The organism is Mycobacterium sp. smrl_JER01 (assembly GCF_048513595.2).
In the GTDB taxonomy this organism is placed as follows: Bacteria; Actinomycetota; Actinomycetes; order Mycobacteriales; family Mycobacteriaceae; genus Mycobacterium.
The window spans coordinates 3720858-3951543 of the sequence record NZ_JBLXXK020000001.1 but is presented as its reverse complement, the minus strand read 5'-3'; the positions used below and the strand labels follow the sequence as shown (position 1 = coordinate 3951543).

Below are 230686 nucleotides of genomic sequence, written 5' to 3'. Positions count from 1 at the left end.
GTAGGGCCCCAACCTTGGGTGGCAGTGTGATATTCCCGACTCCGCACCGAAGCGTTCACGGTCTCGACATGGTGTCGGTGCTGCTGTCGACGGGCCGCACCCGCCGATGCCCGGCACAATGGGGGCATGGACAGTGATCGCGAACCCCGGCTGCACGCGCCGGTCTGGCGTGACCCGATGTCTGCGGGGTGGCGCGCGCATCGCGGGTTGCTACTGCTGCGTCTGCGCTGGCACGAGCGGCGGGCCGCGGCCACCGAGCGGCAGGACTGACCGCTAGCGCGGGTTCATACCCGCGGCGCGGTACGCGTCGTCGATCAGGGCCATGTTGGCGACCGCGTCGGCAGTGTCGAGCGGGACCGGGGCGCCGCGCAGGACATGCTCGGCGAACGCCTCCAACTGATACGAGTAGGACGGCCGGGTTCCGTGGTGTTCGACCGTGGTCCCGGCCTCGGTGCGCACGGTCAGCCGGTCGTCGTCGGCGGGCTTGATGAAGTTGTGCGCGAAAGCCTCTCCGCGCGTGCCGATCAACCGCAGGGTGAATGAATAGTCCTCGTCGACCATCGAATTGGTCGTCAACCCCGTCACTCCCGACGGGAACACCAGTTCCGCGTCGAATCGCTCGTCGACACCGGGGGTCCGTTGGACCGCCGTCGCCGACACGACCGTCGGCGTGCCGAATCGGCGCATGACATGCAATCCGTAGCAGCCGAGGTCCATCAGTGCCCCGCCGGCCAGCTCCAGTGACCACCGCGGGTCCTCCGGCTGGGGCGCCGGCATACCCATCCGGACTTCGATGCGGATGAGATCACCGAGTGTGCCGTCGCCGGCGAGCGTCAGCGCCCGCTGGTTGATCGGATGGAAGAGATAGTGGAAGCCCTCCATCACCGTGACGCCCGCGGCGTCCGCTGCGGCTGCGACCCGCGCCGCTTCCGCCCGGTCACGGGCGAAAGGCTTCTCGGTGAGGACCGGCTTCCCCGCCGCCACCGCAGCCAGGTTCCACGGGGCGTGCAGGCCGTTGGCGAGCGGGTTGTAGATCACGTCCACGTCGGGATCGGTCACCAGGTCCTGATACGACGCGACCACCCGCTCCACTGCGTACTTGTCGGCGAACATCTCGGCCCGCAACCGATCACGCGCTGCTACGGCGACGAGTCGGTGCCCCAATTCCTCGGCCGGCCTGACGATCGCCGATTCGGCGATGCGCGACGCGCCCAGAATCCCGATCCGCAGCGTCACGAGCTGACGCCGGCCGCCGCGTCCTGGAGGTAGGCGACGCTGGCGAGCACATCACCCAGCGGCCCGCTGCCGCCGGACCCGGTGCCGGGTTCGGCGTCGAGGATCTGATCCTGTTCCATCACATACCAGCCGTCGAAACCGTTGTCCTCCAGTGTTTTCACGATCCCGACGATGTCGACGTCACCGGCGCCGAGCGGAACGTACATGCCCGCGGCGACGGCCTGGGTGTAGGTCAGTTCGCCGGACTGCACCTTGGCGGCCAGCCCGGCGTCGACGTCCTTCAGGTGGGCGTGCCTGATCCGCTGGGGAACCTCCATGGTCAGCGCCAGCGGATCGGTTCCACCGATCAACAGGTGGCCGGTGTCCAGGCACAGCGGCACCGTGGAACCTGCCAGCACCCGGTCGACTTCGGCGCGGGTCTCCACCATGGTGCCCACGTGGGGGTGCAGGACAGCGGTCAGACCCCGCGCTGCCACCATCGCCGCCAACCGATCGAGGTTCGACAGCATTGTGGCCCATTGTGTCTCGTCGAGAACCGGCCGCTCGTCGTAGCCGTCCATACCGGTGGAAGCCGCCAGTACGACGACACCCGCCCCGGCGGCCACCAGTGACTCCAGCGGCCCGGCCAGGTCGTCGGCGGGATCGTGGTCGTCCCGGTACAGCACCACCGGAACGAACCCGCCGACACACTCAAGTCCGTGACCGCCGAGCAGTCGTACCAGTTCGACGGTGTCGGTGGGCAGAAAGCCCTCCGGTCCCAGTTCGGTTGCGGTCAGCCCCGCCTGGCGCATTTCGGTCAACACGCGCTCCGAACTCAACTGGTAGCCCCACCCGGGCACCTCACACACACCCCACGAAATGGGCGCACCTGCGATCTTCACTGTTTGACCTCCTCGATGGTGACCGGGACGCCCCGGCGCAGAGACTCGGTGGCGGCCTCCGCGATCCACGCGACCTCCACGGCGTCGGTGACGGTGGCGCCGCGGATCGGGCCGCCCTCAACGACTTTGACGAACGCGCTCAGCTCGGTGCGGAACGCTTCGGTGAACCGGTCCATGAAGAAGTGGTGCGGCTGGCCGGTGGGGAAATCAGTGACCGGGTCGGCGTTGCCGACCGGAACGCCCTGATCCCAGCCCGCGACGACGGTGTCGTCGAAGCCGTGCACCTCCAGCCGGCAGTCGTAGCCGCGACCGTTGTACCGCGCCGCGGACACCATCCCGAGCGCGCCGCCGTCGAAACGGACCACCACCGCCGCGGTGTCGACATCGCCGTACTCGGCGAACAACGGATCGCCCTGCACGCTGCCGGTGGCATAGACCTGCACCACATTCTGGCCGGTGATCCAGCGGATCACGTCGAAATCGTGCACCGCGCAGTCACGGAAGATGCCGCCGGAATTCTTGATGTAGTCCATCGGCGGGGGCGCGGGGTCCATCGTGGTGCTGCGGACGGTGTGCAGCGCACCCAGCGAGCCGCCGTCGACGGCCGCTTTGACCGCGGCGAACGCCGCGTCGAACCGGCGCTGATAGCCCACCTGCACAGGCACCCCCGAGCGGGCGATCGCCTCGGCGACCTTGGCGCTCTCGGCGGCGGTGGAGGCGATCGGCTTTTCGCAGAACGTGGGGAGGCCACGCTCGACCGCGGCCAGGGTCAACTCGGCGTGCGCCGGGGTGGCAGCGGCGACCACGACACCGTCGACACCGGAGGACAGCAGCTGGTGCACCGATTCTGCCGGGGTGGCGCCGTACTTTGCGGCAACCTCGCTCACCACTTCGGGTCGCTCGTCGGTGATCACGAGTCCGGACACGTCGGGCAGGTTGGTCAGCGTTTCGGCGTGGAACGCGCCGATCCGGCCGAGGCCGATGAGGCCGAGCGCGGTCATGGGGTTCTCCGTTCGTTCTGGGCGTCGAGCGCGATGTCGAGTTCTTCTGCGGTCAGGTTGTCGGCGAGTGCGGCCAGCACGATGTCGACCTGGCTGGGCGGAGCCAGGCTCCCGATCGGCTGGTCGCTGTCCAGATTGGTCGGGAACGCGTACCCCTCGGCGGTGGCGACCACGACGTTTTCGATGTCACGGTGCGGACGCCCGGCGTCCTGCATCGCACGCAGGGTCGGGTAGACGGCGCGCACCATGGCACTGCGGTCCAGCGCCTCCATCGCCCTCCCGAACGGCGAGCTGATCTGCATCAGGTTCGCGATGCGCCGGATGTCGACCGAAGTGTTTTCTCCCGCACCGTGATACAGCGCGGGGTTGAAGAACACCGCGTCACCTTTGGCCAACGGCAGCTGCACGTGGTGAGCGGCGAAGTAGTCCACGAACTCGGGACGGTTGAACGCGAGGTAACCCCCGGCGAAGCGCTGCGAATGGGGGAGCAGCATCGTCGGTCCACTCTCGATCGGCATGTCGCAGTGCGCGACGGCGCCCTGCAGGGTCAGCGTCGGGGAGCTGCGGTGGATGTGCGCCGGGTAGGCCGCAAGATGCCCCTCGGGAACGAAGCCCAGGTGGTAGTCGCGGTGCGGAACCTGGGCTGTGCCGCCGGGGTTGACGACGTTGACCTGGGAGGTCACCTGGTAGCGCGGACCCAGCCAGGCCTGGCACACCAGGGCGAGGGTGTCGTTGGCGTAGTAGTCGGCAAACACCGACGCGTCGTGCAGGGCAAGCTTCTGTGCGGCGTTCCAGATGCGATCGTTGGCGCCGGGCTTGCCGAAATGATCGCCGGCGGCGCGTCCGCCGGCGCGCTGGGCATCGATGATCGCGAAGAACGCGTCGTTGGCACGGTCGATCACAGCGGTGCCGAACGCCTCGGTGAGCACCACCACACCGGGACCGTCGGCGAGGGCCTTGATGAGTTCGGCCTGCACGCCCCGCCGGTCGGCGACACGGGCCAGCGCCGGTGCGGAGTAGATCAGCACGTCGGCGCGCACGTCGATGGCATGCGGATACTCGGCGACATCGGTCGGGCGTTCGACCTGCCGGCGGAATTCCTCCAGATCGACGTCGGATTCGGTCAGCCAGGGCCGGAAGTCTTCGGCCTGTGGGGTGTGGACGGGCAAGGCCATGGCAGTAGTCTTGCTGTGATCCGGACCGCAATCAACGGCAGAAATCCATCAAAAAACCCTCACGATGACGGATCTCGCCGACGGTGGTCGCGTCCGCCGCGCCGGGGCCGAGCAGCTCCAAAGAGGAGGGGACGACGTGCCGCACCGCTACAAGGTCCGCGAGATCGCCCAGCAGGCAGGGTTGAGTGAGGCGACCGTCGACCGGGTTCTGCACCGCCGCCCCGGCGTCCGGGAGAACACCGTCGCCGAGGTCAACCAGGCCATCGCCGACCTCGACAAGCAACGCGCCCAACTACGGCTCAACGGACGGCGATATCTGATCGATGTGGTCATGCAGACCCCGCAGCGCTTCTCGGACGCGTTCCGGGCCGCCGTGGAGGCCGAGCTGCCCGCGTTCGCCCCCGCGATGTTGCGCGCGCGGTTCCACCTCTGGGAATCGGGCTCCACCGCACAGATGGTGGACGCGCTCGACCGCATCCGCGGCAGCCACGGTGTGGTGCTCAAGGCCCAGGACGACCCCGAGGTGGCCGAGGCTGTCGACCGGCTCGTCGCCTCCGGGGTGCCCGTGGTGACCTACACGACCGACGTACCCGCGAGCTCCCGCTGCGCCTATGTGGGCATCGACAATCACGGCGCGGGGGTCACGGCCGCCTACCTGATGCAGCAGTGGCTCGGCGAGCGACCCTCGGATGTGTTGATCACCTTGAGCCGCACGGTGTTCCGCGGTGAGGGCGAGCGGGAGGTCGGGTTCCGGTCGGCGTTGCGCAGCTCCGGAAGGGCCATTGTCGAGGTCAGTGACAGCGACGGCATCGACGCCACCAACGAACGCCTGGTCCTCGACGCGTTGGAGGCCAACCCGCAGGTGCGGGCCGTCTATTCGGTCGGCGGGGGCAACGTCGCCACCGTCGCGGCGTTCGAGAAGATCGGCCGCGACTGTCACGTTTTCATCGCCCACGACCTCGACGCCGACAATCGTCGCCTGCTGCGGGACGGCCGGATATCGGCGGTGCTGCACAACGACCTGCGCGCCGACGCCCGCCTGGCGCTGCGACTGCTGCTGCAGGAGCGCGGTGCGTTGCCGGTGGAGCCGGTTCGTCCGGTGCCGATCCAGGTCGTGACACCCTTCAACGTGCCGGTGCACCACTGATCGCACCACTGCCGGTGCTTGCCTGCGCCTACCGAGCGGTAACCGATTCTAAGAAATCGGTGCCCACGGACACGGCGAAATGACGTGACGAACAACACACTTGTGTCTCAGTGTTGTGTCGCGCGAGGCGCTGAGCTGTGCGTTCTTCGGCCGGGTGGTCGAACGGGACGCGCGCGCCTGGTATAGGGCCACCTAAGAGAAGTGCAATAATCGGTACTGACAGTGACACCAAACTTTGGGTGAACGACCACCGGCGGCGCGTCGCGTCGGCTGCGACTCGGTGGGGTTCGCCAGATGTGACCCCGACAGCACCCGGGGAGAACACGGAAGGCAGGCGAGTGGGAGAGAACGGCCGAGTGGGAGAGAACGGCAACGTGGCCGCCAACGTCACCGGAGCGCCTCGGCAGAAGCTTGAGAAGGTTGTCATCCGGTTCGCCGGCGATTCCGGCGACGGCATGCAGCTCACCGGCGACAGGTTCACCTCCGAAGCCGCGTTGTTCGGCAATGACCTTGCCACCCAACCGAACTATCCGGCCGAGATCCGCGCGCCGCAGGGCACGCTGCCGGGGGTGTCGTCGTTCCAGATCCAGATCGCCGACTACGACATCCTCACCGCCGGTGACCGTCCCGACGTGCTTGTCGCGATGAACCCGGCGGCCTTGAAGGCCAACGTCTCCGATCTGCCCCGCGGGGGCCTGATCATCGCGAACTCCGACGAGTTCACCAAACGCAACCTCGCCAAGGTCGGCTATGCGGCCAACCCGTTGGAGAGCGACGAACTGTCCGACTACGTCGTGCAGGCGGTTCCGATGACCACGCTGACCCTCGGCGCCGTCGAGTCCATCGGCGCGACCAAGAAGGACGGCCAGCGGGCCAAGAACATGTTCGCCCTCGGGCTGTTGTCGTGGATGTACGGCCGCGAGCTGGAGCACAGCGAGGCCTTCATCCGGGAGAAGTTCGCCCGCAAACCCGACGTCGCCGAAGCCAACGTGCTGGCGCTCAAGGCCGGCTGGAACTACGGCGAGACCACCGAGGCATTCGGAACCACCTACGAGGTCTCACCGGCGAAACTCAAGACCGGTGAGTACCGCCAGATCTCCGGCAACACCGCCCTCGCCTACGGCCTGATCGCCGCCGGGCATCTGGCCGACCTGCAGATCGTGCTCGGCACCTACCCGATCACCCCGGCGTCGGACATCCTTCATGAGCTGTCCAAGCACAAGAACTTCAACGTCATGACGTTCCAGGCCGAGGACGAGATCGCCGGCATCGGTGCGGCCATCGGCGCCTCCTACGGTGGCGCGCTGGGCGTGACGAGCACGTCCGGGCCGGGTATCTCACTGAAATCGGAGGCGATCGGGCTGGCGGTGATGACCGAGCTGCCGCTGATCGTCATCGACGTCCAGCGCGGCGGACCCTCGACGGGTCTGCCCACCAAGACCGAACAGGCGGATCTGCTGCAGGCCATGTACGGCCGCAACGGCGAATCCCCGGTCGCGCTGCTGGCCCCACGCTCGCCGTCGGACTGCTTCGACATCGCGGTGGAAGCCGCACGTATCGCGATCGACTACCACACGCCGGTGATGATCCTGTCCGACGGCGCCATCGCCAACGGCTCGGAGCCGTGGCGGATCCCGGACGTGTCCACCTACCAGCCGATCGAGCACACCTTCGCCAAAGAGGGTGAGCCGTTCCAGCCTTACGCTCGCGATCCCGAGACGCTGGCCCGCCAGTTCGCGGTGCCCGGGACGCCGGGCCTGGCCCACCGGATCGGCGGTCTGGAATCGGCGAACGGCTCGGGCAACATCTCCTACGAGCCCAAGAACCACGATCTGATGGTGCGGCTGCGCAACGAGAAGATCGCCGGCATCGCGGTGCCCGATCTCGAGGTCGATGATCCCAGCGGTGCCGCAGAGCTGTTGATGCTCGGCTGGGGCAGCAGCTACGGCCCGATCGGCGAGGCGTGCCGGCGTGCGCGCCGCAACGGCATCAACGTCGCCCACGCGCAGCTGCGCCACCTCAATCCGTTCCCGGCCAACCTCGGCGAGGTGCTGAACCGATACGCCAAGGTTGTCGTGCCGGAGATGAACCTCGGTCAACTGGCGCTGCTGCTGCGGGGTAGGTACCTGGTCGACGTGCAGTCGGTGACCAAGGTGGAAGGGATGGCGTTCCTCGCCGACGAGGTGGAGGGCATCATCGACGCCGCGCTGGACGGAACGCTCGGCGACAAGGAAATCGAGAAGGCCAAGTTCGCCCGGTTGGCCGCGGCCACCATCGAGGCCCCGGCTACCGACGCGACTGGGGTGGGAGCGAACGCATGACCGACGAGCGCCTGCGTGAGGAGCCGAAATGACTGACCTGATCGGCAGCGATCTGGGATTGACGCCCGGCGGTCTGACCAAGACCAGCCTGGTTCCCAAGACCGACGAAGCACAGAAGGCCAAGGATTTCACCAGCGATCAGGAAGTGCGCTGGTGCCCGGGCTGCGGTGATTACGTCATCCTCAACACCATCCGCAACTTCCTGCCCGAGTTGGGGCTGCGGCGCGAGAACATCGCGTTCGTCAGCGGGATCGGCTGCTCCAGCCGGTTCCCCTACTACCTGGAGACCTACGGCTTCCACTCCATCCACGGTCGTGCGCCGACCATCGCGACGGGCCTTGCACTCGCCCGCGAGGATCTGTCGGTATGGGTGGTCACCGGGGACGGTGACGCGCTGTCCATCGGTGGCAACCACCTGATCCACGCACTGCGACGCAACATCAACATCACGATCCTGCTGTTCAACAACCGGATCTACGGTTTGACCAAGGGGCAGTACTCTCCGACATCGGAGACCGGCAAGGTCACCAAGTCGACACCCATGGGGTCGCTGGACTATCCGTTCAATCCGGTGTCGCTGGCGCTGGGTGCGGAAGCGACGTTCGTGGGCCGTGCTCTGGACTCCGACCGTAAGGGTCTGTCCGAGGTGCTTCGTGGCGCCGCGGCCCACCGCGGCGCGGCGTTGGTGGAGATCATGCAGGACTGCCCGATCTTCAACGACGGCTCCTTTGACGCGCTGCGCAAGGAAGGCGCCGAGGAGCGCTTGATCAACGTCACCCACGGCGAGCCGATCACCTTCGGCGCCGACGGCGAATATTGCGTGATCAAGTCCGGTTTCGGGCTTGAGGTGGCCAAGACCGCAGACGTGTCCGCCGACGAGATCGTCGTGCACGACGCGGCGCTGGCGGACCCTGCCTACGCGTTCGCGCTGTCGCGGTTGTCCGAGCAGAACCTCGACCACATGGTGATGGGTATTTTCCGTCAGGTCAGCAAGCCGACCTACGACGACGAGGCGCGCCAGCAGCTGGTGACCGCGCGCGAGAGCAGGGCACACGACACCGCCGCACTGCAGTCGCTGTTGCGCGGCAAGGACACCTGGACCGTCGACTAGAACGACTGGCTGACCCGGCGTAGGTAGCTGCGCTAACGTCACGGTGTGACGTCTTCGCTGCCCTTGGCTGCCGTCGTACTCGCCGGTGGCGCTTCCCGGCGGATGGGTCGGGACAAGGCCACCCTGTCCGTCGACGGTCCGTCGGGTTCGACGACGATGGTCGAGCGAGTGGTCTCGGTGGTCGGCACCCGGTGCGACCCCGTCTTCGTCGTCGCCGCGCCGGGGCAGCCGTTGCCCGATCTGGACGCGGTCGTGCTCCGCGACGAGGTGCGCGGGGTGGGACCGCTGTTGGCCACCGGACGCGGACTGCGGGCGGCCGCCGACGCGGGACGCGACCACGCCTTCGTCTGCGCGGTCGACATGCCGGCGTTGAACACTGAGGTCATCGACCTGCTGTCGGGGCCTGCCGAGCGGGTGGGCGCCGACGTGGTGCTGCTCTGGGACGGGCGTGATCACTATCTGGCCGGCATCTACCGCACCAGACTGCACACCGTGGTGGCCGATCTGCTGGCGGCAGGGGAGCGCAGCATGCGTGCGCTCGTCGACGCGGTCGACACGCAGCGCATCGTCATACCCGAGCTGCCGGCTCTGGCCAACGTCAACACCGCGGCCGATCTGGCCGCGATCGTGCCGCCCAGTTTGCGCTAGCAAATTCCATCCAATAATGGTCGAGATTCGACATTCATCGTCGCGCCACTCGACACACGAATTGCCATTCTTTGTAGTCGTGATAATTCACCGACGATATGACTCCTCACTGAAGGTCTGGCCTGTCGTACCGTGATCGAAGCCGTTGGGCATCAACGACATTCGACCGGTACGCAAATGAAAATCCGTCCTGGTGACCGCAATTCGTCGTGCGACAAAGGCCAGCTCTGCGCCCTCAGGACGTCAGTCGGCGACTGGCGGCCGGGCCGCCCGGTGCCGCCCCGGATCGCGCCGGCGGGTCCACGGCCGTCAAGCGATGTAAGTTATTGTCAGACAAAGGCATTCGTCAACGTGGGTGGTAGCGTCCGGCTGCTGACGCGTGTGACTCTGGCTAATCCATGCATCGAGATTCGGTTATTTTCAAGAGCTTTCGATGCACCGCTGATCGAGGTGGGCTGTATGGTCGCTCAGCGAAGCTGTTTGCCACTCTAGGTGTTTGAGAATCCCTGTGAGACAGCTCGTTCGAACCCTGCATCGCGCCAAACTTCGGGAAGAATGCCCGTTTGTCGTGGTCCAGGTCACAAAAGAGTGGTGATTTGAATCACTGCGCGGGGTTTGGCGCGGTGCCGCGCCGGGTGTGCAGAACCGCGGCATGACCAGCAAGGACGATGCCGCGTCGGCGTCGTGATCGTTCCGTGATCTGATCGCGACACGATCTCGATGGATATGACTTTGCGCGAATCGGTTTGTACGGTCCCTGAGAGCTTCTAACGGAGCAAATAACTCAAAACCACGAACCAGCGTGTGAGTGGGGCCTGGCCGGCTGAATCGGCCGCCGGGCCGCCGGGTACAGAATCCGGCGAGGTATGAGGTGACCTCCCCTGTCGTGCCCGACCGAGACGGCACGACCCAATCCACCGCCTGATCACAGGCACCACCCCCGTGCGGCACGGATGTGTCGATGCGGGGTGTATCGGCGCGCGCTCGGCGAAAGGACAAAAGTTGAAGAACATCCGCACCACGTTCGGGCTGGCCACCATCGCCGGGGCGCTCGCAATCGCTCCCGTGGCATTGGCCGGCACCGCGAATGCGGACGGCGTCAACTGGGACGCCGTGGCTGCCTGCGAATCGGGCGGCAACTGGTCGATCAACACCGGTAACGGCTACTACGGCGGGCTGCAGTTCACCATGGGCACCTGGCAGTCCAACGGCGGCTCCGGCTCGCCGCACCACGCCAGCCGTGAGGAGCAGATCCGCGTCGCCAACAACGTGCTGCAGACGCAGGGCATCGGCGCGTGGCCGACCTGCGGCGGACGCGGCTGATCGCCGACGAACGCGTACAAGAGGCGGTGCTGACCCCGGTCGGCGCCGCCTCTTGTCGTCCGATGTGCCGTTCGGTCGCCCCTCTGCGGCTGTCTTTCCGCCCGCTGGTGCTTGGTGTGCGGTGAACCGGACCCTGGAACCCCGCCTCTCTCAGAAGCCTCTTACGTCAGATAAGTAACTGCTAAAACTTTCGCCTCTGCGGTAACAGGTGATGTCTGTCACTCGACAGTTGAGATATCCGCATCGTGGAACGCTTCAACACTTCACCTGCGGGCCTTGAGTCATAACGGTCGGGGAAGGACCGCAGAGATGAACGTTCGTACCGCTGTCAGCAAGGGCCTGTGGGCCGCCGCGATCTCCGGAGCTCTGGCCGTCGTGCCGATGGCCCTGGATGGAACCACCGCGACGGCGCACGCCGATTCGGTCAACTGGGACGCCATCGCGCAGTGCGAGTCCGGCGGAAACTGGGCCATCAACACCGGCAACGGCCACTTCGGTGGGCTGCAGTTCAAGCAGACGACCTGGTCGGCCAACGGCGGAGCGGGCAATCCGGCCGCTGCCCCGCGTCACGAGCAGATCCGGGTCGCCGAGAACGTCCTGCGCACCCAGGGTCTCAAGGCCTGGCCGAAATGCGGTGCCAAGGGTATGGCCGCCCAGGTCTGGGGCAATCCGGGCCAGACGGCGCCGGTTCCCGCGGCCGTCCCGGCGACGACATCCGCACCGACATCGGCACCGACATCGGCGACGGCCAACGGTTGCGCGACCATGCCCACCTCGGCCTTCGGCGGCATTCTCGATTTGCGCAAGATGTGCACGGCCCTCTTCACCCCGCGCTCGGCGCGCTGACGGTCGGTCAGACCACGACATCCCTGACGGTCGGCCGGACGAACGACGAGCCGGCCGCGATCGAGGCCAGATGTGCGGTCACCGCCCGCTCCGGGATGAGCCCGGTGGCGCGGCTGGCCAGACCACTGAGCAGCGCCGGCCGCAGGTTGACGATTCGGCCGATCATCGCGGATTCGCGGACCAGTGGGCGCACCCGCCGTTTCCGGAACGTCCCGAAGCCGGCGAACGCCGTCGGGAGATCGGGGCTCAGCTCGACGAACCGGGCCAGAATCGCCGCGTCCTCGAGTCCCTGACATCCGCCCTGTCCCAGGTGCGGACGCATCGGATGCGCGGCGTCGCCGATGATCACTGCCGGGCCCTGTGACCAGCGCTTTGGTTGTGCACGGTCGTAGAGGTCGTTGCGCAGCAGCTCGGCCGGTTCGGTCGCGGCAACCAGCGCCGGTATCGGATCGGCCCAGCCGGCCAGTTTCGCCGTCAGGTAGGCGTGTTCGCCGCCGGGCGAGCGACCGCCCTCGCGGGCGCGCTCGGTGGCGAACCAATAGGTGTGATCAGGGCCCAGGGGCACATGGCCGACCTCGGTGCCCGCTCCCATGGTCTCGCCGGCCAGTTCGGGATCCAGCCGGTACGCCGCGACCCCCCGCCACGCCGTATAGCCGGCGTAGCGGCCGGGCAACGGACCGTTGAGGGTGCGCGCCACCAGCGAGCCGATGCCGTCCGCGCCGACCACCGCATCGGCGACGCGGGTCCGCCCGTCGGCGAGTGCGACGCCCACCGAGGACGTCCCGATCGACAGTCCGGTCGCCGACACCCCGGTCTCGACGATCCCCGGGGGCAGCGCGGCCAGCAGGATGTCGGTCAGCACGGATCGGTGGACCACCACCAGCGGCTCGCCCAGTGCGTCGACGATCCGCTGCGCGGACGGGCGTCGCAGCCACGCCCCGTCGCGCCAACGAATCGCTCCGCCGGTGACCCGGCCGCCGGCCCGTCTGACGGCGTCGCCCAGCCCGATGTCGTCGAGTGCGGCCAACGCATTCGGCCAGATGCTGATGCCGGCGCCGGCGGTGAGGTCGGTGCGTTGCTCGACCACCGTCACCTCGTGACCGCACCGGCGCAACGCGACGGCGGCCGCCAGACCGGCGATGCCGGCCCCGATCACGATCGTGTGCACCGGCATCCAGCGACTTTATCCGGGCACTCGTCAAACGGACGAGACAGACAGGTCACACGCACGAAACGCACCGCTGGTTTCCTGAACGGCAACACTGTCAACCGTAGGTGTACCGGAAGGTGTCATGAAACCTGCCCTCGAGCTCACCAGCGTGCCCGCGTGGGCGACCGTGGCGACCCGGCCGGCCGCCGACACCTCGGGAACGTCGTGGACGATCATCGCCTTCGGTGCCGCCGGAGCCGACGTGGCGCGGCAGTGGGCCGCCGAGATCGCATCCCGCCGCGGAGCGGCCGGCACCCGTGTGCACGAGGTCCCGATCGAGGGCGGGGACCGGCGCGCCGACGCGGCGTTGCAGAAAGACCTCGAGGGCGCGCGGGTCGGGTGGCGGCTGATGCTCGCAGGTCCTGCGGCGTCGTGTCTGCGACTGCGGGCCGCGGCGATGGCGGCCGGCATCGCCGACGACGAGCTCACGGTGGCCTCCACCGATGTCGTCACCCGAACCGTGCTGTGCGTGCACTGCGGCGCCGTCACCGTCGCCGACGTCGACCTCGAGGACATTTTGGCGTGCAGCGGATGCCATCGCAATCTTGTTGTCTATTACCATGTTTCACGTCGCAAAGGCGCGCACTTGGGTTTCATGTCCGACGCCGAGCATCAGGTGGTGTCATGACAACGCTGAAACTGACCGTCGCCGCGATCGACGACACGATCACCGGCATCCGCACGCTGACGCTGACCCGGGCCGGATCGGCACCGCTGCCGTCGTTCACCCCCGGCAGCCACCTCGTGGTCGAGTGTGGGGGGCGCGGCGGTCCGGTCAACGCCTACTCGCTGACCGGCGACGCGATCGCGCCCGCGGCATATGTGATCTCGGTACTGCGCGCCGACAAACCGCAGGACGCACCGAGCGGCTCCCGCTGGATCCACGACGAACTCGCGGTCGGGGACACGGTGCTCGCCCGCCCACCGCGCAGCGCGTTCGCACCGGTGCTGCGCGCGCGTCGGCACCTGCTGGTGGCGGCCGGAATCGGTATCACACCGATGATTTCGCATCTGCGCAGCGCCCGGTTGTGGGGGCGCGATGCGCGGCTGCTCTACCTGCACCGGGTCGGGCGCGGCGCCTACGTCGACGTGGTGCGCGAACTCACCGAGCACGCCTCGATCCACACCGATCGCGCGCCGTTCGTCGCCGAGCTGTCGGCGGCGCTGGCCGTTCAGCCGCTGGGTACCCACCTCTACATCTGCGGCCCCACCGCGTTCATCGACTTCGTGGTGACCACCGCCACCGAGTTGGGGTGGCCGGCCAGCCGGATTCACTTCGAACACTTCGGGTCCGCTGCACTGGACCCAGGTGAGCCCTTCACCGTGCGCCTGTCGTCCGCCGCCGAGGAGTTCACCGTCGAGTCGGGGGTCTCGCTGCTGGAGGCGCTGGAGAGTCGCGGCATCGACGTGCCCAACCTGTGCCGTCAAGGGGTGTGCGGGGAATGCCGGATCCCGGTGTCCGGTGGTGCCGTGACGCACCGTGACCTCTTTCTGTCCGAGGATGAGAAACGCGCCGGCGATTCGATGATGGCCTGTGTTTCGCGGGCCGAGAACCAAAGTCTGGAGTTGAACCTGTGATCTCGGCACCCGATCTGATCGAGACGTTCCCGTTCCCGTTCGCCACCGACGAGTACCGTTACAGCACCAACGTGGAGCCCGCGGGTGCACCGGTACACACCCCGGCCGGCCGTTGGGGCGAGAGAATCGTCGACGTCGACAGTGAGTACGAGTCCGAATTGCAGGAACGTGCAGCGGTTCTCGCCGCCGACCCGTCCCGGTACGCCGTCCTGCCGCACATGCGTCCCGCGTGCTGGGACGCGATGCTGACCCTGATGCAGGAGTTGGCCACCGCGTATCCGGACACCATGTCGCTGCAGCGTCGCGACCGGGGCTGGCGGTGGCGCAACGACCGTCTGGCAGTGCTGCAGGACTTCGTCTTCGGTGACGAGGCGACGCTGCCCGACGAACCGCTGGCCTACATCGCCGCCCAGGTTCAAGAGGACATCGTGCTGCTCGACCAGCGCGACGGCGACCTGTTCGGCGATGCCGGCGTGGTGACCTTCGCCGCCGACTGGTCCTTCGGTTTCGACGTCGGCATGACATTCCTGGAGATTCACGGACCGGTGCCGCGGCTGCGCCAGACCGGGGTCATCACCCGGGCCCGCGAGTTCCTGATGCGGCTGCAGCCCGGCCAGACCTATCGGCGCACCAACTGGACGCTGACCATCGGTCGGCGCCTCGACGTCTCGACCGAGCGATATCACGAGTGGGGGCCGGACCGGACGATGATCCAGGGGGTCTCGGACGAGGAGTTCGGACGGCTGGTACATCTGCGCGTCGAGGTGCAGCACCTGATCCGGTTGCCGGAATCCGGATCGATCTGCTTTCTGATCCGCACCTATATGCTCCCGTTCGCCGACCTGGCCACCGTCGAGCCGTGGCGGCGGCGCGCCGCAGCGGTGCTTGCCGAGTTGCCCGAGGACATGGCCGACTACAAGGGCATCATCGCCTACCGCGACCGCGCGGTGGCGTGGTTGCAGAGCGCGCGCTGACCCGGACACGACACAGCCCGGACACACGACAGCCCGGACAAACGACACAGCCCGGATCCTCTCGGATCCGGGCTGTGGCGTGTTCGGCGGGTCAGTAGGCCGGCGGCTCGCCTTCGGCGGCCGGTCCCTTCTCGACCGGGGTGTGTTCGATGATGGCTTTGTAGGCGTGGTTCTCGTGCTGGATCATCCGGACGAAGAATCCCACGAAAAGGACGAGTGCCAGGATGAACACCAGCCAGGTGCCCAGCGAGTTCCCGCCGAATGTGAAGACCACGCCGGGGACGTCGTAGCTGTCGATCGGACTGAACATCTATTTCACCTCCTCACCGGCGATGAGCACGGCGGTGCCGCTGGTGGAGCGCATCGCGGTGACCGGGATACCTTCGGGGTACGGCGTGGCCGGAACCTCGGACAGATCCAGCCCCTGATCTTCGACCTCCGGCGGAATTCTCAGTAGCCCGGCCTTTTTCAGACCCAGCGACAACAGGTAGGCGGGGATGAAGCCCAGTGCCGCGAAGACCAGGGCCCCGACCGCCTGTCCCCAGAAGGAGATGGACGGGTTGCCGTCGGTGTTGGGGTAGCCGGCCAGGAAGATCCCTGCCACCAGAACCGAATACAGTCCGATGCCGCCGTGCACGGAGACCGCGCCGACCACGTCGTCGATCTTGAACTTCTCCAGTAGCTTGCCGATGTAGGGGATCAGCGCACCGGCGCCCAGCGAGATGATGAACGTCAGTGCCGGGTGGTAGAGATCCAGGCCGGACGCTGCGCCGATGACACCGGCCAGCCCGCCCGAGATGGTCCAGAACGGTTCGCCCCGTGAGGTCAGGTAGGCGCCGATGATGCCGCCCGCCAACGCCATCAGCGTATTGAATGCGAAGGCCGACAACGTGGTCGGGCTGGCGTAGATCGTCGAGTAGCCGTCGGCGCCGTAGATCACACAACCCATCAGGAAGCCGAAGAACCCGGTGAAGATCAGGAACAGGCCGAGCATGGTGAGCGGCAGGTTGTGCGGCCGGATCGTGACCGCGGTGCCGTCGGGCAGGAACCGCCCGATGCGCGGACCGAGATTGATCAGGATTCCCAGCGCCGCGAAACCGGCGATCATGTGCACGCAGCCCGCCGCGCCGACATCGTGGAAGCCCAGTTTGGTCAGCATCCAGCCGGCACCGTGCCAGCCCCAGGACGCGCCGATGATCCACAGCACCGAGCCGACGAACACGGTCAGCACCAGGAATCCGCTGGTGCGGATCCGCTCCAGGACCGCCCCCGACATGATCGAACCGGTGGTGGCGGCGAACAGTGCGAACGCACCCCAGAAGATGCCGCTGGCGGCGTCGTCGGTGTTCGGGCCCATGTTGTCGCTCCAGGGCAGCGCCGCCATGGCCGCATCGTTGAACTCGATGAAGCCCGAGGGCATCGCGTTGTACAGGAACCAGCCGACGAAGTAGAACGACGCCACGATGGTGGCGAAGGCCAACAGGTTCTTCATCGCGGTGGCCAGCACGTTCTTCGATCGGGAGGCGCCGATCTCGTAGGCCAGGAAGCCGGCGTGGATGAGCATCATCAACGCAATGGACATCCAATAGAAGAACTCGTTGTTGACTGCGGCCATGGACGCAAGTGCGTCCTCGACTTCGGGTGTCAAGGGGGACCTCCGCCTGGTGTGGTGGGTGACGCCCGCGAACGTGAGTTTATTCGTAGTGTTCGCGAGGTACTGATGGTGTACGACGTGACGCTAACTCCGGGAATGTGTCCCACCGGTCAAGGTGTGTTAAATCCGCGTGAAGTCGTGTCCGGCAGTGTGTTACGAAGCCGGTATGGCATCTGAACCTGGACCCGGAGTCACAAACCCGGCGACCCCGACAACCCCGGCGACCCCGACAACCCCGGCGACCTTCCATCGCCTCGACGGGGACCTCGACACGTTTCTCGCGATGCCCCGGGTGGCGGGCCTCGCGGTCGCACCGGACGGATCCCGGGTGGTGACGACGGTGTCGCAGCTCAACGACGAGCGCACCGAGTTCGTCAGCGCGGTGTGGGAAATCGACCCCACCGGTGGCCGGCCGGCCCGGCGTCTGACTCACGGGGTCACCGGGGAATCCGCGCCGGAGTTCACCGCCGACGGCGATCTGCTCTTTCTGGCCGCCCGCCCGACCGGGGACCGAGACGCCACGGCGGCCAAATCGCTGTGGCGACTTCCCGCCGCGGCAGGTGAGGCCCATGAGGTGCTGGCTCTGCCCGGCGGCATCGAGGGCGTGGCATCGGCGGACTCCGGTGACACCGTGATCGTCACCTCGTCGATGCTTCCGTCGGCGGCCGACGCCGACGACGACACGCGGCTGCGGGCGGTCCGCACGGACGGCAAGGTCTCGGCGGTGCTGCACAGCGGCTATCCCGTGCGCCACTGGGACCACGACCTCGGTCCGCAGCAACCGCATCTGTTCGCGGTCGCCGGCGGTCGGGCGCGGGATCTGACTCCCGGCCCCGGAGCAGCGCTGCGGGAGGGACACTTCGACCTGAGCCCGGACGGCACGTTCCTGGTGACGACGTGGCAGCAGCCGACGGCGGGGGCGGCGCGGCGCACGGTCCTGGTCCGGATCGACACCGCGACCGGGCACCGGAGCATCCTCGCCGAGGACCCCGACGCCGACCTAGGATCCCCGGCGATCGCGCCCGACGGTGCGTCGGTGGCCTACACCCGCGAGACGATCTCGTCACCGCACCAGGCGCCTCGAATCACCCTGTGCCTGCTCCGATTCGGCGACCAGCCGGTCGAGCTGACCGCCGAATGGGACCGGTGGCCAACCTCGGTCGCCTGGTTGTCGGACGCAACGTCGGTGATCGTCACCGCCGACGACAACGGCCGCGGACCCGTCTTCGCGGTCGATGCGGGCTCCGGCACGGTGCGCGCCCTGGTGTCCGACGACTTCACCTACAGCGACGTGCGGCCCGCCCCCGGCGGTGTGCTGTTCGCCCTCCGCAGTTCCTATGCGGCACCGCAACATCCGGTCCGTATCGACGCCGACGGAACCGTCACCGCGCTGGACTGCGTTGCGCTGCCCGAACTTCCCGGCACGCTCACCGAGGTGGCCGCCGTCGCCGCCGACGGGCATCGGATCCGGTCCTGGATGGTTCTACCGCACAGTGCGGATCCGGCACCGTTGCTGCTGTGGGTGCACGGCGGCCCGCTGGCGAGCTGGAACGCCTGGCATTGGCGCTGGAACCCGTGGCTGATGGCTGCCCACGGTTACGCCGTCCTGCTGCCGGACCCGGCGCTGTCCACCGGCTACGGGCAGAGCTTCGTCCAACGGGGCTGGGGCGCCTGGGGATCGGCTCCCTACACGGATCTGCTGGCGATCACCGACGCGGCGTGCGCGCACTCCGCGGTGGATGCGTCGAGGACCGCGGCGATGGGCGGCTCGTTCGGCGGATACATGGCCAACTGGATCGCCGGGCACACCGACCGCTTCGCCGCGATCGTCACCCATGCCGGTTTGTGGGCGCTCGACCAGTTCGGGGCCACGACCGACGGCGCCTACTGGTGGGCCAGAGAGATGACCCCGGAGATGGCCCGCACCAACTCACCGCACCACTTCGTCTCCGACATCGCCACCCCGATGCTCGTCATCCACGGCGACAAGGACTACCGGGTGCCGATCGGCGAGGCGCTGCGGCTCTGGTACGACCTGCTCAGCCGGTCGGCACTGCCGGCGGCCGCCGACGGCACCACCGAGCACCGGTTCTTGTACTACCCATCGGAGAGCCACTGGGTGCTCAGCCCGCAGCACGCCAAGATCTGGTACCAGGTCGTACTCGCCTTCCTGTCTCGACATGTGCTCGGCCGGGATATCGAGTTGCCCGAAACGCTCGGGTAGCGTCGGCGAGCATGAGCGCTGACGCTTCTGCACCCGACCGCGAACACGACATCGTGCTCTACGGCGCCACCGGATTCGTCGGGAAACTGACCGCGCAGTATCTGGCGTCTGCGGGATCCGGTGCCCGGATCGCGCTGGCGGGCCGCTCGGCGGACCGCCTGCTGGCGGTGCGGGAATCGCTGGGGGAGCCCGCCCAGGACTGGCCGGTGCTGGTCGCCGACGCGTCGCAGCCCTCGACGCTCAACGCACTGGCCGCCGGCGCCCGGGTGGTGGTCACGACGGTGGGCCCGTATCTGCGCTACGGGATGCCGCTGGTGGCGGCGTGCGCGGCGGCCGGCACCGACTACGCCGACCTGACCGGTGAGACGTTGTTCGTACGCGAGAGCATCGACCTGCACCACAAGCAGGCAGCCGACACCGGCGCCCGCATCGTGCACGCGTGCGGGTTCGACTCGATACCGTCCGACCTGACGGTGTACGCGCTGTACCGGCAGGCCGAGCGCGACGGCGCCGGCCAGCTCGCGGACACCAACTTCGTGGTCCGCCGGTTCGCCGGCGGCGTGTCCGGCGGCACATTGGCATCGATGACCGAGCTGGCCCGCGAGGCGGCGCTGGACCCCGAAGCCCGGCGCCTGCTCAACGATCCCTACACCTTGACCCCGGACCGCGGCGCCGAGCCGGAACTCGGCGCGCAGCCCGACGCCCGGTGGCGTCGCGGTCGTGAGATCGCCCCCGAACTCGACGGGTACTGGGTCGGTGCGTTCGCGATGGCGCTGCCCAACACCCGTATCGTGCGGCGCAGCAATGCGTTGCTGGACTACGCGTACGGCCGGCGGTTCGAATACGCCGAGCAGATGAGCACCGGACGCTCGGTCGGCGCCCCGCTGGTCGCGGCCATGGCCACGGCCGGCAACGTCGCAACGGTGGGGCTCGGCAGCCGATTCCTCGACCGGGTGCCCCGCGGCGCGCTCGAGCGCATCCTGCCCAAGCCGGGCACCGGACCCAGCGAGCAGACCCGCGAGCGCGGGCACTACTCGGTGGAGACCTACACCACGACGTCCTCCGGGGCCCGTTACGTGGCGCGGATGTCCCAACAGGGTGACCCGGGATACAAGGCGACGTCGGTCCTGCTCGGCGAGAGCGGACTGGCGCTGGCGCTGGACCGGGACAAGCTCTCTGACCTGCGTGGCGTGCTGACCCCGGCGGCGGCCATGGGGGATGCGTTGCTGGCCCGCTTCCCGGGCGCCGGGGTCACCCTGGACGTGTCCCGGCTGAACTGACCGAACCGATCCCGGGCCGGGTCGAGCGGGTCTACTGTCGGTCCATGGCTGACCTTGACGAGCTCTACGCCGAGATTCCCACGCAGCAGCTCGCGGCCCGGCTCGGTGCCGACGAGTCCGAGGTGCGCAGCGCGGTCAAGACCCTGCTGCCGGTCCTCGTCGGTGGGCTGCAGCACAACGCGCAGGACCCCGGGACCGCGCCGAACATCGCGTCGGCGGCCAACAGCCACGCCGGGCTGCTCGACGGCGGGGTCGACGTCGACCAGGTGGACACGGCCGACGGCTCCAAGGTGGTCGCGAAGATCTTCGGCGGTAACGACACCTCGCAGGTGGCCAGTGCGCTGTCGGGCGGGGGCGCCGGCAACAGCGACCTGATCAACCGCTTGCTGCCGCTCCTGGCGCCGATCGTGCTGGCCTACATCGGCAAAGAGCTCACCGGCGGCCAGGGCCAGCCGCAGGCGCAGGGTGGCGAGAACGCAGGTCCGCTCGGCGACATCCTCGGCGGGATCCTCGGCGGCGGCCAGCGCGGCGGCGGCGACAACCCGCTGGGCAGCATTCTGGGCAGCGTGCTCGGCGGCGACAAGGGCGGTCCCCTCGGCGACATCCTGGGTGGGTTGCTGGGCGGGAAGAAATAGCGCGGCCCGTCGGGCGGCACGAAGCAGTTCGCGGCCGCTTCCTAGAATGGCGCGGTGACCTCCCAGCCTGCCGGCGACGCGCAGCCCGCCTCCCAGCTCGAAGCCCTGCCCAAGTCCTGGGATCCGGGAGCGGTCGAGGCCGACCTGTACGACGGGTGGGTTGCGGCGGGTTACTTCACCGCGGACCCAGAGAGCACCAAGCCTCCGTACTCGATCGTGCTGCCGCCGCCCAACGTGACCGGCAGCCTGCACATGGGGCATGCGCTCGATCACACCTTGATGGACGCGCTCACCCGGCGTAAACGCATGCAGGGCTACGAGGTGTTGTGGTTGCCCGGCATGGACCACGCCGGTATCGCCACTCAGTCGGTGGTCGAGAAACAACTGTCGGCCGACGGGAAGACCAAAGAGGACCTCGGCCGCGAGCGGTTCGTCGAGAAGGTGTGGGACTGGAAGCGCGAGTCCGGTGGCACCATCGGCGCCCAGATGCGGCGGCTCGGCGACGGGGTGGATTGGAGCCGCGACCGGTTCACCATGGACGAGGGCCTCTCGCGTGCGGTCCGCACGATCTTCAAGCGGTTGTTCGACGCCGGGTTGATCTATCAGGCCGAGCGGCTGGTGAACTGGTCGCCGGTGCTGCAGACCGCGATCTCCGACCTCGAGGTCAAGTACGAAGACGTCGAGGGCGAACTGATCTCGTTCCGGTACGGCTCGATGGACGACGACGAACCGCATATCGTGGTCGCCACCACGCGGCTGGAGACGATGCTCGCCGATACCGCCATCGCGGTGCACCCCGACGACGAGCGCTACCGCACGCTGGTGGGCACCACGCTGCCGCACCCGTTCCTGGAACGCGATATCGTCATCGTCGCCGACACCCATGTCGACCCGGAATTCGGTACCGGCGCAGTCAAAGTCACCCCGGCGCACGACCCCAACGACTTCGAGATCGGACTGCGGCATCAGCTGCCGATGCCCTCGATGCTCGACACCAAGGGCCGGGTCGCCGACACGGGCACCCGGTTCGACGGGATGGACCGCTTCCAGGCTCGGGTGGCGGTGCGCGAGGCGCTGGCCGAGCAGGGGCGCATCGTCGCCGAGAAGCGGCCCTATCTGCACAGCGTCGGTCATTCGGAGCGCAGCGGCGAACCCATCGAACCGCGGCTGAGCCTGCAATGGTGGGTCAAGGTGGAATCGCTGGCCAAGGCTGCCGGCGACGCGGTTCGCAACGGCCACACCGTGATTCACCCGGCCAGTCTGGAGCCGCGGTGGTTCGCCTGGGTCGACAACATGCACGACTGGTGTATCTCGCGTCAGCTGTGGTGGGGCCACCGCATCCCGATCTGGCACGGCCCCAACGGTGAGACCGTCTGCGTCGGTCCGGACGAGACGCCGCCGGAGGGTTGGGAGCAGGACCCCGACGTGCTCGACACCTGGTTCAGCTCGGCGCTGTGGCCTTTCTCCACGATGGGCTGGCCCGATCCCACACCCGAGTTGGCCAAGTTCTATCCGACCACGGTGCTGGTGACCGGCTACGACATCCTGTTCTTCTGGGTGGCGCGGATGATGATGTTCGGCACGTTCGTCGGGGAGGATCCGGCGATCACCGCAGGGGACGCCCGACCCAAGGTGGGTCCTCAGGTTCCCTTCGAGAATGTGTTCCTGCACGGCCTCATTCGCGATGAGTTCGGTCGCAAGATGAGCAAGTCCCGCGGCAACGGCATCGACCCGCTGGATTGGGTGGAGATGTTCGGTGCCGACGCGCTGCGCTTCACGCTGGCTCGCGGCGCGAGCCCGGGCGGTGACCTGTCCATCGGCGAGGACCACGCCCGCGCGTCGCGCAACTTCGCGACCAAACTGTTCAACGCGACCCGCTTCGCACTGCTGAACGGGGCCAGCCCGGCGCCGTTGCCGCCGTCGACCGAACTGACCGACGCCGACCGGTGGATCCTCGGCCGTCTCGAGGAGGTGCGGGTCGAGGTCGACGCGGCGTTGGACAACTACGAGTTCAGCCGCGCCTGCGAGGCGCTCTACCACTTCGCCTGGGACGAATTCTGTGATTGGTACGTTGAGCTCGCCAAAGTTCAACTGGGAGAGGGTATCTCGCATACCACGGCGGTACTGGCCGTCGTGCTCGACGTGTTGCTCAAACTGCTGCACCCGGTGATGCCGTTCGTCACCGAGGTGCTGTGGAAGGCGTTGACCGGAGGGGCCGGGGCGAGCGAAGCGACGGGGGAGAACGTGGAGTCGCTGGTCATCGCGGACTGGCCCGCCCCGACCGGTTTCCCGGTGGATCCGCCGGCCGTCCAGCGGGTGGCCGACATGCAGAAGCTCATCACCGAGGTGCGCAGGTTCCGCAGCGATCAAGGCCTGGCCGATCGGCAGCGGGTGCCCGCGCGGCTGTCGGAGATCACGGCCGCCGGCCTGCAGGCGCAGGTGCCCGCCGTCGCGGCGCTGGCCTGGCTGACCCCGCCGGGTGACGGCTTCGCGCCATCGGCCGCCGTGGAGGTGCGGTTGTCGACGGCCACCGTGGTCGTCGAGGTCGACACGTCGGGGACGGTGGACGTCGACGCCGAGCGTCGGCGGCTGGAGAAGGACCTCGCCGCCGCGCAGAAGGAATTGGCGGGGACCTCCGGAAAGCTGAGCAACGAGGCGTTCCTGGCCAAGGCGCCCGCCGACGTCGTCGACAAGATTCGGGCCCGCCGGCAGGTGGCCGGGGAAGAAGTCGAACGCATCACGGCCCGGCTGGCTGCCCTGCCGGCGGGCGGGTAGGGGCCCGCGTCATGTCATCGCCCGAGCCCACCCCCGACGAGGTCGCCGCGCTGTTGCAGGTCGAGCATCTGCTCGACCAGCGCTGGCCGGAGACCAAGATCGAGCCGAGCACCGCGCGGATCGCGGCGCTGATGGAGCTGCTCGGGTCGCCGCAGCGCGGATATCCCTGCATTCACATCGGCGGCACCAACGGCAAGACGTCGGTGGCCCGAATGGTGGATGCGCTGCTGACCGCGCTGCACCGGCGCACCGGGCGCACCACCAGTCCGCATCTGCAGTCGGCGGTGGAGCGTATCTCCATCGACGGCAGGCCCATCAGCCCGGCCGCCTACGTCGACACCTACCGGGAGGTCGAGCCGTTCGTCGAACTCGTCGACCGGCAGTCCGAGGCCGCCGGTGGACCGCGCATGAGCAAATTCGAGGTTGTCACGGCGATGGCGTTCGCGGCGTTCGCCGACGCGCCCATCGACGTCGCCGTCGTCGAGGTCGGACTGGGCGGCCGCTGGGACGCCACCAACGTGGTCGACGCACCGGTGGCGGTCATCACCCCCATCGGGCTGGACCACACCGACTATCTCGGTGACACCATCGCCGAGATCGCGGCCGAGAAGGCCGGCATCATCACCCGCCAAGCCGACGATCTGATTCCGACCGACACCGTTGTCGTGATGGCCCGCCAGGCGCCCGAGGCGATGGAAGTGCTGCTCGCGCAGGCGGTGCGCGCGGACGCGGCCGTGGCCCGCGAGGATTCCGAGTTCGCGGTGCTGGGCCGACAGATCGCGATCGGCGGGCAGCTACTCGAGTTGCAGGGTCTGGGGGGTGTCTACTCCGAGATCTTCCTGCCCCTGCACGGCGAACACCAAGCCCACAACGCGGTGCTGGCGCTGGCGGCTGTCGAAGCCTTCTTCGGTGCCGGCGCGCAACGACAGCTCGACGTCGACGCCGTACGCGCCGGTTTCGCCGCTGTCACATCCCCCGGACGGCTGGAACGTCTGCGTAGCGCGCCAACAGTTTTCGTCGACGCTGCACACAATCCGGGTGGGGCGGCCGCGCTGGCGGAGGCGTTGCGCGACGAGTTCGACTTCCGGTTTCTGGTGGGCGTCGTGTCGGTGATGGGGGACAAGGACGCCGACGGCATCCTGGCCGCACTCGAACCCGTCCTGGATCAGATCGTGGTCACCCACAACGGTTCACCGCGTGCCCTGGAGGTGACGGCGCTGACGGTCAAGGCCGAGGAGATCTTCGGTCCCGAACGCGTCATCACAGCCCAGACCCTGCCCGATGCGATCGAGACGGCCACCGCGCTGGTCGAGGACACCGGGACCGACGGCGATGCGGTGGGCCTGAGTGGTTCGGGCATCGTGATCACCGGTTCGGTCGTCACCGCCGGCGCGGCCCGGACCCTGTTCGGGAAGGACCCCGCGTGAGCAATCCGAACGCCGCCGGCGCGGCCGCTCCGGATCCGTGGAAGAGCTTCCGTGGGGTGATGGCCGGCACGCTGATCCTGGAGGCCATCGTGGTGCTGTTGGCGCTGCCGGTGGTGGGCGCGGTCGGGCCCGGTCTCACGGGCTGGTCGACTGCCTACGTCATCGGTTTCGCGGTGCTGTTGCTGCTGATGGCGGGGATCCAGGGTCGCCCGTGGGCGATCTGGGCCAACCTGGGCGTTCAGCTCGGCCTGATCGCGGGCTGGTTGCTGTATCCGGGCGTCGGCTTCATCGGCGTGCTGTTCTTGATGGTCTGGTTGCTGATCGCCTATCTGCGTGCAGAGGTGCTGCGCCGGCAGAAGCGAGGGCTCCTTCCGGGGCAGCGACCGGTCGACGACTAGTCTGTGACCCGTGACTGAGCGAACTCTCGTTTTGATCAAGCCCGACGGTGTGCAGCGCCGCCTCATCGGAGAGATCATCAGCCGGATCGAAGCCAAAGGGCTGACGGTCGCCGCACTGGAGCTGAAGAACGTCAGCGACGACCTCGCCCGCGCCCACTACGCCGAGCATGAGGGCAAACCCTTCTTCCCGTCGCTGCTCGAGTTCATCACCTCGGGCCCCGTGGTGGCGGCGATCTTGGAGGGTCCGCGTGCCGTGGCCGCGTTCCGCCAGCTGGCCGGTGGGACCGATCCGGTGGAGAAGGCGACACCGGGCACCATCCGTGGTGACCTGGGGTTGGAGACCCAATTCAACCTGGTGCACGGCTCCGATTCGCCGGACTCGGCCGTCCGCGAGATCGAGCTCTGGTTCCCCGGCCGCTAGCGGCCGACCCGCCCGAGCTAACCCCGCCTTTGCGGGGCACTCCCCGAGATGTGGGATAATGGTCGCGGGTGACCGGCCTTACAACCCGGGTCGGCCACCCGAATGAAGACTTAGACAGCGCGACCACCGTAAACCGCGGTGCGGCGCGGACCGTCCAGCCATCATTCAGACCGGCACCGAGATCGTTCCTCCGGGATCGCTCGGAGCAAGACCATAAGAAGTCCGGGAGTAGGTAGCCCGGGTACACAATCGGAAGCCCTCGCGTGGCCGCGTCGTACTCGACGCGCCCGGGGGCTTGAGGAGAATACGTGGCCGACAATGAGAATTTTCACGCATCGACCGACGACCTCGCAGACGAGCCTCAGCTCGTCGCCGAGCCGTCCAAGGGCGCGAAGGACGCGCCGACGCCCGAACGGCTGAGGGTCCACTCGCTGGCGCGGGTGCTCGGCACCACGAGCAGGCGGATCATCGACGCGCTGATCGAACTCGACGGTCGGGCGCGCAGCGCCCATTCGACAGTGGGCCGGGACGAGGCCGACAAGGTGCGGGAAGCGCTGGCCGCCACAGAGCTCGAGCCGCCGGCGACCTCCGTGCCCGAGGTGCCGCAGGCCCAGACGGACGCCGAAACACGCGAACCCGAGCAGCCGGCCCAGGCGCGGCACGAGGCCCCCGAGGTGGAGCCGACCGCCGAGGTCGAGCCGGCCGCCGAGGTCGAGCCGGCCGCCGAGCAAGAGCCGGAATCCCGGCTGATCCTGGAGACACCCACCGCGTCCGCGGCCGCCGAACCCGCCGACTACCTGCCGCTGTTCGTCGCGCCGCAGCCCGTGCGCTTCGACGACCACCTCGACGATGATGACGACAGCGACGACTCGGATTCCGATTCCGACGACGGCGACGACTCGGATTCCGACTCCGACGACGACCAGTCCGGCCGCCCCGCGGCCAAACGCCGTCGCCGCGGGCGGCGTGGACGAGGACGGGGTCGCGGTGAGCAGAACGGTGACGATGCGGCCACCGATTCCGACACGGACACCGATGCCGACAGTGACAAGGCCGAGTCCGACGACGACACCGACGACGACAGCGGTGACGACGACGGCTCCGGCGGTGACGGCGGCAGTCGTCGTCGGCGGCGTCGGCGGCGGCGCAAGTCCGGTTCCGACGTTGACAGCGAGAACGGCGGCTCGCCTGACGACCCGCCCAACACCGTCGTCCACGAGCGGGAGCCCCGGAAGTCGGCGAAGAGCGAGAAGACGTCGTCGGATTCCGAGATCCAGGGGATCAGCGGGTCGACCCGGCTGGAAGCCAAGCGGCAGCGCCGCCGGGACGGCCGCGACGCCGGTCGGCGCCGACCGCCGATCCTGAGCGAAGCGGAGTTCCTCGCCCGTCGCGAAGCGGTCGAGCGGATGATGGTGATCCGCGACAAGGTCCGCACCGAGCCCCCGCACGAAGGCGCCCGCTACACCCAGATCGCTGTTCTCGAAGATGGGGTGGTCGTCGAGCACTTCGTCACTTCGGCGGCGTCGGCCTCGCTGGTCGGCAACATCTACCTGGGCATCGTGCAGAATGTGTTGCCTTCGATGGAGGCGGCGTTCGTCGACATCGGCCGTGGCCGCAACGGTGTGCTCTATGCCGGTGAGGTCAACTGGGAAGCGGCCGGACTCGGCGGCGCGCAGCGCAAGATCGAGCAGGCCCTCAAGCCCGGCGACTACGTCGTGGTCCAGGTCAGCAAGGATCCGGTGGGGCACAAGGGCGCGCGCCTGACGACGCAGGTCTCGCTCGCCGGCCGCTACCTGGTGTACGTGCCAGGTGCGTCGTCGACCGGTATCAGCCGCAAACTCCCCGACACCGAGCGTCAGCGTCTCAAGGAGATCCTGCGCGAGGTCGTCCCGTCCGATGCGGGGGTGATCATCCGGACCGCCTCCGAGGGCGTGAAGGAGGACGACATCCGCTCCGACGTGGAGCGGCTGCAGCAGCGCTGGAGTGAGATCGAGTCCAAGGCCGCCGACGTCAGCGCCAAGAAGGCCGGCGCCGCGGTGGCGTTGTACGAGGAACCCGATGTGCTGGTCAAGGTGATTCGCGACCTGTTCAACGAGGATTTCTCCGGCCTGACCGTGTCCGGCGACGACGCCTGGAACACCATCCACGACTATGTGACCGCCGTGGCTCCCGAACTTCTTCCGCGGATGACCAAGTACGAGCCGGCGGGCTCCTCGGAGAACGGAACCGCCCCGGACGTGTTCGCGGTGCACCGTATCGACGAACAACTCGCCAAGGCCATGGACCGCAAGGTGTGGTTGCCTTCGGGGGGAACGCTGGTCATCGACCGCACCGAGGCGATGACGGTGGTGGACGTCAACACGGGCAAGTTCACCGGATCCGGCGGGAATCTCGAGCAGACGGTGACGCGGAACAACCTGGAGGCTGCCGAGGAGATCGTCCGTCAACTGCGGCTGCGCGATATCGGCGGCATCGTGGTCATCGACTTCATCGACATGGTGCTGGAATCGAATCGCGATCTGGTGCTGCGTCGGCTGACCGAGGCGCTCGCGCGGGACCGCACCCGCCACCAGGTGTCCGAGGTCACCTCACTGGGGCTGGTGCAGCTGACTCGTAAGAAGCTCGGCACCGGCCTGATCGAAGCGTTCTCCACCACCTGCACGCATTGCGCGGGCCGGGGCATCACGCTGCACGGTGACCCGGTTGATTCCGGCCCGCCGGCCAACGGTCGCAAGGCCGAGTCCGGCGGCGGACGCCGCAGCAAGCGCGGGAAGCGCGGTGGGCGGACCGAGCAGGAGGTGCACGTCCCCAAGGTGCCGGCGCACTCACCCGGCGACCACCCGATGTTCAAAGCGATGGCCGCCGCCAACGGCAAACCCGAAGACGAAGACGACGACGGCAACGCGGTCCCGCCCGAAGAAGTCGCCGAACTGGACGCCGACGCAGCGCTGGTGGCGACCGAGGAGGCCGACACCGAGGACGACGAGCTCGAGGACGACTTCGACGAGGATGACTCGGACGAGGATGACTCGGACGAGGAGGACGTGATCGATCTCGACTCAGACGACGAGGATGACTCGGACGACGAGGACGTGATCGATCTCGACTCGGACGACGAGGACTCGGACGACGAGGACTCGGACGACGAGGACTCGGACGACGAGGACTCAGACGACGAGGACTCAGACGACGAGGACTCGGACGACGAGGACTCAGATGACGAGGACGAAGGCTCAGCCGTGGGCTTCGGGGAGATGCCGGTCGTCACGGCCGCTCCGCGAGGACGGCAACGCAGGCGCGCCGCGGCGCGACCCGCTGGTCCGCCCGCTCAAGACTGAGCGGTTTGACCCTCTACCCGCTGGTCACGTACCCTTGACCAGTTGTCTCCAGGGCCTGCCTACGGCGGGCCGGAGACGGGATGAGATCCCGCAACCCAGACCGCACGCACACTCCGGGTGATGCGCGCCCGCACGCACAGCAGAGGAAGACCAAGCGATGGCAGCCAAAACAGCCACGTACGCGATCGTCAAGACCGGTGGCAAGCAGTACAAGGTCGCCGCCGGTGACATCGTCAAGGTGGAGAAGCTCGATGTGGAGCCCGGTGCCTCGGTGACGCTGCCGGTCGCGCTGGTCGTCGACGGGGCGAATGTGACCACCGACGCGAAGGCGTTGGAGAAGGTCGCGGTCACCGGAGAGGTCCTCGAGCACACCAAGGGGCCCAAGATCCGGATCCATAAGTTCAAGAACAAGACCGGTTATCACAAGCGCCAGGGGCATCGTCAGCAGCTGACGGTGCTCAAGGTCACCGGTATCAAGTAACGACGGGAGCGACAAGACATGGCACACAAGAAGGGCGCTTCCAGCTCACGCAACGGTCGCGACTCCGCCGCCCAGCGGCTCGGTGTCAAGCGGTTCGGCGGGCAGGTCGTCAAGGCCGGCGAGATCCTGGTTCGCCAGCGGGGTACTCACTTCCATCCCGGCACCAACGTCGGTCGCGGCGGTGACGACACACTGTTCGCCACGGCGCCCGGCGCGGTGGAGTTCGGCACCAAGCGTGGACGTAAGTTCGTCAACATCGTCCGCGTCACCCGCGCCGACGCCTGAGGTCCTTGACGTCGAAGTCGACGTTGTGCGCTGACGGCTCCCGGGCTCAGGCGCACCACACGTAGACCTCGTCATGGAAAGGATCGTCGATGCCCCGCTTCATAGACCGCGTTGTCATCCACGCGCGGGCGGGCAACGGCGGCAACGGCTGCGCCTCGGTCCATCGCGAGAAGTTCAAACCTCTCGGCGGTCCCGACGGCGGTAATGGCGGCCGTGGCGGCAGCATCGTGTTTGTCGTCGATCCGCAGGTCCACACGTTGCTCGACTTCCACTTCCACCCTCATGTGGTGGCACCGTCGGGTAAACAGGGCGCAGGCAGCAATCGCGACGGCGCCGCAGGCGCCGACCTCGAAGTGAAGGTTCCCGACGGCACCGTCGTGCTCGATGAACAGGGCCAGATCCTTGCCGACCTGGTCGGTGCAGGGACCCGGTTCGAGGCCGCCGCGGGCGGTCGTGGCGGCCTGGGAAACGCTGCGCTGGCGTCCCGGGCTCGCAAGGCTCCCGGCTTCGCGCTGCTCGGCGAGAAAGGTGAGGCCCGCGACCTCACCCTGGAACTGAAGACGGTCGCCGACGTCGGACTGGTCGGCTTTCCGTCGGCGGGGAAGTCGTCTCTGGTCTCTGCCATCTCCGCCGCCAAGCCGAAGATCGCCGACTACCCGTTCACCACGCTGGCTCCCAACCTCGGTGTGGTTTCCGCGGGTGAGCACACCTTCACGGTTGCCGATGTGCCCGGTCTGATCCCGGGCGCCTCCGAGGGGCGCGGGCTCGGACTGGACTTCCTGCGGCACATCGAACGTTGCGCCGTGCTGGTCCATGTCGTCGACTGCGCGACGCTGGAACCGGGTCGTGACCCGGTCTCCGACATCGAGGCGCTGGAAGCCGAGATCGCGGCCTACACACCGACCCTGCAAGGCGATTCGACGCTCGGCGATCTGGCCGAACGCCCACGGGCGGTGGTGCTGAACAAGATCGACGTTCCCGACGCGCGCGAGCTGGCCGATTTCGTCCGCGCCGAAGTCGCGGACAAGTTCGGTTGGCCGGTGTTCGAGATTTCGACTGTCAGCCGGGAGGGTCTGCGGCCCTTGACGTTCGCGCTCTGGGACATGGTGGCCGGATACCGGGCGGCGCAGCCGGCCGTGGTGCCGCGCCGTCCGGTGATCCGACCGATCCCGGTCGATGAGACGGCATTCTCCGTCGAATCCGACGGGCGGGGCGGCTTCGTCGTCAAGGGCACTCGTCCGCTGCGGTGGGTCGCGCAGACCAACTTCGACAACGACGAGGCCGTCGGCTACCTGGGGGACCGGCTGGCCCGGCTGGGCGTGGAGGACGAGCTGCTCAAACGCGGTGCCCGGCCCGGCTGCGCGGTGACCATCGGTGACATGACCTTCGACTGGGAACCGCAGACTCCCGCCGGTGTCGATGTCCCGCTGACCGGGCGGGGCACCGACATTCGGCTGGAACAGACCGACCGGGTCTCGGCCGACGAGCGCAAGGCCGCCCGCAGGGCGCGCCGCGAGCATGTCGATGAGGAGCTCGACGTCGAGTGAATTCCGTTCACCGGGAAGCTGTCCGAACCGCGCGCTCGGTTGTCGTCAAGATCGGTACCACGGCGCTCACCACCCCGGCCGGGGTGTTCGACGCCGGCCGACTGCAAAGTCTGGCCGACGCGATCGAAGCCAGGATGAAGGCCGGCTCCGATGTGGTGATCGTGTCCTCGGGCGCGATCGCGGCCGGTATCGAGCCGCTGGGTCTCACCAAGCGACCGACCGATCTGGCGACCAAGCAGGCCGCCGCCAGCGTGGGGCAGGTTGCACTGGTCAATTCGTGGAGTGCGGCGTTCGGCCGCTACCGCCGCACGGTCGGGCAGGTACTGCTCACCGCACACGACATCTCGATGCGGGTGCAGCACACCAACGCCCAGCGCACCCTGGACCGGTTACGTGCACTGCACGCGGTGGCGATCGTCAACGAGAACGACACGGTCGCAACCAACGAGATCAGATTCGGGGACAACGATCGGCTCTCGGCATTGGTGGCCCACCTTGTGGGGGCCGATGCGCTGATTCTGCTGTCCGACATCGACGGGCTCTACGACAGCGACCCGCGTAAGGGAAACGCGCGTTTCATCCCCGAGGTCGGCGGACCGGCCGATCTCCAAGGCGTTACCGCGGGCCGCGGCAGTCATCTGGGGACCGGTGGGATGGTCTCCAAACTGTCCTCGGCACTGCTCGCCGCCGACGCCGGTGTGCCGGTGTTGTTGGCCGCCGCATCCGAGGCGGCTGCGGCGCTCGACGGCGCGTCGGTGGGCACGGTGTTCGCGCCGCGCCACGGACGCATGTCGGCACGCCGATTCTGGGTCCGGTACGCCGCCGAGTCCTCAGGCGTGCTGACCCTGGATGCGGGTGCGGTCAAAGCCGTTGTGCGCCAACGTCGTTCCCTGCTGCCCGCCGGGATAACCGCAGTGTCGGGGCGGTTTTACGGCGGTGACGTCGTCGAACTGCGCGACCCGGACAACACGATGGTCGCGCGCGGCGTGGTGGCCTACGATGCCGCTGAACTCGCGACCATGCTCGGCCGGTCCACGTCGGACCTGCCTGCCGAGATGCGTCGGCCGGCCGTGCACGCCGACGACCTGGTGGCTGTCTGACGCGGGACCGGTACCGGTCTGCAACACACGGCAGGTGCGTTCGACCATCACCACCAGCGTGGGCGGTGGTCTCGGGAGATGCCCGTCAGCTGGTGACGGCCGAACCGACGGTGGAGAGCTCGTCGGCCAGCAGCGCCAGCATCGGCGAGCAGCCGTTGTCGATCTTGACGTCGGCGAGTTCGTCCCCCCGGGTCGGGCCTCGATTGATGATCGCGATCGGAGTCCGGGCGGCGGCCGCGTGTCGCACGAACCGGAATCCGGAGTACACGGTCAGCGACGAGCCGGCCACCAACAGTGCGTCCGCCCCGTCGACCAGTGAGTACGCCTGTTCCACACGGTCTTTCGGGACGCTTTCGCCGAAATACACGATGTCGGGCTTGAGCATCCCGCCGCAGCTCGGACAGTCCACCACCTGAAACGATGCGGTGTCGGACACCACGGCGTCGGCGTCGGGGGCGACCGCGATCCCCCCGACGGCCGCGGCGTGGTCGGCGAAACCGGGATTGGCCGCTTCGAGGAGCTCGGCAAGGTGAGCACGCGACATCGTGTGGCGGCAGTCCAGGCAGACCACCCGTGCGTAGGTGCCGTGCAGGTCGATGACCATGTCGCTACCGGCCTTGGAGTGCAGCAGGTCGACATTCTGGGTGATCACCCCCGACACCACCCCGGCCCGCTCCAGTGCCGCCACCGCACGGTGGCCGGCATTGGGGAGCGTGGCATCCATGTGCCGCCACCCGAGATGGTTGCGTGCCCAGTAACGCTGCCGGAAAGCCGGGTCGGACGTGAACTGGCGGATCGTCATCGGATTGCTCGGCGGTGAATCAGGGCCGCGGTAGTCGGGGATTCCGGAGTCCGTCGACATGCCCGCTCCGGTGAGTACCGCGACACGCCTGCCCTGCAGCAGGGCGACGAGTTCGGGTGCTTCCACCCCATCGAATGTAGGCGATCAACCCCCGTGGCTGTGTTCGAGCTGGTCAGGACGGTCGCCGTTGGTGGGATCCGCGGTGGCCCCGGCATGGTCGTCGATCCCCGCGTCGTCGATCTCGCCGTCGGTGTCGGTGTCGTCGATCTCGTCGTCGTCGGTGTCGGTGTCGATCTCGTCGTCGTCATCGATGTCGTCGTCGATGTCGTCATCGTGTTCGAAGGCCATGATCTCCACCACTTCGATGTGGCGCTCGGCCCGATGCTCGTCGGACAGCGGCACCGAGACCGTGAGAATGCCGCGGTCGTAGACGGCGTTCACATCGTCCTCGTCGGCGCCGTCGGGCAGGGCGACGCTGCGACTGAACGACCCGTAGGCGAACTCGGACCGTCCGCTGTGCTCGCCGGTGCGCGACCGCTGCGCGGTGATGGTGACCCGGCCGTCGCGCACCGTCACCTCGATGTCCTCTTCGGGATCGACGCCGGGAACCTCGGCCCGGATCTGGTACACGTCGTCGTACATTTCGTCCTCGATACGGATCGAACGGAAGTCGAACAGCGGCCGTAACGCCACGAAGGCCGGGACGTGGTCGAGCAGTTCGGCGAGGTCGGACAACAGCGGGAACGACGGGCGTTGGGTGGCAACCTTGTTCATGTGCCCACCTTGCGCGCCCCAGGGAAAATCGCGGGATCACCCACGGTGCGCGCCGGGAAACGACAGGCCAATACGCCCCCGGCGCACCATGGGGAACCCTCGGTAAGGCGTACGCGCCGAGGCCGCGTGGGTGGGGCTGTGCATATCCGTGACCGATGCGGGCAACAATGAGGCATGGATTTCTTCTCGGCGTATCAGCAGGGGTTCGTCCGTGTCGCAGCGTGCACACAACAGGTGGCTCTCGCCGATCCGGTCGCCAACGCCGAGTCCGTGCTGGAGGTGGCGCGCGAATGTGACGCCGACGGTGTGGCGCTGGCCGTCTTTCCCGAGTTGACGCTGTCGGGGTATTCGATCGAGGACATCCTGATGCAGGACGCGCTGCTGGACGCCGTGCACGAGGCGGTCCTGCGGGTCGCTGCCGGATCCGGCGATCTGATGACGGTGCTGGTCGTAGGGGCGCCGCTGCGTTTCGGGCATCGGATCTACAACACCGCCGTGGTCATCCACCGCGGCCGGGTGCTGGGCGTGGTGCCGAAGTCCTATCTGCCGACTTACCGGGAGTTCTACGAGCGACGCCAGATGGCGGCCGGCGACGATGTCCGTGGCACCGTGCGGATCGGGGACGTCGACGCGCCGTTCGGCGCGGACCTGTTGTTCGCCGCCACCGATCTGCCCGGGTTCGTGCTGCACGTCGAGATCTGCGAGGACATGTTCGTACCGATCCCGCCCAGCGCCGAAGCGGCGCTGGCCGGGGCAACGGTGCTGGCCAACCTGTCCGGCAGCCCCATCACGATCGGCCGAGCCGAGGACCGGACGCTGTTGGCCCGCTCGGCGTCGGCGCGGTGCCTGGCGGCCTACGTCTACGCCGCGGCCGGAGAGGGGGAGTCGACCACCGATTTGGCCTGGGACGGCCAGACGATGATCTGGGAGAACGGTGAGTGCCTGGCCGAGTCCGAACGATTCCCGGCCGGTGTCCGGCGCTCGGTTGCCGACGTCGATCTCGAACTGCTGCGTGCGGAACGATTGCGGATGGGAACCTTCGACGACAACCGCGTCCACCACGACATCGGCGCCGATCGGTACCGCCGCGTCGAGTTCCGGCTCGATCCACCGGCCGGCGACATCGGGCTGCGGCGGCACATCGAACGGTTCCCGTTCGTCCCGTCCGATCCCACCCGCCTCGAACAGGACTGCTACGAGGCCTACAACATTCAGGTCTCCGGTCTGGAGCAACGCCTACGGGCGATCGGCTCACCGAAGGTGGTCATCGGGGTGTCCGGCGGTCTGGACTCCACGCAGGCGCTCATCGTCGCCGCCCGCGCCATGGACCGGCTGGGCCGCCCGCGCAGCGACATCCTGGCGTTCACGCTGCCCGGCTTCGCGACCGGTGACCGCACCAAGGGCAACGCCGTCCGCCTCGGTGAGACCCTCGGTGTGACCTTCGCCGAAATCGACATCCGCGAGACGGCGCAGTTGATGCTCACCGAGCTCGAGCACCCCTTCGCGCGCGGGGAGAAGGTCTACGACGTCACGTTCGAGAACGTTCAGGCCGGCTTGCGCACCGATTACCTGTTCCGCCTGGCCAACCAGCGCGGCGGGATCGTGCTCGGCACCGGCGATCTCTCCGAGCTCGCGCTCGGCTGGTCCACCTACGGTGTGGGCGACCAGATGTCGCATTACAACGTCAACGGCGGGGTGCCCAAGACCCTGATCCAGCACCTGATCCGGTGGGTGATCTCCTCCGACCAGTTCGACTCGGCGGTCAACGAGGTGCTGCAGTCGGTGCTCGACACCGAGATCAGCCCCGAACTTGTCCCTGCCGGAGAGGACGAGGAGATCCAGAGCACCCAGGACAAGATCGGACCGTATGTGCTGCAGGATTTCTCACTGTTCCAGGTGCTGCGCTTCGGGTTCCGGCCCTCGAAGGTGGCCTTTCTGGCCTGGCATGCCTGGCACGACGCGTCGCATGGTGACTGGCCACCCGGATTTCCGGAAGACAAACGTCCGGTCTACTCGCTCAACGAGATTCGCCACTGGTTGCAGGTCTTCGCGCAACGGTTCTACTCGTTCTCACAGTTCAAGCGTTCGGCATTGCCGAACGGGCCCAAGGTGTCCCACGGCGGATCCCTGTCGCCGCGGGGGGACTGGCGGGCGCCCTCGGACATGTCGGCCCGTACCTGGCTTGACGAGATCGAGCGGTCGATCCCTACCGAGTAGCGGTGCCGACGCCGGGGACGAAGCGCCCGACGGTGGCCAGGTAGTCGCGGTATGTGGCGCCGTGCACGGCCCGCAGGTAGGGCTCCTCGATCGCGCGGACCTGCAGTTCGATCGTGACCACCAGGACCGCGAATCCGAGCACGGCTACCGCGTTGGGGGTTACCAGCATGACGCCGAAGGCGAAGATGATCATCGCGGTGAAGATTGGGTTGCGCACCCGCGCAAACACGCCGGTGCGCACCAGCGTCGTCTTCTCCGACGCGTCGACACCGATGCGCCAGGCATCGCCCATCTCCAGTTGCGCGTACACGGTTGCGCCTATCCCCGCGGCTGCGATGACGATCCCGGCCCCGTGGACCCAGGTGGCGGTCAGCAGTGGCTCGACCAGGCCGGCCCACTGCAACGCCGGCGCCGCCACGGCCACGACGATCGCGGCGAGGAACCCCACTCCGGCGAACCACTCGATCGAGCCGGGCCGCCCACTGATGCCCTTGAACCCGGTGGACCCGGTGCGGCGGCGCTGAACCCAGCTGCGCCAACCGAATCCGAGTGTGGCGAAGACGGCGAACAGCACGATCGCGATGACGGGCATCTCGGTTCCCTTCCCTGGTTTGTCAGCTGCAGCACGGGTCGCCGCGCCACGCGTTGACCCCTTCCCGTGCGGCCAGTGCCGCGATGCCGAGGGCCGCCACCGGATCCGCCCACGTCCATCCGGCGACAGCGTGCAGGACAAGGCCGATGAGCAGCACGGCCGACAGGTAGGCGCACAGCAGCGTCTGCTTGGAGTCGGCGACCGCGGAACGCGATCCGAGCTCGCGGCCCGCACGCCGTTGGGTGAAAGACAGCACCGGCATCACGATCAGGCTCAACGCGGCCACGACGATGCCCAGTGGTGTGGGTTGCGGATCGCGCACACCGAGCAGGGACAGCACGGCCTCGATCGCGACGTAAGCGGCCAACGCGAAGAACGAGAACGCGATGAGCCGCAGCGCAGCCTTCTCGCGGCGCTCCGGATCGTCGGCACTGAACTGCCAGGCCACCGCGGCTGCCGAGGACACCTCCACCAGCGAGTCCAGCCCGAACCCGATCAGGGCGGCCGACGACACCCGGGTGCCCTCGGCGAGCGCCACCACTGCCTCGATGAGGTTGTAGGTGATGGTCGCGGCAACCAGCAGCCGAATCCGGCGGGTCAGAACGCGGCGCCGCTGCGTGCCGGCCGGTGTCAACAGCACGCTTCTTCGTCGGCGGCCGGACAGCACGCCGGATCCACCTCCAGCACCAGGCCGACGAGATCGGTCAGGGCATGCGCGATCCGGGGGTCGGCGAGCTGGTAGCGGCTGCGCCGGCCCTCGGGGCTGACCGACACGAGTCCGCAACCTCGCAGGCAGGCCAGATGGTTGGACAGGATCTGTCGAGACACCCCGATGCTGTCGGCCAGCTCGGAGGGGTAGCCCGGGCCGTGGCGAAGCAGCAGCAGAATCTCGGCACGGGTCGAGTCGGAAAGCGCAAAGCCGAAACGGGAGAGCGCATCGCTGTCGAGGACGGTCGGCACGCCCCAACAGTACATCGATTGCTGTATTCAGAAAAGGCTGAACTATCCCGGCTCTCTGGCGGCTACGGTCTGCACCCGGTCGCCTCTCGATCAGGGAAGGTCGAGGACGTCCTCGACGGCCTCGCGGGTCGGGGCGCAGTCACCGGCGCCGGGAACCAGTGTCGCGAGCGCACCCGCAGCGCAGGCGCGCGACAACGCGTGGGCGACACCGCGTGGCCAGTGCGCCGCGAGCACCCCGGCGAAGACGTCACCCGCTCCGGTGGTGTCCACCGCCTCGACGGCCGGGGCCGCGACGTCGGTACGGGTCGCGCCGAAGTACGTTGCGCCGCGGGCTCCCCGGGTCACGATCAGGTGCGCCACCCGCGGCCGGTCCCCGTCGAGCCAGTCGCCCGCCTCGGTTTCGTTGACGACGACCGCGTCGACCAGTCCGGCCAGCACTGTGATCTCGCGCGGCGCCGGAGACGCGTTGAGCACCACAGTCGCCCCGGCCGATCGCGCCACCCGCGCCACCGTGATCGCTGTCTCGATCGGAATCTCCAGCGACAGCAGCACCACATCGCTGTCGGCGATCACCGCCTGCACACGCGGCGATGTCGCGCTCAGATGCGCGTTAGCCCCGGGAGCGACCACGATGCAGTTCTCCGCGTCTGCGTCGACCAGGATCGCGGCCGACCCGCTCGGCCCCGGCACGGTCTCGAGCCCGGCCAGACCGACGGAATTGGCGCTCAGATGTGCCCGCAGTTGCCCGGCCGCGGCGTCGGTGCCCAACGCCGCGACGAGCTGCACCTGAGCCCCGGCCCGCGCCGCCGCGACCGCTTGATTGCCGCCTTTGCCTCCCGGTGCCTGCGACAGCGAGGACGCCAGCACCGTCTCGCCGGGGCGGGGCAACGCCTGCACGGTGAAGGTGAGGTCGGCGTTCACGCTGCCTACCACGCACAGTCGCGTCGGCATAGCCGTCCACGCTAGTGCTTGCGCGCTCATTGTCGCCGGGTGTCGCCGGTGTCGCCGGGTGCCGCTCGACACGTGTCGAGCCGACCCGGCCGGTTCGATACCCTGGCCAGATGAGTGTGCAGGCCCCTTTCGTCCCCGACCTGCGGCAGCAGGTGCACGAGGCCGCGCGGCGGGCGCGCGTGGCGGCCAGGACGCTGGCCACGCTGAGCACCGACACCAAGAACCGCGCCCTGCGGGTCGCCGCCGACCACGTCCTGATGAACACACGGGCGATCCTGGAGGCCAATGAGGCCGACCTGGCCGTCGCGCGTGGCGCGGGGACCCCGGCGGCCATGCTCGACCGTCTCGCCCTGGACCCGGCGCGCGTCGAAGGCATCGCCGATGGCCTGCGGCAGGTGGCCGACCTGCCTGATCCGATCGGGGAGGTGCTCCGCGGCCGTACGCTGCCCAACGGGCTGCAACTGCGCCAACAGCGGGTTCCCCTCGGCGTCGTCGGGATCGTCTACGAGGGCCGTCCGAACGTCACCGTCGATGCGTTCGGCTTGACTCTGAAGTCCGGCAACGCGGTGCTGCTGCGTGGCAGCTCGTCGGCGGCGCGCTCGAACGCCGCGCTGGTCGGAGCATTACGCACGGCGCTGGCCACCGAAAATCTCGACGTCGAGGCCGTCCAGTTGCTGCCGAGCGAGGACCGGGCCAGCGTCACGCATCTGATCCAGGCTCGCGGTCTGGTCGACGTGGTGATCCCGCGCGGCGGCGCCGGCCTCATCGACGCGGTCGTCCGCGACGCCCAGGTCCCCACCATCGAGACCGGTGTCGGGAACTGCCATGTCTACGTTCACGAATCGGCCGACCTCGAGGTGGCCGAACGAATTGTTCTCAATGCCAAGACGCGGCGGCCCAGCGTGTGCAACGCCGCCGAATCACTGTTGGTCGACGCGTCGATCGCCGATGTCGCGGTGCCGCGGCTGACCGCTGCGTTGACCGCGGCGGGTGTCACGGTGCACGCCGACCCGTCCGAGAACGAGCTGCGCGCGGAATTCCTGTCGATGGACATCGCACTGGCGGTGGTGGACGGCCTGGACGCGGCGATCGCACACGTCAACGAGTACGGCACCGGCCACACCGAAGCCATCGTGACCACCGATCTGGCTGCGGCTCAACGGTTCAGCGAGCGGGTGGACGCCGCCGCGGTGATGGTCAACGCGTCGACGGCGTTCACCGACGGTGAGCAGTTCGGGTTCGGCGCCGAGATCGGCATCTCCACCCAGAAGCTGCATGCCCGTGGACCGATGGGGCTGCCAGAACTGACGTCCACCAAATGGATCGTGTGGGGTGACGGCCACACCCGCCCGGCCTGAACCGAGGAGAGTAATCCCGTGACCGTTCCCGCGCAGACCGTGCCGCTGTTCGCCGACATCGACGATGTCGGCAAGCGGCTCGCCGAAACCGGCTATCTGCCCGACACCGCCACCGCCACCGCGGTGTTCCTGGCCGACCGGCTCGGCAAACCGCTGCTGGTGGAGGGGCCTGCGGGTGTCGGCAAGACCGAGCTGGCCCGCGCGATCGCGCAGTCCACCGGTTCGGAGTTGGTGCGATTGCAGTGCTACGAGGGCGTTGACGAGTCCCGGGCACTCTACGAGTGGAACCATGCCAAGCAGATCCTGCGCATCCAGGCCGGCAACGCCGCCGCCGGCTCCGACGCCGGATCCTGGGATCGCACCAAAGACGATGTCTTCTCCGAAGAGTTCCTGCTGACCCGCCCGCTGCTCACCGCGATCCGGCGCACCGAGCCCACGGTGCTGCTGATCGACGAGACCGACAAGGCCGATATCGAGATCGAGGGTCTGCTGCTGGAAGTGCTCAGCGATTTCGCGGTGACGGTGCCCGAACTCGGCACCATCACCGCCGAGCGCCGCCCGCTGGTGGTGCTGACCTCCAACGCGACCCGCGAGCTGTCCGAGGCGCTCAAGCGTCGCTGCCTTTTCCTGCACATCGACTTTCCCGATCCCGATCTGGAACGCCGCATTCTGCTGTCCCGGGTTCCGGAGCTGCCCGAGCGCCTGGCCGAGGAACTGGTGCGCATCATCGGGGTGATGCGCTCGATGGCACTCAAGAAGCTGCCGTCGGTCGCCGAGACCATCGACTGGGGCCGGACCCTGCTGGCGCTGGGCTTGGACACCATCGACGACGAGGTCATCGCTGCGACCCTGGGTGTGGTGCTCAAGCACCAGTCCGATCAGGTCAAGGCCGCCGGGGAGCTGAGGCTCAACTGATGCCGCCGCGACGCACCCGCCCGGCGCAGCCGCTGGCTCCCCACGGGATTCCCGGCCATCTGGTCGAGTTCGTGGAAGCGCTACGGGGCCAGGGTATTTCGGTGGGTCCGTCCGAAACGGTCGACGCCGGTCAGGTGATGGCCACGCTCGGAGTGGCCGACCGTGCCGTGCTGCGTGAGGGGCTGGCCTGCGCGGTGTTGCGGCGCTCCGACCACCGTGACACCTACGACGCACTGTTCGATCTCTACTTCCCGGTGGCGCTGGGAGCCAGGACGGTGCTCGACGACGCGTCGGAGGCGGGGCGTGCGCCCGAGGACATCGACTCATTGCGTCGGGCCCTCGTCGACATGCTCAGCGGCGAGCGTGGTCCCGACGACGATGCCCAATCGGCCGCACTCGACGAGCGCCTGGCGGCGATGATCGCCCGGATCGTCGAGGCCTACGGCCGGTACGACTCCAGCCGGGGACCGTCGTACTCGTCCTACCAGGCGCTCAAGGCGATGAATCTGGACGATCTGGAAGGCCGGCTGCTGGCCGGACTGCTCGCCCGCTACGGCGAGGAACCGACCCCCACCCAGGAGCAGATCGCCAAGGCTCTCGCCGCCCAGCGCATCGCCCAGTTGCGCACCATGGTGGAGTCGGAGACCAAGCGGCGTACCGCCGAGCAACTGGGCCGCGACCACGTGCAGATGTACGGCGTCCCGCAGCTGGCCGAGAACGTGGAATTCCTGCGGGCCTCGGGGGAACAGCTCCGCCAGATGCGCCGGGTGGTCGGTCCGCTCGCACGGACGTTGGCCACCCGGCTGGCGGCTCGCAGGCGACGCTCGCGGGCCGGAGAGATCGACCTGCGCAAGACGCTACGCAAGTCGATGTCCACCGGTGGGGTGCCGATCGACGTGGTCCTCAAGAAACCGCACCCGGCCCGACCCGAGCTGGTGGTGCTCTGCGATGTATCCGGTTCGGTCGCCGGATTCAGCCATTTCACGCTGCTGTTGGTGCACGCGCTACGCCAGCAGTTCAGCAGGGTCCGCGTGTTCGCGTTCATCGACACCACCGATGAGGTCACCGACCTGTTCGGACCCGATGCGGATCTGGCCGTCGCCGTGCAGCGGATCACCCGTGAGGCGGCGGTGTACACCCGCGACGGACACTCCGACTACGGCCACGCGTTCGTGTCGTTCCTCGACAAGTTCCCGAACGTGCTCTCGCCCCGCAGCTCACTGCTGGTGCTCGGCGACGGCCGCAACAACTACCGCAATCCCGAGACCGACCTGCTCGCGCACATGGTCAACGCGAGCAGACATGCGCACTGGCTCAACCCGGAGCCGCGACATCTGTGGGGAAGCGGCGATTCCGCAGTGCCCCGGTATCGGGACGTCATCACCATGCACGAGTGCCGGTCGGCCAAACAGCTCGCCTCGGTGATCGACGCCCTGCTGCCGGTCTGACACCCGCGTCACGGCCGCCCGGGGGTCGGGTCGGGCCGGACGCGCGTCAACCGGTCCATGCGCCGACCTCAGTCGACTTACGTCGCTACGCTGCAGGGATGCCCGCAGGCACACCGCTGTATCTGACGATCGCCGCCGATGTTCGTGACCGGATCGCCGCCGAACAGCTGGGGCCGCACACCCTGTTGCCCTCCGAGCGGGAACTCGCCGAACTGCACGGAGTCAGCCGCATGACGGCCCGGCAGGCGCTGTCCCTGCTCGAGAGTGAAGGAGTCGTCTACCGCAAGCCGCCCCGCGGCACGTTCGTCGCCGAACCACGGGTCCGGTTTCATGTCGGGAGCTTCTCCGAGGAGGTCGCGCGGATGGGCCGGCGGCCTGCGGCGCAGCTGTTGTGGGCCGACCACCGGGTCGCCAGCCCCGCCGTCCGCAGCGCGCTCGACCTCGCCGAAGGCGCCGCGGTCCACGTCTTCCACCGGCTGCGCAGCGTCGACGACGTGCCGTTCGCGCTGGAGACGACCTACCTGCCCGCCGACCTCACCCCCGGCATCATCGACACGCCCCAGGACGGTTCGCTGTGGGCGGTACTGCGGACGCGCTACGGGGTGGAGCTGGCGCGCTCGACGGCGGTGCTGGAGTCGATCGTCCTCGATGACGCCACCAGCGTGCAGTTGGGGGTGCGGGCGGGATCGGCCGGGACCCTGTTGACGCGCAGCACCGAGGACTGCGCCGGCCGGTGTGTGGAGTACGGCAGGGACGTCTACCGGGCCGACCGCGCGGCGTTCGAGGTGTCGGAGTCCCTCACGACTCCTCGCCTGTCGGCGGTCTGAGCCGGCACTCCCGTAAGCTCGCTATTCGTGCACGCAGGCGGCCGACGGCGGAGAAGGCTGGGGGTGATGGGCGGGACCTTCGATCCCATCCACAACGGCCACCTCGTCGCGGCCAGTGAGGTCGCCGACCGGTTCGATCTCGACGAGGTGGTGTTCGTACCCACCGGCCAGCCCTGGCAGAAGCGCAGCAGGCCGGTCACCGCCGCCGAGGATCGCTACCTGATGACGGTGATCGCAACAGCTTCCAATCCGCGTTTCTCGGTGAGCCGGGTGGACATCGACCGCGGGGGTGCCACCTACACCAAGGACACCCTGCGGGATCTGGGTGCCCAGAACCCCGACGCCGACCTGTACTTCATCACCGGTGCCGACGCGCTCGCGTCGATCCTGTCGTGGCAGAACTGGGAGGAGATGTTCTCGATCGCCCGGTTCATCGGCGTCAGCAGGCCCGGATACGAGCTGGACGGCAAGCACATCTCGGCCGCCATGGCCGAACTTCCCGACGACGCGCTGCATCTGATCGAGGTGCCCGCGCTGGCCATCTCGTCGACGGATTGCCGCACGCGCGCCCAACAATCCCGCCCCATCTGGTATCTGGTCCCCGACGGTGTCGTGCAGTACGTCGCCAAACGTAACCTCTACCGAAGCCACAAACCCGTAGGTGAAGGAGACCGCCCCTGACCGCGTCAGCAGAAGCCATCCAGATGGCCACCATCGCCGCCCGGGCGGCGGCGGCCAAGCTCGCCGAAGACATCGTCGTGATCGACGTGTCCGGCCAACTCGTCATCACCGACTGTTTCGTCATCGCCTCCGGCGCCAACGACCGGCAGGTGAATGCGATCGTCGACGAGGTCGAGGAGAAGATGCGACTCGCCGGCTACAAACCGGCGCGGCGCGAGGGTACCCGCGAAGGCCGCTGGACCCTGCTCGACTACGTCGACATCGTGGTGCACATCCAACACCAGGACGAGCGCAACTTCTATGCGCTGGACCGACTTTGGCGTGACTGCCCGACGGTCCCGGTGGAGCTCGACGCTCCGGCCGATGACGCGGGAGGAGACGGGGAATGAGGGTCCGCCGCCTGGTCCTGCTGCGCCACGGCCAGACCGAGTACAACGCCGGCAGCCGGATGCAGGGCCAGCTGGACACCGACCTCAGCGATCTCGGTCGGGAGCAGGCCGTCGCGGCCGCCGAAGTGCTGGCCAAACGGCAGCCTTTGTTGATCGTGTCCTCGGATCTGCGCCGGGCGCTGGACACCGCTGTCGCGCTCGGTGACCGCAGTGGTCAGCCGGTGAGCATCGACACCCGGCTGCGCGAGACGCACCTGGGGGACTGGCAGGGGATGACCCACCTGGAGGTCGACGCGGTGGCGCCCGGTGCGCGGCTGGCCTGGCGCGACGATGCGCGCTGGGCACCGCACGGCGGGGAGAGCCGCACCGATGTCGCCGATCGCAGCCTGCCGCTGGTGCGGGAGCTGGTGGCCCAGCAGCCCGAGTGGGGCCTTGTCGGCTCCGAACGACCCGTGGTGCTGGTCGCCCATGGCGGGCTGATCGCTGCGCTGACCGCAGCGCTGCTCGGTCTGCCGGTCGACAACTGGCCGGTGCTCGGCGGTATGGGCAACGCGAGCTGGGTGCAGCTGGCCGGGCACACCCGCGCCGACGGCGATCCGGCCTCGTTCACCGACATCCGGTGGCGCCTGGATGTGTGGAACGCCTCGGCGCAGGTCGCCAACGATGTCCTCTGAGGCGGTCCCCGGGCGCCGCACGCTGCTGGTCTTCTGTGATTCGCTGTCGTATTACGGGCCGACCGGCGGGCTGCCGTCCGACGACCCGCGGATCTGGCCCAATATCGTTGCTGCACAATTAGATTGGGATGTCGAGCTGATCGGCCGGATCGGCTGGACGAGCCGCGATGTGTGGTGGGCGGCGACCCAGGATCCGCGCTCGTGGGCAGCGCTGCCCCGGGCGGGCGCGGTGATCTTCGCGACGTCGGGGATGGATTCGCTGCCCTCGCCGCTGCCGACCGCGTTGCGGGAGCTGATCCGCTATGTGCGGCCCCCGCGGCTGCGCCGGTGGGTGCGGGACGCCTACGGCTGGGTGCAACCGCGGCTCTCCCCGGTGTCGCGGGCCGCGCTACCACCGCATCTCACCGTCGAGTATCTGGAGATGACCCGCGCGGCAATCGATTTCAATCGTCCCGGTATCCCGGTGGTGGCTTCGCTGCCGTCGGTGCACATCGCCGCGACCTACGGGATGGCCCACCACGGCCGGGCCGGCACCGTTTCGGCGATCACCGGCTGGGCTGCCGAACATGGTGTGCCGTTGGTCGACCTCAAGTCCGCGGTGGGGGAGGAAGTGATGAGCGGCCGGGGCAATCCGGACGGTATCCACTGGAACTTCCCCGCTCATCATGCGGTCGCCGAACTGATGATCAAGGGGCTCGCCGAGGCGGGCGTCGACGTCGCCGCCTCGGGCGGCTAGCGGCCATGCCGGTCGTGGTGGTCAGCGACTCGTCGTCGCGGTTGGACGCCGAGGAGCGTAAGCGGTGGGACATCCGAGAGGTGCCACTGCACGTCCTGGTCGACGGTGTCGATCTGCGCGACGGCATCGACCCCATCGCCTACGACATCCATGACCGGCCCAAGGTGACGACGGCGGGAGCCACGCCTGCCGAACTGGTGCAGACATATCGCCAGGCGCTGGCCGACAGCGGCGGCGATGGTGTTGTGGCGGTGCATCTTTCGGCCGCCCTGTCCAGTACCTACAGCGCCGCCGCGACGGCTGCACGGGAGTTCGGTCCTGCCGTGCGGGTGGTGAATTCACGGTCGGCGGCGATGGGGGTCGGCTTCACCGCACTCGCCGCCGCGAAGTGCGCCCGGTCCGGTGGTGACCTCGACGCCGTCGAAGCCGCGGCCCGCTCGGCGCTGACCCAGTCGCACGTGTTCCTGGTGGTGCACCGGTTGGACAACCTGCGCCGCAGTGGGCGGATCCGCACCACCGCGTCGTGGCTGGGTACCGCGTTGGCTCTCAAGCCGCTGCTGTGTCTCGACGTCGACGGCCGACTGATCCTCGATCAGCGCATCCGCACCGTGAGCAAGGCGCACGCGGCGCTGGTGGACCGCGTCGCGGAGGTGGTCGGCGACCGGGGAGCCGACGTCGTCGTGCACCACGTCGACAACCATGACGCCGCCGACCAGCTCGGGGCGGCGCTGACCCAGCGGCTGCCGCAGATCTCCTCACTCACCGTGGCCGATATGGGGCCGTTGCTTTCGGTGCACGTCGGCGGCGGTGCGGTGGGGGTCGCCGTGCGAGTCGCGTCCTGACCGTCGGCCGGGACGGTCAGACCGACGAACGACCGGTGATCGGCGGTAGATCGGCCAGCGTCACAATCCCGGGTCGGGCCGCCACCACCGCGGGCACCGCGTTGGTCACCGGCATCGCCGTATAGATCATCCCCAGCCCCATGAAACCCGGTTCGGTCCAATCCCTGGGCGGCAGACAGTGCACCACGGTTCGCATGTTGGGCAGGCCGAACACCTGCACCACGTGACCGTGCTCCAGCGGTTTGGGCGGAGTCACATGCTCGCCCATGATCCAGTTGAAGCCCACGCTGACCACGTTGTGGTCGCCGACCCAGCCGCGGTGGTAGCCGTGTACGCCGGCCACGGTGCCCGCAGGAATCTGCATGAAACCAAGATCGCTGTCCCCGGTCGCGGCGGTGAACGTCACGTCGAAGGTGATGCGGTCCAGCGTGGCGCCGATGGCGTCGGCCATCATCGCCGCGGACTCGGCGAAGACCTCGCTTTCTCTGCGCACGCTCTCGGCCAGGCCCGGGGTGTCCGGGTCCTGCGAGAAGCCCATCGCCGTCTGGGTGCCTGCGGATTCGTAGGTCGAACAGTCGACCGACTCGGTGATGCGGATCTCGTCGACGCGTTCGCAGGCCCCGCTGAGCACCATCCCGACCAGGTTGCTCATGCCGGGATGCGCCCCGCTGCCGAAGATCGTGGAATTGCCTGCTTCGCAAGCCTTACGGATTCGATCCAGGTCCTCGGGTGACTGCTTGCCGCCGGTGATCCAGGCCGCGCTCGAACACACGTTGACCCCGGATTCCAGTAGCCGCACCAGGTCGTCGATGTCGGGCCACAGCGGGTTGTAGCAGCAGGCGTCCGGTGTGAGCGCCAGCAGTTCCTCGATGTCGGCGGTGGCTCGCACGCCGGTCGGCTGCACCAGGCCCGCGAGCTCGGCGGCGTCCACTCCGACCTTGTCGGCGCCATGCGCGAACACACCGACAAGCTCCATGTCGTCGCGGCCGATGATCGCGTGCAGCGACCGGCGACCGATGTTGCCGGTGGTCCACTGGATGACGCGCAGCGGTCGCTCGGTGGTGGTCGGTGGCATCTAGGGTGCTCCTCATCGCTTGTTCTGCGGCGCCGGGTGTCTGCAGTACAAGGGTGTCTGCAGTACAAGAAAGCAAGCTACTGCCTCTAGGGTGGCGGCATGGGCGACATGGCTGCGGTGGCCGTCGTGACCGGAGCCAGCCGGGGCGCCGGTCACGGCATCGCGACGGCGTTGGCGGCGCACGGATGGCGGGTGTACGGCACCGGTCGCACCATTGCCGCCGATCCCGGCTGGGGCATCGGCCTGCAGGTGGATCACCGCGATGACGACGCCGTCGGACGGCTGTTCGAACGCGTCGGTTCCGAGGCCGGCCGGCTCGATCTGCTCGTCAACAACGCCGCGGCCGTCTCCGATGAGCTGGTGAGTCCGAAACCGTTCTGGGAGAAGCCGCTCGGTCTGGCCGATATCCTCGACGTCGGGCTCCGCTCGGCCTACGTCGCGTCGTGGTACGCCGCGCCCCTGCTGACCGCGCAGCAACGGGGGCTTGTCGTCTTCACGTCTTCGCCGGGGTCGGTGTGCTACATGCACGGTCCGGCCTACGGCGCGCAGAAGTCGGGCGTGGACAAGATGGCCGCCGATATGGCGGTCGACTTCGGGGGCACCGGTGTCGCGGCGGTGTCGGTCTGGATGGGCATCCTGCTCACCGACAAGCTGCGGTCAGCGTTCGACGGCAATCCCGCGGCGCTGTCGGCCTTCGCCGAACAGGCCGAGACACCGGAGTTCACCGGCCACGTCGTCGACGCGCTCTACCGTGATCCCGAGCTCGGCGAGCTCAGCGGTCGCACCGTCATCGCGGCGGAACTGGCTGCCCGCTACGGCATCACCGACGAGGACGGCCGAATGCCGCCGTCACACCGCGCCATGCTGGGTGCGCCGAGAGAGCCCAGTACGGTCGTCGTGCGCTGAGGCGTCATGGACAGATCAGGCTCCAGAGCTGTTCGGAACCGGCCTGGATGGCCATCTCGGTGATCCGGGCGTCCCAGTGCCGGACCGATCCGAATTCCGATCGCCACGCCAGCGCTGCGCGGGTGAACTCGGGCAGGCGATGCTCGTCGGTGGTCCCGATGGCACCGAGCACCTGATGCGCGTTGCGTACGACCACGGTGGCCGCGTGCCCGGCGCAGGAGCGCGCCGCGGCTACCAGGAATTCCAACCGGGGTGAGGTCCAGTCGCTGGTGATGGCCACCGACAGGGCCGCCTCGGTCGCCGACCGGGCAAGTGCGGCTTCGGACGCGATGTCGGAGATCAGATGTTGGACGGCCTGGAACTTCGCCAGCGGCCTGCCGAACTGTTCACGCGAGCTTGCGTGGTCGATCGACAATTCCAGCGCGCGGTCCAGCGTCGCACACACCTGGATGGATCGGATCAGCGCCGATTTCAGCGACAGTTGCGCGAGCAGATCAGAGGTCACTGTGGTGCCCCGCAGCGCGGTGAGGTCGGCGCTGACGGTGTCTCTGGGTTCCCCGATCATGTTGGCCCCGGGTGTGATCGTGAGCGTGTCGGCGGCGAGATCGGCTGCCAGATGACCGTCGTCGTGCGGCCATGCCACGACCACCCGGTGCGCGTGCGAAGCCCACGGCACCGCCCGGGCCTGTCCGTGTTCATCGAGCAGGCACACGGTGCGCACCGCGCCGTCGTGGTCGATGCCGAGTGCCTCGAGCAGCCAGCCCGCCAGCAGATCGTTCTCCGCCAACGGGATTCGCACCGCGTGCCGGACCGCCGCCGCGAGCAGTTCGGCCGCTTCGTACCAGCCGGCGCCGCTTCCGCCGGCTTCTTCCGAGCCGGTGAGGCGTACCAGGCCCAACCCGTCCAGGCGGGCCCACAGGTCGGCATCGTGGCCGTGTTCGGCGAACACCGCATCCATCATCTCGGCCAGCGCCGGGTCGACCGTCTGCGTGCTCATCGGATCCCCAGCCCGCGTGCGATGACTCCACGCAGCACCTCGTTCGTTCCGCCGCGCAGGGTGAATCCGGGGCGCTGGTCCACCGCGGCGTTGGCCAGGTCGGTGAACCGCGCTCCCGCGGACTGCGCGACCGACAGGTGCGCGAACTCGGCGATGTCGCCCTCGGTCGTGGTTCCCAGAACCTTGACCACCGCCGCCGCCACGTCGGCGGGTTCGTCCCGCTCCAGCGCACCGGCCACCGCCGACGACATCTGGTGCAGTCCGGCGATCCGGGCCACCAGGCGGCCCAGCTCATCGGTGCGTGAAACATGTTGTGAGGCGACGGCGTGCGCGCAGGCATCGAGGAGAACGAACGTCGACAGGAAGCGTTCGGGGCCGCTGCGCTCGAAGCTCAACTCCGAGGTCACCTGCTGCCAGCCTGCCCCGATGGCGCCGAAGACCATGGCGTCCGGGACAAAGGTGCCGTCCAGGATCACCTCGTTGAAATGGTGCGCGCCGTTCATCGACACGATCGGCCGGATCTCCACCCCGGGGCCGCGCAGGTTCACGATGAACTGGCTCAGCCCGGCGTGACGGTGCTGCGGGTCGACGCGTTCGGTACGCGCCAGCGCGATGAAGGCGTGCGCGCGGTGTGCGCCAGACGTCCAGACCTTGGTGCCGGTCAACACCCAACCGCCGTCGACCCGGTCGGCGCGGGTGCGGACGCTGGCGAGGTCTGATCCCGAATCCGGCTCGCTCATCCCGATGCCGAAAAAGCACTCGCCACGGGCGATCCTGGGCAGGAATTCGTGCTTCTGCTGCTCGGTTCCGTACTTCAGCAGTGCCGGCACGATCTGGCGGTCGGCGATCCAGTGCGCCGCCACGGGTGCGCCGGCGGCCAGGAGTTCCTCGGTGACGACGAAACGTTCGAGGAACGAGCGGCCGTGCCCGCCGTAGGCGGCGGGCACGGTCATACCCAGCCATCCGCGTTCGGCGAGGGCTGCGGTGAAGTTCTCGTCCCACTCGCTCAGCCAGGCATCGGGTGCCGGCGTGAAAGCTCCGGCGGCGCGCTGCGAGGCGAGGAACGAGCGCACCTCGGCGCGCAGGGCGTCGGCCGACGGCGCCTCGGCGGTGAACGGCGGCACCAGGCGGGAAGCAGGCATCAACGACCCCTGTTCTCGGCGGAGTCGGGCTTCGCGGCGGCTCTGGTCTGCTCGGGCGGGTCGGTCTGCTCCGACGGGTCGGTCTGCTCGGACGTGTCGGTCTGCTCGGGCACGGCCTCGCCGGTCGGCGTGCTCGCGGGCTGCACCAAAGCGATACCGAGCGCGAGGAAGAACGCGGCCGTCAGGGTGCCGCCCAGATAGTGGTTCATCGGTCCGCCCGGGGAGATGAAGCTGCCGGGCGGGCCGATGATCGTGATCGTCTCGACCAGCTGCTCGACGGTGAAGACCGCTGCGGCCGTGCCTAGCCAACGGGGAAGGCGATCCTCGTTGGCAGTCAACAGGATTGGGACCGCGACCAAGATGTTGGCGATGGTGGCCACCGGTAGCCACATGGCCGCGATGTCGTCGATGGCTCGCGCGGTGCCGGCGGTCACCTGCCCGGGGCGAAGGGCGGGGCCCGCGACGAACCAGACCGCCACACACAGCTGCGCGGTCAGCAGCGACGAACCGATCGTGAACAGGTGCGCCGGCGGACCGGACAGTCGATCCCGAGCGAACGCGAGGACAACCACCAGAGCGAGGACCGAGGACGCCAGCAACAGGGCCTCGACGCGGGCGATGCCGGCGTCGGGCCCGGGGATGGCGGGAAGCACCAGCACGGCCGTTGCGTAGAGCACCGCGAACGCGACACCTGCGATCATCGGGGCTCGGCTGTTCATACGGCGCCATGCTAGCCACCACTGTCCCCAATACCGACTTCGTCCCCAGGCTGCACCCATCGCCGCGGCTTCGACGCGGTGCCGTCACCGGGCGCACTTACCGTCAGCGCATGTCCACCGAAATGCCCGCCGAGCGGTTGCGTCGGCGTCTGGGAGCCGCCGGTGAGGCCGACGCCGTTCAGTTCGCCGGCGCCGGCACCGCAGACAGGGACGGGGACGAGGACGAACCCTCCGACACACTGCTGTCCCGCTGGCTACCGTCTTCCCCGCCGAGCGGCGCGTCGGCCCTTTCGGCCAGGATCCGCGCCGACCCCGGCCGCGCCGGGGTGATCGCACTCGGTGCCGTCGGTCTGATCGCGGTGCTGGTCACCGTGGTGAGCCTGATCCGGGACAGTCCACCCGCAGTGGTGTCGGCCAAACTCCCGCCGGTCGAGATGGTGTCGTCGGCTGCCCCGAGTGCGGGTCCGGCGCCGCCGACCGAACCCGTGGTGATCAGCGTGGTCGGGCTGGTGCACACCCCGGGGTTGGTCACCCTGGAGCCGGGGGCGAGGATCGCCGATGCACTGGAGGCCGCCGGTGGAGCACTCGACGGTGCCGACGTGCTGGGGTTGAACATGGCCCGCCGCGTCGCCGACGGCGAGCAGATCGTGGTGGGCATCGCGGCGCCACCCGGGCAACCGGCCCAGCTGGGCAGCTCCGTGCTGTCCGAACCCGGACCGACCGGCGCCGAGGTCGGCGGTGGCACGGCCGAGGGCCGGCCGGGTCTGATCGATTTGAACACCGCCACCGTCGAACAGCTGGACACCCTCCCCGGCATCGGTCCGGTCACCGCCGCGGCAATCGTCGGCTGGCGCGACGCGAACGGCCGCTTCGCCAGCGTCGACCAGCTCGGTGACGTGGACGGTATCGGGCCCGCCCGCCTGGAGAAGCTGCGTCCACTGGTCCGGGTGTGACGGCTGTGGACCTGCGCCTGGTGCCGGCGGCGGCCACCAGCTGGGCGGTGACCGCCGCCGGGATTCTCTGGTTGCTGCCCGGTGCCGTTGTCGCGTCCGTGATCGCTGTGGTGTCGGCCGCGGTGGCCGGGTGGTGGGGTGCGCGTCGGCGTACTCCGACGGCGGGCGGGACCGCTGGCGGGCGCAATCCTGCGGCGACGGACCGGCCTATTGGTGGCGCCGGCGGTCACCGCGGCGCACCGACGTTGGGGCTGGCTGCGGTGGTGCTGGTCGGGGTCGCCTTCGCGCTGGCGATCACCCTGCGCGTCGATGCGCTCGGCGATCACCCGGTGACCGGGTACTTCGGTGCCGAGACCTCGGTGGTCGTCACGCCGACGGAGACACCGCGTGTCCTGCAGGGCGGTCGCACGATGATCCGCGGGACGCTGCTGACGCTCGACGGCGTTCCGTCGTCCGGGGATGTCCTCGTCTTCGCCTCCGGCGCCGACTATGCCGCTCTGACGGCGGGACAGCCCGCGCGGTTCCGGGCGCGGGTCAGTCCGCCGAAACGGCGTGATCTCACCGTTGCGGTGCTGTCCGCGCGCGGCGACCCCGCCCGCGGCGAGGCAGCACCCATCCATCAGGCGGCGCATCGGCTGCGGGGCCGTTTCGCCGATGCCGCTCGGCTCGCGCTGCCCCCCGATCAGGCAGCCATGGTGCCGGCCCTGGTGCTCGGTGACACCTCGTCGGTGTCGACCGAGGTGAACTCCGAGTTCCGCAAGTCCGGGCTGACGCACCTGACCGCGGTGTCCGGCGCGAACGTGACGATCGTGTGCGGGACGGTGTTGCTGTCGGCGGCGCTGATCGGGCCCAGGGTGGCGGTCGGATTGGCGGCCGTCACGCTCATCGGGTTCGTGGTGGTGGTGCAGCCGTCGCCGAGCGTGCTGCGGGCGGCTGTGATGGGGTCGATCACGCTGCTGGCCGTGCTGTCGCATCGCAGGAGGCAGGCGCTGCCGGCGCTGGCCGCCACGGTGATCGCGTTGATGATCGGCGCGCCCGAACTGGCCGTCGACATCGGCTTCGCGTTGTCGGTCGCGGCCACCGCGGCGCTCGTTGTCATCGCGCCGGGCTGGTCGAGACGGCTCGTGGCCCGGGGTTGGCCACGACCACTTGCGGACGCCGTGAGCGTGGCCATCGCCGCGCAGCTGGTCACGGCGCCGCTGATTGCCGGGGTCTCCGGTTCGGTGAGCCTGGTCGCGGTGGTGGCGAACCTGTTGGTGGCACCGGTCATCCCGCCGATCACCGTCATCGGCACCGCGGCTGCTGCGCTCAGCGCACTGTGGCCGGCGGGGGCACAACTGTTGATCCGCTTCACCGGTCCGGAGGTGTGGTGGTTGCTTGCAGTGGCGCGACGGACCGCGCAGCTGCCGGCCGCGGCGGTCACCGTACCGTCCGGTTTCGCCGGGGCGCTGACGGTGGCCGGCGTCGCGGTGCTGACGGCAGCGGTGTGGCATTGGGTGGTGTCCCCCCGACGTGACACGATCGTGCCGTGAGCGACGCGACGGGGCTGCACCTGGTGCTTGGCGACGAAGAGCTGCTGGTGGAGCGCGCAGTGGCCGAGGTGCTGGGCGCGGCACGGACCTCGGCGGGCACCTCGGATGTGCCCGTGGACCGCATGCGTGCCGGCGAGGTCAGCGTCAGCGAACTCGCCGAGCTGCTCAGCCCGTCGTTGTTCGCCGATGAACGGGTGGTGGTGTTGGAGTCGGCGGCCGAGGCCGGCAAGGACGCGGTGGCTCTGATTCAGCAGGCGGCCGCCGATCTGCCGCCCGGCACGGTGCTGGTGGTCGTGCACTCCGGTGGGGGTCGAGCCAAGGCGCTGGCCGACCACCTCAAGAAGCTGGGTGCCGAGGTGCACCCGTGTGCCCGCATCACCAAGCCCTCCGAGCGTGCCGACTTCGTCCGCAAGGAGTTCCGCGCCTTGCGGGTCAAGGTCGACGACGCGACGGTGACCGCCGTGCTCGATGCGGTCGGGTCCGATATCCGGGAGCTCGCATCGGCCTGCTCGCAACTCGTCGCCGACACCGGCGGCACCGTGGACGCCGTCGCGGTCCGCCGATATCACTCGGGAAAGGCCGAGGTGAAGGGTTTCGACATCGCCGACAAGGCCGTCGTCGGTGATGTCGCGGGCGCCGCGGAGGCGCTGCGCTGGGCGATGATGGCCGGTGAACCGCATGTGGTGCTCGCCGACGCGCTCGCCGAGGCCGTGCACACCATCGCGCGGGTGGGTCCGCTCTCGGGCGACCCGTACCGGTTGGCCGGTGAGCTCGGGATGCCGCCGTGGCGGGTGCAAAAGGCCCAGAAGCAGGCCCGGCGCTGGTCCCGAGATTCGGTGGCGCAGGCGGTACGGCTGGTCGCGGCGTTGAATGCCGACGTCAAGGGCGCCGCCGCGGATGCCGACTACGCGCTGGAGAGCGCGGTGCGCGCGGTGGCGGAGTTGGTCGCCGACTGAGCGCCCACCGGAAACGCACCGGCGATACCCAGGGCCCGGATAACTACAGGGCCCGGACGAATCCAGGGCCAGAGAACACAAAAATGCCGAGCGAGCTCAGGTGATCACCCGAGCCGGCTCGGCACGTCAGGGAGCCGGAGCTCAAATCTTGTTGAGAGCCTGGGCCAGCGCGGACTTGCGGTTGGCGGCCTGATTCTTGTGGATCACGCCCTTGCTCGCAGCCTTGTCCAGCTTGCGGCTGGTCGCGGCCAGCAGTTCGCCGGCCTTCTCCTTGTCGCCGGCCTCGACGGCCGCCCGGAATCCGCGAACCGCCGTGTGAAGCGACGACTTCACCGACTTGTTGCGCAGCCGGCGCCGCTCGTTGGTGCGGATCCGCTTCTCCTGCGACTTGATGTTGGCCACGCGTGTATGTCCTTCTAAAGCTCGACTGGGTTACTGGAGTCTGTGGGCGCCCGCCCTGGGGCAGCGACTGTTCAGGGTAGCAGCGAGGGGGTAAATGTCCCAAAGCGAGCGTCGTGGCCTGCCGAAACGGCCGCGATGCTGCAGCATGGCATGCGAACGCGCGCTACGTGCTTCTGGGAAAGGGTAGGGGACATCTTGGCGACCGAAACCGTACGTACCGCCCGTACCAACGGGAAACCAGCGAAGCGGCACGACGGGGTCTTCGGTGGATACAACAAGCTCGGGTCCTACAGCCAGGCCTTCGACGAGATGTTCGACGCCCACGGCAACGTCCGCGGTCCCTACAAGGGCATCCACAAGGAACTCGGGCCGTCCGACGTCACCGAGCTGGAGGCGCGCTCGGACGCGCTGGGACGTGCCTTCATCGACCAGGGCATCACCTTCTCGCTCTCGGGGCAGGAGCGGCCGTTTCCGCTCGACCTGGTGCCGCGGGTCATCTCGGCGGCCGAGTGGACCCGTCTGGAGCGCGGCATCCGGCAGCGGGTGCAGGCACTGGAGATGTATCTCGACGACATCTACGGCGAGCAGGAGATCCTGCGCGACGGGGTGATCCCGCGTCGCCTCGTCACGTCCTGCGAGCATTTTCACCGCGAAGCCGTCGGCATCGTCCCGCCCAACGGGGTACGCATCCACGTCGCGGGCATCGACCTCATCCGCGACGCGCAGGGCAACTTCCGGGTGCTCGAGGACAACCTTCGGTCACCGTCGGGGGTTTCCTACGTCATGGAGAACCGCCGCACGATGGCGCGCGTCTTCCCGAACCTGTTCGCCACCCATCGGGTGCGTGCCGTCGGCGACTACTCCTCGCACCTGCTGCGCGCACTGCGCAACGCCGCGGCCAACAACGTGGCCGACCCCACCGTGGTGGTGTTGACCCCCGGTGTCTACAACTCCGCGTATTTCGAGCACTCGCTGCTCGCCCGGCAGATGGGCGTCGAGCTGGTCGAGGGCCGCGACCTGTTCTGTCGCGACAATGCGGTCTACATGCGCACCACCGACGGTGAACGTCAGGTCGACGTGATCTACCGGCGCATCGACGACGACTTCCTGGATCCGATGCAGTTCAAGCCGGACTCGGTGCTGGGCGTGGCGGGAATCCTCAATGCCGCCCGCGCCGGCAATGTGGTCATCTCCAGCGCGGTCGGCAACGGCGTCGGTGACGACAAACTCGTCTACACCTACGTGCCGACGATCATCGAGTACTACCTGGGCGAGAAGCCGCTGCTGGCCAACGTCGACACCTTCCGGTGCTGGCTCGACGACGAGCGCGAGGAGGTCCTCGACCGGATCGACGAACTGGTGATCAAGCCGGTCGAGGGTTCGGGCGGGTACGGCATCGTGTTCGGCCCCGACGCCTCGGAAAAGGAACTGGCGACGATCAGCAAGAAGATCATCGCCGATCCGCGCGGCTGGATCGCCCAACCGGTCATGCAGCTGTCCACGGTGCCCACCCAGATCGGCGACAAGCTGGCCCCGCGCCACGTCGACCTGCGTCCGTTCGCGGTCAACGACGGCGACGAGGTGTGGGTGCTGCCCGGCGGTCTCACCCGGGTCGCGTTGCCCGAGGGGTCGCTGGTGGTGAACTCCAGCCAGGGCGGCGGATCCAAGGACACCTGGGTGCTGGCGTCGCGGACCTCGGCCGCCGACCGCGAACTCGGCGCCGCCGAGGTGGTGCGCTCGCTGCCCAAGGCCGCCACCAGCAAGAGTGCCGGTAAGAACGGCAAAGTCGAGAGCACTCAAGACCAGCAGCAACAGCAGCAGTAGGGGGCGGTTCGAATGTTGGCACGGAACGCGGAATCGCTGTACTGGATCGGCCGCTACGTCGAGCGCGCCGACGACACCGCGCGGATCCTCGACGTCACGGTGCACCAGCTGCTGGAGGACTCCAGCGTCGACCCCGACCAGGCGTCACGCACCCTGCTGCGGGTGCTGGGCATCGAGCCCCCCGACGAAGCGCTCGACGTATGGTCACTCACCGATATCGTGGCGTTCAGCCGGGAAACCGACGGCGCCTGCTCGATCGTCGAGGCGATCTCGGCGGCGCGTGAAAATGCCCGTGGTGCAAGGGAAGTCACGTCGAGCGAGATCTGGGAGTGTCTCAACACCACCTACAACGCGTTGGCCGAGCGAGAGCGTGCCGCCAAACGCCTCGGCCCGCACGAGTTCCTGTCCTACGTCGAGGGCAGGGCGGCGATGTTCGCCGGATTGGCCGATTCCACCCTGAGCCGCGACGACGGTTACCGCTTCATGTTGCTGGGCCGGGCTCTGGAACGGGTGGACATGACGGTGCGTCTGTTGCTCTCCCGGGTCGGGGACAGCGCGTCGTCGCCGGCATGGGTGACGCTGTTGCGGTCCGCCGGTGCCCACGACACCTATCTGCGCACCTACCGCGGCGTGCTCGACGCCGGTCGGGTGGTCGAGTTCATGTTGTTGGACCGGCTTTTCCCGCGATCGATCTTCTACTCGTTGCGGCTGGCCGAGCACAACCTCGACGAGTTGATGAACCGTCCGCACGACCGGCTGGGTGCCACCGCCGAGGCCCAGCGCCTGCTCGGCCGGGCCCGCAGCGAACTGGAGTTCCTGCAGCCCGGCGTGCTGCTCGACTCGCTGGAGCAGCGGTTGGCCGGGCTGCAGAAGACCTGCTTCGATGTCGGAGAGGCATTGGCGCTGCAGTACTTCCACTCTGCCCCGTGGGTGGCGTGGACGGATGCCGGGCGCAGCGCGCTGGTGATCGAAGAAGGGGAGATCTGACGGTGGGACCCGCGCGCGCCGATGAGCCCTCGGGCGCAGAACAGACGACCGAGAGGGGATTGTGATGTGGCGTATGCGTGTGGTGCATTCGACAGGTTATGCGTACAAGTCACCGGTCACTGCATCCTTCAACGAGGCGCGGCTGACCCCGCGCTCGGATTCGCGGCAGAACGTGATCCTCAACCGCGTGGAGACCGTGCCCGCCACGCGGTCCTACCGGTACGTGGATTACTGGGGGACCGCGGTGACCGCGTTCGACTTGCACGCCCCGCACACCGAACTCGAGGTCACCGCGTCCTCGGTGGTCGAAACCGACCGTTCCGAAGCGCCGCAGACGAAGGTGACCTGGGCTGATCTGGGCACCGAGGCGGTGATCGACAAGTACGACGAGGTGCTCGCCCCGACGCACTACGTGCCGGCGAGCAAGCGCATCGAACGGGTCGGCCGACGTATCGCCAAGTACCACGAACCCGCCGAAGCGGTCATCGAAGCCGCGCGGTGGGTGCACGGCGAGCTGAACTACGTCCCGGGCACCACCGGTGTGCACACCTCCGGGGTCGACGCGCTGCGCGAAGGCAAGGGTGTATGCCAGGATTTCGCGCACCTGACGTTGATGTTGTTGCGCGGCATGGGTATTCCGTCACGCTATGTGTCGGGATATCTGCACCCCAAACGCAACGCCAAGGTCGGTGACACCGTCGACGGCCAGAGTCACGCCTGGGTCCAGGCCTGGACCGGGGAGTGGTGGCACTACGACCCCACCAACGACGCCGAGATCAACGAGCAGTACATCAGCGTCGGCGTGGGGCGCGACTATTCCGACGTGACCCCGCTCAAAGGCATCTACTCGGGAGAGGGGTCGACCGACCTCGACGTGATCGTCGAGATCACCCGGCTGGCCTAGCTTTTCCGCGCGCACACGCCCGGGTGGACCTCGACCCGGTGCAGATCGTCGCCGATCTCGATCTGCCGGTCGAACACGGATGCGGCCAGGGCGCGCCAGTCCTCCTCCTGGCCGGGCTGGATGGCCGGCACGTAGTGGGTGAGGATCAGGATCCCGACGCCGGCGCGGGCCGCGGTCTCGGCCGCCTGCTCCACCGACGAGTGATAGTCGCAGATGTCGCGGAAACGCTGGATCGGCATCGCCTCGATCAGGTCCCGGCGGATCGCGGTGTGCACCAGCGCTCCCGCGCCGGCGGCGAGTTCGTCGAGTCCCCGGCACGGCACCGTGTCGCCGGCGAGCACCACCGAGGCGCCGGCGTGTTCGATGCGGAATCCGATCGTCGGTGCCACCGGCCGGTGATCGGTGGGGCCGATGCGGATCTGAACTTCGTCGCGCCCCCACACCACCCCGGAGGTGACCTCCTCGACCTCCACCGGCGGTGGGGTGGTCAGGTCGGCGTGATGGGCGATGCGGTAGCCGATGTCGAAACTGAACGCCTTGAGCGTGTTCTCCACCACCTCGGCGGTCCCCGGCGGCCCGATGATCGGCAGCGGCGCCAGATCGGGTGCGAAGTTCGACACCCACCGGGTGATCAGGACGTCGCCGAGGTCGGCGATGTGGTCGCTGTGCAGGTGCGTCAGCAGCAGCGCGGTGATGGTGTTGGCGCCGACCCCGACCGCGGCGGCGCGCTGCAGCACTCCCCGCCCGCAGTCGACGAGAAACGTCTGCCCGCCGGCACGCACCAGCGTCGCCGGCCCGGCCCGGTCCGGGTCGGGGATCGGACTTCCGGTACCGAGCAGCGTCACTTCGATCATGACGGCAGAAGTTACCCGCCGCACCGGTCCCTCGCCGTGTTAGCGAGGTAAACCGCTGCGGCGCAAGGTGATCGGGCCAGACAGTGGAGCGCGAAATGCTTACCCCGATCCGGCCCGCTGGGAACCGGCTGGGGGTAACCTGGAATGATCCAGGTCACCCAGGGAGATGTCGATGCGGATTTCCGACGTGCTACGCCACAAGGGTGCGACCGTGGCGACGATCACGCCCGAGACCTCGGTGGCCGGTCTGCTGACCGAACTGTCCGTGCGCAACATCGGCGCGATGGTGGTGGTGTCCCCGGACGGGTTGCTCGGCATCGTCTCCGAGCGCGACGTCGTGCGTAAGCTGCACGACGTGGGAGCGGACCTGCTGCAACGACCGGTGTCCGACATCATGACGACCCTGGTGGCGACGTGCACACCGGACGATTCGGTGGACAGCCTGAGCGCGTTGATGACCAACAACCGGGTTCGGCACGTACCGGTCGTGGTGGACGGACGGCTGGCCGGGATCGTGAGCATCGGCGACGTCGTCAAGAACCGGATGGAGGAGCTCGAACGCGAACACGAGCACCTGCAGGCCTACATCACCCAGGGCTGAGCGCCGGTGGACGCAATCGACGTCCGCGTCGCGCAGAAGGCGGACGTCCGGGAGCTGGCCGGTGTCCTCGGTCGCGCGTTCGTCGACGACCCGGTGATGGAATGGATGATGCCCGACGACGCCCGGCGCGCGAAGGCGTTGCCGCAGGTCTTCGGCGCGATGACGCGCCATCATTTCCTGGCCAACGACGCCGTGGAGGTGGCGCGCCGGTCCGGCGCGGTGGGCGCGGCGGCGCTGTGGGATCCACCGGGACGGTGGAAGCAGACGCAAGGTGAGGAACTCCGGATGATGCCGAGCTTCCTGCTCGCGATGGGCAGGCAGGTCGGACGGGGTCTGCAGGTGTCCGAGCTGATGAAGCAGCACCATCCGGAAGAGCCGCACTGGTATCTCGGGGTGATCGGCTCCGACCCGGACATGCGCGGTGCCGGCCTCGGATACGTACTGATGCGTTCGAGGCTGGACCGCTGCGACGCCGAGGGGGCGCCGGCCTACCTGGAGTCCACCAAGGAATCCAACGTGCCCTACTACCTGCGGTTCGGCTTCGAGGTGACCGGCGAGCTGACCATCCCGGGCGGCGGCCCGACGATGTGGCAGATGTGGCGCCGCCCCGCCTGAGGGCCCGTCACGCACTTCCCACCGGTTCCGGAACCCGGTCGGCCAGCGAGTTGTCGCTGAACGCGCCGCGGTAGCGCGCCGCCGGATGGGTGTCCGGCAGCCGATCCCCGCGCCCGAGCAGCTTGTGCCGCAACGTGCCGGACTTGTCGGTGCCGATGAGGCCCCGCTCGCGCAGCGTCGGGAACAGCCGGTCGGCCACTTCCCGGAACGACGACGGCAGCGTCGCGTGATAGACGTTGATGCCGTCGACGCCGGCCTCGCGCCATTCCTCCAGGCGGTCCGCGATCTCCGTCGGGGTGCCGACGACACGGTTCGCACCCTCCAGCGCCCAGGCCATGTCGCGGATCGTCGGCTCGTCGTCGCCGGAGATCTCGGCGGCCCAACGCGAGAAGCTCTGGATGCCGGTGAACTCCCCGAGCGCACTGATCGGGGTGTCCAGCGGCAGGTTGCCCGCGTCGATCCCGGCGTCACCGAGGGCGTGCAGGGCAACGCCCTCGACATCGAGATAACGCTTGAGTTCGTCGTTGCGTCGGACCGCCTCGGCGTGGGTGTCGCCGATCACGAAGGACAATCCCTGAGCGAAGGTGATGTCCTGCGGGTCGCGGCCGTTTGCGGCGGCCAGCGCCCGGGTCTCGCTGGTCAGCTTGTGCGCATCGGCAGGGGTCGGGCTGCTGATGTAGACGCCCTCGGCGTTTCGCGCCGAGAACAGCTGGCCGGCAGGGGAGGACCCCGCCTGGAACAGCACCGGGGTGCGCTGTGGTGACGGCGACGTGAAGTGGGGTCCCTCGACGCTGTAGCGCCGGCCGACATGGTTGATCTTGTGGATCTTCGACGGATCGGAGTGCACGCCGCGCTCCTTGTCCTGCACCAGCGCGTCGTCGTCCCAGGAGCCCTCCCACAGCTTGTACGTGACGTCGACGTACTCGTCGGCCCACGCGTAACGCTGATCGTGGGCCAGCGTGCCCTCGTGGCCGAAACTGCGAAACATGTTCGCGTTGAAGCTCGTCACGATGTTCCAGCCGAGCCGGCCGTCGGTGTAGTGGTCCAGCGAGGACATCCGCCGGGCGAAGTTGAACGGATGGTCCTGCACGATCGAGCTGGTGAACACGATGCCGAGATTCTCGGTGGCGGCGGCCAGTGCCGACGCCAGCACAGACGGGTCGTTCACCGGGACCTGGATCCCGCCCTCGACAGCCTTGCGCCAGTTGCCGTTCCACGGTGCCCGCAACCCGAACACGTCGGCGAAGAACAGCAGGTCGTAACCGGCCTTGTCGACCTCGGCGGCCAGCGACGTCCAGTGCCGCAGCGAGTTGAACCGGTGGTTCTGCGCGTCCGGCGCCCGCCACAACCCGTGCAGCACATGGGATGCGGTGTTCATCACGAACGCCGAGTAGTACAGCGGACGCTTTGTCACGAGTTCGATCCCGGCTCCGAGTCGTCCGACGCGCCGATCGGGCCCAGCGTGTCCCGGATCAGTGCGTTGTCGGTGGTCTCCAGGAACTCCGCGATCCTGGGATCTTTGAACGTCTCGATCAGCTTCTGCACGTTGGGGTCGTCGAGGTGCTTGTCGCTGACCACCAGACCGCCCTCGCTGCCCACCGGCGCCGGATGACGGTCGAGGATCTGCTCCTCGGTGAGGCCGGAGGCGTACACGTCGGAGATGTGCACGGTGACGGCGTCGACATCGGCGAGGCTGCGGGCGAGCTGCCCGATCGGCACCTGGACGAACTGATAGTTCTTGGGATTCGACTCGACGTCGGAAAGCTGCGGCAGACCCTTGAGGTCGTCCTTGCCCGGCTTGAGGGTGATCTGGCCGGCTTCGGCGAGATCGAGCAGCGCGATCGCCTGCCCGGCCGGATCGTCGCGCAGGGCGATCTTGGCGCCGTCGGGCAATTCGTCCCAGTTGTCGTACTTGTCCGAGTAGGTGGCCTGGTCCCAGGTGAATGTCGGTGCCGCAAGGGTCAGTTCGAAGCCGTTGGCCGCGATGGCGTCGTTGAGGAACGGCTGGTGTTCGAAGAAATTTCCTGCGACGTCGCCCGCGTCGACGGCACGGTTGATCTCGATGAGGTTGTCGATCTGCACCGGCTCGATGGTGATGCCGTGCTCTGGCGCGACGTTCTCGGCGATATAGGCCAGCAGATTCTCCGCGGCGATATCGGTGCTCCAGGTGGCGACCTCCAGCGTGGTGCCGAACTCCTTGTCCTGGTTGGCGAGTTGGGCGTAGGTCACGCCACCGGCGATGACGACGACGGCCGCCGCCGCGCCGGCGATCCACGGCCAGCGTCTGCGTTTCTTGATCTCGATGTCGACGGCGGGGTTGCTCTGCTCTGCCACGGGTCTTCCTTCTGATTGTTGGGTGCGGGGAGGGTTCAGCGGGTGAGCGCCCGGACGGCGCGGTCGCCGGTGAACTGGACGAGCTGAATGGTGATGATCAGCGCGATCACCGTCGCGATCATGATGTTGTCGTCGAATCGGTTGTAGCCGTAGGTGATTGCCAGGTGCCCGACACCGCCGGCGCCGATGGAGCCGGCGATGGCCGAGTATTCGATCATCGCGATGGTGTTGACGGTGAGCGCTCCGGCCAGCGCGGGCAACGCCTCGGAAAGCTGCACCGACCGGATCACCTGCACGTGCGACCCGCCGGACACCAGGCCCATGTCGGTCACATCGGATCGCACCTCGCGCAACGCATTCTGGACCAGCCGGGCGAAGAACGGGATGCCTGCCACCGTCATCGGGACGATCGCGGCCGCGATACCGATCGTGGTGCCGACCAGGAACCGGGTCACCGGGATGATGGCCGCCATCAGGATCAGGAACGGCAGCGACCGGCCGACGTTCACGACCGTGTTGAGCACCGTGAACACCCGCGGGTTCGGGAACAGCCCGAGGGTCGAGGTGTTGTGCAGGATGATCCCTGCCGGGGTGCCGATGAGCACGACGAGCACCATGGTGACCCCGACCATCACCCACGTTTCACCGTAGGCGGGCAACAGCAGGTCGGGAACCTTCAACCAGGGTGTGCTGAAGTCGTCGAGGGCCAGGTAATTCACGCCGCCGCCTCCGGGGATCTGGCAGCGACCTTCTCGACCGGGCGGACGTGCAGCCCGTGTTCGGTGAGGTATTCCACGAAACCGGAAGGGGCGGAGGGTGTGACAGCCAGGACCGCCCGGCCCACCGCCACCCCGCGGATGGATTCGACGCTGGCGCTGAGCACGCTGACCTGTGCGCCGGACAGGCCGGGCGCGGACTGGATCGAGGTCAGCCAGTCCAGCGGCACGCTGCGGGAGGCATGCGAGACCTCCCAGATCTCCCCGGCACCCTCCAGTGGCGCACTCGGCCGGTCCGGCAGCAGTTCGTGAGCCAGCTCGGAGGCCGGGTCGAGGATGATGTCCTCCACCGAACCGCTCTCGATGATGCGGCCGTCCTCGATCCGCGCCACCGAGTCGGCGATCTCCCGGACCACCTCCATTTCGTGGGTAATCAGGATGATGGACAGACCGAACTCGTCTCGCAAATGACTGAGCAGCCCCAGGATCGCCCTGGTGGTGGCCGGGTCCAGTCCGGACGTCGCCTCGTCGGACAGCAGGTTCGACGGGCCGAGCGCGAGCGCACGGGCGATCCCGACCCGCTGCTTTTGGCCGCCGGAGAGCTGGGCCGGGTAGAAGTCTGCGCGGTCGGCCAGGCCTACCCGGTCGAGCAGTTCGGCCACCCGCTTGCCGACCGAGCCCTCGGTGGCGTGCAGGTACTGCAGTGGCAGCGCGATGTTCTGGGCCACGGTCCGGCGCCGCAGCAGCGGTGCGGTCTGAAAGATCACGCCGACGCGCCGGCGGGCCGCGAGCAGTTCGTCACCGTCGAGTCGGGTGAAGTCCTCGCCGTCGACCCGGACCGTGCCGCTGGTCGGACGTTCCAGAAAGCTCACGCAGCGCGACAGCGTGCTCTTGCCTGCACCACTGGGACCGACGACGGCGAGGATCTCACCGCTGCCGACGGACAGGGAGATGTCGTCGAGGACGGTGCGGTCACCGAACCGCTTGGTCAGGTTCTCGATCTCGATCACGGGGAAGCTCTCTGAGTGGAAAGGGCCTGCGGTGACGCGCAACGAGCACGACGGCGTGCCGATGGCAGGGAAGCCGACAGGGCCGGCTGGGGAGGTGTTCAGACGACGGACCCAACCTAGGCAGGGGCGGGGAGCGCGGCCAGATTACCGATCTGCCTGATCCGAATGCCGGTCAGAACAGCGCCGACCGTCGCCGTTGACTCAGCGAGATCCCACCGCTTCGCAGCTGAAAGGCACTATCCAACAATGTCATTCGCAGACCGCGGCCGTACTGTCGGTCCGGGCCGGTGCCGTGCCCCCGGCTGCCGACGAGGTGGCCGGTGCGCCACGATAGCCAATTGAAGGACGAAACCGATTGGAGTGGAGCGGATTACATGAGCACACAACCGAATTTCGGGGTGATCACCGACGGGCTGAAGTTCCACTGGTATCTGCCCACCCACGGTGACACCGTGACGATCGCCGACAACCGCGGCAGTTCCGCGGCGCGGACGGCATCGCACCTGGAGCCGTCGCTGGAGAACCTGACCGCGCTGGTGCGCACGGCGGAGGATTACGGGTTCGAGGCTGCACTGACTCCCACCGGCTCGCACTGCGAGGACTCGTGGCTGGCCACTGCGGCGCTGGCTCAGCGCAGCCGTCGGCTCAAGTTCCTGGTGGCGTTCCGCCCAGGGGTTCTGTCCCCGACGCTGGCCGCACAACAGGTCAGCACATATCAGCGGTTCACCGGAGACCGGTTGGCGATCAACATCGTCACCGGCGGCGACGACGACGAGATGCGCCGCTACGGCGACGGCATCGACAAGTCCGCCAGGTACCGGCGGACCGCCGAGTTCCTCGCCGTGGTGCGCGGGGTGTGGGGTAGCCCCGAGTTCTCCTTCCGTGGTGAGTTCTACGACATCGACAAGGCTCGGTTGGCCTACCCGGTCGAGGCGGCGCCGATCATCTACTTCGGCGGTTCCTCGCCCGAGGCCATCGAGGTGGCCGCCGAGCACGCCGACGTCTATCTGACCTGGGGCGAACCGCCCGAGCAGGTCGCCGAGAAGATCGGGCGGGTCAGGGCAGCCGCGGCGCGGCGCGGGCGGACCCTGCGGTTCGGATTGCGCGTGCACACCGTGGCCCGGCCCACCGAGGAGCAGGCGTGGCAGCGCGCCGACGAGCTGATCGCCGGCCTGTCCGCCGACGAGGTGCGACGGGCGCACGAACGGTATCTGGCCAGCGGCTCGGAGGGGCAACGGCGGATGGCGGCGCTCACCACCGGCGAACTGGTCGATGCCCGCAGCCTGGAGGTGCACCCAGGTCTGTGGGCCGGCCCGAGCCTGCTGCGCGACGGCGCCGGGACCGCGGCGATCGGCAGCTACCAACAGGTGGCCGACGTGTTCGCCGAGTACACCCGCATCGGAATCAGCGAGTTCGTGCTGTCGGGGTATCCGCAGGCCGAGGAGATCCGCCACGTCGGCGAGGGTGTCCTGCCGCTGGTACGCCATCCGGCACCTGCCTGATCAGGACACGCCCGCCGGAGGCGGGAATCAGGTCCACCTCGCCGGAGGCGGGAATCAGGTCCACCTCGCCGGAGGCGGGAATCAGGTCCACCTCGCCGGAGGCGGGAATCAGGTCCACCTCGCCGGAGGCGGGAATCAGGTCCAGGAGTATTCGGCCCGCAATCGCATCGCCACCACGTCGAACACGTCGCGCCCCAGGATGGCGCCCTCGCGCCGGATACCCTCCTCGGGGACGTCGAGCACCCGGTCCAACCGGACGAAGCTGACCCGCCCCTCATGGTCCCAGGTGCCGCTGCCGATGCTGACCCAGTTCGGGTCGTCGCGGTGATGGTCCCGGCTGGACAGCATCAGTCCGAGCAGGATGTCGCGGTCCCGGCCGACCACCAGCACGGGTCGGTCCTTGCCCCGGTTCGGGTCGTCCTCGAAGACCACCCAGGTCCACACGATCTCACCGGGGTCGGCGCGGCCGTCCAGGTCCGGTGCGTAGGACACCCTGCGGGCGCGGTGTGCGGTGGGAACGAAACGATTGGAGACAGGCCTGCCGGCGGGCAATGCGGGGGCGGTGGCCTCGGCCGGGCCGGACAGCACGTCGCGCCCGATCCGGATGCCCTGCTGGATGCCGCGCTGGAGGGTGTCGGAGTTCTGCAGCTGACGGACGAGTTTGGGGGCCTCGTTGAACACCAGGTTCTCGGTGTTCTTCACCAGGAAGCGCTGAAACGCCTTCAAATACGATGACGATGACGCCATACCCGCCAAGCATAGGCGGTGCCCCGGCGGCCCGATCGTGGCTCGATTGGGCCGTGCAGGGCTGCGCTCGATACTCTGAACAGGCCGGTATCGGCCGTCAGACCCCGCTCACCAGGAGATTCCCATCAGCAGTTTCGCCGACAAGACCTTCACCGCGCCGGCGCAGATTCGGAACTTCTGCATCATCGCCCACATCGACCACGGCAAGTCCACCCTGGCCGACCGGATGTTGCAGCTCACCGGCGTGGTCGACGAGCGCTCCATGCGTGCGCAGTACCTGGACCGGATGGACATCGAGCGCGAACGCGGCATCACCATCAAGGCGCAGAACGTGCGGCTGCCGTGGGTGGTCGCCGACGGTGAAGCGGCCGGACAGTATGTGTTGCACCTGATCGACACCCCGGGCCACGTCGATTTCACCTACGAGGTGTCCCGAGCGCTGGAGGCCTGCGAGGGCGCCGTGCTGCTGGTCGACGCCGCGCAGGGCATCGAGGCGCAGACGCTGGCGAACCTGTACCTGGCGCTGGACCGCGATCTGACCATCATCCCGGTGCTCAACAAGATCGACCTGCCCGCCGCCGACCCGGACCGGTACGCCGGTGAGATCGCCCACATCATCGGGTGTGAACCCTCCGACGTGCTGCGGGTGTCGGGCAAGACCGGCGACGGGGTGGCCGATCTGCTCGACCACGTGGTGCGGCAGATCCCGCCGCCGCAGGGTGACTCCGATGCCCCCGCGCGCGCCATGATCTTCGACTCGGTCTACGACATCTATCGCGGCGTGGTGACCTACGTGCGCGTGGTCGACGGCAAGATCGTCCCGCGCGAGCGGATCAAGATGATGTCCACCGGCGCCACCCACGAACTCCTCGAGGTCGGCATCGTCTCGCCCGAGCCGAAGGCCTCCGACGGGCTGGGTGTCGGCGAGGTCGGCTACCTCATCACCGGTGTGAAAGATGTGCGCCAGTCCAAGGTCGGCGACACCGTCACGACTGCCCGCAACGGTGCCACGGAGGCGCTGACCGGGTACCGCGAGCCCAAGCCGATGGTCTACTCCGGGCTCTACCCGGTCGACGGGTCGGATTACCCGGTGCTGCGCGAGGCGCTGGACAAGCTGCAGCTCAACGATGCCGCTTTGACCTATGAGCCGGAAACCTCGGTGGCGCTCGGGTTCGGGTTCCGGTGCGGCTTCCTGGGTTTGCTGCACATGGAGATCACCCGGGAGCGGTTGGAGCGCGAGTTCAACCTCGACCTGATCTCGACGGCGCCCAACGTGGTCTACCGCGTCATCACAGAGGGGACCGCGCCCGGTGATCCGGGATTGACGGTGACCAACCCGTCGGACTGGCCCGAGGGCAAGATCCGGTCGGTGTTCGAGCCGGTCGTCAAGACCACGGTGATCGCGCCGAGTGAGTTCATCGGCACCATCATGGAGTTGTGCCAGTCCCGCCGCGGCGAACTCGGCGGGATGGACTATCTGTCACCCGAACGCGTCGAGCTGCGGTACACGATGCCGCTGGGCGAGATCATCTTCGACTTCTTCGACTCGCTGAAGTCACGCACCCGCGGGTACGCCAGCCTGGACTACGAGGAGGCCGGCGAGCAGGAGGCCGATCTGGTCAAGGTCGACATCCTGCTGCAGGGCGAGGCCGTCGACGCGTTCAGCGCCATCGTGCACAAGGACGGGGCGGCGGCCTACGGCAACAAGATGACCACCAAGCTCAAGGAGCTCATCCCACGCCAGCAGTTCGAGGTGCCCGTCCAGGCCGCGATCGGCTCGAGAATCATTGCCCGCGAGAACATCCGGGCGATCCGCAAGGATGTGCTGTCCAAGTGCTACGGCGGCGACATCACCCGTAAGCGCAAGCTGCTGGAGAAGCAGAAGGAGGGCAAGAAGCGGATGAAGACCATCGGACGCGTCGATGTCCCGCAGGAGGCGTTCGTGGCCGCACTGTCCACCGAGTCGGCCACGGACAAGCCGAAGAAGTAGACCACGGTGACCCGCGGGTGGTGGCGGACCGGCCCGGTCGTCCTCGGGCTGGCGGTCTCGCTGTGGACCGCCGGGTGCACGAGCACCGTGGACGGTACCGCGGTGCGCGCTGATTCCGCTGTCCGGCAATCGGATTCGCTGCTCACCGAGCAGGATCTGGACGAGATCCTGCTCGACACCGGAGAACTCGGCGATCTGCTGAGCAGCCCGAGCATCGAGGTCACCGACGAGATCGACGAGATGACCGACTCCTCCGCCGACGTGACCGCACCGGAGTGCGTCGGGGCGCTCTACAGTGCCGAGGAACCGGCTTACGCGGGCACCGGGTACACCGCCGTGCTCACCCGTCTGGCCAGCGAAGCGGGGGACGATTACCAGCACTGGGTGGAGGAGAGCGCCGTCATCGTGCCGACCGCCCAGGATGCCGAAATGTTCGTCGAGCGCTCCGCGCGGGAATGGGACCGGTGTGCGGGCACACCGGTCTCGATCAGCGACGGTGAGGACTGGTTCGACTGGGAGCTGAGCGGCGTCGTCCGTGACGGCGGCATCGTGAGCCAGGTGTCGACGGCGATGGACTCTGTCGAATGGCAGTGCGAGCACACGGTGGCGGCTGTCGCCAACGTGATCGTCGAAGCGTCGGTGTGTGCCGAGCGGGTCCGCGACGAGGCCACCACGGTGATCAACGCGATGATCGCGAAGGCTGCCGAGCGGTAGTTTCTCGTCGATCAGGTCGCACACCGGCCCGGGGCGTGCTATCGAAGGGGTATGTCGAAGGTGGCCCGGGCGGCAGGGATCGGGTGTGCATGTATCGCTGTGGCGGGCTGCGCCGCGGCGCCGATCGACGACCGACCCGTGGTGCGCATCGTCGAGGCGGCCCAGCCTTCGGCCGCGATCCCGCTCGCGCCGTTCCTACCCACGGCGGCGGAGTTGGCCACGCTCCTGGCCACCGGCCCCAACGCGCTGCTCGGCACGCCGGTGCAGGGCGATGCCGAGGTGTTGCTGCGCAGCATCGGCGACGCCGATGTGACTCCGGCCGAATGCGTCAGCGCCGCCTACCGCATGCAGGAGATCGTGTACGACGACAGCCCGGTGCAGTCGGTGGCCACCAACACCTGGGCCGGGGGCGGCTTCGACGGCCCTCCGGTGTCCGGCTTCTTCGGCGTCGTGCAGATGGCCGACCCGGGCGCCGCGCAGGAGTTCTTCGCCTCGCTGTCCGCCCAGTGGGGCCGCTGCAACGGGCAGACGGTGGCCCTGCAGTCCGCGCCCCACGGCGCCGACGAGATCAGCATGATCACTGGCGTCGCCTTCGACGAGCGGGTGCTCTCGGCCAGCGTGCTGCACACCTCGGGAGGAACGGAATCGCCCACGGGCATGCGGGCTGTCGGTCTGGCCGGCGACTGCATCGTGGAGGTCGAAGTCGTCGATCCCCGACCCTCCGGCGTCGCGCGGCCCGCCGTGGCCGTCGCGGACGCGATCCTGGACAAGATCTCCGCGGTGCGCTGACGGCACGGCGCCACCGGCGCGTCGGACCGGTCCGACAAGGACCGGGCCCAACCGCCTCGGTCCCGGGCTCACGATGGCGGACAATGGCAGGGTGAGGAGACGCGGCGCAGTTGAGCGCGGTCGCACGGCCGGCGCCGTGTTCGCGGTGTCGGTTCTGCTCGCTGCGTGTGTGAGCACCGTGGACGGTACCGCGGTGCGCGGTCGGGGCGCCGCTCCGCTCGACGTGCCGTTACTCGGCGAAGCGCAGCTGGACCGCGTTCTGCTCAGCATCGGCGAACTCAACACCATCGTCGGGTCCACCCGGATGACGGTCACCGGTGAGCTCGACGAGATGACCGACCACTCTGCCGAGGTATCGGATCCCGAATGTCTGGGGGCGGTGTACGGCGCCGAGGAGCCGGTCTACGCGGGCACCGGGTGGACCGCCGTCCGTGACCAGGTGGCCCGCGAACCCGGCGACGACAACGATCACTGGGTCGAACAGACCGCGGTGCTCTACCCGGCCGCCGAGAACGCGCAGTCGTTCTTCAGAGACTCTGCGACCACCTGGCAGGACTGTGCCGACGCCGCGATCACCGTCGGCGACGGCGCCTATCTGTGGGAGTTCGACGAGGTCGACGTCGGCGATGCGCTGATCAGCCAGATGACGACACAGCAGGGCGCCGACGGATGGGCCTGTCAGCATGCGCTGGCGGTGGTGTCCAATGTGACCGCCGAGGCATGGGCCTGCGGCTACAGCATCACCGACGAGGCCGCCGCCATCGCGACCGCGATGGTGCACAACGCCGCGTCGTAGCGGGTCCTTCATCAACTCTTCATTTGACGGGTGCCAGGTGATTCCCTACCCGGCATAGCTTTCCCCGGGTGACTGCACCGACGACGTCGACCCCTCCGGCACCGGTATCCGACGAATTCCTGGGCACCGACCGCAACTGGCACCTCACCTTCGGACTGATGCTCGCCGTCGCGTTCGGCGCTTTCACGTGGTGGTCGTTCGGCTACGTGGACAGCAGTGCCGACAAGACGATCCTGGTGGTGGCCACCGCGCTGGGCATGTTCATGGCCTTCAACATCGGCGGCAACGATGTCGCCAACTCGTTCGGCACCAGCGTCGGGGCAGGCACCCTGACGATGAAGCAGGCCCTGCTCGTCGCCGCGATATTCGAGGTCAGCGGCGCGGTCATCGCCGGTGGCGAGGTCACCGACACCATCCGCAGCGGCATCGTCGATCTGTCGATCGTGCAGATCTCACCGATGGACTTCGTGTTCATCATGATGGCGGCGTTGTTCGCCGCGGCGTTCTGGCTGTTGTTCGCCACCCGGATGGGTTATCCGGTGTCCACCACGCACTCGATCATCGGCGGCATCGTCGGCGCCGCGCTGATGCTGGGTTTCGTTACCGGGCAGGGAAATTCGGCACTGGACATGGTGCAGTGGGATCAGATCGGCCAGATCGCCGTGTCGTGGGTGTTGTCCCCGTTGCTCGGAGGGCTGGTGGCGTATCTGCTCTACGGCACCATCAAACGCCACATCCTGACCTACAACGAGGCCGCCGACGCGAAGTTGGTCGAGATACGCAAAGAGCGCATCGCGCATCGCAACAAGCACAAAGAGGCCTTCGAGCGGCTCAGCGAGATCCAGCAGATCGCCTACACCGGCGCCCTGGCCCGCGACGCGGTCGCGGCCAACCGCGGGGACTTCGACCCCGAGGAGCTGGAGAGCGAATACTACCGAGAGCTGCACGAGATCGACTCCAAGACGAAGTCGATCGACGCGTTCAAGGCACTGCAGACCTGGGTGCCGTTGCTGGCTGCATTCGGGGCGATGATCATCTCGGCGATGCTGCTGTTCAAGGGCCTCAAGAACATGCATCTGGGGCTCACCACGTTGAACAACTACTTCATCATGGGCATGGTCGGAGCTGCGGTCTGGATGGCTACGTTCATCTTCGCCAAAACCCTCAAGGGCGAGTCGCTGCCCCGCTCGACATTCCTGATGTTCAGCTGGATGCAGGTGTTCACCGCGTCGGGCTTCGCGTTCAGCCACGGCAGCAACGACATCGCCAACGCCATCGGGCCGTTCGCCGCGATCCTCGATGTGCTGCGCACCGGTGGCGTCGAGAGCAAGGCCGCGGTGCCGCCGGCGGCGATGCTGGCCTTCGGTGTCGCGTTGGTGGCCGGCTTGTGGTTCATCGGTCGCCGGGTGATCGCCACGGTCGGCAAGAACCTCACCGAGATGCACCCGGCGTCGGGCTTCTCGGCGGAGTTGTCGGCGGCCGCGGTGGTGATGGGCGCCAGCGTGCTGGGTCTCCCGGTGTCGAGCACCCACATCTTGATCGGCGCGGTGCTCGGTGTGGGCATCGTCAACCGAGCCACCAACTGGGGCCTGATGAAACCCATCGCGCTGGCCTGGGTGATCACCCTGCCGGCCGCGGCTCTGCTGGGTGCCGTGGGTGTGGTGGGCCTGCGGGCGGTGTTCTGACGGTGGGACCCGCCCCGGCGGCCTAGACCGGGGCGTTGCCCGCCTACACCGGGGCGTTGGCCGGCTGGAACACCCCGGAGCTGTCGGCCTCCTCCTCGGCGCGGATCACGTGCACCACGGCGTTGATCAAAGCCAGGTGGGTGAACGCCTGCGGGAAGTTGCCCAGGTGCCTGCCGGTGCGCGGTTCGATCTCCTCGGCGTAGAGATGCAGCGGGCTGGCGAACGACAGCAACCGCTCGCACAGATGCCGTGCCCGGTCGATCTCGCCGATCTCGACGAGCGCGGACACCAGCCAGAACGAGCAGATGGTGAACGTGCCTTCCTCGCCGGACAGGCCGTCGTCGGTCTCCTCGACCCGGTAGCGCAATACCAGGCCTTCCTCGGTGAGCTCCTCAGCGATGGCCAGCACAGTCGCGCGGATCCGCGGGTCGTCGGGCGGCAGGAACCGGGTGAGCACCGCCAACAACAGCGACGCGTCGAGCGCGGGGTGCCCGTAACGCTGGGTCAGCACGCCGCGCTCGTCGACGCCGTGTTCGAGGATGTCGGCTTTGATCTCTTCGGCGATCGTCCGCCACTGCTGGGCGTAGGACTTCTCGCCTTCCAGCTCGGCCAGCTTGGCGCCCCGGTCCAGCGCGACCCAGCACATGATCTTGCTGGAGGTGAAGTGCTGCGGTTCCCCGCGCACCTCCCAGATGCCGCGGTCGGGCTCGCGCCAGTGCTTGATCGCCTCCTCGACCTGTTCCTTGAGGACCGGCCACAACGTCTCCGGGATCTGCTCACGCGACTTGGTGTGCAGATAGACCGAGTCGAGCATGGTGCCCCAGATATCGTGCTGCATCTGGTTGTAGGCCCCGTTGCCGATGCGCACCGGGCGGGCGTTGTCATAGCCCGACAGGTGGGTCAGTTCCTCCTCGACCAGGCTGCGCTCACCTCCGACGCCGTACATCACCTGCAGCGGGTGCCGCTCGCCGTTGTTGGCGCCCGACACGTCGGCGATGAACGCGAAGAAATCGTCGGCCTCGCGGTCCAGGCCCAGCGTGTACAGCCCCCACAACGCGAACGTCGAATCCCGCACCCACGCGTAGCGGTAATCCCAGTTGCGTTCCCCGTGCGGCGTCTCCGGCAGCGACGTCGTCGGCGCGGCCAGCAGTGCGCCGGTCGGCGAGTACGTCAACCCCTTGAGGGTGAGCGCGCTGCGCTGCAGGTACGCCCGCCACGGGTGGTCGGGGAAGTCGCCAACGTTGATCCACTGGCGCCAGCATTCGCTGGTCTTCCACATCTTGTCGGCCGCCTCGTCGTAGTTCTGCGGCGCCGGATGCTTCGACCAGCTCAGCGCCACGAAGACGTTGTCGCCCTCCTTGAGTCGGGTCCGGGCCCGGGCCTCCCGGCCCTCCAGTCCGATGCGCAGGTTGGTGGTCAGGCGCAACGTCGGATGCGAATCCGGGTCCTTGGTGGCGCGTGCGATCGCCTCGCCGTAGGCCTGGGCGGAGTACTCCCAGTGCGCGCTGGTGCGGTGGTAGTCAAACGACGGCTCACAGCTCATCACCAGTTCGACGGTGCCGCTGACGCAGCGCACGGTGCGCAACAGGATGTGCTCGGCATCCCAGTCCATCGGGGTGCGACGGTGTGTCCGGGACCGGGTTTCCAGGTCGTGCCAGGGACCCATCACCAGCGCGTCGCGCACGATCACCCAGCCGGTGTGGGTCTGCCAGGTGGTCTCCAGGATCAGGCTTCCGGGTAGGTAGCGGCGCGCCGCGGGCACCGACACCCCGTAGGGGCCCAACCGGAAGTGACCGGCACCGCGGTCCAGGATCGCGCCGAAGACACTGGGGGAGTCTGGACGCGGCACGCACAGCCACTCGACCGAACCGGCCGATGAGATCAGGCACTGCGTCTCGCAATCGGAGAGAAACGCGTAGTCGGCGATGGGTGGGAACGGATTGCGCAGCGGGCCGGGGTTGGCGTAGGAGGCTGGGGTGGCCAGTGCAAACGCACCCGCTTCGCCGTTGGTGGTAACCCCGTCAGACGTCTCGGATTGCTGCAGCACCATTTGCTCATCATCGACTGCCGGACACCGTGGCGTCTACTCGAACACCCGGTGTTTCCTCCGGTTCCCGCCCGCATAGTCTGGCCTGATGGTCGGCTTCCTCAACTGGTGGGATTCAGTGGAGCTGTGGTTGACCGGGTTGCCGTTCGTTCTACAGACGGTGGTCGTGATGCCGGTGGTTCTCGCTGTGGCGTTCGTGATCGCGCTGGCGCTCGACCGGCTGCTGGGCGGCGGCATCCGGATCCTGCACCGGATCCGGCACGTCGACGAGGACGGAAAGGGCGGCGAATTATGAGCGGGATGCCCCGATCGCGGGTCACCCTGGCGCTGGTGGCGCTGATCCTGCTGGTCATCGTGATGTGGTTGCTCACCCGCTGACGTGCGGACCGGTCCGTACGGCCGACCCGTGGCAACTCTGTTACGCTTCGCGCCATGCAAACGGCGTCCGGCAACAAGAGCGGCCACATCGTGGCTCTCATTGCCGTGGGTCTGTGCGCCGTTGCCGATGTCTGTTGTTGTCGCTGATTCCCTGCCCGTTCGCGGCTCGGCGTCGGTGACGGCTGTGGCGTAGTGGGCCGCAGCACCCACTCCGCCTTCCCGGGAACGGCCGCCACCGATATCCGAAAACCCGGGAAGGCCCCCAATGCTCAAAATGACAAAACCAGCCAGGAGCTGGCGTAGCGCTGTCCTCAGGCGTTCACGCACCGTCGCCGCCCTCGCGCTGTCGGCCACCATGCTCGCCGCCTGCGGCGGCGGCGCCAGCGACGTGGTGGGCGGTGAAGGCGGCAACGCCGACGCCGACACCACGCTCACCCTGGTGGCGTTCGCGGTCCCCGAACCCGGATGGGCGAAGGTGGCTCCGGCGTTCGCGGCGACCGAGGAAGGCAAAGGTGTCGCGGTCACCGGCTCCTACGGCGCTTCCGGCGACCAGTCGCGCGCCGTCGAGTCCGGCAAGCCGGCCGACATCGTCAACTTCTCTGTCGAACCCGATATCACCCGGCTGGTGAAGGCCGGCAAGGTCGACGAGAACTGGGATGCAGGCCCGACCAAGGGCATCGCGTTCGGTTCGGTGGTGAGTTTCGCAGTCCGGCAGGGCAATCCGAAGAACATCCGCACCTGGGATGATCTGCTGCAACCCGGTGTCGAGGTCATCACGCCGAGCCCGCTGAGCTCGGGAGCCGCCAAATGGAATCTGCTCGCGCCCTATGCCTATGCGAGCAACGGCGGCCAGAATCCGGAGGCCGGCATCGAATTCGTCAACAAGCTGGTCACCGAGCATGTTCGGCTGCGTCCGGGTTCGGGCCGCGAGGCCACCGACGTGTTCCGGCAGGGCAGTGGTGACGTGCTGCTCGCCTACGAGAACGAGGCGCTCAACTTCGACCTGGAATACGTGAACCCGCCGCAGACGTTCAAGATCGAGAATCCGACGGCAGTCGTCAACACCAGCCGGCATCTCGACAAGGCGCAGGACTTCGTGAACTTCCAGTTCACTCCGGAGGCCCAGAAGTTGTGGGCCGAAGCCAACTTCCGTCCTGTCGACCCCGGTGTGCTCGCCGAGTACGCCGACAAGTTCCCGGCCCCCGAGAAGTTGTGGACCATCTCCGACCTCGGCGGCTGGGAGAACGTCGACACCGAGCTGTTCGACAAGGACAACGGCACCATCACCAAGATCTACAAGCAGGCCACTGGATGACCCCTCCGGTCGGTGGGATCGACCTCAACCCCGAGGCGATCCGGCCCGAACTCACCGGAGACGGTGACTCGGGCCGGCGCCCGGGTCTGCTCGCAGGTCGGCACGGCTCGACGTCGCTGCGGGTTGGCGCGGCCACCATGTGGCTGTCGTTGATCGTGCTGCTGCCGCTCGCCGCCATCCTGTGGCAGTCCGCCGGGGGCGGATTCGGGGCGTTCTGGTCGGCGGTTACCTCGCCGGCCGCGCTGGCCTCGTTCCGGGTGACGCTGACCATCTCGGTCGGCGTCACCGTCATCAACGGCGTCTTCGGCCTGTTGGTCGCGTGGGTGCTGACCCGGGACGACTTTCCGGGCAAGCGTCTGGTCGACGCCGTCATCGACCTCCCGTTCGCGTTGCCGACCATCGTCGCCAGCCTGGTGATGCTCGCCCTCTACGGTCCCGCCAGCCCGGTTGGTGTCCACCTGCAACACACCAAATGGGGTGTGGGTATCGCGCTGCTGTTCGTCACGCTGCCGTTCGTGGTGCGCTCGGTGCAACCGGTGCTGCTCGAACTCGACCGTGAGGTCGAGGAGGCGGCGGCGTCGCTGGGCGCCAACAATTTCACCATCCTGACCAAGGTGATACTGCCCGCCCTGCTGCCGGCGCTGCTGTCCGGTGCGGGGCTGGCGTTCTCCCGTGCCATCGGCGAGTTCGGCTCCGTGGTGCTCATCGGTGGGGCGGTGCCCGGGGAGACCGAGGTGTCCTCGCAGTGGATCCGCACTCTGATCGAGAACGACGACAAGGTCGGAGCAGCGGCGATATCGATTGTGCTGTTGGCGATCTCGTTCGTCATCCTGTTCATCCTGCGGGCCATCGGGGCCAGGGCCGCCCGGCGGGAGCAGCTGGCCAAGTGACGCTGTCGCCCCTCACCCGCCACCTGCTGCGCTGGATCGCCCTCGGCTACGTCACCGTGTTGGTGGTGGTGCCGGTCGGGTTGATCCTGTGGCGGACCTTCTCGCCCGGCATCGGCGAGTTCTTCGCCTCGGTCGGCACCCCGGCGGCGATCTCGGCGCTCAACCTGTCGTTGCTGGTCGTCGCGATCGTGGTGCCGCTCAATGTCCTGTTCGGGGTTCCGACGGCGTTGGTGCTGGCGCGCAACAGGTTCCGCGGTAAGAGCGCGTTGCAGGCGGTCATCGACCTGCCGTTCGCGGTGTCGCCGGTGGTCGTGGGCGTCGCGCTGATCCTGCTGTGGGGATCGGCCGGACTGTTCGGCTTCGTGGAGAACGACCTCGGCGTCCGCATCATCTTCGGTTTCCCGGGCATCGTGCTCGCGAGCATCTTCGTGACGGTCCCGTTCGTCATCCGCGAGGTCGAGCCGGTGCTGCACGAACTTGGCACCGATCAGGAGGAGGCGTCGGCGACCCTGGGAGCCCAGTGGTGGCAGACGTTCTGGCGGATCACGCTGCCGTCGATCCGCTGGGGCCTGACCTACGGCATCGTGTTGACCGTCGCGCGCACCCTGGGGGAGTTCGGTGCGGTGCTGATGGTGGCGGCCAACCTGCCCGGGTCGTCGCAGACGCTGACGCTGCTGGTCCACGACCGGTACACCCGTGGCGCCGAATACGGCGCCTACGCCATCTCGACCCTGTTGATGACCGTGGCGGTTCTGGTGCTCATCGCACAGGTCGTGCTCGACGCCCGCCGTACCCGGGCCGCAGAATAGGCCGTCAAGGAGCAGACTGACCATGACTCATGCGATCACCGTCACCGGCGCCAACAAGCACTACGGTGACTTCGCCGCGCTGGACAACATCGACTTCGTGGTGCCCGCGGGCTCGCTGACGGCATTGCTGGGGCCCAGCGGATCCGGCAAGTCGACGCTGCTGCGGGCCATCGCCGGCCTCGACGAACCCGACACCGGCACAATCACCATCAACGGCCGCGACGTCACGCGCATCCCCCCGCAGAAGCGCGGCATCGGCTTCGTGTTCCAGCACTACGCCGCGTTCAAACACCTGACCGTCCGTGACAACGTGGCGTTCGGCCTCAAGATCCGCAAGAAACCCAAGGCCGAGATCAAGGCGAAGGTCGATGATCTTCTGGAAGTGGTCGGGCTCGCCGGTTTTCAGGGTCGCTACCCCAATCAGCTCTCCGGCGGCCAGCGTCAGCGTATGGCCCTGGCCCGGGCGCTGGCCGTGGATCCGGAGGTGCTGCTCCTCGACGAGCCGTTCGGCGCGCTGGACGCCAAGGTGCGCGAGGATCTGCGGGCGTGGCTGCGCCGTCTGCACGACGACGTCCATGTGACCACCGTGCTGGTGACCCACGATCAGCAGGAGGCGCTCGACGTCGCCGACCGCATCGCGGTGCTCAACAAGGGCCGCATCGAACAGGTCGGCTCACCGACCGAGGTGTACGACACCCCGGCCAACGCGTTCGTGATGTCGTTCCTCGGCGCGGTGTCCTCGCTCAACGGTGTGCTGGTGCGTCCGCACGACATCCGGGTGGGCCGCAATCCAGAGATGGCGATCGCGACCAGTGACGACTCGGTGCAGGCCACCGGTGTCACCAGGGCGACGATCGACCGGATCGTCATGCTCGGCTTCGAGGTCCGCGTCGAGCTCATCAGCGCCGCGACGCACACCCCCTTCACCGCGCAGATCACCCGCGGCGACGCCGAGGCACTCGGGCTCAAAGAGGGCGACACCGTGTACGTGCGGGCCACCCGGGTACCGTCGCTTCCCGCCAGTCAGCCCGTTCCGGTGGCCTGAGATCAGGCCGTCCCGGTCGGGAGCAGTCGATACAACAGGTCGGTCAGTGTCAGCAACCCGAGGCCGGACGGTCCGTCGATCACCACCAGGTGATTGCGGGTCTCCCGCATGGTGCGCAGCGCCTCGTAGACCGGGGTGTCCTCCGGCACGGTCAGGATCGGCCGCATCAGATCGCGTGCGGTACCCGCACCCGACAGGCTGTCGCGGACGTGGACGACGCCGACCAGCGCGGAGCCGTCGCGAACCAGCAGCCGCAGGTGCCCGGTCGCTCGCGCCCGTTCCCGGACCTGAACGGTGGTGGCGTCGACGTCGACCTCGCTGTGCGCACCGTCGCGGCGCGCCAGCTGTCCGACGGTGAGCGCCTCCAGCTCCAACGCGCTGGCCAGGTTTGCGTGGTAGCGCTCGTCGAGCGTGCCGACGGTTGCCGAGTGCTCGACCAGCTGCCGCAGCGTGTCGGGGTCCTGGGAGTCGGCCAGTTCGTCCACCGGGGTCACCCCGACCCGGCGCAGACACCAGTTCGCCGCCTGGTTCAGCGCCCGCAGCAGCGGCCGCGTCAGGAACATGAAGCCGCGCATCGGCAGCGCGAGCAGCGTCGCCGACCGCTCCGGGTGGGCGATGGCCCACGACTTGGGCGCCATCTCACCGATCACCAGATGCAGAAACGTCACGATCAGCAGTGCCAGCACGAAGCCGCCCACGTCGGCCACCCACCCCGGGGCGCCCAGATCGCCGATCAGCGGTGTGATGGCATGGTGCACAGCGGGTTTGGTGAGCGCGCCGAGGAGCAGCGTGCACGCGGTGATGCCGAGCTGAGCCCCGGCCAGCAGCAGTGAGAGCTCACTGGCGCTGCGCAAAGCGGCCCGGGCGGTGGCGCTGGTGGCCGCCGCGTCCTCCAACCGGCTACGCCGGGCGGCGATCAGCGCGAATTCGACCGCGACGAAGAACGCGCTGAGGCTGATCAGCGCGGTGGTCACCGCGACCACCACCCACGGGTCACTCATCGCCGGCCTCCTCGGAGACGGTGACGAACACCGACGCCGGCACCCGCCGCTCGATCGAACGGACCTGGGCGGTCAGTAGCCGGGTGGGGGGTGCTCCGTCGCCGAGCAGATCAGCCGGTGCGGCGGGAAGCGCGATGACGACCTCGTCGCCGACCGCGGGCAGTCCGGCGGCGTGGGCGATCACCAGCCCGGCCACCGTCTCGTAGTCGCCGGGTGGCAGGGTCAGATCCAGGGTGCGCTCGGCCTCGTCGAGGGGCAGATCACCGGCGAGCAACCAGCCGTCACCGTCGATCACCACATCGGCCGCGGCGACGGCGTCGTGTTCGTCGTCGATCTCGCCGACCAGTTCCTCAGCCAGGTCCTCGATCGTCACGATGCCGGCGAACCCGCCGTATTCGTCGATGACGATCGCCATCTCGTCACCGGCCTGTTCCAGCTGGCGCACCACGTTCGGCAGCGGCATCGTCTCGGGCACAACGACGGTGGGCCGGCAGTGGGTTCCGGCGGTGTCGGTATCGGGCACGGCGTCGAGCAGATCGTGCAGCTGGATGACGCCGACGATGTCCTCGTGGTCGGGTGCGGTGACCGGATAGCGGGTGTGACCGGTCGCCATGCGCTGCAGCACCGCTGACACCGGTTCGTCGGCGGTGATGACGTCCACCCGCGAGCGGGGGATCATCGCATGTTCGGCGGTGCTGGTCGGGAAGTCCAGAATCCGGTCCAGCAACGCCGACAGCTCGCGGGGGATCTCCCCGGCGTCCCGCGACGCCGCGACGATGTGCTCGAGATCGCGCGGGGTGGCCGAATGCTCGACGTCGTGCACCGGTTCGATACGCAGCACGCGCAGCAGAAGGTTGGACGAGGCGTCGAACAGCCGGATCAGCCACCCGAACACCTTCAGGTACAGGGTGGTCGACAGGGCCAGCCAGCGCGCCAACGGTTCGGGTCGGGCGATCGCCAGGTTCTTCGGGAACAGCTCGCCGAACAGCATCTGCACCACGGTCGACACGGCGATGGCGAAGACGCCGCCCACCACGACGGCCAACGCGGTGGGGATACCGGCACCGCCGAGCAACACCTCCAGGCCGCGGCCGATCAGCGGTTCGGCGACATAGCCCACCAGCAGACCGGTGACGGTGATGCCGAGCTGGGCACCGGACAACATGAACGACGTGCGCCGGGTGACAGTCAGTGCGCGGGCCGAGGCGTTGTCACCGGCCTCGGCGCGCGCCTTAAGCCTGGACCTGTCCACCGCCATGTAGGCGAACTCCTGCGCGACGAAGTATCCGGTCAGCGCAGTGATCGCCAGAACGACAAGGAAACCGAGAAAGATACCGAGAACGGCGGTCAACATGTGACCGCCCCGGGTCTATGAGGTTGCATCGAGTCCTTGCTCGGGTGGGGGTGCCTCGCCTCGAGAGCACCGACTGAGAAAAGGGTACCGGCTCGGCAGAAGTGCTGCCGCGTGCTCCTACGCCGCCGTGTCCAACGTCAGCGCGGCGTCGAACCGGTCGAGCACCGTCTCGGCCACCTGCCGGTGCGCCCCGAGCGGCGCAGTCATCGGAATGCGTTGCGCCCGGGCGAATTCCGCGACCCGGTCGGTGATCCGGCCGGGCGCCAGGAACCAGGGGGCGATGACCAGCCGGGTGGCGCCGCGCTGACGAAGGTCATCGACGGCGTCGGCGAGTTTGGGCTGCGGTCCGGTCGCAAAGGCGGTCGCCGCGCACCAGCGCGTGGTGAGCGTCAGCTCGTCGGCGACCGTGGCGGTGCGGTCATTGGCTCCCTGGTGCGAGGATCCGACCGCGGTGACGATGACACCCACCTGCGGATCCAGCCGTGACACCCCGGCCTGTTCCAGGCGCTGCCGCAGCACATGCACCAGGCGGTCGTCCTCGCCGAGCACGTCGGCCTGCCGGACGTCGGCGCCCGATGTGACGATCATCTCCGGGATGTCGACCCGGGCGTGGTAGGCGTCGGCCAGCAGCAGCGGTGCGACGACCGCGCGTCGGCGACCCAGGGTGGCGAGCACGTCGCGCAGATTCGGGGAGTTCTGTTCGCAGAACGCGACGCGGGCGTCCAGATCGGGTCGCAGCCGTCGGACGCATTCGACGATCGCACCCACCGTGGCCGCCGACCTCGGGTCGGCGCTGCCGTGGGCGGTGACTATCAGCGTCACGAGGCGTGCAGACCGCATTCGGTCTTGGACTGGCCGGCCCAGCGTCCGCTGCGGGGATCGGCACCCGCCACCGGCTTGTTGGTGCACGGTGCGCAGCCGATCGACGGGTAGCCCTCGTCGACGAGCGGATTCACCAGAATGCCGTGCTCGTCGATGTAGGCCTGCATGTCCTCGTCACTCCACGCGGCCAGCGGGTTGATCTTGACCAATCCGAACGCTTTGTCCCAGCTGATCAACGGAGCGTTGGCTCGGGTCGGCGCCTCCACCCGCCGGATGCCGGTCACCCAGGCGCGGTAGCCGGCCAGCGCCTTCGACAGCGGCTCGACCTTGCGCAGCCGGCAGCACTCATTGGCGTTGCGCTCGAAGAGGTTCTTACCCAGCAGGGCATCCTGCTCGGCGACCGACTGCTGCGGCCGCACGTTCACCACATTGACGTCGTAGACCGCCTCGACGGCGTCGCGGGTGCCGATGGTCTCGACGAAGTGGTATCCCGTATCGAGGAAGAGCACGTCGACGCCGGGCCGCACCTGGGCGGCCAGGTCGACCAGCACGGCGTCCTGCATGTTGGATGCCACGATGTAGCCCGACCTGCCGTCCGGACCGCCGGCGGCGCCGCCGAAGTTCTCGTCGGTCCACTGCAGCAGATCCCGGGCCGAGGCGTTCTCGCCCAGTTCTGCGGCGCCGCGTTCGGCCAGCTGCTGCAGATCGGTCTCTGTTCTCGTCACTACCGTCACTTCATTCACCTCAAGTCCGCGTCGTCGGCGCGCAACGCCCAGGTAGCGAAACGCTCACCCTGCTCGCGTTGTTTCACGAAGTTGCGCACGACCCGCTCGATGTAATCGCCGAGCTCGGTGGCCAGCACCTTGTGCTGGCGCAGCTTGCGGCCGAAACCGCTGTCCAGGCCGAGGCTGCCGCCCAGGTGGACCTGGAAGCCCTCCTCGGGGCCGTTGCCCTCGTCGATCATCTGGCCCTTGAACCCGATGTCGGCGACCTGGATGCGGGCGCACGAGTTGGGGCAGCCGTTGATGTTGATCGTGACCGGAACGTCGAGCTGGGCGTTGATGTCGTGCAGCCGCTTCTCCAGCTCTGGCACCAGCACCTGGGACCGGCTGCGGGTCTCGGCGAAGGACAGCTTGCAGAACTCGATGCCGGTGCAGGCCATCAGATTGCGCCGCCAGTGCGACGGGGTCGACGGCAGACCCAGCGCGTCCAGCCCGGCGCGCAGCTCGTCGAGCTTGTCGTCCGGCACGTCGAGAATGATCAGCTTCTGGTACGGCGTGAACCGGATCCGGTCGCTGCCCACCGCCTCGGCCAGGTCGGCGACCTTGGACAGGATGGTGCCCGACACGCGGCCCGCGATCGGCGCGACGCCGACGGCGTTGAGGCCGTTCTTGAGCTTCTGCACCCCGACGTGGTCGATGGGCCTGGTCACCGGATCCGGCGCCGGTCCGTCGAGCAGTGGCCGTTTCAGGTACTCGGTTTCCAGGACCTCGCGGAACTTCTGCACGCCCCAGTCCTTGATCAGGAACTTCAGCCGGGCCTTCGAACGCAGTCGGCGGTAGCCGTAGTCACGGAAGACGCTGACCACGCCCTCCCACACATCGGGCACCTCGTCGAGCGGCACCCAGGCGCCCACCCGCTGGCCCAGCATCGGGTTGGTCGACAGCCCGCCGCCGACCCACAGGTCGAAACCGGGGCCGTGCTCGGGATGGTTCACCCCGATGAACGCGACGTCGTTGACCTCGTGCACGACGTCCTGAAGCCCGGAGATCGCGGTCTTGAACTTGCGCGGCAGGTTCGAGTACTCGGGCTTGCCGATGTAGCGCTTGACGATCTCGTCTATCGCCGGGGTGCCGTCGATGACCTCGTCGAGCGATTCACCGGCCAGCGGAGAGCCGAGCACCACACGCGGGCAGTCGCCGCAGGCCTCGGTGGTCTGCAGACCGACCTCGTCGAGCCGGCGCCAGATTTCTGGCATGTTCCGGACGTCGATCCAGTGGTACTGCACGTTCTGCCGGTCGGAGATGTCGGCGGTGTCCCTGGCGAATTCGGTCGAGATCTCGCCGAGGGTGCGCAGCGCCGCGGCGGTCAGCGCGCCACCGTCGGAGCGCACCCGCAGCATGAAGAACTCGTCTTCGAGCATGTCGGTGTTCTCGTCACCGGTCCAGGTGCCGTCGTACCCCGGCTTGCGCTGGGTGTAGAGCCCCCACCAGCGGAACCGGCCGCGCAGGTCGCCTTTGTCGATACTCTCGAAGCCCTGTTTGGCGTAGATGTTCTCGATCCGTGCCCGCACGTTGAGCGGGTTGTCGTCCTTCTTGGACTGTTCGTTGGGGTTGAGCGGCTCGCGGTAACCGAGCGCCCACTGGCCCTCCCCGCGGGGACGCTTGACGGGCTTCCCGCGTGCCGGCGAGCCGGCGGAGGTGTCAGGTGTTGTGGTCATGGGCTGGGCTCCTGGTCGGAGCCGGCGTTCAGATCACGCGTCTCACCGGTGGCTGTCCGGCGGCGCAAATCCGGCGGCCAGCTGATGGATGGAGAGGGGGCTGGGTCCTACAGATCCGCGGTCAGGGCAGACAGCAACAGGAACACACGCGCTTGAAGTCGACATGGCGGCGCGCCACCAGCGAAACCCGGCGTGGGAAGCTGTGGGCTGCAGTCACGTCGCCAATTGTGCCACGAACACCCACATCGGCCCTAACCGGGCGAGCATTGCGCTCACGGTGAGCGAAAGTCTGCTCTGCCACACTGGGCTGGTGGCGACACCCCCCGACGTAGCGCAGCGACCGCGGCTGCCCGACATCTCCGGGTCGGGAGATGAGTCCCACCCCTTCGGGATCTACATCCACGTGCCGTTCTGTGCGGTTCGCTGCGGGTATTGCGACTTCAACACCTACACCCCGGCCGAACTCGGCGGTGCCAACCCCGACGGCTGGCTGGCCGCGCTGCGGACGGAGTTGAGGTTGGCCGTCGCCACGCTCGGGTCGGCGCCCGAGGTGCAGACGGTGTTTGTCGGCGGAGGGACGCCGTCGCTGCTGGGGGCCGCCGGACTGGGCGCCGTGCTGGAGGCGATCCGGGACAACTTCGTGCTGGCGCGCGACGCCGAGGTCACCACCGAATGCAATCCGGAATCCACCTCGCCCCGGTTCTTCGCCGGGTTGCGGCGGGCCGGCTTCACCAGGATCTCGCTGGGCATGCAGTCCACCGCGCCGCATGTGCTGGCCGCTCTGGACCGGGTGCATTCACCGGGTCGGGCGGTCGACGCCGCGCGGGAAGCCCGTGCGGCGGGGTTCGATCACGTCAGCCTCGACCTCATCTACGGCACGCCGGGGGAGACCGACGACGATCTGATGGCGTCGGTCGACGCCGCGATCGGCGCACAGGTCGACCACGTCTCGGCCTACGCACTGATCGTCGAGGACGGTACCGCGCTGGCCCGCCGGGTGCGCCGCGGTGAGATCCCGGCGCCCGACGACGATGTGCACGCACGCCGCTACGAACTGGTCGACCGGCGCCTGTCCGAGGCCGGGTTCAGCTGGTACGAGGTGTCGAACTGGAGCCGCCCGGGCGGGGCGTGCAGGCATAACCTCGGCTACTGGGACGGCGGCCGGTGGTGGGGTGCCGGACCCGGCGCGCACAGCTACGTGGACTCAACCCGGTGGTGGAATGTCAAGCATCCCAACGCCTATGCCGCCGCACTGGAGAGTGCACAGCTGCCCGTGGCCGACTTCGAACAGTTGGACACCGCGACGATGCACGTCGAGGACGTCATGCTGCGGGTGCGGCTGCGCACCGGGCTGCCGACCGCGGCACTGTCCGGCCGGGAACGTCGGCGCGCCGAACGTGCCGTCGCCGACGGGTTGTTGAGCGGAGCAGGGGACCGGTTGGTGCTCACCGACCGGGGCCGGTTGCTCGCCGACGCGGTGGTGCGGGATCTGCTCGTCTGACCGGCGCACGCTCGCTACGTCCGCTGCGACGGCCATCCGCGGCCCGGCGGCGGGGGCTACAGCAGCGCGGCGGCCAACCTACGCCACTGTTCGCGCGGGAACTCGCGGGCATCGGCGGTGAGCACCTGCACGCACACGTGGTCCGCGCCGGCGTCGAGGTGGTCCTGCACCCGACTCCGGACCGCGTCCTCGTCGCCCCAGGCGATCAGTGCGTCGAACAGCCGATCGCTGACCGACGACAGGTCGTCCTCGGTGAAGCCGAGCCGCAACAGGTTGTTCGCATAGTTCGGCAGCGCCAGATAGGCACGCAGCCACTCGGTTCCGATCTGGCGGGCGTGGTCGCGGTCGTCGGTGAGCAACGCGGTCTGCTCCGGCAACAGCAACGGGTCGGGGCCGAGCAGCTCGCGGGCTTGGCGGGTGTGTTCGGGGGTGGACAGGTACGGGTGGGCTCCGCCGGCCCGCGTCGCGGACAGCTCCAGCATCTTGGGTCCGAGCGCGGCCAACACCCGGTTGCCCGGCGGCACCGGCTGCGGTGACGCGTCGATACCGTCGAGGAACGTCCTGGTGGCGGCCAGCGGTTTGCGGTAGAGCCCCGGTTCCTTGGAATCGATCAGCGGAGCGTGGCTGACCCCGATGCCGAGCAGGAACCGCTCGCCGTGCGTCTCGGTCAACGTCGCGTAGCGGGCGGCCACATCGGCGGGCTCGTGCATCCACAGGTTCAGGATTCCGGTGGCGATGACCGTCTTCTCGGTCGCCGAGAGCAGGTTGTCGACCGAGTCCAGCACCGGCCCGCCGACGTCGGGGATCCACAGCGCCGCGAAGCCGAGCCCGTCGAGCTCGGCGGCGGCTTCGGCCGCCTCGTCGGGGTTTCCGTAACGCAGTTGCGAACTCCACAGGCCGACGCCGGACAGTTTCATAACTCCACCTATACCGTGCCCGGTGCCGGGCCGGCGGTCCGGGTCGCCGCGGTGGCCGCCGGATCTCGGGGCACATCCCCCGGGTAACTCCCTGTGAGCAAACCCCCTGTGCCAGGATGTCCGGCATGCCGAAGTTCTGGTTAGGGAAGGCTACCCACACTGCATCGCCGGTCCTGGCGACGTGGAGCTGAACCTCTCGTCGCCCAGCGCGCCGATCGCCATCGTCGGCATCGGCTGCCGGCTGGCGGGCGATATCCGCACACCGGCGGATTTCTGGTCGTTCCTGCTCGCCGCGGGCAGCAATGTCACCGAGGTTCCACCGCACCGCTGGGAGCCCTACCTGCAGCGGGATCCGCGCAACGCCGCGGTGCTGCGCGAGACCACCCGGTGGGGGACCTTTCTCGACGATCTCCCCGGCTTCGACGCCGAGTTCTTCGGGGTGTCGCCGCGCGAAGCCGAACTGATGGACCCGCAGCAGCGCCTGGCGCTCGAAGTGTCCTGGGAGGCGCTCGATCACGCGGGCATCCCACCGCGCTCGCTGGCGGGCAGTGACACCGCGGTGTTGATGGGGGTGAACTCCGACGACTACGGCAAGCTCCTGATGGAGGACATCGCCGGGATCGAGGCGTGGACCGGCATCGGTACGTCGCTGTGCGGGGTGGCCAACCGGGTCTCGCATCTGCTCGATCTGCGCGGCCCCAGCGTCGCGCTCGATGCCGCGTGCGCGGCGTCGTTGGTGGCGGTGCACCAGGCCTGCCAGCTGTTGCGTGACGGCGAGTCGTCGCTGGTGCTCGCGGGCGGGGTCAGCGCGCTGATCGGTCCCGGCCTGACGCGGGTGCTCGACGTGGCGGGCGCGACCGCACCCGACGGTCGATGCAAGACCTTCGACGAGGCCGCCGACGGTTACGGACGCGGTGAGGGCGCCGGGGTGGTGGTGCTGAAACGGTGGACCGACGCCGTGCGCGACGGCGACCGGGTCCTTGCGGTGATTCGGGGTGGCGCGGTCGCCCAGGACGGCAGGACGGTGGGGATCATGTCCCCCAACGGGCAGGCCCAGGAAGCGCTGTTCCGCACCGCCTGCCGCGCCGCGGGAATCGAGCCGGGCAGCGTCGACTACCTGGAGGCGCACGGAACCGGCACCCCGACCGGGGATCCGGTGGAGATCGGCGCCCTGTCGGCCGTCTACGGCCGCGGCCGGTCCGGCAGGCCGTGTGCCATCGGGTCGGTCAAACCCAACACCGGACATCTCGAAGGGGGAGCCGGTGTCGTCGGTCTGATCAAGACCGCCCTGGCCCTGCACCACGAGCACCTGCCGCCCACCGCCGGCGTGCGCACCCTGACCACCGCCGTCGACTGGGACAACAGTGGCCTGCGGGTGCCCACCGAGGCAGAGCCGTGGCCGCGCGGGCCGCGGCCCCGCCGCGCCGCGGTGTGCAGTTACGGCTACGGCGGCACCCTGGCACACGTGCTCCTGGAGGAGGCGCCGCCGCTGCCTTCGGATCGTCAAAGCGGTTCGGCGCCTGCCGCTTTCCTCCCGATCTCGGCTCGCTCGGAGACCAGGCTCGCCGCCCAGGCCGCAGCGCTGGCCGGCCACCTCAGGTCGCAGGACGTCACGCTCGACGAGGCCGCCGCCACGCTGTGGACGCGGCGCACCCACGAACCGGTCAGGGCGGCGGTGCTCACCGACTCTGGCCACGCCGCCGGCGCCCCCGGCGCTCTGGACGCGTTGGATGCGCTGGCCGCCCAGCAGCGGGATCCGAATCTGGTGACGGGTTCGGTGGTTCCGGGCGCCGTCCACGGCGCGGTGTGGGTGTTCTCCGGCCACGGATCGCACTGGGCCGGCATGGGAGCTGAACTGATCGCCACCGAACCGGTGTTCGCCGCTGTCATCGACGATGTCGATCGCGTCTTCGGCAAGGAACTCGGATTCACCGCCCGGCACGCCCTGACCACCGCTGAGCTGGGCGGCACCGACCAGGTGCAGGCACTGACGTTCGCGATGCAGGTCGGTCTCGCGGCGGTGCTGCGCGAGCGTGGTGTGCAACCGGCCGCGGTGATCGGACACTCGGTCGGCGAGGTGGCCGCGTGCGTGGCCGCCGGGGTGTTCGACCTGAGCCACGGCGCGTCGATCGCGTGCTACCGGGCACGCGGGTTCCGGGCAGTGGCCGGTGCAGGGGCGATGGCGTTGGTGCGCTTGCCATTCGACGAGGTCGAGCGAAGACTCGGGGCCCGGACCGACGTGGTCGCGGCGATCAGCGCTTCGACGGAATCCACCGTGGTCTCGGGCACGGTGGCCGCGGTCGACGAGATCGTCGCCGGGTGGACCGCCGCCGGGGTGATGGTTCGTCGGGTCAACACCGATGTCGCGTTCCACAGCCCCGCGATGGACCCGCTCACCGGTGAGCTGGCCCGTCTGGTCGCGGCGTTACCGGCGCCGGGGCAGGCTCACGTGCCGCTCTACACCACGGCGCTGCTCGACCCCCGGTCGGATGCGGTGCGCGGTCCGGACTACTGGAGGGCCAACCTGCGCGGACAGGTCCGTTTCGCCGAAGCGGTACAGGCCGCAGGTCAGGACGGCCACCGGCTGTTCCTGGAGGTGTCCGCGCACCCGGTGGTGGCTCATTCGATCGTCGAGACACTGACCAGCCTCGGCATGGACGACCACGCTGTGGTGCCGGTGTTGCGGCGCGACCAGCCGCAGCGGCTTGCGGTGGGCGCCGCCGTCGCGGCGCTGTACTGCCACGGCGCGCCGGTCGCACACGGGGTCACGGCGTCCATGCCGTGGGCCGCCGATCTTCCGGGCGCACAGTGGCAGCACCGGCGGTTCTGGCGCACTCCCACGGCGCCCCCGAACACCCGGGCACTGCACGATCCGGCCTCGCACACGCTGCTCGGCGGAGTGGTGGACGTGACCGCGGCGGTGCCGGCCCGCGTCTGGCAGACCAGGCTCGACATGGACAACCGTCCATACCCGGGCGACCACCCGGTGCAGGGCACCGAGATCGTGCCCGCGGCAGTCCTTCTGAACACCTTCCTGACCGTGGCGGGTTCCGGAGTGAGCGAGGTCAGGCTGCGCACGCCGGTGCCGCCGGGCCGGGTCCGCGACATCCAGGTGGTTCTGCAGGACCGGTCGCTGCGGATATCGTCGCGGCTGGCCGACTCCGGGGAGGCCGACGAGAACCGCTGGCTCACCCACAGCAGCGCAGTGGTGGCCGGCGATCAGGACTTCGAGGACGAACTCAACCAGTTGGTGGCGGGCGGCATCGACGCGGCCGCCTGGGATCGCTGTACCGAGCGCCTGCCGTCCGGTCATGTCGTCGACACCCTGGCGGCACTCGGGGTGGCGGCGATGGGCTTCGGGTGGAAGATTCTCGAAATACGGCGTGGTGCAGGCGAATTACTGGTCCGTGTCAGCGCCGAAGCGGATGGCTCGGTACCGCGGACCTGGGCCGGCCTGCTCGATGCGGCGACGTCGGCGGCGTCTACCGTGTTCGACGGTTCGCCACGGCTGCGGATGCCCGCGCGCATCGAACGCGTGCACGTCTGTGGCGCACCGCCCGCGCTGGCTCTGCTGCATGTGCGTCTCCGGGAGAACACCACCACCGACGTGGCGATCGCCGATGAGTCGGGGGCGGTGCGCGCCTCCCTCACGGCGATGACGTTCGAAGAACTGGAGAGCACCGCGGGGGCCGATACGTCCCGGATGCTGCATCACGTCGCCTGGTATGCCACCGCGTTCCAGGACGACGACCGGCCCGCCGAGGTGGCAGTGGTGGGTACGGGACCCGGGGTCCATTCGGTGGCACGCGATCTGGTCGACGCCGGGGTGCCGCACAGCGTTCACGAGCGCGTGGCGCAGGTGCCCCCGGACACCGGTCAGCGCTCCGTGGTGCTGTTGCTGCCGCGCGACGATTCGGCCGAAGCCGCCGCCGAGCAGGTGTTGGATGCACTGAAACAGCTCAGTCACAATGGGTCTCAAGCTCGGCTCTGGGTGCTGACCCGCGATGTGCACGAGGGTGGCAATCTGGTCCACGCTCCGCTGTGGGGGCTGACGCGGGTCGCCGCTGCCGAGCATCCGCAGCTGTGGGGCGGTGTGCTCGACCTCGCCGGTGGGGCCGTGCCGGTCGGGGTGCTCGCGTCGCTGCCGGGCCACGGCGTCGTCGTCTTCCGCGACGGTCAGGCGATGACCGCGCGGCTGGCACCGGCACAGTTCGGTGGTGGGGTGCCGATGTCGTGCACACCGGGCGGTACGTATCTGATCACCGGAGGCACCGGCGCGCTCGGGCTGCGGATCGCGCAGCGCCTGGCCGATCTCGGGGCGCGGCGCGTGGTTCTGTTGTCCCGGTCCGGTATCCCACCGCGGCACCGGTGGGCCGAAGAATCGAGTGAGGCGATCCGCGCGGTGTCCGCGTTGGAGGAGCGCGGCGTGTCCGTGCACGTCGCCCCGATCGACATCGGCGCGGCCGATGCGGGTGATCGGCTGCGTGCGGTGCTCGCCGATCTGCCGCCGGTGCGGGGGGTGGTGCACGCTGCCGGGGTGGAAGCCGGTGCACTACTGCTGAACACCGCGGCAGCCGACCTGCGGGCGGCGATGCGGCCCAAGGTGTCGGGAACCTTGACCCTGCATGAGCTTTTCCCGCCCGCGCAGCTGGACTGGATGGTGCTGTTCTCCTCGTGTGGTTACCTCGCGGGATTCCCCGGGCAGGGCGCTTATGCATGCGCCAACGCCTTCCTCGATGCGGCCGCGCGACATCGGCGCAGTCTCGGCGACCGCACCGTCAGCGTCGCGTGGACCGCCTGGCGCGGTCTGGGCATGGGCTCGACGTCGGGTTTCGTCGCCGCGCAGCTGGAGGCACTCGGTATGGGTACGGTCGGGGCCGATGACGCGATGCGCGCCCTGGACTCCGCGATGCGCGGTGAGGAACCGAACGTGGTTGTGCTGCCGCTTCTTCCGGAGGCCGCCGGGGTGCCGATGCTGGCCGATGTCGCACCGGCCGGCGACGACGGCGCCGCTGACGACGCACCCGTAGGGCCCGGCGAAGCGGATCTCGGCGAGTGGGTGACACAACAGGTCGTCGAAGCAGTGGCCGACGAACTGGCGTTACCGGTATCGGACGTCGACCTTCGAATCCCGTTGGTGGAGGCCGGCGTCGACTCCATCATGACCGTTGCGCTGCGGCGTGCCCTGGAAAAGCGCACCGGGCTGTCGCTGCCTCCGACCCTGTTGTGGGAGCACCCGAGCGCCGCAGCCGTGATCGATCAACTTGTCGAACAGCTGGCTGCGCGACCCGAGAAGGCCGACGTGAGTCAGTGAGTAGGGTCCGGGGTTCCGTGTCATGGTCCCTGGTCGTCTTCGGGGAGTAGGTAGCGTTCGGGGTGGTGGTAGCCGTTGATGCGGTGTTGGCCGGTGTCGAGGTGTGGTGGTGGGTGCCATTCGGTGTGGTTTTTGGTGTTGCGAGTGGTGGTCCAGTCGGTCTTGTCGAGCATGCGGTGATCGGCGGGGCAGACGAAGGTGAGTTCGTCGATGTTGGTCTGGCCGTTGTGGACCCAGTCGCTGACGGCGTGGTGGACCTGGCACCAGTAGCCGGGTGCGCTGCAGCCTGGTCGGGTGCACCCGCGGTCGCGTGCGTGCAACACGATGCGTTGGGCGGTGTTGGCGAGTCGTTTGGTGCGGCCGAGGTAGAGGGATTGGCCGCTGTGTTGGTCGTAGACGTACAGGTAGTGGTGGGCGCGGGCGGCCATGCGGATCAGGTCGGGCATCGGTAGGAGGGATCCGCCGCCGGTGACGGCAACGCCTGCGGCCTTTTCCAGCTCCTGGAGAGTGGTGGTCACGATGACGGTGGTGGGGAGTCCGTTGTGATTGCCCAGTTCGCCGGATTCGAGGGCCCGGCGGCCCAGGGTGAGGAACGCGTCGTGGTTGCGTTGGGCGCAGGTGCGCGTGTCCTGGCCGTGTTGTTCTGCGGGTGGGTCGTGGTCGGCTGCCGGTGCGGGATCGAGGCGTTCGATGTCATCGCGCTGACGGTGTTCGCCTCGTTGGTTGCGGGCGGGTGGGCTGTGGCCGGGCGCGGCGGCGCTGGCGAAGATGGCTTGCCAGACGGCGATGGCTTCGGGGGTGAGGGTGCCGGAGATGGTGGCGGTGCCGTCGGGGCGTTGCCTACTGATTCTGATGCCGCGGTGGCGCTCTGGTTGTCGGTCCTCGGGGGGATCGCCGTCGGGGTTGATCATCAGTAGGAGCATGCCGGCGGCTTCGTCGAGGTTGTGTGGGTCCAGTCCCGCGCCGATGTCGGCGAGGTGGCGGTCGGCGTGGGCGCGGGTGTCGGGATCGACCCAGGATGGGAGCTTCTTGTGGAACTGCGCGATGACGGTGACATGTTCGTCGCTGAGGTCGCCCCTGGCTTGGGCGGCAGCGGTGGATTCCCAGAGCGGGGCCAACGGTTCTCCGGTCATGGACCGGCGTGGCCCAAGGGTTTTGGCGCGTTTGAGTCGTTGTTCGGCGTCGGCGCCGCTGCATCGTAGCGTGGTGGTGAGCACTTTCTTCCAGGTCGGTTCGCCGAGTCGGTAGGGCTGGGTTTCACCGATCAGTCGGGCCAGGATCTTGTGCTCCAGTGCCGGGGCACCGCGTTGCAGGGTGGTGAGTGCGCTCAACAGCTTGACCAGTTCACGATGGGACAACTCGTCAGCGGCTTTGGAGACGATCGCCAACTGATCGGCGACCACCCCGAGGGCCTCCGATACCATATCCATGATTCGAACACTAGTTCGAGGGTCTGACATCTGGTCGGTGCTGGGACAGCAGGGTGTAGCCGGGGTGGCCGGTGTGGCGGGTGTGGCGGGTGTGGCAGAGACTGCAGCGCAGGGCTCAGCAGCACGCGACTCCCGCGCTGGTCGACATCCTGTGTCGCTATCCTGCGCCGTCCGACGGTAAGAGCCGCGCGGCCCGGCTGATGATGATGGTGGATACCGCCCTGCGGGCGTCCCGGTGACGCGGCGATGGGCTGGGTCGGTCCGTCATCCGCTCGGTCACGAGGTCAACTGCGCAACCAACCGCTTCTTGTCGACTTTCCCGACCGCGGTCATCGGCAGCGACGGCACCGCAACCAGCACGTCGGGCCGCGCGTGGGTGGATGCACCACGCTCGTCGAGGAATGCGTTCACTTCGACGAGGGTCAGCGGTGCCCCACGGAAAATCACTGCCGCACAGATCTTCTCGCCGAGGAAATCGTCGGGAAGCGGCACGGCGGCCGCGGCGTGGATTGCCGGGTGGGTGTGCAGATGGTCTTCGAGATCTGTTGCCGACACCGTTTCGCCACCGCGGTGGATGACGTCCTTGATGCGGCCGGTCACCTCCACGTAGCCGGCTCGCGCGCCGTCGGCGAAGATCCGCACCCGGTCGCCGGTGCGATAGAAGCCGTCAGGGGAGAAGGATCGCGCGTTCGCGTCGTCGGCCCGGTAGTACCCGTTGAGGGTGTAGGGCCCCCGTACCAGCAGCTCACCTTCCTCACCGGGGGGCACCTCGTCGCCGTTCTCGTCGACCACACGCATCTCGTCATGCGGGGACATCGGCCTGCCCTGGGTGTACACCACCACGTCCTCGGGGTCGCCGGGCCGGGTGAAGTTCAGCATCCCCTCGGCCATCCCGAAGATTTGCGACATACCCGGTGTCAGCCGTTCGAGGACGAACCGGGCATCCTCGGGGCTCATCCGGGATCCGCCGACCTGCACGAACCGCAGCGACGTCGGAAGCACCGGCTCCCACTCGCAGGCCTGGGCCCAGAGCTTCGCCAACGCATTCACCAGCCCGGTCACCGTGATCCGGTACCGGTCGATCAGCGCGAACGCGTTCTCCGGGCTGGGGTCGGCGGTGAACACCGTCGGCGCGCCCACCGTCATTGATCCCAGCAGACCCGGACAGGCCAGCGGGAAATTGTGCCCGGCGGGCAGCGCGACCAGATAGGCGTCCGCACCGGTCAGGTGGCACGCCTGGGCGCACGCGGTGGCGTTGTAGACGTAGTCGTCATGGGTGCGGGCGATCAGCTTCGGCAGGCCCGTCGTGCCGCCCGAGACCAGCAGCAGCGCAGGCAACCCGGGATCGACGGGCGCGGGTGTCACCGGCGGGCCCTCGAAATCGCGGATCGACGACCACGCGGTGAACCGTCCCTTTGCGCCGTCGACGATCACATGGCGCAGCCCCGGGTGTTCGCCAACAAGTGTGGCCGCCATGTCGCGGTGGTCGAACCCGCCGGCCTGGTCGGGGACGATGAGCGCCACCGCGCCGCTGACCTCGGCGAAATGGCCGAGCTCTGCGGTGCGGTGGCCGATGAGGCACATCACCGGCACGGCGCGGGCGCGCAGCAGACCGAACAGCGCCACAGCGAACTGGCACGAGTTGGGCAGCTGCAACAACACCCGTTCACCTGGACCGATGCCGAGGTCGGCGAAGCCGGCGGCAGCCCGATCGGCCGCCGCATCCAGCTCCTCGAAGGTGTACCTGTGTCCGGAGTCGATGATCGCCGTTCGGTGGGGCCACGCTGTCGCCGCGTCGGTCAGGATCGAATCCAGTGACCGGCCGGTCCAGTAGCCCGCCTGTCGGTACACCTCGGCGCGGTCCGCGGGAAACGGTACGAAGCCGCGGGCCAGGTCATCGGCGCGTTCGGCGGCAAATCCAGTGCTCATCAGTCAGAAATCACCACTCGGGGTAGGAGTTTTCGGTGACCCGAATATAGGGTAGCCTCCACGAAGTTAGGGCAGCCTGCACTTAATTCTGAGGTGGGTCGAGGAGGTTCGGTGGGTTCGGCGACGACGACGGCGCAATCGGTCCGTGACGAGGTCGCCGAACTGCTGGGCGTCGACCCGGCCGGGCTTGACCCCGAGGCCGACCTGATCGCGTCCGGTCTCGATTCGATTCGCATGATGTCACTGTCGGGCCGCTGGCGCAGACAGGGCATCGATGTCGGTTTCGCCGCGCTGGCAGCCAACCCCACGGTGGCTGCGTGGACCGAGTTGGTCGCGGGTCGGGCCACGACGGCGATCGCCGGACGGGACGTGACGCCGGAGGCTGCGAAGCCCGTCGACACGGACACCTTCGCGCTGGCGCCGATTCAGCATGCGATGTGGGTGGGCCGCAACGACGATCAGCAGCTCGGCGGTGTCGCGGCACACCTCTACGTCGAGTTCGACGGGGCGGGCGTGGATCCCGAGCGACTGCGGGATGCCGCGGCCAAACTGGCGCTGCGGCATCCGATGCTGCGCGTGGAGATCCTGCCCGACGGAACCCAGCGCATCGGTGATCGCGGTCTGCCGGTCACGGTGTACGACCTTCGTGACCTGGACACCCCGGCCGCCGAACGACGGCTGGAAGAGATCAGGCAGCAGAAATCCCATCAGATGATGCACGACGAGGTGCTGCAGTTCTCGCTGTCGCTACTGGCCGGCGGCCGGACCCGGCTGCACGTCGACATGGACATGCAGGCCGCCGACGCCGTGAGCTACCGCAACTTCATGGCTGATCTCGCCGAGTTCTACAGCGGCGCAACGCTTCCCGAACTGAACTACACCTACCGCGAATACCGTGCGGCACTCACATCGACGACCGCGGCATCCGAAGAGGACCGCAGGTGGTGGGTCGAACGCATCCCCGAACTGCCCGAAGGGCCAGCCCTTCCGCTGGTGCCGAGGTCCGAGCAGGCGGATCCGAAACGGACCAGACGCCGTTGGCACATATTTGATGTCGCCACGCGCGACGCGCTGTTCGCGGCGGCGCACCGGCGCGGGATCACCCCGGCGATGGCGGTGGCGGGGTCCTACGCGGGCACCCTGGCCCGATGGGCGACCAACCGGCGTTTCCTGCTCAACCTGCCGATGTTCGGTCGCGAGCAGTTTCACCCCGACGTCGACAAACTCGTCGGCGATTTCACTTCGTCGCTGCTGCTCGACGTGGACCTCACCGCAGCCGATACTCCGGCCGCCCGCTGCCGGGTGCTGCAGCAGACCCTGCACGCGTCCGCCCGGCATTCCAGCTACTCGGGCCTGTCGGTGCTGCGCGACCTGACCCGTCACCATGGCACTCCGGTGCTGGCCCCGATTGTCTATACGAGTGCACTCGGTCTCGGGGATCTGTTCGCGGGCAAGGTGACCGAGCACTTCGGCAGCCCGGTGTGGACGATCTCGCAGGGACCGCAGGTCCTCCTCGATGCGCAGGCCACCCCGGTGGCCGAGGGGCTGATGATCAACTGGGACACTCGCGAGGACGCGTTCCGGCCCGGCGTCGCCGACGCGATGTTCGCTCACCACCTTGCCGAACTGCAACGCCTCGCCACCGACGAATCTTCCTGGGACGCTGTCGATGTCGCGGCGGTCACGCCCGAACAGCAGTCCGCGCGCGATGCTGTTCTCGTGACGGCCGCTGCGAGCGGAGAGGTACTGCACGACGGGTTCTTCCGCAACGCCGAGGCCCGCCCCGATGCGCCGGCGGTGTGGAGCCGGGCGGGAAACCTCAGTTACGGGCAGCTGCGGGAGCAGGTGCTTGCCGTTGCTGCGGCGCTGCGCGTCGCCGGCATCCGGCCCGGCGACGTCGTCGCGGTGATGGGACCGAAGAATTTCGAACAGATCGTCGCCCTGCTTGCCATCTCCACCGTCGGGGCGGTCTACGTTCCGGTGGGCGTGGACCATCCCACCGACCGGGCATCGCGCATGCTGGCCAACGCGCGGGTGCGGATGGCCCTGGTGTGCGGTGACGATCCGCCGACCACTCTGCCCGGCCTGACCGTCGCGGAGGCGTTACGGGTGGGTCGTCGGGAGAGCGGCTTTCGACGGGCGGTCGTCGACCCGACCGACCGGGCGTACATCCTGTTCACGTCAGGCTCGACCGGCGAGCCCAAAGGCGTCGAGATGACCCACGACGCCTCGATGAACACCATCGAGTTCATCAACGGTCACTTCGGCATCGACTCGGACGACCGGTGCCTGGCCCTGTCGTCGCTGGAATGCGACCTGTCCGTCCTCGACATCTTCGGCACGCTGGGCTCGGGGGGGTCGATCGTCGTCGTCGACGAGCACGAACGCCGCGACCCCGACGTGTGGGCACGCCTCATCGCCGAGCACGGCGTCACGGTGCTGCACTTCATGCCCGGTTGGTTGGAGATGCTCTCCGAGGTCGACGGCGACCTGTCGTCGGTGCGCGTGGTGCCCACCGGTGGCGACTGGGTCCGCCCGGAACTGGTCCGGACGCTGCGCGCACGGGCTCCGCACCTGCGGTTCGCCGGTCTCGGTGGCGCCACCGAGACCGCGACACACCACACGATCTGCGAGGTCATCGGGGACATCCCCGCAGAGTGGACCTCGATCCCGCTCGGTGTTCCGTTGCCCAACAACGTGTGCCGGGTCGTCGGCCCGGACGGCTTGGACTGTCCGGACTGGGTGCCCGGCGAGTTGTGGGTCGGGGGACGCGGTGTGGCCCGCGGCTACTGTGCACGCCCGGATCTGACCGCGCAGCGGTTCGTGCATCATCAGGGCCGCACCTGGTATCGCACCGGCGATCTGGTGCGCTACCGGCCCGGTGGCATCATCGAGTTCGTCGGCCGGGCCGACCACCGGATCAAGATCAGTGGGTACCGGGTCGAACTCGGCGAGGTCGAGTCGGCGTTGCGTCGCGTTGCGGGCGTCGACTCCGCGGTGGCGGCGATGGTGCCGGCCGACGGCGGCCGCGAGGTGCTCGCCGCGCTCATCAGCGGCGACGCCGGCCACCCGGTTCCCGACCCGCACAAGATCACCGAGGCGATGGCCGAACTCGTGCCGCCGCACATGATCCCGCAGATCCTCGTCTCCGCCGACCAGATCCCCTACACCCTCGGCGGCAAGATCGACCGCGCCGCGGTGGCGCGACAGCTCGGCGAGGCGGATGTCCGCGGCGGCTCCGGATTCCGGGCACCTGCGACTGCGCTGGAATCGGCGCTGTGCGCGATCATCGGTACGGTTCTGGGACGCGCCTCCGTCGGCGCCGACGACGACTTCTTCGCCTCCGGGGGCGATTCCGTGCTGGCCACCCAGGTGGTGGCACGCGTCCGAACCTGGCTCGACTCCCCGTCGGTCGCAGTCGCCGATATCTTCGCCGCGCGCAGCGCAGCGGCGCTCGCGCAACGGTTGATCGGCTACGAATCCGACGGCAACCGGCTGACCGAGGTGGCCGAGCTCTACCTGGAGGTCGCCGATATGGACGGTGCCGAGGTGCTTTCCGCGCTGGACACCGGGCGATGATCGGGGAACGGTTCCAGCTCGATCTCGTGCCATGGATCAAGAGGTTCCCCGGGGAGCCGGGGACCTCGACGATCGTGTTCCCGCATGCCGGCGGCGCCGCCGCGGCCTACCGAGGTTTCGCGTCGGCATTGTGCGCCAGAGGGGTCGACACCTTCCTGGTGCAGTACCCGCAGCGCGGAGAGCGGTTGGCCCATCCGGCGGCCGAGAGCATCACCGAACTTGCCGCCGACCTCCTGGCCGCCGCCGACTGGAACCGGCTCGGTCCGCTCCGGTTGTTCGGGCACTGTATGGGAGCGTTGGTGGGCTTCGAGTTCACCCGGTTGGCCGCACAGCGCGGCGTCACCGTCCGCGAATTGTGGGCGTCGGCCAGCCAGGCGCCCTCGACGGTGGAAGGTTCGCGTCCCGAGCCTGTCACAGACCGCGAACTGCTGGCCGACATCGTCGACCTCGGCGGCACCGACGCCCGGCTGCTCGCCGACGAGGATTTCCTCGAACTGCTGCTGCCCGCGGTCCGTGCCGACTACCGGGCGTTTCACCGGTACACCTGTGGCCGCGACGTCCGCATCGCGGCCGACATCCACGTCATCGGCGGCGATGCCGACCACCGGGCCGAGCAAGACCTGTTGCGGCAGTGGCAGCGGCACACCGACTCCGTGTTCACTTTCACGATGATGCCGGGTGGCCACTTCTATCTCGATGATCATCTCGACGAGGTCGCCGAGCTGGTGAGCTGCACATGACCGATGACCCCGTGGTCATCGTCGGGATGGCGGTCGAGGCGCCGGGCGGTGTGGACAGTGTCGACGACTTCTGGAACCTGCTCGCCGAGCAGCGCGAGGCGCTGTCCCCGTTCCCGGACGATCGGGGCTGGTCGCTGCATACGTTGCTGGCCGGATCGCGGCGCGAGGGTTTCGCACCGATCCACAATCTGGGTGGATTCCTGAGCACCGCAGGTTGTTTCGATCCGGAGTTCTTCGGCATCTCGCGCCGCGAGGCCGTCGCGATGGATCCGCAGCAACGCGTCGCGTTGCGGGTTTCATGGCGTGCGCTGGAAAGCGCGCTGATCAACCCCGACGACCTCGCCGGCCACGAAGTGGGTTGTTATGTCGGCGCCTCGGATATGCGGTATGGGCCCGCGATGGACGAGTTCTCGCACCACAGCGGACATCTGATCACCGGGACGTCGCTGGGCGTGATCTCCGGCCGCATCGCCTACACCCTGGGGGTGGTGGGTCCGGCCATGACGGTGGACACGTCGTGTTCGTCTGCACTGTCGGCGTTTCACCTGGCCGTACAGGCGCTGCGGTCCGGCGATTGTGACCTCGCGCTGGCCGGCGGGGTGTGCGTCATGGGGTCGCCCGGATATTTCGTGGAGTTCTCCACACAGCACGCGCTCTCCGATGACGGGCACTGCCGGCCCTACAGCGCGCACGCCAGCGGGACTGTGTGGGCCGAAGGCGCGGGCATGTTCGTCCTGCAAAAGAAGTCGGGCGCGCTACGGGACCGTCGCCGGATCCTGGGCGAGGTGTTGGCAAGCTGCGTGAACTCCGACGGTAGATCCGTCGGGCTCACCGCGCCCAGCAGGCAGGCCCAGTCGCGGTTGTTCGAGCGCGCGCTCACCGTCGCGGGGGTGGAGCCCACCGGTGTCGGGATGCTGGAGGGCCACGGCACCGGGACACGGTTGGGGGATCGCACCGAGCTGCACTCGTTGGCCGCGACCTATGGCGCGGGCGCGCCCGGTCAGGGCCCGCTGCTCGGATCGGTCAAATCCAATGTCGGGCACACCCAGGCGGCCGCCGGTGCGCTCGGGTTGGCCAAGGTGCTGCTCGCCGCCGAGCACGCCGCCATCCCGGCCACCCTGCACGTCGACGAGCCGAGCCGCGAAATCGACTGGGAGAGAACCGGTCTACGATTGGCTTCCAAACTGTCCCGATGGCCGGCCCTCGATGGCACGCGGGTCGGCGCGGTGTCGGCGTTCGGGATGAGCGGCACCAACACCCATGTCGTGGTCGCGGTGCCGGGGGAAGGCAGGGCGGCCTGATGCCGGCCGGCCGGCTACCCGACGGGAGGGTCGCGGTCCCGCTGAGCGCCCACGACGAACAACTGGTCCCCGGCGCCGCTCGCGCGATCCTGGACTACCTGCACCGGAACCCGTGCGATGCCGAGCAGGTCGCCGGGCAGCTGGTACGGACGCGGCGGATGCGGCGCCACCGCGCCATCGTGCGTGCCGGCAACCGTGACGAACTCGTGGCCGGCCTGCAGGCTGTCGCCGACGGCAGCGAGCACCCGCTGGTGGCGCGGTCGGGGGGCCATGGGGGCGCGCGGACCGCGTTCGTGTTTCCGGGGCAGGGCAGTCAGTGGGCCGGGATGGGCGCCCAAACCTACCGCGAGCTACCGGTCTACCGTGCCGAGGCCGACCGGCTCACCGCGGCGATCGTCGGCGCCGGTCTGCCGACGCCGCTACCGTTCCTGACCGCGTGCGGCGCCGGGCCGGTGTCACATGAGGAACTGCACGCAGCCCAGTTCGTCCATTCGGTGGCACTGGCCGCGGTGTGGCGATCGTGTGGCATCCTGCCCGATCTGACACTGGGGCACAGCCTCGGTGAGGTTGCGGCGGCTTACGTCGCCGAGACCGTCACACTCGACGATGCCGTCTCGGTGCTGGCGGCGCGGGCAGCGGCGATCGCGGCGATCCCGGGCGAGAACGGGGTCGCGGTGCTGGGCGTCGACCCCGGCGAGGCGGCCGATCTGATCGCCGGGTGCGCCGGCTGGCTGGAACTCTCGGCAGTGAATTCACAAGCATCGGTGGCAGTTTCGGGGGAGCGGCGCGCGGTGGCCGCGATCGTCGCGGCGGCCCGGGCCCGTGGCCGATTCGCGCGCGAACTGGCGATGAGCTTCCCGGCGCACACCACCGCGATGGAAACCCAGCGTGAGCACCTCAACCGCCGGTTGCCCAGGTCGGTGTTCGCCGAGTCGCCGATCCAGTTCGTCGGGTCCGCGACCGGGCGGCCCGTCGAGCCCGGAACCGACTTCGGCGAGTACTGGTATGCCAACCTGCGCAACACGATCCGATTCGACCGCGCTGTACAGACCGCGATCGGCCTCGGTGCAGGGATGTATGCCGAGATGTCGGCGCACCCGGCACTGCTGTTCGCCATCGAGGACGCCGCTGAAGGTTCCGGTGTCGCACCCGTGGTGGTCGTCGGCTCGGGCCACCGTGACCAACCGGTCCGGGACCGGCTGTCGGCGAACATCTCCGCCCTCGCGGCGGCCGAGCCCGCCTACCGGTGGAGAGACCTGCTCAGCACGGATCCGCCCCCGCTCCACGGCTTTCCTCCGGCCCCCATGCGTGCCGAGCACCTGTGGGCGGTACCCGAACCCCTGCCTGCGGCGACCGGCCTGACCGTGGCCACCGAGTCGTGGCGGCCGTGCTCCCCGCACCCACCCTCGGGTGGTCCGCCCCGGCAGGTCGCCGTGGTGCCGATGGGCGGGAACGTGCACAACGCGGCGACCGTCTCGGCGGGCACCGCCGCACCGCTGGTCGCGGCCCTGCGTGCCGCCGTGGCCGGTCGACCCGATACGGCGCCGGCAGATCCGCGCGAGGCCGACCTCGTCATCGCGGTCGCTCCTGGGTTGCACGGGCGGGATGCCGCCGGGAGCGTCGAAAGGTTGTCCGCTGCCGTCGATGCGGGTGTGCTCGGATATCCCGAGGTGTTCGGCCCCCGGTGCCGTGACGTCTGGCTGGTCACCACCGGAGCCGAGAGTGTGACCGACGACGATCCTGTCGCGGATCTGGCCCAGGCCGGGTTGGCAGCGATGCACCGCAGCATCGGCTTCGAACACCCCGACCAGAGTTTTCATCATCTGGATCTGCCGGTGGGCACCGCAAGCGCACCTGCCGCGGTCGAACTGATGATCGGCGGCGCAGGTGAAGTGGCGATTCGCGGAAACGGTGTGGGCTACCAGCGGGTCCTCGACGAAGAAGTGTCCAACGACGAAGTTTCGCTGGTGTCGCCGTCGCAACTGGACTCCGATGCCCTGGCCAACGTCGTGATCGCCGGCGGTTCGGGTGCCATCGGGTTGAGCTACGCCAGGTTCCTCGCCGATCACGGTGCCCGGCGGATCCTGCTGCTGAGCCGCCGCGGTGTGGCACCGGAACTGTTGGAGCGCATCGGCACCCGCATCGACGCGCCCGCATGCGATCTGCGCGACGCCGCGCAGCTCGCCGACACCGCCGCCCGCTACGCCGGGGAGCCGGCATCGCTGATCATCCACGCCGCCGGGACGGCGACGTTCGCCAACCGCGCCCAGATCACCGGTTCCGCACTGGCCGACATGGCAGGGGCCAAGGTCGTGGGTCTGGAGGCGTTGACCCGCGCCTGGCCGATGCGTGCCGACGCCCGGATCCTGCTGTGCTCGTCGGTGACCGGGGTGTGGGGCGGCAAAGGAGTGGGCGGATACGCGGCCGCCAACCGGATGCTCGACGTGATGGCCGCCCGGCTGCGGGCCGAGGGACGCCACTGCACGGCCATCCGGTTCGGACTGTGGCAGGGCAGCGGCATCGTCGACGCCGCGGAGATCACACGGGTCGAACGCAGCGGCCTCAGGCCGATGCAACCCGAGCTTGCGGTGCAGACCAGCCTCGGTGAGCGCCGGCGGGATCCGCTGGTACTGGCGGGCGACCCCGAGCGGTTGCGCCGGTTCTTCGGCGCCGGCACCGCGCGCAGCGCACCAGAGACCGAGGCTGGCAGGCAACCGCTGGCAGCCCCGGAAGCGGTGCGCACCCAGCTCGCCGCGGTGCTCGGTGTCGACACCGCGTCGTTGGACCTCGACGCCTCACTGTTCGATCTCGGCGTCGATTCGCTGCTCGCACTCGATCTGCGCAAGCGGCTCAAACGCGTGACCGGACAGACCGTTCCGATGGCGACGCTGCTCGGCGGCATCACCGGCACCGACCTGATCGCCGGTCTATCAGAGAAAGTGGACTCTTCGAGTGACTGAGACCGACACCGGCGCCCGCCTCGACGAGCATCGGCTGGAGTTGCTGCGCCGCCGGATGCAGGAGCGAGGACTCGCCGCGCGAACCGATGCCCCCGAAGCCATTCAGGACGGTGCCATGCAGGACGGTGCCATTCAGGACGGTGCCATTCAGGACGGTGCCATGCAGGACCGTGCCGTGCTGACCGAGGGGCAGCTGCGGATGTGGTTCGTCCACGCCGCCGACCCCAGCGGCGCGCTGCTCAATGTGTGCCTGTCCTACCGCATCAGCGGCGACGTCGATGTCACACGGCTGCACGACGCCGTCGACCGGGTGGCGCGGCGGCATCCGGCGCTGCGCACGACGTACCGCGCCGGCGACGACGACGCCGGCCTTCCGGTGCCCTCCGTCCACTCCGACCTGATGCCCGGGTGGTCCCAGCACGACCTGTCCGAGCTGTCCGAACGTGCCCGCCGGCTACGGCTGGAGGTGCTCGCGCAACGGGAGTTCGCCAAACCGTTCGACCTCGGTGCCGAATCGCCGGTGCGGATCACCGTGATCCGCACCGGAGCAACCGAGTTGGTGCTGTTGCTGGTCGCGCACCACATCGCCTGGGACGACGGGTCCTGGGAGGTGTTCTTCACCGACCTCACCAAGGCCTACCTCGGTGAGTCGCTGGGGCCGGCGCCCAGTGCGGCCGCCCCCGTGGTGACCGGCGACGACGAAGATGTCGCGTACTGGCGTGCGGTGATGGCCGATCCACCCGAGCCGCTGGAGCTGCCCGGGCCGACGGGCACGGTCGTGCCGACGAGCTGGCGCTCCCAGCGCACCACCGTCCGCCTCGACGCCGAGGTCGCGGCGCGGATCACCGCGTTGGCCGACGAGGTCGGTGCGACGCCGTACGCCGTGCTGCTCGCGGTGTTCGGCGTGCTGATACACCGCTACAGCCACGTCGACGACTTCCTGGTCGCCACCCCGGTGCTCAACCGCGCCGGTGACACCGAAAATGTGATCGGCTACTTCGGTAACACCGTGGCGATGCGGCTGCGGCCGCGGTCGGCGATGACGTTCCGCGAGTTGTTGATCCAGACCCGCGACACCGCCCTCGGCGCGTTCGCCCACCAGCGGGTCGGCCTCGACCGCATGGTCCGGGAGCTGAACCCGGACCGTCGGCACGGTGCCGAGCGGCTGACCCGGACCAGTTTCGGCTTCCGCGGTCGCGACCGATTCGGCTTCACCCCCGCAGGCGTCACATGTGAAAGAGCCGATCTGCGATCGCATCTGACGCACCTCCCGCTCGGCGTCATGGTCGAGTTCGACCCCGACGAGATCATGGTCGAGCTTGAGCATCTGGTGCAGATCATCGAACCGGCCCTGGCCGGACAGCTCCTCGACCACTACACGGTGCTGATCCGCAGTGCCCTCGACACCCCCGACGCCACATTGAGCACGCTGCAGCTGATGGGTGAACAGGACACCGAGTGGCTGCGCGCGGTGTCGGCGGGCCCGCGCTTCGAGACCGCGCCCGCAACCATCACCGACCTGATCGAGGCGCAGGCCCGACGCAGCCCGGACGGCACCGCAGTGGTCTACGAAGGCCGCCACTACAGCTACCGGGAGATCAACGAGGCGGCCAATCGCGTGGCGTACCGGCTGATCGACCAGGGTGTGGGCGCCGAGGACCGGGTTGCGGTGCTGCTCGACAAGTCGCCGGAATTGGTGGTGACCGCGCTGGGAGTGCTGAAGGCCGGTGCGGTCTACGTACCGGTGGATCCCACCTACCCGAGGGACCGGCTCGACTTCATCCTTGGTGACTGTGACGCGAAAGCGATTGTCCGCCAACCGATCGCCGATATCGACGACCCGCATCCGGGTGTGCGTGCCGACAATCCCGTCGACAGCGACCGAGTGCGTCCGCTGAGTCCCGACAACACCGCGTACCTGATCTACACCTCGGGTTCCACGGGTCTGCCCAAAGGCGTTCCGGTATCGCATCGCCCGGTCGCCGAGTACTTCGTGTGGTTCGCCGACGACTACCGGGTCGACGAGAACGATCGACTGCTGCAGGTCGCCTCGCCCAGCTTCGACGTGTCCATCGCCGAGGTGTTCGGCACCTTGGCCTGCGGTGCTCGGCTGGTGATACATCGCCCCGGCGGGCTGAACGACATCGGCTACCTCACCTCGCTGCTGCGCGACGAAGGCATCACCGCGATGCACTTCGTACCGTCGCTGCTCGGGCTGTTCCTGTCGCTGCCCGGGGTGAACCAGTGGCGGACGCTACAGCGGGTACCGATCGGCGGCGAAGCGCTGCCCGGTGAAGTGGCCGACAAGTTCCACGCCACCTTCGACGCGCTGCTGCACAACTTCTACGGGCCGACCGAGACGGTCATCAACGCGACCCGGTTCAAGGTCGAGGGTAGACAGGGCACCCGGATCGTGCCGATCGGCAAGCCCAAGATCAACACCGCGGTCTATATCCTCGACGACGCACTGCAACCGGTCCCGGTCGGCTCCATCGGTGAGATCTACATCGCCGGAACGCATGTCGCACGCGGTTACCACCGCCGTCCGGCGCTGACCGCCGAGCGGTTCGTCGCGGATCCGTTCAGCCCAGGTGCCCGCATGTACCGGTCCGGGGATCTGGCTCGCCGCAACGCCGACGGCGACATCGAGTTCGTCGGCCGGGCCGACGAACAGGTCAAGATCCGCGGCTTCCGCATCGAACTCGGTGATGTGGCCGCCGCGATCACCGTCGACCCGAGCGTCGGACAGGCGGTGGTCGTCGTCAGCGACCTGCCCAATCTCGGCAAGAGCCTGGTCGGCTATCTCACCGCGGCCGACGGTGCCGGTGTCGATGTGGACCGGATCCGGTCCCGGGTGGCCGCGGCGCTACCCGAGTACATGACACCGGCCGCCTACGTGGTCGTCGACCAGATACCGATCACCGCGCACGGCAAGATCGACCGTGCCGCACTGCCTGATCCGGAGATCTCGGGAACCATCGAGTTCCGGGCCCCGGCGGCAGGCACCGAGCAGCGCCTCGCCGGCATCTACGCCGAACTGCTGGGTCAGCAGCAGGTCGGTGCCGACGACTCCTTCTTCGACCTGGGCGGTCACTCGCTACTGGCGACAAAACTGGTTGCCGAACTGCGCGCACAGTTCGGCGTGGACATCGGGGTACGCGACGTCTTCGACAATGCCACCGTCGCCGGGCTGGCCGCTCATCTCGACATGCTTACCGACGGCGCCGGCGAGCTCAGCCGCCGGCCCCGGCTGGTCGCGGTGCCGGTGGACGGCCCTGCACCGCTGTCGTCGTCGCAGCTGCGGTCCTGGTTCGGGTACCGCATCGAGGGTCGCAGCCCGATCAACAACATCCCGTTCGCGGCGCGTCTGACCGGTCCCTGCGATGTCGACGCGTTCGTCATGGCGATCCGCGATGTCGTCGAGCGACACGCGATTCTGCGCACCACCTACCGCGAGATCGACGGGGTGCCCTATCAGATCGTCAACCCGGTCGCCGACGTCGGCGTCCGCCGGGCGCGCGGTGACGGCGAAGACTGGTTGCAAGCCGAGCTCGACCGCGAACGCAAGCACACCTTCGACCTGGAACAGGACTGGCCGATCCGCGCCGCCGTCCTGACCGTCGGCGCCGGCGGTGCGGCAGCCGATCGCACTCCAGAGCACGTGTTGTCGGTGGTGATGCACCACATCGCCGGCGATCACTGGTCGGGCAGTGTGCTGTTCGCCGATCTGGTGACGGCCTACCGGGCTCGCAAGAGCGGGGAGCGCCCCACCTGGGCGCCACTGCCGGTGCAGTACACCGACTACGGCGCCTGGCAGGCCCAGCTCCTCGGTGACGACGCCGGTATCGCCGCTCCCCAGCGCGACTATTGGGTTCGCCAGCTCGCCGACGCCCCGGTCGAAGCCGGTCTACCGCTGGACTTCTCCCGACCCCGCCTGCCCAGCGGCAGAGGCGACGCGGTCGAGTTCGGCATCGACGGTGCAACCAGGGACAAGATCGCCGCGCTGTGCCGTGATCTCGGCATCACCGAGTTCATGCTGCTGCAGGCCGCGGTGGCCGTTACCCTGTGCAAAGCCGGTGCAGGACAAGACGTTCCGCTCGGGACGCCGGTGGCCGGTCGTTCCGAAGCCGAGCTGGAGCAGCTGGTCGGCTTCTTCGTCAACTTCGTGGTGCTGCGCAACGATCTCAGTGGCAACCCCTCGCTGCGGGAGGTTCTGGTCAGGGCCCGCGAGATGGCGCTGGCGGCGTACTCCAATCAGGATGTGCCGTTCGAACAAGTGGTGGAGGTGGTGAACCCGCCGCGGACACTGGCGCGCAATCCGCTGTTCCAGGTGGTGGTCCACGTCCGGGAACAGCTGCCGCAACGTCAGATGATCGACAGTGACACCGAGTTCACGGCGCTGGAGCCGACCTTCGACATCGCCCAGGCCGATCTGTCGCTGAACTTTCTGGCCGGGCCCGACGGCGAGGGTTATCGCGGCTACCTGATCTACCGTCCCGAGTTGTACGCGCGTCGCACGATCGAGCGACTGGGACGATGGTTGACGCGGGTGGTGCAGGCGTTCGCCGAACACCCGGACAGCCGAGTTCGCGATGTCGACATTCTCTCAGTGCAAGAGCGGCAACGCATTTCGAACGACTGGAGCAACGGGGCCACGGTGCGGGTGCTCGACGGCGACCTGTTGCCCGTTCCGGTCGGAGTATTCGGCGACCTCTACCTCACCGGCGGTCCGTTCGGGGGAGCGCAGTTCTACCGCACCGGTGACAAGGCCAGATGGGACGATGACGGCCGCCTGGAGATCGTCGCCGGTGGATCCACCCGCGGCAGCCACGCGATCGAAGCGGCGCCGCCGGTCGCCCCGGCTGAGTTCGAGGACCCGCAGACCGCCACCGAGCGCGGACTTGCGGCACTGTTGAGCGAGCTGCTCGGTGCCGACGTGGTCGGTCGGCACGACGATTTCTTCGGCCTCGGCGGTGACAGTGTGCTGGCGGTCCAGCTCGCGGCGCGGGCGCGCGACGCCGGGATGGCGCTGACCGCGCGCATGGTCTTCGAACACCCACAGGTCGCCGAGCTGGCCGCGGCGCTCGACAGCGGCGCCGCACCGGCGGCCGAGCCGCAGGACACCGGCCACGCACCGATGACGGTGTCCGGGCTTTCCGAGGACGAATTGGCCGCGCTCACCGAATCATGGGGCCGTGGGCGATGACACAGACCCAACCCGGTGTGCAGGCAGCCGCGGTCGAGGACGTGCTGGCACTGAGCCCGCTGCAGCAGGGGCTGTTCTCGATGGCCACGCTGTCCGACGGCAGCGGCGACCCGTACGTCATCTCGATGGCGGTCGACGTCGTGGGAAGCCTCGACGTCGCACTGCTGCGAGACTGTGCGGCCCACCTGCTCGAGCGGCACGCGAACCTGCGGGCCAGCTTCGTCAAGGGCGATCTCAGTAGGGCCGTCCAGGTCATCCCGAGCCGCGTCGAGGTGCCGTGGCGGCACGTCACCGTCGCCGACGACGGCGAGGTCGAGACGCTGGAATCCTCGGAACGGACAGGGCGGTTCACGCTCGACCGCGGTCCGGTGATCCGTTTCCTGCTCATCGAGGGACCGCGGCGCCGACGGTTCGTCGTCACCGCCCACCACATCCTGATCGACGGGTGGTCACTGCCGCTGCTGATGGGCGAGCTGCTGACCCTCTACCGTGGCGGCGGTGATCCGGCCGCGCTGCCCGGGGCGCCGCGCCCCTACCGCGACTACATCGGTTGGCTGGCCGGGCGTGACGAAGACGTCAGCCGCGCACTGTGGAGCCGTCACCTCGCCGGTATCGACGGACCGACACTGCTGACTCCTGCGTTGACATCGTCGGCCCCGGCGCCGGGCAGACCGCGGCTGACCGAGGTCAGACTCGACGCCGTCGCCACGCGGCGACTTGCCGAGGCGGCCAGAAGTCGTGGCGTCACCATCAACACCCTGATCCAGCTGGCCTGGGCGACCGTGCTGTCGGTGATCACCGACCGGACCGATGTGGTGTTCGGCGTGACAGTCTCCGGTCGCCCAAGCGAGTTGGCCGGTGTCGAGCGGATGGTCGGGCTGTTCATCAACACCGTTCCACTGCGGGTTCGTCTGGATCCGGTTTCCTCGGCCGGGGCGCAATGCCTTGCACTGCAACGCGAAGCGGCGGCACTGCGCGACCACGGATACCTCAGCCACTCCGAGCTGCGGGCGCTGGGAGGTGTCGGCGAGATGTTCGACACCCTGCTGGTCTATGAGAACTTCCCGCCGGGCGGACTGGTCGGGCGCACCGAGTTCGAGGCAGCTGGGGCTACTTTCGTGCCGTCTGCGCTGGAGAGCCTGTCGCATTTTCCGGTGACCCTGGCAGCGCACCTGGCCGACGACGAACTCACCCTGTTCGTCGAGGTGATCGACGGCGCGCTCGGTGTCCTGCGGCCTGCCGACATCGGCGACCGGGTGCTGCACACCGCGCAGCGTCTGATCGAATGCTGGGACGCACCCCTGCGGGCTGTGGGTGTGCTGCTGCCCGGGGAAGATCCGTCCACCCCCCCGGCGTCGGACGTGGTGAGCAGCAAGGGTATTCATCACCGGTTCGCCGACACAGCCGCCGGTCGGTTGGGTTCGCTCGCGCTGAGCTGGGATGGCGGCGGGACGCTGACCTATCGTGAGCTCGACGAGGCCGCCGATCGGATGGCCGCGGCGCTGGCAGCGGCCGCGGTCGGGCCCGAGACCCCGGTCGCGGTGCTGCTGCCGCGTGGCCCCGACTACGTCGTGGCGATGCTCGGCGTGCTCAAGGCGGGGGGCACGATCGTTCCGTTGGATCCGGCCATGCCCGCCGACCGTGTCAGCGACATTCTCCGACAGTGCGGTGCCACTGTGGTCGTCGACGAGACCTTCGCCGCAGCGGCGGCAGGTGTCCAACCTCCCCCGGGATACCGGCCCGCCGAGGTATCCGGCGGGCGGGCGGCCTACATCGTGTTCACCTCCGGCACCACCGGCAGGCCCAAGGGTGTGGTGGGAACCCACGGCGCCGTGCTGGCGTACGCCGAGGACCACGCCGCGCATATCCTGCGACCGGCGGCCGAGAGGCTCGGCAGACCGTTGCGGGTCGGCCACGCCTGGTCGTTCACCTTCGACGCTGCCTGGCAGCCGCTGGTGGCGCTGCTCGACGGCCACGCGGTGCATCTGGTCGGTGACCAGACCCAGCGCGACGCCGAGGCGTTGGTGCACACCATCGGACGGTTCGGCATCGACCTGCTCGACACCACACCGTCGATGTTCGCCCAGCTGTACGACGTGGGTCTGCTGAGCACGGTTGCCCTCCCGGTGCTGGCCCTGGGAGGGGAAGCGATCAGCCCCGCGCTGTGGCAGGCGATCGGTGACCGGTGTGCGCGCACCGGCATGGCGGCGTACAACTGCTACGGACCCACAGAGACCACGGTGGAGGCGGTGGTCGCGGCGATCGACCGGTATCCGCGGCCCTCGATCGGGCGGCCGACGCAGACGATGCGGGCCTACGTGCTGGATTCGTGGCTACGGCAGGTGCCCGACGGGGTCGCGGGAGAGTTGTACCTGTCCGGTGGCCAGTTGACGCGCGGTTACCTCGGGCGTAGCGCCGAGACGGCACGCCGTTTCGTCGCAGACCCGTTCTCGGCCGGCTCGAGGATGTACCGCACCGGCGACGTGGTGCGCCGCGCCGCCGACGGTGGCCTGCAGTTCCTCGGCCGCGCCGACGATCAGGTCAAGATCCGCGGATACCGCGTCGAGCCAGGGGAGATCGCGGCGGTTCTCTGCGCCCATCCGGCGGTTTCGGACGCCCACGTCGTCGTCGGCCGCGGCGACGGAGCTGTGCGGTTGACCGCCTACGTGGCGGCCGGGGCGAGCCCGCCGGCTGTGCCCGAGTTGCGGGCGTTGCTGGCGAAACGGTTGCCGCGCTACATGATTCCGCAGCGTGTCGTGATCGTCGGCGAGCTCCCGCTGACATCGCACGGCAAGGTCGACGAAGCCGCGCTGGCCGGCGTTGCGCCCGCCGAGGGGCCGTCGGTCGAGCCGCAGACGCCGACTGAAGCTGTCCTCGTCGAACTGTTTTCCGAGGTGCTCGACGGTGAACGGGTGGACACGGCCACCGACTTCCACCATATGGGGCTCGACAGCATCGTGGCGCTCACGCTGGTGCAGGCGGCGCGTCGGCGCGGGATCGAGATGCGGGCCCGCCTGATGCTGGAATGCGACACCATCGGTGAGCTCGCCGCCGCGATCGACTCTGCCGGCCCCGACCCCGCACCGGCGCCGGTAGCCGACGCTCGCTTCGGTGACGTCGCGCCGGCCCCGATCATGACGTGGATGTACGAGTGCGGGAACTTCCGCCGATTCACCCACAATGTCCTGGTCGCCCTCCCGCCCGACATCACCGGGGGGCGGCTGGAGCTGATCCTGCAGGCATTGCTCGACCGCCACGACATGCTGCGCGCGACCCTCGACGAGGGCGGCCGCCTTCGCACCCGCCCGCCCGGCACGGTGTCGGCCGGCGACGTGCTGGCGGTCGCCGATAGCGCCGCGGCCGACTCCCTCGGAACGGAAGTCGCTGCCGCACTGGAGCGTATCGATCCCACGTCGGGATCGATGGTGCAGGCTGTGTGGTTCCGACAGGGTCCGCCGGTACTGCTGCTGTGTGTGCATCACCTGGCCACCGACGTGGTGTCGTGGTACGTCATCCTGGGTGCGCTGGCCGCACTCGATGCTGCGCTGTCCGCCGGGCATGCCCCGGACGGGGCCGCCGAGTACACCACGTACCGGGACTGGACCCGGCGGTTGCACGAGCGCAGCCGATCCGAACAGGTGGGCCGTCAGCGTGAGTACTGGGTGCGGCAACTCGCCGCACCGGATCCGGTGCTGGGCCGCCGGTTACCCGACCCGCGCCGCGACACCTGGGCCGAGATGCAGGTGACCGACGTGGTCACCGAGGCCGCCACGACCCGCGCGATCCTTGCCGCGGTGGACGGAGCCGGGATCGAGATGCGCGATTTCCTGCTCGCCGCACTGACTCTGACGTTGGCGTCGTGGCGGGTCGCGCGCGGGCAGCCGGCGCATCACGGTGCGCTGGTGGCCCTCGAGGGGCACGGACGTGAGGACGGGCTGTTCGACGGTGTCGACACCTCGGCCACCGTCGGATGGTTCACCTCGGTGTTCCCGGTACGACTGGGTGCCGGTGCAGTGGCCGTCGACGTGGACTCGGTCCGTCGTGATCCCGCGGCCGGACGGACGTTGTTGCGGGACGTGGTCCGGCAGCTGGCCGACGTGCCCGCCCGAGGGCTCGACTACGGATTGCTGCGCTATGTGCGCCGGGACGCCGGTCTGGCCGCGCTGCCGGAGCCGCAGGTCGAGTTCAACTATGTCGGACGCTACGACCTCAGCGCCGATCAGACGTCGACGGCCTGGACCCTGATCACCGACGAGACCCTGAATGCCCGGCTGCCCGCGGCGGCCGAACCCGACCTGCCGCTGCGTTTCACCTTCGACGTCATCGCCGTGGTGGCGGCCGGCGCCGAAGGCCCGCAGCTGCGGACCAGTTGGCGGTGGAGCCGAGCCCTGTCCAGCGCCGACGAGGTGGACCGGCTCGGCGCGCTCTGGCAGCAGGCGATCAGCGTGCTCGCCGCTGCCGGGCCCGGGGACGTGCCGTGACCGCGCGGTCGACGGCAACCTTGGCCGTCGTCGGTGCCGGGCCCAAGGCGGTCGCGGTGGCGGCCAAGGCCGCCGAGTTGCGCGGCATGGGTGTCGAGGTGCCCGATGTGGTGGCCATCGAACGCAGCGCCGTCGGCGCCAACTGGCAGGCCGTCGGTGGCTGGACCGACGGCCAGCACCGGTTGGGCACCAGCCCGGAAAAGGACGTCGGCTTCCCGTACCGGTCGTCGCTGGTGCCGCGCCGCAACGCCGAACTGGACGAGCGGATGATGCGTCACAGTTGGCAGTCCTACCTGATCGCGAGTGCGCAGTTCGCAGAATGGATCGACCGGGGTCGGCCCGCGCCGACACACGCGGGCTGGAGCCGTTACCTGCGATGGGTTGCCGACAACATCGCGATGACGGTGATCTCCGGTGAGGTCCGGCAGATTTCGACCGACGGCCGGCGGTGGGAACTGGTCACCGACGGGCAGCGGGTGCCTGCCGACGGGGTGATGATCACCGGTCCGGGTCAGGCGCAGCGCTCGATTCTGCCGCACGACCCGCGGGTGCTGTCGATCGCGCAGTTCTGGGAGCGGGCTGCCCGGCAGGATCTGATCGTCGCCGAGCGGGTCGCCGTCATCGGTGGGGGTGAGACCGCCGCGTCGATGCTCAACGAGCTGTTCCGGCATCGTGTTTCGACGATCACCGTCATCTCGCCGCAGGTGACGCTGTTCACCCGGGGCGAGGGTTTCTTCGAGAACACCCTGTTCTCGGATCCGACGGACTGGGCGAGTCTGACCATGGCCGAACGCCGTGATGCCCTCGGACGCACCGACCGCGGGGTGTTCTCCGCGCGGGTGCAGGATGCGCTGCTCGCCGACGACCGCATTCGTCATCTACGCGGTCGCGTCGCGCACGCCGTCGCCAGGGACGACCGAATCCGGTTGACGCTGAGTGCGAATCGGGCCGGTGAGGCGCTGGAGACGGTACACGGCTTCGACCTGGTCATCGACGGCTCGGGGGCCGACTCGATGTGGTTCGAGCCGTTGTTCAGCGACGACGCGCGCGATCTGATCGAGCTGGCGCTGCGGGCCCCGCTCAGCGGCGATTCGCTCCAGGAATCGATCGGGCACGATCTGTCGGTCGCTGCACTGGCGCCGAAGTTGTTCCTGCCCGGATTGTCCGGTCTCACGCAGGGTCCGGGTTTCCCGAACCTGAGTTGCCTCGGACTGCTGTCCGACCGTGTGCTGGGTGCGCGGTACCCGGCTGTGCCCCAACCAGATTCGGGGTCACAACCCCATTCGGTGAGGAGATCCGATGAACATCAACCCGTTCGATGACGACAACGGCACCTTTTACGTGCTGATCAACGACGAAGGGCAATACAGTCTCTGGCCCGTCTTCGCCGACGTGCCTACGGGTTGGCATGTCGTCTTCGGGGAGAGTACCCGTGCCGACTGCCTGGCATATGTCGAGGAGACCTGGACCGATCTGCGTCCGCTCAGCCTCCGATCCCGGATGGACGCCGAAAGCCCTCGGGGGTAGCCGAAGTCGGCTACCCCCGAGGTTGGTCCCGGGTGGAGACCTCTCACTTCAGTGCCGCTCAGTCAGAGCTGTCCGAGCCCGAGCCCGAGTCCGAGCCGGAGTCCGAGTCCGAGCTGGAGTCCGAGTCGGAGCTGTCGTCATCGCCTCCGGCAGCGTCGGCCTCGTCGCTCGCATCGGCCTCGTCAGTCGCGTCGGCCTCGTCAGTCACGTCGGTCTCGTCGCTCTCGTCGGTCCCCTCGGTCTCGTCGACCCCGGAGTCGGCGTCATCCCCGTCGTCGAGGGCGGCGGTGGCGTCGTCCTCCGACCCGTCTTCGGTGTCGACGACCGTGGTGTCGGCCGGGACGCCGGCGGGGTCGGCGACCTCGTCCCCGGCGGGCGCTTCGGACTCCTGAGCGACGGTGTCGATCGTCAGCGAAACCGTGTCGCCGCCGAACGCGAGGTCGGTCGATGTCACCTCGGTCAGCGGGGCGACCGTGTCGGCGGCGCCTTCGGGTACCGGCTGCGGCCGCTGCATGTTCAGCGCCCGGGCGATTTCCCGGGGCAGCTGCACGAAAAAGAAGTCCAGCGTGCCGGTGGGGGAGAACAGCCCGGGGAAGTTCCGTCCCGGGCCGTCCGGCGGGAACGGGCTGTCGGGATCGGTGAGGAACGCCGGCACGTAGCCGTTGAAGAAGGCGTTGGCGATCTTGGCCGGGGCGTTGATCAGCTCGCTGGCCAGGGTGACGATGTCGCCGGAGAACAGCGCGGCCCGAGCCCGGTCCAGGATCTCGACGGTCTGGAAGATCGCGGTGATGGGAGGCGCGAACAGGGCTCGACCCAGGTTGCCGATCACGCCGCGGGACAGCAGCCCGGCGCCGTATCCCGGTCCGGCGGTGCCCTCGTCCATCCAGGACGTGCCGAGGATGCGGGCCAACGGATCCAGGCCGATCGACTCCAGGAAATCGCCCGGAATCCGCAGCGTGTCGAGCAGCCCGGCGCGGTTCTCGGACAGGATGTCGACCAGGAACCAGTTGTTGAGCTGACCCCAGGCCGCCAGGAACTGACCCTGGAACAGGTAACCGGCCGCCGTCACCAGCACCTCGGGCAGCTTCGAGAGCGCTTCCCAGGATGCCTCGGACGCCGCCTGCAGGCCTGCGCCGATACGCCCGCCGTAGGTGAACGGGAACTTCACCGTCTCGCCCAATATCGCCAACGGATTGGTCAGTGACGAGAACAGCGTCTCCAGGATCTCGGCCTGCAGCGCCGGGTTGCCCAGCGTCTCGGCGAGCACCGTCGTCTGCGCCACGATGTTGTGTCCCAGTCCACCCGCGGTGGTGAGCGTGTTCGAGATGGTGGTTCCCCACAGCGCCAGCGGGTTCTCGAATGCCGAGAGCTCGAGGGACGCGGCCCGGGCGTCGGGACGGGTGGGCGCCGCGGCCGTCTCCAGTGCCGGGGTCAGTGCCAGGACGCCGGCGCCGGCCACCGCCACACCGGCGATCAGAGCTTTGCTGCGATGAGCGCCCGCCGGTGCCCGTCTGGGCGCGTACGCGCATCCCACCGGTGGGACGCGAAGATCTGGGTTCACGAATTCTCCCTCGTAGCTGTGTAAATCCTATGTATCTCCTTAGAGATTTCTGGATGTTAGCTGAGGAAAGCGACCGTGACAATAGGTAAGGCTAACCTAGTTTGCGCTGCTGGGGGGCCGTTTCGGAAAGTTCGGCCGTGCGGCAAATGCGCTGCGGCACCACCGACTTCGCCATACGGCTTGCGGTGGGTGCTATTGCTCGTCGCTCCCGCATCGGGACGGTCCCCGTTGCCGGACGGCCCTGCGCTGAAGTCCCGGCGCTAGGTGCCCTGCGGGACCGCCATGTCCATATCGAAGACGCGCGCGTGCAGCACCGTGCGGTTACGCAAGGCGGCCCGCACCGCCCGATGCAGACCATCCTCCAGGTAGACGTTGCCGCGCCACTTCACCGCGTGGGGGAACAGATCGCCGTAGAAGGTCGAGTCCTCGGAGAGCAGCCGGTCCAGCGCCAGCACGGTGGTCGTCATGACCAGTTCGTCGAGCCGGATCTGCCGGGGCGGGATCTGCGCCCACTGACGGTGCGACAGTCCGTGGTCAGGGTAGGGCCTGCCATCGCGAACCCCTTTGAAGATCATCGACGCGCCTTCGCTGCCCGTGCCCCCGCACTGTTTTCGTCTAGCACGTGAGGGTAACCTGCCCAGGCTGACCGTGTCGTGTCGGTTCGCTCGGTCGCCGGCACACCCCGCGATCACCGTAAAATGAACGCGACCAGGACGAGTCTTATTCAGGTGGTGAACAATGGGCAGCGCTGACGAGCGTCGTTTCGAGGTTCTCCGGGCGATCGTTGCCGACTTCGTCGCCACCCAGGAGCCGATCGGATCCAAAGCGCTGGTCGAACGTCACAATCTCGGCGTGTCGAGCGCCACGGTGCGCAACGACATGGCGGTGCTGGAAGCCGAGGGTTACATCACCCAGCCGCACACCAGTTCCGGGCGGGTGCCCACGGAAAAGGGCTACCGCGAGTTCGTCGATCGCCTCGACGACGTCAAACCCATGTCGGCAGCGGAGCGGCGCGCCATCCTGTCTTTCCTGGAAACCGGCGTCGACCTCGACGATGTGCTGCGTCGCGCGGTGCGGTTGCTCGCGCAGCTGACCCGGCAGGTGGCGGTCGTCCAGTACCCGACGTTGTCGACGTCGAGCGTGCGGCGTCTGGAAGTGGTGGCACTGACCCCGGCCCGGCTCCTGCTGGTCGTCATCACCGACTCCGGGCGCGTCGACCAGCGCATCGTCGAACTCGGCGACGCGATCGACGACGGCCAGTTGGGTCAGCTGCGTGACCTGCTCGGCGGGGCGCTGGAAGGCAAGCCGCTGACCGCCGCGTCGATCGCGGTGTCCGATCTCGCCTCGCACCTCAACGGCCAGGGTGGTCTGGCCGACGCGGTCGGCAGATCGGCGACCGTGTTGGTCGAGACGCTCGTCGAGCACACCGAAGAACGGCTGCTGCTCGGCGGAACCGCGAACTTGACCCGTAATACCGCCGATTTCGGCGGCTCACTGCGCCCGGTGCTCGAAGCACTCGAGGAACAGGTGGTGGTGCTGCGCCTGCTGGCCAAACAACAGGAGGCGGGCAAGGTGACGGTGCGGATCGGGCACGAGACCGAGGCCGAGGAGATGGTCGGCACCTCGGTGATCAGCACGGCGTACGGCAGCGCAGGCAAGGTCTTCGGCGGTATGGGTGTGTTGGGTCCCACACGGATGGACTATCCGGGAACCATCGCGAACGTCGCCGCTGTTGCTCTCTATATTGGCGAAGTCTTAGGTAACCGCTGACCCGCCTACCCGCAGGGGTTTAGGCAGGTCGGTCGGGCGGGAAAGGTTGAGCGTGGCACGCGACTATTACGGTCTGCTCGGAGTGAGCAAGGGTGCAGGTGATGCGGAGATCAAGCGCGCCTACCGCAAGCTCGCCCGTGAACTGCACCCAGATGTCAATCCCGACGAGGGCGCCCAGGCCCGTTTCCAGGAGATCAGCGTCGCCTACGAGGTGCTCAGCGATCCGGAGAAGCGGCGCATCGTCGACCTCGGCGGGGATCCCATGGAATCCGCGGCCGGCGGCGGCGCCGGAGGCTTCGCCGGCTTCGGCGGTCTGGGCGACGTCTTCGAGGCGTTCTTCGGTGGCGGCGCCACGGCGCGCGGCCCGGTCGGACGGGTCCGCCCCGGTTCGGATTCGCTGCTGCGGATGCGGCTCGACCTCGACGAGTGCGCGACCGGGGTGACCAAACAGGTCACCGTCGACACCGCGGTGCTGTGCGACCTGTGCCACGGCAAGGGCACCCACGGCGATTCCACACCGGTCACCTGCGATACGTGCGGCGGGCGCGGCGAGATCCAGACCGTGCAGCGGTCGCTGCTCGGCCAGGTGATGACGTCGCGGCCCTGCCCGGTGTGCGGCGGGGTCGGCGAGGTCATCCCGAACCCGTGTAACCGGTGCTCGGGCGACGGTCGCGTGCGCGCCCGCCGGGAGATCAGCGTCAAGATCCCCGCCGGCGTGGGAGACGGTATGCGGGTCCGGCTGGCCGCCCAGGGCGAGGTCGGTCCCGGCGGCGGACCGGCGGGCGACCTCTACGTCGAGGTGCACGAGAAGCCGCACCCGGTGTTCGTCCGCGAGGGCGACGACCTGCACTGCACGGTGTCGGTGCCGATGGTCGACGCCGCGCTCGGCACGGCGGTGACCATCGACGCCATCCTCGACGGCCCGATCGACATCACGATCGCCGCGGGCACCCAACCCGGTGCGGTCACCACCCTGCGCGGCCACGGGATGCCGCACCTGCGCTCGGGTGTGCGCGGCGACCTGCACGCCCACATCGACGTCGTGGTGCCTACCCGGCTCGACCACGAGGGCATCGAGTTGTTGCGGACCTTCAAGGAACGCACCAACGACGCGGCCGAGGTGCGGTCGGCCCAGAACGGCGGGGCATCGTCACACGGCGGCGGATTGTTCTCCCGCCTGCGCGAGACGTTCACCGGCCGCTAGCGTGCCCGGCGCAGGCCGGCCCTTATGCTCCTGGCGTGCGCGCCCTGTTCTTCGTCGACGAGGTTCCCGCGGTGGGCCAGGTCGTCACCGTCGACGGTGACGAGGGCTTTCACGCCGCGAACGTGCGCCGGACCCGGCGCGGAGAGGAACTCGACCTCGCCGACGGCGCCGGTGTGGTTGCCCACTGTGTCGTCGACGACGTCGCGCGCGCCAGCCTCACCGCCCGGGTGCTGCACCGCCGTGTCGTGTCGCCACCCTCGCCCGCGGTGACCATCGTGCAGGCACTTCCCAAATCCGAGCGTTCGGAGCTGGCGATAGAACTGGCCACCGAGGCGGGCGCCGACGCGTTCGTGGCCTGGCAGGCGTCGCGGTGTGTGGCGCGCTGGGACGGCGCGGCCAAGGTCGACAAGGGATTACGACGATGGCGCGCCGTCGCCCGCTCGGCAGCCCGCCAATCCCGGCGCCCGCACATCCCCACCGTCGACGGCGTCGTCAGCACCGGCGTGCTGATCGAGTCGATCCGGTCGGCGCCGTCGGGCACCGCGCTGGTCTTGCACGAATCGGCCTCCCGGTCACTGGTGGATGTGCCGGTGGCGCACGCGGATTCGCTGATGTTGATCGTCGGCCCCGAAGGCGGGGTCGCCGACGACGAGCTGGCCGCGTTCACCGACGCCGGGGCGGTCGCGGTCCGGCTCGGGCCGACCGTGCTGCGCACCTCGACTGCCGCTGCGGTGGCGCTCGGCGCGCTCGGGGTGCTGACGCGGCGTTGGGGCTGAACTGCCATGGATCCGGTGGTACACCCCCCGGGGGTAGCGGCCCGGCTCTGATCTGGATAGGTTAGCCTTCCCTTCGACTGTTGGAAGCCCGAGGGCTGCGCCGATTCAAAGGACCTCGACGATTCTCACCCGTGTGACCCGAGCGTGGATACCGCTGGCTTTGGTGATCGTGCTGGTCGTCGGGGGCTTCGCGGTCTGGCGGCTCCGCAACGTCTTCGGATCCGAGCAGTTGCCGACCTACGCCGGGAGTATGTCCGAGGATTCGAACAGGTCCGATCCGAAGATCGTGCGCTACGAGATCTTCGGCGAGCCGGGTGCGACCGCCGATATCAACTACATCGACGCCGAGGGCGACCCGAACCAGGTGGTCGGAGCGGTGCTGCCCTGGTCGATCGAGGTCGAGACCAACTCGCCGGCCATGGTTGGAAACGTGGTGGCCCAAGGTGACGGCGGCTTCATCGGCTGCCGGATCTTCGCCGACGACGCCGTCAAGGACGAACGGACCGCCACCAACGTGACCGCCTACGTCTACTGCTTCACGAAGTCGGCATGAGACAGTCCGAACACCGCGGACGGTCGTTGCGCGACCCCACACCCGTCGCCCGCTGGATCCGTCGTCTGGCCGTCCCGATCATCCTCGGCTGGGTGCTCGTGGTCGCGGCGCTCAATCTGCTGGTGCCCCAACTGGAAGTGGTGGCCGCCCAGAACGCGGTGTCGATGAGCCCGAGCGACGCGCCCGCGATGAAGGCGATGTCGGACATGGGCCGGCTGTTCGGGGAATCGGATTCGGACTCCATCGCGATGGTGGTGCTCGAAGGTGATCAACCGCTCGGCGACGATGCCCACGCCTACTACGACCGGCTCATCGAGAAATTCGAGGCCGCCCCCGACGCCGTCCGCAGCATCCAGGACATGTGGGGCGACCCGCTGACCGAAGCCGCCGCACAGAGCTCCGACGGTCGCGCGGCCTACGTCGCTCTGAGCCTGGCCGGAAACATGGGCGAGACCAGGTCCAACGAATCAGTCGCGGTCGTGCGCGACATCGTCGCCCACTCGCCTCCGCCGCCCGGTGTCCAGGTGCATGTGACCGGACCGGCAGCCCTGACCGCCGATGTCAACATCGCCGGCGAGAGCAGTATGGCGCTGATCCTGCTGGTCACCTTCGCGGTGATCATCGTGCTGCTGCTGTTCTTCTATCGCTCGGTCACCACCGTCGTGCTGTTGCTGATCATGGTCGGTGTCCAGATGTCGGTCGCGCGCGGTGTGGTGGCCGCACTGGGGCACCACCAGATCATCGGGTTGTCCACCTTTGCGGTGAACCTGCTGATCTCACTGGCAGTGGCCGCCGGCACCGACTACGCGATCTTCCTCGTCGGGCGCTACCAGGAGGCCCGGTCCTCCGGCGCGACCCACGAGCAGGCCTACTACGAGATGTTCGGTGGTACCGCGCACGTCGTGCTCGGTTCCGGCCTCACCATCGCCGGGGCCATGTACTGCCTGTCGTTCACCCGGATGCCGTACTTCCAGAGCATGGGCGTGCCCTGCGCGGTGGGCATCGTCGCCGGAGTCGCGGTCGCGCTGACGATGGGACCGGCGATCGTCACCGTCGGCAGCCGTTTCGGCCTGCTCGAACCCAAGCGTGCCATGCGGATCCGCGCCTGGCGCCGGGTCGGAACCACGGTGGTGCGCTGGCCCGGGCCCATCCTGGTGGCGTCGTTGGCGCTGGCGCTGATCGGGCTCGCCGCCCTACCCGGGTACCAGACCAGCTACGACGACACCCGCTACATCCCGGCGTCGATTCCGGCCAACGCCGGACTGCAGGCGGCCACCAAGTACTTCTCGCTGTCGCGGATGAGCCCGGAGGTGCTCATCGTGGAGGCCGACCGCGACCTGCGTAACTCGGCGGACTTCCTGGTCCTCGATCGGCTCGCCAAGCGCGTGTTCGCCGTCGAGGGGGTGGCACGCGTGCAGGCCCCCAGCCGGCCCGACGGCGACCCGATCGCGCATACCTCGATCCCGTTCCTGATCAGCATGCAGGGCGTCGGTCAGCAGCAGAACATGAAGCTGATGAAGGACCGCATCGCCGACATGCGGACTCAGGCCGACGACATCGGCGAGACCATCGCCACCATGAAGACGATGTACGCGCTGATGACCAAGTTCTCCGACATCACCACCGTGATGATCGACGACATGGCCGACATGCGCGACACCGTGCACCAGGTGCGGGACATGGTCGCGAACTTCGACGACCAGTTCCGGCCGATCCGCAACTACTTCTACTGGGAACCGCACTGTTACAACATTCCGCTGTGCTGGTCGTTCCGGTCGTTGTTCGACTCGATGGACGGCATCAGCGTCATGACCGACACCTTCGACAAGGCGGTCATGAACATGGACGAGATGAAGGCGCTGCTGCCGCAGATGCTCGCCACGTTCCCGCCGATGATCGAGACCATGGAGAGCATGCGTCAGATGATGCTGACGACGTATGCCACGATGGGCGGCTTCTACGACCAGATGGACGAGCTCACCCGCAATTCGACCGACATGGGCAAAGCGTTCGACCAGGCCAAGAACGACGACTCGTTCTACCTGCCGCCCGAGGTGTTCGACAACGAGGACTTCACGCGGGCAATGGACAGCTTCTTCTCGCCCGACGGCAAGACGGTCCGGATGCTCATCGCCCACCGCGGCAACCCGACCACCGAAGAGGCGCTGCAGCGGGTCGAGCCGATCAAGATTGCGGCCATCGAGGCGCTCAAGGGCACCCCGCTGGAGAACGCCGAGATCCAGCTCGGTGGCACCGCCGCCACCTTCAAGGACATGTCCGACGGGTCGCGCTATGACCTGCTGATCGCGGTGATCTCGGCGATGTGCCTAGTTCTGATGATCATGCTGGTGCTGACCCGCAGCCTGGTCGCCGCGCTGGTCATCGTGGGTACCGTGACCCTGTCGCTGGGCGCGTCATTCGGCATCTCGATCCTGATCTGGCAGCACATCGTCGGCATCGAACTGCACTGGATGGTGCTGGCGCTGTCGATCATCGCGCTGATTGCGGTGGGATCGGACTACAACCTGCTGTTGGTGTCCCGGTTCAAGGAGGAGATCCCGGCCGGCATCAAAACCGGCATCATCCGCGCGATCGGCGGCACCGGCAGCGTGGTCACCGTCGCCGGGGTGGTCTTCGCGCTGACCATGGCATCGATGGTGGTCAGCGACCTGCGGGTGATGGCGCAGGTCGGGACCACGATCGGGCTGGGCCTGCTGTTCGACACGTTCATCGTGCGCGCGTTCATGATGCCGTCCATCGCCACGCTGCTCGGCCGCTGGTTCTGGTGGCCGCTGGTGGTGCGGTCCCGGCCGCTGCGCCCAGCTGAGAAGCCATAAGCATTGGGCGCTCGTCGCGCGCAGGGCTAAACTGAGACCTCAACGGGTTCCCTCCCGGAACCTCGGCTCCCCCGGATAGCACTCAGGAAGCAGGCAGAAAACCTCACGTGGCGCCCCGCGAGAATGAAGGCTCGGACGGATCGGCACCGTCGGTCCGCAGCAGCAGCAGAATCGATGTTCCTCCTGCACTCGTCATGGGCCTCCTGGGATCCTCGGACGAGAATCTGCGTGAGCTCGAGCAGCTTCTGGCCGCCGACATCCACGCCCGCGGAAACGCGATCACGCTGTCCGGCGAGGTCGCCGACGTCGCACTGGGCGAGCGGGTCATCTCCGAACTGCTGGGCGTGGTCGGCAATGGTCAGCGACTGACGCCGGACGCGGTCCGCCACAGTGTGGCGATGCTGACCGGCGCCGGTGACGAGTCGCCTGCCGAGGTCTTGACGCTCGACATCCTGTCGCGACGCGGCAAGACGATCCGCCCCAAAACCCTGAACCAGAAGCGCTATGTCGATGCGATCGACACCAAGACCATCGTGTTCGGTATCGGTCCGGCCGGCACCGGCAAGACCTACCTGGCCATGGCCAAAGCCGTCAGCGCATTGCAGACCAAGAAGGTCAGCCGCATCATCCTGACCCGCCCTGCGGTGGAGGCCGGCGAGCGACTGGGCTTTCTGCCGGGCACCCTGAGCGAGAAGATCGACCCGTATCTGCGCCCGCTCTATGACGCCCTGCACGACATGATGGACCCCGAGCTGATCCCGAAGCTGATGGGTGCCGGTGTCATAGAGGTTGCGCCGCTTGCCTATATGCGCGGCCGGACCCTCAACGACGCCTTCATCATCCTCGACGAGGCACAGAACACCACCGCCGAACAGATGAAGATGTTCCTCACCCGTCTGGGTTTCGGCTCGAAGATCGTCGTGACAGGGGATATCACCCAGGTCGACCTGCCCGGTGGCGCGGCTTCCGGGCTGCGCGCGGCGATGCGCATCCTCGACGGTATCGACGACATCCACTTCGCCGAACTGACTAGCGCTGATGTCGTGCGGCACCGGCTGGTGTCCGAGATCGTGGACGCATACGCGAAGTTCGAGGAACCCACCTTGATGAACCGGGCGCAGCGTCGCTCCTCCGGTTCGGGACGGCCACGGCGGTAACGACTCTCATGAGCATCGAGGTGTCGAACGAATCGGGTGTCGACGTTTCCGAAGAGGAACTGATCAGCGTCGCCCGGTTCGTCATCCGCAAGATGGACGTCAATCCCGCTGCCGAGCTGTCGATGGTGTTGCTCGACAGCGCGGCGATGGCCGATCTGCACATGCGCTGGATGGATCTGCCCGGTCCGACCGACGTGATGAGTTTTCCGATGGACGAGCTGGAACCGGGGGGCCGGCCGGACGCGCCCGAGCCCGGGCCCTCGATGCTCGGCGATATCGTCTTGTGCCCGGACTTCGCGGCGAAACAGGCCGCCGACGCCGGGCACACCCTGGGACAGGAGTTGGCTCTGCTCACGGTGCACGGTGTGCTGCACCTACTGGGCTACGACCACGCCGAACCCGACGAGGAGAAAGAGATGTTCGCGCTGCAGCGCCAACTGCTCGAGGAGTGGGTGGCCGAGCAGGTGCAGGCCTACCACCTGGACCGGCAGAGCGAGAAGGACCGGCGGCTGCTCGACAAGTCCCGGTACTTCGATGATGTGAACCGCGGCGACATTCCGTGACCCCGGTGGGCCAACTCATCAGTGCCGTCGTACTGATCCTGTTCGGTGGGTTGTTCGCTGCCATCGACGCGGCGTTGAGCACGGTGTCGATGGCGCGCGTGGACGAGCTCGTCCGCGACGAACGCCCCGGTGCGGTGCGGTTGTCCCGGGTCATGGTCGAGCGACCTCGCTACATCAATCTCATTGTGCTGCTTCGAATCACGTGCGAAGTGAGCGCGACGGTCCTGTTGGCCGCGTTTCTGGACGGCATCCTCGGTGTGACCTGGGGTCTGGTGGCGGCCGCGGCGATCATGGCGGTGGTCAGCTTCGTCGTCATCGGTGTCGGGCCGCGCACCCTGGGCAGACAGAACGCATACAGCATCGCGTTGGTGACCGCCCTTCCGCTGCAGGCGATCTCGGTGCTGCTGTTACCGGTCAGCCGACTACTGGTGCTCATCGGTAATGCCCTGACACCCGGACGGGGTTTCCGCAACGGCCCGTTCGCCTCGGAGATCGAATTGCGCGAGGTCGTCGACCTCGCCCAGCAGCGCGGCGTGGTGGCCGACGACGAGCGCCGGATGATCCAGTCGGTGTTCGAGCTCGGTGACACCCCGGCCCGCGAGGTGATGGTGCCGCGGACCGAGATGGTGTGGATCGAACACGACAAGACCGCGGGGCAGGCCACATCGCTGGCGGTGCGCAGCGGGCACTCCCGGATTCCGGTGGTCGGTGAGAACGTCGACGACATCGTCGGTGTGGTGTACCTCAAGGATCTGGTGCAGCGCACGTACCACGCGCCCAATCAGGGCCGCGACACCGCAGTGTCGGATGTGATGCGCACGCCGACGTTCGTGCCGGACTCCAAGCCGCTCGATGCGCTGCTGCGTGACATGCAGCGCGACCGGGTCCACATGGTGCTGCTGGTCGACGAATACGGGGCAATCGCCGGATTGGTCACCATCGAAGACGTTCTTGAGGAGATCGTGGGCGAGATCGCCGACGAGTACGACACCGACGAGGTGGCACCGGTCGAGGATCTGGGGGATCAGCAGTACCGGGTCTCGGCGCGGCTGTCGATCGAGGACCTCGGCGAACTCTATGATCTCGATTTCGGGGAGCATCTGGACGTCGACACGGTCGGCGGGCTGGTCGCCCTGGAGCTGGGACGAGTTCCGCTGCCCGGTGCCGAGGTCACCTGGGACGGTTTGCGGCTGCGCGCCGAGGGCGGGCCGGACCCGCGGGGTCGGGTGCGGGTCGGCACCGTGCTGGTCAGCCCGGTCGAACCGCAGCCGCAGGACGTGGAGGAAAGCTGATGAGCACGCTCAACCCCGAGGACGCCAAGCTGGTGGTGCTGGCCCGAGGTGCGATGGGCCGGGCCGAGGCGAGTAGCGGAGCCGCGGTCCGCGACGCCGACGGCCGGACCTACGCCGGTGCGCCCGTCGCGCTGGCCGCGCTGACGTTGACCGCGTTGCAGGCCGCCGTCGCCGCAGCGGTGTCCAGTGGTGCGACGGCATTGGAAGCCGCCGTCCTGGTGGGCGGTTCACCCGAGGACGCGGGCGTCGCCGCGGTCCGGGAGCTCGCACCGGACGCCGCAGTCGTCGTCACCGATCGTGCGGGCACACCGCTGTGAGCGACGAGGACGAATTCCGTTCGGGTTTCGTGTGTTTCGTGGGCCGCCCGAATACCGGCAAGTCAACGTTGACCAACGCGCTGGTGGGCAGCAAGGTCGCGATCACGTCGAACCGGCCGCAGACCACCCGGCACACCATCCGCGGCATCGTGCATCGCGACGACGTGCAGATCGTGCTCGTCGACACCCCGGGGTTGCACCGGCCCCGCACGCTGCTCGGACAGCGGCTCAACGACCTGGTCAAGGACACCTACTCCGAGGTCGACATCATCGGCCTGTGCATCCCGGCCGACGAGAAGATCGGCCCGGGGGACCGGTGGATCCACGAACAGATCCGCGCGGTCGCGCCGAAGACCACCCTGATCGCGATCGTCACCAAGATCGACAAGGTCTCCAAAGATCGGGTCGGCGAACAATTGCTTGCGGTCAGCGAACTCGTCGGACCGGACACCGAAATCGTACCGGTGTCGGCGACCTCGGGGACCCAGCTCGACGTGCTGATCGAGGTGCTGGCCGCGAAGCTGCCGCCCGGGCCCGCGTTCTATCCCGACGGGGAACTGACCGACGAGCCCGAAGAAGTGCTGATGGCCGAACTCATCCGGGAGGCAGCGCTGGAGGGTGTGCGCGACGAGTTGCCGCACTCGCTGGCGGTGGTGATCGACGAAGTGGAGCAACGGCCGGGCCGCGACGATCTCGACCCGCTGATCGCGGTGCACGCGATCCTCTACGTCGAGCGGGATTCCCAGAAGGGCATCGTCATCGGCAAGGGCGGCGCGCGGCTGCGCGAGGTCGGCACCAACGCACGTACCCAGATCGAGAAGCTGTTGGGCACCAGGGTCTATCTGGACCTGCGCGTCAAGATCGCCAAGAACTGGCAACGCGACCCCAAACAGCTCGGCCGGCTGGGTTTCTGAGGCGGAATCGCCCCGCTCGGCGGGGGTGCGTCCTACCCTGAGTCGGGGCGACCCGATTGCGGGGATCGGTGAGGCGATGGCGGCGGTGACCGTATGCGGGTCTTGCGGCAACGGGCTGCGCGACACCGCGAAATTCTGTGACGAGTGCGGCGCCCCGATGTCGGCGGCACCCGAAGCCTCGGGCTACAAGCAGGTCACGGTGTTGTTCGCCGACGTGGTGCGCTCGATGCACATGGCGGCGACGCTGGACCTGGAGAGGTTCCGGGCGGTGATGACCGATCTGGTGGAAACCGCAGCGGCGGTGCTCAGGAGCTACGGGGGGACGGTCGCGCATACCGGTGACGGGGTCATGGGCCTCTTCGGAGCGCCGATCGCCATGGAAGACCATGCATTTCGGGGTTGCCTTGCCGCGTTGGCGCTGCAGGCGGAAGTGCAGCGGCTGGCGGCGAGCGTGGAGCGCAGCGACAATGTGCTGCTGCAGGTGCGGGTGGGACTGAACTCGGGGCGGGTGATCGCCGGTGAGATCGGCTCGGGATCGTTGGGGTACACCGCGACCGGGGCGGCTGTCGGGTTTGCCCAACGCCTGGAATCGATTGCGCCGCCCGGTGCGGTGATGGTGTCGGAGTCGACCGCGCAACTGACCGAAGACCGCGTGGTGCTGTCCGATCCGGAGTCGGTGCGGGTGAGGGGATTTGACGAGCCGGTATGCGCGCGCCGGTTGTTGTCGATCCGGGGGCGCAGCAGCGTGATGACGAGCACCGAGGCAGGTCTGGTAGGTCGGCACAGGGAGATGGCGGTCCTCGGGACCTTGGTGGAGTGTTCGCTCACCGGCCACGGGGCCATCGGTAACGTCGTCGGACCGCCAGGTATCGGCAAGAGCAGGGTGGTGCGGGAGGCGGCCGCGCCGGCGGCCGACCGCGGCATCGGCGTCATCTGGATCTTCTGCGAGTCACACGCCCGCGACATCGCTTTCGGCGCGGTGGTGCAGCTGCTCCGTGCCGTCACCGGGGTGACCGACCTCGATGACCGTAGCGCGCGCGCACGGATCCGCGATAAGTTCCCCCGCAGCGATGAGCAGGACCTGCTGCTCCTCGACGAACTGCTCGGGATCGCCGATCCGACAGCGCCGCGGCCGCAGATCGACCCCGACGCTCGTCGCCGCCGGTTGACCGCGCTCGTCAATGCCGCGACCTCGGCGCGCACGCAGCCGCTGCTGGTGATCCTTGAAGATGCGCACTGGATCGACGCGGTGAGCGAGTCCATGATCACGGACTTCCTGACCGTCACCCCGGGCAGCCCGACCACAGTGCTGATCACCTCTCGGCCGGAATACGGCGGACCGCTGCGGCATGGCCACGGTGCGCGAGAACTGGTGCTTGCCCCGCTGGCTGACAGCGATATCGCGGATCTGCTGGAAGATCTCCTGGGTTCGGATGCGTCACTGGGTGAATTGCCGGCAGTCGTTGCCGACCGTGCGCGGGGGAACCCCTTCTTCGCCGAGGAGATGGTCCGGGAATTGGTGCAGCGCGGCGTGCTGACCGGGGCGCGCGGGAACTACGTGTGTGACACGGATGCAGCCGAGGTGCACGTCCCGGCCACAGTGCAGGCAGCGATCGAAGCACGCATGGACCGGTTGAGCCCGTCGGCCAGACGGACGCTGAACGCCGCGTCGGTGATCGGAGACCGGTTCGGTACCGACATGCTCACTGCGTTGGGGATCGAACCTGCCGTCGACGAACTGCTCGGCGTCGATCTCATCGACCAGATCAGATTCACCCCGCCTGCGCAGTACGCGTTTCGTCATCCGCTGATCCGGGCCGTGGCCTACGAATCACAGCTGAAAACCACTCGCGCCGAGGTGCACCGTCGGCTTGCCGCCGTCATCGCCGGCGCCGCGACGTCCGAGGACGAGCATGCTGCGGCGATCGCGGAGCACCTGCACGCCGCGGGAGACCTGCGGGAGGCCTTCGGCTGGCACATGCGGGCCGCGACCTGGTCGACCAGCCGCGACATCGCCGCCGCACGGGGTAACTGGGAGCGGGCCAAGGACATTGCCGATCGGCTGGCCGGCGACGACGTCGGCCAGATCGCGATGCGCATCGCCCCCCGCACCATGCTCTGCGTCACCGACTGGCAGGCCCGCCCCGTGCAGAAGGTGTGGGGTCGGTTCACAGAGTTGCGGCGACTGTGCGCGAGGGCCGATGACAAGGTGTCCCTGGCGATCGGAATGACCGGGCTGGCAACGGAACTGCTCTATGCCGGCCGTCCCGGTGAAGGCGCCCGGCTGGCCTCTGAACAGATGGCGTTGCTGGAGTCCATCGGTGATCCCACCCTGACCGCGGGTTTGTCGTTCGTGGCGTTCGCGAACTGGTTCAACTCCGGAGATTTCGGCCAGATCCTGGCCTGGTCACAGCGTGTCGTCGAGCTGACCGGGGGCGACCCGGCCATGGGAGGTGACTTCGGCGTCGGATCGCCGCTGGCGGTCGCGCTGACCTTCCGGGGCATCGCGCGGTGGTGGCTCGGACATACCGGATGGCGCGACGACCTCGACGAAGCCGCGGCGATAGCCCTCCGCAGCGACCCCACCACCCGCGCTCTCGTCATCGCCTGGGCCCAGCTGTCCCTGATCTACGGGGTGTCGCTCGCGGACGAGTCGGTGGTGCGCACGGTTGAGGAAGCAGCCCGGATCGCCGAGATCTGCAGCAATGACTTCGCCGTGATGGGGACCCAATTCACGCTGGGGGTGACGTTACTGCACCGCGAATCCGAAGCCGAGCGGCAGCGCGGCCTGGAGCTGATGGTGCGGGCCCGCGACGAGTTCCTGCCGATGCGCGCCCCCTCGCTGGTGCCGTTGACGGAGGTCTTTATCGCGCGCGAGGTGGCCCGCTCAGGTGACCGTGACCCCGCCATCACGGTGATGCGCAGGGCCGTCGACGAGCTCCACCGGGCACGGCGATTCGGGTGGGCGGTCTGCGCGAGCGACATCCTCGTTCAGACGTTGCTCGAGCGGAACGACACCGCTGACCCGGCCGCCGCCCAGGTCGAGATCGACCGGCTGGCGATGATGGCGACCGGCGCCGATTCGGTCGTCCTCGAGCTCACCGTGCTGCGGTTGCGGGCTCTCATGGCGGGCACACACGGAGACGACCTCACCCACCGCGACCTGGTGCGCCGGTACCGCACCCTGGCGACGACGCACGGCTACGACGGACATATCGCCTGCGCTGACGCTCTGCAGCGACGGTGTCCGTCTGACCCCTGAACCTGCCCGGGGGCGGGTGCGGGCCGTTCGACCCCTCGCTCCGAACGACCGCACCCGAAGCCATCGTCGGACGGACCGCGGCCCGACGCCGCAGTACCGAGGTACCGCACCTGCGCGGGCGCGGCGCCGGTCTACTGAGGTGCGGTGCCCGGCTCATCTCGGGGTCGCAGCAGTGCGGCGAGCTCTTCGCGGGTTGTCGTCCCGGTCTTCGACATCGCCCGGTAGATGTGGCTTTCCACGGTGCGTACCGACAACGTCAACCGCGCGGCGATATCGCGGCTGTGCAACTTCTCGCCGATGAGCATCACGATCTCGCGTTCGCGATCGGTCAGCGGCAGGGGCGCATTGACCCGTCGCAGCAGCGGGGTGCTGGCGCCGGACTTCTCGGCCAGCGCCGACGCCCGTGCCAGACACGCCAATGCCGATCCCCGCAGGCCTCGGTCGCGATACACCAGTGCCGCGTGGGCGTCGGCATCGACGGCGGCAACCACATCGCCCATGCGCTCGAATTCCTGAGCAAGCGAGGACATTTCACCGGGATCACGGTCGTGTACCGCATCGGCGAAGCGCGCGGCCAGGGCAGCCCGCGGCCCCTCCACCAGCGCCGCCAGTTCGTGCAGTCGGGCCGCGCTGGTGCGGTCGCCGAACTGGACCGCGGTCTGCAGACAGGCCACCTCGGCAGCCAACCGCCCCAGGGCCGAGGCTCTCTCGGCGGCCGACAGCAGGATGCCGATCGCCTCGCCCAGGGCGCCCTGGCCGGCGCATACCCATGCCCGGGCCAGGCTCTGCTCGTGGTCAAGCGCCCGGAAGGGGCGCCGTGTGTCGGCGAAGGCGGCGAGGATGTCTGCAGCTTCGTCGACCCGGCCGCACATCGCCAGCACCATCGCGTGGGGATAGTGATACCGGAACCCCCAGCCCAGCGCATGCGTCGCGGCGAAGCCGACTGCGGACTGGTCCAACAGCTCGGATGCCGCGCGAAGCTCGCCGGCCCCCAGCGCCGCCCGACCGGCCACCGCGGCGCCCAGCAGCTGTGCGGCCCCCGGTAGCTCGGCGGACTGTTGCTGCACCCGCTGTGCGACGGCGAGTGCGTCGCGAACCCGTCCGGCGAACAGCAGCGCGGTGACGTGTGCGTCGGCGATGTTGAACCTCATGTGCGGAGCGTCGAACGAAACGTCGGCCGCGCGGTAGCCGGATTCCGCGGCGTCGACGGCTGCGGCGGTGCGCCCCGCCTCGGCATGGACGGTGCTCAGCACCCAGCCGAGTTCCGCGCCGACCACGGCAGGCAGGTGGTCGGGCACCAGCTGCGCCGAGGCGGCCAGGGCCGCCTCGGGAAGGTCCATCGCAAACCAGTACACCGTGCGGAACGCGTCGATGTAGCCGCGGTTCTGGGGCGAGACCCCGTGGCCGGCGCGGTCGACGAGCTCTTTGGCGCGCGGGGGGTCCCCGAGTGCCCACAATGCGTTGCTGGCCCGCAGGAAGGCAAGTCGGGCGCGCTGTTCATCAGGCAGCTCGGGGGAGTCGACGGTGGCCAGCGTCGCGTCGGCCTGTTCACCCCGACCGAGCCAGGACAGCGCATGGGCTCGGATGAACAGGGCTTCCGGCCCGGCCCCCGCCCTCGCGGCCGCCTCGGCGAGTTTCTCGGCGAGACCGAGGTCGGCCAGCCACACGGCGCCACGCGCGGCGCCGGTCAGCAGGTCCGCATCGGCGGGCAGGTCGGAATCGACACTCAGCGTCGCGCGACGCACCAGCACCTGCATCTCATCACGATCGGCGCACCGGGCCAGCTCGGTGGCGACCAGTCCACGCAGCCGACGCAGGGTGGTTTCGGGGGCGGTTCGGCGTCGTACCTCGCCGTAGATCGGGTGCGCCAGCCGCACGTCGATACCGGCGACGGTCCGCGTCAGGGCGAGCAGACCACCGATGTCGGCGTCCTCCACCGCGCCGGGTGCGGTGATGCGGCTCAGCATCGACAGACCGATGGGCTCCCCGACGGCCAGGGTGTCGATCACGTGGGCCACCGCGGTCGGGAGGTCGCCGATGCGGGATTCGATCAGTTCGACCAGGCCGGGTGGCATGGCCGGATCGTCAACCCATCGCCAGGCGCCGTGCCGGAATTCGACTCGCCCGTCGGCGATCTCCTGCTCGACGATGTGGCACAGGTACAGGGCGTTCCCACGGGTCAGCTCCCACAACCGGTGCGCCGACGGCGGATCCACCGGTCCGCCCAACGCCGCCGCCACCAGCGCGAGGGTGTCCTCGCGAGGCAGGGCAGGGAGGTGAAGGCGGTCGAATTGGCCGACCTTGCAGATTTCGTGAATCGCGGTGGGCGCCGGTTTCCTGGCCGACACGGTTTTCCTGGCCGACACGGTGAGGATGACCTTGGCCGCGGCACGCTGGACGATCTGGTGCACGACGAACGCCGACAGATCGTCGAGCAGGTGGGCATCGTCGACGACGATCACAACGGGCGCACCGGTCGGCGTCTGCGTCAGGGCGGTGATGACCCCACGCAGCAGCGCGACCGTCTCGGTGACACCCGGTGGGGTCCATGCCGCGAACGTGGCCAGCGGGACCGATCGTGCTGACGACGTGCCCACCGCGTGGCGGATTTCGCACCCGCGCGACTGCGCGGCCGACATCGCCTCGCGCGCGATGCGGCTCTTTCCCACACCCATTTCGCCGGTGACGAGGACACCGGAGACGTCAGGGGTCGTCAATGCGGCCTCGATGCGCCGCAACTCCTCGGAGCGACCGGTCAGCGGCCACGTCAACCGCACCCCAGAAGCCTAGAAGCGTCGCCGGCGCTACGCCGGGGTTTCGATGGTGCCCGTCGCGCCGCGCGTCCTCGGCACGCCGAGCGTCCTCGCAGCGGTCAGCCCGGCTGACCGTAGACCGCCACCACCACGCTGCGGTCCAGACTGTTCTCCGACCACACCCCGATTTGGGTGTTCGCGCAGTTGGACATGATCGCCATGTAGTCCGGCCGGTAGTACCACTGGTTGAGGATCTCGATGCCGCTGATGGCCAGCGCGGGGTTGATCGCGACCGTTTCGGCGACGGTGCCGACGAAACCTGCCTTGTTGGCGCGGTCCTGCGGAGTGGACCCGTCCGAGCCGATGTCGCCGCCCAGCGCCCGGTTGTGCAGGACGTCGTTGGTGTGCCACTGGGCCGCCAGCTGCAACTGGGGGTTGATCTTGATATCGGTGTCGCAGTCGTTGTTCTGCTGGATCGTGTACACGTTGACCACGACGCTCTCGTTGAGGCGTCGATTGTCGGCCTGGGCCGCGGGCATACCCACGACGGCCGCGGCCACGAGGCCCACGGCGGGCACGACACGCATGCTGTTGCTGACGATCACAGCCCGCAGATTACGCGACCTGACCGGTCACCGAGTCCGGAGCGGCCAGATTGGGGGCGTCGGCCGCGGTCGGCGGCGTCCACCAATCGTCGGGCTGGTGCACCGCCCACCCGTTGATCGCCTCGAGCGCGGCCGCCAGCGAGACCAGCAGCGGTTCGCTGTCGGCCGGACCCATCAGCTGGACTCCGATCGGCAGCCCGTCGGAGGTGAACCCGGCCGGCACGTTGATCGAGGGCCAGCCCAACAGGTTCCACGGCCAGGTCACCGGGCAGGCCTTGATCATCATCCGATCGGTGGCCAGGCCGCCGAGCTGGTCGAACGCGTGCACCTGCAGTGGGGGCAGCGCGGTGGTGGGGGCCAGTACGACATCGGCCAGGTTGAAGATCCAGCCGATTCGCTGCTGAGTTGCGGCTTCGCGGGCACGCGCCTTGCGAAGTACGTTCTGCGACAGCAGCCAGCCCATCCTGGCATTGGAACGGGTGCGTCTGTCCCATCGGACGCCGTGGCCCAGCCGGTCCATCCATTCGGGGATGCCCGCGGTGGAGCGGGCCAGGAAGTTCCACGACATGCCCACGTTGTAGTCAGGGTCGGCGGTCACGATGGTGTGACCGAGCTGGGCCAGCTGATCGGCGACGGCGTCCAGCGCGGCATGGATCTCGGGGTGCAGGGTGGCGCGGAACCCGGTGAACGGCAGCTTCGTGGACTTGGCGATGCGCAGCGGCCCCGGTGCACGCGAGACGTAATCGGAGACCCGCACCGGCGCCGGGGTGTGCAGGTCCCCAGGGGCGTTGCCGGACGCCGCGTCGAGCAGCAGCGCCGCATCAGCCACGGTGCGGGCCAGCACACCGTTGACGGTGATCCCGTTGAACGCCTCACCCAGTGGAGCGGTCGAGATCCGACCGCGCTGCGGTTTGATGCCGACCAGATGCGTCCACGCCGCCGGGATGCGCACGCTGCCCGCGCCGTCGGAGCCGATCGCGGCGGCAACCAGTCCGGCCGCGACGGCCGCCGCGCTGCCGCCCGACGAGCCGCCCGGTGTGTGCTCTCGCGACCACGGGTTGCGGGTGTGCCCGAAGGCCGGACCGCTGGTGAACGGCCACTGGCCGAGCTCGCAGGTGTTGGTCTTGCCGACGATCACCGCGCCGGCCGCGCGCAACCGGCGCACCACCTCGGCGTCGGCGTCGGCGACGCGCATCTCACCGTCGGCGCCGAACCGGGTCGGCACACCGGCGATGTCGACGTCGTCTTTGACCGCGATCGGGATGCCCAGCAGCGGGTGACGCGAAATATCGGCGCCCGCCGCGCGTTTGCGGTCCGCCTCGGCGGCGGCGGCAAGCGCCTGGTCGGTGAGCACCACGCGGAAGGCGTTCAGGGTGGGCTGGCTCGCCTCGATGTTCTCCAGCGACCGCCGGACCAGGTCAACCGAGGTGGCGGTGCCGCTGGCGAGTTGGAACAACTGATTGCCCAACGTGGGAAACCGGCGTCGGGACATGCTGCGGGAGGTGGAGGTGTCGACCATCACTTACGAGAGTATCGGCGATGCGGACACCGAAATCGTCCCCCGGCAGTGGGACACTGGGCCGATGCGTCTGTACCGGGACCGAGCGGTGGTGCTGCGGCAGCACAAGCTCGGTGAGGCCGACCGGATCGTGAGTCTGCTCACCCGCGATCACGGTCTGGTGCGGGCGGTCGCCAAGGGGGTGCGACGTACCCGCAGCAAGTTCGGGGCGCGGCTGGAACCGTTCGCGCACATCGACGTTCAGTTGCATCCGGGCCGCAATCTGGACATCGTCACCCAGGTCCAGGCTATCGACGCGTTCGCTTCCGACATCGTCAGCGACTACGGCCGGTACACGTCTGCCTGCGCGATGTTGGAGACCGCGGAGCGGATCGCCGGCGAGGAGCGGGCTCCCGTCCCGGCGCTGCACAAGCTCACCGTGGCCGCGTTGCGGGCGGTGGCTGACGCCTCCCGCCCCCGCGAGCTCGTCCTGGACGCCTACCTGCTGCGCGCGATGGGGGTCGCGGGATGGGCGCCGGCGCTGATCGAATGCGCCCGGTGCGCCGCTCCGGGCCCGCATCGGGCGTTCCACGTCGCGGCGGGTGGAAGCGTGTGCGTGCACTGCCGGCCGTCGGGATCGGTCACCCCGCCGCAAGGGGTACTGGATCTGATGGCCGCGCTGTACGACGGCGACTGGGAACACGCCCAGATCTCCACGTCGGCGCACCGCAGCCAGGCCAGTGGGTTGGTGGCCGCACATCTGCAGTGGCACCTGGAGCGAAAGTTGCGGACACTGCCACTTGTCGAGCGGCCGGCCGATGCGACGCCCGGGACGGGTGGGCAAGGAATCGACAGGAGCATCAGGCAGGATGTTGCGCATGGCATTGGAACGGACTGGGCGGCGGAAGGGCCGGGCCAGCTACCCACAGCTGCCCCCGGCGCCTGACGACTATCCGACCTTTCCGGACAAGTCGACCTGGCCGGTCGTGTTCCCTGAGTTGCCCGCACGGACCAACGGCAAATTCGCCCGACCGCCGCAGCACACCTCCAAAGAGGCTGCGCCGCAGATCCCGGCCGGTCAGGTGCCCAACCACGTCGCGGTCGTGATGGACGGTAACGGCCGGTGGGCGACCCAGCGCGGCCTCGGGCGTACCGAGGGTCACAAGATGGGCGAGGCGGTGCTCATCGACATCACCTGCGGGGCCATCGAGCTGGGGATCAAACACCTGACGGTGTACGCGTTCTCCACCGAGAACTGGAAGCGCAGCACCGAGGAGGTCCGGTTCCTCATGGGCTTCAACCGTGAGGTGGTGCGTCGGCGCCGGGAGAATCTCAACGACATGGGTGTGCGCATGCGGTGGGTGGGTTCCCGGCCCCGGATGTGGCGCAGTGTGATCAAGGAGTTCGACATCGCCGAGCAGATGACCGTCGACAACGACGTCATCACGATCAATTACTGCGTCAACTACGGCGGCCGCACCGAGATCGTCGAGGCGGCACGCGAGCTGGCGCAGCAGGCGGTGGACGGCAAGATCAACCCCGCTCGAATCACCGAGGCCGCATTCGCCCGCCATCTGCACCGCGCCGACATCCCGGACGTCGACCTGTTCATCCGAACCTCCGGGGAACAGCGGGCGAGCAATTTTCTGCTCTGGCAGGCGGCGTACGCGGAGTATGTGTTTCAGGAGAAGCTGTGGCCGGACTACGACCGCCGCGATCTGTGGGCCGCGTGCGAGGAGTATGTGAATCGCAACCGCCGCTTCGGCAGAGCCGAATGACGGCAGGAGCGGCAGAGCCGAATGACGGCAGGAGCGGCAGAGCCGAATGACGGACCTGGCTGAACGTCTCTCGGTCGTACTGGCCGAGGTTCTTCCGGTGCTCCGCGAGGACGACGGCGCGTTGACCGTGCAGCACGACGAGACGTTTGCCTCGCTGCGCGTCGTCACCATCGCCGAGGGGCTGGACCTGGTGTCACTGACACAGGTGCTGGCGTGGGATCTGCCGTTGAACAGCGCGATCCGTGCCCGGGTGGCCAAGCACGCGCAGGACACGCTGCTCGGCACCGTCTCTCTGGTCGAGAAGATCGGCGCCGACCAGAAGTCCTCGGCCAAGCCGACGAAGACCGGCGACGTGTTGCTGCGCTACAACTTCCCGGCCGCGGGTCTGACCGATGATGCACTGCGCACGCTGGTCCTGATGGTGCTGGCCACCGGTGGTGACGTACGGCGCGCCCTGACCGATTCCGGCGGCTAGGGTCGGGACATGCGCATGGTCATCGTCGCTGTCGGCGTGCTGGTTGCGCTCGCCGGTCTGTTGTTCGCCCTGCAGGGGTTCGGAGCGGTGGCCGGTAGCCCGATGACCGGTACCACGACCTGGTCTGTGCTCGGGCCGATCATTGCGATCGTCGGTGTCGTCGTCGCGGTCGTGGGCTGGCGCAGCGGACGGCGCCGCTAACCCGCGCCGCAGCCGCTGCACACCCCGAAGATCTCAATGGTGTGGCTGACGTCGGAGAATCCGTGCTCGCGGGCCACCTGTGCGGCCCAGTTCTCCACATCGCGGCCCTGGATCTCGACGGTGGATCCGCAGTCGCGGCACACCAGATGGTGGTGGTGGTGCTCCGAACAGCGCCGATAGACGGATTCGCCGGTGTCGGTCCGCAAGGTGTCGACCAGGCCGGTCGCGGCCATCTGCTGCAGGGTGCGATACACCGTGGTCAGTCCGATGCCCTCGCCCCGGCGGCGCAGCTCGTCGTGTAGTTCCTGGGCGGACCGGAAGTCCTCGATGTTCTCCAGCAGCGCGGAGATCGCGGCGCGTTGTCGTGTCGAGCGCACGGCCCCGGTCATTTGTCCTCCTCGGCGGCATGGGTGACGGCGGCGACGACGATCTCGGCAAGATGGTCGTCGACCAAGCGGTACAACACTTCTCGTCCGGATCGCGATCCCTCGACCACCCCGGCCGATTTCAGGATGCGAAGGTGCTGGCTGACCAGGGGCTGCGGCACATCGAGGGCGTCCACCAGTTCGTGCACGCAGCGCGCTTCCTCCCGTAATTGCAGCACGATGGCGATCCGCACCGGAGCCGCCAGCGCTCGCAGCAGGTCGCCGGCGTTGTCGAGCACTGCCCGCGGTGGCAGTTCGGCCGGTGGGGCACCGGCGTGGTTGTGAACGTCCGACGTGTCAGTCGTACTGGAAATCGTTTTCATTAGCATCCACAATACATGCAAGACCGTGCATGTCAACAGGGACGTCGCGTGACCGCCTCCGATGTCTCGCTACGCTGTCACCCCGTGGCGTCCGTCATCGATACGATTGCAAACCTGGCCAAGCGGCGCGGGCTGGTCTTCCAGTCCGGCGAGATCTACGGCGGCACCAGATCCGCCTGGGACTACGGCCCGCTCGGGGTGGAGCTCAAGGAGAACATCAAGCGGCAGTGGTGGCGATCGGTCGTCACCGGCCGCGATGACGTGGTGGGCTTGGACAGCGCGATCATCTTGCCGCGCGAGGTTTGGGTCGCCTCCGGCCACGTCGAAGTGTTCAACGATCCGCTGGTGGAGTCTCTGATCACCCACAAGCGCTATCGGGCGGACCATTTGATCGAGGCGTACGAGGCCAAACACGGCCACCCCCCGGAGAACGGACTCGCCGACATCCGAGACCCGGAGACCGGCGATCCCGGGCAGTGGACCGAACCTCGCGACTTCAACATGATGCTCAAGACCTACCTGGGTCCCATCGAGACCGAGGAGGGCTTGCACTATCTGCGACCCGAGACCGCGCAGGGCATCTTCGTCAACTTCGCCAACGTGGTGACCACCGCCCGCAAGAAGCCGCCGTTCGGCATCGGCCAGATCGGCAAGAGCTTCCGCAACGAGATCACCCCGGGCAACTTCATCTTCCGCACCCGCGAGTTCGAGCAGATGGAGATGGAGTTCTTCGTCGAACCCGATACCGCCCGCGAGTGGCACCAGTACTGGATCGACACCCGGCTGCAGTGGTACGTCGACCTGGGCATCGACCGGGACAATCTGCGGCTCTACGAGCATCCCAAGGAGAAGCTGTCCCACTACTCCGACCGGACCGTCGACATCGAGTACAAGTTCGGCTTCGCCGGCAACCCGTGGGGTGAGCTGGAGGGTGTCGCGAACCGGACCAACTTCGACTTGTCCACGCACGCAAAGCACTCCGGCGTCGATCTGTCTTTCTACGATCAGGCCGGCGACACCCGTTACGTGCCCTACGTCATCGAGCCGGCAGCCGGTCTGACACGCTCGCTGATGGCGTTTCTGGTCGACGCCTACCACGAAGACGAGGCGCCCAACGCAAAGGGTGGCGTGGACAAGCGCACGGTGTTGCGGCTGGATCCGCGGCTGGCTCCGGTCAAGGCCGCGGTGTTGCCGCTGTCGAGGCACGCCGACCTGTCCCCGAAAGCCCGGGATTTGGCCGCCGAACTGCGCCAGTCGTGGAACGTCGAATTCGACGACGCCGGCGCGATCGGTCGGCGCTACCGCCGGCAGGATGAGATCGGCACCCCGTACTGCATCACCGTCGACTTCGACTCCCTCGAAGATCAGGCGGTGACGATCCGGGAACGCGATGCGATGACCCAGGAGCGGGTGGCGCTCAGCGAGGTCTCCGACTACCTGGCGGTGCGCCTCAAGGGCTGCTAGGTTTTGGCGCGAGCGTGCGTGTCTGCGGGCGAAACGCCGTGAGAAAAGCGAACTTTGCGCACCCTCGCGCGGTCTGTATCCGGGTGGTGTGCAAACTTCACGCACGCTCACGCGGCGTGCCTCTGGGTGAGTTCGCCTTCGATGCGGCGCACCATCTCCAGCGGCCGCCGGCGGACGTCGTCGGAAACCACGGACAGCATGCGCCAGCCGACCTCGTACAGTGCCGCGCGTTTCTGACGGTCTTTGATGAATTGCTCGCGGTCGCTGTGCCAGTCGAACCCGTCGTACTCCACGGCGACCTTGACGTCGAGCCAGGCGAAGTCGACGCGCCACGTACGCAGGTCGATGTCGACGATTTCGTGCTGCAGCACCGGCGCGGGCAGTCCGCCGTCGAGCATCGCGAGCCGCGCTTCGCTTTCCATCGGTGACTCGGCCAGTGCATCGGCCAGTGGTATGAGTTCGCGTACGGCGACGATCCCTCGGCGGCCGGCTTGTGCGGTGGCTGCGGCGAACAGCTGACGTCGATCGCAGGTCCTGCTGCGCAGTGCGGCGTCGAGCGTCGCCAGCGCGCGAGGACGGCGCAGCGAGCGTGCCACCTCGACCGCGGTCCATGCGGCGTGGGTCGCGGGTCTACCGTCGGCTCTGCTCAACGGTGCGCCGTAGCGCCGATGGACGATCAGGCCGTCGGAGTTACGGAGTTGATGTCGCGCGGGGTTGAGCGCGTGGATGTCCCTGGTGTCTTCGGTGTCGAACCCGTAGGCGGCCGCGGCGGTCCCCAGGCAAATGGCGACCGGTTCGCCTGCCCGCAGATCAAGTCCACGCAACCTGACCGACACGTCGGGAGCGTCCCGGCTGTACACGCCCGGCCACACCTTGATCAGCCGGCCGTCCCGAATTTCGATGTCGAGACGACTGCGGCTGTAGAAGGTCAGCAACTGACCCGAGGTGGCCACGCCGCCTTGAGACCGGAACACCGCATCGAGATCGGACATGCCGACGATCGTGGAACGGTTTGACGGGCCGCAGTCGTACCGATGGACGGGTCTGGGGATGAACCTCGGGTTGGGGAGCGCGCCGGCAGTGGCGACGTGACGAGCCTGGCGTGTCGCCGACGCTGCCGGGCGTGCGAGAACTCAAGGAGATCAGCGGCGTGTCGGCCTCAGACACGCACGCTCGCGATGGGGTGCGGGTCAGTGCTGGGGTGCTGGGGTGCTGGGGTGCGGGTCAGAAGCGGCCGCCGCCGCCGCTGAAGCCGCCGCCACCGAAGCCGCCGCCACCGCCACCGCCGAAGCCGCCGCCGAAGCCGCCTCCGCCGAACCCGCCGCGTAGGACGCCGGAGAGCACATTGCCGATCAGGATCCCGCCGATGACCGCACCCATCTGCCCGCCGCCACCACCACCGGCGCCACCGTAGGGCCCGCCGAAGTGCCGCTGGGCAGCGGTGACATCGGAGTTGGCCAGCGACTGGGCCTGGGCGGCCAGCATCGCGGCCCCGTTGGCGTGGGCGATGGCCTCGTTCAGATTCGTCTCGCGCTTGTCCCGCGCCGCTTGCAGCTGACGGACCGCCTCGGCCAGCCGGGTTCGCGCCTCGGGCCCGATGGCGCCGCGGCGGGTGTCGATGTAGTCCGACACCGCCCGCACCCGGGACTGCGCGTTGAACAGGGCCTGGTCGAAGGTGCGGCTGAGCCGTTCATGGGTTTCGCGCTCTTCGGCGACCTCGGCGAGCAGCCGGTCCAATTCGGCGTCGGCCTGGGTCAGGCGGGTGAACGCGCCGAGCGGATCGGTGTTGCCCGCGCTCTGCGCGTGCGCGACCGCTTGCACTGCCGCGTCTCTGGCGTCGCTGAGTGCGGTGGCCACCGCGACCTTGCCCTGCGCGAGCTGGGCGCCGGCGGAGTTGATGCCGTTCTGGATGTCGGCGATGACGGCGGGAAGGCCGCTCATCGCGCGGTTGATGTCGGTGGAGGCGCTGTCGACGGCGTCGAGCAGGATGCGGGCCTGGCCGAGGGCGGCCTCGGCGGCGTGGATGGCGTCGACGAGTCCGCCCTGACGTTCGGCGGGCCGGGCCACCAGGCTGCGGGCCGTGGTGATGCTCTGATCGGCGAAGCTCAGCCGCTGCCTGGCTTCGTCGATGTTGTCGGCCACCGAAACCAGTGCGGTCTCGGCGAATTGGGACTTCAGCTGTTGCAGCGTCTGCTCGGCCGGTGTGAGCCGCGCGGTCAGATCGACCATCTGCTGGGTGAGGCTGTCCAGCCGACCCGGCGCGTTGATCACCAGATCACGCAGCCGGGCGAACGCCTCGCGCTGCGCTTCGAGCTCCTGGTCGGCCTTGGCGGCCGCGACGATCACCCGGGTGAGCAGGTCGCGACGCTGCGCCGGGGTCTCGGGCACCGCGTCATCGAGGATGTGCCGGACGTTGAGAGCCTGCGCCATGGTGGTTTTGGCGTTGGCGACCGCCCGGGTGAACGGCGCGGTGTCCTGCTCCCCGAACTCCTCGACTGCCAGCGCCAGTTCGCTTTCGCTGGTGCGCAACTCGTTGTCCACGTCGACGACGATCTTGCGGGACAGGTCGTCGAGAGCTTCCAGCGGCACCGCGGCGAGGGCGTTCGCATCGGCCGGGTCGACCCGCTGTGCGGCCGCGAACTCGGCCTCCCGGCGTTTGCGCCTGCGGCGCCGCTGCCAGACGACGAGCACCGCCAGGGCCAACCCGATCACGCCGAGAGCGATGAGCAGACCGATCCAGCTCACGCCGCCGCCACTGCTGCCGGACAGTCCCTGCGCGGCTGCGACCGCGGCGCCGGCCCAGTCTCCGGTGCGCAGCAATGGCTCCACGTCGTCGCGCCGGACCCGGTCCACGTCGACTCCGCGCACCGCCTCGGTGGGTGCCAGCAGCGCGTAGGCGCGGTCGACGGTCGCCACCGCGAGGATCGCGTCCTGGCTGCCCAGGTCGCTGCGCCGGTAGGTGGTCTGTGCCCAGGTCTGGGCGTCCTGGCCGGAGAAGTCCTCGACGAACACCACCCAGAGCCGGATGCGTTGCTCGTCGTAGAGCCGGTCGATCGCGTCGCGCACCTCGGCCGTGCCGGCCGCGTCCAGCGCGTCGGCGTTGTCGGTCAGGTAGGTCGGCAACCGCAACGGCGGCTCGGCGGCCACGCCCGGCGCGCAGACGAGTCCGAGGGTCACGACGGCGAGCAGCATGGGTAGCAGGCGGGCGACGCGCATGACCGCCAATCTAGTGCGGCGCGCCCGAGAGGCTGTGAACACCAGGTCATCGGCCCTGGCAGACTGTGCGTCGGTGAGCCCACGAGTGCAGGACAGCTACGACGCGTTCGACCGGCGGCGGTTGGTCGCCGAACCGGCCAAGAGCGCGGGCCTGCCCGGGACCGACAGCGAGCACCGCTCCGATTTCGCGCGCGACCGGGCCCGCGTGCTGCACTGCGCCGCGCTGCGCCGCCTGGCCGACAAGACCCAGGTGGTCGGGCCCCGCGACGGGGAGACGCCGCGCACCCGACTGACGCATTCACTGGAAGTCGCCCAGATCGGCCGCGGGATGGCGATCGGCCTCGGGTGCGACCCGGATCTGGTCGATCTGGCGGGCCTGGCCCACGACATCGGCCATCCGCCCTACGGTCACAACGGCGAACGCGCCCTCGACGAGATCATCAAAGGGTTCGGCGGTTTCGAGGGCAACGCGCAGAACTTCCGCATCCTGACCCGACTTGAGCCCAAGGTGCTCGACGAGCACGGTCACAGCGCCGGCCTGAACCTGACCCGGGCGTCTCTGGATGCGGTGGCGAAGTATCCGTGGCGGCGGCAGGAAGGTCGCCGCAAGTTCGGGTTCTACGACGACGACGCGGCGGCGGCCCAGTGGGTGCGCGACGGCGCGCCCGCCGAGCGGCCCTGTCTGGAAGCCCAGGTGATGGACTGGGCCGACGACGTGGCCTACTCGGTGCACGATGTCGAGGACGGTGTGATCTCCGGCCGTATCGACCTGCGCGTGCTGGCCGACACGGATGCTGCGGCCACCCTCGCCCACGTGGGCGCGCAGTCGTTCCCGTCCCTGGCCCCTGACGACCTGGTGGAGGCCGCCGAGCGGTTGTCCCAGGTGCCGGTGGTGGCGGCGGTCGGCAAGTTCGACGGCACCCTGTCGGCGTCGGTGGCGTTGAAGACCTTGACCAGCGAGCTGGTCGGGCGGTTCGCCAACGCCGCGGTGTCGGCGACCCGGGCGGTCGCGGGGGCCGGCCCGTTGCGCCGGTTCGACACCGAGCTGGCGGTGCCCAGCCTGGTGCGTGCCGAGGTCGCGCTGCTCAAGACCCTTGCGCTGCAGTTCATCATGTCCGACCACCGGCACCTGCAGGTCCAGGCCGACCAGCGAAACCGGGTCCATGAGGTGGCGCTGGCGTTGTGGGGGCAGGCGCCGGGCAGCCTGGACCCCCAGTTCGCGGCGGAGTTCGCCGCGGCCGGTGACGACGGAGCGCGCCTTCGTGCGGTCATCGACCAGATCGCCTCCTACACCGAGAGTCGCCTGGAACGAGTGCATGAAGCACGCTCACCCCGGCCTCTAGACTGACCGGGTGGCGGCGGAAGCGACTCGAGGACGGGGCAGGATCCCCGACCGGGACATCGCCGCGATCCGCGAGCGGGTCAGCATCGAAGACGTCGTCGGCGATTACGTCCAGCTCCGCCGCGCGGGTGCGGACTCGCTGAAGGGTCTGTGCCCGTTCCACGACGAGAAGTCGCCGTCGTTCCATGTACGGCCCAATCACGGACACTTCCACTGCTTCGGCTGCGGCGAAGGCGGCGACGTCTACGCGTTCCTGCAGAAGATCGAGCACGTCAGTTTCGTGGAGGCGGTCGAACTGCTCGCCGACCGGGTCGGCTACACCGTGACCTACACCGGCGGCTCCACCACCAACGTCCAGCGCGACCGGGGCAGCCGCAGCAGGCTGCTGGCCGCCAACGCCGCCGCGCAGGAGTTCTACGCCGAACAGCTGAACAGCGATGAAGCCGCCCCGGCGCGTCAGTACCTGATGGAACGCAATTTCGATGCCGAGGCCGCGGCCCGATTCGGCTGCGGTTTCGCCCCCTCGGGATGGGAGACTCTGACAAAACACTTGCTGCGCAAGGGTTTCGAATTCAAGGAACTCGAAGCTGCCGGTCTGTCACGGGAGGGCCGCCGCGGACCGATGGATCGCTTCCACCGCCGTCTGCTGTGGCCGATCCGGGCCAGCGGGGGAGAGGTGATCGGGTTCGGTGCACGGCGGATCTTCGACGACGACCAGATGGAAGCCAAGTACGTCAACACCCCCGAGACGGTGCTCTACAAGAAGTCCTCGGTGCTGTTCGGGCTCGATCTGGCCAAGCGTGACATCGCGAAATCGCACCGGGCCGTGGTCGTCGAGGGCTACACCGATGTGATGGCCATGCACCTGGCCGGTGAGACCACCGCGGTCGCGTCGTGCGGCACCGCGTTCGGCGACAGCCACCTGGCGATGCTGCGCCGGCTGATGATGGACGACAACTGGTATCGCGGAGAGTTGATCTTCGTGTTCGACGGCGACGCCGCGGGTCAGGCCGCCGCGTTGAAGGCGTTCGACGGTGACCAGCAGGTGGCCGGCAAGTCCTTCGTCGCGGTGGCCGCCGACGGAATGGACCCGTGCGATCTGCGGCTCAGATCCGGCGACGGGGCCCTTCGCGATCTGGTGGCCCGCCGCATCCCGATGTTCGAGTTCGCGGTGCGCAGCCTGATCCCGGCCGGCGACGTGCTCGACAACGATCCGCAGGCCAAGGTCGACGCGCTGCGACAGTGCGTCCCGCTGGTGGCCCGGATCCGGGACTACGCGCTCCGGGACGAATACGCGCGCCGGCTGGCGGGGTGGACGGGCTGGAACGACGAGGGCCAGGTGCTCACCCGGGTCCGCGAGGAGGCGACCAAGCGGGGGATGCCCGACCGGGCTCGTCGCCGCGCAGCATCGGTCGCGACGTCACCGGCACCCGCCAGGGCAGCCGCCCCGGTGATGGCCAGACCCGACCCTGCCGACCCCACCCTGTGGCCGCAGCGGGAGGCCCTCAAATCGGCTCTGCAGTACCCGGCGCTGGCCGGACCGGTGTTCGACTCGTTGGCCGCGGAGAGCTTCACCCATCCCGGGTACACGGCCGTGCGGGCCGCGATCGCGTCCGCCGGCGGTACCGCGACCGGCGTGACGGGCGCCGGGTGGATCGAGATGGTGCGCGAGCAGCTGACCACGCCTGACGCGGCCAGCCTGGTCAACGAACTGGGTGCCGAGGCCATCAACGCCGACGATGAACGGCTGCCCCGCTACATCGGCGGGGTGCTGGCCCGGCTCCAGGAAGTGTGGATCGGGCGGCAGATCGCCGAGGTCAAGTCCAAGCTGCAGCGAATGTCGCCGGTGGAGCAGGGTGACGAATACCACGCGCTATTCGGTGACCTGGTGGCCATGGAGGCCTACCGCCGCAGCCTGCTGGAACAGGCCAGCGGTAACGACCTGACTGCATAAAGCCGATAGGCGGGTTATGGTTGTCGCTGTTGAACCGTCGGGGAGAAGGCGAGCTGGGATGCTGGTGGACAAGATCGCGACCAACAAGATTCGGCTGATCGCCGGGGCTATCGCGGCCGCTGCTGTCGCCGTGCCGCTCTACACGTCGGTGACCGGTGTGCAGGCCACCGAGGTCAACGCCGGTCCGGCCTGCCTGGCGTGGTTCGGCAACAAGGAGGACGGCAACTGCCTGTCGTACTCCAACGGCACCGGCGCCACCATCGGTACCCCGCAGTTCGGCTTCGGTGACAACGGGTTCGGCTTCTACACCGGCCCGCTGCTGCCCGGCACCACGATCAGCCAGGGTATCGGCGGAAGCTAGGGGTTCTTCCGCATCATCTGCTCCGGCTCGAGTACCTCGGTGCCGGAGTCGATGCGTGTCAGCTTCACCATCGCCGGGTCCGGGGACACCCGCTCGGCGATCTTGCGTCGCCCGGCCTCGATCACGGCCTTGGCGGCCGGACTGGCCGTGACGGCGCGATACGTGCCCGCGATCTGTTCGTAGCGCCGCCTGCCGGCCTTGGTTCCCAGCACGTAGCCGACAGCCACCGCAGCGACATACCCGATCACAGGGCTCCTCCCAGAGGTCTCGTGGAGAGTTGACGTCTCAGGGTCCATCCTGCCTCACACCGAGCCCTGCGCGCCGAGCCGGGAACACATTGGCACCCTCGCGCCGACGTAGGCTAGAGTGCTCTCTGGCCCGCGGCGCAGACTGCGGGAGGGCAATCCCCTGTAGCTCAATTGGCAGAGCATTCGGCTGTTAACCGAAGGGTTGCTGGTTCGAGTCCAGCCGGGGGAGCCACCGAGTCGCACGCCGAATTCCGGTTCGGTCGTGCGATCTGTCTGCCCGGCGCGATGCGTACTCGGCAGAATGTGAGAAGCCCGTCCCTTCGCTGGGAAGATGCTGTCGCGGAACGCTCGCGGCGCCCCCCGCGGTTACGCTTGTTGCGTAACGCACACGTGGCACACGCTGAGACACAACAGGTTTCGCGTCGGCCAGGTTGCCGCCAGATGGCGGGTGGACTCGTCAGAAGGAGATCTGGGCATGTCGATCAATATCAGGGTCATCGCCGCGGTCATCGGCGCGACCGCATTGCTGGGTGGTGTCGGGATGGACGTCGCGCAGGCGGGCACGTTCCCCAAGGGTGGGTCCTATCACGATGGCGGGGTAGGGGCGACCGTGGAGCCGACGCCCGATCCGACCACGCTGGCCACCGCGTCGTTCAGTCCGCAGGTGCACGCGGAACTGCCGTGCGGCGCCGTCGCGTGGGGCGGCGGCTGCGGCTGATCGCCTGGCGGGCTTAAACGCCTGGACGGGAAGCGCTTTGACGGCAGCAGGCCACCTCCGCCTATTCTGGGCCCATGCGAGGTAGCCGCCCTCAGGGCAGTCACGTGGCGCTGGCGGCAGTACTGGCCGTTGTCGCCGCCGGGTGTGGTTGGAGCCCGCCGGCGCCGGAGCCGACCCGCACCGCGACCGACTGCGGACCGGGTCCGTCTCCGCAGGCCATCGAGTCCGAGCTGACACTGCTGCCGCCGGGGCCGTGGCGCGAAACCGCCCGCGGAGCGGCCGCCGACTGCCGCCTACAGTGGGCGGTCGTCACTGCGGGCGACCAGGACGACAGTCCGCAGCAGGTGTTGTTCTTCGACGGCACGGAGCCGGTCGGATCGCCCACCATGGACCCGCGGCCCTACATCACGGTCACCCCGCAGGGTGAACACGACGCCGTCGTGCAGTACCAGTGGCGGCAGGGCCAGGACGAGCCGTGCTGTCCGACGGGAATCGGGACGGCCCGGGTCACCCTCGAAGACGGCAGACTGACCGTGCTGGATCCGGTACCGGCAGCATGAGCGGACCGGTTCAGATCCTGCCCGCGCTGGTGGCGTCCTGCTCCACGTGCTCGTCGGCGTCGGGGATGTTCTCCGGGTGCAGCATCTCTGCATAGCGGAGCTGCTCGGGGATGCCGAAGCCGTCGACGAGCAGTTCGGCGTAGGGGCGCAGCCGTCGGCAGCGGTCGTTGATCCCGCGCGTGACGGCCTTGGCCCGCTCGGTGGACAGGAACCGATGCTCGACGAACCAGGCCTTATCTTCTTCGATCACCGAGAGCGCGTACAGGTCGCACACCATCCCCAGGATGTCGCGGGCCTCGTCGTCCTCGCAGGCGTCGATGCCCGCCACGAACGCCTCCAGGATGATCCGGTCGATGTGCGCCTGGGCGGTGTGCAGCACGTGGTCCTGCACCGAGTTGAACGCGTCGAACGCACTCATCTCCTTGGACTTGCCCTGGAGCCGGCGCGCCACCGAGGACAGCATGTACTCCTCGCGGTCCTCGAACATCTTGACCTGGGTGCCGCGATTGAAGAGGCTGCCCTCTTCCTCGTTGTCCTGGCGGGTGTCCAGGATGGTCTGCATGATCGTCTGCGCAGCGGTCCGCTTCACCACCCGCTCACCGGCGAAATTGGCTGCGAAGCGCACCCATTCGACGGGGCTCATACCCTTGATGTCGTCGGCGTAGGCGGTCAGCAGCTCCTTGGCCACCAGTTGGGTGAGCACATGGTTGTCGCCTTCGAAGGTGGTGAAGACATCGGTGTCGGCCTTGAGCGCGATCAACCGGTTCTCGGCGAGATAGCCTGCGCCACCGCAGGCTTCGCGGGCCTCCTGGATCGCGCGGGTGGCGTGCCAGGTGTTGGCGGCCTTGAGGCCGGCCGCTCGCGATTCGAGTTCGCGCTGCTCCTCGGGGTCGGGATCGTCGGCGGTCTGCAGCTCGTGACATTTGGCCACCAATTCGTTCTGTGCGAACTGCAGCGCGTAGGAGCGCGCGATCAACGGGAACAGGCGCCGCTGGTGGACCAGGTAGTCCATCAGCAGCACTTCCTGCTCGTCGTCGGGGGCGGAGAACTGCCTGCGCTGCAACGCATACCGGGTGGCGATGTCCAGCGCGACCCGGGCCGCGGCGCCGGCGCTTCCGCCGACGGTGACCCGGCCGCGGATCAGGGTGCCCAGCATCGTGAAGAAACGCCGGTTGGGGTTTTCGATCGGGGAGCTGTAGGTTCCGTCCGCGGCGACGTCGGCGTATTTGTTGAGCAGGTTCTCCCGCGGTACCCGGACGTTGTCGAACTGGATGCGGCCGTTGTCGACACCGGGTAGTCCGCCCTTGTAGTGGCAGTCCGAGGTGGTCACGCCGGGCAGGTCGTTGCCGTCGTCGTCGCGGATCGGCACGACGAAGCAGTGCACCCCGTGCTGGACCCCGTCCGGGGTGATCAGCTGCGCGAAAACCGCTGCGACCCGGGCGGTTTCGGCGGCACCGCCGATGTAGTCCTTACGCGCCGACGGGGTGGGGGAGTCGATCACGAACTCCTCGGTGGCCGGGTCGTAGGTGGCCGTGGTCTCCAGCGCCTGCACGTCGCTGCCGTGACCGGTCTCGGTCATCGCGAAACAGCCGAGCAGTTCGAGGTCGATCAGTTTCTTGACGTAGGCGTCGTGATGGCGCTCGGTGCCCAGATTCTCGATGGCCCCGCCGAACAGCCCCCACTGCACGCCGGCCTTGACCATCAGGGACAGGTCGCTCATGGCGAGCATCTCGATCTGGGTGACCGCGGCCCCGACGTCGCCGTTACCGCCGTGCTCCTTCTTGAACCCGTCCTCGGCGGCGCCGCGGGCGGCCATGATCTTCATCTGCTCACCCACTTTGGTGCGGGCGATCACGGTGTTGGGGGTGTAGTGGGGCCGGAAGATCTCGTTGCTGAGTTCGCGACGCATACGGTTCTTGACGTCTCGGAAGCGGCCGTCCAGTGAGTTGCGCAGATGCTCCGCCGTGGTGGTCATATCCCGACGGTAGCCCGCACAGCGGGGCGGCAAACTGTGATGTCGAAAACCAAGGTCAACCTGATCTGCGGCACCCCGGGAAGCGGGTGTTCAATCAGCTCATGACGGACCCCTCAGAGACGCCGCGGTCGCCCACCGGCACGCCGCATGTGGTCGATCACCGGCATGCGAACGTGACCGGAGGGTGGCTGCGCGCGGCGACCTTCGGTGCGATGGACGGTCTGGTCAGCAACACCGCGCTGATCGCCGGGGTGGCTGCCAGTGCCGACGCGCAGACGGTGATTCTCAGCGGTGTGGCGGGGCTGCTGGCCGGCGCGTTCTCGATGGCGCTCGGGGAGTACACGTCGGTGACCACGGCCAACGAGCAGATCGAATCCGAAGTGCGATTGGAGCGGCACGCGTTCGAGAAATACCCGCAGGCCGAGCGTGCCGAGCTGGTTGCGATGCTCACCGAAATGGGGATGACGCCGGAGACCGCGGCCAAGGCCACCGAGGAGATCCACCGCGACGAAGGCCGGGCGATGAACTTCCACCTGACGCAGGAGCTCGGCGTGGATCCGCGGGAGAAGCCGTCGCCGTGGGTGGCGGCGCTGTCGTCGTTCGTGCTGTTCGCCATCGGCGCGGTGATCCCGCTGGTTCCCTACCTGCTCGGCTATGCGTCGCTGTGGGCCGGGCTGGCCTGCGGGGGTATCGGATTGATGCTGGCCGGGGCGATGGCCGCCCGGTTCACCCGGCAACCGCTGGTGTGGGCCGCGTCGCGGCAGTTGCTGCTCGGCGGTGCGGCCATCGCCGCGACCTACCTGGTGGGTCTACTCATCGGCGCCACCGTCATCGGCTGATCAGCTGTCGCTGCCGACCGTGACTGCTCGGGCCTGGTCGGTGAGCTCGTCGAGGGCAGATTCCTCGGCGTCGATATGCCTGAGGTGTTTTCGTGTCGCCGCGAGCGTGACGGCGGCCAGCAGCACCGCACCGGCGCCGACCCAGAACGGCAGGTGCACGTTGACGTGCTCGCCGAGCACACCGGCAAGCCAGGGCGCCACGGCCGCACCGCCGAACCGCATGAAGCTGTAGGCCGCCGACGCCACGCCGCGCTCGACCGGCGCCGCCTTCATCACGGCCTCGGTGATCAGGGTGTTGTTGATGCCGATCCACAGCCCGGCCAGCACGACGCAGGCGGCGAGCACCGCCTTGTTGTCGGTCGCGAGCGCCATCACCACCAGGGTTGCCGTCATCGCCAGCAGGTTGACCAGCAGGGTCGGCACGGTGCCGAAGCGGTGTTGCAGCCGAGGTGCCACGAACACCGATGTGACGGCCAGCGCGACACCCCAACCGAAGAAGATCACGCCGATCTGGCGGGCACTCATGTCGAGCGGGAACGGGGTGAACGCCAGCAGCGTGAAGAAGCCGAAGTTGTACAGCAGCGCGGTCACGGCGACACCGAGGAGTCCGCGATGTCGCAGCGCGCGGAACGGGTCGGCCAGGCTGGTGGCGCGTTCGGCGGCCGGGGTGGCCGGCAGCAGGAAGAGGGTCACGGCCAGGGCGACGGTCATCAGCACCGAGACACCGAAGAACGGGCCGCGCCACGAGATGGAACCGAGAACACCCCCCACCAGCGGCCCGATGGCGATGCCGACCCCGAGGGCGGCCTCGTAGAGGATGATCGCCTGCGCGACCGAACCGCGAGCGGAGCTGACGATGGTGGCCAGGGCGGTCGCGATGAACAGCGCATTGCCCAGACCCCACAGCGCGCGCCAGCCGACCAGGCCCGTCACCGAATCGCTCAGGCCGGCCAGGCCGGCGCCGGCGATGATGATGACCAACCCGAGCAACAGGGTGCGTTTGGGGCCGATACGACTGGCCACCACGCCAGTGATCAGCATCGCCACCCCCATGACGGCCATGTAGCTGGTGAACAGCAGCGACACCTGGGACGGGGAGGCATTCAGGTTGTCGGCGATGGGCTTGAGAATCGGGTCGACGAGCCCGATACCCATGAAGGCGACGACGGACGCGAATGCGACGGCCCAGACCGCCTTGGGTTGAGAACGGAGCATAGAGAAACTATATAGAAGACCTATGAATTACCTCAACTCGGGAGTGGCCGGAGGCGCCGACATCGGCGCTCGGCGTGCTCGGTTCACCCTGTGCCGGTGGGGTTTGGGCGCGACGGCGCCGTCGCATCCTCGATGATCCGGCGCAGCACGCTCACAGCCTGGGTGAGGCAGGCACGGTCGGCGTCGCTGAGCCGCTCCAGGTAGGGGTCGATCGCCGCACCACGGTCCGCGCGGGCCTGCCGCAACGCGGTGACGCCCGCCGGCGTGATGCGGATGAGCACGGCTCGTGCGTCGTGGGGGTCCGGGGTCCGGGTGACCATGCCGGCGTCTTCGAGGCGGCGGACCTGGGTCGTCATCGTCGGCTGCGAACAGTGGTCGAGCGCCGCCAGATCGGAGATCCGGGCTTCACCCTGGTCTTCGATGGTGGACAATAGGCGAGCCTGGGCGAACGGGACCGGCATTCGCAGTCGTTGGTTGGCGAGGCGGTTGATCCGGGCCACCACGGAGAGCAGGTCTGAGCCGAGCGTCGACGACATGGGACCCATGTTTACATAGGTTTTCTATGTAAATCAAGCATACCGGTGGTGCCGGTCACAGGCCGGGCCGTCGGCCGGCCGACGTGCGACTGGCAGAATCGTGTGATGACATCGGCCGGCCCGGAGAGCGCCTCTCGCCGGACCGGCCCCCTTCGGCCGGTCGAACTCGCGCAGGCCGCGGTGATGGCTGCCCTGTGCGCCGCCATCGCGATCATCGCGGTCGTCGTACCGTTCGCGGCCGGGCTGTCATTGCTCGGAACCGTCCCCATGGGCTTGCTCGCCTACCGCTACCGGCTACGTGTCCTCCTCGCCGCGACGGTGGCCGGTGGACTGGTCGCGTTCCTCATCGCCGGCATGGGCGGCTTCATGACGGTCGTGAACTGCGCCTACATCGGCGGACTCACCGGCATCGTCAAACGCCGCGGACGCGGCACACCGACGGTGATCGCCAGCGCGCTGGTCGCCGGGGCGTTGTTCGGACTCGCTGTGGTGGCCGCTCTGGCGGTGCTCAGCCGGCTGCGGAACCTGATCTTCGACTCGGTCACCGCCAACGTCACCGGTCTGGCCGCGATCATCGAGCGGATCCCCGGGATGGAGCCGCTCGCCGATCGGATCACCCGCGACTTCGCGACCGCCCTGCACTACTGGCCGTTCCTGTTCTTCGCCACCGGCATCCTGAGCATCACGTTCGTCAGCCTGGTCGGGTGGTGGGCCCTGTCGCGGGTGCTGGGTCGCCTGTTCGGGGTTCCGGATGTCCACAAGTTGGAAGCCCCGACCGATGCCGGGCCGATAGCGCCGATTCCGTTGCAGTTGAGCGACATCCGGTTCCGTTATCCCGGTGCGAATCAGGATGCGCTGGGTCCGGTGTCGCTGACCGTCGAACCGGGTGAACACGTCGCGGTCACCGGTGCGAACGGCTCCGGCAAGACCACCCTGATGCTGGTGCTGTCCGGCCGCGAACCCACCGCGGGCACCGTGCAGCGGCCCGGGGCAGTGGGCCTGGGCAAGCTGGGCGGCACCGCGGTGGTGATGCAGCACCCGGAGAGCCAGGTCCTGGGCACCCGCGTCGCCGACGACGTGGTGTGGGGGCTACCCCCGGGTGCGGCCATCGACGTGGATCAACTGCTTGCCGAGGTGGGCCTCGACGGGCTCGCCGAGCGGGACACCGGAGGTCTGTCCGGTGGCGAACTGCAGCGCCTCGCGGTCGCCGGGGCACTGGCCCGGGACCCGTCGCTGCTCATCGCCGACGAGGTCACCAGCATGGTCGACCAGGAGGGCCGCGACGCGCTGATGTCGGTACTGGCCGGCCTGACCAAGCGGCACCGCACCGCCTTGGTGCACATCACCCACTACAACACCGAAGCCGAGGCGGCCGACCGCGCGGTCATGCTCGCCGGAAACGGTGCGGCGGCCAACATGGAGATGGTCGAACAGGCCGACGCGCCCGCGGTCAGCGCGGCCGAGGCGCCGCGTGGCGCACCGGTACTCGAGCTCGCCGGCGTCGGCTACGAATACGGCAGTGGCACGCCGTGGGCCAAGGCCGCGCTGCAGGGCATCGACCTGACCGTCTATGAAGGTGACGGTCTGCTGATCCACGGCCTCAACGGTTCCGGCAAGTCCACGCTGGCGTGGATCATGGCCGGCCTCACGGTGCCGACCGAAGGCAGCTGTCTGCTCGACGGCGAGCCCGTCTCAGAACAGGTTGGCGCCGTTGCCATCTCGTTTCAAGCAGCGCGACTGCAGCTGATGCGCAGCCACGTCGCCCACGAGATCGCCTCGGCTGCGGGTTTCTCGGTGCGTGACAGCGACCGGGTCATCGGCGCGCTGGCCACCGTGGGACTGGATCCGGGGCTGGCGATGCGTCGTATCGACCAGCTCAGCGGCGGGCAGATGAGACGTGTCGTGCTGGCCGGACTGCTGGCCCGTAAGCCACGCGCCCTCATCCTCGACGAACCGCTGGCCGGCCTGGACGCGGAGTCCCAGCGCGGGCTGCTACGTCTGCTCCAAGACCTGCGCCGCCGCGAGCGGCTCACCGTCGTGGTCATCTCCCACGACTTCGCCGGCCTCGACGAACTGTGCCCGCGCACGGTGCACCTGCGCAACGGCGTCCTCGCACCGACGCCCACCACAGCAGGGGGTATGTCATGACGGCTGCGCAGGCGTCGCGAAAACCGCGCCGGCAGGTGGTGTTGCTCCGACCGGTGCCCGGAGACACTGTCATGCATCGGCTGTGGGCCGGCTCGAAGCTGCTCATCGTCGGCGGGATCGGGGTGCTGCTCACCTTCTACCCGGGTTGGGTGCCGATTGCAGCGGTGGCGCTGCTGGTCGTCGCGGGCGCCATGATCGCCCGCATCCCGCGGGGGGTGCTGCCCGCGATACCGGGATGGTTGCTGTTTCTGCTGCTGCTGGGCGCCGTCACGGCGACCTTCGCCGGTGGCAGCCCGGTGGTCGGGTTCGGATCGGTGGAGATCGGATTGGGAGGGCTGCTCAACTTCCTGCGTATCACCGCGCTGTCGATCGTGCTGCTGGGGCTGGGTGCGATGGTGTCCTGGACCACCAACGTGGCCGAGGTTGCCCCCGCAGTGGCCAAGCTGGGGCGTCCGCTGCGTCCGCTGCGGATCCCGGTGGACGACTGGGCGGTGGCGCTGGCCCTGGCGCTGAGAGCTTTTCCGATGCTCGTCGAGGAGTTCAGCGTGCTCTACGCCGCTCGTCGGCTGCGGCCGAGAGACGTCGACCGGCAGCGTCGGCGGGCCCGGGTGCGGCAGTGGGCGTCGGAGTTGATCGACCTGCTGGCCGCCGCGATCACGGTGGCGTTGCGCCGAGCCGACGAGATGGGTGACGCGATCACCGCGCGCGGTGGAGCCGGGCAGATCTCGGCGGTTCCGTCCGGGCCCAAGCGGCGCGACTGGGTGGCGATCGCCGTGGTCGTGGTGGTCTGCGGGGTGGCGCTGGCACTGGAACTGACCATTCTGGGCACCAGCGGAATGCGCCGCTGAACCACTACGGTGTGAAGGCGTGACAGCCCGAACCGTCGACCCGGACTTCCTTGCCCTGCCCCGTCATGCGCTCGCCGATGCGGCCCTGACCGCGGCCACCCAGGCCGGCGCCGACTATGCCGATCTGCGCATCCATGCCATCACCACCGAATCGGTGCAACTCCGCGACGGCGCGTTGGAGACGGCGGTCACCGACTACGAGATCGCACTGGCGGTTCGGGTGATCGTCGACGGCACTTGGGGGTTCGCCTCGCACGCCGAACTCGACACTGCGGCGGCCGCCGAGACGGCGCGGCGTGCGGTGCAGGTGGCCAGGACGCTGGCGCCGTTGAACGCCGAACGCATCGAGCTCGCCCCGGAACCGGTCTACCGCGACGTCAACTGGGTGTCGGACTACCGGGTCGACCCGTTCGGCGTCGCGACCCAGGACAAGATCGCGGTGCTCGACGACTACTCGGGCCGGCTGCTGGCATCCGACGGTGTCGACCACGTGTCGGCCTGGCTGCACACGGCAAAGGAGCAGACGTTCTACGCCGACACGTTCGGGTCGACGATCACCCAGCAGCGGGTCCGCGTGCTGCCGCAACTGGAAGCCGTCTCGGTCGACGCCGCGGCCGGCTCGTTCGAGAGCATGCGCACCCTGGCCCCACCGACGGGGCGGGGCTGGGAAGCGGTGGGCGGTGACGAGGTCTGGGACTGGACGGCTGAATTGGCCGAGCTGCCGGCGCTGCTGGCCGAGAAGATGAAGGCGCCCAGTGTGGTGGCGGGACCGACCGATTTGGTGATCGACCCGACCAACCTGTGGCTGACCATCCATGAGTCGATCGGGCACGCCACCGAGTTCGATCGGGCCATCGGTTACGAAGCCGCTTACGCCGGAACGTCGTTCGCCACCCCGGACAAGCTCGGACGGATGCAGTACGGCTCGTCGGTGATGAACGTGACAGCGGACCGCACCGTCGTGCACGGCCTGGCGACCGTGGGTTTCGACGACGAGGGGGTGCGCGCTCAGAGCTGGGATCTGGTGCGCGACGGACTGTTCGTCGGCTATCAACTCGACAGGGTGTTCGCGCCGCGGCTCGGCGTCGGCCGCTCCAACGGCTGTTCCTATGCCGATTCCGCGCACCACGTGCCCATCCAGCGGATGGCCAACGTCTCGCTGCAGCCCGCACCGGAGGACATCAGCACCGCGGACCTCATCGCGAGGGTGTCCGACGGTCTCTACATCGTCGGAGACAAGAGTTGGTCGATCGACATGCAGCGCTACAACTTCCAGTTCACCGGACAGCGCTTCTTCCGCATCCGAGACGGCAAGCTGGACGGGCAGGTGCGCGACGTCGCCTACCAGGCGACCACGACCGACTTCTGGAATGCGCTGGAAGCTGTTGGGGGCCAATCGACCTGGCGCCTCGGGGGAGCATTCAACTGTGGCAAGGCCCAGCCCGGCCAGGTCGCCGCGGTCAGTCACGGCTGTCCGTCGGCGTTGTTCCGGGGCATCAACGTGCTCAACACCCGCGCAGAAGGTGGGCGGTGATCCGATGATCGGCGCACAGCAGGTGGTCGACGTCGCGCTGGCCGAGGCGCGGCGGTTGGGTAGGGCAGACGAAACCATCGTGGTGGTGACCGACCGGGTCGACGCGTCGCTGCGGTGGGCCAACAACACCATGACGACCAACGGCGAGTCGACAAGCCGCACCACCACCGTCATCTCGGTGGTGCGCACTGCCGAACACGCCCACGTCGGGTCGGTGCGGTCGAGCGCGGTGGACCCGGGCGTCATCACCGATCTGGTCACCGCGTCCCAGTCGGCGGCCGCCGACGCGCCGCCGGCACGCGACAGCGCACCCGCGCTGCCCGCAGCGCAGCCACCCGCCGACTGGGACGCCGAGGTGCCGCGCACCGGTGCCGAGGTGTTCAGCGGTGTCGCCGCCGAACTGGCGCGCGGATTCCGCGGGCGCGACACGCTGTTCGGCTTCGCCCGTCACGAACTGGAGACCACGTTCGTGGCCACATCGACCGGATTGCGGCGACGCTTCACCCAGCCGACCGGCTCGGTCGAGATCAATGCCAAACGCGACGGGGCCAGTGCATGGCGCGGGGTCAGCACCGCCGACTTCAGCGATGTCGCGGTCGATGCGATGCTCGACGACCTGGCCACCCGGCTGTCGTGGGCACACCGGACCGTTGAGCTGCCCGCCGGGCGCTACGAGACGATCATGCCGCCGTCCACGGTGGCCGACATGATGATCTACCTGATGTGGTCGATGGGGGGACGGGGTGCCCAGGAGGGCCGGACCGCGCTGGCCGCTCCGGGCGGCGGCACCAGGGTCGGGGAGAAGCTCACCACCCTTCCGTTGACGCTGTACTCCGATCCCGCTGCGGCGGGCCTCGAGTGCACGCCGTTCGTCACCGCGACGAGTTCGTCGGACCGGTCGTCGGTGTTCGACAACGGGCTCGACATCGGGCGGGTGGACTGGATCCGGGACGGCGTGATCAACGCGCTGGCCTACCCGCGGGCCGCCGCCGCCGAGTTCGACGCGCCGGTGGCCGTCGCCGCCGACAACCTGCTGATGACCGGTGGTGCGGCGCCCCTGTCCGAGATGATCGCCAACACCGAACGGGGACTGCTGCTTTCGACGCTGTGGTACATGCGCGACGTGGACCCGGCGGTGCTGCTGCTGACCGGCCTCACCCGCGACGGTGTCTACCTCGTCGAGGACGGTCAGGTCACCGCCGCGGTGAACAACTTCCGGTTCAACGAGAGCCCACTGGACCTGTTGCGCCGCGCCACCGAAGCCGGCGTCAGCGAAGTGACGCTGCCGCGGGAGTGGGGCGATTGGGCGACGCGGGCCAAGATGCCTTCGCTGCGCATCCCCGACTTTCACATGTCCTCGGTCAGCCAGGCGCAATAATGCGGGGGTGACTGAACGCACATTGCCCGAACGGGTGGCCGCGCTGGCAGCGCTGTCCTGCGGTGACGAACGCGCCGACACCGTGATCCGGTTGACGTGCGGACGGGCGCTGTCGCTTCCTCCGCTGCCCACCCCCTCGGAGGTCCCGCCGGAGTACACCGAGCAGGAATCGGTGCTGGCGGCGTTTGCCGAGCAGTTCGCCGTCGACGTCGCAGGGATCGGCGACAACCAGCGCGCTCGGTTGTTGGCGGCGTTCGGCGACAACGCGTTTCGGGTGGTGGTCGCGATCTTTCTCGCCGATTTCCTGCCGCGGGTCTGGGCCGGCTGCGAGGCGCTGGGTCTGGGCCGCCCGGGCTGGTCAGCCGAGGTACCCATCGACGCTGACACCGACCCGGTGGCAGCGGTGCTCGGCGGCTTCGTCCCCGCGGTGGCGCGGCAGCGTGAGCTCGACCCGGTGACCACCGAGCTGGTCCGGTTGCGTGGAGCCGAGGCGCACAACTGCCGGCTGTGCAAGTCGCTGCGCGAAGGCCATGCCCTGGACGCGGGCGGATCCGAGGACCTGTATCGGCAGATCACCGACTTCGAATCCGCCGACGGGCTCTCCGACGCGCACAAGGCGGCGCTGCGTTACGTCGATGCGCTGATCTGGTCACCGTCGCACATCGACGAGCAGGTCGCCGCCGGTGTGCGCACGCACTTCTCCGAGCAGCAGATGCTCGAGCTGACCCTCGACGTCATGCGCAACGCGGCGAACAAGATCGCGGTGTCGCTGGCCGCCGACGCGCCGCGGGTGGCCGAGGGTACCGAGCGCTACGAAGTCGACGAGCAGGGGCAGACGATATTCGCCTGACCGGACATGTGCGACCATGATGGCCGCGTATCGCGCGCTGGGGCGGTAGCTCAGTTGGTTAGAGCCGGGGACTCATAATCCCTTGGTCGCGGGTTCGAGCCCCGCCCGCCCCACGTCAGTTCCACCTTCCGGGTCGTGACCTGAGTGTTCGCGGTCCCTGGCCCGGCGACGGTTAGAGTTTTGCGGGTGGCCAGTCACCCTCCCGTCGAGGGCTCACCGGATCTGCGCGCGGTCGCCGCACTGCTGCTCGGCGAAGTGTCCACGCTGGCCGACGACATGCTCGAGTTCTTGGCCGCACACATCCCCGAGATCGGTGCCGACGCCGAGTTGCGCGGGCTGACGCTGGGTTCGTGTTCGTCGAACCTGGAAGCCGCCTTGTCGATGGTGCGTCACGGCATCGACGCCGCAGTCGCGGAGGCGCCGGTGACCGCACTCGAACATGCCCGGGCGATGGCGGCCCGGGGCCACAGCGTCGACGTGATGCTGCGGTTCTATCGGCTGGGCCATCGCTACTTCATCGACCGCTTCGCCGAGGAGATCTCTGCCCAGGTCTCCGATCCGGCTCAGTCGCTGAACATCTTCCTCGACATGGAACGGTTCGGGTTCCACTACATCGATCGGATCTCGACACTGGTCGCCTCGGAGTATGTCGCCGCTCTCGACCGGCAACAGCACCGGGCTCGTGCCGAGCGCGACGACATCGTGCGGGCACTGCTGGCGACCGAGCGGGTCAACCTGGGCCGGGCCGAGACGGTACTCGCCCATCCGCTCACCTGCCGCCAGCTCGGGTTTGTCTGCTGGTCGGCTGCCAACAGCGCCGATCTGTCCGGTGTCGCGCAACGGTTCGCCAAGCACGTCGGCGCCGAGCGCGCGCTGGTCCTCTCCGACGGACCGCGCGCAGCGTGGGGCTGGGTGGCTGTGTCCACCGGCACCGCCGCGTCGACCGCGCAGGCAGTCTCGGGGATCAGGCTGGACCCCGATGTGCACCTCGCCGTCGGATCGGTGCACACCGGGCCTGCCGGCTTTCGGACCTCCCATCGTGAGGCCCTGCGCGCCAGGCGAATTGCCGAGCTGGCGAGGTGGTCGGCGCCGTCGGTCACCGCCTACCGTGATGTGGCACTGGTCGATGTGATGTCCCACGACCTGGAGGCCGCCCGTGCTTTCGTCGAGTCGGAACTGGGTGAGCTCGCCACAGATGATCAGCGCGGTCGCGCCGAGCGCGCGGCGCTGCTGGCGTTTCTCTCCGCGCAGGGCAGCCTGAAGGCCGCCGCCGCGCACCTGGGCATTCATCGCAACACCGTCCTGCAACGGGTCCACCGCGCAGAGCAGCGCATCGGGGGGCCGGTGCAGGCCAGGATCGCCGAAGTGCATGCCGCATTGCTGATGTGTGACGTGCTGGGAGCCTCGATATTCGAGCACGCATAGTCCTGCTCCAGTGCAGATGGTTCCCACGATGTGCTCTGAGCACATAACTGTGTGCCGGGGAGTCCTTGTCGACGGGTGCGGGGCGTCGGTACTTTTGCCGACATCACGACGAACGTTGCGCGAACAGGACAAGGCCCGTGACACTGACACCGCAGCAGACAACCGCTTCACCTGCGGCGAACCTGCCGCTGCCGGACACCGGCGAACGAGTTCCCCAGGTTTCGTGGCCCACGGTTGCGTTGTTCGCCGGAGCCCTCACCGCCTTCGGTCTGAGCACCTGGGCGGCCCTCACCGCAACGCTGCCCTCGGCGGTTACCATCGTGGCGAGCGCCGCGGCGATCTTCGTGCTGTTCACTGTGCTTCACGATGCGTCGCACTACTCGATCAGCCGTCACCGGTGGGTCAACGTGACGTTGGGGCGTATCTCGATGCTCTTCGTGTCGCCGCTGATCTCATTCAAATCCTTCGCCTTCATTCACATTGAGCACCACCGCAACACCAATGACGGCGACAACGACCCCGATCACTTCGTCAGCGCCGCACCGTGGTGGCAGGTTCCGTTCCGGTTCGCCATCATGGATGTTCCGTACCTGCGTTTCCTGGCCCGAAATCTGAAGAGCCGCCCGCGTTCTGAACTCATCGAGACCGCGGCGCTGATGACACTCACCGGCGTGGCCGTCATCACCGCGGCATCGACCGGACATCTCTGGATGCTCGCGGTGGTGTACCTGATTCCCGAACGCATCGCGATGTTCGTGCTCGCCTGGTGGTTCGACTGGCTGCCCCATCACGATCTGAAGGACACTCAGCAGGGCAATCGGTACCGGGCCACCCGCAACCGGGTGGGCGCGGAGTGGATTCTCACCCCACTATTGCTGTCGCAGAACTATCACCTGGTCCACCATCTCCACCCGTCCATTCCCTTCCACCGCTACATCGCAGCATGGCGACGCAACGAAAACGCCTACCTGGACCGGGATCCGGCGCTGATCACCGCGTTCGGCCAACAACTCGACGCCGGCGAGTATCGCGAGTGGGACCGTCTCAACGGGAAGCTCGCCCGCCTCCTTCCGGTACGTGCCCCGCGCACTCGAGGTGTCGAGGTCACCCACGCGGTCACCATCCGCAACGTCGTGGCGATGACACCCGACAGCGTGAAAGTCACCTTCGCGGTCCCTGCCGAACTGCGGGAACGCTTCGCGTTCGAGCCGGGCCAGCATCTGACGGTGCACCATCGCATCGACGGTCATGACGTTCGGCGCACGTATTCGATCTGCAGCTCGCCGGAGTCGGGCGAGCTGGCGATCGCCATCCGGCAGGTGCCGGACGGGTTGTTCTCGACGTTCGCGGTGACGCAACTGCGTGCCGGCGACACGATCCGGCTCAGCCCGCCCGCAGGGAGTTTCGGTACCGCGTTCACGGCGGCGGCGCAGCGCAACTATGTCGCCATCGCCGCCGGAAGCGGCATCACCCCCATCATGTCGGTGCTGCGCGCAGCTCTACACGTCGAACCGCTGAGTCGGTTCACGCTGATCTACGGGAACAGAACCCCGGAGTCCACCATGTTCGCCGACGAGATCGCTGACCTTAGAAACGAGTTCCCGGAGCGGTTTCACATCGTGCACGTCCATTCCCAGCACATCGCCGATTCTTCGAGTGCGCAGGGGCGCATCGACTACCCGTTGGTGAAGCGGGTTGTCGGTGACGCCGACAGCGTCGACCGATGGTTTCTCTGCGGCCCGCAATCCCTGGTCGTGACACTGCGGGACAACCTGGTCGAGGATGGGGTCGACCCGGCCCGGGTTCATCTCGAACTGTTCCGGGCCGAACGGGCCGGCGGGCGGGAGACGGCCGGTACCGACGCGCAGGTTGCGATCACGCTCGGCGGAATCAGCCGCAGCGTGCGCGTCAGCGCGGGCGAAACCCTGCTCGAGGCCGCGCTGCGCAACGATATCGACGCCCCGTACGCGTGCCTGGGTGGGGCCTGCGGCACGTGCACTGCGACGATCACCCGGGGCGAAGTCACCATGGAGCAGAACTTCGCCCTCAGCGCCGGTGAGGTGCGGGCCGGCCGGGTTCTCACCTGCCAGTCGCGGCCCACCACCGACTCGGTCGGTGTCGATTACGACGCCTGACCCGCCGATGTCGATTACCGTGCGCTAGCCGGTTCTGGCTGTGACCTGCTGCGGAGTGATGCGAAGCGCCACCCGCGGCTTGCGGCCCCTGGCCAGGAGGGCTTCAAGCGTGGTGATGACGTGAAACTGGAGCCCGTACTTGCGGCGGATCAGTTGCTCGACGTGTGACACCGCAGCCGGTTCCTCTTCGACTACGGCAGTGCCGATCAGCTCAGGGTCTACCGGATCGACTTTTCCCATGCGACCCGAGCGGATCACGACCACCCGCGGATCACGCCGCACCCGTTTGACTTTCCATGCCTCGGCCGGGGTCCAGGCGACCAGATCGTCGCCGTCGGCGGCGATCCACATTGCCGACCCGACCGGAGTTCCGTCACGCTTGTAGGTGATCAGGGAGACGAAGTCCGTCTCGCCGAGATCCTTCGCCAGGGCCGCCACGGCGGGGTCGTCGTCCTTCATGGGTCCACTATGCCCCGGCCGCCGCCCATTGGCGGTCCGGGCGCCTATTCGCAGGCGATCCCGTTACCGTCCCGGTCGAGGTCGTAGATGTCGCTTCCGATCACTCGCACCGGACCGGAGACGTACGCGGGGCCGTTGCCACTACCCCCGGCACAGTCGACGTCGCTGGCGATCGGGACGCACGCACCCGAGTAGTTCGGATCGCAGGGTTCCTGCTGCGCGGGTAGGGGTGCGCCGTGAAGGCCCGAGGTCGGCGCCGTCGACAGGCCGCCGGTACCGGCGCCGGCGGCGGGAGCGACCGCCAACATCACGGCAAACACAACTGTCACAAGAGTAAATTTCCCCACGGTGGGACATGATAGGTCGGCACGCTGCGCAGCCCCGCACCGGGGTGCCCGAACATTATTGGGTGCCAACGTCTGTCGCGTCACCATGCAGCGACGGCCGCACCGCCGTTCGTCAGCTGCCGCGGGAGCCGAGCTGCGGCACTGAATAGATCCAGGAAACGATCGGTGGGATCCAGAAAACGAACAACTCGAACCGATCGCGTGGTAGTGCGGGGTTGTGCGCCGCGGCGACGGGGCAGGCAACGGCGCTGCCGGCGGAGCTGAACCGTCCGGCTGGCGGTTGTCGTCACCTACCTACTCGTGGATAAGCCCTGCTCACAGCGTTACTGCGGCAGTCGCGCGCCGTAGCCGGGGCGTGTCCGCGCAGATCCTGGGCGGCGGCTACCCACCTCCGTCACCGTGATCCACCCGATCAGACCGAAGGTCTAGGTTGAGTCCATGCAGCGCGACGAACGGGCCGCCCACGACCAGATGGAAAGGCTGGTTGAGGTGATCGTCGCAATCGGTTCCGACCTGGACCTCGACGTGACTCTGCGACGAATCGTCCAGGGCGCCAAAGCCCTCAGTGCCGCCCGCTACGCCGTGTTGGGAATCCGTGCGGCCGGTGGCGCGTTGGAGTCGTTCGTCTGTGACGGTATCGACGAGATCGCGGCGCATCGGTTCGCCGACTTGACCGTCGGTGACGGTCTTCGGATCGACGACATGTCCGCGCATCCGGGCGTCGCCACCTCGCCGGGTCGGGGTCCGGAGATGCGGGCGTTGCTCGCGATACCGATCAGGGCCCGCGGCAACGACTTCGGAGTGCTCTACCTGCTCGACGATCGGCCGGATCGGGAGTTCTCGGACTCCGAGGAGGGAGCGGTGCGTGCGCTGGCGACGGCAGCGGCCGCCGCCATCGACAACGCGCGACTCTTTGCCCGACAACGTGAATCGGCCAAATGGATGAGAGCCAGCCGCGAGATCACCACCGCGCTGTTGTCCGGCGACCCGCAGACCGGGCCGTTGCAGCTGATCGTGAACCTGGCTCTGGAGTTGGCCGACGCCGAGCAGGCGATCCTGTTGGTGCCGGGGGACTCTGATCTGTCCGGCGGCGGGGGTGAGCGGCTCGTCGTCGCCGCGACCGCGGGCCGCTATGCCGCCGAGGTGATCGGGCGTCAGGTGCCGATGGACGGTTCCACGACCGGTGGTGTGGCACGTCGCGGCCTGCCGCTGATCACCGACTCATTCCAGTATCCGATCGAGGGTTTCACCGATGCCGGTGAGCGTTCGGCGATCGTAATGCCGCTCATCGCCGACGATGCGGTGCTCGGAGTGATCGCGGTGGCACGCCGCCCCCGACAACAGGCATTCGACAACGATTACCTGGAACTCGTCAGTGATTTCGCCCGGCACGCCGCAATCGCTCTGGCGCTCACTGCCGGCCGTGAACATGCGCTGAATCAACAACTTGCAGAAGCGGATTCAGTCGCCTCCGCCTTGGACGCGGCGGCCGAGGAACTGCGCAGGCTGTGGCGGGCGCGCTGCGTGCTGGCCGTCACCTTCGCGACCCACACCGCGTCGACGGAACCCGCGCCCACCGTGGTCTCGGTCGGTCGGCGCACCGGATGGACCGATCTGGGACCGCAGACCCGTCGGGCGATCATCGCGTTACGTGACGGCGATCTGCTGACCCCGAGCGCGGTGCTGCCGGGGACGGCAGGCATCGCGATCCAGCATCCCGAAGGTGTCCTCGTCGTTTGGATCGAACTGTCTGATGACCGGCGGTTCACCCTCGAGGACCAGACGCTGTTGACGGTGCTGGCCGGCCGCCTGGGCCAGGGTCTGCAACGGGTGCACCGGGTCGACCAGCAACGCGAGACCGCGCTGACCCTGCAGCACGCCATTCTCGGCCCGGCCGACTTGCCGCACGGTTTTGCGGTGCGCTACCAGGCGGCGAGTCGTCCCCTGCAGGTCGGCGGTGACTGGTACGACGTCGTCGACCTCGACGACGGCCGCATCGCGATGATCGTCGGCGACTGTGTCGGGCACGGATTGACCGCCGCCACGGTGATGGGACAGGTGCGCAGCGCCTGCCGGGCGTTGCTGTTCGACAACCCGAGCCCCGCGGCAGCCCTGGCGGGACTGGATCGCTTCGCGGCGCGGCTGCCCGGCGCACTCTGCGCCACGGCGATCTGCGTGGTGCTCGACCCGGCCAGCGACGAACTCGTCTACTCCAGTGCGGGACACCCGCCGCCGATCCTGGTCCACGCCGACGGTGGCATCCGGCTGCTCGAGGACGCCCACACCATCGCGCTGGGTCTGCGCGTCGGCCGGCCCAGGCCGCAGGCCCGCGTGGCGATTCCCTCCGGCGCCACACTGCTGCTCTACACCGATGGGCTGGTCGAACGCCGCCGGGCGCTGCTCGAAGACGGGATCTCCCGTGCCGCCGCACTGGTCGGACAGCACCGAACGTCCCCTTTGGAGGAGCTGGCCGATCACATCATGTCGCGGCTGGCGCCGGTCTCAGGCTACGAGGACGACGTCGCGCTGCTGCTCTACCGACATCCCGCGCCGCTGGAACTGAACTTCCCCGCCGACGTGAGCCACCTCGCGCCGACCCGCTCCGCGTTGCGCAGTTGGTTGACCAGAGCGCGAGCTGACCCGGGCCGGGTGATGGACGTGCTGGTCGCCGCGGGGGAGGCCGTCGCCAACGCCATCGAACACGGTCACCGGCACCGGTCGGGGGGCACGATCACCCTGCGCGCCACCGCGCTGGTGGACCGGGTGCGCGTGACCGTCGCCGACACCGGGTCCTGGAAGGCGGCGCAGCCGCCCGGCAACTCGCATCGCGGTCGGGGGATCCCGCTGATGCGCGATCTCATGCACGATGTCGACATCGACCGGGGAGGCTCGGGAACCACCGTTCGACTCGACGTGAGGATCACCTGATGGCCACGCCGCTGACCATTGACGTCATTCGCAGCCCGGCCGAGACCATCACCCTGGCGGCGGCCGGAGAGATCGATCTGAGCAATGTCGACGCGTTCAGCCGGGCCGTCACCGCCGCCACCGCCGAGGCCGCCCGAAGCGGAGCACGGTTGATCGCCGACCTCGCCGCGGTGGAGTACCTCGACAGCGCGGCGATCAGCGTGTTGTCGGTGCGTGCCGACCAGATCGACACCGTCGTCGTGCATCCGCTGCTGCACTCCGTCTTCGTGATCAGCGGGCTGGGAGAGCTGATGACCGTGGAAGCCGCGACCGCCGACTGAGCCGGTTCCCCTAGGGTGGGGACACATGGATGTCTCCCTTTTGGCTTTCGAATGGACGGACACCAGTAGGCACTGGCTCATCGAGGTCCCGATAAGGATCGTCGCCTACCTCACCGTCGTTCTCATCGTCCGGTTCGTCGTGCACCGCATGATCGACCGCGCCACCACCGTCAGGACCCGCAACGATCGCAGCTCCGCTGACAGCGAGCGCTCCAGGACGCCGCCGCTGGTGCGCCGCCTGCGGGACCGGGTGCCGTCGTCGGCGAGCAGCGATCAGGTCGCCGCCCGTAGGCAACAGCGCGCGCAGACGATCGGCTCGGTGTTGAAGTCCACTGTGTCGATCGTGCTGCTGGTGTGGGTGGTGCTCGCGGTGCTCAACGTGCTGGGTGTCAACATCGCGCCGTTCATCGCTTCGGCTGGTGTGGTCGGCTTGGCCATCGGCTTCGGTGCGCAGAACCTGGTGCGCGATTTTGTGACCGGCGTGTTCATGCTGTTGGAAGACCAATACGGGGTCGGTGACACAGTCGACCTCGGCGAAGCGATCGGCGAGGTCGAGAGTGTCGGCCTGCGCATCACGACGGTGCGAGATATCGACGGCACGCTCTGGTATGTCCGCAACGGTGAGATCGCCCGCGTCGGCAATATGAGCCAGGAGTATGCCGTGGCGCGCATCGAGGTGCCGGTCTCATTGAATGCCGACGTGGACCGGGCCGAGCGGGTCGCCGTGGAGGCGGCCGAAGAGGCCGTTGCCGACCCGGCGCTGGCGGGCAAAGTGATCGGCGAACCCGAGATGTTGGGTGTGCAGGAACTCTCACCGGACCTGATCAGGCTGCGGATGACGGTGAAGGTGCGTCCTAACGCGCAGTGGGCGGTGCAGCGCAAACTGCGGCGGGCGATTCTGCGGGCCTACGACGAGCATGGCATCGATCTGCCCTACCCGGGCGGGCGGATGCAGGCGGTCATCGCCGAGTAGCCCGGGAGCTGACTCAGGGCTGACCCGCCTCATCGGCGGCTGCCGCGGTGCCGCCGTCGTCCTGGCCGCCGGCCGGTCCGGTGTCACCGGACCGGGCGTCTAGGCCGGGTTGCCCGTCAGCGGTGTACTCGGCCTGCTCCCCGGTGTCCTCGCCGGCCTCGCCGCTCGCATCCGTGCCGGCCTCTTCATCAGCCTCTTGGTCGGCCCCCTCGGTGCTGCCTTCGGCCCCCTCGGTGCTGCCTTCGGCCCCCTCGGTGGTCCCTTCGGCCCCGTCGTGGCTGGATTCCTCGGTGGTTCCGTCGACGTCCTGCGGATCGGTTTCGGCCGTCGATCCCGGTGCTGATCCCGGTTGAGCTGCGGGCTCCCCGGCCGCGTCGGTCTGCTCGTCGGCGGCCTCGGTGCCGGCAAGCGCCACCGTGGTCGACGCGGAATCCGCGGCGGACGGCAGCGGGAAGTTCGGCAGCGGCGGCAACGGGAACGGGAACCAACCGCCGGACAGCACGTACTGCACTTCGCCGACGATCCCGTTGTACACACCGGTCAGCGCGGTGTCGATGATCCGGCCGATGCCGTTGACCCACACGCTGAGGTTCAGCGGGTCGTTGACCACCGGATCGAGGAAGTCATAGACGAAGCTGTCCACCACCGGCAGCACGAAATCGGGGTACCAGATGTAGATCTGGTCGGAGATCAGGTAGCCGAACGGGATCCAGTTGATCAGCCATGGGCCGAGTTCGAGCGAGACGTAATTGGCCCAGTAGCGCGAGATCGAGTAGACGCCGTTGATGAGGTCGGATGCGGCGTTCTGCGCCTCGGGATCCGCCAGGGCCCGGTCGCTGTCCCGGGCGTCGGCAGACGTGTCAGGGGATGCGGGGCTGCCGCCGCCCGGCGCGAGGGTGTCCCTTCGGATTTCGGGCGCCGGATCGAGGCGGCCGATCAGCTCGAGCGCGGCTCTGACCTCGGCGGGCCCGGTGGTGGCCGGCTCTACCGAGGCGGGTGTGGTGGCGTTGCTGTCACCGCTGAAGGCCACCGGCGCAACGACCTCGATCGTCCTCATCGTGGCAGGCAAGACCGAGGGGGTGAACACCAGCGCCCCGCCGGTGACCGCCACGACGCCGGCCGCCAAAGCCGCGCGTGTTGAAACGTTCATCCGGATCCCCACCTCGATCGACCGACTCAGAAGCTAAAAATACGCTCCTGGCAGCGAATTCACAGCGTTTCGGGCCGCGGCGGGTCGCGGTGGGGCAGCGCTCACCATCCCCTCGAACCGGGTACGCCCTTGAACGGTCCGGCGACACGACTCGTGATCCACCCGCCGTAGAAACCTCCCGGTTGGGCGACCACGTCCTCGCCGTCGACGGTGCACCGGTCCACCGATGCCGGCATGACCGCGACAGCCCCCGCGATCGCGGCGAACGGGGGCGCCGGATGCGGATAGGTCCAGGCGGCCTGGTGTGCGACCGCGGCGGGGGTCACCAGGTCGAAGTAACTCGCCTGCCCTTTCCATTCACACCACGACGAGCCCGCGGTCTTGCGCAGGACGCCGGCACGGAAGGCTGACTGCGGAAGGTAATACGTTGGCGGATGGCTGGTTTCGAGGACCCGCCAGGCCCGGTCGGTGTGGGCGATCTGCTGGCCGCCCAGCTCCACGGTGATCGTGCCGGCGAACTCCTCCAGCCGCGGTGGGCGCGGATAGTCCCACACGGACTCCTGTCCGGGGCGGGGTATCTCGGGGACGGGCATGCAGCCGAGTGTCGGGGACCGCCATCGCGGCGGCAAGGTCACCGCGGAAATGTCACCGACGCGACACCTGGCGAGAGAATGTCGAACGGGACGGTTGGTGAACGGCCGCGCGGAATGCGGCAAGGGTGCACCGTGGACACATGACGATTCGTGAGCAGAAGCACCGGAGCACTGTGTTCGGTCACCCGATCGGGCTCACCAACCTGTTCGGGGTGGAGTTGTGGGAGCGATTCTCGTTCTACGGGATGCTCACCATCCTCGCCTACTACCTGTATTACTCGACGACAGACGGCGGCCTGGGCCTGCCGCAGAGCACCGCCACCGGGATCGTGGGCGCCTACGGCGGCCTGGTGTACCTGTCCACCGTGCTCGGTGGCTGGGTGGCCGACCGGCTGCTCGGCATGGAGCGCACCGTGTTCTACGGCGGTGTGGTGGTGATGGTCGGCCACATCGCGTTGGCGGTCCTTCCGGGCCTGGCCGGCGTCGGTATCGGGCTGGTCTGTGTGGCGCTGGGATCCGGGGCGCTGAAGGCCAATGCCTCGTCTCTGCTGGGAACCCTGTACGACAAGGGTGATCCGCGCGCCGACGGCGGGTTCACGCTGTTCTATCTCGGCATCAACCTGGGCGCGTTCGTCGGCCCGCTGCTCACCGGTCTGCTGCAGACGAGGGTGGGCTTCCACTACGGTTTCGGGGCCGCGGCGGTCGGCATGGCGCTGGGGCTGGCACAGTATGTGGTGTTCCGCCGCAACCTCGGTGAGCACGGACGCGAGGTCCCGAACCCGCTGCCGCGCAGCGCCGTCGGCAGGACGATCGCGATCCTGGTGGTGGGTGCGGCGGTGGTCGGCGCGGCGGTGGCATTGCAGTTCGTCACGCTGGCCAATCTGTCGCAGGTCACCACCGGGGTCATCGTCGTCGCATCGGTCGCCTACTTCGCGGTCATGTTCTCCAGCGCTAAGGTCACCGGGAACGAGCGGGTCAGGCTGCGGGCGTTCATCCCGCTGTTCGTCGCCAACGCGGTGTTCTGGTCGCTGTTCCAGCAGATCTTCACGGTGCTGGCCGTCTATTCCGACGAACGGATGAACTGGTCGATCTTCGGCTGGACCGCACCGGCGAGTTGGATCGGGTCGATCGAACCGGTGTGGATCATCCTGCTGTCACCGGTGTTCGCGGTGGTGTGGACCCGGCTCGGGACGCGGGCACCGACCACGCCGCGCAAGTTCGCCTACGGCGTGATCGGGATGGGGTTGGCGTTCCTGTGCTTCGTGCCGATGGCCGGCAGCACGGGGCCGACAGTGCCGGCATTGCTCGTGATGGCGATCATGGCAGGCTTCGCGGTGTCGGAGCTCATGCTGTCGCCGATCGGGCTGTCGGTGACCACCAAACTGGCGCCCGAGGCGTTCCGGGCGCAGATGATGGCGCTGTACTTTTTCTCCGTCGGCTTGGGGACCTCCATGTCCGGGGTATTGGCGCGGTACTACGACCCGACACGCGAGGTCGCCTACTTCGGCATCCTGGGTGGGGTGGCGGTCGCCGCCGGGGTGATCGTGTTCGCCCTCGCGCCGTGGATCAGCCGGCACATGGAGGGAGTGCACTGACCATCAGTCGGTGAGAGCGACGGTGGCCACCGAGGTCAGTTCGCCCTCGTCGTCGGGTTGTTCGAAGACGACCCGGGCGCTGCGCTTGTGCGCTTGGAAGCTGGCGATGGTGTTGCCGAACAGCGGTCCGCTGAGGTTGCGCCAGGACATCGGCAGGCGCGGGGAGCCGTGGCGCCGGGCCCACCGTCTGGTCAGCCGGGCGGCGCGGGCCGACCAGGCCAACTTGAGGGCCGGCTTCAGCGGTGCCGGAACATAATTGTGCACCGGCGAGCACACCAGTTGGTGGACTCGGGCGCCGGTGGATTCAGGAAAGTCCGCACGTGCGGCGTAACTGTGGTGGACGTCGCCGGAGAGCACCGACACCGTGGCGGGACCGCGGGCGGGATCCGAGGCCGCGGTCCGGAGCAGCTCGGAGAGCCGTAGAAACGAGTTCAGGAACGCCGGCCAGTGTTCGAGGTCCGCGGTCTGGCGCACCTTTTCGGCCAGTGCGCCGCGCACCCCGCCGCGGCCGGCGGCGAACTCGTTGATCGTCTGCAGGTCGCCGAGCGCGGGCGGCAGCAGCCAGGGAAGCGACGTCCCGATCAGCAGGTGATCCACGGCGGGCAGGTCGTCCCGGATCTGCTCTTCCAGCCACCGGAATTCGCGGTCGCCGAGCATTTTTCGGTCACCGCCGTCGAGTATGCGGGCGTTTCGCGAGTCCACCATGACGAGCCGGCTACGGCCCAGATCCCAGCGGAAACTGAACCGCAGACCCTTGTCTCCGTCGACCTCGGCGTCGGCGCGGTCGGCCAGCTCGACCAGATGCGGCCACCGGTCGCCGCCGCCGGCGGCGACCTTTCGGTAGTCCTCGTCGGTGGCGAGTTCATCGGGACTCAGGTTGCCGAGATGCTGGTAGACCCAGTACGAAGCGAGACCGGCATGGATCCGGTCCCGCCACCACGGCTTCTCGTTGACCTTCCGGCGCCACGCTCCCGAGGTGTTCCAGTCGTCGCGGATGTCGTGATCGTCGAAGATCATCGCGGTCGGCAGGGTCGACAGAATCCAGCGGATCTCGGGATCGCCCCAGGTGTGGCGGTACAGGCCTTCGTATTCGCCGAAGCTGACCACTTCGTCGGGTGGGCGCCGGCCGCCCCGCCGGTGCCGCGCCCCGCGGCGGCCGGCGAGTTGGCGGCGCGCGTCGGGGGTGAGTTCGTCGGCGTAGACCTGATCGCCGAGCAACAGCAACGCATCCGGCCACTCGTCGAGCGGCAGCGCGGTCAGCCGGGCGGCATAGCAGTCGAGCGCGTCGAGCCCCAGTTTGCGATCCAGTCTGTCGTCACCGGTCTTCGGATAGCGACACGACCCGAAGATCACCCGCAACCGGTCGGCGCGGTCCACGCCTCGGGTGCGGATGACGCTGGGTGGGAACTGCGAATCGGGCTCCGGCCAGGCCTGGGCACCGTCGATGCGCACCTGGTACTCGACCGTCGAACACGGTGCCAGACCGCGCACCGGCACCAGTGCGTAGTGAAAGCCCTGGACTTCGAACGTGCGCGCCGAACAGCCGAGGATCTCCACCTCCGCCGGTGCGTCGGTCTGCACCCATACCTGCGCGGTCGTTTCGCCGACGTGGCGCAGCACCGGACCGAGAACGAGGCTCACCGGCACAGCTTAGGGGCGCCACCCCGGTGACCTGACCGCGCCGCCGCCGCGGTCACCTCGAGCCTGTGGCGATCCCGATTTGCTGAAAGTGCCGGGCGCGTCAATTCCGAAGAACTTGCCGACGCAACGGCATCGGTGACGTCGCGGGCAAACCCGGCGGGAATGCTCCAGAAGTTTGCTGGGAAGTGGTAGGTTTCGCTGGCTACGTCAACGCTGGGGGTCAACGTGGACCGGTGCCCGAAATCGCGCCCACCGAGTAGTTCGTTGCGCGGTCTGTACTCCGGGGTCGTGCTCCTCGGCATCGGCATGGGCATGGTCGTGGGGCAGGGCGTCGCGGTGGCCAGTCCGGCCGAGTCATCAGAGCAGTCGGGGTCGTCGGGGGCCTCGCAGACCGGTGACACCAACGGCACGACCTCGGGCCCGGTGTCGGGCACCACCGTCGAGCCTGACCGCGACGACGCCGAAGCTGACGACGCGACCACCGGTGATGAGGCCGACCTCGACGCCGACCTCGACGCAGCTGACGGCGAAAGCGCTGATGACGGGGCTTTGGACGGGGCCCTGGACGGGGGAGCCGACGCCGGGGGAGCCGACGCCGAGGGAGCCGACGCCGAGGAGGCGACCGACGAAGCGGCCGACCGCGAGCCCGCCCCGCGTTCCTCCGCACGCTCACAGCAGAGAGCGGAGGCCGAGTCACCGGCGCCCGGAGCGCTGTCGGCCGAAGCGCTGTCGGCCGACGTCATGCAGGACGTGACCGCCGCCTCGCCGCAGCAGGGCGCGGTGACGGAGGCGCCACCGGTATCGGCCGCGGCGACCACCGGTACCCGCACCCTGCGCACCCTCGCCGATACGCGGCCGGTGACCGTGCAGAGCATGGTGACCGACGTGCTCACCTGGGTGGGGCTCCGCCCGATCGGCAGCGACAACCCCGCGCCGGGAACGCCGGTCTCGGCGTTGGTGCAGTCGCTGTGGCTGGCGGTGCGCCAGTTCCAGTACACCTGGAACAACCAGCGGCCCACCGCCGCCGTCACGATCTCGGGACCCGGCCCGGACGGCACCGTCGGCGGGAATCTGAACGCCGTCGACTACGACGACGTGGCACTGACCTACACCCTGGTCGCGGGGCCCACCCGTGGAAGGGTGGTGATGGACGCCGCGGGCGGTTTCGTCTACACCCCCGGCGCTGCCGCGGCGGGACGATCCGATACGTTCACGGTCCGCATCGACGACACCGGCGGCAACCCGTTCCATGTGCACGGCCTACTCGGCTTGCTGGGTATCACCCGGCCGACCGAAGTGACTGTCGTCATTGCTGCGAATCCGGCTGGGCCCCATAGTGTTCTGGCAGCCTTCGACATCGACGAATTGACCGCCCGGGGCGGGGTGGCGGTCCTGCCTGGCCGAGATCGCGCGGTCGGTGTCATCGACGGCCGGTTCACCGATCAGCTGGTGGTCAACGTCGAGGACGCCGCCGTGGTGTTGAACTCGCTGGCGTCAGCGTTGGGTGCCGCCGCGGATTTCGCCGAGCCGTCGGCCATCACGATCTCCACGGTGGGCCGCGGTGCGACCGCCGAGTATTTCTACCGTTATACCGAGAAGGTCGGCGCGGTAACGGTGCTGGGCTCCGAGGTGATCCTGGTGACCGATGCGGCCGGGACGGTCACCAGCGTGTTCAACTACTACCAAGGGCTGGGCGCGGACTTCGACGTCACACCCGACGAGTCGGTCGACGAGCACGACGAGGTGCGACTGGTCGCGCTGTCGGCCTACCTGGGTCCGGATGCCGACACGCGGACCCTTCAGCAGTGGCTTGCGGTCAGCACGTTCGCCCACGAACTGGTCGTCCATCCTCGCGAGGACGACGACACGCCGACGCTGGTATGGCGCGTCACGGTCGTGGTTCCCGACACCGGAGCGCTGACGCCGTCCGGGGCGAGCTACCTCATCTATGCCGACGGAGCGACCGCGGGCACCGTGATGGCCAGCACCTCTCATGTGCATTCGGCCACCTCGACCAGCACTGCCACAGACTGGCTCGGACAGTCTCGAGTCGTGACCATCGACACTCGAAAGGTGTTGTGGTACCGCAGTTATCAGCTCCTCGACGCCGGACGCAACATCACCACCTACAAGACCACCTACGGCTTGTTCGGGCTGGGCAGCCCCAAGCTGCCCGGTTCCGTGGTCAAGCGGGGGCTGTTCGGCTGGGACGCGGCCGCCGTGTCCGCTCACGCCAACATGGCGGTGGCCTACGACTACTTCCTCGACGTGCTGGGGCGGCAGAGTTTCGACGACGACGGTGCTTTGGTCGTGGTGAGCATCCGATACAACCCCCGGACGTCAGCCGGTGGCTACGCCAACGCGTTCTGGGATCCCAGCCGACAGCTGTTCGGCTTCGGTGACAGCGGCTATCTGCAGGCGGGTCTGGACATCGTGGCCCACGAGTTCAGCCATGCCGTGGTGTCCTATGTCGTCGGCAACGGCGGCAGCGTACTGGACTACGCCGAGTCCGGGGCCCTCAACGAGGCTTACGCCGATATCTTCGGCCTGCTGGTCGAGGGTAAGACCGGTGCGGACCGCTGGCTCATCGGCGAGGACTCGGCGCTGGGTGCCGTGCGTAACCTGGCCGACCCGACGTCGATCAGAACGGCCTACGGACCGCACCGCGACCGCTACAGCACCAGGTACACCGGGACCGGTGACGACGGTGGTGAGCACGTCAACAGCACCATCTTCAGCCATGCCGCCTACCTGATGATGACCAACTCCGCGACCGCCGGCGTCAGTGACCAGGCGTGGGCGAAGGTGTTCTATCACTCCCTGGGACGGTTGAGCCGCACCGCCCGCTTCGTCGACGGCCGGGCCGCGGTGCTCAGCACCGCACGCGCACAGGGGTTCACCGATGCGCAACTCGCCGCGATTGCGAGCGCATTCGACACCGTCGAGATCTACGGCGCCGCGGCATCATCGGCGATCGCCGCCTGACCGGTCGACCAACACCGCCCCATCGGGGCGGTTTCCGAGGGTCTGCAGGTCGATCGGGGAGCCGTCGGCCGTGCGCCGGATGATCTCGGCCAGCTGCACGGGCGCATCGCACTGCACGTAGTGGTCGGCGCCCGGGATCACCCAGTAGCGGTTCACGCCCGGTTTGGGTTTCAGGTACTGCTGCCACACGTGGTTGGCCACCCGCAGCGGGGCCACGCTGTCGTGCAGTCCCCAGACCAGCGAGACGTCGACATCGAGGGTGCCGAGCCGCTCCAGCCAACCGGTCTCGTCGGCCGCGCGCTCGTGCAGGTAGCGGACGGTGTCGGGCAACACGACCATTCCGTCGTTGTGCGCGAAACACTGTGCCAGCGCGGCGATCTCATCGTCATCGGACGATCTGCGGGGCATGAATGTGGTCGCCCCCAGGCCGGCCGCCAGCATCTGCGGGGTCGTCGCGGCCGCGGTGGCGCGGCCGGTGGCGTCGTCGAGCAGCGCGGTCTGGAACGCGGTGAGGTTCGCCAGCGGAAGATAGATGTTGGCGTTGGTCATGAACACGTCGGCCGGTGCGACACCGGAGTCGGCGAGCAGACCCAGCGCGATCATGCCCACGCTGCTACCGCGGTCGTGGGTGATCATCCGGTAGCCGTCACCCAACCGCCACACCTCGGTGATCGCATGCACCAGCAGCCGGGCATCGTCGTAGAGCGAATACACATACGGGGACGGCGGTTTCGCCGACAGGCCGTAGCCCGGGAAGTCCAGCACGTAGATGTCGAACCGATCGGCCAGTTCAAGAGTGAGCGCATGGTAATCCAACCCGCAGGTCGGGAAACCGTGCACACACACCAGAGCAGGCGCACCCTCGGTGCCGCAGCGGCGGAAGAACACCTCGACCTCGGTTCCGCCGTTCGCCGGTGTGGTCGAAGCCCAGGTCAGTCGGGTGCCGCCGCGCTGCCACTCGGTGAAGATGTCCACCCGTGGAAAGCTAGCCGCTGGGTTCTCGTCGAGGAGGTGTTTTCCGTGCCGCCCAGTTCGGAGTCCGACGACTCGGTACGAGGTGTCCTGGCGCTGTCCGCTCCCGTCGGGCTGGCCTTCATCCCGTTGGGCACCGCGTTGGGTCTGCTGGTCGTGCATGCCGGGTTGGCGTGGTGGTGGGCGCCGGTGTTCGCCGCGGTCATCTATGCCGGTTCGCTGGAGTTCCTGATGGTTCATCTGGCCGCGACGGCGGCGCCGTTGGCGACAGTGGCCCTGACCACCTTCGTGGTGAATTCCCGGCACGTGTTCTATGCGCTGTCGTTCCCGCTGCACCGGGTGCGCGGGGTCCCGGCGAAGCTGTACAGCACCTACACGCTCTCCGACGAGGCCTATGCCGTCGCCGCCGGTCCGCGAGCACGCTCGTGGACCACCCGTGCGATCCTGTCGATGCAGTTGTGTTTCCACCTGCTGTGGGTGATTGGAGCGACGCTGGGTGGTCTGCTCGGGCAGGCATTGCCGATCGAGCGGCTGACCGGGCTGGACTTCGCACTGACCGCGTTGTTCATCGTGCTGGGTATCGACGCCTACCGGCAACGGCCCGACCGCATCACCGCGGCGACCGCGGTGGTGTGCGCCGCCGCGGCGTGGCTGGTGGTGCCCGGCCAGTTGCTGGTGACCGCGTTCACCGCGTTCACCGGCGCCCTGCTGGCGCGGATGTTGCTGCGGCGACGGACCCAGGATGGCTGACAACGCCCACATCGCAGTGCTGGTGGCCGTCAGCGCGGCGGTCACCTGGGCGCTGCGTGCGCTGCCGTTCGCGGCGCTGGCGCCGCTGCGGCACAGCCGGGTGGTCAGATACCTCAGCGTGCACATGCCGGTCGGGGTGATGTTGATCCTGGCGGTCTACACCCTGCGCACCGTGTCCGGGACCACGCCGGTGCAGCTGATGTGGCTCGGGATCGCCGTCGCGGTCACCGCCGGTCTGCACCTGTGGCGCGGTCAGGCGTTGCTGAGCATCCTGGCCGGCACGTGCTGCTATGTGACGTTGATGTCGTTGTGGGGGTGACTCAGTCGGCCGCCTGCAGATAGGCGACCAGCGCGTTGGTCAGACCCCGGCGCGCGACGTCGAGGTCGGCATAGGAGCCCAGCTGGCGCTCGGAGACCAGACCCCGCATGGCGCCGGGAATCAGCGTGGCAACTTCGTCGACGCGTTGCGGATCGACCCCGAGGCCGGTGAAGGCGTTGCGGCAGATCTGCAGCCATGACTGTCCCCAGGAGTACAGTTCCGCCGCGGTCTGCGGGTAGAGCCGCTCCAGCTCGGCCGGATCCCGGGGCAGGGCCGCTCGCAGGTTCTCGATCGCCCGCGAATCCGGTTCCGCCAGACCGTCATACAATGTGTCGATGATGCTCGCGACCCGCTCGCGTAACGAGGCGTCGCCGGCGATAGCGGCGAACACATCGGCGCGCCGCTCCGCGGTGCGATGCAGTACCGCAGCCCAGAACCCGTCGGCGTCGCCGAACTGATATTGCACCGCACCCCAGGTCGCACCGATGTCCTTGGCGATCCGATTCGCCGAGACCGAACCCGGATCTCCCGAGGCCAGCGACCGCAGGGCCGCCTCCAGCATGTTCGCCCGAGTGGCCTGACCGCGCCGGTTCGGGCGTCGGGCGGAAGCCTCGGTCATAGGTGTCAGCCTACCCAACTTTTCGTAGAACCCACTATGTTTCTCTCGTCGACTGTTCTACTCTTCACGGCATGGCCACACCGCCCCTGTCGATGAAGCCGACCGGCTGGTTTCAGGTCGCCTGGTCCGACGAGGTCGGGGTCGGGGACGTGCGCACCATGAAGTACTTCGGCCAGGAGATGATCGCGTGGCGCGCCGAATCCGGACAGGTCACGGTGATGGACGCCTACTGCGAACACCTCGGCGCACACCTGGGTTTCGGCGGCTCCGTCCACGGCGAGGTGCTGCAGTGCCCGTTCCACGGTTGGCAGTGGAATCAGCAGGGCCGCAACGTCTGCATCCCGTACGAGGACCGGCCCAATCGCGGCCGTCGGATCAAGACCTACCCGGTGGTGGAACGCAACGAGGCGATCTACATCTGGCACGACATCGAGAACCGGCAACCGTTCTTCGAGGCTCCCGACATCTTCGCCGACTTCGGCGACGGCGCCGCCAGCGCCGACTACTACCCGCAGCAGCGGCTGTTCGAGCAGGGCCTGGAGATGCATCCGCAGTACGTGCTCGAGAACGGGGTCGACGTCGCCCATTTCAAGTACGTCCACGGCACACCCATCAACCCGATCTTCACCCGTCACGACTTCGACGGGCCGGTGTCCTACGTGGATTTCACGATCACGTTCGAAGGTGACGACGGACAGCGCATCGAGGACGTCGGCAGCGGTGTGGAGGCCATCAACGGCGGGCTGGGCATCGCGGTGACCAAGAGCTGGGGGATGATCGACAACCGCACCATCTCCGCGATCACCCCGGTCGACGACTCCACGTCCGACGTGCGGTTCATGGTGTACATCGGCAGGCCGAAAGGTGAGGTGCGAAACCCCGACCGCGCCCGGGCCAAGGCCGAAGAGTTCGGCGCCGAGGTGATCCGGCAGTTCCGCCAGGACATCCACATCTGGGCTCATCAGCGGTACTCGGACCCGCCCGCGCTGGCCAGTTCCGAACTCGAAGGGTTCACCGCGATTCGCGAGTGGGCCAAGAAGTTCTACCCCGACGGCAGGGGCGGCAGTGCCGCCGAGCTGGCCGCCCGTCCCGCGCTCTGACTCCCGAAAGGTATTCCCATGACGATCAAGGTATTCCAAGTTGCCACCGGCAATGTCGGCTCCGAGATGATCAAGCGGATCGCTGACCGGCCTGATCTCGAATTGGTTGGGGTGCACTGCTATTCGCCCGACAAGATCGGCCGCGACGCCGGCGAATTGGCCGGCTTGGCGCCCAACGGCGTCATCGCGACCGGCACGGTCGACGAGATCATCGCCGCCGAGCCCGACGTACTGACCTTCCACGGTGTCTTCCCCGACGAGGATCTCTACGTCACGGTGCTCGAAGCCGGAATCAACATCGTGACCACCGCCGACTGGATCACCGGATGGCACCGCGACCGCAACCACCCGCACCCGTCCGGCAAGCCGGTGTCCCAGCTGCTCCAAGAGGCCTGTGAGAAGGGGGCTTCCACGTTCTACGGCACCGGGATGAATCCGGGCCTGAACCAGATCCTCGGAGTGGTGTGTTCGGCCGACGTCGCCGAGATCGAGAACGTGACCACCATCGAATCGGTGGACGTGTCCTGCCATCACTCGAAGGACACCTGGATCGAGGTGGGATACGGGCAGCCCGTGGACGATCCGGACATTCCGGGCAAGCTGGAAAAGTACACCCGGGTGTTCGCCGACAGCGTGTACATGATGGCCGACTGCTTCGGTCTGGAACTCGACGAGGTGACGTTCAGCTACGAACTCGGCGCGTGCACCAAGGACATCGACCTGGGCTGGTATCAGCTGCCCAAGGGATCGCTGGGCGGCAACTACATCAAATACCAGGGCATGGTCGACGGCGTGCCCCGCGTCGAGACCCATCTGGAATGGCAGATGACCCCGCACACCGATCCGAGCTGGGATATCAAGGGCTGCTACATCACCCAGATCAAGGGCGATCCGAACATCTACAACAAGCACATGATCTTCCCGAAACCGGGCGTGGATCTGTCCGATCCGGCCAACTTCGCCTCGATCGGGATGACTGTCACCGGAATGCCCGCGCTGAGCGCGATCTCGTCGGTGGTCGCCGCCAGGCCGGGCGTCATCACCTCGGCCGATCTGCCGCTGCGCGGTTTCGCGGGCAGGTTCAAGCTCTAGCTTTCGGCGTTTCTTCGGCGTTCCTCGTCGATGCGCTGTCGGCGCGCCTGTGCACGGGTCGTGGTGCGCTTCGGCATGGTCAGTCCCGCCGTGTGCTTGGGCGGTAACCCCCGTGGGAGTACGAATTCGGCGGTGGGCACGCAGAGTTCAGGGAAGAGGAGCCTGCTGCCCGGGTAGGTGGTGGAGGTGCTGCCCTCCGGGTCTGTCCAGATGATGGTCCCATCCGGAAACTGCTCGTTGGACCAGCCTGGCCAGAATGTCTTCAGCAAGTGGTGTTCTCTGCAGAGGCAAGCCAGGTTCGACGCGCAGGTGGGTCCGTAGGGGTAGGCAATCGTGTGGTCGATGTCGGTGATGGTGGAAGGCCGCGAACATCCTGGGAATCGGCACGTCTGATCACGGCAGCGCACAAATTCGTCGAGTCGCCGTGACGGCCGGTATCGCGGTTCGGGCGGTGCCTGACCAGGGTGGACGAGAGTTGTGATGGTCGCATGCATCGCAGCCTGCGTGGCGACCGGCGCCGGGATGACCGCGCCTCCGACGATGGCTGCGGGTCCCGCCGGGCACGTCTGCCCGGGGCCGTCTGCGAGGGCAGCGACCAATCCGGCCAACGTGTAGGTGTACCAGGGACGGGGGAGTAATGGCGGGTTCTTTCCGGTCAGTGTGCGACGCAGGGCGGTGAGGTCGCCTGCCGTGTTGGGCCTGGTCGCCACCTCGGCGGGCTTCTCCTCGCGCGGGAGGTCTGGAACTGGGGGGTGGACCTTCGGCTGCCCATCGCCGGGGCCGCCCGTATGAGGTGAGCGTTGGGTGTTTGTCGCGTCCACGATGTCTGGGCGGCCGACCACGTGGATGACGACACCGCCGGCGGAGGGTGTCGCGGCGGCCTCGCAACCGTCGGTTTCGCACAGGCACGGCAGGCGGTCCCAGCCGAAGCCCATCGCACCGACCGCTGCGGCGCGGCGCTGGTCCAGATCGCGAGGGTCACGGGGGCACACTGTGCGTGCCAACGCATCGAGCCGTTGGTCGAAGGCTTCACCATCGGTGGCAGTCACGGTCGCTGTCACATAGGCGGTGCCCGTGGCGTTCTCGGTCGCCACCTCCACGTAGTTGCTGCGGTTGCTGGATTGACTGCGCCGCACTGCGTCGGGGTCGTGGAGCAGCACCAGGGCGTCGATGTCGCTCTGGGTTTGATCGACTGACCTGGCGCCCCAGGTGCACAGCGTGTCGGCCAGTTCGGCATCCAACGCACGCAACGCTTCTGCGTCCTTGACCAGCATCGTACGGGTGCACATCAGATGGACCAGGCGGTAGGCGATGAGGCCTTCGGCAAAGACCGCGGCGACTTTCGGCAGGCGTTCACGCAGCGTGACCGCATCCATCAGCAGTCCGCTGACCACCCCGCTGGTGACGGCGTGCGCAGCGCCGATCTGCGCGCACACGGCACTCCAGTTGTCGCAGCGCCATTGCTCACGATTGGCGGAGCCGGATGCCGCATAGGCGGCGGCGAGCATGTCGGCCATGTATCCCAACCGCGCCGAACAGGCGGCGTTCTCCAGTCGCGCGCACGCCCGGACCCCGGATCCTGGGGTGCGGGCGGCCGAGACGGCAGCGAGGAAATCATCGAACACACTTTCGAATGTAGCGGTGCGGAGCCTGCGCCGCATCGGCTCCGTCCGCGGCTGTGGATCAATCAGGGATTGGGGATAATCGCCCGGTAATCCGCGAAAGTGTCAGAGACTCAGCCGGCGCCCTTACCGTTGTCGACCCGGTAGACCGCGCCGTGGACCGCCGCGGCATCGTCGCTGGCGAGGAACGCGATGGTCTTGGCGACGTCCTGGGTCTCCATGAATCCGCGTGGGGAAGCGATCCGCATGATCAGGTCCCAGTCCGCGTTCTCCGGGGCCTCGAACTCGGTGGTCTGCGCGGTCGGCATCCCACCCGGACAGATCGCGTTGACCCGCAGCCGCTCCTTGGTGAATTCCACGGCCAACGCACGGGTCAGGCCGATCAGACCGTGCTTGGCCGCGCAGTACCCGGCCGAGTACACCTCGCCTTCCACACCGGCAATGGAGGCCACGTTGACGATGTTGCCGCCGGTCTGCAGCAGATGGGGCAGCGCGGCGCGGCACAGGTAGAACGGTCCGTTGAGATTCACCGCGAGGTCGGTGGCCCAGTCGTCGTCGCTCATGCCGACGGTATGGCGCATCTTGTGGAAGCCTGCGATGTTGGCCAGCACGTCGAGGCGGCCGAACCGCGCGACGCAGTCATCCACCGCCTGCGCACATCCGGCCGCCGAGGTGATGTCCACTGACGAAAAGCTGCCGCCGGGAATGTCGGCGAACACCTCACCCATCCGTATCGCATCCCGCGCGATACCGAACACCGTGGCTCCCCGTTCGGCGAACAACCGCGCAGTCGCCGCTCCCAACCCCGCCGATGCACCCGTGACCAACGCGACCTTGCCGCTGAGTTGACTCATCCCACGACTTTCTCATGGGGCGCACGCACCTCAGACGGCGGAGCGTGGCCGTACCGGTGGGACAGCCGCCAACAGGGCTCTGGTGTACTCCTGCTCGGGTACGGCGAAGAGCTGGTCGGCGGGACGGTGTTCCACAGCTTCGCCGTTGCGCATCACCAGGACGTCGTGGCTGAGCCGACGGATGACCGCGAGGTCATGACCGATCAACAGATACGTCAGGCCGAGCTCGCGCTGAAGCCGCGCCAGCAGGTCGAGAACGCGGGCCTGCACCGACACGTCCAGTGAGGCCGTCGCCTCGTCCAGGATCAGGAGATCCGGCTCCGCGGCCAGCGCCCGGGCGATGCTGACCCGCTGCCGCTGCCCGCCCGACAGCTCGTGCGGGTACCGGTCCGCGAACGAGGTGGGCAGGCCGACCAGGTCAAGCAGCTCCTCCACCCGGTTCCGCCGCCCCTGCCTCCCGTCGGCCAGTTTGTGCACCGCCAACGGTTCGGCGATCGAACCTCCCACCCGGGCACGCGGATTCAGCGACGAGAACGGGTCCTGGAAGACCAGACCGACACGGCGGCGCATCCTTCTCGCAGCCGGACCCTTGACGTGCAGAACGTCGGCTCCGGCCAGCGTCGCGGTCCCGGCGTTCGGACTCACCAGCCCGGTCAGGCACGCCGCGACAGTGGACTTGCCCGAGCCCGATTCGCCCACCAAACCCAGCGTGGTGCCGCGGCGGATCCGGAACGAGACGTCCTTGACCGCATGCACCGTCGTGCGCCCGACCGGGGTCGACACCGCGAACTTCACGTCGAGACCGTCGACGTCGAGCAAGGTTTCGGCATCCGTCACCGCCGGAGGGCCCGCGGTGTCGAGTACCGGCCGCGCGGCCAGCAGCTCGCGGGTGTAGTCGTCGCGCGGCCGGTCGAAGACGTCCATGATCGGCGCCTGCTCGACCGCCACCCCGTCGCGCAGCACAGTCACCTCGTCGGCAACCTGACCGATGACGCCCAGGTCGTGGCTGATCCACACCACCGCGGTGCCGAAGTCACGCTGCAGGGTACGGACCAGCTCGACCACCTGGGCCTGCGTCGTGACATCGAGCGCGGTGGTCGGTTCGTCGGCGATCAGAAGTTCCGGATCACATGCCAGCGCGATCGCGATCATCACCCGCTGACGTTGACCGCCCGAGAGTTGGTGTGGATAGGCGTGCAGCCGGGTCTGCGGATCGGGCAGGCCCACCGCCTCCAACAGTTCCAGGGCGCGTGCCGCAGCCGCCCGCCGGGTGAGCTTCCGGTGGGTCTCCAGCGATTCGGTGATCTGCCGCTCCAGCGTCAACAGCGGGTTCAACGACGTCCCCGGGTCCTGGAACACGAACCCGATACGCGCGCCGTGCACGCTGCGAAGCACCCGCGGTGACGCGCCGACCAGCTGCACCGGTTCCTCCGACGCCGCGCCGCTCAGCGTGCTGGATCCCGACACGCGGGCCCCCGGAGCGTCCAGCAGGCCGGTCGCGGCCAGCACCGTCATGGTTTTGCCGGAACCCGATTCGCCCACGATGCCGATCGTCTTCTCACGCTCGACATCGAAGGACACGCCGCCGACGATGCTGCGCGCGCCGATGCGCACCTGCAGGTCTTTGACGGACAGGACGGTCATGTCTCCCCCCGGCGAGCCTCGATGGTGGTGCGCTGCTTGGGATCGAGTATGTCACGCAACCCGTCTCCGAACAGGTTGAACGCCAGGACGATCAGGAAGATCGCCGCGCCGGGGAACACCGCCATCCACCAGGCCATCGTCACGAAACCCTGTGAATCGAAGATCATCCGGCCCAGGGACGGCTGCGGGGGCTGAATCCCCAAGCCCAGGAACGACAATGCCGCCTCGGACAGAATCGCGAAGGCCAGCGACAACGATGTCTGCACGATGAGCGGGCCGGCGATGTTCGGCAGGATGTGACGCCGCAGGATGTACAGGTCGCCGGTGCCCAGCGCGCGCGAGACCGACACGTACGGTTCGGTGCGCACGCCCAGGGTGCTGGCCCGTGACACCCGCGCGAAGATCGGGGTGTACACGATGCCGATCGCCAGGATCGTCGTGGTGACCCCGGGCCCGAGAATGGCCACCACCGCCAGGGCGAGCAACAGCACCGGGAACGCGAACATCACGTCGACCACCCGCATCAGCACCGTGTCGAGCCACCCGCCGCGGTATCCGGCGACCACCCCGACCGCGATGCCCACCACCATGGCCAGCGCCACACTGATGACTGCGATCCGCATGGACGCCTGCGTGGCCACCAGAACGCGGGAGAACACGTCGCGACCCAGCTCGTCGGTGCCGAACCAGTGCGACCCGCTCGGTGGCTGCAGGGCGTTGGGGACGTCGATGTCGTTGACACCGTGCGGCGCAATCCAGTTCGCCGTCACCGCGACGATCGCCACCACCGTCAGCACCACGGCGCTGACCAGCGTCACCGGGTTGCGGGCCAGCAGCCCCCACGCAGACAACCGGCCGTCCTCGGCCGTCTCCGAATGCTCTGCCGTCGTCATCCCAGCCGGATCCTCGGGTCCACCACGGCGTACAGCACGTCGACGAGCAGGTTGATCAACAGAAACAGCGCCGCGATCAGCAGTACCGCACCCTGGATCAGCGGGTAGTCGCGGGCCGCGACGGCGTTGAACACCAAGCGGCCCAAGCCCGGCCAGGCGAACACCACTTCCACGACGATCACCCCGCCCAGCAGCGTGGCCAATTGGATGCCGGTGATGGTCAGGATCGGGACCAGGGCGTTGCGCACCGTGTGCCGGAACGTGACGACGCGCGGGGGAAGGCCCTTGGACCGGGCGGTGCGCACGTACCCCATCGCGGCGACCTCCAGCACCGCCGAGCGCACATACCGCGTCATGATCGCCGCCGCCACCACGCCGACCGTCAGGCCGGGGAGAATGATGTGGCGCAGCCATCCCGACGGATCCTCGAACAGCGGACGGTACCCCGAGGTCGGCAGCCAGCCCAGGACGCTGGAGAACAACGCGATCAACAGGATCCCCATCCAGAAATCGGGAATCGAGACGCCGAACTGACTGCTGACGCGGACCACCGCGTCGCTGAACCGTCCTTCGTGCAACGCCGAGTAGATGCCCGCGGGCAGCGCGATGGTCAGGGCGATGAGGATGCCGGCCAAGCCCAGCGACAGGGTGGCGGGCAGTCGTTCCAGCAGGGTCACGGTCACCGGATCGCCGTTGCGGAAGCTGACACCCAGATCGCCGGTGAGCGCCGAGCCGATGTAGCCGAAGAACTGCGACACCAGCGGCCGGTCCAGACCGCTTGCGGCGCGCAGCGCGTCGTAGGCCTCCGGCGTGTAGCGGGTGCCCAACGCGATGCGCACCGGGTCTCCGGGCACCAGGTGCACCAGCGCGAACACCACGATCAGCACGCCGAACAACACCACCGCCGAGTACAGCAATCGCCGGGCCACGAACCGCGCAATCATCATCGTCATGCACCGCCGTCGGCGTTCAAATCCGCACCACGGAATCGGACCGCGCCGTCGCGGCGCGCCTCGTACCCCGAAAGCGCCGGATTCCAGGCCTGGATCACCGACGGGTTGTACAGGTAGATGTAGCTGACCTGGTCGGCGATCCGGGTGGCTGCCTGCGCATACACCGACTTGCGGGCGTTCTCGTCGGTTTCCACCCGGCCGGCATCGAGCAGGCGGTCCACCTCGGGGTCGGAGAACTTCTGCGCGTTGCTGGTGCCGTCGGTGTGGTGTTGGGCGTAGTAGAAGTCGTCCGGGTCAATGTTGCCCAGCCAGCCCATCATCAGCATGTCGAAGTTGCCGGAGTTCTGTTCGTCGAGCCAGGTGGCGAAATCCACGGTGCGAATGTTGACCGAGAAACCGAGCGGAGCCAGGTTGTCGGCGATGATCTGGGCTGCGGTGACGGTCTCGGGATACTCCGTGGTGACCAGCATGTCGAGGGCGCCCGGCGCGGACCCGGCCTCCTGCAACAACGCGCGGGCGGTGTCCAGGCCGTCCGCACCGTCGTCGGCGTAGCGGTCATAGGCGGTGAACCACGGATTTCCCTCGGGTATCGCCAACTGGTTGGCCGCCGCGGTGCCGTAACTGGTGGCCTGCACGATGGCGGCCCGGTCGACGGCGTGGGCGACCGCGCGCCGCACCCGCACGTCGTTCCACGGCTCACGCGCGGCGTTGAGCGCCAGGTACCAGTAGTCGTTGCTCGGGGTGACCGCAAGCTCCAGCGAATCGTCGTCACGCAGCTGCGCGACGCGCTGCGGCGGCACGGAGTCGGTCCAATCCACCTCCCCGGCCTGCAGCGCCGACAAGGCGGTCGACGGCTCGGAGATGAACCGGAACGTGACGCCCGGGACGCCCGGCGTGCCGCCCCAGTAGTCCTCGTTGGCCCCCAGTGAGATCGAGTCACCACTTTTCTGGCCCAGGAATCTGAACGGTCCGGTTCCGATCGGGTGGGTGGCGATCCGCCCGCTCTCGACATTCGCGCGGGACACCACCGCCATGCCCTTGAACCCCCCGAGGTTGGTCAGCATGTTGGGAGTCGGACGGTCCACCCGGATCACCACGGTGTACGGGTCCGGCGCCTCCACGGCGGTCACGGACGCGAACTTGTCCGCGTTGGTCAGCTGTTCGTCGATGATGCGGCGGTAGGAGTAGACGACGTCATCGGCCGTCAGCGGGCTACCGTCATGGAACGTCACGCCCGGCCGCAGCCGGAACGTCCACGTCAACTCGTCGGGGGATACCTCCCAGGATTCGGCGAGCGCGGGACGCATCTGCAGATCTTCATCGGGCTCGACCAGGGTGTCGAAGACGTTCTCCAGCACCTCGAAGGAGAAATAGGCCGAGGTGCGGTGCGGGTCAAGCTGATCGGGTTCGCCCGCGATGGCCGCCACCAGGGAGCCGGCTGCCCCTTGACCCAGATCGACCCGTTGACCGGTGGAACACCCGGCCAGCGTCGCCACCAACGCACATATGGCGAGGACAGCGGTCCGCACCGCCGTCCTCGCCATATGCAACCACCCCGGAACTCGAGCCTGCTACGGGCCGTCTACCCGGACGCGCCGTGCGCGAAACCCGGCGCACGGCGAATCCGTGACTTTGCCCACCGTCGACTGAAATACTGCGGACATGAAATTGCTGCGCGGTCTGGCCGCGGTCGTCATCCTCGCCGGAGCCGGTTTGGGGTTCGCCGCGCCGGCCCAGTCGGCCGAGATCATGCAGGGCGTCTACAACTACGAGTCGGAGGGCCAGTCGGGCACCTGGACCATCTACCCGTCCTGCGTGCCGGTGGTCGGTGATCTGCGCGAACCCCTGTATCTGCCGGTGGGGTGCCGGCTGCACGTGGGCCCGTCGACCGGGCTCACCGGCGGCGACGCCACCCTCGTCGGCGGAGTGTGGGGATTCACCAGTCCCAAGCCCAGGGGCATGCAGTGCCCGGACGGCAGCTGGGAGCCCACGGTCGAGGTGATCAGATTCGACGACGCCACCATGTCGGGCACCCGCAAGATCACTCACAACGGCAATTGCGGTACGCAGCCGGGCATCATCGAGATCCCGTTCACGCTGTCTTTCAAGGAGCCACTGCCGATCCCGGTGGACCAGTACCCGTTGATCTGTGAGCCCGGTGGGCTCCGGCGCTGCTTCTGAGGCGCGGACATGAAACGAGTGGTGATCTGGGGGACCGGGTTCGTCGGCCGGATGGTCATCCCCGAAGTCGTCGACCATCCCGAGTTCGAACTCGTCGGGGTCGGGGTGAGCAATTCCGACAAGGCCGGGCGCGACGTCGGTGACCTCTGTGGGATGGGCCGCGACCTCGGGCTGACCGCCACCGACGACGTCGAGGCGCTGATCGCGCTGAAGCCGGATGCGCTGGTGCACTATGGTCCGACCGCGGCGCACGCCGAGGCCAACATCGAATTGATCACCCGGTTCCTGCGCGCCGGCATCGATGTGTGCTCGACTGCCATGACACCGTGGATCTGGCCGACCATGCATCTCAATCCGCCGAACTGGATCGAGCCGGTCACGGTGGCATGCGAACTCGGCGAGTCATCATGTTTCACCACCGGCATCGATCCCGGGTTCGCCAACGACCTGTTCCCGATGACGTTGATGGGACTGTGCTCCGAGGTCCGCCGGGTGCGGGCCTCCGAACTACTCGACTACACCAATTACGAAGGCGACTACGACCGCGAGATGGGTATCGGCAGGCCGCCCGAGTACCGGGCCATGCTGGAGAATCCCGACATCCTGGTATTCGCCTGGGGTGCAACCGTTCCGATGATCGCGCAGGCTGCCGGGATCATGCTCGACGAGATCACCACCACGTGGGAGAAGTGGGTGACGCCCGACGAGCGCAAGACGGCCAAGGGCATCATCGCGCCGGGAAATGTCGCGGCCGTCCGGTTCACCATCAACGGGGTGTACCGGGGCGAGACCCGGATCCAACTCGAACACGTCAACCGGATCGGCAACGATGCCGCGCCGGACTGGCCGTCGGGCACCGAGAACGACGTCTACCGGGTCGACATCGAGGGCACCCCGAGCATCTTCCAGGAGACGGCGTTCCGGTTCACCGACGGTTCCGGGCGCGACGCCGCCGCCGCCGGATGCCTGGCGACCGGATTGCGCGCTCTCAACGCGGTGCCCGCGGTCAACGACCTCTCGCCCGGCTGGGTCACCGCGCTCGATCTGCCCTTGATCCCGGGCGCGGGCACCATCCGTTAGTCCCGCCCACCGCCGGCGCACTCGGCGAGCCGGCGCTGCAGATGGCGGCGGGTCTGGCCGGCCCGGATACGTTCGATCGCGAGTTGGTACTCGACGGCCGCCTCGTCGAGCCGGCCCGCACGGCGCAACAGGTCAGCCCGCGCCGCGGCCAGCGTGAATCCTTGTGTGACAGCAGGATCGGCCGCGAGAGCATCCAACTCGGCGATGCCGGCCGGGAAGCCACGCGCAAACCCCAGCGCGACAGCACGATTGAGCCGCACCGCGGGCGAGGGCGTCCACGCCAGCAGCTCATCGTAGGCTGCCACGATGCCCGGCCAGTCGGTGGCGGCGAAGGTCGGCGCGGTCGCGTGGGCCGCAGCGATGACGGCTTGGGCGAGATAGGGTCCACGTCCCAAAGCCGCCGCCCGCCGCAGATGGCGGACGCCGTCGGCGATCGACTCGCGATCCCAACGGCTGCGATCCTGTTCCTCCAGCGTCAGTAGCTCGCCCGCCGCGTCGGCACGTTGATTGCGCCTGCTGTCGTCGAGGAGCATCAGCGCCAGCAACGCATGCGCCTCCCCGTGCTCGGGCATCAGCCCGCACAGCAGCCGCCCGAGCCGTACCGCCTCGGCGCACAATTCCCCGCGCACGGTCGGATTACCCGCCGCGGCGAAGTAGCCTTCGGCGAATACCAGATAGATGCAGGCCAGCACGTCGGCGAGCCGGTCTGGCAGGGCTTGCGCCTCGGGCACCCGCAGCGGGATGCCGCAACTGCGTATCCTGGTCTTCGCCCTGCTGAGCCGTTGAGCCACTGTCGCTTCCGGCTGCATGAAAGCCCGCGCAATCTCGGCCGTGCGCAGGCCGGCGACCAACCGCAACGTCAGGGCGATCCGAGCCTCGGGGGACAGCGCAGGATGGCAGCAGGTGAACATCAGCCGCAACTGATCGTCGGGCACCGGCTGCAGCTCCGCGTCCTCGGCCGGGGCTACCTCCGACGTCGCGGCGGTCTCCTTGCCCCGGCGCAGCGACTCGCGGCGAAGCCGGTCCAGCGCGCGGTTGCGGGCTGCGGTGGTGATCCACGCGCCCGGGTTGGCCGGCAGCGTGGCGCCGGTCCAGGTCCGCAACGCGTCGGCGAACGCATCCTGGACCGCGTCCTCGGCCAGTCCGATGTCGCCGACCAGGCGCGCGACCGTCGCCACCGAGCGCCCGAACTCGTCGCGGTAGATGCGGTCGATGTTCATCCGTCCAGATCAACCATCCGGCGCAACTCGACGCCGCCACGCGTCCCGACCGGGATCCGGGTGGCGACGGCCAGTGCATCGTCGCAGTCGGTGGCCGCGATGTAGTACAGGCCGTTGACGATCTCCGCGGACTCGGTGAAGGGTCCGTCGGTGATCAACGACCGGCCGTCGCGTACCCGCACGGTGGTCGCGGTCGACGGCGGATGCAGAGCGCCGCCACCCCGAAGGCGGTCGCCGAAGCGCTCACCGAAAGCGGCGTGCTCGGCGGCACCCGCTTCCCAGTCGGCGGATGCCGGATCCAGGGCGTCGTCCCGAGGTTCGAACAGCAAGGCCGTCCACCAGTCCGCCTGCGCGCCTTCGGCTTGCCCGTACTCGACCATCGGCCACACCTCCACTGCTCCGCCCTCGTCGGCGGCCGCCGGGATCTGCGCGGCGAGCTCGAGCGCGGCGTCGAGGTCCGCGCAATCGAGCACCATGATGCCGCCGATCACTTCGGCCTGTTCGACAAACGGGCCGTCGGTCACCAGCAGCTCCGTTGCCCGGTGGCGGACCGAGCGGGCATCGGCCGCCGGATACAGCGCGCCGCCACCGACGACCGCAGCCCCGGCCTTCTCGTCGAATGCGGCGTACCGGGCGACATCGTCGGCGAACTCCGGCGTCAACGGGTCGGCCGTCCTCGGGTCCTCGCGCCAGTACAGCAGGGCCAAGTAGTACATCGTCGTGATCCTTCCCGGGTGTGCAGGGATGACAGGGTTGTCAGGGGTGGTTACGAGGGGCCGGCGTCGGCACCCCTACCGATACGACGAACACGGACTCCCATTTTCGACATCCGGTGGCTGCATTCTTATTGCTGCTTGACCAGAACCACATGCGCCAGCGGTATCCGGGTCTGCGAGGGAGCGGCGCTGAGCCGTGTGACGATCCCCTTCTCGAGCCGGTCGAAGAACTCGTCGAGGCGAGGATCGGCGGCTCCACCGTTGAGGCTCTGCGCCAGAGCCGGAAACACCGCGGCCCGGGCGAAGCCACCCCACCGCGCGCCGAAAGCCTCCGCATCACGGTCGGTCCGGTAGCGGTCAAAGAACCGGTCGGCGGCGTCGAAGATCTCCAGGTGCTCGATCTCGAGCCGCTCGAACCGTCCGGACGGCGCGAACGGGGCCGCAAAATCGGCTGCACGGCGCGCGAAGGTGGGTATGCACATGCGCGTCAACTCGTCGGCGTTCAGCAGCCCGTCGCCGGCGAGCTCGTCGAGAACCTCGACCATGGCTGCCATCAGCGGGCGGAACCCGCAATCGCCGTCCTCGCCGACCGCCATCGTCATCACCACGAGCCGGCCGCCGGGACACAGCTCGCGGCCGCGGAACGCGACGAACTCGTGCCAGTCGTGTGCGGCCTGTCTGGCGAACGCGGTTCGGACGGCGTCATCGGAGCAGAAGTCGACCTGGATGTGACCCTCGATCGCGCCGGGCACCCGCGTCAACCAGTGGATCGCCCACGCGCTCCACCCCAGGTTGACGCTGTTCGACGGCAGGATCTGGGAGTAGAAGGACCTGCCGACCGCCGAGGCGAAGGTTGCCCTGTCCCGGTGCAGGTAGCTGTCCGGATCGGACTCCAGCGTGTGAAACAGCGCGGTGAAGTCGTTGTCCGCACGGTCGGTGTGCGCCACCAGCACCGAGTGCTCGGGGCGGGTTCGCTTGCGCAACACCGCGATCGCCGCGCCGACCGGCAACAGCGAATTCAGCCCGTTGCCGGCACCGTAGTCGGCGATCACGATCGGCTGGGGCGGGCCGGGGATCGGCACCGCGGCGGCCGCCCCCTCGAACACCGCGATCGCGGGCTGCAGACCGGCGGCCTGCAGGCGCGACGCGGCGCTGTAGGAGCTGCTGTCCTTCGGCTCCGGGCGTACCACGCTGCTGGATTCCGCCATGCCCCGAAACGGTAGTCCTCCCGCAGCCGTCGCGCCGCAAGACAGCAACGTCAACACCGGGTGGTGACAACGCCACTGTGGAAAACTCTGGCCATGAACCGACGGCTCGGACCGCGCATCGCGGTCGTCGTCGCCGTTCTCGCGGTTGTCGCCGGAGCGGTCGGCGTCGTCGTCACGCTGATACTCAACGCGTTCGTCTACGACGAATTCGACGCCTACGGTGAGATTCCGGTCCCTGGATCAGGACAGCTCGCACTGCCCGCCGGGGAGGTGACCATCAGCTTCCACACCGTCGTGGCGGGAGGATCCGACGGCGGTTTCCCGGTGCCTCCGCTGCGACTGGGTCTGCGGCCGGTGGGAGGTGGGCCCGACCCGGTGGTGACCCGGACGACCAGCTCGGTGACCTCGGTCAACAACGACGTCCGCGTGCGCATCTGGGTCGCGCAGATCCCGCGTGACGACGTCTACGCCGTCGAGACCGGCGGCACCGTCGGCGGCTACATCAACCCGCGGCTGGCGTTCGGCCGGGACACCTCTTCCGCGGTACTGCCGTGGGCGTTCGGCGCGGTTCTCGGTGCGGGTCTGATCGGGCTGGCGCCGGCGTTGATGTGGTCGGCACGGACCGCCAGAAGGGTGCAGCCACTGCGCGGGCCCGTGAGTCTGGACGAGCAGAACTGGCCGGGCCCGCTACCCCCACCGGTGACGTCGTACCAGCCGACCGACCACGGGGTGCGCCTCGAGCAGCTCAAGACGCTTGCGGCGCTGCGCGACAGCGGGGCGCTCACCGACGCCGAATTCGAAACCGAGAAACGACGAATCCTCGAAGGTTGATCGGTCAGCTCAGCTGCTCCCGCTTGGGCAGCTCAGCTGCTCGGGTTGTTGGGCAGCTCAGCTGCTCGGGTTGTTGGGCAGCTCAGCTGCTCCGGCGCTTGGGCAGCTCAGCTGCTCCGGCGCTTGGGCAGCTCAGCTGCTCCGGCGCTTGGGCAGCTCAGCTGCCGCGGGCCACCCATTCGTCGTAGTGCACGATCTCGTCGCCGACGGTGGTGGTGTCACCGTGACCGGTGTAGACGACGGTGTCGCCGGGCAGCTTGCCGAGTCGGCCCGAGATGGATTCCAGGATGGTGGGGAAGTCGGAGAACGAGCGACCCGTCGCGCCGGGGCCGCCCTGGAACAGGGTGTCGCCGCTGAACACAGCGTTGAGTTCGGGGGCGTGCCAGCAGACCGAGCCGGGCGAGTGTCCCGGGGTGTGCAGGGCGCGCAGCTCGGTGCCTGCGACCCGCAGGATCTCGTCATCGGAGACCGATCGGAAGTCGCTGTCGGGGTGGGTCATTCGCCACAGCACGTCGTCGGCGGGGTGCAGCAGCACCGGAGCGTCGAGCGCCTGCCCGAGCTGCGGGGCGACGGTGACATGGTCGTTGTGGCCGTGCGTGCAGACCACCGCGACCACGTGGCGGCCGCCGACGGCCTCGATGATCGGGTCGGCGGTGTGGGCGGCGTCGAAGACCACGACTTCGTTGTCGTCGCCGACGAGCCAGATGTTGTTGTCGACCTCCCAGCTGCCGCCGTCGAGTTCGAAGGTGCCGTGGGTGACCAGTCGCTGGATCGCGCTCACAGGACCACCACCGAACGCAGCACGACGTCTTCGGATCCGGCGTGCATCTTGTGGAACGCGTCCTCGATCTGGTCCAGACCGATGCGTTCGGTGACGAACTTGTCCAGCGGGAAGCGGCCCTGCAGGTACAGCGAGATCAGGGTCGGGAAGTCCCGTTCGGGCAGACAGTCGCCGTACCAGGAGGATTTCAACGATCCACCGCGGGAGAAGAAGTCGATCAGCGGCATCTCCAACGTCATGTCCGGGGTCGGCACACCGACCAGCACCACGGTGCCGGCCAGATCGCGGGCATAGAACGCCTGCTTCCAGGTCTCGGGTCGGCCCACCGCGTCGATCACCACGTCGGCACCGAACCCGTCGGTCAGGTCCTGGATGGTTGCCACGGCGTCGAGTTCACCGGCGTTGATCGTGTGGGTGGCACCGAATTCGCGGGCCCACTCCAGTTTCCGGTTGTCCATGTCGACGGCGATGATCGTCTTGGCGCCGACCAGCCGGGCTCCGGCGATCGCTGCGTCGCCGACGCCGCCGCAGCCGATCACCGCCACGGTGTCATCGCGGTTGACCGCGCCGGTGTTGATCGCCGCGCCCAGACCGGCCATCACCCCGCAGCCCAGCAGCCCGGCCGCGGCCGGGTCGGCGGCCGGATCGACCTTGGTGCACTGGCCTTCGTGCACCAGCGTCTTGTCGGCGAACGCACCGATGCCCAGCGCCGGGGTCAGCTCGGTGCCGTCGGTCAGCGTCATCTTCTGCGCGGCGTTGTGGGTGTCGAAACACAGATGCGGGCGACCCCGCTTGCACGCCCGGCACTGCCCGCACACCGCGCGCCAGTTCAGCACCACGAAATCACCGGGTTCGACATTGGTCACGCCCGCACCGACCGACTCCACCACCCCCGCGGCCTCATGGCCGAGCAGGAAGGGGAATTCGTCGTTGATCCCGCCCTCCCGGTAGTGCAGGTCGGTATGGCACACCCCGCACGCCTGGATGTCGACGACCACCTCACCCGGTCCCGGGTCGGGGATGACGATCTCCACCACCTCGACCGGTTCACCCTTCTTCCGTGAGATCACACCGCGCACCGTCTGAGTCATGCTTGAACCCTAATGGGTCGGCGTGGACATAGAACAGTGTCCGGACGGTGGTCCATCCCCCGATCGGCGTTACGGTAGAGGCCCATGCCGACCGACACCCGCATCGATCTGCTGCTCGCGGCCCGAGCGGCCCATCAGCGGCGGGATTGGAGTGCGAGCTATGAGGGGTTTCAGCTCGCCGCCCGGTACGAGGACCTGAGGCTCGACGATCTGGAGGCGTTCGCGTCGGCGGCCTGGCGACTGGGCCACGTCAAGGAATCCAGCCGTGCCGCCGAGCGGGTCTACACGGCGCTGGTCAGGACGGATCCGGCCGCAGCCGCAGTCAAGGCCAACGAGCTGGGACTGGCATGGTTGGTCCGCGGTGACGTCAACATCGGCCGCGGCTGGATGAACCGGGCCCGTCGGCTGCTCGCCGACAGTGAGGAGAGTCCCGCCCACGGTTATCTGACCTATCTGGAAGCCGCGGTCGCCGCCGTCACCTATGACCTCGATGCGCTGGCCGGCCACGTGCGGCGGCTTCGTGAGATCGCGGCGCGCTTGAACGTCCCCGGCGTCTCCGCGCTGGCGCTCATCGCCGCGGGAGTCGAGTCGATCCTGCACGCTCGCACGGCCGACGGTTATGCCTGCATCGACGAAGCAATCCTGCCACTGGTCGCCGACGAGGTCCCGATCGAGTGGGCCGGCGACCTGTACTGCATCGTGCTGCACCATTGCCACAAGCTGGCCGACCTACCCCGGATGCAGTCCTGGACGCTGTCGATGGAGCAGTGGTGCGGTCTGTCCGGATCGGTGGCCTACGGAGGCGTCTGTGATGTCCACCGGCTGCAATTGAAGGTGGCGACCGGCGACTACCGCGGGTTGGAGACCCAGCTGGGCCGGACCAGCCGCGTTCTGGAGGACGTCAACGCATGGGCGGCGGCCGAGGGGTACTACCAGCTCGGTGAGGTCCGGCGGTTGATGGGTGATCTCGACGGGGCGGCAACGGCTTTCGCGCGGTCCCGCACACTCGGGCTGGACCCCCAGCCGGGTGAGGCGCTGCTGGCCTGCCGACGTGGGGACACCTCCGGTGCATGGACGGCCATCAAGGTCGCGCTGTCCGGCCAGGATCGGCTCAGCCGGGTCCGACTACTGCGTGCCGCGGTCGAGATCGCGCTGAGTCGCGACGACCTGACCGAGGCCGAGAAGTACTGCCGTGAGCTGGAGGCCGACGCGGCGGCGTTCGCCACGCCAGGTTTCCGGGCCTGGGCGGCGCACGCCCGCGGCGCCGTCTCGGTACGGCAGGGCGCCTTCGAAGAGGCAGTGAATTGCTTCGCGAAAGCGTTGCAGGAGTATCGAACCCAGCAATGCCGCTATGAAACTGCGGAAGTGTACGAGTGGATGGCCTTGGCGCGGCGAGGATATGGCGATGTCGAGGCGGCGGCCGCCGACGCGGCCACCGCCGAGGCCATCTATGCCCAACTGGGGGTGGATCCGGCGGGGATCTGCGGGGTGCCCAGGCCCGGCGGGTTGACCCGGCGCGAACTGGAGGTCCTCGGCCACATCGCCCATGGCGCCACCAACCGTCAGGTCGCCGACAAGCTGCACCTCAGTGAGAAGACCGTCGGTCGCCATCTGGCGAACATCTACGCCAAGATCGGCGTATCGTCGCGCACAGCCGCGGTGTCCTGGGGGCGTGACAACAACATCGCCTTCTGAAAGGCGTGTTCCGACGGCTCCACCTGATGGGCGTCTACATCATCTGCACCACGGCCGTCGGACCGATCTGCATCATGTGATCGATGCGCGGGACAGACATCGCGTCCTAACGTGGCCGCATGACCACATTGCAGGACCAGAAACCCATTGACACCACCGAGGAATTCGCCGAACGGATCGTCGGCGCGATCGACGCGGCCAGTGTGACGCTGCTGCTGTCGATCGGGCACCAGACGGCACTGTTCGACACGCTCGCGCAGCTCCCGCCGGCCACCAGCACCCAGATCGCCGACGCTGCCGGACTGCACGAGCGCTATGTGCGGGAATGGCTCGGTGGTGTGGCCGCGGCCCGCATCGTCGATTACGACCCGGTCGCCCAACATTATTCGCTGCCCCCGCATCGCGCGGCGGTGCTGACACGTGGCGCCGGGCCGGACAACCTGGCCCGGGTCGCGCAGTTCATCCCGCTGCTCGGCGAGGTGGAGCAGAAGTTGATCCGGTGCTTCTACGCCGGCGGCGGGCTGGCCTACGCGGAATACCCCCGCTTCCACACGCTGATGGCCGAGGAGAGTGGTGAAGTATTCGACGCCGCGTTGGTCGACACCATCCTGCCGATGGTCGACGGATTGCCCGAACGGCTGCGCGATGGTGCCACCGTTGCCGACTTCGGTTGCGGCAGCGGACATGCGGTGAACGTGATGGCGCAGGCATTCCCGGCCAGCAGTTTCGTCGGGATCGACTTCTCCGCCGAGGGTCTGGCGGCGGGTGTCCGGGAGGCTGCCGAGCTCGGACTGTCGAACGCGGCTTTCGAGGCCGCCGACGTCGCGTCCTACTCCGGCACCGAGGCCTTCGACGTCATCACCGCGTTCGATGCGATCCACGACCAGGCTCACCCCGACGCTGTGCTGCGTAACATCCACCGCGCTCTGCGCCCCGACGGAGTTTTTCTGATGGTGGACATCAAGGCCTCAAGCAGGCTGGAGGACAACATCGGTGCGCCGTTCGCGGCCTACCTCTACACCGTCTCGACCATGCATTGCATGAGTGTGTCCCTGGGCTTGGACGGCGCCGGCCTGGGCACCTGTTGGGGCCGTGAACTTGCCACGACGATGCTCGCCGACGCGGGGTTCGGCGACGTGCAGGTGCGTGAGGTCGAGTCCGACCCGCTGAACTTCTACTACATCGCGCGGAAATGACCCGGAGATGACCACGATGACAACCACCGACGTGAGCCACCGCGCCACCGCCACACGGCACCCGCTGCCGCAGTTGCGAGACCGCGCACTGTTCGTCACCGACGGCGGACTGGAAACCGAGCTGGTCTTTCTCGATGGCCGCGACCTGCCCGGGTTCGCCGCGTTCCCGTTGCTCGAGGACCCGCAAGGTCGGGCCCGGCTACGCCGCTACTACGACGGATACCTCGACATCGCGCGCCGCCACAAGGCCGGATTCATCGTGGAAACTCCGACCTGGCGGTGCAACGCCGACTGGGGCGCCCAACTCGGCTACGCACCGCAGCGACTGGCGGAACTCAATCAGGACGCTGTGCAGCTGGCCGAGGCGGTGCGGGCCGCCGCCGCTGTCCGCGGTGTGAGCGCCGTGGTGAGCGGTTGTGTGGGTCCGCGCGGCGACGGCTACGACCCCGGTGAGGCGATGTCGGCCGACGAGGCCCACTCCTACCACCACGCCCAGATCGCGGCCTTTGCCGCCACGTCTGCCGACCAGGTCACGGCGATCACCATGACCAACGCAGCCGAAGCGACCGGTGTGGTGCGGGCCGCCGCTGCGGCGGGCATTCCGTCGGTCGTCTCGTTCACGGTGGAGACCGACGGCAGGCTGCCCACCGGTCAGCGCCTGCACGAGGCGATCGAGGAGGTGGACGCGCAGACCGATTCCGCGGCCGCGTACTTCATGATCAACTGCGCCCACCCGACCCACCTCGCCGGGGCACTCGACGATCCCGGGCCATGGCGGCACCGGATCGTCGGGATGCGTTCCAACGCGTCGGCGAAGAGCCACGCCGAACTCGATGAGGCGACCGAGCTCGACGACGGCGACCCGGCGCAACTGGCCGGACAGCACGTCGCGCTGCGCAGCAGCCTGCCGGCGGTCCGGGTGCTCGGCGGGTGCTGCGGAACCGACGCTCGGCACGTCGCCGCGGTGGTCGCGGCCTGGGGCGCCCTCTAAGCTGCTCAGTCGATGAGCGCACTGGACGCACTGACAGATTGGCCGGTTCCCACCGTCGCTGCCGCGGTGGTCGGTCCGGCCGGGGTGCTGGCCGGCTACGGCGACACCGGCCGGCGGTATCCGCTGGCATCGGTGACCAAGCCGCTGGTCGCCCGGGCGGCCCAGGTGGCCGTCGAGGAAGGCGCGGTGGAACTGGACTCCGCGGCCGGTCCGCCCGGCGCGACCGTGCGTCATCTGCTCGCCCACGCCGCCGGCTACGAGATGACCTCGTCGACGGTGATCGCGTCGCCGGGTACCCGGCGCATCTACTCCAACTACGGTTTCACCGCGCTGGCCGAAGTGATCGAGGCGGAGTCGTCCATACCGTTCGCCGGCTACCTCGGGGAGTCGGTGTTCGCACCGCTGGCCATGGCCGACACCACGCTGGACGGGGGCACGGCGGCCGCCGGCTACGGTGTGACGTCGACCGTCGATGACCTCATCGCGTTCGCCGGGGACCTGCTCAAGCCCGCAACGGTGTCCGAGCAGATGCACGCCGAGGCGATCAGCGTGCAGTTCCCCGGGCTCGACGGGGTGCTGCCAGGGTTCGGTGTCCAGCGTCCCAACGATTGGGGGCTGGGCTTTGAGCTCCGGGGTGGCAAATCTCCGCACTGGACCGGGGGCGCGAACTCCTCGCGCACATTCGGCCACTTCGGCCAGTCCGGGACGTTTCTGTGGGTCGATCCCGACGCTGCGTTGGCCCTGATCGTGCTGACCGACCGCAAATTCGGGGAGTGGGCACATGCGGTGATGCCTGCGCTGTCTGATGAAGTCCTAAGAGAGTTCGGGGCGGACTAGCGCAACACTCGTCCCACAAGGCACAATAGACACGCAAGCCACAACTTCATCGATAGTTTCATCGTTACGCGCTCATATGTTCTGTTCGGCACGCCACCAGGTCGTTGGGGAAGACGTCCCTCGTGGAACCGAAGGAGCAACAGATGCGTGCAGCGAACCAATTCGCCGACGCGACGACTGGCGTGGTGTACATCCACGCGTCGCCCGCCGCGGTGTGCCCGCATGTCGAGTGGGCGTTGTCGTCGACCCTCAACTCGAGGGCGAATCTGAAGTGGACCCCGCAGCCGGCCATGCCCGGTCAGCTGCGCGCGGTCACCAACTGGGTCGGCCCGGTGGGGACCGGAGCGGCGCTGGCGAACGCGCTGCGGTCGTGGTCGGTGCTGCGTTTCGAGGTGACCGAGGATCCCAGCAGCGGCGTCGACGGTCACCGCTGGTGCCACACCCCGCAGCTCGGGCTGTGGAGCGGCGCGATGAGCGCCAACGGCGACGTCATGGTCGGCGAGATGCGATTGCGACATCTGATGGCATCGGGGGCCGACGTGTTGGCCGCCGAGCTGGACTCGGTGCTCGGCACCGCGTGGGACGAGGCGCTGGAGGCTTACCGCGACGGCGGCGAGGGCGCCGAGGTCAGCTGGCTGAGCAGGGGAGTGGGCTAACCGGCGGGGCCGCTGGGGGCCGGCCGAAGGGAGGCATTCACCGCGGTGATCTCGGGACCGCGGCGATGCCGGCGAGTATTCGATCGGCGGACGAAGCGACCCGAACCGACCCTGGCCGCTCCGGGGCGCTGGCTAGGGTCGATGACTCATCGTCCGAATCACGTCGGCGCGTTGGACACTGATCTGGCTCCCGTCGTATCGGCTGCGATAGCGGTAAGCAACAGTTATCCCGCATGGCCGGGGTGGCTCGAACCGCTCTCTGCCCGGCCTGGTCGCCCAGTTAACTATCGTTGCGTAAGCAAATAATTGACGACTCCGCTATAAACGGTCTCTGAACAAGCTCCGTCGAACTCCTGAAGAACCCGAAAGTTGCTTCACGGGTTATTACTTCGCGAATTCTGAGCAGTTACTGTCAGCTCGTTGGTCAGAGGTGTTCTGACAACCGGGACGGGGGTAATTCATGTCGAGCGAACTATCCAGTCGACTTTGCGCGCTGATTTTCGCCTCTGGGCTGGGGGTCACACTGGCTACCGGGTCGGCGACGGCTGCGGCGGACACCGGTTCTGAGAGCTCCCCGCCGTCGGCTACGACATCGTCGTCGCCCGCGCAGGAGACTTCCGACCCGTCTTCCCGTCCCGAAGACGGCTTGTCGTCGGAGCACGCTGCTCGTCCTGACGCTGATGGCGATGACGCTGATGACGATGACGCCGCTGATAACGATGACCTCGGTGCCGAGGGTGAGTCGAATGCTGCGGAACCCGCCGACGCTGCCGGCGACGGTGAAGATGGACCCTCAGCCGAGGAGTTGTCGGATGCTGAGCCGCAGGTCGAGCCGGTCGATAACGAGGGTAGCGGGGGTTTGTCGTTCCAGACGCCCGACGCCGCGGTGGGTCGCGAGAACGACGCCTCCGAGGAGGATCCAGCTGACCCCACGGAATCGGGTTTGCCCTTCCCGGGCGACCTGGACCATCCCGCCATGCCTGTCGACGACGCCGAGGATCTGGCTGCTACGGACGGTGCAGCCGCGGCGCCGCAGGACGCCGTGATCGATCGGGTGGAATTGGGTGGGCCGGAGGGCGCAGCGGCAAGTGCTGTGACACAGCCAGTTTCGGCTTCTATCGGTACCGAACTGGTGCGTCGAGGCCCCCTGGAGTGGTTGGTTGCGGGGGCATTCGCAATCATCGGACTTGCCCCCAGCGATCCGGCCGCACCGGTGGAAAACCCGATCGTCGCTGCGCTGTTGGCGTGGTCGCGCCGCGTCGACAGCTTCTTCTTCGGCCACACCCCGACCGCGGCGCCAGTGCAAACCAATAACGGCTCAGTCGTGGTGACCGGAACGCTCGGCGCCGCCGATGCCGACGGCGACAAGTTGGCCTACCGCCTACAGCGTGGGCCCTCCGCAGGCTCGGTAGTCATCAACGCCGATGGCACATACACCTACACGGCGTCAGCCGAACTAGCGATCGCAGGAGGGACAGACACGTTCGTGGTGGTCGTTCGCGAACGTGGCATACACCTGCACCTCTTGGGTGGCCGGAGCTCGATATCAGTGCCGGTGTCGGTAGTCGTCGCCGCCAACGCGGCCCCTGTGCAGCACGAACCGACCACGGTGCTGAATCCGGGCCAGTCCACCGGTGTAGTCAGTGGCGGACTACACGTCACGGATCCCAACGGAGATCCGCTGACGTACCGCCTTGCGTCGGGCCCCGAGAAGGGGGCGGTGGTGCTGACCGGCGACGGGGGGTTCGTCTACCGGCCCAGGGAGGCGGCGCGCGTACGAGCCGGAGCCTTGGATGCCGATGACCAGGACATGCTGGACAACTTCACGGTGACAGTGAGTGACGGTGTGTCAGCCACCGACGTCACGGTGACGGTGCCGGTTGCGCCACTGCACAACACAATTGTGGGCACCATCAGAGTCGGTGACTACCCACAGGCGGTGGCGGTCGGTGCCGACGGACGTTACCTGTACGTCACGCATCTCGATGGCCGCGTATCGGTGGTCGATGTCGCTGCAGGCAGCGTCGTTGGCTCAATGGGGGGAGGTGACTCTGCTGGCGGACTCGATGACGATCTGGTCGAGGTGGGTGCGTCAGGCATAGCGATCAGTGCCGACGGCAGCCGGATCTTTGTCGCCAACCCGGTCGATGACACAGTGTCGGTGATCGAGGTGGCCAGCAATTCGGTCTCCACCATCGAGGTCGGTGACAACCCGACCGTTCTTGCTCTCAGCGCGGACAATGCCCGCGCTTATGTCGTCAACGCCCATGACAACTCGGTCTCGGTGATCGACACCGCTACCAGGTCGGTGATCGCCACGGTCGTGGTCGGTGCGGGCCCGTCGGCGATGGCGCTCAGCGCCGATGGCGCCAGACTGTATGTCAGCAACCACACCGACGGCACGGTAACGGTGATCGACACCAGCACCTCGGTGGCGTCGACGATCAGTGTCGGTGGCAATCCCTCGGCGTTGGCGGTCAGTGCTGACGGGAGTCGCATTTACGTCAGCGACTCGAGCGGCGGCGTGCTGTCGGTCTTCGACACCACGACCGGAAGAGTGATCGCCTCAGTCGAGGTCGGCCAGAACCCGTCGGGCGTGGCCGTGAGCTCTGATGGCCACCGCGCCTATGTCACCAACGCGGCCGACAACACCGTTTCGATCGTCGATCTCTCATTGAACCGGGTCACCCACACCCTTCGCGGAGTCGGCAGCACTCCCATCGCGATCACCATCAACGCCGACGGCACCCGCGCCTACGTCGCCAGCGCAAACAGCGGCACCGTGACGGTGGTCTCCATCGTGCCCGAGACCGGGCTGAGTTCGAGTCGAGGCTTCAACGTCTACAACTTCACCGACAAGCCGCTGACACTCGACCACTACGTAGACAACCTGCGGCCAGAAGGAGGACCGCCACTCGGTTACGTTCTGCGACCTGGCCAGGGCGTCCACTTTGAAGTCACCCGTTACTTTCCGAGTGACAGTGTCGCTGTGCTGGCATTTCGGGGCGATGATGGCGTCGGGTACGACGTCCGTCTCGGTGTTGACGGTTGGGACGCCGGGAGGTTTGGCGGTTGTTCCTACACCTCGGGCGGTGGCCGCCACTGCGATCCAGCGAGCCTCGGACACAACGACCAGGAGATCTTCCTCCTCGATGCACCGGGTTCCACGATTGTTGTCCCGGCCGGTGAGGGTCAACGACAGGTCGATCTTGTGAACCAGTTGTGTCAAGACGGGCAGGGCAGCGGCCGCATCTCCTGTTCCTTCGCGCATAAGCAGGAGGTCGACACCTACGGGATGGAAAAGCCCGTCGGCAGCGCCGTCCGCAATAACACCGACCTTGAGCAGAGCTACAGCGTTGCCATTACCGACACCGTCTCCGCGAGTGACAGCCTTCAGATCAGCGCCAAAGCCGCGTTCAAGGGGCTCAAGGGTTTCATCGATCTCGAGATTCAAGCCACATACGGGCACACGTGGACCAGCACCCATCAGTTCACCCAGACTCTCAACGTAAAGGTCTCACCCCACTTCCAGGCGGCGATCTATGCGCAGCAACCTGTATGGCGGGTCTACGGGGACCTAACCGTGGTGATGGGTAGCACCACATACGTGCTGAAAGACGTGTACTTCGACAGCCCCAATCCCGAGGGCCTTGGCCTCTATGAGATCAGGGCGACACCGATCCCCGGTCAGCGGGGTAACGCTGAGGCGGTCAGCCTGGAGATCTAGGTCGGCGGCCCTCGGAACAGGTGGACTCCGACGGGCGCCACCGAAACACCTCCGCGTCGGACGTGCGCTCCACGTCGGCAGATCACGGCCGCAGAATCTTCAGCGCCTTCGGCACCACCGAAACCTCGACCGGCAGCCGGCACACGTACTCGCCGTCGGCGTACGCGGTGATCTCCGGGTCGTCGGGGCAGCTGACCGTGACGGTGTGTGCCCGTGCCGTGCGGACCTCGTCGAGCTCGACGTGGGTGCCCTTGAACACGGTGGGAAACAGCCGGATCAACCGACTCCGCGAGGCCGAAGCCACCATCGTCACATCGAGCAGACCGTCGCGCGGATCAGCGCCCGGGCAGATCTTCATCCCGCCGCCATAGCTCTTGGTGTTGCCGAAGGCGGCCAGGGTGAGTGCGGTGTTGACTTCCTCGCCGCCGTCGAAGGTCAGTCGGAACGGCAACAGCCGCAGCTTGGACAGCTCGGCGACCATCGCGAGGTTGTAGCGCATCCGGCCGTGCGGCCAGCGCATCCGGTTGGTCCGATCGGTGACCAGCGAGTCGAAGCCGGCCGCCATCACGGTGCCGAACCATCGCACGGTGCCGTCGGCGCCGACGATGTGGCCCAGGTCGACCGTGTCGACCACGCCGTCGACGATGATGTCCGCGGCGGCCTCGGGGTTTCTGGTGGGTATGCCGAACTCGCGGGCGTGGTCGTTGCCGGTGCCGGCCGGAACGAGGCCAAGGGGGATGTCGGTCTGTGCGAGCACCTGCAGGGCCAGCGAGATGATGCCGTCCCCGCCGACGACGACGAGCGCGTCCATCCCGCGCTCCAGGGCGGCTTCGACCAGTTGCCGGGCGTGCGCGGAGTCGCGTCCGGCGATGGCGACGACGTCCACGCCGCGCTGGTGCAGCCGGGTGATCGCGCGCTCGGCGGCATGCGGTGCGCTGCCGTGCCCGGAGGCCGGATTGGTCAGCACCGTGACGCGCGACCGCGTCACGGAATCAGCTTGCCCGGGTTCAGGATTCCCGCCGGGTCCAGCGCGGCCTTGACCGCCCGCAGCACGGTCACGCCGAGATCACCGACTTCGTCGCGCATCCACGGGCGGTGGTCGGCACCGACGGCATGGTGGTGGGTGATCGTCGCGCCGGAGCGCACCATCGCCTCGGACGCGGCCGCCTTGGCCGTACGCCATTGCTCGATGGGATTTCCGCGCTGGGCCGCGACGACGGTGAAGTACAGCGATGCCCCGGTCGGATACACATGCGAAATGTGGCACAGCACCAGGGCCGGCGTGCCGGAATCGGTCAGCGCGTTCGTCAGGGCCTCGGTCACCGCGGCCTTGAGGGCAGGCACGTTGGACCAGTTGGTGGCCGTCTCCAGCGTCTCGCACAGCGCCCCGGCCGATAGCAGTGCATCGCGCAGATAGGGGGCGTTGAAGCGGCCATGCTCCCACGCCAGCGCCGGCCCCTCACCCAGCGAGGTACCGCCACGGGCAGCCAACAGCTCCCGCGTTTCGGCGTGTCTGCTCGCGACGTGGGCCTCGGTGCCCTCGAACGCGGTGATCGCCAGGCAACCTCCGGTGATCTGCTGGTCGCCGATGCTCTCCGTGGTGGCCAGGTTGACGCCGGTCTCGGCCTCGTCGGACAGCCGGATCACCGTCGGCCCGGTGCCGGTCTGCACCACGGCGCGCAACGCCGCGGCGCCGGTGGCGAAGTCGGGGAACGACCACGCCTCATACCGGGTGCACTCGGGCACCGGATGCACCCGCACCCGGACCCGGGTGATGACGCCCAGGGTGCCCTCGGATCCGAGCAGCAGTTGACGCAGATCGGGCCCGGCGGCCGAGGCCGGTGCCCGGCCCAGATCGAGCACGCCCGCCGGGGTCACGGCACGCAGGCCGCGCACCATATCGTCGAATCGGCCGTATCCGGCGGAGTCCTGTCCCGACGAACGGGTCGCAGCGAATCCGCCGATGGTCGCGAAGCAGAAGCTCTGCGGGAAATGGCCCAGGGAGAATCCGCGCTCACCGAGCAGCCGCTCGGCCTCGGGGCCGCTGAGACCGGCGCCGAGTTCGGCCTCCCAGGACACCTCGTCCAGCGAGTGCAGCGCGTCGAGGCGGCGCAGATCCAGCGACACCACCGCCTTGAAATCGCCGCGCGCCGGATCGAGCCCACCGACCACGCTGGTGCCGCCACCGAAAGGAACCACCGCGATACTGCGGTCTCCGCAGAATTGCAGGATCTCGGCGACCTGATGGTCGTCGGCGGGTAGCAGCACCGCGTCCGGAGCGTCCTGGATGCCGAAATCCCGGCGACGCAGCAGGTCCAGGGTGGACTTTCCGCCGGCGCGCAGCAGCCGCGCCCGGTCCTCGGTGGTCACGTGCTCGGGGCCGACGACCGCGCCCAGACCGTCCCGGTCGGCGGCCGACAGCGCCGACGGGCGCAGCCGCACCTGGTCGAGCGTGGGCTCGTCGACTCCGGTGCCGTCGATGCCGAGGGCCTGGCTCAGCAGCAACCTGATGCCGGGGGACAGGGGCTTGGCCGACGCGGGGTCACCCCACGCGTTCCACTTCATCGGCGGTTCGCTGGCGTGGGCAGGGGCGACAGTCATGCGTTACAGTATTACAGATGATGTCAATCCGTAACTCCGAAGCCAGCGTCGAGCAGCGCATCCTCGACGCCGCCGCGGCGTGCATCCTCGCCTATGGCGTGGAACGGACGACCATGACCGAGATCGCGCGCCGCGCGCGGGTGAGCCGACCGACCATCTACCGGCGGTGGCCGGACATCCGCTGGGTCATCGCCGAACTGCTGACGGTGCGGATCGCCGGCGTGCTGGAAGCGGTGCCCGAACGCGGAGCCGACCGCGAGGCGATGGTGCAACGGGTGGTCGCAGTGGCCGATCATCTCCGTGCCGACGAGATCGTCCAGTCGGTCATCCGCAATGCGCCCGGTCTGGCCATGACCTATATCGCCGACCGCCTCGGTACCAGCCAGCAGATCCTCATCGCGGCGCTCACCGAGGCCATCAAGGCGGGCCAGCAGGACGGCAGCATCCGCGCGGGCGATCCGCAGGGAATGGCGGCGATGTGCCTGCTGATCACCCAGTCGACCATTCAGTCCGCCCAGATGGTCGCCGAGTTGCTCGACAACGCGGCGCTCAACGGCGAACTGGCGCAAACGTTGAACGGATACCTCAAACCATGAGCAGTGCAACGGCTTTGAATGCGACGCGGCGCGCTCGCGAACTTGCCGAGGTAGGAGGCGGGACGCCGGTGGACCTGCTGGTCATCGGCGGCGGCATCACGGGTGCGGGTATCGCGCTCGACGCCGCGACGCGCGGGCTGTCGGTGGTGCTCGTCGAGAAACACGATCTGGCGTTCGGCACCAGCCGGTGGAGTTCCAAGCTCGTGCATGGCGGCCTGCGCTATCTGGCCAGTGGCCACATCGGCATCGCCAGGCGCAGCGCCGTGGAACGCGGAATCCTGATGACCCGCAACGCTCCGCACCTCGTCCACGCGATGCCCCAACTGGTTCCGCTGCTACCACAGATGAAGCCGGCGTCGCGCGCACTGGTGAGGTTCGGCTTCGCCGCCGGTGACGGGTTGCGCAAGCTCGCCGGCACCCCCGCCGCCACCCTGCCGCGGTCGCGGCGCATCGACGCGCGACAGGCGGTCGGCCTGGTCCCGGCCGTCCGCCGTGATGGCCTCGACGGTGCCCTGCTGGCCTACGACGGCCAGTTGATCGACGACGCCCGTCTGGTCGTCGCCGTGGCCCGCACCGCCGCCCAGCACGGAGCCCGGGTGCTGACCCGGGTCGCGGCCTCGGCCGCGACGGGTGACGCCGTGACGTTGACCGATACCGCGACCGGGGAGACCATGCGGGTATCGGCCCGTGCGGTCGTCAATGCCTCGGGGGTGTGGGCCGGGGAGGTCGACGCCTCCATCAAGGTGCGGCCCAGCCGCGGCACCCATCTGGTTTTCGACGCCGAGTCATTCGGCAATCCTGCCGGCGCGCTTACGGTTCCGATACCGGGCGAGCTGAACAGGTTTGTCTTCGCGATGCCCGAGCAGCTCGGCCGGGTGTATCTGGGTCTCACCGACGAGGACGCGCCCGGGCCGGTTCCCGACGTGCCGCAACCGACCCAGGGCGAAGTGGACTTTCTGCTCGATACGGTCAACACCGCGCTGGACACGACGCTGCGCCGTGAGGATGTCAGGGGGGCCTACGCGGGACTGCGCCCGCTCATCGACACCGGGACCGGCAGGACGGCGGACGTCTCCCGTGAGCATGCGGTGACCGAGTCGCCCTCCGGGGTGATCAGCGTGATCGGAGGCAAACTCACCGAGTACCGGTACATGGCCGAGGACGTCGTGGACCGGGCCGTGGCGCTGCGCGGGCTGACCGCGGGCGTCTGCCGGACCCGCAACCTACCGCTGGTCGGCGCGCCGTCGAATCCCGTTGCCTCGCAGGGATCATCGGTGGGGCTGCCCGACTCGCTGGTGGCGCGTTACGGCGCCGAGGCCCCCAACGTGATGACCCGGGCCGCGTGTGCCCGCCCGGCGGATGCGGTGGCCGATGGCATCGATGTCACCAGGGCCGAATTCGAGTACGCGGTGACCCATGAGGGGGCGTTGACCGTCGATGACATTCTCGACCGGCGTACCCGGATCGGTCTGGTGGCCGCTGACCGGGACGCAGCGATCCATGCCGCGGCAGAAGCTTTGGCGACCCTGACCTGACGTGGTTCCGCGACCACCGGCCGCGCCGTCGTCAGCGCAACAGCACATCGCGAACTGCCGACGCCGTATGGCGTTGCCAGAGAGCCTGCACGGGAACCAGCAGCGGTGGTCGTAGTTCGACCACCTGGACACGGCCGTCCATTGCCGGGCCCGCAGGCACGGTGACGAACGCGATGGCGCCGGTGGTCAGCGGAGCGGCGACAGTCGCGGCTCCCTGCACTCGACTCACGACGTAGTCAGGCTCGAAACCCGCTCGGCGACAGGCCCCCAGCAGGAGGTCGCTGTAGTACGACGCACCCGGTGGCGCCCAGAGCGCGATGCGTTCGCCGGCCAGGTCGGCGATGTCGATCTCAGCCTCGCCGGCAAGTGGGTGCTGCGCCGGCACGGCCACGCGCACGGGGTGATAACCGACGACCGCACCCGCCAGGTCATGACTGGGCACCACGCCGCGCCGCAGACCCAGCTGAACTGATCCGCCCAGGATGGCGTCAACCAGTTGATCCGGGTACAGCTGCCGGAAAGTGAAGGAGGTCGACGCATTCGCATCGATGGCAGCCTCCATCACGCTGTACACCTCCGCCCCGCTGAGGGCCGGGGTGTGGCCGACGACGAATATCTCGTCGTCTCCGCTGGCCACCCGTTCGACGTGTTCGGCGACGGTCCGAGCTGCCGCCAACAGCGTCCGTCCCTCGCGGAGCAGCAACGCCCCCGCGCCGGTGGTGGTGACGCGGCGGCCTTCGCGCACGAGAAGTTCCGCATTCAAGTCCTTTTCGAGTTGCCGCACCGACGTGCTCAACGCCTGCTGGCTCAGATGCAGATCGGCGGCGGCGCGCGTGAAGCTGCCCGCCTCGGCCACCGAGATGAAGTGACGCAGTCGGCGCAGATCCGGAGTGGAGCCCATCCACAAATACTATTTGTCGAAATGTCGAAAATCTGGGTTTCTCATTTGTCGATCGCGGCGCTAGCGTCGGGCCCCATGAGCAGACTCGAAGGTAAATCCGCAGTCGTGGCCGCTGGAGCGAAGAATCTCGGCGGCCTGATCAGCACCACGCTGGCGTCCAAGGGGGTCAACGTCGCGGTGCACTACCACAGCGCGGCCACCGAGCAGGACGCCGACGAAACCCTCGGTCAGATCCGGGAGGCCGGCGTGAAGGCGGTCAAAGTGCAGGGTGACCTGACGGTGCCGGCCAACGTCGAGAAGTTGTTCGACACCGCCGTCGACACTTTCGGAGGTGTGGACATCGCGATCAACACCGTGGGCCGAGTGCTGCGCAAGCCCTTCGTGGAAACGACTGAGCAGGAATACGATTCGATGTTCGACATCAACGCCAAGGCGGCGTACTTCTTCCTGCAGCAGGCCGGGCTCCGGCTGAACGACAACGGATCGGTGATCACCGTCGTGACTGCGCTGCTGGCCGCCTACACCGACGGCTACTCCACCTACGCCGGCTCCAAGAGTCCGGTGGAGCACTTCACCAGGGCGGCATCCAAGGAGTTCGGCGCGCGGGGTATCAACGTCAACAATGTGGCGCCTGGCCCGATGGACACTCCCTTCTTCTACCCGCAGGAAACACCCGAGCGCGTCGAGTTCCACAAGTCACAGGCGATGGACAACCGGCTGACCGACATCAGCGATATCGCGCCGCTGGTGGTGTTCCTCGCCGACGATGGCCATTGGATCAACGGCCAGACCATCTTTGCCAACGGCGGCTACACCTCGCGATAGCTGGTTGTCGCCGCCAGCGGGCCGAATCAGCGAGCTCCCTCCAGATGTGCGATCAGCCGGCGGGCAGGGGAATCCGGAAGCTGTGAACATGCTGGCAACAATGGCGTGCAGTCTTACCGAAATTCCTTGGCGGGTTTGTCGTCGGGCCTGATCAGCCCGACGCCGGGGCCGACGTCGTCGACTGGCGGTGCCGGCCACACCAACCGCTCACTGAATCGAAACGGACCTACGATTGTGTGGTCGACCGCGACGCCCAAGGCTTTGGGGCCCATCCCGACAGCACGTCACCGCCGGCAGTCTCGCCCGGCGGGCCGGGCCGCCATTCCCCGATTACGCGTCGATGTTCCTGATGGTGCTCGCCGACGGCGTAGGGCGCACGCCTCCGCTGTTCACCCTCGACAGCTGAATTAGCCCGCCAAGTTCGCGGAACCGGAGGCTACAGCGGGATGTTCTTGTGGCGTCCGCGCCGCATCGGCGCCTCGGCCAGCGCCTGGGTGAGCTTCGAGCGGGTGTGTGCCGGGTCGATCTTCTCGTCGACCACACCGATCTCGATCGCCGAATCGACACCGCCGGCGATCCGCTCGTGCTCGATGGCCAGTGCCTCGTGCAGCGATTCGCGCTCCTCAGGCGCAGCGGCGGCCAGCTTCTTCTTGTGCAGGATGCCAACGGCGGCCTTGGCGCCCATCACGGCGACCTCGGCCTCGGGCCAGGCGAACACCTTGGTGGCGTTGAGCGACCGTGAATTCATCGCGATGTAGGCGCCGCCGTAGATCTTGCGCGTGACCAGCGTGACACGCGGAACCGAGGACTCGCCGAACGCATGCAGCAGTTTGGCGCCGCGGCGGACGACACCGCCCCACTCCTGGTCCACACCGGGCAGGTAGCCGGGTACGTCGACGATGACGACCAGCGGGATACCGAACGCATCGCACAGGCGCACGAACCGGGCGGCCTTCTCGGCGCTCTCGGAGTTCAGGCAGCCGCCGAGGCGCAGCGGATTGTTCGCGATGACACCGACCGACCGGCCCGCCAGCCGCCCCAGACCCACGACAATCGAGGGCGCCCACCGGGACTGGAACTCCTCGAAGGGAACACCCTCGTCCAACAGCGCCTCGACGAGCGGGTGCACGTCGTAGGCACGCCGGGCCGACTCGGGCAGCAGCGCCTTGAGGTCGGTGTCGCCGGCCTCAGCCTTGTTGCGGTCGAAATGTCCCTGCTGGCAAAACAATCCGACCAGACGACGGCCACGTTCGTACGCGTCGAGCTCGTCGTCGGCGACGATGTGGCACACGCCGGACTTCTTGTGGTGCGCCTCCGGTCCGCCCAGGGAGACCATGTCGACGTCTTCGCCGGTGACGCTGCGCACCACGTCGGGTCCGGTCACGAAGACCTTGCTGTCCGGGGCCATCACGATGACGTCGGTCAGCGCCGGGCCGTAGGCGGCACCGCCCGCGGCGAAGCCGACCACCACGGAGATCTGCGGGATGTAACCCGAGGCACGGATCATCGCCTCGAAAACCAGGCCGACCGCGTGCAACGCCTTGACGCCCTCGGCCAGCCGGGCGCCGCCGGAGTGCCAGATACCGACGATCGGGCTCTGCTCCTCGATCGCCACGTCGTAGGCGTCGACGATGTGTTTGCAGCCGTCGACACCCATGGCACCGCCCATGACGGTCCCGTCGGTGCAGAACGCGATCGTGCGCACACCGTTGACGGTGCCCCCGGCGGCCAGGACGCCGGACTTGTCACGCTCGTGCAGCAGCTCGACGCTGCCGTCGTCGAAGAAGGTCGCCAGGCGCAACAGCGGGTCGCGCGGGTCCAGCGATTCGTTGGCTGCGTCGGGGGCCGGTCGGTTCTCGATGGTCGTCATGGTGTCTCCTGCGTTCCGTGTTCAGTACTTGCCGAAGGCGAGTGCGACGTTGTGCCCGCCGAATCCGAACGAATTGTTGATGGCGTACTCGTAGTTGCCCGGGCGCGGACCGCCCGCGACGACGTCCAGGTCGATCTCGGGATCGAGGTTCTTCAGGTTCAGCGTCGGCGGGATCACGCCGTCCCGCAACGCCTGCACCGTCAGGATCGACTCGACGGCACCGACCGCGCCGACTGAATGGCCCAGCGCCGATTTGGGTGCGTAGACCGCGGGGCGGTGACCCCCCAGCGCGGTGTTGATGGCCTGCCCCTCGGCCACATCGCCCACGCTGGTACCGGTGGCATGCGCGTTGACGTGGTCGATGTCGGAGGGCTGCAGACCGGCGAGCTGGATGGCGCGGCTCATTGCGTAGCCGGCCCGCTCACCGTTGGGGTCGGGCGCGACCATGTGGAATCCGTCCGAGGTGATGCTGGCACCCATCACCCGGGCCAGCGGTGTCGCACCGCGGGCCTTGGCGTGCTCCTCGGTCTCGATGACCATCAGTGCACCGGCTTCGCCGAAGACGAAACCGTCGCGGTCCTTGTCGAACGGACGGCAGGCGCCGGCCGGATCATCGTTGTTGGTCGACATTACGATCCGCATCTGGGCGAAGCCGGCGATCGGCACCGCCTCGATGCGCTGTTCGACCCCACCGCAGATCGCGATGTCGGCTTCCCCGAGCACGATGTTGCGCCAGGCCTGAGCGATACCCTCCGAGCCTGAGGCGCAGGCCGAAACCGGAGTCACCACACCGGCTTTGGCGTGGCGCTCCAATCCGACAACCGCCGACGGGCCGTTGGGCATGTACATCTGCACCGACAGCGGGGATACGGAGCGCAGCCCCCGCTCGCGCAGCCCGTCGTAGGCGAAGACCAGTGCCTCGGCCCCGCCGAGCCCGGTTCCGATCGACACCAACAGTCGCTCGGTATCGACCTCGGGTGTGCCGGCGTTCTCCCAGACCCGCCGACCCAGCACCGTGGCCATCTTCTGGACGTAGGACATGCGGCGGTTCTCGACCTTGGTCAGTTGAGAATCGAACTCCTCGAGCAGGTGACCGCCGATCCGCACCGGCAGATCGAACTGCTCGACGAACGGATCCTCCAGCTTGCGAATACCGCTTTTTCCGTCCAGCAGCGATCGCCACGTAGCCTCGGCGTCCGTCGCCAGACTCGTGGTCATCGCGATACCGGTGACCACGACGTCGGGCAGTCCGTTGCCTGTTGTCGGCGAAGCCATACTCAGCCGCGCGTCCTCTCTTGCCTGTTAGTAGCGACCAAACGCCAGAGCCACATTGTGGCCGCCGAAACCGAACGAGTTGTTGATCGCGTACTCGAAGTCGCCGTATCGAGGCTCGCCCGCGACGACATCGAGATCGATCTCGGGGTCGGGTGTCTCGTAGTTCAGTGTCGGCGGGATGACCCCGTCGCGCAGCGCGAGCACCGTGAGCGCCGATTCGAGTGCCCCCACCGCGCCGATCGAGTGGCCCAGCGCCGACTTCGGCGCGTAGACCGCGGCGTGCTCCACACCGGCGACACGGATGGCGTTGGCCTCCGCGGTGTCCCCGATGGGGGTGGCGGTGGCGTGCGCGTTGACGTGCGAGATGTCCTTGGGGGACAGACCCGCGGTCTCCATCGCCCGCTTCATCGCCTGACCGGCGCGTGCACCGTCGGCCGCCGGGGCCACCATGTGGAACGCATCGGAGGTGATACCGGCACCCATGAGCCGGGCCAGCGGCTTGGCGCCACGGGCCTTGGCGTGCTCCTCGGTCTCGATGATCATCATCACGCCGGCTTCGCCGAAGACGAATCCGTCCCGGTCCTTGTCGAACGGCCGTGACGCACCGGCGGGGTCCTCGTTGCGCGTCGACATGGCACGCATCATCGAGAACGCCGCGATCGGCAGCGCTTCGATGCCACCCTCGACACCACCGCAGACGGCGAAATCCGCGTCGCCCATGACGATCTGGCGCCATGCGTGGGCGATGGCCTCCGAGCCGGACGAGCACGCCGACACCGGGGTGATGACCCCGGCGCGGGCGCCCAGTTCCAGACCGGCGACCGCGGCCGCACCGTTGGGCATGATCATCTGAACGGCGAGCGGGGACACCTTGCGCGGCCCGCCCTCGTTCATCGCGTCATAGGTTTCGACGATTTTCTCGCCGCCACCGAGACCGGTGCCGATGACGACCGAGAAGCGGTCCGGATCCACCTCGGGGGTGCCCGCGTTGTCCCACAGCCGACGCGCCAACAGCTTCGACATGCGCTGCACGTACGACATGCGACGCATCTCGATCCGCGTCATGTGGCTGTCGACGTTGTCGACGAGGTGGCCGCCGATCCGCACCGGCAGGTCCCACTTGTCGACGAACTCGTCTTCGAGGATCCGGATACCGCTCTCGCCCGCGAGCAGACCCTTCCACGTGCTCTCGATGTCCGCAGCGAGGGCCGTGGTGGCCTCAATGGCGGTCACCACGACGTTAGGAAAACCGCCGTTAGCAGTGGAAGGTCTGGTCACTTGTCGCCCGTGATCTGTGCGCGGATGGCAGCGGCGGCCTCGGGGTTCTCTTCCTCGAGCTTCTGGATGTAGGCGACGACGTCACCGACGGTGCGCAGACCGGCGAGGTCTTCGTCGGGGATCTTCACGCCGTACTTGTCCTCGGTCTGCACGGCGATCTCCACCATCGACAGCGAGTCGATGTCCAGGTCGTCGACGAACGACTTCTCGGGAGTCACCTCGGAGGGCTCGATACCGGTGACCTCTTCGATGATCTCGGCGAGACCGGCGATGATTTCTTCCTGACTGGCGGGCACAGTGGCTCCTTCTATTTATCGGGTGTTACTCGGAACGAACGTTGATCTGTTCTGTACTTGTGTCAACTGGGCGACGACGCGGGGGCCTTACCAGGCTCCCGCGAGCGCGTCCAGGTCAGCGGGGGATTTGACGGCGTGCGTCGGTACCCCCCGAAGCTCACGTTTGGCGATCCCGGTCAGCGTCCCGGCCGGCGGGAATTCGACGATCGCCGCGACTCCCAGATCCTTCATCGACGCGGTGCACAGATCCCAGCGCACCGGTCGGGTCATCTGGGCCACCAGCTTGGTCATGGCGTCGGCCGCGGAGGACACCGGCCGGCCGTCGGCGTTGGACAGCAGGGTGACCGTCGGTTCGGCAGGCTCGATCCGGCCGGCGACGGACGCATATCCGTCCAGCGCGGAGGCCATGTAGTGGGTGTGGAAGGCGCCCGCGGTGGCCAGCGCGCGGACCCGGGCGCGGGCCGGCGGATCCTCGGCGAGCTTCTCCAGCGCAGACACCGCGCCGGCGGCGACGATCTGGCCGGCGGCATTGCGATTGGCGGCAACCAGGTCCAGAGCCTCGAGCCGGGCGAGCACTTCGGCTTCGTCACCGCCGAGCAGCGCCGACATACCGGTGGGCTCCAGCGCGCAGGCCTTCGCCATCTCCCTGCCGCGGGTCGCCGCGAGCGCGACGGCCTCGTCGGCGCTGATGACTCCCGCGATCGCGTAGGCGGCGAGCTCGCCGACCGAATGACCCGCGGCGACGATGTCCTCATCCCCGGTGAGCACCGCGCGCTTGGTCAGCTCCTCATAGGCCAGCAGGGTGGCGGCGACGACCAGGGGCTGGGTCACCGCGGTGTCGGTGATCTCCTCGGCGGTCGCGGTGGTGCCGAGCGCCGCCAGATCCAGACCGCTGATCTCCGACCATGCCGCTATACGCTCTGCGGCGCCGGGCAGCTCCAGCCACTCGGCGAGCATGCCGGGCGTCTGGGAGCCCTGTCCGGGCGCCAGGAAAGCAAGCACAGTCTTCTGAGGCACGTCTCTAAGAAAACATTGTGAAGACGGATTTGAACGGTGTAAGAGATTATGAACCTCGTCTTAGGTTTTTGTAGGTAGTCCACAAATCCGCATGTGATGGGACTCCATCGTGACCTCACCGCAATCTGTCACTTCTTAAGAAGGGTCTCAGATGTGACGGAGGCAACATCGATGACCTGCCCCGACTTGGGCGCCGGGGCGCTCGGGTGGTAGGCCTGGCGGGTCAGTCTTCCGAGCGACGACGCCACCCGCAGCACGTACGCGTCGCGCGGAACCGTCGGGTCGCGACCGGTGAAATCGGCGATCCGCTTCAAGCGGTAGCGCACCGTATTTGGATGAACGAACAATTTGCGTGCGCAAGCTTCGATGGCGCCGCCCGAGTCCAGATACGCATCCAACGTCTCCATCAGCGCTGGACCGGCGTCGGCGAGCGGTCGCATCACCTCGCCTTCCAGCGCCCCAGCCGCGGTCGCGTCGCCGAGCAGAGCCCGCTCGGGTAACAACTCGCGAGCCAGCACCGGACGCGGCGCACCGGCCCAGCCGGCGACGGCGTTCATGCCGGCGATCGCCTCGGTGGCACTGCGGTGCGCGGCGCCGAGCGTGGGCGCCGTCGGGCCGATCACCACCGGGCCGTCGGCGAAGACCCTCAACAACTCCGACAGGAACCGTTCGGTCGGTGAGAGCCCGCCCGACACCACGGCGACCAGCCAGGTGCCGTGCACGTCGGACAGCGCCGCACGCCCATTGCGATTCGCCACCTCGTGAACGTCGTCGCCGGTGAAGTCCATCCGGTCCGGTCGCGGCAGCCCGACGACAACCGTGGCGGGCGCGGTGGCATCCCAGTTCAGCGCAGCCGCCTGCGACTGCAATTCGGGCCCGGTGTCACCGCGGACGACCGCGTCGACGAGGTTGGCCTCCATCCTGGTGTCCCAGGCGCCGCGGGCCTCGGCCTGATCGGCGTAGGCCGTGGCGGCCGCGAACGCCAGGTCGCGGCTGTAGCGCAGGATGCCGGCCGTCAACGCCGTCAGCTGTTGCTCGGAGCGTGCCAGTAGCGGCACCACTTCCTCGAAAAACTCCATCGTCACCCGCACCATCTCGACGGACTGGCGCAACGCGATCCTTCTGCGCAGGTCCTGCGGCACCACCTCGAAGGCCTGCGCGGTGTAGCTCACATTGCTGCGGGGATCGTGCATCCATTCGACGAAGTTCACCACCGCGGTCTGCACCACGAGTTGGACACTGGCGCGTTGGGACGCCTCCAACGCGGCGAAGAACGGCAGGCGCTCCTCCATCGCATGCACCGCCTGAGTCGCGAGCCGGCCCGAGTACTGCTTGATCCGGCGCAGCGTCGACTCCGGGACGTTCTCCAGCACCTCGACAGTCGAGCGGGGCGGGATGAACCGATTATTGTCGGTCATCCCTAAAATCTACGCCTGGTTTTAGGGATAACCTCCAACCGCCTACGCGACTCCGGATCCGATGTCGTCGCTACGCGACTCCGGATCTGATGTCGTCGCCTACGCGACTCCGGATCTGATGTCGTCGCCTACGCGACTCCGGGGTCCGATGTCGTCGCTACGCGACTCCGGGGTCCGAGGTCTGCTCCGGCGCCGCCATCACGTCGTCGATCTCGTATTTGCGGGCCGCCTCCACCGCCACCGAGATGTCGAGGTTGCCGTCGCGGGCCAGCCCTTCGAGCACTCCGACCACGATCGACTCGGCGTCGGTGTTGTAGTAGCGGCGGGCGGCCGGGCGGGTGTCGGAGAAACCGAACCCGTCCGTGCCGAGCGTGATGTAGGTGCCGGGCACCCACGGCCGGATCTGCTCGGGTACGGCGCGCATCCAGTCCGACACCGCGATGACGGGCCCGGTGGCCTCGGCGAGGGCCTTGGTGACATACGGAGTGGCCGTCGGCCGGTCCGGGTGGCGCAGCTTCTCCTTCTCGATAGCTACACCGTCGCGGTTGAGCTCGCCCCAACTGGTCACCGACCAGACATCGGCAGCCACATCCCACTCCTGGGCGAGCAGCTCGGCGGCCTTGAGCGCCGACGGCATCCCCACCCCGGACACCAGGATCTGCGCGGTGTTGGCCCGCTTCTCGGGCGCCGCCTGATACCGGTACATGCCCTTCAATAGGCCTTCGACGTCGATATCCTCGGGCTCGGCCGGCTGCACATAGGGCTCGTTGTAGATCGTCATGTAGAAGTAGACGTTCTCCGGGTTGTCGCCGTACATGCGGTGCAGACCGCTTTCGATGATGTAGGCGATCTCGTAGGCGAACGCCGGGTCGTAGGCCACCACCGCGGGATTGGTGGCAGCCAACAGCAGCGAGTGGCCGTCGGCGTGCTGCAGCCCCTCGCCGACCAGGGTGGTGCGCCCGGCCGTGGCGCCGAGCACGAAGCCGCGCGCCATCTGGTCGGCCGCAGCCCACAGTCCGTCTCCGGTGCGCTGGAACCCGAACATCGAATAGAAGATGTAGATCGGGATCATCGGCTCGTTGTGGGTGGCATAAGAGGTGCCGACCGCGGTGAACGACGCCGTCGACCCGGCTTCGTTGATGCCCTCATGCAGGATCTGGCCGACTTCGCTCTCCTTGTAGGCCAGCATCAGCTCGGCGTCCACAGCGGTGTACAGCTGGCCGTTGCGGTTGTAGATCTTCAACGACGGGAACCACGAGTCCATGCCGAACGTGCGGGCCTCATCGGGGATGATCGGCACGATCCGCTTACCGATTTCCTTGTCGCGCAACAGCTCTTTGAACGTACGAACGGTCGCCATGGTGGTGGCGACCTCCTGCTTGCCCGACCCCTTCTTCAACGCCTTGTAGGTGTCACGGCCCGGCAGTGCCAGCGTCTTGGATTTGGTGCGACGCTCCGGCAGGAAACCGCCCAACGCACGCCGCCGGTCCAGCATGTAGCGGATCTCGGGAGCCTCGGGTCCGGGGTGGTAGTACGGCGGCAGGTAAGGGTCATTTTCGAGCTGCTCGTCGCTGACCGGGATGCGTTGGGCGTCCCGGAAATCCTTGAGGTCCTGCAGCGCAAGCTTTTTCATCTGGTGCGTGGCGTTACGGCCCTCGAAGTGCTTGCCCAGGGTGTAGCCCTTGATGGTCTTGGCCAGGATCACCGTCGGCTGGCCCTTGTGCTCCATCGCCGCGTGATAGGCCGCATAGACCTTGCGGTAGTCGTGGCCGCCGCGCTTCAGATTCCAGATCTCGGCATCGGTCATCGGCTCCACGAGCGCCTTGGTCCGCGGATCGCGGCCGAAGAAGTGGTCGCGCACGTAGGCTCCGTCGTTGGCCTTATAGGTCTGGTAGTCGCCGTCGGGGGTGCTGTTCATCAGGTTGACCAGCGCGCCGTCCTTGTCGGCGTGCAGCAGGGCGTCCCACTCGCGGCCCCACACCACCTTGATGACGTTCCAGCCCGCGCCACGGAAGAACGACTCCAGCTCCTGGATGATCTTGCCGTTGCCCCGAACCGGGCCGTCGAGGCGCTGCAGGTTGCAGTTGACCACGAAGGTGAGATTGTCCAGCGCCTCGTTGGCGGCGACCTGGATCAGTCCGCGGCTCTCCGGTTCGTCCATCTCGCCGTCGCCCAGGAACGCCCACACGTGCTGTTTCGAGGTGTCCTTGATGCCCCGGTCCTGCAGGTAATGGTTGAACCGTGCCTGGTAGATCGCGTTCATCGGGCCGAGGCCCATCGACACCGTCGGGAACTCCCAGAAATCGGGCATCAGACGCGGGTGCGGATAGGAGGGCAGGCCGCCGCCGGGGTGGCTGTGTTCCTGGCGGAACCCGTCGAGTTGATCGGAGGTGAGTCGGCCTTCGAGATAGGCGCGGGCGTAGATGCCGGGGGAGGCGTGACCCTGGATGAAGATCTGGTCGCCTCCGCCGGGGTGCGACTTGCCGCGGAAGAAGTGGTTGAAGCCGACTTCGTAGAGGGCCGCAGACGACGCGTAGGTCGAAATATGGCCACCCACACCGACTCCGGGGCGCTGCGCCCGGTGCACCATGATCGCGGCGTTCCACCGGATCCAGGCGCGGTAGCGCCGCTCCACATCCTCGTCACCGGGGAACCAGGGCTCCAGCTCGGTCGGGATGGTGTTGACGTAGTCGGTTGAGGTCAGTGCCGGGATGGCCACCCGCTGCTCGCCGGCGCGTTCGAGCAGCCGCAGCATCAAATAGCGGGCCCGCGCGGGGCCGGACCTCTCCACCAGTTGGTCGAACGATTCCAGCCACTCGGCGGTCTCGTCGGAATCGATGTCGGGCAGATACGACGCGACACCCTCGCGGATCACTCGCACGCGATCGTGTTCGGTTGTGCTGCTGGAGTTTTGGGCCAGGTCCTGGCGCACGAACTCGGTGGTCAACTTCCGCTCCTTGTTAGGCGGTTTAAACGACGTGCGCATCGGCTCGGTGGGTTACCTCGCATCCCGCGCACACGGCGCTTCCATCCTCGTCTAATCCTGCCCCATGCGCACTAGCGGGTCTGAAGTACCGGGTGAACCGGCAGGTGACCCGGTAACGTCTGCAGACTGTGCGGATCGGTTGGCGGGGCGCCCGCAAGGTGCGGCTCGCTGCCCTCGTGGCCGGGACGTCGGCAGCGCTGGCGATGATCATCGTCGGATGCACCAACGTCACCGACGGAGGCGGTGTGGCCGCCGAGGGTGAGGCGCCGCTGTATCGGGCGTCGGTGTCGGCCTCGATCGAGGAAGCCGAGCTGAGCTCGGCCGCGCGCGAGTCCGAGCGCCAGGCGTCGCTGAGCGTCGAGGCCGTCCGCACATCCTGCGAGGCCATGAGCTCCAGCAGCGCCGAGGCTGTCGGGGCGGTCAACAGCTACGTCGACGCGTTCAACAGCAACCCGGCCGACATCGCGCGAAGCACGGGTCCGGCCATCGACGCCCTCAACCACAGCGCCGACCTGGTGGCGGGCAGCATCTCCGATGCGCTCACACCCGAGCTGCGCGACGCCCTGAACAGCTGGGTCGATGCGGCCAGGGCCGTCGCAACCGCGATCGCCGGCAACTATCCGACCGACGAATTCAATGCCGCGATCGCCGGGCTCAACGAGTCCAAGACCACCGCTCTGGACCGGTGCGACGCGGCATATCGATGAACCTGCCGCTAGATGGCTTGCTGTCTAGGCTGGGCATGCGACGATAGGTACGAACGTGACCGAGCGCACGGTGCGCAAACACGGCTGAAGGAGGACCGACGGTGGTGTCGGCGGGTGACCCCCCGAACTACGCCCGAATGCTGGGCATCCAAAAAGATCAGGTTGTACAGGAGTTGGGGTGGGATGAAGACGCCGACGACGACATCCGGGCCGATATCGAGGACGAGAGCGGCGGTGACCTCCTCGATGAGGACGCCGACGAGGTCGTCGATGTGGTGCTGCTGTGGTGGCGCGACGGCGACGGTGACCTCGTCGACACGTTGATGGACGCCATCACGCCCCTCGCCGACGATGGCGTCATCTGGGTCGTCACCCCCAAGACGGGGAAGCCGGGCCATGTGCAGCCGGCCGAGATCGCCGAGTCTGCGCCGACTGCCGGTCTGATGCAGACGTCGTCGGCGAACCTGGGCAACTGGATTGCCAGCCGCCTGGTTCAGCCGAAGGCCAACGCCGTCACCAAGCAGCGATGAGCAGACAGCAGCGGTAGTGCTGTCGGTTGGTGAGCAGGCGCCGGACTTCACGCTCAAGGACCAGAACAATCAGCCGGTGAGCCTGGGCGGCTTCCGCGGTCGGAAAAGTGTGGTGCTGGTCTTCTTCCCGCTGGCGTTCACCGGGATCTGCCAACGGGAGCTTGACGAGATCAAGGACCACATCGACGATTTCGTCAACGACGGCACGGCGACGTTGACGGTCTCGGTGGGGCCGTCGCCGACGCACAAGGTGTGGGCCGCCGACCGTGGGTACGCCTTTCCGGTGTTGTCGGATTTCTGGCCGCACGGTGCGGTGAGCCAGGCCTACGGCGTGTTCAACGATGTATCCGGGTTCGCCAACCGTGGAACGTTCGTCATCGACGACTCCGGGGTCATCCGGTTTGCCGAGTGCAAGGAACCCGGCGAAGGCAGGGACCAGGCGGTATGGCGTCAGGCATTGGCCGCGCTGCACACCGGTTGAGGGGATTTCCGGTTGGGCTACTGCGCCAGGTAGCCTGCCCGGGATCGGGCGCGTAGCTCAGGGGTAGAGCTCTGGTTTTACACACCAGCGGTCGGCGGTTCGAAACCGTCCGCGCCCACCACAGTTATTGCAGGCACTGTTATTGCAGGTCAACGCTGTAGTTCGCGGCGCTTCGCAGGCGGGGCATGAGCGCTCAGCCCACGGTCGAGCGCCGCGTATCCGCGGGCTGTCGTGGCGCTGACCACCGCCATGACCGGCCTCTGTCGCATCCCCGACGTCACCGGGGTAAGGGTGCGCGGCCTCATCAGCTGGCCTCCGCACGCGCATCCGACCTACTGATTGCGCTGCGTGACGATGCGCCAAGGGTGTCGATCAGGACGCGGGCGAGAGCCCCGCCACGGGTCCGCAGGTGGGATCGCAAGGGCAACTTATGAATCCGATATGAGAGCACGACCGGTCTGGTTCGGACCACCTTAGGCTCGGGGCAGCCAAGGGCGGCTGCCGACCCCGAAAGACGATGACATCTGAGAGGCCTGTCCCGATGACCGAACACCCTGACACCGCGGAGCGATCCGCAGCCGGATGCCCGTTCGCCGTAAATCGCAGAACGTTCGTGGGGACGTCGGCGCTGGTCGGCGGCGCCGTGGCCGGCCTGTCGCTGTTGACCTCGTGCCGGAACTCGTCCCAGGATGAGCATGCGGCGACCACCCGCACAGTGCGGTTGCGAATCAATGGTGAAGACCGCGAGATCGAGGTCGACACCAGGACGTCGTTGTTGGACATGCTGCGTGAACGAGCCGGTCTGACCGGCACCAAGAAGGGGTGCGACCAAGGCGCGTGCGGTGCCTGCACCATCCTGGTCGACGACCAGCGGATCGTCTCCTGCCTGACCCTGGCGGTCATGCACGACGGCGCCGAGCTGCGCACCATCGAAGGTGTGGCCGACGGTGACCGGTTGCATCCGCTGCAGCAGGCCTTCATCGACACCGACGGTCTGCAATGTGGCTATTGCACACCGGGTCAGATCATGTCTGGGCTCGGGTGTATTGCCGAGGGCCACACCGGATCCTCCGCGGAGATTCGAGAGTGGATGAGCGGCAACATATGTCGCTGCGGCGCTTATACAAACATCGTCGCCGCGGTCGCCTCGACGGCGCGGAGCGCGTGACATGGTCCCATTCGAGTTCGCCACCGCCGCTGATGAAGACGCGGCCCTGCGGGCCGGTGCCGACGGCGGACGCTACATCGCCGGTGGAACCACGCTGGTCGATCTGATGCGCGAGACGGTCGAGCGTCCCGAAGCCGTAATCGACATCAACGCGCTGCCGTATCGTGCGGTCGATCTGCGGTCCGGTTCGTTGCGCATCGGTTCGTTGGCGCGAATGGCACAGGTGGCTGCTCATCCCGGGGTGCGCGAGCGTTTCCCGGTGATCAGCCAGGCACTGGAGTTTTCGGCCTCGCCGCAGCTGCGCAATATGGCCTCCATAGGCGGGAACCTGATGCAGCGGCCGCGCTGCCTGTACTTTCGTGATGTCACAGCGGCCTGCAACCGCCGGGTGCCGGGCTCGGGATGCTCGGCGATCGACGGCCACAACCGCACGCACGCCATCCTCGGCACCAGCGCCTCATGTGTGGCCACCCACCCCTCGGATCTCGCGGTGGCGCTGGTGGCCTTGGATGCTGTGGTGCACACGGTGGATCGTGACGGCCCACACGAAACGCCGATCGCCGAGTTCTTCCGGCAGCCGGGCGATACCCCGGATCATGAGCACCGGCTCCGACCAGGCGCATTGATCACCGCGGTCGAGGTACCGGTCACCGCCGTGGCGCGACGATCGGGATATCTGAAGGTGCGCGACCGCGCCTCTTACGAATTCGCCCTCACCTCCGCGGCAGTGGCGCTGGAGATCACCGACGGCCGGATCCGCGCCGCCCGGATCGCCGCGGGCGGCGTGGGCACGGTTCCATGGCGGTTGCCCGCCGTGGAACAGGCGCTGGTGGGTCAGCCTCCCAGTCCCGAGTTGTTCTCCGATGCGGCAGCCCGAGCCGGCCAGGGCGCTACCCGGTTGTCGCACAACGGGTTCAAGGTGGAACTGCTCGAACGGACCATCGCCCGGCAGCTGACCACTGTGGCGGGATTGTCGTGACGATGCTGCCCGGAGCCGCGACGGGTCAGCCGGTGCCCCGCGTCGAAGCTCGTCTCAAAGTCACCGGCGCGGCCACCTACACCGCGGACAACCAGATGCCGGATCTGCTGTACGCGGCGTTGGTCGGCAGTACCGTCGCGCTGGGCTCGGTCCAGCGCATCGACAGCTCGGCCGCGCGTCAACACGCCGGTGTCGTCGAGGTGATCACCGACTTCGCCGGGGTCGTACTTCCCCACACCCCGCCCCAGGTCTCCTACTTCGGCCAACCACTGGCGGTCGTGGTCGCGTCATCCTCCGAGTCCGCCAGGCACGCCGCCGAGTTGGTCGACGTCCGATACGCGTCGCGCTCTGATCTGATGACCGACATCGCTGCACCGCGAGCGGCGAGCACACCGAGTAGCACCGTGCCCGACTATGCGCGCGGCGATGCCGATGCGGCGCTGGCAGCCGCACCGGCGTCCTCTGACCTGAACTACCGGATCGCCCGACACCTGCACAACCCGTTGGAACTGCCCGCCACAGTCGCCTCCTGGGACGGCGATCGTCTGACGGTGTGGGGTTGCGTCCAGCAGAGTGGTGTACGAGTCGGGCCTGATCAGGGTTACCGGCGTGTCGTAGCCGAATGATTGAAGGTCATCGCGTGATTCTTCGAGAGACCGACCAAAGTCACTCGAGCAAAGGAATCGACGCGATGACCACCGCCCACAATATCGACCTGCCCGCCGTGCTGGCCGAACGACTCACCACCGCCCATCCCGACGTGCTGCGCGAGCTGCTGGCCACGTTCATCCACACCCTGATGGGCGCCGAGGCCGATGCCCTGTGCGGCGCCGGGTACGGCGAACGAACGTCTGAGCGCACCAACTCGCGCAACGGGTATCGGCATCGCCAGTTCGACACCCGCGCCGGTTCGTTGGATCTGGCGATCCCCAAGCTGCGCCACGGCTCGTACTTCCCGGACTGGCTGCTGGAACGCCGTAAACGCGCCGAGCGGGCGCTGACCACGGTGGTCGCGACGTGCTATCTGCTCGGGGTGTCCACGCGGCGGATGGACAAACTCGTCGAGACCCTCGGCATCACCAGCCTGTCGAAGTCGCAGGTCAGCGTGATGGCCAAAGAACTCGACGCCGCGGTCGAGGCGTTTCGCACCCGGCCGCTGGACGCCGGCCCATACACATTCATGGCCGCTGACGCCCTGGTCCTCAAGGCCCGTGAAGGTGGCCGCGTGGTCAACGTGCACGCCCTGATCGCGGTCGGGGTCAACGCCGACGGGTATCGGGAGATCCTGGGCGTCGAGGTCAGTACCGCCGAAGACGGGGCCGGCTGGTTGACGTTTATGCGGTCGCTGACCGCGCGTGGGCTGTCCGGGGTCAAGCTGGTCACCAGCGACGCGCACGCCGGGCTGGTCGCCGCGATCGGCGCCACTCTGCCTGGCGCGGCCTGGCAGCGCTGCCGAACCCACTACACGACCAACTTGATGGCCGTCACCCCGAAGGCGTCCTGGCCGTGGGTCAAGACGCTACTGCACTCGGTGTTCGACCAACCTGACTCTGAATCCGTTGCAGCCCAATATGACCGGATCATCGACGCCCTCGCCGACAAACTGCCCAAGACCACTGAACACCTCGAAGCGGCGCGGCCGGACCTGCTGGCCTTCACCGCGTTCCCCAAACAGATCTGGCGCCAAATCTGGTCCAACAATCCCCAGGAGCGTCTCAACAAGGAGATCCGCCGGCGCACCGACGTCGTCGGGATCTTCCCCGACCGCGACGCGCTGATCCGCCTCGTGGGCGCCGTCCTGGCCGAACAACACGACGAATGGGCCGAGTCGCGGCGCTACCTGGGACTTGACGTCCTGAGCAAATCACGCACCGTCAACGGCACCCCAACCGAACAGGAGGACACCCCCGCGGCACTAACCGCCTGAACCATCACGACGAAGAATCACACGACGACGTCGTACACCACGTCCCTGGACTTGACCCGGTGTGGGACAAGGTCCAAGGTGTCACCGCAGCCGCTCAGGGCTACGCGGAGGCGTTCGGCATATCAGCGGGGCAGGTGCGCGTGGTCTCACCGTTTGTCGGTGGTGCATTCGGCCAGGGCGGTTTGGTGTGGCCGCATCAGTTGCTCACGGCGCTGGCGGCCAGGCGACTGGGGTCGCCGGTCACGTTGACGCTCACCCGCAGGCAGCATTCCATGCAGGTCGGCTACCGCCCGGTCAGCATCCAGCGGCTGGCGATCGGCTCCGGCAACGACGGCAGGATCGCGGCGAT

General features: G+C 68.1%; 194 protein-coding genes, 3 tRNA genes and 3 pseudogenes (1 of these 200 running past the window's edge). 125 read left to right on the top strand and 75 right to left on the bottom strand.

What is annotated here, in order from left to right; translation table 11 throughout:
- Positions 1 to 126 precede the first annotated feature (126 nt).
- Positions 127 to 270, top strand: coding sequence for a hypothetical protein (locus ACNUDN_RS18520; protein WP_260759495.1), 144 nt, complete (start codon positions 127 to 129; stop codon positions 268 to 270).
- Between the two features lie 3 nt (positions 271 to 273).
- Here the strand turns inward: ACNUDN_RS18520 and ACNUDN_RS18515 are convergent, their stop codons facing one another.
- From ACNUDN_RS18515 to ACNUDN_RS18500, 4 genes are read right to left on the bottom strand one after another with little or no spacing between them, the layout of a single operon-like run.
- A complete protein-coding gene (locus ACNUDN_RS18515) occupies positions 274 to 1236 on the bottom strand; it encodes a Gfo/Idh/MocA family protein (protein WP_419123247.1) in 963 nt (320 codons plus the stop codon).
- Complete coding sequence (locus tag ACNUDN_RS18510; protein ID WP_431960376.1) at positions 1233 to 2117, bottom strand: sugar phosphate isomerase/epimerase family protein; 885 nt, start codon at positions 2115 to 2117, stop codon at positions 1233 to 1235. Before ACNUDN_RS18510 ends, ACNUDN_RS18515 begins: the two co-directional genes overlap by 4 nt.
- Complete coding sequence (locus ACNUDN_RS18505; protein WP_419123246.1) at positions 2114 to 3118, bottom strand: Gfo/Idh/MocA family protein; 1005 nt, start codon at positions 3116 to 3118, stop codon at positions 2114 to 2116. The genes ACNUDN_RS18510 and ACNUDN_RS18505 overlap by 4 nt, the downstream gene beginning before the upstream one ends.
- Positions 3115 to 4293 carry a phytanoyl-CoA dioxygenase family protein gene (locus ACNUDN_RS18500; protein WP_431960373.1) on the bottom strand — a complete coding sequence of 393 codons (1179 nt, stop codon included), beginning with the start codon at positions 4291 to 4293 and terminating at the stop codon, positions 3115 to 3117. Before ACNUDN_RS18500 ends, ACNUDN_RS18505 begins: the two co-directional genes overlap by 4 nt.
- 136 nt (positions 4294 to 4429) lie before the next feature.
- Here ACNUDN_RS18500 and ACNUDN_RS18495 point away from each other — a divergent pair, with 136 nt between their 5' ends.
- The 6 genes and pseudogenes from ACNUDN_RS18495 to ACNUDN_RS18470 all read left to right on the top strand — a co-directional run bounded on the left by ACNUDN_RS18495 (position 4430) and on the right by ACNUDN_RS18470 (position 11689).
- A complete protein-coding gene (locus ACNUDN_RS18495) occupies positions 4430 to 5440 on the top strand; it encodes a LacI family DNA-binding transcriptional regulator (RefSeq protein ID WP_419125217.1) in 1011 nt (336 codons plus the stop codon).
- Between the two features lie 356 nt (positions 5441 to 5796).
- A complete protein-coding gene (locus tag ACNUDN_RS18490) occupies positions 5797 to 7761 on the top strand; it encodes a 2-oxoacid:acceptor oxidoreductase subunit alpha (protein ID WP_419125216.1) in 1965 nt (654 codons plus the stop codon).
- Positions 7762 to 7789: 28 nt separating this feature from the next.
- The gene (locus ACNUDN_RS18485) at positions 7790 to 8872 is read left to right on the top strand and encodes a 2-oxoacid:ferredoxin oxidoreductase subunit beta (protein ID WP_419123245.1); all 1083 of its coding nucleotides are present in this window, start codon (positions 7790 to 7792) and stop codon (positions 8870 to 8872) included.
- Positions 8873 to 8917: 45 nt separating this feature from the next.
- Positions 8918 to 9520 (top strand): molybdenum cofactor guanylyltransferase, encoded by a 603-nt coding sequence (gene mobA, locus ACNUDN_RS18480; RefSeq protein WP_419123244.1) that lies wholly within the window; start codon positions 8918 to 8920, stop codon positions 9518 to 9520.
- Between the two features lie 1089 nt (positions 9521 to 10609).
- Positions 10610 to 10843: pseudogene (locus ACNUDN_RS18475) on the top strand (transglycosylase family protein); the annotation flags it as partial.
- A gap of 309 nt (positions 10844 to 11152) precedes the next feature.
- A complete protein-coding gene (locus ACNUDN_RS18470) occupies positions 11153 to 11689 on the top strand; it encodes a transglycosylase family protein (RefSeq protein WP_419123243.1) in 537 nt (178 codons plus the stop codon).
- A 7-nt stretch (positions 11690 to 11696) separates the two neighbouring features.
- On the opposite strand, the gene ACNUDN_RS18465 is transcribed toward ACNUDN_RS18470, so the two are convergent.
- Positions 11697 to 12863 (bottom strand): FAD-dependent monooxygenase, encoded by a 1167-nt coding sequence (locus tag ACNUDN_RS18465; protein WP_419123242.1) that lies wholly within the window; start codon positions 12861 to 12863, stop codon positions 11697 to 11699.
- Positions 12864 to 12981: 118 nt separating this feature from the next.
- On the opposite strand from ACNUDN_RS18465, the gene ACNUDN_RS18460 reads away from it, so the two are divergent.
- The 3 genes from ACNUDN_RS18460 to ACNUDN_RS18450 are packed head-to-tail and all read left to right on the top strand — an operon-like array spanning position 12982 to position 15451.
- Complete coding sequence (locus ACNUDN_RS18460) at positions 12982 to 13527, top strand: dimethylamine monooxygenase subunit DmmA family protein (protein ID WP_419123241.1); 546 nt, start codon at positions 12982 to 12984, stop codon at positions 13525 to 13527.
- The gene (locus ACNUDN_RS18455) at positions 13524 to 14477 is read left to right on the top strand and encodes a PDR/VanB family oxidoreductase (protein WP_419123240.1); all 954 of its coding nucleotides are present in this window, start codon (positions 13524 to 13526) and stop codon (positions 14475 to 14477) included. The genes ACNUDN_RS18460 and ACNUDN_RS18455 overlap by 4 nt, the downstream gene beginning before the upstream one ends.
- Positions 14474 to 15451, top strand: coding sequence for a heme-dependent oxidative N-demethylase family protein (locus tag ACNUDN_RS18450; RefSeq protein WP_419123239.1), 978 nt, complete (start codon positions 14474 to 14476; stop codon positions 15449 to 15451). The genes ACNUDN_RS18455 and ACNUDN_RS18450 overlap by 4 nt, the downstream gene beginning before the upstream one ends.
- Positions 15452 to 15542: 91 nt before the next feature.
- Here ACNUDN_RS18450 and ACNUDN_RS18445 read toward each other — a convergent pair whose 3' ends face one another.
- Together ACNUDN_RS18445 and ACNUDN_RS18440 are read right to left on the bottom strand one after the other, a co-directional pair.
- Entirely contained in the window at positions 15543 to 15761 is a 219-nt protein-coding gene (locus ACNUDN_RS18445) for a hypothetical protein (RefSeq protein ID WP_419123238.1), read from the bottom strand.
- Positions 15762 to 17099 carry an ammonium transporter gene (locus ACNUDN_RS18440; RefSeq protein ID WP_419123237.1) on the bottom strand — a complete coding sequence of 446 codons (1338 nt, stop codon included), beginning with the start codon at positions 17097 to 17099 and terminating at the stop codon, positions 15762 to 15764. It abuts the gene before it with no gap.
- 172 nt (positions 17100 to 17271) lie between these two features.
- Between ACNUDN_RS18440 and ACNUDN_RS18435 the strand changes: the two genes are divergently transcribed.
- The 12 genes from ACNUDN_RS18435 (at position 17272) to proB (ending at position 33016) form a co-directional block, all read left to right on the top strand.
- Positions 17272 to 19329, top strand: a complete 2058-nt coding sequence (locus tag ACNUDN_RS18435; RefSeq protein WP_419123236.1) for a S9 family peptidase — start codon at positions 17272 to 17274, stop codon at positions 19327 to 19329.
- An 11-nt stretch (positions 19330 to 19340) separates the two neighbouring features.
- On the top strand, positions 19341 to 20609 hold the full coding sequence (locus tag ACNUDN_RS18430; protein ID WP_419123235.1) for a saccharopine dehydrogenase family protein: 1269 nt from the start codon (positions 19341 to 19343) through the stop codon (positions 20607 to 20609).
- Between the two features lie 44 nt (positions 20610 to 20653).
- Positions 20654 to 21244 (top strand): DUF937 domain-containing protein, encoded by a 591-nt coding sequence (locus tag ACNUDN_RS18425; protein WP_419123234.1) that lies wholly within the window; start codon positions 20654 to 20656, stop codon positions 21242 to 21244.
- A 54-nt stretch (positions 21245 to 21298) separates the two neighbouring features.
- The gene (locus tag ACNUDN_RS18420) at positions 21299 to 24019 is read left to right on the top strand and encodes a valine--tRNA ligase (protein ID WP_419123233.1); all 2721 of its coding nucleotides are present in this window, start codon (positions 21299 to 21301) and stop codon (positions 24017 to 24019) included.
- A gap of 11 nt (positions 24020 to 24030) precedes the next feature.
- Positions 24031 to 25446, top strand: coding sequence for a bifunctional tetrahydrofolate synthase/dihydrofolate synthase (gene folC, locus ACNUDN_RS18415; protein WP_419123232.1), 1416 nt, complete (start codon positions 24031 to 24033; stop codon positions 25444 to 25446).
- Between the two features lie 59 nt (positions 25447 to 25505).
- Complete coding sequence (locus ACNUDN_RS18410) at positions 25506 to 25844, top strand: DUF4233 domain-containing protein (RefSeq protein WP_419125215.1); 339 nt, start codon at positions 25506 to 25508, stop codon at positions 25842 to 25844.
- Between the two features lie 10 nt (positions 25845 to 25854).
- Positions 25855 to 26265 (top strand): nucleoside-diphosphate kinase, encoded by a 411-nt coding sequence (ndk, locus tag ACNUDN_RS18405; RefSeq protein ID WP_419123231.1) that lies wholly within the window; start codon positions 25855 to 25857, stop codon positions 26263 to 26265.
- 308 nt (positions 26266 to 26573) lie between these two features.
- Positions 26574 to 29603 carry a ribonuclease E gene (gene rne, locus ACNUDN_RS18400; RefSeq protein ID WP_419123230.1) on the top strand — a complete coding sequence of 1010 codons (3030 nt, stop codon included), beginning with the start codon at positions 26574 to 26576 and terminating at the stop codon, positions 29601 to 29603.
- A 157-nt stretch (positions 29604 to 29760) separates the two neighbouring features.
- Positions 29761 to 30084 carry a 50S ribosomal protein L21 gene (rplU, locus tag ACNUDN_RS18395; RefSeq protein ID WP_419123229.1) on the top strand — a complete coding sequence of 108 codons (324 nt, stop codon included), beginning with the start codon at positions 29761 to 29763 and terminating at the stop codon, positions 30082 to 30084.
- 18 nt (positions 30085 to 30102) lie between these two features.
- Complete coding sequence (gene rpmA, locus ACNUDN_RS18390; RefSeq protein WP_419123228.1) at positions 30103 to 30369, top strand: 50S ribosomal protein L27; 267 nt, start codon at positions 30103 to 30105, stop codon at positions 30367 to 30369.
- 89 nt (positions 30370 to 30458) lie between these two features.
- A complete protein-coding gene (obgE, locus tag ACNUDN_RS18385) occupies positions 30459 to 31916 on the top strand; it encodes a GTPase ObgE (protein WP_419123227.1) in 1458 nt (485 codons plus the stop codon).
- Positions 31913 to 33016 (top strand): glutamate 5-kinase, encoded by a 1104-nt coding sequence (gene proB, locus ACNUDN_RS18380; protein ID WP_419123226.1) that lies wholly within the window; start codon positions 31913 to 31915, stop codon positions 33014 to 33016. Before obgE ends, proB begins: the two co-directional genes overlap by 4 nt.
- Positions 33017 to 33101: 85 nt before the next feature.
- Here the strand turns inward: proB and ACNUDN_RS18375 are convergent, their stop codons facing one another.
- Together ACNUDN_RS18375 and ACNUDN_RS18370 are read right to left on the bottom strand one after the other, a co-directional pair.
- A complete protein-coding gene (locus tag ACNUDN_RS18375) occupies positions 33102 to 33944 on the bottom strand; it encodes an NAD-dependent protein deacetylase (RefSeq protein WP_419123225.1) in 843 nt (280 codons plus the stop codon).
- 231 nt (positions 33945 to 34175) lie between these two features.
- Positions 34176 to 34592 (bottom strand): annotated as a pseudogene (locus ACNUDN_RS18370) (Hsp20/alpha crystallin family protein); the annotation flags it as partial.
- Positions 34593 to 34766: 174 nt separating this feature from the next.
- On the opposite strand from ACNUDN_RS18370, the gene ACNUDN_RS18365 reads away from it, so the two are divergent.
- Positions 34767 to 36809 (top strand): NAD(+) synthase, encoded by a 2043-nt coding sequence (locus ACNUDN_RS18365; RefSeq protein ID WP_419123224.1) that lies wholly within the window; start codon positions 34767 to 34769, stop codon positions 36807 to 36809.
- Here ACNUDN_RS18365 and ACNUDN_RS18360 read toward each other — a convergent pair.
- The 4 genes from ACNUDN_RS18360 to ACNUDN_RS18345 all read right to left on the bottom strand — a co-directional run bounded on the left by ACNUDN_RS18360 (position 36799) and on the right by ACNUDN_RS18345 (position 39312).
- A complete protein-coding gene (locus tag ACNUDN_RS18360; protein ID WP_419123223.1) occupies positions 36799 to 37401 on the bottom strand; it encodes a methyltransferase family protein in 603 nt (200 codons plus the stop codon). The genes ACNUDN_RS18365 and ACNUDN_RS18360 overlap by 11 nt on opposite strands.
- Positions 37402 to 37423: 22 nt before the next feature.
- Positions 37424 to 38038: a cation efflux transmembrane domain-containing protein gene (locus ACNUDN_RS18355; protein WP_419125214.1), complete on the bottom strand. Its 615-nt coding sequence runs from the start codon at positions 38036 to 38038 to the stop codon at positions 37424 to 37426.
- Positions 38032 to 38376 (bottom strand): ArsR/SmtB family transcription factor, encoded by a 345-nt coding sequence (locus ACNUDN_RS18350; RefSeq protein ID WP_419123222.1) that lies wholly within the window; start codon positions 38374 to 38376, stop codon positions 38032 to 38034. The genes ACNUDN_RS18355 and ACNUDN_RS18350 overlap by 7 nt, the downstream gene beginning before the upstream one ends.
- 75 nt (positions 38377 to 38451) lie before the next feature.
- A complete protein-coding gene (locus ACNUDN_RS18345; protein ID WP_419123221.1) occupies positions 38452 to 39312 on the bottom strand; it encodes a ribokinase in 861 nt (286 codons plus the stop codon).
- Between the two features lie 110 nt (positions 39313 to 39422).
- Between ACNUDN_RS18345 and ACNUDN_RS18340 the strand changes: the two genes are divergently transcribed.
- The 9 genes from ACNUDN_RS18340 (at position 39423) to ACNUDN_RS18300 (ending at position 47182) form a co-directional block, all read left to right on the top strand.
- Entirely contained in the window at positions 39423 to 40670 is a 1248-nt protein-coding gene (locus ACNUDN_RS18340; protein WP_419123220.1) for a glutamate-5-semialdehyde dehydrogenase, read from the top strand.
- An 18-nt stretch (positions 40671 to 40688) separates the two neighbouring features.
- Positions 40689 to 41585, top strand: a complete 897-nt coding sequence (locus ACNUDN_RS18335) for an AAA family ATPase (RefSeq protein ID WP_419123219.1) — start codon at positions 40689 to 40691, stop codon at positions 41583 to 41585.
- Positions 41585 to 43033 carry a vWA domain-containing protein gene (locus tag ACNUDN_RS18330; RefSeq protein ID WP_419123218.1) on the top strand — a complete coding sequence of 483 codons (1449 nt, stop codon included), beginning with the start codon at positions 41585 to 41587 and terminating at the stop codon, positions 43031 to 43033. Before ACNUDN_RS18335 ends, ACNUDN_RS18330 begins: the two co-directional genes overlap by 1 nt.
- A gap of 98 nt (positions 43034 to 43131) precedes the next feature.
- Complete coding sequence (locus ACNUDN_RS18325) at positions 43132 to 43860, top strand: GntR family transcriptional regulator (protein ID WP_419123217.1); 729 nt, start codon at positions 43132 to 43134, stop codon at positions 43858 to 43860.
- 57 nt (positions 43861 to 43917) lie between these two features.
- On the top strand, positions 43918 to 44541 hold the full coding sequence (gene nadD / locus ACNUDN_RS18320; protein ID WP_419125213.1) for a nicotinate-nucleotide adenylyltransferase: 624 nt from the start codon (positions 43918 to 43920) through the stop codon (positions 44539 to 44541).
- On the top strand, positions 44538 to 44930 hold the full coding sequence (gene rsfS / locus ACNUDN_RS18315) for a ribosome silencing factor (RefSeq protein ID WP_419125212.1): 393 nt from the start codon (positions 44538 to 44540) through the stop codon (positions 44928 to 44930). The genes nadD and rsfS overlap by 4 nt, the downstream gene beginning before the upstream one ends.
- Complete coding sequence (gene gpgP / locus ACNUDN_RS18310; RefSeq protein WP_419123216.1) at positions 44927 to 45604, top strand: glucosyl-3-phosphoglycerate phosphatase; 678 nt, start codon at positions 44927 to 44929, stop codon at positions 45602 to 45604. The genes rsfS and gpgP overlap by 4 nt, the downstream gene beginning before the upstream one ends.
- Positions 45594 to 46340: a diglucosylglycerate octanoyltransferase gene (octT, locus tag ACNUDN_RS18305; protein WP_419123215.1), complete on the top strand. Its 747-nt coding sequence runs from the start codon at positions 45594 to 45596 to the stop codon at positions 46338 to 46340. Before gpgP ends, octT begins: the two co-directional genes overlap by 11 nt.
- A gap of 5 nt (positions 46341 to 46345) precedes the next feature.
- Positions 46346 to 47182, top strand: a complete 837-nt coding sequence (locus ACNUDN_RS18300; protein ID WP_419123214.1) for a DegV family protein — start codon at positions 46346 to 46348, stop codon at positions 47180 to 47182.
- A 16-nt stretch (positions 47183 to 47198) separates the two neighbouring features.
- Here the strand turns inward: ACNUDN_RS18300 and ACNUDN_RS18295 are convergent, their stop codons facing one another.
- Positions 47199 to 48257, bottom strand: coding sequence for an NAD(P)H-dependent amine dehydrogenase family protein (locus ACNUDN_RS18295; RefSeq protein WP_419123213.1), 1059 nt, complete (start codon positions 48255 to 48257; stop codon positions 47199 to 47201).
- A 99-nt stretch (positions 48258 to 48356) separates the two neighbouring features.
- Between ACNUDN_RS18295 and ACNUDN_RS18290 the strand changes: the two genes are divergently transcribed.
- Positions 48357 to 49163 carry an SDR family NAD(P)-dependent oxidoreductase gene (locus ACNUDN_RS18290; RefSeq protein ID WP_419123212.1) on the top strand — a complete coding sequence of 269 codons (807 nt, stop codon included), beginning with the start codon at positions 48357 to 48359 and terminating at the stop codon, positions 49161 to 49163.
- A 4-nt stretch (positions 49164 to 49167) separates the two neighbouring features.
- Here ACNUDN_RS18290 and ACNUDN_RS18285 read toward each other — a convergent pair whose 3' ends face one another.
- Genes ACNUDN_RS18285 through ACNUDN_RS18275 form a run of 3 tightly spaced genes read right to left on the bottom strand, consistent with a single transcriptional unit; the run spans position 49168 to position 52021 of the window.
- Positions 49168 to 50160: an acyl-CoA dehydrogenase family protein gene (locus ACNUDN_RS18285; protein WP_419123211.1), complete on the bottom strand. Its 993-nt coding sequence runs from the start codon at positions 50158 to 50160 to the stop codon at positions 49168 to 49170.
- Positions 50157 to 51302, bottom strand: a complete 1146-nt coding sequence (locus ACNUDN_RS18280; protein ID WP_419123210.1) for an acyl-CoA dehydrogenase family protein — start codon at positions 51300 to 51302, stop codon at positions 50157 to 50159. Before ACNUDN_RS18280 ends, ACNUDN_RS18285 begins: the two co-directional genes overlap by 4 nt.
- Entirely contained in the window at positions 51302 to 52021 is a 720-nt protein-coding gene (locus tag ACNUDN_RS18275) for a hypothetical protein (protein WP_419123209.1), read from the bottom strand. Before ACNUDN_RS18275 ends, ACNUDN_RS18280 begins: the two co-directional genes overlap by 1 nt.
- Positions 52022 to 52131: 110 nt before the next feature.
- On the opposite strand from ACNUDN_RS18275, the gene ACNUDN_RS18270 reads away from it, so the two are divergent.
- From ACNUDN_RS18270 to holA, 3 genes are read left to right on the top strand one after another with little or no spacing between them, the layout of a single operon-like run.
- Entirely contained in the window at positions 52132 to 52974 is an 843-nt protein-coding gene (locus ACNUDN_RS18270; protein ID WP_419123208.1) for a ComEA family DNA-binding protein, read from the top strand.
- A 5-nt stretch (positions 52975 to 52979) separates the two neighbouring features.
- The gene (locus ACNUDN_RS18265; RefSeq protein ID WP_419125211.1) at positions 52980 to 54506 is read left to right on the top strand and encodes a ComEC/Rec2 family competence protein; all 1527 of its coding nucleotides are present in this window, start codon (positions 52980 to 52982) and stop codon (positions 54504 to 54506) included.
- 14 nt (positions 54507 to 54520) lie between these two features.
- Positions 54521 to 55462 carry a DNA polymerase III subunit delta gene (gene holA / locus ACNUDN_RS18260; RefSeq protein ID WP_419125210.1) on the top strand — a complete coding sequence of 314 codons (942 nt, stop codon included), beginning with the start codon at positions 54521 to 54523 and terminating at the stop codon, positions 55460 to 55462.
- A 141-nt stretch (positions 55463 to 55603) separates the two neighbouring features.
- Here the strand turns inward: holA and rpsT are convergent, their stop codons facing one another.
- Complete coding sequence (rpsT, locus tag ACNUDN_RS18255; RefSeq protein WP_419123207.1) at positions 55604 to 55864, bottom strand: 30S ribosomal protein S20; 261 nt, start codon at positions 55862 to 55864, stop codon at positions 55604 to 55606.
- Between the two features lie 309 nt (positions 55865 to 56173).
- On the opposite strand from rpsT, the gene ACNUDN_RS18250 reads away from it, so the two are divergent.
- The 3 genes from ACNUDN_RS18250 (at position 56174) to ACNUDN_RS18240 (ending at position 59579) form a co-directional block, all read left to right on the top strand.
- Entirely contained in the window at positions 56174 to 57688 is a 1515-nt protein-coding gene (locus ACNUDN_RS18250) for a circularly permuted type 2 ATP-grasp protein (RefSeq protein WP_419125209.1), read from the top strand.
- A 12-nt stretch (positions 57689 to 57700) separates the two neighbouring features.
- Positions 57701 to 58675, top strand: coding sequence for an alpha-E domain-containing protein (locus ACNUDN_RS18245; protein WP_419123206.1), 975 nt, complete (start codon positions 57701 to 57703; stop codon positions 58673 to 58675).
- 64 nt (positions 58676 to 58739) lie between these two features.
- A complete protein-coding gene (locus tag ACNUDN_RS18240) occupies positions 58740 to 59579 on the top strand; it encodes a transglutaminase family protein (protein WP_419123205.1) in 840 nt (279 codons plus the stop codon).
- On the opposite strand, the gene ACNUDN_RS18235 is transcribed toward ACNUDN_RS18240, so the two are convergent.
- Entirely contained in the window at positions 59576 to 60433 is an 858-nt protein-coding gene (locus ACNUDN_RS18235; RefSeq protein WP_419123204.1) for a ribonuclease Z, read from the bottom strand. The genes ACNUDN_RS18240 and ACNUDN_RS18235 overlap by 4 nt on opposite strands.
- A 172-nt stretch (positions 60434 to 60605) precedes the next feature.
- Here ACNUDN_RS18235 and ACNUDN_RS18230 point away from each other — a divergent pair, with 172 nt between their 5' ends.
- The gene (locus tag ACNUDN_RS18230) at positions 60606 to 61034 is read left to right on the top strand and encodes a CBS domain-containing protein (protein ID WP_419123203.1); all 429 of its coding nucleotides are present in this window, start codon (positions 60606 to 60608) and stop codon (positions 61032 to 61034) included.
- A 6-nt stretch (positions 61035 to 61040) separates the two neighbouring features.
- On the top strand, positions 61041 to 61649 hold the full coding sequence (locus tag ACNUDN_RS18225; protein ID WP_419123202.1) for a GNAT family N-acetyltransferase: 609 nt from the start codon (positions 61041 to 61043) through the stop codon (positions 61647 to 61649).
- Between the two features lie 7 nt (positions 61650 to 61656).
- Here the strand turns inward: ACNUDN_RS18225 and ACNUDN_RS18220 are convergent, their stop codons facing one another.
- From ACNUDN_RS18220 to ACNUDN_RS18205, 4 genes are read right to left on the bottom strand one after another with little or no spacing between them, the layout of a single operon-like run.
- Positions 61657 to 63027, bottom strand: coding sequence for an NtaA/DmoA family FMN-dependent monooxygenase (locus ACNUDN_RS18220; RefSeq protein ID WP_419125208.1), 1371 nt, complete (start codon positions 63025 to 63027; stop codon positions 61657 to 61659).
- A gap of 32 nt (positions 63028 to 63059) precedes the next feature.
- Positions 63060 to 63983 (bottom strand): MetQ/NlpA family ABC transporter substrate-binding protein, encoded by a 924-nt coding sequence (locus ACNUDN_RS18215; protein WP_419123201.1) that lies wholly within the window; start codon positions 63981 to 63983, stop codon positions 63060 to 63062.
- A 35-nt stretch (positions 63984 to 64018) separates the two neighbouring features.
- Positions 64019 to 64702 (bottom strand): methionine ABC transporter permease, encoded by a 684-nt coding sequence (locus ACNUDN_RS18210; protein ID WP_419123200.1) that lies wholly within the window; start codon positions 64700 to 64702, stop codon positions 64019 to 64021.
- On the bottom strand, positions 64699 to 65709 hold the full coding sequence (locus tag ACNUDN_RS18205) for a methionine ABC transporter ATP-binding protein (protein ID WP_419123199.1): 1011 nt from the start codon (positions 65707 to 65709) through the stop codon (positions 64699 to 64701). Before ACNUDN_RS18205 ends, ACNUDN_RS18210 begins: the two co-directional genes overlap by 4 nt.
- 374 nt (positions 65710 to 66083) lie before the next feature.
- Between ACNUDN_RS18205 and ACNUDN_RS18200 the strand changes: the two genes are divergently transcribed.
- Positions 66084 to 67211 (top strand): LLM class flavin-dependent oxidoreductase, encoded by a 1128-nt coding sequence (locus tag ACNUDN_RS18200; protein WP_419123198.1) that lies wholly within the window; start codon positions 66084 to 66086, stop codon positions 67209 to 67211.
- A 135-nt stretch (positions 67212 to 67346) separates the two neighbouring features.
- On the opposite strand, the gene ACNUDN_RS18195 is transcribed toward ACNUDN_RS18200, so the two are convergent.
- The gene (locus ACNUDN_RS18195; protein WP_431960354.1) at positions 67347 to 67958 is read right to left on the bottom strand and encodes a type II toxin-antitoxin system PemK/MazF family toxin; all 612 of its coding nucleotides are present in this window, start codon (positions 67956 to 67958) and stop codon (positions 67347 to 67349) included.
- Positions 67959 to 68076: 118 nt separating this feature from the next.
- Between ACNUDN_RS18195 and lepA the strand changes: the two genes are divergently transcribed.
- From lepA to ACNUDN_RS18170, 5 genes are all read left to right on the top strand, one after another.
- A complete protein-coding gene (lepA, locus tag ACNUDN_RS18190) occupies positions 68077 to 69948 on the top strand; it encodes a translation elongation factor 4 (protein ID WP_419125207.1) in 1872 nt (623 codons plus the stop codon).
- Positions 69949 to 69954: 6 nt separating this feature from the next.
- A complete protein-coding gene (locus ACNUDN_RS18185) occupies positions 69955 to 70662 on the top strand; it encodes a sensor domain-containing protein (RefSeq protein WP_419123197.1) in 708 nt (235 codons plus the stop codon).
- A gap of 51 nt (positions 70663 to 70713) precedes the next feature.
- A complete protein-coding gene (locus ACNUDN_RS18180) occupies positions 70714 to 71451 on the top strand; it encodes a sensor domain-containing protein (RefSeq protein ID WP_419123196.1) in 738 nt (245 codons plus the stop codon).
- Between the two features lie 73 nt (positions 71452 to 71524).
- Complete coding sequence (locus ACNUDN_RS18175) at positions 71525 to 72247, top strand: sensor domain-containing protein (RefSeq protein ID WP_419123195.1); 723 nt, start codon at positions 71525 to 71527, stop codon at positions 72245 to 72247.
- A gap of 68 nt (positions 72248 to 72315) precedes the next feature.
- Positions 72316 to 73932 carry an inorganic phosphate transporter gene (locus tag ACNUDN_RS18170; RefSeq protein ID WP_419123194.1) on the top strand — a complete coding sequence of 539 codons (1617 nt, stop codon included), beginning with the start codon at positions 72316 to 72318 and terminating at the stop codon, positions 73930 to 73932.
- A 43-nt stretch (positions 73933 to 73975) separates the two neighbouring features.
- Here the strand turns inward: ACNUDN_RS18170 and ACNUDN_RS18165 are convergent.
- Positions 73976 to 75886: pseudogene (locus tag ACNUDN_RS18165) on the bottom strand (glycoside hydrolase family 15 protein); the annotation flags it as partial.
- Between the two features lie 181 nt (positions 75887 to 76067).
- Between ACNUDN_RS18165 and ACNUDN_RS18160 the strand changes: the two are divergent.
- The 6 genes from ACNUDN_RS18160 (at position 76068) to ACNUDN_RS18135 (ending at position 80416) form a co-directional block, all read left to right on the top strand.
- Entirely contained in the window at positions 76068 to 76274 is a 207-nt protein-coding gene (locus ACNUDN_RS18160) for a hypothetical protein (RefSeq protein WP_419123193.1), read from the top strand.
- Between the two features lie 137 nt (positions 76275 to 76411).
- A complete protein-coding gene (locus ACNUDN_RS18155) occupies positions 76412 to 76504 on the top strand; it encodes an Ms4533A family Cys-rich leader peptide (protein WP_353961403.1) in 93 nt (30 codons plus the stop codon).
- Between the two features lie 127 nt (positions 76505 to 76631).
- Positions 76632 to 77672: a sulfate ABC transporter substrate-binding protein gene (locus tag ACNUDN_RS18150; protein WP_431960350.1), complete on the top strand. Its 1041-nt coding sequence runs from the start codon at positions 76632 to 76634 to the stop codon at positions 77670 to 77672.
- Positions 77669 to 78562 (top strand): sulfate ABC transporter permease subunit CysT, encoded by an 894-nt coding sequence (gene cysT / locus ACNUDN_RS18145; protein ID WP_419123191.1) that lies wholly within the window; start codon positions 77669 to 77671, stop codon positions 78560 to 78562. Before ACNUDN_RS18150 ends, cysT begins: the two co-directional genes overlap by 4 nt.
- Entirely contained in the window at positions 78559 to 79371 is an 813-nt protein-coding gene (gene cysW, locus ACNUDN_RS18140) for a sulfate ABC transporter permease subunit CysW (protein ID WP_419123190.1), read from the top strand. Before cysT ends, cysW begins: the two co-directional genes overlap by 4 nt.
- 22 nt (positions 79372 to 79393) lie before the next feature.
- Positions 79394 to 80416 (top strand): sulfate/molybdate ABC transporter ATP-binding protein, encoded by a 1023-nt coding sequence (locus ACNUDN_RS18135; RefSeq protein WP_419123189.1) that lies wholly within the window; start codon positions 79394 to 79396, stop codon positions 80414 to 80416.
- A 2-nt stretch (positions 80417 to 80418) separates the two neighbouring features.
- Here the strand turns inward: ACNUDN_RS18135 and ACNUDN_RS18130 are convergent, their stop codons facing one another.
- The 6 genes from ACNUDN_RS18130 to ACNUDN_RS18105 form a co-directional block, all read right to left on the bottom strand.
- The gene (locus ACNUDN_RS18130; RefSeq protein ID WP_419123188.1) at positions 80419 to 81417 is read right to left on the bottom strand and encodes a hemolysin family protein; all 999 of its coding nucleotides are present in this window, start codon (positions 81415 to 81417) and stop codon (positions 80419 to 80421) included.
- Positions 81410 to 82771, bottom strand: coding sequence for a hemolysin family protein (locus ACNUDN_RS18125; protein ID WP_419123187.1), 1362 nt, complete (start codon positions 82769 to 82771; stop codon positions 81410 to 81412). The genes ACNUDN_RS18130 and ACNUDN_RS18125 overlap by 8 nt, the downstream gene beginning before the upstream one ends.
- A gap of 117 nt (positions 82772 to 82888) precedes the next feature.
- Positions 82889 to 83611: a sirohydrochlorin chelatase gene (locus ACNUDN_RS18120; protein ID WP_419123186.1), complete on the bottom strand. Its 723-nt coding sequence runs from the start codon at positions 83609 to 83611 to the stop codon at positions 82889 to 82891.
- Positions 83590 to 84327 carry a phosphoadenylyl-sulfate reductase gene (locus ACNUDN_RS18115; protein ID WP_419123185.1) on the bottom strand — a complete coding sequence of 246 codons (738 nt, stop codon included), beginning with the start codon at positions 84325 to 84327 and terminating at the stop codon, positions 83590 to 83592. The genes ACNUDN_RS18120 and ACNUDN_RS18115 overlap by 22 nt, the downstream gene beginning before the upstream one ends.
- Positions 84328 to 84332: 5 nt before the next feature.
- Positions 84333 to 86033 carry a nitrite/sulfite reductase gene (locus tag ACNUDN_RS18110; RefSeq protein ID WP_419123184.1) on the bottom strand — a complete coding sequence of 567 codons (1701 nt, stop codon included), beginning with the start codon at positions 86031 to 86033 and terminating at the stop codon, positions 84333 to 84335.
- Between the two features lie 121 nt (positions 86034 to 86154).
- Positions 86155 to 86250: an Ms4527A family Cys-rich leader peptide gene (locus tag ACNUDN_RS18105; RefSeq protein WP_419123183.1), complete on the bottom strand. Its 96-nt coding sequence runs from the start codon at positions 86248 to 86250 to the stop codon at positions 86155 to 86157.
- 90 nt (positions 86251 to 86340) lie between these two features.
- Here ACNUDN_RS18105 and hemW point away from each other — a divergent pair, with 90 nt between their 5' ends.
- On the top strand, positions 86341 to 87534 hold the full coding sequence (gene hemW / locus ACNUDN_RS18100; protein ID WP_419125206.1) for a radical SAM family heme chaperone HemW: 1194 nt from the start codon (positions 86341 to 86343) through the stop codon (positions 87532 to 87534).
- A 56-nt stretch (positions 87535 to 87590) separates the two neighbouring features.
- On the opposite strand, the gene ACNUDN_RS18095 is transcribed toward hemW, so the two are convergent.
- Positions 87591 to 88451, bottom strand: a complete 861-nt coding sequence (locus ACNUDN_RS18095; RefSeq protein WP_419123182.1) for an LLM class F420-dependent oxidoreductase — start codon at positions 88449 to 88451, stop codon at positions 87591 to 87593.
- Positions 88452 to 88638: 187 nt separating this feature from the next.
- Between ACNUDN_RS18095 and ACNUDN_RS18090 the strand changes: the two genes are divergently transcribed.
- Positions 88639 to 93765: a type I polyketide synthase gene (locus ACNUDN_RS18090; protein WP_419125205.1), complete on the top strand. Its 5127-nt coding sequence runs from the start codon at positions 88639 to 88641 to the stop codon at positions 93763 to 93765.
- A 20-nt stretch (positions 93766 to 93785) separates the two neighbouring features.
- Here ACNUDN_RS18090 and ACNUDN_RS18085 read toward each other — a convergent pair whose 3' ends face one another.
- A complete protein-coding gene (locus ACNUDN_RS18085; protein ID WP_419123181.1) occupies positions 93786 to 95195 on the bottom strand; it encodes an HNH endonuclease signature motif containing protein in 1410 nt (469 codons plus the stop codon).
- 89 nt (positions 95196 to 95284) lie between these two features.
- Between ACNUDN_RS18085 and ACNUDN_RS18080 the strand changes: the two genes are divergently transcribed.
- Entirely contained in the window at positions 95285 to 95434 is a 150-nt protein-coding gene (locus ACNUDN_RS18080; RefSeq protein ID WP_419123180.1) for a hypothetical protein, read from the top strand.
- Between the two features lie 37 nt (positions 95435 to 95471).
- On the opposite strand, the gene ACNUDN_RS18075 is transcribed toward ACNUDN_RS18080, so the two are convergent.
- Positions 95472 to 97124: a (2,3-dihydroxybenzoyl)adenylate synthase gene (locus ACNUDN_RS18075; protein WP_419123179.1), complete on the bottom strand. Its 1653-nt coding sequence runs from the start codon at positions 97122 to 97124 to the stop codon at positions 95472 to 95474.
- Positions 97125 to 97235: 111 nt separating this feature from the next.
- On the opposite strand from ACNUDN_RS18075, the gene ACNUDN_RS18070 reads away from it, so the two are divergent.
- Genes ACNUDN_RS18070 through ACNUDN_RS18035 form a run of 8 tightly spaced genes read left to right on the top strand, consistent with a single transcriptional unit; the run spans position 97236 to position 116918 of the window.
- The gene (locus ACNUDN_RS18070; protein ID WP_419123178.1) at positions 97236 to 100703 is read left to right on the top strand and encodes a non-ribosomal peptide synthetase; all 3468 of its coding nucleotides are present in this window, start codon (positions 97236 to 97238) and stop codon (positions 100701 to 100703) included.
- Complete coding sequence (locus ACNUDN_RS18065; protein ID WP_419123177.1) at positions 100700 to 101443, top strand: thioesterase II family protein; 744 nt, start codon at positions 100700 to 100702, stop codon at positions 101441 to 101443. Before ACNUDN_RS18070 ends, ACNUDN_RS18065 begins: the two co-directional genes overlap by 4 nt.
- Positions 101440 to 102744: a beta-ketoacyl [acyl carrier protein] synthase domain-containing protein gene (locus tag ACNUDN_RS18060; RefSeq protein ID WP_419123176.1), complete on the top strand. Its 1305-nt coding sequence runs from the start codon at positions 101440 to 101442 to the stop codon at positions 102742 to 102744. The genes ACNUDN_RS18065 and ACNUDN_RS18060 overlap by 4 nt, the downstream gene beginning before the upstream one ends.
- Positions 102744 to 105704 (top strand): mycobactin polyketide synthase MbtD, encoded by a 2961-nt coding sequence (mbtD, locus tag ACNUDN_RS18055; protein ID WP_419123175.1) that lies wholly within the window; start codon positions 102744 to 102746, stop codon positions 105702 to 105704. Before ACNUDN_RS18060 ends, mbtD begins: the two co-directional genes overlap by 1 nt.
- Positions 105697 to 110910, top strand: coding sequence for a non-ribosomal peptide synthetase (locus ACNUDN_RS18050; protein ID WP_419123174.1), 5214 nt, complete (start codon positions 105697 to 105699; stop codon positions 110908 to 110910). The genes mbtD and ACNUDN_RS18050 overlap by 8 nt, the downstream gene beginning before the upstream one ends.
- The gene (locus ACNUDN_RS18045; protein WP_419123173.1) at positions 110907 to 115391 is read left to right on the top strand and encodes a non-ribosomal peptide synthetase; all 4485 of its coding nucleotides are present in this window, start codon (positions 110907 to 110909) and stop codon (positions 115389 to 115391) included. Before ACNUDN_RS18050 ends, ACNUDN_RS18045 begins: the two co-directional genes overlap by 4 nt.
- The gene (gene mbtG / locus ACNUDN_RS18040; protein WP_419123172.1) at positions 115388 to 116713 is read left to right on the top strand and encodes an NADPH-dependent L-lysine N(6)-monooxygenase MbtG; all 1326 of its coding nucleotides are present in this window, start codon (positions 115388 to 115390) and stop codon (positions 116711 to 116713) included. The genes ACNUDN_RS18045 and mbtG overlap by 4 nt, the downstream gene beginning before the upstream one ends.
- Positions 116691 to 116918 (top strand): MbtH family protein, encoded by a 228-nt coding sequence (locus ACNUDN_RS18035; RefSeq protein ID WP_419123171.1) that lies wholly within the window; start codon positions 116691 to 116693, stop codon positions 116916 to 116918. The genes mbtG and ACNUDN_RS18035 overlap by 23 nt, the downstream gene beginning before the upstream one ends.
- A 58-nt stretch (positions 116919 to 116976) precedes the next feature.
- Here the strand turns inward: ACNUDN_RS18035 and ACNUDN_RS18030 are convergent, their stop codons facing one another.
- Both ACNUDN_RS18030 and ACNUDN_RS18025 read right to left on the bottom strand, forming a co-directional pair.
- Positions 116977 to 118479, bottom strand: a complete 1503-nt coding sequence (locus ACNUDN_RS18030; protein WP_419123170.1) for a hypothetical protein — start codon at positions 118477 to 118479, stop codon at positions 116977 to 116979.
- Between the two features lie 260 nt (positions 118480 to 118739).
- On the bottom strand, positions 118740 to 119054 hold the full coding sequence (locus ACNUDN_RS18025; protein ID WP_419123169.1) for a type II toxin-antitoxin system VapB family antitoxin: 315 nt from the start codon (positions 119052 to 119054) through the stop codon (positions 118740 to 118742).
- A 163-nt stretch (positions 119055 to 119217) separates the two neighbouring features.
- On the opposite strand from ACNUDN_RS18025, the gene hrcA reads away from it, so the two are divergent.
- The 11 genes from hrcA to ACNUDN_RS17970 all read left to right on the top strand — a co-directional run bounded on the left by hrcA (position 119218) and on the right by ACNUDN_RS17970 (position 133124).
- Positions 119218 to 120249: a heat-inducible transcriptional repressor HrcA gene (gene hrcA, locus ACNUDN_RS18020; RefSeq protein ID WP_419123168.1), complete on the top strand. Its 1032-nt coding sequence runs from the start codon at positions 119218 to 119220 to the stop codon at positions 120247 to 120249.
- Positions 120250 to 120301: 52 nt separating this feature from the next.
- Positions 120302 to 121453: a molecular chaperone DnaJ gene (gene dnaJ / locus ACNUDN_RS18015; RefSeq protein ID WP_419123167.1), complete on the top strand. Its 1152-nt coding sequence runs from the start codon at positions 120302 to 120304 to the stop codon at positions 121451 to 121453.
- Positions 121454 to 121488: 35 nt separating this feature from the next.
- Positions 121489 to 122229 carry a 16S rRNA (uracil(1498)-N(3))-methyltransferase gene (locus ACNUDN_RS18010; protein ID WP_419123166.1) on the top strand — a complete coding sequence of 247 codons (741 nt, stop codon included), beginning with the start codon at positions 121489 to 121491 and terminating at the stop codon, positions 122227 to 122229.
- 133 nt (positions 122230 to 122362) lie between these two features.
- A complete protein-coding gene (locus tag ACNUDN_RS18005; RefSeq protein WP_419123165.1) occupies positions 122363 to 122782 on the top strand; it encodes an MmpS family transport accessory protein in 420 nt (139 codons plus the stop codon).
- Entirely contained in the window at positions 122779 to 125619 is a 2841-nt protein-coding gene (locus tag ACNUDN_RS18000) for an MMPL/RND family transporter (protein ID WP_419123164.1), read from the top strand. The genes ACNUDN_RS18005 and ACNUDN_RS18000 overlap by 4 nt, the downstream gene beginning before the upstream one ends.
- 107 nt (positions 125620 to 125726) lie before the next feature.
- On the top strand, positions 125727 to 126776 hold the full coding sequence (locus tag ACNUDN_RS17995) for a PhoH family protein (RefSeq protein WP_419123163.1): 1050 nt from the start codon (positions 125727 to 125729) through the stop codon (positions 126774 to 126776).
- Positions 126777 to 126784: 8 nt separating this feature from the next.
- Positions 126785 to 127339 (top strand): rRNA maturation RNase YbeY, encoded by a 555-nt coding sequence (gene ybeY, locus ACNUDN_RS17990; RefSeq protein ID WP_419123162.1) that lies wholly within the window; start codon positions 126785 to 126787, stop codon positions 127337 to 127339.
- Positions 127336 to 128631: a hemolysin family protein gene (locus tag ACNUDN_RS17985; protein WP_419123161.1), complete on the top strand. Its 1296-nt coding sequence runs from the start codon at positions 127336 to 127338 to the stop codon at positions 128629 to 128631. The genes ybeY and ACNUDN_RS17985 overlap by 4 nt, the downstream gene beginning before the upstream one ends.
- Positions 128631 to 128948 carry a cytidine deaminase-like protein gene (locus ACNUDN_RS17980; protein WP_419123160.1) on the top strand — a complete coding sequence of 106 codons (318 nt, stop codon included), beginning with the start codon at positions 128631 to 128633 and terminating at the stop codon, positions 128946 to 128948. The genes ACNUDN_RS17985 and ACNUDN_RS17980 overlap by 1 nt, the downstream gene beginning before the upstream one ends.
- Positions 128945 to 129862 (top strand): GTPase Era, encoded by a 918-nt coding sequence (gene era, locus ACNUDN_RS17975; protein WP_419123159.1) that lies wholly within the window; start codon positions 128945 to 128947, stop codon positions 129860 to 129862. The genes ACNUDN_RS17980 and era overlap by 4 nt, the downstream gene beginning before the upstream one ends.
- Before the next feature lie 76 nt (positions 129863 to 129938).
- A complete protein-coding gene (locus ACNUDN_RS17970; RefSeq protein ID WP_419123158.1) occupies positions 129939 to 133124 on the top strand; it encodes an AAA family ATPase in 3186 nt (1061 codons plus the stop codon).
- A 131-nt stretch (positions 133125 to 133255) separates the two neighbouring features.
- Here ACNUDN_RS17970 and ACNUDN_RS17965 read toward each other — a convergent pair whose 3' ends face one another.
- From ACNUDN_RS17965 to ACNUDN_RS17955, 3 genes are all read right to left on the bottom strand, one after another.
- Positions 133256 to 135901, bottom strand: a complete 2646-nt coding sequence (locus tag ACNUDN_RS17965; RefSeq protein WP_419123157.1) for an AAA family ATPase — start codon at positions 135899 to 135901, stop codon at positions 133256 to 133258.
- Positions 135902 to 135996: 95 nt separating this feature from the next.
- Positions 135997 to 136464 (bottom strand): CAP domain-containing protein, encoded by a 468-nt coding sequence (locus ACNUDN_RS17960; RefSeq protein ID WP_419125204.1) that lies wholly within the window; start codon positions 136462 to 136464, stop codon positions 135997 to 135999.
- Positions 136465 to 136492: 28 nt separating this feature from the next.
- Positions 136493 to 138001: an amidase gene (locus tag ACNUDN_RS17955; protein ID WP_419123156.1), complete on the bottom strand. Its 1509-nt coding sequence runs from the start codon at positions 137999 to 138001 to the stop codon at positions 136493 to 136495.
- Positions 138002 to 138065: 64 nt separating this feature from the next.
- Here ACNUDN_RS17955 and recO point away from each other — a divergent pair, with 64 nt between their 5' ends.
- From recO to ACNUDN_RS17935, 4 genes are read left to right on the top strand one after another with little or no spacing between them, the layout of a single operon-like run.
- Complete coding sequence (gene recO, locus ACNUDN_RS17950) at positions 138066 to 138926, top strand: DNA repair protein RecO (protein ID WP_419123155.1); 861 nt, start codon at positions 138066 to 138068, stop codon at positions 138924 to 138926.
- Entirely contained in the window at positions 138859 to 139758 is a 900-nt protein-coding gene (locus tag ACNUDN_RS17945) for a decaprenyl diphosphate synthase (protein ID WP_419123154.1), read from the top strand. Before recO ends, ACNUDN_RS17945 begins: the two co-directional genes overlap by 68 nt.
- 46 nt (positions 139759 to 139804) lie before the next feature.
- Positions 139805 to 140233 (top strand): hypothetical protein, encoded by a 429-nt coding sequence (locus tag ACNUDN_RS17940; RefSeq protein ID WP_419123153.1) that lies wholly within the window; start codon positions 139805 to 139807, stop codon positions 140231 to 140233.
- Positions 140234 to 140242: 9 nt separating this feature from the next.
- Positions 140243 to 140434, top strand: coding sequence for a hypothetical protein (locus tag ACNUDN_RS17935; RefSeq protein ID WP_419123152.1), 192 nt, complete (start codon positions 140243 to 140245; stop codon positions 140432 to 140434).
- Here ACNUDN_RS17935 and ACNUDN_RS17930 read toward each other — a convergent pair.
- Positions 140431 to 140823, bottom strand: a complete 393-nt coding sequence (locus ACNUDN_RS17930) for a Fur family transcriptional regulator (protein WP_419123151.1) — start codon at positions 140821 to 140823, stop codon at positions 140431 to 140433. The two genes, ACNUDN_RS17935 and ACNUDN_RS17930, sit on opposite strands and share 4 nt — an antisense overlap.
- On the bottom strand, positions 140820 to 141182 hold the full coding sequence (locus ACNUDN_RS17925) for an ArsR/SmtB family transcription factor (protein ID WP_419123150.1): 363 nt from the start codon (positions 141180 to 141182) through the stop codon (positions 140820 to 140822). Before ACNUDN_RS17925 ends, ACNUDN_RS17930 begins: the two co-directional genes overlap by 4 nt.
- 48 nt (positions 141183 to 141230) lie before the next feature.
- Here ACNUDN_RS17925 and ACNUDN_RS17920 point away from each other — a divergent pair, with 48 nt between their 5' ends.
- The gene (locus tag ACNUDN_RS17920) at positions 141231 to 142646 is read left to right on the top strand and encodes a glycine--tRNA ligase (RefSeq protein ID WP_419123149.1); all 1416 of its coding nucleotides are present in this window, start codon (positions 141231 to 141233) and stop codon (positions 142644 to 142646) included.
- Between the two features lie 107 nt (positions 142647 to 142753).
- On the opposite strand, the gene ACNUDN_RS17915 is transcribed toward ACNUDN_RS17920, so the two are convergent.
- Entirely contained in the window at positions 142754 to 143638 is an 885-nt protein-coding gene (locus ACNUDN_RS17915) for a type IV toxin-antitoxin system AbiEi family antitoxin (RefSeq protein ID WP_419123148.1), read from the bottom strand.
- 232 nt (positions 143639 to 143870) lie between these two features.
- Positions 143871 to 145862 (bottom strand): TPM domain-containing protein, encoded by a 1992-nt coding sequence (locus ACNUDN_RS17910; protein WP_419123147.1) that lies wholly within the window; start codon positions 145860 to 145862, stop codon positions 143871 to 143873.
- 73 nt (positions 145863 to 145935) lie between these two features.
- On the opposite strand from ACNUDN_RS17910, the gene ACNUDN_RS17905 reads away from it, so the two are divergent.
- From ACNUDN_RS17905 to ACNUDN_RS17895, 3 genes are read left to right on the top strand one after another with little or no spacing between them, the layout of a single operon-like run.
- Positions 145936 to 147210: a deoxyguanosinetriphosphate triphosphohydrolase gene (locus tag ACNUDN_RS17905; RefSeq protein WP_419123146.1), complete on the top strand. Its 1275-nt coding sequence runs from the start codon at positions 145936 to 145938 to the stop codon at positions 147208 to 147210.
- A 4-nt stretch (positions 147211 to 147214) separates the two neighbouring features.
- Positions 147215 to 149158 carry a DNA primase gene (gene dnaG, locus ACNUDN_RS17900; protein ID WP_419123145.1) on the top strand — a complete coding sequence of 648 codons (1944 nt, stop codon included), beginning with the start codon at positions 147215 to 147217 and terminating at the stop codon, positions 149156 to 149158.
- Between the two features lie 58 nt (positions 149159 to 149216).
- Positions 149217 to 149519 carry a DUF7155 family protein gene (locus tag ACNUDN_RS17895; RefSeq protein ID WP_419123144.1) on the top strand — a complete coding sequence of 101 codons (303 nt, stop codon included), beginning with the start codon at positions 149217 to 149219 and terminating at the stop codon, positions 149517 to 149519.
- Here the strand turns inward: ACNUDN_RS17895 and ACNUDN_RS17890 are convergent.
- A complete protein-coding gene (locus tag ACNUDN_RS17890; protein WP_419123143.1) occupies positions 149516 to 149767 on the bottom strand; it encodes a hypothetical protein in 252 nt (83 codons plus the stop codon). The two genes, ACNUDN_RS17895 and ACNUDN_RS17890, sit on opposite strands and share 4 nt — an antisense overlap.
- Positions 149768 to 149923: 156 nt before the next feature.
- On the opposite strand from ACNUDN_RS17890, the gene ACNUDN_RS17885 reads away from it, so the two are divergent.
- The 3 genes from ACNUDN_RS17885 (at position 149924) to ACNUDN_RS17875 (ending at position 151045) form a co-directional block, all read left to right on the top strand.
- Positions 149924 to 149999 (top strand) — tRNA-Asn (locus ACNUDN_RS17885).
- 243 nt (positions 150000 to 150242) lie between these two features.
- Positions 150243 to 150485 (top strand): hypothetical protein, encoded by a 243-nt coding sequence (locus ACNUDN_RS17880; protein WP_419123142.1) that lies wholly within the window; start codon positions 150243 to 150245, stop codon positions 150483 to 150485.
- A 74-nt stretch (positions 150486 to 150559) separates the two neighbouring features.
- A complete protein-coding gene (locus ACNUDN_RS17875) occupies positions 150560 to 151045 on the top strand; it encodes an LppP/LprE family lipoprotein (RefSeq protein ID WP_419123141.1) in 486 nt (161 codons plus the stop codon).
- Positions 151046 to 151055: 10 nt separating this feature from the next.
- Here ACNUDN_RS17875 and ACNUDN_RS17870 read toward each other — a convergent pair whose 3' ends face one another.
- A complete protein-coding gene (locus ACNUDN_RS17870; RefSeq protein ID WP_419123140.1) occupies positions 151056 to 153020 on the bottom strand; it encodes an acyl-CoA dehydrogenase family protein in 1965 nt (654 codons plus the stop codon).
- A 101-nt stretch (positions 153021 to 153121) separates the two neighbouring features.
- Here ACNUDN_RS17870 and ACNUDN_RS17865 point away from each other — a divergent pair, with 101 nt between their 5' ends.
- A complete protein-coding gene (locus tag ACNUDN_RS17865) occupies positions 153122 to 153859 on the top strand; it encodes a VIT1/CCC1 transporter family protein (RefSeq protein ID WP_419123139.1) in 738 nt (245 codons plus the stop codon).
- Here the strand turns inward: ACNUDN_RS17865 and ACNUDN_RS17860 are convergent, their stop codons facing one another.
- Entirely contained in the window at positions 153860 to 155074 is a 1215-nt protein-coding gene (locus ACNUDN_RS17860; protein WP_419123138.1) for an MFS transporter, read from the bottom strand. It lies immediately after the preceding gene.
- Positions 155075 to 155157: 83 nt separating this feature from the next.
- Entirely contained in the window at positions 155158 to 155610 is a 453-nt protein-coding gene (locus tag ACNUDN_RS17855; RefSeq protein ID WP_419123137.1) for a MarR family winged helix-turn-helix transcriptional regulator, read from the bottom strand.
- 105 nt (positions 155611 to 155715) lie between these two features.
- Between ACNUDN_RS17855 and ACNUDN_RS17850 the strand changes: the two genes are divergently transcribed.
- From ACNUDN_RS17850 to ACNUDN_RS17815, 8 genes are all read left to right on the top strand, one after another.
- Positions 155716 to 157758, top strand: coding sequence for an ABC transporter ATP-binding protein (locus ACNUDN_RS17850; protein WP_419123136.1), 2043 nt, complete (start codon positions 155716 to 155718; stop codon positions 157756 to 157758).
- Positions 157755 to 158606 (top strand): CbiQ family ECF transporter T component, encoded by an 852-nt coding sequence (locus tag ACNUDN_RS17845; RefSeq protein ID WP_419123135.1) that lies wholly within the window; start codon positions 157755 to 157757, stop codon positions 158604 to 158606. The genes ACNUDN_RS17850 and ACNUDN_RS17845 overlap by 4 nt, the downstream gene beginning before the upstream one ends.
- 19 nt (positions 158607 to 158625) lie before the next feature.
- Positions 158626 to 160140 carry a TldD/PmbA family protein gene (locus ACNUDN_RS17840; RefSeq protein WP_419123134.1) on the top strand — a complete coding sequence of 505 codons (1515 nt, stop codon included), beginning with the start codon at positions 158626 to 158628 and terminating at the stop codon, positions 160138 to 160140.
- A gap of 4 nt (positions 160141 to 160144) precedes the next feature.
- On the top strand, positions 160145 to 161518 hold the full coding sequence (locus tag ACNUDN_RS17835) for a metallopeptidase TldD-related protein (protein WP_419123133.1): 1374 nt from the start codon (positions 160145 to 160147) through the stop codon (positions 161516 to 161518).
- Between the two features lie 7 nt (positions 161519 to 161525).
- Positions 161526 to 162368, top strand: a complete 843-nt coding sequence (locus tag ACNUDN_RS17830) for a carboxymuconolactone decarboxylase family protein (protein WP_419123132.1) — start codon at positions 161526 to 161528, stop codon at positions 162366 to 162368.
- Between the two features lie 39 nt (positions 162369 to 162407).
- Positions 162408 to 162481: transfer RNA gene (locus tag ACNUDN_RS17825), tRNA-Ile, on the top strand.
- A gap of 73 nt (positions 162482 to 162554) precedes the next feature.
- The gene (locus ACNUDN_RS17820; RefSeq protein ID WP_419123131.1) at positions 162555 to 163793 is read left to right on the top strand and encodes a PucR family transcriptional regulator; all 1239 of its coding nucleotides are present in this window, start codon (positions 162555 to 162557) and stop codon (positions 163791 to 163793) included.
- A 137-nt stretch (positions 163794 to 163930) separates the two neighbouring features.
- Positions 163931 to 165928 carry a fatty acid desaturase gene (locus ACNUDN_RS17815; RefSeq protein ID WP_419123130.1) on the top strand — a complete coding sequence of 666 codons (1998 nt, stop codon included), beginning with the start codon at positions 163931 to 163933 and terminating at the stop codon, positions 165926 to 165928.
- 24 nt (positions 165929 to 165952) lie between these two features.
- Here the strand turns inward: ACNUDN_RS17815 and ACNUDN_RS17810 are convergent, their stop codons facing one another.
- Positions 165953 to 166387: a PPOX class F420-dependent oxidoreductase gene (locus tag ACNUDN_RS17810; protein ID WP_419123129.1), complete on the bottom strand. Its 435-nt coding sequence runs from the start codon at positions 166385 to 166387 to the stop codon at positions 165953 to 165955.
- Positions 166388 to 166431: 44 nt separating this feature from the next.
- On the bottom strand, positions 166432 to 166716 hold the full coding sequence (locus ACNUDN_RS17805; RefSeq protein ID WP_419123128.1) for a hypothetical protein: 285 nt from the start codon (positions 166714 to 166716) through the stop codon (positions 166432 to 166434).
- A 456-nt stretch (positions 166717 to 167172) separates the two neighbouring features.
- Between ACNUDN_RS17805 and ACNUDN_RS17800 the strand changes: the two genes are divergently transcribed.
- From ACNUDN_RS17800 to ACNUDN_RS17790, 3 genes are read left to right on the top strand one after another with little or no spacing between them, the layout of a single operon-like run.
- Positions 167173 to 169662, top strand: coding sequence for a SpoIIE family protein phosphatase (locus ACNUDN_RS17800; RefSeq protein WP_419123127.1), 2490 nt, complete (start codon positions 167173 to 167175; stop codon positions 169660 to 169662).
- Complete coding sequence (locus ACNUDN_RS17795; protein ID WP_419123126.1) at positions 169662 to 169982, top strand: STAS domain-containing protein; 321 nt, start codon at positions 169662 to 169664, stop codon at positions 169980 to 169982. Before ACNUDN_RS17800 ends, ACNUDN_RS17795 begins: the two co-directional genes overlap by 1 nt.
- Positions 169983 to 170007: 25 nt before the next feature.
- Entirely contained in the window at positions 170008 to 170955 is a 948-nt protein-coding gene (locus ACNUDN_RS17790) for a mechanosensitive ion channel family protein (protein WP_419123125.1), read from the top strand.
- A gap of 13 nt (positions 170956 to 170968) precedes the next feature.
- Here ACNUDN_RS17790 and ACNUDN_RS17785 read toward each other — a convergent pair whose 3' ends face one another.
- Complete coding sequence (locus ACNUDN_RS17785) at positions 170969 to 172105, bottom strand: ICP22 family protein (protein WP_419123124.1); 1137 nt, start codon at positions 172103 to 172105, stop codon at positions 170969 to 170971.
- Between the two features lie 101 nt (positions 172106 to 172206).
- Entirely contained in the window at positions 172207 to 172698 is a 492-nt protein-coding gene (locus ACNUDN_RS17780; protein WP_419123123.1) for a DUF427 domain-containing protein, read from the bottom strand.
- Positions 172699 to 172838: 140 nt separating this feature from the next.
- On the opposite strand from ACNUDN_RS17780, the gene ACNUDN_RS17775 reads away from it, so the two are divergent.
- Positions 172839 to 174293, top strand: a complete 1455-nt coding sequence (locus ACNUDN_RS17775) for a peptide MFS transporter (RefSeq protein ID WP_419123122.1) — start codon at positions 172839 to 172841, stop codon at positions 174291 to 174293.
- Between the two features lie 3 nt (positions 174294 to 174296).
- Here the strand turns inward: ACNUDN_RS17775 and ACNUDN_RS17770 are convergent, their stop codons facing one another.
- Positions 174297 to 175934: an alkaline phosphatase D family protein gene (locus ACNUDN_RS17770; protein WP_419123121.1), complete on the bottom strand. Its 1638-nt coding sequence runs from the start codon at positions 175932 to 175934 to the stop codon at positions 174297 to 174299.
- 264 nt (positions 175935 to 176198) lie between these two features.
- Here ACNUDN_RS17770 and ACNUDN_RS17765 point away from each other — a divergent pair, with 264 nt between their 5' ends.
- Entirely contained in the window at positions 176199 to 178919 is a 2721-nt protein-coding gene (locus ACNUDN_RS17765; protein ID WP_419123120.1) for a M4 family metallopeptidase, read from the top strand.
- Here ACNUDN_RS17765 and ACNUDN_RS17760 read toward each other — a convergent pair.
- Positions 178899 to 179894, bottom strand: coding sequence for an alpha/beta fold hydrolase (locus ACNUDN_RS17760; RefSeq protein WP_419123119.1), 996 nt, complete (start codon positions 179892 to 179894; stop codon positions 178899 to 178901). The two genes, ACNUDN_RS17765 and ACNUDN_RS17760, sit on opposite strands and share 21 nt — an antisense overlap.
- A gap of 45 nt (positions 179895 to 179939) precedes the next feature.
- On the opposite strand from ACNUDN_RS17760, the gene ACNUDN_RS17755 reads away from it, so the two are divergent.
- Together ACNUDN_RS17755 and ACNUDN_RS17750 are read left to right on the top strand one after the other, a co-directional pair.
- Positions 179940 to 180641 carry an AzlC family ABC transporter permease gene (locus tag ACNUDN_RS17755; protein WP_419123118.1) on the top strand — a complete coding sequence of 234 codons (702 nt, stop codon included), beginning with the start codon at positions 179940 to 179942 and terminating at the stop codon, positions 180639 to 180641.
- Positions 180634 to 180960: a branched-chain amino acid transporter permease gene (locus ACNUDN_RS17750; protein WP_419123117.1), complete on the top strand. Its 327-nt coding sequence runs from the start codon at positions 180634 to 180636 to the stop codon at positions 180958 to 180960. Before ACNUDN_RS17755 ends, ACNUDN_RS17750 begins: the two co-directional genes overlap by 8 nt.
- A gap of 1 nt (position 180961) precedes the next feature.
- Here ACNUDN_RS17750 and ACNUDN_RS17745 read toward each other — a convergent pair whose 3' ends face one another.
- Positions 180962 to 181579 (bottom strand): TetR/AcrR family transcriptional regulator, encoded by a 618-nt coding sequence (locus ACNUDN_RS17745; RefSeq protein ID WP_419123116.1) that lies wholly within the window; start codon positions 181577 to 181579, stop codon positions 180962 to 180964.
- Positions 181580 to 181650: 71 nt separating this feature from the next.
- On the opposite strand from ACNUDN_RS17745, the gene ACNUDN_RS17740 reads away from it, so the two are divergent.
- Both ACNUDN_RS17740 and ACNUDN_RS17735 read left to right on the top strand, forming a co-directional pair.
- Positions 181651 to 182679, top strand: coding sequence for a Rieske 2Fe-2S domain-containing protein (locus ACNUDN_RS17740; RefSeq protein ID WP_419123115.1), 1029 nt, complete (start codon positions 181651 to 181653; stop codon positions 182677 to 182679).
- Between the two features lie 18 nt (positions 182680 to 182697).
- Positions 182698 to 183771: an NAD(P)H-dependent amine dehydrogenase family protein gene (locus ACNUDN_RS17735; protein WP_419123114.1), complete on the top strand. Its 1074-nt coding sequence runs from the start codon at positions 182698 to 182700 to the stop codon at positions 183769 to 183771.
- Here the strand turns inward: ACNUDN_RS17735 and ACNUDN_RS17730 are convergent.
- The 6 genes from ACNUDN_RS17730 to ACNUDN_RS17705 form a co-directional block, all read right to left on the bottom strand.
- A complete protein-coding gene (locus tag ACNUDN_RS17730; protein WP_419123113.1) occupies positions 183768 to 185396 on the bottom strand; it encodes an HNH endonuclease signature motif containing protein in 1629 nt (542 codons plus the stop codon). The two genes, ACNUDN_RS17735 and ACNUDN_RS17730, sit on opposite strands and share 4 nt — an antisense overlap.
- A 110-nt stretch (positions 185397 to 185506) precedes the next feature.
- A complete protein-coding gene (locus tag ACNUDN_RS17725; RefSeq protein ID WP_419123112.1) occupies positions 185507 to 186247 on the bottom strand; it encodes an SDR family NAD(P)-dependent oxidoreductase in 741 nt (246 codons plus the stop codon).
- A 30-nt stretch (positions 186248 to 186277) separates the two neighbouring features.
- Positions 186278 to 187891 carry a dipeptide ABC transporter ATP-binding protein gene (locus ACNUDN_RS17720; RefSeq protein ID WP_419123111.1) on the bottom strand — a complete coding sequence of 538 codons (1614 nt, stop codon included), beginning with the start codon at positions 187889 to 187891 and terminating at the stop codon, positions 186278 to 186280.
- A complete protein-coding gene (locus ACNUDN_RS17715) occupies positions 187888 to 188784 on the bottom strand; it encodes an ABC transporter permease (protein ID WP_419123110.1) in 897 nt (298 codons plus the stop codon). The genes ACNUDN_RS17720 and ACNUDN_RS17715 overlap by 4 nt, the downstream gene beginning before the upstream one ends.
- Positions 188781 to 189731 (bottom strand): ABC transporter permease, encoded by a 951-nt coding sequence (locus ACNUDN_RS17710; RefSeq protein ID WP_419125203.1) that lies wholly within the window; start codon positions 189729 to 189731, stop codon positions 188781 to 188783. Before ACNUDN_RS17710 ends, ACNUDN_RS17715 begins: the two co-directional genes overlap by 4 nt.
- 2 nt (positions 189732 to 189733) lie before the next feature.
- Entirely contained in the window at positions 189734 to 191281 is a 1548-nt protein-coding gene (locus tag ACNUDN_RS17705; protein WP_419123109.1) for an ABC transporter substrate-binding protein, read from the bottom strand.
- 118 nt (positions 191282 to 191399) lie between these two features.
- Between ACNUDN_RS17705 and ACNUDN_RS17700 the strand changes: the two genes are divergently transcribed.
- Both ACNUDN_RS17700 and ACNUDN_RS17695 read left to right on the top strand, forming a co-directional pair.
- Positions 191400 to 191918: a hypothetical protein gene (locus ACNUDN_RS17700; protein ID WP_419123108.1), complete on the top strand. Its 519-nt coding sequence runs from the start codon at positions 191400 to 191402 to the stop codon at positions 191916 to 191918.
- Between the two features lie 9 nt (positions 191919 to 191927).
- A complete protein-coding gene (locus tag ACNUDN_RS17695; RefSeq protein WP_419123107.1) occupies positions 191928 to 192998 on the top strand; it encodes an NAD(P)H-dependent amine dehydrogenase family protein in 1071 nt (356 codons plus the stop codon).
- On the opposite strand, the gene ACNUDN_RS17690 is transcribed toward ACNUDN_RS17695, so the two are convergent.
- From ACNUDN_RS17690 to ACNUDN_RS17680, 3 genes are all read right to left on the bottom strand, one after another.
- The gene (locus tag ACNUDN_RS17690) at positions 192995 to 194218 is read right to left on the bottom strand and encodes an RNA polymerase sigma factor (RefSeq protein WP_419123106.1); all 1224 of its coding nucleotides are present in this window, start codon (positions 194216 to 194218) and stop codon (positions 192995 to 192997) included. The two genes, ACNUDN_RS17695 and ACNUDN_RS17690, sit on opposite strands and share 4 nt — an antisense overlap.
- A complete protein-coding gene (locus ACNUDN_RS17685) occupies positions 194215 to 194934 on the bottom strand; it encodes a YciI family protein (protein ID WP_419123105.1) in 720 nt (239 codons plus the stop codon). The genes ACNUDN_RS17690 and ACNUDN_RS17685 overlap by 4 nt, the downstream gene beginning before the upstream one ends.
- 128 nt (positions 194935 to 195062) lie before the next feature.
- Positions 195063 to 196142, bottom strand: coding sequence for a class I SAM-dependent methyltransferase (locus tag ACNUDN_RS17680; protein ID WP_419123104.1), 1080 nt, complete (start codon positions 196140 to 196142; stop codon positions 195063 to 195065).
- 93 nt (positions 196143 to 196235) lie between these two features.
- Here ACNUDN_RS17680 and ACNUDN_RS17675 point away from each other — a divergent pair, with 93 nt between their 5' ends.
- A complete protein-coding gene (locus ACNUDN_RS17675; RefSeq protein WP_419123103.1) occupies positions 196236 to 196973 on the top strand; it encodes an SHOCT domain-containing protein in 738 nt (245 codons plus the stop codon).
- Positions 196974 to 197130: 157 nt separating this feature from the next.
- On the opposite strand, the gene ACNUDN_RS17670 is transcribed toward ACNUDN_RS17675, so the two are convergent.
- Together ACNUDN_RS17670 and ACNUDN_RS17665 are read right to left on the bottom strand one after the other, a co-directional pair.
- Complete coding sequence (locus ACNUDN_RS17670) at positions 197131 to 197754, bottom strand: MBL fold metallo-hydrolase (protein WP_431960317.1); 624 nt, start codon at positions 197752 to 197754, stop codon at positions 197131 to 197133.
- On the bottom strand, positions 197751 to 198845 hold the full coding sequence (locus tag ACNUDN_RS17665; protein WP_419123102.1) for an S-(hydroxymethyl)mycothiol dehydrogenase: 1095 nt from the start codon (positions 198843 to 198845) through the stop codon (positions 197751 to 197753). Before ACNUDN_RS17665 ends, ACNUDN_RS17670 begins: the two co-directional genes overlap by 4 nt.
- Before the next feature lie 84 nt (positions 198846 to 198929).
- On the opposite strand from ACNUDN_RS17665, the gene ACNUDN_RS17660 reads away from it, so the two are divergent.
- The 6 genes from ACNUDN_RS17660 to ACNUDN_RS17635 all read left to right on the top strand — a co-directional run bounded on the left by ACNUDN_RS17660 (position 198930) and on the right by ACNUDN_RS17635 (position 207947).
- Complete coding sequence (locus tag ACNUDN_RS17660) at positions 198930 to 200540, top strand: LuxR C-terminal-related transcriptional regulator (protein ID WP_419123101.1); 1611 nt, start codon at positions 198930 to 198932, stop codon at positions 200538 to 200540.
- A gap of 119 nt (positions 200541 to 200659) precedes the next feature.
- Positions 200660 to 201736 (top strand): class I SAM-dependent methyltransferase, encoded by a 1077-nt coding sequence (locus ACNUDN_RS17655; protein WP_419123100.1) that lies wholly within the window; start codon positions 200660 to 200662, stop codon positions 201734 to 201736.
- A 16-nt stretch (positions 201737 to 201752) separates the two neighbouring features.
- On the top strand, positions 201753 to 202727 hold the full coding sequence (locus ACNUDN_RS17650; protein ID WP_431960314.1) for a homocysteine S-methyltransferase family protein: 975 nt from the start codon (positions 201753 to 201755) through the stop codon (positions 202725 to 202727).
- 12 nt (positions 202728 to 202739) lie between these two features.
- Positions 202740 to 203564, top strand: a complete 825-nt coding sequence (locus ACNUDN_RS17645; protein WP_419123098.1) for a serine hydrolase domain-containing protein — start codon at positions 202740 to 202742, stop codon at positions 203562 to 203564.
- Between the two features lie 143 nt (positions 203565 to 203707).
- The gene (locus ACNUDN_RS17640) at positions 203708 to 204220 is read left to right on the top strand and encodes a DUF3145 domain-containing protein (protein WP_419123097.1); all 513 of its coding nucleotides are present in this window, start codon (positions 203708 to 203710) and stop codon (positions 204218 to 204220) included.
- A gap of 646 nt (positions 204221 to 204866) precedes the next feature.
- Positions 204867 to 207947, top strand: a complete 3081-nt coding sequence (locus ACNUDN_RS17635) for a beta-propeller fold lactonase family protein (RefSeq protein ID WP_419123096.1) — start codon at positions 204867 to 204869, stop codon at positions 207945 to 207947.
- A gap of 82 nt (positions 207948 to 208029) precedes the next feature.
- Here the strand turns inward: ACNUDN_RS17635 and ACNUDN_RS17630 are convergent, their stop codons facing one another.
- The gene (locus tag ACNUDN_RS17630) at positions 208030 to 208935 is read right to left on the bottom strand and encodes a diacylglycerol kinase (protein ID WP_419123095.1); all 906 of its coding nucleotides are present in this window, start codon (positions 208933 to 208935) and stop codon (positions 208030 to 208032) included.
- Entirely contained in the window at positions 208932 to 210512 is a 1581-nt protein-coding gene (locus ACNUDN_RS17625) for an FAD-binding oxidoreductase (RefSeq protein WP_419125202.1), read from the bottom strand. Before ACNUDN_RS17625 ends, ACNUDN_RS17630 begins: the two co-directional genes overlap by 4 nt.
- A gap of 53 nt (positions 210513 to 210565) precedes the next feature.
- Here ACNUDN_RS17625 and ACNUDN_RS17620 point away from each other — a divergent pair, with 53 nt between their 5' ends.
- Together ACNUDN_RS17620 and ACNUDN_RS17615 are read left to right on the top strand one after the other, a co-directional pair.
- A complete protein-coding gene (locus ACNUDN_RS17620; RefSeq protein WP_419123094.1) occupies positions 210566 to 211144 on the top strand; it encodes a TetR/AcrR family transcriptional regulator in 579 nt (192 codons plus the stop codon).
- Positions 211141 to 212679 carry a glycerol-3-phosphate dehydrogenase/oxidase gene (locus tag ACNUDN_RS17615; RefSeq protein ID WP_419123093.1) on the top strand — a complete coding sequence of 513 codons (1539 nt, stop codon included), beginning with the start codon at positions 211141 to 211143 and terminating at the stop codon, positions 212677 to 212679. The genes ACNUDN_RS17620 and ACNUDN_RS17615 overlap by 4 nt, the downstream gene beginning before the upstream one ends.
- A 31-nt stretch (positions 212680 to 212710) precedes the next feature.
- On the opposite strand, the gene ACNUDN_RS17610 is transcribed toward ACNUDN_RS17615, so the two are convergent.
- The gene (locus ACNUDN_RS17610) at positions 212711 to 213580 is read right to left on the bottom strand and encodes a LysR family transcriptional regulator (RefSeq protein ID WP_419123092.1); all 870 of its coding nucleotides are present in this window, start codon (positions 213578 to 213580) and stop codon (positions 212711 to 212713) included.
- A 75-nt stretch (positions 213581 to 213655) separates the two neighbouring features.
- Between ACNUDN_RS17610 and ACNUDN_RS17605 the strand changes: the two genes are divergently transcribed.
- Positions 213656 to 214405, top strand: a complete 750-nt coding sequence (locus ACNUDN_RS17605; RefSeq protein ID WP_419123091.1) for an SDR family oxidoreductase — start codon at positions 213656 to 213658, stop codon at positions 214403 to 214405.
- A gap of 436 nt (positions 214406 to 214841) precedes the next feature.
- Here ACNUDN_RS17605 and ACNUDN_RS17600 read toward each other — a convergent pair whose 3' ends face one another.
- The 7 genes from ACNUDN_RS17600 to aceE all read right to left on the bottom strand — a co-directional run bounded on the left by ACNUDN_RS17600 (position 214842) and on the right by aceE (position 224506).
- Positions 214842 to 216275, bottom strand: coding sequence for an acyl-CoA carboxylase subunit beta (locus ACNUDN_RS17600; RefSeq protein WP_419123090.1), 1434 nt, complete (start codon positions 216273 to 216275; stop codon positions 214842 to 214844).
- A 21-nt stretch (positions 216276 to 216296) separates the two neighbouring features.
- The gene (gene kasB / locus ACNUDN_RS17595) at positions 216297 to 217550 is read right to left on the bottom strand and encodes a 3-oxoacyl-ACP synthase KasB (protein WP_419123089.1); all 1254 of its coding nucleotides are present in this window, start codon (positions 217548 to 217550) and stop codon (positions 216297 to 216299) included.
- A gap of 27 nt (positions 217551 to 217577) precedes the next feature.
- Entirely contained in the window at positions 217578 to 218828 is a 1251-nt protein-coding gene (gene kasA / locus ACNUDN_RS17590; RefSeq protein WP_419123088.1) for a 3-oxoacyl-ACP synthase KasA, read from the bottom strand.
- Positions 218825 to 219124 carry a meromycolate extension acyl carrier protein AcpM gene (gene acpM / locus ACNUDN_RS17585; RefSeq protein ID WP_419123087.1) on the bottom strand — a complete coding sequence of 100 codons (300 nt, stop codon included), beginning with the start codon at positions 219122 to 219124 and terminating at the stop codon, positions 218825 to 218827. Before acpM ends, kasA begins: the two co-directional genes overlap by 4 nt.
- An 87-nt stretch (positions 219125 to 219211) precedes the next feature.
- On the bottom strand, positions 219212 to 220126 hold the full coding sequence (locus ACNUDN_RS17580) for an ACP S-malonyltransferase (protein WP_419125201.1): 915 nt from the start codon (positions 220124 to 220126) through the stop codon (positions 219212 to 219214).
- A gap of 143 nt (positions 220127 to 220269) precedes the next feature.
- Complete coding sequence (locus ACNUDN_RS17575) at positions 220270 to 221559, bottom strand: PucR family transcriptional regulator (protein WP_419123086.1); 1290 nt, start codon at positions 221557 to 221559, stop codon at positions 220270 to 220272.
- Between the two features lie 157 nt (positions 221560 to 221716).
- Positions 221717 to 224506 carry a pyruvate dehydrogenase (acetyl-transferring), homodimeric type gene (gene aceE / locus ACNUDN_RS17570; protein WP_419123085.1) on the bottom strand — a complete coding sequence of 930 codons (2790 nt, stop codon included), beginning with the start codon at positions 224504 to 224506 and terminating at the stop codon, positions 221717 to 221719.
- A gap of 167 nt (positions 224507 to 224673) precedes the next feature.
- On the opposite strand from aceE, the gene ACNUDN_RS17565 reads away from it, so the two are divergent.
- The 9 genes from ACNUDN_RS17565 to ACNUDN_RS17525 all read left to right on the top strand — a co-directional run.
- Positions 224674 to 225252, top strand: a complete 579-nt coding sequence (locus tag ACNUDN_RS17565) for an Rv2240c family protein (protein WP_419123084.1) — start codon at positions 224674 to 224676, stop codon at positions 225250 to 225252.
- A 137-nt stretch (positions 225253 to 225389) separates the two neighbouring features.
- Positions 225390 to 225782, top strand: a complete 393-nt coding sequence (locus tag ACNUDN_RS17560) for a DUF3052 domain-containing protein (RefSeq protein WP_419125200.1) — start codon at positions 225390 to 225392, stop codon at positions 225780 to 225782.
- Between the two features lie 16 nt (positions 225783 to 225798).
- On the top strand, positions 225799 to 226263 hold the full coding sequence (locus ACNUDN_RS17555; protein WP_431960307.1) for a peroxiredoxin: 465 nt from the start codon (positions 225799 to 225801) through the stop codon (positions 226261 to 226263).
- Positions 226264 to 226309: 46 nt separating this feature from the next.
- Positions 226310 to 226384 (top strand) — tRNA-Val (locus ACNUDN_RS17550).
- Between the two features lie 420 nt (positions 226385 to 226804).
- Positions 226805 to 227431, top strand: coding sequence for a (2Fe-2S)-binding protein (locus ACNUDN_RS17545; protein ID WP_419123083.1), 627 nt, complete (start codon positions 226805 to 226807; stop codon positions 227429 to 227431).
- Position 227432: 1 nt separating this feature from the next.
- The gene (locus ACNUDN_RS17540; protein ID WP_419123082.1) at positions 227433 to 228410 is read left to right on the top strand and encodes an FAD binding domain-containing protein; all 978 of its coding nucleotides are present in this window, start codon (positions 227433 to 227435) and stop codon (positions 228408 to 228410) included.
- 2 nt (positions 228411 to 228412) lie between these two features.
- On the top strand, positions 228413 to 229036 hold the full coding sequence (locus tag ACNUDN_RS17535; protein WP_419125199.1) for a molybdopterin cofactor-binding domain-containing protein: 624 nt from the start codon (positions 228413 to 228415) through the stop codon (positions 229034 to 229036).
- Between the two features lie 65 nt (positions 229037 to 229101).
- Positions 229102 to 230337, top strand: coding sequence for an IS256 family transposase (locus ACNUDN_RS17530; RefSeq protein WP_419120839.1), 1236 nt, complete (start codon positions 229102 to 229104; stop codon positions 230335 to 230337).
- A 59-nt stretch (positions 230338 to 230396) separates the two neighbouring features.
- Positions 230397 to 230686, top strand: partial view of a xanthine dehydrogenase family protein molybdopterin-binding subunit gene (locus tag ACNUDN_RS17525; RefSeq protein ID WP_419123081.1) — the start only. The gene runs 1318 nt beyond the window's last position; 290 of the gene's 1608 nt are visible here — the first part of the coding sequence; it begins with the start codon at positions 230397 to 230399; its stop codon lies off the right edge, out of view.

Bases quoted from the DNA above. Each gene is read 5' to 3' on its own strand.
- obgE (WP_419123227.1), top strand. From the start codon at position 30,459: ATGCCCCGCTTCATAGACCGCGTTGTCATCCACGCGCGGGCGGGCAAC.
- ACNUDN_RS17955 (WP_419123156.1), bottom strand. From the start codon at position 138,001: ATGGTCGACACCTCCACCTCCCGCAGCATGTCCCGACGCCGGTTTCCC.
- ACNUDN_RS17715 (WP_419123110.1), bottom strand. From the start codon at position 188,784: ATGACGACGGCAGAGCATTCGGAGACGGCCGAGGACGGCCGGTTGTCT.
- ACNUDN_RS18270 (WP_419123208.1), top strand. From the start codon at position 52,132: ATGTCCACCGAAATGCCCGCCGAGCGGTTGCGTCGGCGTCTGGGAGCC.
- ACNUDN_RS17980 (WP_419123160.1), top strand. From the start codon at position 128,631: ATGAGCACGCTCAACCCCGAGGACGCCAAGCTGGTGGTGCTGGCCCGA.
- ACNUDN_RS18430 (WP_419123235.1), top strand. From the start codon at position 19,341: ATGAGCGCTGACGCTTCTGCACCCGACCGCGAACACGACATCGTGCTC.
- ACNUDN_RS17575 (WP_419123086.1), bottom strand. From the start codon at position 221,559: ATGACCGACAATAATCGGTTCATCCCGCCCCGCTCGACTGTCGAGGTG.
- ACNUDN_RS18240 (WP_419123205.1), top strand. From the start codon at position 58,740: ATGTGGCGTATGCGTGTGGTGCATTCGACAGGTTATGCGTACAAGTCA.
- octT (WP_419123215.1), top strand. From the start codon at position 45,594: ATGTCCTCTGAGGCGGTCCCCGGGCGCCGCACGCTGCTGGTCTTCTGT.
- ACNUDN_RS17705 (WP_419123109.1), bottom strand. From the start codon at position 191,281: ATGGCGAGGACGGCGGTGCGGACCGCTGTCCTCGCCATATGTGCGTTG.
- ACNUDN_RS17785 (WP_419123124.1), bottom strand. From the start codon at position 172,105: ATGAACGTTTCAACACGCGCGGCTTTGGCGGCCGGCGTCGTGGCGGTC.
- ACNUDN_RS17795 (WP_419123126.1), top strand. From the start codon at position 169,662: ATGGCCACGCCGCTGACCATTGACGTCATTCGCAGCCCGGCCGAGACC.
- ACNUDN_RS18325 (WP_419123217.1), top strand. From the start codon at position 43,132: ATGCCCGCAGGCACACCGCTGTATCTGACGATCGCCGCCGATGTTCGT.
- ACNUDN_RS18075 (WP_419123179.1), bottom strand. From the start codon at position 97,124: ATGAGCACTGGATTTGCCGCCGAACGCGCCGATGACCTGGCCCGCGGC.
- ACNUDN_RS17810 (WP_419123129.1), bottom strand. From the start codon at position 166,387: ATGAAGGACGACGACCCCGCCGTGGCGGCCCTGGCGAAGGATCTCGGC.
- ACNUDN_RS18280 (WP_419123210.1), bottom strand. From the start codon at position 51,302: ATGCCTGCTTCCCGCCTGGTGCCGCCGTTCACCGCCGAGGCGCCGTCG.
- ACNUDN_RS17845 (WP_419123135.1), top strand. From the start codon at position 157,755: ATGACGGCTGCGCAGGCGTCGCGAAAACCGCGCCGGCAGGTGGTGTTG.
- ACNUDN_RS18500 (WP_431960373.1), bottom strand. From the start codon at position 4,293: ATGGCCTTGCCCGTCCACACCCCACAGGCCGAAGACTTCCGGCCCTGG.
- ACNUDN_RS18130 (WP_419123188.1), bottom strand. From the start codon at position 81,417: ATGAGTGACCCGTGGGTGGTGGTCGCGGTGACCACCGCGCTGATCAGC.
- ACNUDN_RS17710 (WP_419125203.1), bottom strand. From the start codon at position 189,731: ATGATGATTGCGCGGTTCGTGGCCCGGCGATTGCTGTACTCGGCGGTG.
- ACNUDN_RS18295 (WP_419123213.1), bottom strand. From the start codon at position 48,257: ATGCCACCGACCACCACCGAGCGACCGCTGCGCGTCATCCAGTGGACC.
- ybeY (WP_419123162.1), top strand. From the start codon at position 126,785: ATGAGCATCGAGGTGTCGAACGAATCGGGTGTCGACGTTTCCGAAGAG.
- ACNUDN_RS17860 (WP_419123138.1), bottom strand. From the start codon at position 155,074: ATGCTCCGTTCTCAACCCAAGGCGGTCTGGGCCGTCGCATTCGCGTCC.
- ACNUDN_RS18175 (WP_419123195.1), top strand. From the start codon at position 71,525: ATGGCGGACAATGGCAGGGTGAGGAGACGCGGCGCAGTTGAGCGCGGT.
- ACNUDN_RS17615 (WP_419123093.1), top strand. From the start codon at position 211,141: ATGAGCAGTGCAACGGCTTTGAATGCGACGCGGCGCGCTCGCGAACTT.
- ACNUDN_RS17695 (WP_419123107.1), top strand. From the start codon at position 191,928: ATGAAACGAGTGGTGATCTGGGGGACCGGGTTCGTCGGCCGGATGGTC.
- ACNUDN_RS18135 (WP_419123189.1), top strand. From the start codon at position 79,394: ATGACTCATGCGATCACCGTCACCGGCGCCAACAAGCACTACGGTGAC.
- ACNUDN_RS18045 (WP_419123173.1), top strand. From the start codon at position 110,907: ATGACACAGACCCAACCCGGTGTGCAGGCAGCCGCGGTCGAGGACGTG.
- ACNUDN_RS18365 (WP_419123224.1), top strand. From the start codon at position 34,767: ATGGATTTCTTCTCGGCGTATCAGCAGGGGTTCGTCCGTGTCGCAGCG.
- ACNUDN_RS17560 (WP_419125200.1), top strand. From the start codon at position 225,390: ATGCTGGGCATCCAAAAAGATCAGGTTGTACAGGAGTTGGGGTGGGAT.
- hrcA (WP_419123168.1), top strand. From the start codon at position 119,218: ATGGGCAGCGCTGACGAGCGTCGTTTCGAGGTTCTCCGGGCGATCGTT.
- gpgP (WP_419123216.1), top strand. From the start codon at position 44,927: ATGAGGGTCCGCCGCCTGGTCCTGCTGCGCCACGGCCAGACCGAGTAC.
- ACNUDN_RS17645 (WP_419123098.1), top strand. From the start codon at position 202,740: ATGAGCGCACTGGACGCACTGACAGATTGGCCGGTTCCCACCGTCGCT.
- ACNUDN_RS18200 (WP_419123198.1), top strand. From the start codon at position 66,084: ATGAGCACACAACCGAATTTCGGGGTGATCACCGACGGGCTGAAGTTC.
- ACNUDN_RS17775 (WP_419123122.1), top strand. From the start codon at position 172,839: ATGACGATTCGTGAGCAGAAGCACCGGAGCACTGTGTTCGGTCACCCG.
- folC (WP_419123232.1), top strand. From the start codon at position 24,031: ATGTCATCGCCCGAGCCCACCCCCGACGAGGTCGCCGCGCTGTTGCAG.
- ACNUDN_RS18125 (WP_419123187.1), bottom strand. From the start codon at position 82,771: ATGTTGACCGCCGTTCTCGGTATCTTTCTCGGTTTCCTTGTCGTTCTG.
- ACNUDN_RS18290 (WP_419123212.1), top strand. From the start codon at position 48,357: ATGGGCGACATGGCTGCGGTGGCCGTCGTGACCGGAGCCAGCCGGGGC.
- kasB (WP_419123089.1), bottom strand. From the start codon at position 217,550: ATGGCTTCGCCGACAACAGGCAACGGACTGCCCGACGTCGTGGTCACC.
- ACNUDN_RS18195 (WP_431960354.1), bottom strand. From the start codon at position 67,958: ATGGCGTCATCGTCATCGTATTTGAAGGCGTTTCAGCGCTTCCTGGTG.
- ACNUDN_RS18340 (WP_419123220.1), top strand. From the start codon at position 39,423: ATGAGTGTGCAGGCCCCTTTCGTCCCCGACCTGCGGCAGCAGGTGCAC.
- ACNUDN_RS17915 (WP_419123148.1), bottom strand. From the start codon at position 143,638: ATGTCCGATCTCGATGCGGTGTTCCGGTCTCAAGGCGGCGTGGCCACC.
- ACNUDN_RS17865 (WP_419123139.1), top strand. From the start codon at position 153,122: ATGACGGACCCCTCAGAGACGCCGCGGTCGCCCACCGGCACGCCGCAT.
- ACNUDN_RS18095 (WP_419123182.1), bottom strand. From the start codon at position 88,451: ATGAAACTGTCCGGCGTCGGCCTGTGGAGTTCGCAACTGCGTTACGGA.
- ACNUDN_RS18060 (WP_419123176.1), top strand. From the start codon at position 101,440: ATGACCGATGACCCCGTGGTCATCGTCGGGATGGCGGTCGAGGCGCCG.
- ACNUDN_RS18065 (WP_419123177.1), top strand. From the start codon at position 100,700: ATGATCGGGGAACGGTTCCAGCTCGATCTCGTGCCATGGATCAAGAGG.
- mbtD (WP_419123175.1), top strand. From the start codon at position 102,744: ATGCCGGCCGGCCGGCTACCCGACGGGAGGGTCGCGGTCCCGCTGAGC.
- ACNUDN_RS17970 (WP_419123158.1), top strand. From the start codon at position 129,939: ATGGCGGCGGTGACCGTATGCGGGTCTTGCGGCAACGGGCTGCGCGAC.
- ACNUDN_RS17725 (WP_419123112.1), bottom strand. From the start codon at position 186,247: ATGAGTCAACTCAGCGGCAAGGTCGCGTTGGTCACGGGTGCATCGGCG.
- ACNUDN_RS17910 (WP_419123147.1), bottom strand. From the start codon at position 145,862: ATGCGCGTCGCCCGCCTGCTACCCATGCTGCTCGCCGTCGTGACCCTC.
- ACNUDN_RS17930 (WP_419123151.1), bottom strand. From the start codon at position 140,823: ATGACCGGGGCCGTGCGCTCGACACGACAACGCGCCGCGATCTCCGCG.
- ACNUDN_RS17940 (WP_419123153.1), top strand. From the start codon at position 139,805: ATGACGGACCTGGCTGAACGTCTCTCGGTCGTACTGGCCGAGGTTCTT.
- ACNUDN_RS17835 (WP_419123133.1), top strand. From the start codon at position 160,145: ATGATCGGCGCACAGCAGGTGGTCGACGTCGCGCTGGCCGAGGCGCGG.
- ACNUDN_RS18180 (WP_419123196.1), top strand. From the start codon at position 70,714: ATGTCGAAGGTGGCCCGGGCGGCAGGGATCGGGTGTGCATGTATCGCT.
- ACNUDN_RS18220 (WP_419125208.1), bottom strand. From the start codon at position 63,027: ATGAACACCGCATCCCATGTGCTGCACGGGTTGTGGCGGGCGCCGGAC.
- ACNUDN_RS17625 (WP_419125202.1), bottom strand. From the start codon at position 210,512: ATGAAGTGGAACGCGTGGGGTGACCCCGCGTCGGCCAAGCCCCTGTCC.
- ACNUDN_RS17895 (WP_419123144.1), top strand. From the start codon at position 149,217: ATGCTGGTGGACAAGATCGCGACCAACAAGATTCGGCTGATCGCCGGG.
- ACNUDN_RS17600 (WP_419123090.1), bottom strand. From the start codon at position 216,275: ATGACGACCATCGAGAACCGACCGGCCCCCGACGCAGCCAACGAATCG.
- ACNUDN_RS18410 (WP_419125215.1), top strand. From the start codon at position 25,506: ATGGCCGGCACGCTGATCCTGGAGGCCATCGTGGTGCTGTTGGCGCTG.
- ACNUDN_RS17875 (WP_419123141.1), top strand. From the start codon at position 150,560: ATGCGAGGTAGCCGCCCTCAGGGCAGTCACGTGGCGCTGGCGGCAGTA.
- ACNUDN_RS17870 (WP_419123140.1), bottom strand. From the start codon at position 153,020: ATGACCACCACGGCGGAGCATCTGCGCAACTCACTGGACGGCCGCTTC.
- ACNUDN_RS17640 (WP_419123097.1), top strand. From the start codon at position 203,708: ATGCGTGCAGCGAACCAATTCGCCGACGCGACGACTGGCGTGGTGTAC.
- rplU (WP_419123229.1), top strand. From the start codon at position 29,761: ATGGCAGCCAAAACAGCCACGTACGCGATCGTCAAGACCGGTGGCAAG.
- ACNUDN_RS17740 (WP_419123115.1), top strand. From the start codon at position 181,651: ATGGCCACACCGCCCCTGTCGATGAAGCCGACCGGCTGGTTTCAGGTC.
- ACNUDN_RS17685 (WP_419123105.1), bottom strand. From the start codon at position 194,934: ATGTACTACTTGGCCCTGCTGTACTGGCGCGAGGACCCGAGGACGGCC.
- ACNUDN_RS18025 (WP_419123169.1), bottom strand. From the start codon at position 119,054: ATGATCTTCAAAGGGGTTCGCGATGGCAGGCCCTACCCTGACCACGGA.
- cysT (WP_419123191.1), top strand. From the start codon at position 77,669: ATGACCCCTCCGGTCGGTGGGATCGACCTCAACCCCGAGGCGATCCGG.
- ACNUDN_RS18085 (WP_419123181.1), bottom strand. From the start codon at position 95,195: ATGGATATGGTATCGGAGGCCCTCGGGGTGGTCGCCGATCAGTTGGCG.
- ACNUDN_RS18230 (WP_419123203.1), top strand. From the start codon at position 60,606: ATGCGGATTTCCGACGTGCTACGCCACAAGGGTGCGACCGTGGCGACG.
- ACNUDN_RS18435 (WP_419123236.1), top strand. From the start codon at position 17,272: ATGGCATCTGAACCTGGACCCGGAGTCACAAACCCGGCGACCCCGACA.
- ACNUDN_RS18350 (WP_419123222.1), bottom strand. From the start codon at position 38,376: ATGTACTGTTGGGGCGTGCCGACCGTCCTCGACAGCGATGCGCTCTCC.
- ACNUDN_RS18285 (WP_419123211.1), bottom strand. From the start codon at position 50,160: ATGAGCACGCAGACGGTCGACCCGGCGCTGGCCGAGATGATGGATGCG.
- ACNUDN_RS18485 (WP_419123245.1), top strand. From the start codon at position 7,790: ATGACTGACCTGATCGGCAGCGATCTGGGATTGACGCCCGGCGGTCTG.
- ACNUDN_RS17735 (WP_419123114.1), top strand. From the start codon at position 182,698: ATGACGATCAAGGTATTCCAAGTTGCCACCGGCAATGTCGGCTCCGAG.
- ACNUDN_RS17690 (WP_419123106.1), bottom strand. From the start codon at position 194,218: ATGAACATCGACCGCATCTACCGCGACGAGTTCGGGCGCTCGGTGGCG.
- ACNUDN_RS18150 (WP_431960350.1), top strand. From the start codon at position 76,632: ATGACAAAACCAGCCAGGAGCTGGCGTAGCGCTGTCCTCAGGCGTTCA.
- ACNUDN_RS17700 (WP_419123108.1), top strand. From the start codon at position 191,400: ATGAAATTGCTGCGCGGTCTGGCCGCGGTCGTCATCCTCGCCGGAGCC.
- ACNUDN_RS18250 (WP_419125209.1), top strand. From the start codon at position 56,174: ATGTTCGACGCCCACGGCAACGTCCGCGGTCCCTACAAGGGCATCCAC.
- ACNUDN_RS18110 (WP_419123184.1), bottom strand. From the start codon at position 86,033: ATGACCACAACACCTGACACCTCCGCCGGCTCGCCGGCACGCGGGAAG.
- ACNUDN_RS17780 (WP_419123123.1), bottom strand. From the start codon at position 172,698: ATGCCCGTCCCCGAGATACCCCGCCCCGGACAGGAGTCCGTGTGGGAC.
- ACNUDN_RS18035 (WP_419123171.1), top strand. From the start codon at position 116,691: ATGAACATCAACCCGTTCGATGACGACAACGGCACCTTTTACGTGCTG.
- ACNUDN_RS18470 (WP_419123243.1), top strand. From the start codon at position 11,153: ATGAACGTTCGTACCGCTGTCAGCAAGGGCCTGTGGGCCGCCGCGATC.
- ACNUDN_RS17960 (WP_419125204.1), bottom strand. From the start codon at position 136,464: ATGCGTGTCGTGCCCGCCGTGGGCCTCGTGGCCGCGGCCGTCGTGGGT.
- ACNUDN_RS17880 (WP_419123142.1), top strand. From the start codon at position 150,243: ATGTCGATCAATATCAGGGTCATCGCCGCGGTCATCGGCGCGACCGCA.
- ACNUDN_RS18235 (WP_419123204.1), bottom strand. From the start codon at position 60,433: ATGATCGAAGTGACGCTGCTCGGTACCGGAAGTCCGATCCCCGACCCG.
- ACNUDN_RS17545 (WP_419123083.1), top strand. From the start codon at position 226,805: ATGACCGAACACCCTGACACCGCGGAGCGATCCGCAGCCGGATGCCCG.
- ACNUDN_RS17610 (WP_419123092.1), bottom strand. From the start codon at position 213,580: ATGGGCTCCACTCCGGATCTGCGCCGACTGCGTCACTTCATCTCGGTG.
- ACNUDN_RS18455 (WP_419123240.1), top strand. From the start codon at position 13,524: ATGACAACGCTGAAACTGACCGTCGCCGCGATCGACGACACGATCACC.
- recO (WP_419123155.1), top strand. From the start codon at position 138,066: ATGCGTCTGTACCGGGACCGAGCGGTGGTGCTGCGGCAGCACAAGCTC.
- ACNUDN_RS17720 (WP_419123111.1), bottom strand. From the start codon at position 187,891: ATGACCGTCCTGTCCGTCAAAGACCTGCAGGTGCGCATCGGCGCGCGC.
- ACNUDN_RS18160 (WP_419123193.1), top strand. From the start codon at position 76,068: ATGGTCGGCTTCCTCAACTGGTGGGATTCAGTGGAGCTGTGGTTGACC.
- ACNUDN_RS17660 (WP_419123101.1), top strand. From the start codon at position 198,930: ATGCCGACCGACACCCGCATCGATCTGCTGCTCGCGGCCCGAGCGGCC.
- ACNUDN_RS18520 (WP_260759495.1), top strand. From the start codon at position 127: ATGGACAGTGATCGCGAACCCCGGCTGCACGCGCCGGTCTGGCGTGAC.
- ACNUDN_RS17925 (WP_419123150.1), bottom strand. From the start codon at position 141,182: ATGAAAACGATTTCCAGTACGACTGACACGTCGGACGTTCACAACCAC.
- ACNUDN_RS17665 (WP_419123102.1), bottom strand. From the start codon at position 198,845: ATGACTCAGACGGTGCGCGGTGTGATCTCACGGAAGAAGGGTGAACCG.
- ACNUDN_RS17855 (WP_419123137.1), bottom strand. From the start codon at position 155,610: ATGTCGTCGACGCTCGGCTCAGACCTGCTCTCCGTGGTGGCCCGGATC.
- ACNUDN_RS18275 (WP_419123209.1), bottom strand. From the start codon at position 52,021: ATGAACAGCCGAGCCCCGATGATCGCAGGTGTCGCGTTCGCGGTGCTC.
- ACNUDN_RS17800 (WP_419123127.1), top strand. From the start codon at position 167,173: ATGCAGCGCGACGAACGGGCCGCCCACGACCAGATGGAAAGGCTGGTT.
- ACNUDN_RS17605 (WP_419123091.1), top strand. From the start codon at position 213,656: ATGAGCAGACTCGAAGGTAAATCCGCAGTCGTGGCCGCTGGAGCGAAG.
- ACNUDN_RS17945 (WP_419123154.1), top strand. From the start codon at position 138,859: ATGGCATTGGAACGGACTGGGCGGCGGAAGGGCCGGGCCAGCTACCCA.
- ACNUDN_RS17680 (WP_419123104.1), bottom strand. From the start codon at position 196,142: ATGGCGGAATCCAGCAGCGTGGTACGCCCGGAGCCGAAGGACAGCAGC.
- ACNUDN_RS18505 (WP_419123246.1), bottom strand. From the start codon at position 3,118: ATGACCGCGCTCGGCCTCATCGGCCTCGGCCGGATCGGCGCGTTCCAC.
- ACNUDN_RS18445 (WP_419123238.1), bottom strand. From the start codon at position 15,761: ATGTTCAGTCCGATCGACAGCTACGACGTCCCCGGCGTGGTCTTCACA.
- ACNUDN_RS18345 (WP_419123221.1), bottom strand. From the start codon at position 39,312: ATGCCGACGCGACTGTGCGTGGTAGGCAGCGTGAACGCCGACCTCACC.
- ACNUDN_RS18465 (WP_419123242.1), bottom strand. From the start codon at position 12,863: ATGCCGGTGCACACGATCGTGATCGGGGCCGGCATCGCCGGTCTGGCG.
- ACNUDN_RS18460 (WP_419123241.1), top strand. From the start codon at position 12,982: ATGAAACCTGCCCTCGAGCTCACCAGCGTGCCCGCGTGGGCGACCGTG.
- ACNUDN_RS17655 (WP_419123100.1), top strand. From the start codon at position 200,660: ATGACCACATTGCAGGACCAGAAACCCATTGACACCACCGAGGAATTC.
- ACNUDN_RS18300 (WP_419123214.1), top strand. From the start codon at position 46,346: ATGCCGGTCGTGGTGGTCAGCGACTCGTCGTCGCGGTTGGACGCCGAG.
- ACNUDN_RS17850 (WP_419123136.1), top strand. From the start codon at position 155,716: ATGACATCGGCCGGCCCGGAGAGCGCCTCTCGCCGGACCGGCCCCCTT.
- ACNUDN_RS17540 (WP_419123082.1), top strand. From the start codon at position 227,433: ATGGTCCCATTCGAGTTCGCCACCGCCGCTGATGAAGACGCGGCCCTG.
- ACNUDN_RS17535 (WP_419125199.1), top strand. From the start codon at position 228,413: ATGCTGCCCGGAGCCGCGACGGGTCAGCCGGTGCCCCGCGTCGAAGCT.
- ACNUDN_RS18245 (WP_419123206.1), top strand. From the start codon at position 57,701: ATGTTGGCACGGAACGCGGAATCGCTGTACTGGATCGGCCGCTACGTC.
- ACNUDN_RS18330 (WP_419123218.1), top strand. From the start codon at position 41,585: ATGCCGCCGCGACGCACCCGCCCGGCGCAGCCGCTGGCTCCCCACGGG.
- ACNUDN_RS18000 (WP_419123164.1), top strand. From the start codon at position 122,779: ATGAGACAGTCCGAACACCGCGGACGGTCGTTGCGCGACCCCACACCC.
- ACNUDN_RS18360 (WP_419123223.1), bottom strand. From the start codon at position 37,401: ATGCCCGTCATCGCGATCGTGCTGTTCGCCGTCTTCGCCACACTCGGA.
- ACNUDN_RS17530 (WP_419120839.1), top strand. From the start codon at position 229,102: ATGACCACCGCCCACAATATCGACCTGCCCGCCGTGCTGGCCGAACGA.
- ACNUDN_RS17745 (WP_419123116.1), bottom strand. From the start codon at position 181,579: ATGACCGAGGCTTCCGCCCGACGCCCGAACCGGCGCGGTCAGGCCACT.
- ACNUDN_RS17620 (WP_419123094.1), top strand. From the start codon at position 210,566: ATGATGTCAATCCGTAACTCCGAAGCCAGCGTCGAGCAGCGCATCCTC.
- ACNUDN_RS18425 (WP_419123234.1), top strand. From the start codon at position 20,654: ATGGCTGACCTTGACGAGCTCTACGCCGAGATTCCCACGCAGCAGCTC.
- rpmA (WP_419123228.1), top strand. From the start codon at position 30,103: ATGGCACACAAGAAGGGCGCTTCCAGCTCACGCAACGGTCGCGACTCC.
- ACNUDN_RS18155 (WP_353961403.1), top strand. From the start codon at position 76,412: ATGCAAACGGCGTCCGGCAACAAGAGCGGCCACATCGTGGCTCTCATT.
- ACNUDN_RS17790 (WP_419123125.1), top strand. From the start codon at position 170,008: ATGGATGTCTCCCTTTTGGCTTTCGAATGGACGGACACCAGTAGGCAC.
- ACNUDN_RS17675 (WP_419123103.1), top strand. From the start codon at position 196,236: ATGAACCGACGGCTCGGACCGCGCATCGCGGTCGTCGTCGCCGTTCTC.
- ACNUDN_RS17650 (WP_431960314.1), top strand. From the start codon at position 201,753: ATGACAACCACCGACGTGAGCCACCGCGCCACCGCCACACGGCACCCG.
- ACNUDN_RS17935 (WP_419123152.1), top strand. From the start codon at position 140,243: ATGCGCATGGTCATCGTCGCTGTCGGCGTGCTGGTTGCGCTCGCCGGT.
- ACNUDN_RS18120 (WP_419123186.1), bottom strand. From the start codon at position 83,611: ATGCGGTCTGCACGCCTCGTGACGCTGATAGTCACCGCCCACGGCAGC.
- ACNUDN_RS17750 (WP_419123117.1), top strand. From the start codon at position 180,634: ATGGCTGACAACGCCCACATCGCAGTGCTGGTGGCCGTCAGCGCGGCG.